Here is a 227992-nt window from a genome sequence, read left to right as displayed (position 1 = left end):
CCTGTCCGGGGTGGTCGCCGGGGTGATGATCCTGCTGTTCGTCCTGTTTCTTTCACCGCTGATCGAACGCATTCCACTGGCGGCGCTGGTCGGGGTGATGTTCGTGGTGGCCCAGCAGACCTTCGCCTGGGCCTCGCTGCGGGTGCTGCGCAGGGTGCCGGCCAGCGATGTGTTGGCGATCATCGCGGTGACGGTGGTCACGGTGCTCACTGACCTGGCCACGGCGGTGCTGTTCGGCATTGTCATCGCTGCGGTCAATTTCGCTTGGCAGCATGCGCGTGAGTTGTATGCCGACAGCCATGAGGACGATGAGGGCGGCAAGGTCTACCAGGTGCACGGGACGCTGTTCTTCGCCTCCAGCACACCGTTCCTCAATCAGTTCGACCCGGCCAATGACCCGCCGCGGGTGACCCTGGATTGCCAGCACCTGAGCTTTGTCGACTATTCGGCGATTGCCGCGTTGAAGACGTTGCGTGAGCGCTATGCCAAGGCGGGCAAGCACCTGCGGGTGGTGCACTTGTCTGAAAGGTGCAAACAGTTGCTCAAGCGGGCAGGGGAACAGCAGGCCTGACAACGGCGAGACTACGCCCCTGCAGAAGCCGGCAAGCCAGGTCCTGCAGGGGCGTGGGCACTGTTATTCGCCTCTGTTCTTCTTGACGATGACGTCGGCGATACTCGCGGGCGCCTCGGCATACTTGGTGAACTCCATCGAATAGCTGGCCCGTCCCTGGGTCATCGAACGCATGTCGGTGGAGTAGCCGAACATCTCTCCCAATGGCACCTCGGCACGGATCACCTTGCCGGCCGGGGTTTCGTCCGAGCCCTGGATCATGCCGCGCCGGCGACTCAGGTCGCCCATGATGTCGCCCAGGTACTCCTCGGGTGTCACCACCTCGACCTTCATCACCGGCTCCAGTAGCACCGCGCCGCCTTTCTGAGCCAGTTGCTTGGTGGCCATGGACGCGGCGATCTTGAAGGCATTCTCGTTGGAGTCGACGTCGTGGTAAGAGCCATCGAACACGGCGGCCTTCAGGCCAATCAAGGGGTAGCCGGCGAGCACGCCGTTCTGCATCTGTTCCTCGATGCCTTTCTGGATCGCCGGGATGTACTCGCGCGGGATCACCCCGCCGACGATCTCGTTGATGAACTCCAGGCCCTCCTTGCCTTCCTCGCCGGGTGTGAAGCGGATCCAGCAATGGCCATACTGGCCGCGTCCACCGGACTGACGGACGAACTTGCCTTCGATCTCGCAGGTGTTGCGGATCTTTTCTCGGTAGGCGACCTGCGGTTTGCCGATATTGGCCTCGACGCTGAACTCACGCTTCATGCGGTCGACAATGATGTCCAGATGCAACTCGCCCATGCCTGAGATGATGGTCTGGCCGGTCTCCTCATCGGTCTTGACCCGGAACGACGGGTCCTCTTGGGCCAGCTTGCCCAGGGCGATGCCCATTTTTTCCTGGTCGGCCTTGGTCTTGGGCTCCACGGCCACGGAGATCACCGGGTCGGGGAAGTCCATGCGTTCGAGGATGATCGGTTTGTTCAGGTCGCAGAGGGTGTCGCCGGTAGTGACGTCCTTCATGCCGATTAGCGCGGCGATGTCGCCGGCGCAGACGTTCTTGATCTCTGCCCGTTGGTTGGCGTGCATCTGCACCATGCGCCCGACCCGTTCCTTCTTGCCCTTAACCGAGTTGAGCACCGCATCGCCGGAGCTGAGCACGCCGGAGTAGACCCGGGCGAAGGTCAGGGTGCCGACGAACGGATCAGTGGCGATCTTGAAGGCCAGGGCGGAGAACGGCTCGTTATCGTCGGCGTGGCGCTCCAGATGTTTTTCCTCGTCGTCCGGGTCGGTGCCATTGATCGCCGGAATCTCGCTGGGGGCGGGCAGGTAGTCGACCACCGCGTCGAGCATCAGTGGCACGCCCTTGTTCTTGAAAGACGAACCGAGAATGGTCGGCACGATCTCGTTGGCCAGGGTGCGCTGGCGCAGACCAGCCTTGATCTCGTCGATGGAAAGCTCCTCGCCCTCGAGGAACTTCATGGTCAGCTCGTCGTTGGCCTCGGCGGCGGCTTCGACCATGTGTGCGCGCCATTCCTGAGCCAGTGGCAGCAGGTCGGCGGGGATTTCTTCCTCACGGTAGCTGGTGCCTTGGTCTGCCTCGTTCCAGTAGATGGCTTTCATCTTTACCAGATCGATCTGGCCGGCGAAGTTTTCCTCGCTACCGATCGCCAGTTGGATCGGCACCGGGTGATGTCCCAGGCGCTGATCGATCTGTTTGACCACGCGCAGGAAGTCGGCGCCCTGGCGGTCCATCTTGTTGATGTAGGCCAGGCGCGGCACATGATATTTGTTGGCCTGGCGCCAGACGGTCTCGGACTGCGGCTCGACCCCGTCGGCACCACTGAATACCACCACCGCGCCATCGAGCACGCGCAGCGAGCGTTCCACCTCGATGGTGAAGTCGACGTGCCCGGGGGTATCGATGATGTTGAAGCGGTACTTGTCGGCAAACTGGTTGGCCGAGCCCTGCCAGAAGGCGGTGGTCGCCGCGGAGGTGATGGTGATGCCGCGCTCTTGCTCCTGGGCCATCCAGTCCATGGTCGCCGCGCCGTCATGCACCTCGCCCATCTTGTGATTGACGCCGGTGTAGAACAGGATGCGTTCGGTGGTGGTGGTCTTGCCGGCATCCACGTGAGCGACGATGCCGATGTTGCGGTACAGCTCAATAGGGGTTGTGCGGGCCATGGTCTGTCACCTGTGGGTGAGCGGGTATTCCCAAGGTAGCAGAACGGGATGATCCTGCTTTGGCGATGGTGTGAAAAATCTGCGGTTGTCAAAGCGCCGAGTGCTGCCGCCTAATCGTGGGCTTGCCCTGTTATCTGCATGGAGTATGCCTCATGGCCCTGGACGTACCGCTGGAGACCTGGTGCCGGCAGCACCCGCTGATCGCCGACCTGGTGCGGCATGCGCCGGTCACCTGGTTCAACCCGGCCCTGGCACCGGCCGGAACGGCGCTGGCGGATGTGCCGCTGGACGCCAGCGATATCGCCCAGGCCAGCGCCCGTCTGGCGCGTTTCGCGCCGTTCATCGCTTCGGCCTTTGCGCAAACGGCGGCGGACGGGGGCTTGATCGAGTCACCGCTGATGCCGGTGCCGAAGTTGCAGGCCGCTCTGTTTGAGGAACTCGGCATCGAGCCCAGTGGCGCCCTCTGGCTCAAGGCTGACAACCTGCTGCCCATCTCCGGCTCGATCAAGGCCCGTGGCGGTATCTACGAGGTACTCAAGCATGCCGAGGACCTGGCCCTGGCCGGCGGCCTGCTGCAGGTCGGCGACGACTATGGCGTGCTGGACAGCGACAAGGCGCGGGCCTTCTTTGGCCAATACAGCATTGCCGTCGGCTCGACCGGCAACCTTGGCCTGTCGATTGGCATCATGGGCGCTCGCCTGGGGTTCAGGACCACGGTGCACATGTCTGCCGATGCCCGGCAATGGAAGAAGGAGCGCCTGCGTGCTTGTGGTGTCGAGGTGCGCGAATACAGTGCCGACTACAGCGTCGCCGTGGCCCAGGGCAGGCACGAGGCTGACGCCGACCCACGTTGCCACTTCGTCGATGACGAGAATTCCACCGACCTGTTCCTTGGTTACGCCGTGGCGGCGCAGCGCCTGCGCGATCAGTTGGCGCAAGCGGGCGTCCAAGTGGATGCCGAGCATCCATTGTTCGTCTACCTGCCCTGTGGTGTCGGCGGCGGGCCGGGTGGCGTGGCCTTCGGCTTGAAGCAGGTATTCGGCGATGCGGTACATTGCCTGTTCGCCGAGCCGAGCCATTCGCCTTGCATGTTGCTGGGGGTTTATACCGGGCTGCATGAACAGGTCTCGGTCTACGACTTCGGCCTGGACAACCAGACCGCCGCCGACGGCCTGGCCGTAGGGCGTCCTTCCGGTTTCGTTGGCCGTGCCTTGCAGCGCTTGATCGATGGCTACTACACCGTCAGCGATGCTGAGCTGTTCCGCCTGCTGGCGCTGGCCCACAACCTCGAGGGACTGGAGTTGGAACCCTCGGCCCTGGCCGGCGTGCCGGGCATGGGCCGGGTACTGTTAGAGGCACAAGGCTATCGGCAGCGCCTGGGGTTGGACGGGCAGCGGATGGCCAGGGCCACCCACCTGGTTTGGGCGACCGGCGGCAGCATGGTGCCAAAGGACGAAATGGACGCCTACCTGGAGAAGGGCCGTGCAGTTTTGCACGGCCGCTAGATCTCAGTCGGCCAGCGCCTGCAACTGCCACTGCCCTTCGACTTCCCGGGCCAGGCCGCTGGCTGGGAGCAGGGCCAGCAAGCGTTCGTGCAGGGACGCGTCGGTGAAGGTCTTGATGGTGGTCAGGTCGAGTTCGCCGACCGTATTCAGTTCGGCTTTGGTGTACGACAGCCAGGCCTTCTTCAGCACCAGCAACACATCGCTGCCGGCGGTGTTGGCAAAGCGCCGGTGTACTTGGCGGCCTTCCAGGGCGAAGCTATGGCGGTGGGTGTAGCCGCTTTCGTCGCCGCCGCTTTCCAGGCAACGGTTGCAACGGCAGGGCCCGTCGCCGAAAGCGTTGCGCAGGTAGGTGTTGAAATCTACCACCGGCTTGAGGTTCAGGCGTTTGTCGACCTCGAACAGGTCTGCGATCAGGGGTTCTTCGGCGCTCACTCGGGATCCTCGTGTCGTGTCGCTTTTACTGGCGGGCACCATACCAGCCGGGGCGGGGGATAGCCATGCGTGTGACGGCTGGGAGGAGGGCCTGAAGGTGATGAGGTGCCTGCGTTGGCCCATTCGCGGCATGCCTGGAGTCCTGGGGCGCTCTTGAGATCCCGCGCCGCCCACGCGCGGCATCGCGAGCTGACGCTCGCTCCTACTTCGAGGCTGCAACACCAGAAAAGCCTGAGGCGATGGAATCTCTACTCGTCGAAGACGCTTTCGTGACATACCCTAGGCGCCCCTGGCGCTACCGGGCGCCGATCTACCCTGTCGTTGGAGTCAATGTATGTACCAGTACACAGCCACCGTAACCGTCAGCGCCGAGGAGCGAGGCGGCGAGGTCGAGGCGGTCGAGAACACTGCCGTGCGCATCGGCCTGGAAGCGGTGACCGAGTCGCTGAAGAAGGTGCACTTCGTCGGCAGCCTGGCCGCACCGGACGGCGCGACCCATATCTGCGTAACCCTGGAGAACGGCCTGACCTACTACGGCCCGATCGTCAATGGTCATGCCGAACTCGAAGGCGGCTGGATCGCCTTCGAATGCGACATGCTCACGCCTCAGGAACTGGGGCTCTAACTCAGCTCAAGCCGCCCAGGCAGCCTTCGAGGATGTCCAGGCCTTCTTCCAGCACCTCGGGCTCGATGGTCAGGGGAGCCAGCAGGCGGATGATGTGCCGCGCCTTGCCGCTGGGCATCAGCAGCAGGCCGGCGGCACGCGCCGTTTGCAGCAGTTGCGCCAGTTGTGCCGGCGCCGGGCTGCCATCGGCATTGATCAGCTCGATGCCGCGCATGGCGCCGGTGCCGGTCAAACGGCCGAGCCAGGGCGACAGGTTGTTGGCCTTCCAGCGTTCGTAGCGGCTGACGATGGCCTGTTCCTGGCGTTCGCCCCAGGTGGCCAGGTTCCCATCGCTCATCTGCGCCAGGCTGGCCAGGGCCGCGGCACAAGCGATCGGGTTGCCCGAGTAGGTGCCGCCCAGGCCGCCCTTGGGCAGGCTGGCGAGCAGGTCCCGGCGCCCGACCACTGCGCCCAGCGGCATGCCGCCGGCAATGCTCTTGCCCAGCAGCAACAGGTCCGGTTCGATCCCCAGTCGCGAGAACGCGAAGCGCTGACCGGTGCGGCCGAAACCCGACTGGATTTCGTCGATGATGACCAGGATCCCGTGCTCGTCGCAGAAGCGCCGCAGGACCTGGGCGAAGGCTGGCTCCAAGGCGAGAAAGCCGCCTTCGCCTTGCACGGGTTCGAAGATGAATGCCGCCACGTCCTCCACCGCGATCTCGACGCTGAACAGACGCTCCATGGCTTTGAGCGCCTGCTCGGTGGTAACGCCGGTGTCCGGGCTGGGGTAGGGCAGGTGGTACACCGGTCCAGGCAGCTCGCCCACCCGTTGCTTGTAGGGCGCGACCTTGCCGTTGAGGTTGAGCGTGGCCAGCGTGCGGCCATGGAAGCCGCCGTCGAAGGCGATGATGGCGCGCTTGCCGGTGGCGCCACGGGTGATCTTGAGGGCGTTCTCCGCTGCCTCCGCGCCGCTGTTGGTGAGCATGCCCGCCAAGGGGTAGCTGACCGGTACGAATTGTTCCAGACGCTGCATTAGGTTCAGGTAGGGCTCATGTGGCGCGGCATTGAAGGCGTAGTGGGTCAGGCGGGTGGACTGGGTCTGGATCGCCTCGACTACGGCCGGGTTGCAATGGCCTAGATTAAGTACGCCAATACCGCCGACAAAGTCGATATAACGTTTGCCATCGTTATCCCAGACTTCGGCATTACGGCCATGGGAAAGTGTAATTGGGTGAACGATGGCAATGGATTGGCTGATACTTTCCTGATTCATCTGCACGCGGCCCTTGTTTGCGTTTCTTATTATCCAAGCGCGCCGGGGCAACATTCCGCAAACGAATTATCGGATTGCAATCATTCCTGCAATTCTGGAAGTTGGGCCCTCAACGCTCAAAGCGCTCTCGGCCACCCGCTCGCGGATCCATTGGACGAAGGCGCGCACCTTGGGCACTTCGGCGGCGTGCTCGGCATGGGCGATGAAGTGCGAACCATCGCTGGGCACCGGGTAATCCCAGGCCACCGCCAGCTTGCCTTCAGCCAACTCCTCGGCCACCAGGTAACGCGGGATCAGGGCGATGCCACAGCCGGAAATGGCCGCGCGGATGCACAGGTAGAAGGTGTCGAAACGCGGCCCGTGGTAGCTGTTCTGGCTGTGCAGGCCTTGGCCGAGAAACCATTCATGCCAGGCTTCCGGGCGTGACGCGCACTGCAGCAAACGGTGTTCGGTGAGAGCCTCGGCGCTGTCGAAACGATACCTGGCCAACAGATCGGGGGCACACACCGGCACCACCTCTTCCTTGAACAGCTCGATGCAGGTCGCCCCGGGCCAGGTGCCCTGGCCGAAGAAAAAGGCGATATCGGCCTTGGCCCGCACCAGGTCAAAGGGTTCCAGCTCGTTGCGAATATCCAGGTGGATGCGCGGATGGCGCTCGCCGAAGCCCTTGAGGTTCGGCACCAGCCAGCGCGCGCCGAAGGTCGGCTGGGTGGCGATGCGCAGCACCTCGGTTTCGTCGCCATAGCTGAGGATGTAGCGGCTGGACATGTCGATCTGGGTGAGGATTTTGTTCACTTCGGTGAGGTACAGGGCCCCGGCCGGGGTCAGGTGCAGGCGTCGGCGGATGCGCTGGAACAGCGGGTGCGACAGCATGTCCTCGAGCTGGGCCACCTGTTTGCTGACAGCGCTCTGGGTCAGGTGCAGCTCTTGGGCGGCACGGGTGAAACTCAGGTGGCGGGCGGCCGCCTCGAAACACTGCAGGGCGGTGGTCGAGGGCATCAGGCGTTTGGACATAGGGGGCGTGCACCGGGCAAAAAAGGAAGAAGGTCATTCCGTTAAGGAATCATGTGCTTCGAAAAGGTCGTTTGTTAGCCTTGCCCCTATAGATTAATACTGACCTGCATCAGTGATTACAACCCGCTGTCGATGTAGGAGAAGAACAAGATGGCCGATGACCTGCTCAAACGCTTGGGTGTGTCCGAAAGTGGCGCTGGGAATTGTGTTCGACGGCTTGGGTAACTTGCCGAATGGCAGCTGTTGCTGCTGCGGTGCGGTCCATCGCGATACAAGGCCGCTCCCGCTAGAAACATGCCTATCTCAGAAGCGCTACCGCACCTCTCTGAAATAACAAGAACATAGTTGCACAGACTTACAAGAAACCTGCTCCAACTCAGCCGCGTGCACTGCGGCCGACCCACTTGAGGGTTCACCATGGCATCGCTACAACAAAAGAAACAGCGTTCGCTGCAACACGGCCTGACGTCCCGTCAGGTATCCATGATTTCCATTGCCGGCATCATTGGTGCTGGCCTGTTCATCGGTTCTTCCAACGCCATCGCCACCGCCGGCCCGGCCATCCTGATCTCCTATGCGATGACAGGACTGCTGGTGTTGCTGGTGATGCGCATGCTCGGGGAAATGGCCATCGCCAACCCCAACAGCGGCTCCTTCTCCACCTACGCCACCGAGGCCATCGGGCCTTGGGCGGGCTTTACCATCGGTTGGTTGTACTGGTGGTTCTGGGTGCTGATCATTCCGGTCGAGGCTATCGCCGGCGCGGATATCCTGCATGCCTATTTCCCTGGTGTGCCGTCCTGGCTGTTCGCCTTCTTGATCATGATCGTGCTGTCGTGCACTAACCTGATCAGCGTGAAGAACTTCGGTGAGTTCGAGTACTGGTTCGCCTTGATCAAGGTCATCGCCATCCTCGGCTTCATCGTGGTCTGTAGCCTGGCGGTGTTCGGCTTCTGGCCCCTGGCCGAGACCTCTGGCGTCAGCCAGCTATGGGCCAATGGCGGCTTCATGCCCAACGGTTTTGGCACCGTGCTCGGGGGCGTGCTGATCACCATCTTCTCGTTCTTCGGTGCCGAGATCGTCACCATTGCCGCCGACGAGACCTCCAACCCGAAAGACAAGATCCGCCGCGCCACCAACCTGGTGGTGTACCGCATCGCCATCTTCTACCTGGCCTCGATCTTCCTGGTGGTATCGCTGGTGGCCTGGAACGACCCTGGCCTGAAAGCCGTCGGCTCGTTCCAGCGGGTGCTGGAAGTGCTCAATGTGCCGGGGGCCAAGCTGATGGTCGACCTGGTGGTGCTGGTGGCGGTGACCAGTTGCATGAACTCCGGCCTGTACACCGCCTCGCGCATGCTCTATTCGCTGGGTGCGCGGGGCGAGGCGCCGGCCATGATCAAGCGCATATCCGGTAATGGTGTGCCGACGGTGGCCGTGGTTCTGTCGACCCTGGCGGGCTTTGCCGGCTGCTTCGTCAACTATGTGTTTCCCGGCAAGGTGTTCGGCTTCCTGCTCTCGACCACGGGCGCCATCGCCCTGCTGGTGTACCTGGTGATCGCCGTGTCGCAGCTGCGCATGCGGGCCCGGGCTGACCGTGAAGGCACCGAGCTTGCGCTGAAGATGTGGCTGTTCCCGTGGCTGACCTGGCTGGTCATTGGCCTGATCCTCATGGTCCTGGGCTACATGCTGTTCAGCGATGCCTATCGTTACGAAACCCTGATGACCGCCGGTGTGACCCTGGCTATCCTGCTGATCTCCCTGACCCGCCGACGGGGTGGGATTGCCCCGGCGAATGCCGCCGTGGCCAGCGGGGAAGGTGCCTGACAGCGCCTGGCTGCACCCGAGCCCATGGCCTTGCCATGGGCTTTTTCATTGGCGCGGTGTGGGCGCGGCGCTACCCTAGTGACCTTTTCCAATACTGACAATTACAGGAATTCCATGAACGACCAAGTACTTTCCCTCCAGGAGTTGGCCGCTCCGGACGGTATCTGCTACGGCTGCGGTTGCTCCCACCCCAGCGGCTTGCATGTCCAGAGCCACTGGGACACCGACGGCATTCACGTACTGTGCCGTCATTCTCCCGACGGCGATTTCACCGGCTGGCCTGGGCTGGTGTACGGAGGCTTGCTGGCGATGCTGGTCGATTGCCATTCCAACTGGACGGCCATGGCCTACCACTACCGCGCCGAGGGCCGCGAGCCAGGTAGCTTGCCGTGTATCGACTGCGTCACCGGGCAACTCAGCCTGAGCTACCTCAAGCCCACGCCCATGGGCGTCGAACTGCTGCTCAAGGCGCGGGTCGAAGGCGAGGTCGGGCGCAAGAGCCGGGTGATCTGCGAGGTCTGGGCCGGCGACGTGCTGACCGTGACGGCGGACTCGGTGTTCGTACGAGTGGACACCGAGAAACTCAAGCTCAAAGCCCATGGACAAGCCTGAAGAGGACAATGATGACTGATCTCAGCGCATTCCTGATTACCCGCAAATGGCCGGCGCGTCACCCTGAGCGCCTGCAACTGTATTCGCTGCCCACGCCTAACGGCGTCAAGGTTTCGATCATGCTCGAGGAGACCGGGCTGCCCTACGAGGCGCACAGGGTCAGCTTCGACAGCAACGACCAGATGAGTCCGGAGTTCATCTCCCTAAGCGCCAACAACAAGATCCCGGCGATCCTCGACCCGAGCGGCCCCAGTGGTGAGCCGCTGCCGTTGTTCGAGTCTGGGGCGATCCTCCAGTACCTGGCCGACAAGACCGGACAACTGCTGAGCCAGGACCCAGCCCAGCGTTACCAGACGATCCAGTGGCTGATGTTCCAGATGGGCGGCATCGGCCCGATGTTCGGCCAGCTCGGTTTCTTCAACAAGTTCGCTGGCAAGGACTATGAAGACAAGCGTCCGCGTGACCGCTACGTGGCCGAGTCGCGGCGCCTGCTGGGCGTGCTCGATCGGCACTTGGAAGGGCGTGAGTGGATCATGGACGCCTACAGCATCGCCGACATCGCCACCTTCCCCTGGGTGCGCAACCTGGTGGGCTTCTATGAGGCCGGGGAGCTGGTGGGTTTCGACGACTTCAAGAACGTTCAGCGGGTGCTGTCGAAATTCCTTGAGCGGCCGGCGGTGCAGCGGGGCTTGAAGATCCCGGAATGAGGTTGTCCCTGTAGGTGCGGCGAACCACCGCCCCTACAGGTGATGCGTACACTCAGAAGACCAGGTTCAGCAGCCAGTAGAGACTCCCCGCCAGCAACATCGCTGCCGGCAAGGTCAGCACCCAGGCCATCAGCAGGTTGAGCAGGGTGCGCTTCTGGATTCCCGAGCCATTGGCGACCATGCTCCCGGCCACCCCCGACGACAGCACATGGGTGGTCGACACCGGCAATCCGTACATGTCCGCGGCCGCGATGGTGCACATGGCTACCACTTCCGCCGAGGCGCCCTGGGCGTAGCTCAGGTGGGTCTTGCCGATCTTCTCGCCTACCGTGACCACGATGCGCCGCCAGCCGACCATGGTGCCCAGGCCCAGGGCGATGGCCACGGCGACCTTGACCCACAGCGGGATGTAGCGGGTGGCGTCGTCCAGTTGTTTCTTGAACAACTGCAGGTGATCGCGGGTATCGGTGTCAAAGTCCACCAGCGGCTGCTTGTCTAGCAGGCGGATGGCTTCGCTGGTCAGGTACATGTCGTTGCGCACGTTGGCCATGGCCTCGGCCGGCACCCGGTTGAGCGAGCCATAGCCTTTGACCTCGCTGCCGATCATGCCGGTCAGTGCTGCCAGGGCAGGGACCAGTTCAGGGTTGGCCTTGGGCTCGGCGATGAAGGCGGTGAGGGTCTGGCGCGGATCGGCCGTTGCCGGCTGCGGCGCGCTGCGCACCAGCGCCTCGCGGGTTGCTTCGGCGACGGCGGAGAATTGCAGCGCCTGCTCGCTGGGCATGGTCTTGTTCAGGGCATAGGCCATGGGCAAGGTGCCGACCAGGATCAGCATGATCAGGCCCATGCCTTTCTGCCCGTCGTTGGAGCCGTGGGCGAAGGACACGCCTGTACAGGTAAGGATCAGCAGGCTGCGGATCCACCAGGGCGGCGGCTGTTTGCCCACCGGCGCCTGGTACAACTCCGGGCGCTTGACCAACTGACGCAGGGCCAGCAGCAACAGCGCGGCGCAGGCGAAGCCGATCAGCGGCGAGAACAGCAAGGCATAGCCGACCTTGCTTGCCTGGGTCCAGTCCACGCCACTGGTGCCGTCGCGGCCGTGCATCAGTGCGTTGGCCACGCCGACGCCGATGATCGAGCCGATCAGCGTATGCGAGGAAGAGGCCGGTAGGCCCAGCCACCAGGTGCCCAGGTTCCAGATGATCGCCGCCAGCAGCAAGGCGAAGACCATGGCGAAGCCCGCCGAGGAGCCGACCTGGAGGATCAGCTCCACCGGCAGCAAGGCAATGATGCCGAAGGCCACCGCGCCGCTGGACAGCAGCACGCCGAGGAAATTGCAGCAACCGGACCAGACCACCGCCACGGGGGCCGGCAATGAGTGGGTGTAGATCACCGTGGCCACAGCATTGGCGGTGTCGTGGAAGCCGTTGACGAACTCGAAGCCCAGGGCGATCAGCAGGGCCAGCCCCAGCAACAGAAAGGGGGCCCAGGTGGTGACCACTGTACCGCTGGCATTGACATCTTGGGTCAGGCTCCAGGCGGTGTAGCCGAGTCCGGCCAGGAGCAGGCCGTAGAACAGGGTGAGCGTGGCACGGCCGGGTTTGTGGGAAAGCTGCGGGCGGGCGTCGAGGTGGGGCAGGTTAGCCAGTGACGGGGTTGCCATGAGGGCTCCGGTTGCTTCAGGTGGGGGTGCCTCAGGCCGCCAGCATAAAAACTCCCTGTGACGGAAACGTGACCTCGGTCAATGAAAGTCCTAGGCTGGAAGGGAAAGGATGCCGCAGGAGCCCGCCATGATCCGTTGCAAGCGCGTGTACGACCCCGTCGACCAAGCGGATGGCCAGCGGGTGCTGGTCGACCGGCTGTGGCCGCGCAACAAGCGCAAGGATGAGCTGCATGGCGAGTGGATGCGCGACGTGGCGCCGTCCAATGGGCTGCGCCAGGCTTTCCACAAGGGCGAGGTGGATTTTGCTGAATTTGCCAAACGCTACCGCCAGGAGCTGTCCGCCCATCCGGAGTACTGGTGGCCGCTGTTGGGCCTGGCAAGCAAGGGCACCTTGACGCTGCTCTATGCCGGCAAGGACACCGAGCACAACAATGCCCAGGTGCTGGCCGGGTGGCTGGAAGACGAGCTGGACCGGCAGGGGCCGAGGAGCTCGCCAGTGTGCTATGCCGGGGAACTGAAGCATGAGCCGTGATCGCTTTTCCCAGAGGGGCTTATCGCCTTGCAGCGCCAGCAGATAGAACGTCTTGAATCAGGAAACCATGGCAATGCCTCTCGCCCTGACCCCCGCCACCGACCAGTACCGTACCTTCGCCCGCGACCTGACCCGGCAGGCAATGTTGCCGTATTACCGTGAGTTCGACCTGTTGTGGATCGAGGAAGCTTTCGACGAGGCCTGGGGCTGGCGCGAGCAGTGGCTGGTGGTGGAAGAGGATGAGGTCCTGGGCTTTTGCAGCCTCAGCCAGGACCGCCAGGCCCTGTTCATCCGCGAGCTGCACCTGGTGCCCGGGCAGCGTGGGCGCGGTGTGGGCAGTTGGGTGCTGGAGGAACTGGCCAGTTGGGCTGCCCAGCGGGGTTTGCCGCTGCTGCGCCTGATGGTGTTCAAGAGCAACCCGGCGCGGGCCCTGTACCGGCGTCGGGGCTTTGTCGAGATAGGGGAGGACGAATGCTTCGTGCGCATGCAGCGCACTATCAGCTAGCGCTGCGCGGGCGACTGATCGAGCAGGCTGTGCAGGAGGTGATGACGCGCCTTGTGTGGTCATATCTGTACAAGTGGCCGGAGGGTGTCTTGTGCCTCCGTCAGGCCTGCTGCATAGTGCGGACTCGCGGGTCGTAGAGCGACTCGATCGGTGGCCGGAAGCCACCGTTTTGCATCTCAATGTGGAGGAGGATCGAGCTGATGAGCGGGCTTGGTGCGCGTATCAGAGAAGAGCGTGAACGGCTGGGCATGACCCAGCGGATGTTTGGTGACATCGGCGGCGTCGAGCCCAATGCCCAAGGCAAGTACGAAAGCGGAGAGCGCACTCCGCGGGTCGATTATCTCGCTGCCGTCGCAGCGCGCGGCGTGGACGCGCTCTATGTGCTCAGCGGTGCGCACACCCCCGCGCTGCTGGAGAGCCTGAGTCAGGAGGAAGGCCAGTTGCTGGACTACTTCCGCCGCCTGCCATCGACCGATCAGGCTGTGGTCTGGCACCTGTTGGCCCGCCTCGCGGGGGAGGTGGCGGAGTGCCGGCGGCCGGTGCCGCGCGTGCACGACAATGATGCTTTGCGCTAGGTCTGCGTAAGGAAATTTTGCTAAGGTGGCGGGATCCAATTGCCGCCGCATTGACGAGGTGTCTGCTTGATAAGGGTCCTTGTGGTCGATGATCACGATCTGGTGCGTACCGGCATCACGCGCATGTTGGCCGATATCGATGGCCTGCAGGTGGTGGGCGAGGCGGATTCGGGGGAAGCGGCGCTCAAGGTCGCCCGCGAACTGAAGCCGGATGTGGTCCTGATGGACGTGAAGATGCCTGGCATCGGTGGCCTGGAAGCGACCCGCAAACTGTTGCGCAGCCATCCGGACACCAAGGTGGTGGCCGTGACCGTGTGCGAGGAAGACCCATTCCCCACGCGCCTGTTGCAGGCCGGCGCCGCGGGTTACTTGACCAAGGGCGCCGGGCTGGATGAAATGGTCCAAGCCATCCGCCTGGCGTTTGCCGGCCAGCGCTACATCAGCCCGCAGATCGCCCAGCAGTTGGCGCTCAAATCGTTCCAGCCACAGGGTTCGCCCTTCGATGCATTGTCCGAGCGGGAAATCCAGATCGCCCTGATGATCGTCGGTTGCCAGAAGGTACAGATTATCTCCGACAAGCTGTGCCTGTCCCCTAAAACCGTCAATACTTACCGCTACCGGATCTTCGAAAAACTCTCGGTCACCAGCGATGTCGAACTGACCTTGCTGGCGGTCCGCCACGGTATGGTCGACGCCAATCTGTAAACCATATGTCCTCAATCTTTGATGCCAGCGCCTTCCTGGCGACCTGCAGCGGCCGCCCGGGTGTTTACCGGATGTTCGATGCCGAGGCCCGGCTGCTCTACGTGGGCAAGGCCAAGAACCTGAAGAAGCGCCTGGCCAGCTATTTCCGCAAGACGGGCCAGGCGCCGAAGACGGCTGCCCTGGTCGGGCGCATCGCCCAGATCGAGACCACCATTACCGGCAACGAGACCGAAGCGCTACTGTTGGAGCAGACGCTGATCAAGGAATGGCGGCCGCCGTACAACATCCTGCTGCGTGACGACAAATCCTACCCCTATGTCTTCCTCTCCGACGGTGCCTTCCCACGCTTGGGCATTCACCGTGGAGCGAAGAAGGCCAAGGGCCGCTATTTCGGACCCTACCCCAGTGCGGGGGCGATCCGCGAAAGCCTGAGCCTGCTGCAGAAGACCTTCTTCGTGCGCCAATGCGAAGACAGCTATTTCAGCAACCGCACCCGGCCGTGCCTGCAATACCAGATCAAGCGTTGCAAAGGGCCTTGCGTCGGCCTGGTGGAGCCAGAGGAATACGCCGAGGATGTGCGCCATTCGGTGATGTTCCTCGAAGGGCGCAGCCAGCAGTTGAGCAATGAGCTCAACAACGAGATGGAGCAGGCGGCGATGGCCTTGAACTTCGAGAAGGCCGCTGAACTGCGCGACCAGATCGCACTGCTGCGCCGGGTCCAGGACCAGCAGTACATGGAAGGTGGTAGCGGCGACATCGACGTGGTGGCGGCCTTCGTCAACCCGGGCGGTGCCTGCGTGCACCTGATCAGCGTGCGCGGCGGGCGGGTGCTGGGCAGCAAGAACTTCTTCCCCCAGGTAGGCATCGAGGAGGAGGTGGCCGAAGTCATGGCCGCCTTCCTGTCCCAGTACTACCTGGGCAATGCCGAACGCGAACTGCCGGGCGAGTTGATCGTCAACGTGGTCCATGAGGACTTCGCCGCCATCACCGAAGCGCTGCAGACATTGCGCGGCCGCGAGCTGGTGATCAGCCATCGGGTCCGAGGCACCCGCGCGCGCTGGCAGCAATTGGCGGTGACCAATGCCGAGCAGGCCTTGGGCGCGCGTCTGGCCAACCGCCAGCACATGGCGGCGCGCTTCGAGGCCCTCGCCCAGGTGCTGGGCCTGGACGAAGTACCGCAGCGCCTGGAGTGCTACGACATCAGCCACTCCAGCGGCGAGGCCACGGTGGCCTCTTGCGTGGTGTTCGGCCCTGAAGGTCCACTGAAGTCCGACTACCGCCGCTTCAATATCGAAGGCGTGACCGCTGGCGACGACTACGCTGCCATGCACCAGGCCCTGACCCGTCGTTTCGGTCGGATCAAGGACGGGGAGGGCAAACTGCCCGACGTGCTGCTGGTGGACGGCGGCAAGGGCCAACTGAACATGGCCCGCGATGTCCTTCAGGAGTTGGCCGTCTGCGACCTGACCCTACTGGGGGTGGCCAAGGGCGTGACCCGCAAGGCCGGCTTCGAGACCCTCTACCTCAACGAGGTGGCCAACGAATTCACCCTCAAGGGCGATTCACCAGCCTTGCACCTGATCCAGCAGATCCGCGACGAAGCACACCGTTTCGCCATCACCGGCCACCGTGCCCGCCGTGGCAAGGCCCGGCGCACCTCGAGCCTGGAAGATGTGGCCGGGGTCGGGCCGAAGCGGCGCCGCGACCTGCTGAAACACTTCGGTGGCCTGCAGGAGCTGACCCGCGCGAGCATCGACGAGATCGCCAAGGCGCCTGGGATCAGTAAAAAGCTTGCCGAGTCGATTTATGCCAACCTGCATAGCGAGTAGAATGCCCAGTTCAACTCGCAGCCAGTCGTACCGATGAATATTCCAAACCTGCTCACCGTTCTACGCGTCCTGCTCATTCCGATCTTCATATTGCTGTTCTATGTGCCGTATCACTGGAGCTACCTGGCCGCCAGCAGCGTCTTCGCCATTGCCGCAGCCACCGACTGGCTCGACGGCTACCTGGCCCGGCGCCTGCAGCAGAGCACGCCGTTCGGCGCCTTCCTCGACCCCGTCGCTGACAAGCTGATGGTGGCCGTGGCCCTGGTGTTGCTGGTGCAGGTGCACGCGAACTTCTGGCTGACCCTGCCGGCGGCGGTGATCATCGGGCGCGAGATCGTCGTCTCGGCCCTGCGCGAGTGGATGGCCGAGCTTGGGGCGAGGGCGCATGTGGCGGTGTCCAGCCTGGGCAAATGGAAGACCGCCGCGCAGATGCTGGCGCTGGTGATCCTGCTGGCCAACCCGCCGATCCTGGATTTTTGGGTGATGCTGGGCTACGCGCTGTTGATGATCTCCGCCGGCCTGACCCTGTGGTCGATGGTGCATTACCTGCTCGCCGCCTGGCCGCATCTGCGTGAAGGTTCGGAGCAGCAGAAATAAAAGTTTTTTTGAATCAAGGGGTTGACGCCATTCTTCAGATCGCTAGAATGGCCAGCACCAAGACGCGGGAATAGCTCAGTTGGTAGAGCACGACCTTGCCAAGGTCGGGGTCGCGAGTTCGAGTCTCGTTTCCCGCTCCAAATTATGATCTACAGACTTCCACTGGGGTCTGTAAGTCGTTGAAAAGAGGAGCTTCGGCTCCTTTTTTCATTCCAGCAAAAGCCACTGGAATCCACCGACAGCCAGCGTTTTTGAGGCCAAAAACAAGGCCAAAGAATGCGGGTGGTTCCGGTTCCGGGTTGTTGCTGGGGTTTGGATCGGGATGACCAGCAGCATCGGGCCTAAGTCCAAGACTTAGGAGCTTCGATGATGGCACTCTCTGATCTGACTGTGCGGCAAGCCAAGGCCGCTGACAAAACCTACAGCCTCCCCGATACCGATGGCCTCGGCCTGGTGGTTGCCCCTACCGGCGGCAAATCGTGGCACCTGCGCTACTACTGGCTCGGCAAGCAAAAGCGCATCTCCCTGGGCAACTACCCCGAGATCGGCCTGCGCGAAGCGCGTACCTTGCGCGACGAAGCCCGAGCACTCCTGGCCAAGGGCATCAACCCTCACACCGACCGCAAGCAGAAGCGCCATGCCGTGAAGCTGGCGGCCGACTACACGTTCAAGGCAGTCTTCGATGCCTGGGTCGAGCATCGGCGCAAGGAACTCAAGGAGGGTCGTCAAAGCACCCTCTCGCAGATCCTGCGGATTTTCGGCAAGGATGTGCTGCCCACCCTCGGGAAGATGTCGATCTACGACATTCGCCGGCCCCAGCTTCTGGGCGTCCTGGCAAGGATCGAGGAACGCAAGGCCTTCACCACGGCAGAAAAGGTCTGCACCTGGTTGAGCCAGCTATTCCGCTATGCCCTCGTGATCGTCGAGGGGCTGGAGGCCAATCCGGCTTCTGACCTGGATGTGGTGGCGGAGCCCAAGCCTCCGGTGACCCACAACCCATACTTGCATTTGCCCGAGCTGCCCGAATTCCTCCAGAAGCTCCGGCTCTACAACCCGCGTGGTTGGCAGACCCAGCTCGGCATCCGGCTGCTGTTCCTCACCGGGGTGCGAACCGGCGAGCTGCGGCTGGCGACCCCGGATCAGTTCGACCTGGACCGCGGCCTCTGGATCATCCCGCCCCAGATCGTCAAACAGCTTCAGGACGAGATGCGCAAGGCCGGCAAGCGTCCCCAGGATGTGCCGCCCTACATCGTGCCGCTGTCCCTTCAAGCCATCGAGATCGTGAGCTACCTTCTGGGGGTGATGCGGCCGGCCCAGCGCCACCTGCTGGCGCATCGCAGCGAACTCAAGAAGCGCATCAGCGAGAACACCCTCAATGCCGCCTTGAAGCGGATGGGCTACGAGGACCAACTTACCGGCCACGGCATCCGCGGAACGATTTCGACGGCGCTCAACGAGATTGGCTACCCCAAGATTTGGGTGGATGCGCAGCTTTCGCACTCGGACCCGAACAAGGTAAGTTCGGCCTACAACCACGCCAAGTATGTGGAACCGCGCCGCCGGATGATGCAGGACTGGGCCGACCGCCTCGACCTGCTTGAACAGGGCCAGGTGGAAGCGGCCAGCGCTCACCTCACCATTCGTATCGAGGGGGTGCCGGCGATGGCAGAAGAGGAAGAGCCTGCTGCCACCGTCGCTGTGCCCCCTGAAGCCTCTGTGCCGCCTGTGGTGGCAGCTCCCATCGTCATGACGCCGAACGATGCAGGCATTAGGTTTCAGCGGCTGTCCCAGGTGCCTCCACCGCCCACGCGGCCCCCGGAACCGGAAGTGTCCGCAATCCAGCGCGAGCGCGAAGAGATGCTGGCCATCTACGAGTCGCCGAGCTGCCTGCCGGTGCCGCTGTTCGGCAAGCTGGCAGGGAAGTCCAAAGACCAGATCAACCGCGAGTTGAAGGCCGGCAAACTGCTGTCCATCAGCTTGGGCAACCGGGGGCAACGAGTTCCCGATTGGCAACTGGTGCCGCTCAAGCACAAGCTGGCCCAGGTGCTCATGCGCCAGTGTCCGCAAGCGGATTCGTGGGAGCTTTACCGCATGTTGACCCGGCCACACCCGGACCTGGGCGATCGCGCGGCCATCGATTTGGTGACGCCAAGCAATCTGGGCACGGTGGTCCAGGTTATCGCAGGCGGTAAGCAGCATGTGGACGTCCCGGAGACCGTCTCGTCTCGCCCCATTCCCGAGGAGGTGCGGCAGAGCGTTCGCCGGTTGGTTGACGGCGTGGTGGTGCTCGACGGTGCGTAAGGGCCAAAGCTAGCGTGGGGGCCTTGTGCCCCCACGCTAAATCTGCGCCGCCTGCATCTTCCACCGATTGTGAATGTGGGGAGTCGCGTCTCCGAGGATTTAATCGGCGTAGGCAGCCCATCGGGCGCAACTAAGCTGCAGCATCCTTGGCGACCTGCAGGGCTCTACGCTCGAACCGCTCTGAAATGGCGTTAGCAGGTTCGTTGGGCTGCTGCAGGTGCGTCACGATCTTGTAAGGGCCGTCGCCGAGCGGACGCATGGCGATTCCCCACCTATGAGCATGCTCAATGCGTGATCCCGCAGATACCCCGATTCCATAACCGGCCGCGACCCATAGCGCCATCATCTCGAAGGACGTCACGTGCTGAATGTTTCGCTCGTCCGCAGGTATAAGAGCAGACAGCCGTTGATCCAACAAGGGGCAGGCCTCTGCCTGCCAGCGAAACAGTGGGCAGTTCAGCAGATCGGCGACCGTGAGCTTCCCCTTGTCCAGCAACGGGAAGCGCAATGGAAGCGCAACGGCCATGTCATCGCTCCACAGAGGTTGGCTTTTCAGGGACGGGTCGCTTACTTCCCGAAGCGAGAGGCCTGCGTCGTAGCGACCTTCGTGGAGGCCCGTATGCAGGTTCTCAACTGTGACCTCAAAAAACGCGATGGCGATGTCCGGCTCTTCCGCGCGTTGCAGCGCGAGCAGTGCCGATAGATGCGATGAGGGTACGCCAGGCGCTATAGCGAGCCTGAATCGGGATAACTGGCTGGTGGCGTCGTGCATAAGAGCCCCCAAAAAGCAATCGGGTTAAAAAGGCGAGCCAACATGATAGCCAAAAGAGTTAAGTTTAACGTGGTTAAGTTCCATTGATTGCTTGACGCTTCTGGTAATGCAGAAGCGTAGCGTTCAACGGGGCCGCCCCCCTGGTACAACCACCTATGAAGCCGAGCCGGCACAGGCTTTCGGTCAAGCGGTGCGTGCCGCTCGTATGGACCAAGGGATCGCTCAAGAAGAGCTTGCCTCTTTGGCCGGCATTGAGCGCTCGCACATGGGAAAAATCGAGCGTGGAGAGCATATGCCCACGCTGGCCCTGATACTGAAAGTAGCCGCTGCACTCAGGATAAGTTCTGCTGAACTGATGACTGCAACAGAGCGCAATATCGGTCTCGGCCCAGATTCTTGAGCGGATTACCGGTGGGCAGCTTTGTTAGCCACCGAAATGGGTGCGTAGGCGAATGATAAATCGCTCCAGCGGAGCCGGCAGGCTGTCATTGTCGGGCCGAAGCAGGTAGGTCGTGATCACTGCGGAATCCACCGCCAATGGGCGGATGACCACATCCGGTCGTTGGCACGCTGCGATTCTGGTTTCCGTTGTGAAACCGACGCCGAAGCCTGCGCCGACAAGAGTAAGCATCATGTCCAGTGACGACACATGCTCAACAACATTAGGCTCGTGTTCCAGTGGCCGAAGCAGGCGCGCAAGTTCGCGGCAATAGCCCTCGCACACATGCGGATCACATAAGACGAGTGGGTGGCCCCCCAGCTCATGAAGAGGGACTTCCTTGTGGGCGAGCAATTCGTGCCGCGCAGGAACCGCGATGACCAGCGGATCTTGCCAAATGGGTTCGGCAACAATGCCATCACCAACATCGGCAGTGTGCGCGAACCCTATCGTAAAGTCGCCAGACCGCAGGCCACGCAGTTGCTCAGCCAAGGGTAGTTCGGAGAGGCGGATCTCGATCTCCGGTTCCTCCGCGCGACAACGGGCCAGAAACGCCGACAACCGAGGATCGATCGCCCCGTCAGAGACTGCGATGCGGATGCTCCCTCGCAAGCCAGAGCCGACGGCCTTGGCATTTTCTCGCGCCTGCTCAAGGATGGTGAACAGCCTACGAACGTCCTGCAAGAACGTCGCGCCTGCTGCCGTCAGCACGGTTCCTCGGCGGTTCCGATCGAAAAGCAGCACACCCAGTTCTTCCTCAAGCTCTTTGATGGCTCGCGACAGAGGCGGCTGTTCAATATGCAAGCGCTCGGCAGCGCGTGTGAAATGCAACTCCTCGGCCAGAACGACAAAAAAGCGAAGATGTCGCAATTCCACAGGTGAGCCTCCTTGAGTAAGAACGTCCTTTTATGCGCTTATTTCGCAGGCTTGCACCCTAACTACCACCGGCCCTCCAGGAAATCTCATGTCTCGACCAGCGTGCAATAACCAGTCTTAGCCATCGCCCGCTCTATGCCCGTTGCAAGCCAAACGGGGCGCCCCCTGAATGGCTGGCACGGTGTGCACAGAGCCCCCCGTTGAGGCTCTTCTAGCTATCTCACGAAGCAGCAACGCCTGAAACGTGTCCGCTTCGTGCTCGTTGGAGCATCAAGGAATCAATAGGGTCTTGATCGCGCGACGTTCGTCCATCGCCCGATAACCTTCCGCCACTTGATCCAACGGTAGCGTCAGATCAAACACCTTGCCGGGGTTGATCTTTCCTTGCCAAACTAGGTCAATTAGCTCTGGGAGGAATTGGCGCACCGGTGCAGGACCGCCGTGGAGATGAACGTGTTCAAAGAACAGTTCTTCGCCATTGAGTTCGACGCCGTGCGGAACTCCGACGTAACCCACATACCCCCCTTGGCGAGCGCAGTGGATCGCTTGCATCATGGATTCCTGGGTGCCAACACACTCCAGAACAGAGTCGGCACCGAGGCCGTTGGTCATTTCCATGATGCGCGCCACGCCGTCTTCTCCGCGCTCGGTCACGATGTCTGTCGCACCGAACTCCAGAGCGAGCTTTTGCCGGGAGGGATGACGACTCATTGCGATGATCCGTTCGGCACCCATCTGCTTGGCAGAGAGCACACCGAGCAGCCCGACCGCGCCGTCACCAACAACAACGGCCGTCACGCCTGGCTGGACGTTGGCTGCCACGGCGGCATACCAGCCTGTCCCCAGCACATCGGACGTGGCCAGCAGACTCGGAATCAATTCTTTCGAGGGAATGTCCGGCGTGGCGACCAATGTGCCGTCGGCGAGGGGCACGCGCAGTAGCGGAGCCTGAGCGCCGCCGACAAACTCAGCTTGCTGGCAGGAGGACTGGTAGCCATGCTGGCATACCGGGCACACGTTGTCCGAGGCGAAGAACGAGCCGATCACGAACTGACCCGGCTTGATGTGGCGTACTTCGCTGCCGACTTCTTCCACCACGCCACAGTACTCGTGCCCCATCGGCATGGGCTCGGCAATGGGCTGGATACCCCGGTACGGCCACAGATCCGAGCCGCAAACGCAGGCTGCGGCGATGCGCACGATGGCATCGGTGGGTTTGACAATCTGGGGAGCCGGACGATCCTCGAAGCGGATATCGCGCGGGCCGTACAGTATGGTGGCTTGCATCGTTATTTTGCTCCCGACTTGGTGGCTAGTTGCCGCTCCAGCGCCTCGCGTGCACGGCGAGCATGCTCGGCATCCACGCGGTCGGCGAGGACCTGAGCGAGCTGGCGCAACTGACTGGCAGTCAAGCCGACGTTCATGCTGATGCCCATGTGCGACTGCAATTGCGACTCGGCGCCAGGCAGCGCCGCCAGCATCCCCACCGTGGCCAGCTCGCGGCTTTGCCAGTCGAGGTTGTCGCGCTCGAAGATGTCGCCGAACAGATGCGCCTTGAGGTATTCATCGATGGCGGGGGCGAAGTCGAACAGCGGCCCCTTGACCGGCGCGCCTGCCAGTTTGGTCTGGTTGGCCGTGCCTGCAGCGAGCAGCTCGTCACCCTTCGGGATGGGGCGGCTGGGCAAATGACCGGGTGCGTCCTGGATACCGCGCTGTTTGCGTGCCTCCAGCACCTTCATCAATTCGCCCAGCGCATTGAGGCTGCGCGGAAAGCCCGCATAGGCGTATAGCTGCACCAAGATTTCCTTGGTATCGCTTACGGTCAGGCCGGCATCCAGTCCTTGATTCAGAGCCGCGTTCAGTTTGGCGATGTCACCCGCTGCAGCGAAGGCCCCGATGGGCACGATGGCCTGCTGGCGGATCGAGAGGGTTTCAGATACGGCGGCGTTCATATCTCGGGGCTCCTGCGTGTTCGAGGCAGCTTGGCTCAGCGTCGTCGTCAGGCCGAGGACGATGGCAGCCAGCGCACTGGCCATGGGGCGCTTCTTATCGTGCATGTTTGCCCTCGTATTGGTCATCCGTGACTTTCTCCATCCAATCAACATTCTTGCCATCCACGGTGCCTGTGACGGTCAGGTAAGTCACGGCGGTCTTGGGCGCAGCGCCGTGCCAGTGTTTAACGCCCGGCGGGCACCAGATCGCATCGCCAGGGCGCACGACCTCGACCGGCTTGCCCCATTCCTGAACGAGTCCGACACCCGAACTCACTACAAGACGCTGTCCGTAGGGATGGGTATGCCACGCCGAACGGGCACCTGGCTCGAAAGTGACCATAGCGCCAGCGGCGTTGATGTCTTTGTTGGGCGACCACAGCGGGTCAATCCGCGCCCGGCCAGTGAAGGTCTCCGCAGGACCGGCGATCGAGGCCTGACTTCCTGCAAGCACGATCTCCTGCTGGGCGGGCGCCGATGCGGCGCTATCGGCCTGGGGGGCGGCTACAGCAGCCGTGGCGGCTTGTAGTGCGGCTGCGGTCAGGAGAATTTTGAAGAATGAGATTCGCATAGAGGGACTTTCCTTGTAGTAAAAGGCCTATCGGCGGCCATTCAGCCGTTCTCGCCGCCACCCGGCGGCGGGCCTGCGAGGTACTGCTCGTCGGTCACGTGCTCCAGCCAGTCCACGTTCTTGCCGTCAAGTGCTTCCTGGATTGCGATGTGCGTCATGGCGGTGGTGGGCGTAGCGCCGTGCCAGTGCTTATGCCCGGGCGGACACCAGATGACATCGCCCGCTCGGATCTCGACGATGGGCTCACCCTCGCACTGCGTCCAGCCGCAGCCTGCGGTGACGATCAGCGTCTGGCCGAGAGGATGGGTATGCCAGGCCGAGCGCGCGCCCGGCTCGAAGGTCACAGCCGCGCACGAGGTACGAGCCGGAGCGGGAGGGTTGTTGAGCGGGTCGATACGGACAGTGCCGGTAAACCACTCGGCAGGGCCTTTGGCCGAAGGTTGAGTTCCAGCGCGTTTGAGTTCCATGGACGGCTCCTTTCAATGAGTCGGCTTCGCTCACTGCATCTCTTGCAGAGCAAGCAAATAGTTCCTCTCGGCATCGACATCGCATTCGTGAACGGGGAACCACGTTCCCCTTTGTGAGGAACCCGCGCTACGCGGCCAGGATTTCCGGAGGAGCGTTGAGAATGCTCAACGACTTCGATAAGCATTCTCTCCAATGTAGTAGGAGCAGCTTCGCGCGACTAGACGTCAGAAACTATATGCAGCCATAAATGGTGCTCATGAATCGAGTTGCCCGGTAGCCTGGGATCGCGTTAGCGCCGGTAACGCAATTTCTCGACAATCAGTGACAGTGCGGGTGACGACTGACGCCGGCTGGCAAAGTAGATGTGAAGACCGGGGAAAGTGGGACACCAGTCTTTGAGTACAGCCCGGAGTTGGCCGCTCTTCATATGAGGGCGCGCAAGTTCTTCGGGCATGTAAGCCAAGCCGAATCCCGCCAGTGCGGCCTCGACAGCCGGATAGATGCAGTTGAATGTCCACGAACCATCAACCCGCACCTGCAGGTTTCGTTCGCCCTTCTTGAGTTCCCAGGCGTACACGCCGCCGCGCACGGAGAAGCGCATATTGATGCACTCGTGGTCGGTCAAGTCTGATGGCGTCTTGGGTGCCGGATGCCCTTCCAGGTAGGAGGGTGCCCCGACGATTACCATGCGGATGTCCGGTGAAATCCGAACCGCTGTCATGTCCTTGGAAATCTGGTCGCCGAAGCGAACGCCGGCATCGAAGCGCTCCGCCACAATGTCGGTCAGACCCGGCTCGATCGCCACCTCGATCTTGACGTCAGGATACTTCTGCTGGAGCTTGGAGAGCTTGGGCCAGAGGATCGTGTTCGCTGCAAAATCAGAGGCTGTGATACGCACGGTCCCAGCAGGCTTGTCGCGTAGCTCCTCGAACGCGACCAGTTCGTCGGTGATCGCCTCGAATCGAGGGGCCACTCTCTGGATAAGGCGTTCCCCTGCCTCCGTTGGCGACACACTGCGGGTCGTGCGCGTCAGCAAACGCAGCCCCAGCCGCGCCTCCAATGCGCGAATGGTGTGGCTTAGCGCCGACTGAGACACGCCCAACTGAGCCGCCGCGCGGGTAAAGCTCCGCTCTCGCGCAACAGCGAGAAAAGCCAGGATGTCGCGAAAATTTTCACCAGACATACGAGGAACTCCGCTGCTATTGCCGGTAACGCAAGGCTTCGACCAGCAAGGTCATCGCACGCGAAGGCTGGCGCCGGTTTGGGTAGTAGAGATGGAAGCCGGGCCACACCGGGCACCAGTCCTCCAGCACGGAGACGAGTTGCCCCTTCGCGACATAAGGGCGAACCATGTCCTCAGGCAGGTAGGCCAGCCCGAAGCCAGCCTTGGCCGCCTCGAAAACGTCGTAGGCGTTGTTGAAGGTAACTGTTCCGTCCACACGGGCATTCACTGCGCGCTTGCCCTTGGCGAACTCCCATTCGTAGAGGCCACCATAGGTGGACGTTCGCAGATTGATGCATGCGTGCTCGGTGAGGTCGCGCGGAGTCTTGGGCACTGGCCGGTCCGCGAAGTAGGACTTCGATCCCACCACCATGTTGCGAACGTCAGGGCCGATCCGCACTGAAATCATGTCCTGGGCCAGTTCCTGGCCGAACCGCACGCCAGCGTCGTAGCCGCGCGCGGCGATATCGACGCTTTCGTACTCGTTAACCAGCTCGACCTTGATCTTGGGATATTTCGGGAGGAACTTCGCCAGCTTGGGCCAGAGGATGCTTCGGATGGCGTAGTCGATGGCGGTGATCCGGATCGTTCCCATGGGCTCGTCCCGCAGCTCACCAAGCGACTGGATTTCGGCCTCGATCTCGTCGAATTCAGGGGCGAGACGATCCAGCAGCCGCTGGCCCGCCTCGGTGGGCGACACGCCGCGCGTGCTGCGCATGAGAAGACGGACGCCCAATCTTTCCTCCAACGCCCGGATGGTGTAGCTCAAGGCCGGTTGTGTGACCCGAAGCTGGGCTGCCGCGCGCGTAAAGCTGCGTGCGCGCGCCACGGCGATGAAGGCCAGCAGGTCGCTGAAGTTGTCACGCGACATTGATGAACCCCCTTTATAGGACTGTATGTATTTTACAGGCTTCGTCTGAACTTCGCTCGAAAAACAACCATATTGGATGCCTCGATTCATGAACAGGTCTTATGGGACTATGCGAATTCTGCCGTCTATTCAATGTTGGGCGCGCGATCTAAAGTTCAGTATCAGCCAAGGAAGGCAGGCCTTCTGCCCGGAACGCCAAGCCCTGCAAGCGAGCATTGAGGCAGCGCAGAAGCACCCGCTCCAGCCGTCATAGGCCTCTGGCATGGGTTGCCCGATTGCATGATTCGGATGAGCGTCAGCATGGCGCTGAACGTCACGATCGGTCGAATTGGGAACGCTTGGTGCAGGCTGGATCGTTGCGTCGCCATACGGCGCTTTTTGTCCACTGAATAGTGAAGGAGCAGACCCGATGAACGAGCAAATTTCCTCCAGCCGACGTGACCTGTTGAAGGCAAGCGCAACGGTCGGCGCAGCCGTATGTGCCACGCCTCTCATGATGGGAACCGCCGTCGCACAGCTAGCCACAACGACCTCATCGGGGAGCAATGCCATGGACCTACCCAACATTATCAAGCAGCGAACCCTGGGTTCAGGCGACTTCCGCATGGAGGTGTCCGCCCTGGGCTTTGGCGTCATGGGCATGAACTACAACCGCGGCGTCCATCCCGACCGCAAAGCCATGATCGAGTTGCTGCATCAGGCAGCCGAGCGCGGCGTCACGCTGTTCGACACCGCGCAAATCTACGGTCCTCTGATCAACGAAGAACTGGCCGGTGAAGGGCTGTACCCGTTCCGGGGCAAGGTGAACATCACCACAAAGTTCGGACACCGCATCGTTGACGGCAAGTACTTCGAAGGCGAGCTGGACAGTACGCCCCAGAACATTCGGCGTGTCGCGGAAGAATCGCTCAAGCGTCTGCGCGTCGAAACCATCGAACTGTTCTATCAGCACCGTCTCGATCCCGCTGTGCCGATCGAGGACGTCGCGGGCACCGTCAAGGATTTGATACAGGAAGGCAAGGTCAGGCGCTTTGGGCTTTGCGAGGTCAATGCGCAGACCATCCGCCGCGCCCATGCCGTGCAGCCGGTGACCGCCGTGCAGAGCGAATACCACCTGATGTGGCGCGGCCAGGAAAAAGAAGTGTTTCCGGTGCTCCAGGAATTGGGGATCGGCTTCGTGCCCTACAGCCCGCTCAACCGAGGATTCCTTGGCGGCGGCATCACCGAGTACACGCGCTTTGATTCCGGCAACGACAACCGCAACACGCTGCCGCGTTTCACGCCGGAAGCCATCCGGGCGAACCTGGCGGTGGTGGAAGTGCTCAACACGTTCGGCAGAACCCGGGGGCTCACCTCCGCGCAGGTGGCACTGGCCTGGATGATGGCGAAGGCCCCCTGGATCGTGCCGATTCCCGGCACCACCAAGCTGGCCCACCTGGACGAGAACCTGCGCACCGCCGAAGTGGCGCTGACCCCGGCGGAAGTGCAGGAACTGGAGACCGCCGTCTCGAAGATCCAGATCGTGGGTGATCGCTATCCGGCCTCGCAGCAGAAACAGGTCGAAAGCTGATAGTGAAAGGTAGCCGCGCATTTCCGCCCCTTCGCCAACCCGGAGTCACGAACATGCTGACGAGCAGAAGGAGTCTTGTGGGATTCGGCGCCGCCGCGGTGCTGGTCGGCAGCGCGCTGCTGGCTGCTCCCCCGTCGAGCAAGGCTGCCACCGCACAGGCTTCAGGAGAATCACGAATGAACTGGTCAAGTGAAGAACTCAGCAAGATCGTCAAAGCCGACGATCTTCACATCGCGCCGTTCCGCGAGGATGGCGTGACCTATGGCACGCCCACGTGGATCTGGTGCGTGGCCGTCGATGGCGATCTCTACGTGCGCGCCTACAACGGGGTCAACTCCCGGTGGCATCAGGCCGCGATACGCGAGAAGGCGGGCCGAATCGTCGCAGCCGGCATGACAAGGGAGGTTTCCTTCGAGCCGGTCGCAGGGCCGATCAACGACCGCATCGACGATGCCTACCGGGCGAAGTATTCGGGCAGCCAGTACCTGCAACCCATGATCAGCGAGCGCTCGCGCGCCGCGACGGTGCGGATCATTCCCCGCGACGCCAAGCAGTGAAGGAATCGAAATGTCTATCTTGAAAAACTCATTGATGTCCGCCGCGATCCTGTTCGCGATACCCACGTTTGCGCACGCCGCCGAACCGACCACCGTGGCACAAGGCGTGAACGTGGTCGGCTCCCAGAAGGTCACATTCAACAATAGCGGTGTCCAGATGGCTGGCAACCTGTACCTGCCCGCCAACTACGACAGCAGCAAGACGTACCCGGCGATCGTCGTGGCGCACCCCTGGGGCGGCGTGAAGGAGCAGACCTCCGGCCTGTACGCGCAGCAACTGGCCCGCAAGGGCTTTATCACGCTGGCCTACGATGCCTCGCACTACGGCGAAAGCGGCGGCGAGCAGCGTGACCTAGAAGACCCGGCCGACCGTGTGCAGGACATCCGCAGCGCGGTGGGCTACCTGGCCAGCCTGCCGCAGGTCGATGCAAACCGCATCGGTGCTGTGGGCGTCTGCGCCGGCGGCGGCTACACGCTGCACGAGGCCCAGACCGATCTGCGCGTGAAGGCGGTGGCCAGCGTGGTTGCCTACGACATCGGGGATGCGACCCGCACCGGCATCCAGGGTGCTCCAGTCACGGCCGAGGATCGCCAGAAGCTGCTGCAAGGTGTCGCCGAACAACTGAACAAGGAAGCAGCCGGCGCACCCGTACTGGTGCAGCAACTGCTGCCGTCGCGCGATCAGGTGAATGCCAGCACCGACAACTTCACCCGCGAGGCGACCGAGTACTACCTGACGCCGCGCGGCGCGCACCCGAATGCCCGCAACCGCTTCGTCGTGACCAGCCCAGGCCTGCACATGGCGTACTACCCGCTGGAACACATGGAACTGATCTCGCCCAGGCCGGTACTGCTGATCGCGGGCGAGCGCGCCGAGACGCGCAAGTTCAGCGAAGCGGCGTATGCCAAGGCCCAGCAACCCAAGGAACTGATGATCGTCCCCGGCGCCTCGCACTTCGACCTGTACGACAAGCCGCAGTACGTGACGCCTGCCGTGGACAAGATGGCCGAGTTCTTCGGCAAGCACCTGTGAACAACGGATGACACGGGAGTCACTGACATGAGGCCATTGCTCATCGCCCTATGCGTTCAGGCGCTGTCGGTGTGTGCCGCCCCGGCGGCCCTGGCACAGGACGCGGCCGGCACCGTGCGCATCCAGGCCACCGCGCCCGGCGACTGGGCCATGCAGGTGGTGAGCGACGGCCTCGACTATCCCTGGGACATCGCGCGTTCCGGCGACCGGTTCGTGCTGACCGAGAAGGCCGGCAACATCGTCGTGATCGAGAACGGCCGGCAGCAGCGCTATCCGCTCCAGACCTCCGACCCCATCGTTCATGAAGGCGGCGCGGGCCTGCTCGGCATGGCACTGTCGCGCGATTTCGCGCAAAGCGGCATCGCCTACTTCTACCATTCGTACCGGGCCAGTGCGGGCCTGACCAACAAGGTCATCCAGGCGCGGTTCGACGGCACCGCCTGGCGCGAAACCCGCGTGCTGCTGGCGGGCATCCCCGGCCATCGGCTCTACAACGGCGGGGCCATCGCCATCGGGCCGGACGGACACCTGTACGTGACCACGGGCTGGACGGCCAACCGCGAGCGGCCGCAGGACCGGGGCAACCTGGCCGGCAAGGTGCTGCGCATGACGCTGGACGGCCGGGCGCCGCAGGACAACCCCTTCCCGGGTTCACTGGTCTATTCCTACGGCCACCGCAATCCGCAGGGCATGGCCTGGAATCCGGCCGGCGAGCTGTTCGTGGTCGAGCACGGCGAGTTCGGCCACGACGAGATCAATCGGATCAGGCCGGGCGCGAACTACGGCTGGCCGCTCGCCGAAGGCGCCGAGCGGCGCAGCGGCATGGAACCGGCCTGGATCGAATCCGCCCGCGGCACCTGGGCACCCGCAGGCGCCGCGTTCGCCGGCAACGAGCTGTTGGTCGCAGCGCTCGGCGCACGGGGGCTGTTCGTCGTGGACGAAGAGGCCAAGGCGCTCAAGCCCGTGTTCAGCTCCGGCGACCGCATCCGGGGCGTGCTGCCCATGGGACGCGACCTCTACGTGATCACGACGAATCGGTCCCCAAGAGGGGAAGGCCCCTCGAAGGACCGATTGTTGCGACTGTCGCCGAGGCGATGACATGAATCGCCGAAATCTGCTCGCACTCGCGCTCGCCAGTCCTGTGGCCTTCTCCGTGGCACGCGCTCAAACGCTGTCGTCCGGCGACTACCGCCAGATGCAGGCGGGGCGTGACGAACCCATCCTGGAGCCGGATCTCCCCATCATCGACGCGCACCACCACCTGGTCGATCGGCCCGGGCTGCGCTACATGATCGACGACTATCTGGCGGACACGCGCGCCGGCCATCGGATTGTCGCTTCGGTGTACGTGGAGACCTTGGCTTTTGCGAGAACGGACGGCCCCGAAGTGCTGCGCCCGCTCGGCGAGATCGAATTCGCCAACGGCATCGGCGCGATGTGCGACAGCGGCCGCTACGGCTGCCGCGTCTGCGCCGCCATCGTGGGCCACGCCGACCTGCGGCTGGGCGACCAGGTGGCCGAACTGCTGGACCGGGCGATGGAGCGCGCACCGGACCGTTTCCGGGGTGTGCGCCAGGTCACCATCGAAGACCCGTCCGAGGCGCCATACCGCTTCATTCCGACCCGGCCGCCGAGCGGCGTGATGAAGAGCGCGGGCTTTCGCCCGGCCTTCGCCCACCTCGCCAGACGCGGTCTGAGCTTCGACGCGGCGGTCTTCCATCACCAGTTGCCGGAGGTGATCGAGCTGGCGGATGCGTTCCCCGACACCACCATTGTGCTGAACCACTGCGGCCATGCGATGGCGATGGACCTGGACGCGCTGGCACGGGAACAAGTGTTTCGGGCGTACCGCCGGCTGATGACCGAGGCGGCCCGGCGCCCGAACATCCACTGCAAGGTGGGTGGCCTGGGCATGCCTTTCTGGGGCTTCCGGTTCGAGGAGCGCAAGGACCCCGTCGGATACCGCGAGCTGGCGGCGGCCTGGCGCCCCTATGTGGAAACCACCATCGAGGCGTTCGGCGCCGACCGTTGCCTGATGGAAAGCAACTACCCTCCGGACGGTCGATCCGCAGGCTTCGTGCCTCTGTGGAGCGCACTGAAGTACATCGTCCGGTCGGCTTCGGCCGATGAGAAGGCGGCGCTGTTCCACGGCACGGCCGCGAAGGTCTATCGCATGCGCGTGCCGGTTGCGCAGGCCGGGAAGGCTCCAAGCACGTAGGCCCAGGGGCGAGGCCCCAGGGAGCAACCGCAAACGCAGCGCACCCAGGTGCCGGGGCCATTTCGTCGCCCCATCTTTATCCAGAACACATCTCCAACAGAGGATCTGAAATCATGAAAATCTCCTTCGAAAACCAAGTGGCACTTGTCACCGGCGCGGCGTCGGGTATCGGTCTGGCGACCGCCAAGGCCTTCGCGCAGGCCGGTGCGTCCGTTGCGCTGGCGGATGTGAATGGCGACGGCGCACGCGCCGCTGCCGACGAGCTGGTCGCGGCTGGATTCAAGGCCATCGGCATCCGCTGCAACGTGGCCGATCTGGGCGAGGTCGAGGCGATGGTCAAGGAAACCGTCTCCACCTTCGGCCGCCTGGACGTGGCCTTCAACAATGCCGGCATCCAGAACGCTCTCGCGGAGACCGCCGACGCGACGGTCGAGGACTTCGACCGTGTGAATTCGGTCAATCTGCGCGGCATCTGGGCGTGCATGAAGTACGAACTGCAGCACATGCGCCAGCAGGGAAGTGGCGCCATCGTCAACTGCTCGTCGCTGGGTGGACTGGTCGGCGGTGCCGAGCGTGGCACCTACCATGCCGCAAAGCACGGTGTTCTCGGGCTGACCAAGAGCGCGGCATTGGAATACGCCACGCGCAACATCCGCGTCAATGCCGTGTGCCCGGGCCTGATCTGGACGCCGATGGCCGAACAGATGGCCGCCTCGGGCCAGAAGGAGGCGCTGGACGCCATGGTCGAGGGCATCCCCATGCGCCGGCACGGCCGCGCCGACGAGATCGCCGACGCCGTGCTGTGGCTGTGCAGCTCGGCTTCCAGCTACGTGACCGGCCAATCCATCTCAGTGGACGGCGGGCTCATCATGCGCTGATCGCGCCCCGCGTGGACGAGCGTTCCTGCCACACCGGCGAACGCTCGTCCGTTGCCTTTTTCAACCCGATGGCGGCGCTCATGCGAGCCGTGCCAAGACAAATCAGGAGACACGCCGCATGCTCGAAGATTCCACTTCCCCCAGCCGCGCCAGGGCGAAAGCCCTTGGACTCAGAGGCATTGCGCTGATCGCGCTCGGCCTGGTGATCGTGGCCTTCGGGCTGTTCATGCTCGTGGGCGGGGTTCGCCTCATCACCCTCGGCGGCTCCTGGTACTTCGCGCTGGCCGGCATCGGGTTCGTTGCCGCAGGCATCCTCGCCATGCTGCGGCGGCCGCTGGGCACGGTGGTCTATCTGGCGGTCCTTGCCGCCACGGCCGTCTGGGCGGTATGGGATTCGGGATGGGCGTTCTGGCCGCTGTTCTCGCGCCTCTTTGCGCTGGCCGCGATTGCAGTCCTATTGCTCTTGCTCATGCCTGCCTTGCGGGGCGGTGAACCTTCGGCATTCCGACGGCCGGGCTACGTCTTGGCAGGGCTGATCGCCGTGGCCTTGGGCGCAACGCTCTACACCGCCTTGCAGCCGCAGCCGGTCCAGACGGCGGACGGCGCACCTGCGCCCGTGCCGGGCAACGCGGTCGGTGCTGCGGCGGGCGGCGACTGGCGCCACTGGGGCCGCACGCCCTCCGGCACGCGGCATGCCCCACTGGACCAGATCACCCCCGAGAACGTGGCCGGCCTGCAGGTCGCCTGGACCTACCGGACGGGCGAGATTCCCAAGAGCGGCAGCCAGACGCACGTGGTGACGCCCCTGCATGTGAACGGCATGCTGTACGGGTGCACGCAGTCGAGCCGCCTGTTCGCGCTCGATGCGGAAACCGGCCAGGAGCGCTGGACCTTCGACCCGAAGACCGGCGAGAGCATCTTCCCCCGTTGCCGAGGCGTGGGCTACCACGACGCCACGACAACCGGCGCCGCCTCGACCGTGCCTGTCGGCGAGCAGCCGAAGGCAGCCTGCACGCGCCGAATCATCGCGACGACCGTCGATGCCCGTATCGTCGCGGTGGACGCGCTCACCGGCCAGCCCTGCACGGACTTCGGCGACAACGGCATCGTGAGCCTGCGCGTCGGCATGGACAAGGGCAACCCGGAGTTCTACTTTCCGACCGCGGCGCCCACGGTGACGCGCAACCTCGTGATCGTCGGCGGCCTCGTCTGGGACAACCAGGAACTGGGCGAGCCGTCCGGGGTTGTGCGTGCCTTCGACGTGCGCACCGGCGCGCTGGTGTGGGCCTGGGACCTGGGCAATCCGGCCATCACCGGCCTGCCGCCCGAAGGCCAGAGCTACACGCCCGGCACGCCGAACGTCTGGTCCACGCCGGCCTTCGACGAAGCCCTCGGCCTCGTCTATCTGCCCACCGGCAACGCCACGCCGGACTTCTGGGGCGGCCACCGCACGGAAGCGGACGACCGCTATTCATCGTCCATCGTGGCGCTGGACATCGCCACGGGGCGCGAGCGCTGGCGCTTCCAGACCGTGCGCCACGACCTCTGGGACTACGACGTGCCCTCGCAGCCCGCGCTCTACGATGTGCCGGACGGCAAAGGCGGCACCATGCCTGCACTGATCCAGACCACCAAGCGCGGGCAGATTTTCATGCTCGACCGGCGCGACGGCACGCCCATCGCCGAAGTGGTGGACCGGCCCGTACCCCAAGGCGGCGTCCCGGATGAACGCCTGGCCGCCACGCAGCCGTACTCGGTCGGTATGCCGGCCATCGGCACCGAGCCGCTGAGCGAGCAGCGCATGTGGGGCCTAACGCCGCTGGACCAGTTGATGTGCCGCATCGACTTCCGCAAGGCGCGTTATGAAGGCGAGTTCACCCCGCCGAGCGAGCAGTGGACGATCCAGTATCCTGGCTGGATGGGCGGCACCACCTGGGGATCGGCATCGGTGGCCGAGAACCTGGGGTATCTGATCGTCAACGACACCCGCGTGGCGGTTCTGAACCGGCTGGTTCCCCGCGCCGCTTACGACGCCAAGGCCAGCGCGGACGGTGGACATACCGGCGGCGCGCCACAGCGCGGCACTCCCTGGGGCATCGAGCAGCAGCGCTTTCTGTCGCCGCTGGGCGTTCCTTGCCAGGAGCCGCCCTACGGCACGATCAACGCCATTGACCTGAGCACCCGCCAAGTCGCCTGGTCGATGCCGCTGGGTACCACCGAGGAAACCGGCCCCCTGGGCATCGCCACGAGGCTGCCCATGCCGATCGGGATGCCGACGCGGGGCGGGCCGATCACAACCTCTTCCGGCCTGATCTTCATGGCGGCTGCACAGGACTACTACTTCCGCGCCCTGGACGTGCGCACTGGCCGCGAACTCTGGAAGGAGCGGCTGCCAGTCGGCGCCGAGACCGTACCGATGACCTACGTGTCGCCGGCCAGCGGCCGCCAGTTCGTGGTCATCAGCGCGGGCGGCAATTCCTCGACGACGCAGAAGGGAGATTACGTCGTGGCGTTTGCTTTGCCACGGTAGAACCCGTCCCGACGCATTGAATGAGAGCAGAGTTGGACACACGCACGACAACCTCAGGCGCAGGCGATCGATCCACGTTAGGTCTCGCCTTGCTCTCGTTCGGCGCGGGAAGCATGGATGCCATCGCCTTCCTTGCCTTGGGCGGGGTGTTCACCTCGGCGATGAGCGGCAACACCATCGTGCTCGGCCTTGCTATCGGGCAGGGGCATGTCACCGCAGCTCTACATGCGGTCACGGCTCTCCTTGGCTATCTGGCGGGCGTGGCGGCGGCCTCCCTGACGCTCGCAAAATTCGGTCGTGGTAGCGGCTGGACGCTTGGCCTCGAAGGCGTCTTTCTCGCCATCTTTGCTGGGCTGTGGCTTTCCCTTGGCGGCTCCGTCGATTCGGCCGCCGTCTATGGCCTGATCATCCTGTCGGCTGTCGCGATGGGAATGCAAGGAGGCATTGGCCGTGCGATCGGTGCGCCGGGGATCATGACGGTGATTTTCACAAGTACCTACACGGCGATTGTCGGCAACCTCGTGGAGCGAGTGGTCGCAGGCCGCCGCCCGTTCATCACCATGCTGGCGGCGAAGCAATTGGTGGCGCTTGCCGCCTATCTCGGCGGAGCTGTAGTTGCTGCCATTATCACCACGCAGTGGCGAGCGCTCGCACCCTGTGTTCCTCTTGCTGCGATCCTGATCCTGCTCGCCGGATTGAGGCTCCGCCTGATCAGTTTTGGCCAGAACGCGACATGACACATAAACTGGCCGCTTGGGGCGCGGCGGGTCGAGGGAGCGCCGTTTTGAAGGGGAGTTATTTTTGCGTTGGTTCATGCGACTGAGCTTGGCTTGGCGCCAGGTCAAAACCACATTTCTGTCACGAGCCCGGTTGGCTGCGCGCGATGCGGTAGCCACTGCACTGGCTTGTGCGCTTGCCTGGGTATTGGCCGTTTGGCTATGGGGGCACCAACGCCCCACGTTTGCCATCGTCACTGCCGTGGTATGCCTAGCACCAGGTTTGCCCAGTCACCTCAAACAAGCCCGCAATCTGGTGATCGGTTGCGCGCTCGGTATCGTGATGGGCGAGCTGATGTGGCAATTGCCCGATACGCACCCGCTAGTGCGCATGAGCATCGGTATGTTCTTTGCCATCTTGACGGGCGCCGTCATTGGACCAGCGCCGGTGGTGCCAATCCAGGCCGGTGTTTCGGTGGCGCTGGTATTGGCCATGGGACCAAGCACGGCCGGGAGCACCCGTTTACTTGAGGTCGTGCTGGGTGCCTCGGTGGGACTGCTGTTCAGCCAGGTGCTCTTCACGTCCAGCCCGTTCAAGGACATGGGCCGTGCAGCCTCTGACTTCCTGCGTCAGCTCGGCAATGGCTTGGATCGAGTGCTCAAGGCCTGCGAGGCACAAAGCGGTGACGCTGCCGAGGCTGCATTGGGCCATCTGTCGCAGGCACAGGAATCATTGGCTGCATTGCGCGCCGCCGTGGCAGAGGCGCAAGTGAGCAAACGCTGGTCGTTGCGGGGACGACTCAATGCCGACCGACTGGCGCTCGTCACCCGTCGCTATGATCGCCACGCCGTTCGGGCCTATGCCATGGCCCTCCTGCTGGCCGAAAGCCTGGGCCGAGCCACCTCGCACACGCATACATCGCCACCGCCGGCACTGGCGGCGTACTGCCAATGGCTGTCCGACACCTGCATGGCGCTTGCCAAACAAGCTGCAGTGGTGGCGCTCGATGACGGTGATCCGCAAGCCAATATGGGAATCCGGCCGCAGCCCGCCGCCGCTGATGCGGCGACTCTTCAGTCCGAATGGGTTGCGGTCCAGGACAACGCCCAGCAGTTGGAACAGGCACTGCGGGCGCTGCTGGAATCGCGCGATGCGTGATCACGCCGTGCTGTTGGCGCTGTCGCCCCCCGTCACGTCGTAGGTAGCGCCCGAGACCATGTAGGCGTCGTCGCTCGCAAGAAAGACGACCGCCGGCGCAATGGACTCCGGCGGAAGCCAGGGAACACCCAAGGGCGACTTGGCCGTGAGCTTTTGTTTCGCCTCGGCTTCCAGTTTTTCCAGCGGCTCGGCATTGTTCAAATCATCCACCGCTTGCGCGTACCGCTGCCGGTGTCGCGTGAGCGGTGTGTCGATCAGGCCGGGGATGACGGCGTTGACGGTGATGCCGTATTGCCCGAGTTCCAGGGCAGCCGATTTCATCAGCCCGATGATGCCCCACTTGGAGGCCGAGTAGGCCGCACCGAACTTGGTGCCATGCTGTCCCTGCGTCGAAGACGTGACGATGATGCGGCCGCCGCCGTTCTTGACCAGATGGGGTGCAATCGCGCGGATGGCATTGCAGGTGCCATTGAGATTGACGTCGATCTGATCGTGCCAATCCGCATCCTCCATGTCGAGAAGCGACTTGAACGCCTGGATGCCGGCGTTGGCAAAGAGGATGTCGATCTTCCCGAAGGTTTTTTCCGTCCATGCGGCGGCCTCGCGCAAGGCGGCGATATCGCGCTGATCGAGCTGGCGGGAGCCCCATTTCCCGCCTGCCGCGGTCACGAGTCTTCCGGTTTCGTCGAGTTCTTCGATCGTGGCGGGAACCACCTCCAGGGTCTTGCTGACTGCTCCCGCGATATCGATCCCGACGACGCTTGCCCCCTCGCGTGCAAAAGCGATTGCGGTGGCGCGCCCGATGCCGCGCGCGGCACCCGTGACGATGGCAACCTTTCCTTCAAGGCGTTTCGATGACATGGGTTTTCTCCTTTTCGAAAAGTAGGCCATTGCCAGCCAGCAAGACCCTATGGGTTTCGTCAACGCCGAGGTGGAGGACTGCAAACCTCGTCGTGTCTTGAAGGAGTGCTACGGGAGATAGGCGAACAGTCCCGTTGGCGCACCGCCAAACAATGAAATTGAGCCTGCACCGACAGCCGCCAACAGGAAGAAGCCGCCGGCCATCGCCACATGCGTCAGCAGCAGGCTGATGTCTTTTCTATGGGCGGCATAACCGGCGACCAGGCACCACAGGCCGAGCAGGACGCCCATCGTTCGCACCGGATAGCCGATGGTGACCCCCACACCGCCAATCAATTCGCAAAGACCAACCAGATACGCCAGGAGCTTGGCGTCTGGCATGCCCAGCCCCGTCAGCATGGGTTCGAGTTTGGCCTCGCCACCACGCAGCTTCATCACACCCCATAGGATGAATGGAATACCAAGAAAGAGGCGGGCGATCAGTACGGCTTCATCGTTCATCGGGAATCTCCTAAATGCACAACAAGATTCAGCGGCGGCAAGGGCCTGATCATGCCGGTGGAGCTGGTGTGGAAACCCACCGTCAACCAGCTGCCGGGCGAGTACCGGGTCGGCGCCTACTACAGCACTGCAGACGCCGATGACGTGCACAGCCGGGAAGTCCCGGGCGACATGAACAGCCCCCTGCGCAGCCGAGACAGCAAGTATGGTTACTGGCTGGTCGCGCAGCAGCAGGTTACCGCCCATGCCGGAGATCCGAACCGGGGCTTGTCGCTGTTCGCCAACCTGACCGTGCAGGACCGGGAAACCAGTCAGGTCGGACACTTCATCCAGGCCGGGTTGACCTATAAGGGCTTGTTCGATGCACGGCCGCAGGACGATATCGGCTTTGGTATCGCGCGGGTCCACACCAACTCGCGCTACCGCGACAACCAGCGTGCGCTGAACGCCGCCAATCTGCAGAGCGACTATGACAACCCGGCGTACCAGCCCCTGCAGGGCAATGAATACGACGCCGAGCTGTACTACGGCATCCACGCCACGCGCTGGCTGGTGATCCGCCCGAATGTGCAATACGTGCGCAACCCGGGCGGGGTCAGTGAGGTCGATGATGCCTGGGTGCTTGGTTTGAAAGTGCAGAGCAGCTTCTGATGGGCGCGTCTGGACCAACCCTAAGCCACACTAGCCAACACGCCTGAGCCGGCAGGAAAGAGCGCTAGGCGCCATTCGTTCATTGGATGGCGTCCTGTCGCTACGCGAACAACAGGTCCAGGGCGCGAGCGACAGGTTTTTCTGAATCGATCAGTTATCGCTGCAACACCAGAATCCTCGACAGCAACTCATCCCGATCCACATAACACCCCTGGAAATGCCGCGTCCCGCTGGCCGGGTCGAACGCATCCCGTGCATGCAGCACCCGGCGGTTATCGAAGCACCATAGCTGGCCCGCCTCCAGCCGCCGTGTGAAGCGGAAACGCGGCTCGCGGGTCATTTGTATGAAGCGCCGATACGCGAGGTAATAACCAGGCATCACGTCAGCCGGCATACGGAACGGTGCGCGCAGGAAGTTCGCCAGGCGGATCTCCTGGACTTCGCCGTTGCAATCCAGGGCGATCACTGGCGCGGTGCATCGATAGTCGCTATGGCGATCCTTGTTGCGAAATTCCACAGGGATTTCGCACAGCAGTCGGTAGGCTGGCGGTGCTTCGACGCGCAGAGCCTCGGCGATGGCGAAGCCGTCGACGAAGGTGCTGTCGCCTCCGGTCGCGTCATTGACCAGGCAATGCAGGAATTGCAGCCCCGGCTGCAGCTCACGGGTCGGCAGGTCGGTGTGCAGCGGCAAGTTGAATGCGGTATAGGCGTTGCTATCGGCATCGGCCTTGGAGCGCACATCGAACAGCACGCCGAAGTTGCTCTCGCGGATGAACGAAATGCGCCTGGCCAAGGAGGTGAGGGTGCCAGGCTCGCAGGGCACGCCCTGCAACTGGGTCAGCCCGAGATCACGGACGGCAAGCAGCCACTGTAGCAGCGCCTGATCGTCATGCATCACGGACGCGTAATTGAACACCGGCAGCGACAGCCCAGCCTCCCAACGCTGCTTGCGCGGCCTGCCGGCCTCGTACTCGGCCAGGCTCTGCGCGTCATAGGCATGGGCGCGCAGCCAGCCCGGGTCGAAGGCGCTCACATGGCCGTCGTCCCAACGCACGGTCAGGCGCCCGTCATCGCTGATGGACGCCGCTTGCGCCTGCATATCCTCCGGTACATCCGCCACCTGGAAAACCTGCTCCCGCGTGACCGTGTAGACGCATTCGGTACAAGGGCAATTGTCCCGCAGCCAAAGGCTGTGGAAGGGGCTGACTCGGCCATCCGCCCACGTCACTGTTATGCCGCCCGGAACCCGCTCGACGCTGTCTAGGGGGCTGATGACCGGGAAGTTGCGGTAGTCTGCGATCGCGTTCATTTCGTTGACACTCCTCTGCGGTGGGTGAGCGCCGTGCCGGATAGGGCAGGGGCCAGGATGAGGCGGATGGCACGGACGGTACCGGCGACCACCAGTACCAGGCCCATGACTTCGAACAGGCTGGGTGCCCGGCCGACGAAGGCCAGGCCCATCAATGTCGCGAAGACTGACTCCAGTGCGATCAACTGCCCGGACAGCACCATGGGCAGGTGGCGGGTCGCGATGTTCCAGGCGCCGGCACCGATCAGCGATGAGGCCACGCCGATCAGCAGCGCCCAGCCGTACAGGTGCAGCGCGCCGGTGTCGAACCAGGCCTCTTGAGGCCAGCGGAGCAGGTCCATGGCTGCGACGAGGGGGGCGATGAGCAGGGCGCCGAAACCTGCGCCGGCCATCATCAGGCACGTCCATGCCGTTGTGGCCCGTACGTCCAGGTGCTCGATCGCCTTCTGGTTAATGAGGCTGAACGACAGCCACGACAGGATCGCCGTGAATGCGAAGGCCACCCCTAAGCCGCCGTTGCGTGGCGTCGCGTGGCTGTAGAACACGTCCAGGTTGATCAGGCTCAGGCCGACGGCGAGCAGTCCGATCGGTAGCCCCAACTGCCTCCAGCGCACCCGTGGGTTACGCGCATTGCCAAGCAGTGCTTGCAGGACGGGGACACTGCCGATGAAGGCCGCGATCAGTGTCGGCCCGCCGAAGATCACGCTGCCGGCGATGCTCCCGCTGTAGGCCAGATAGCCAATCACGCCCAGGGCCAGCCCGGTCAGGCACTGACTTGGCGTCAATCCGCGCAGTTGCTTGCGGCACGCCAGCAAGCCCAGCACGCCCAACGACCCGGTGAACAGATACCTGACCAGTAACAGATCGAGGATGCCGTACTCACCGGTGACGTACGGGGCAATGAAATTGCTCGCCCAGAAGAAGGTGGCGAGGACGGCGAAGGTAACGCCCCGGCGGCTTTGTGACGGTGCTGCAGCCATGGCTCCTCCTGGATCAGGTCGCGGCGTTGCGATGCTCTCAATGCTGCTTTTGCGCCGGCTGTGCTACAAATGATCTTTCAGCCAAAATGGTTTACCAGAAGTTATGAATAGGCTCGGCAAGTCACTCCCGCCACTGGCATCCCTGCTGCCCTTCGAGGCGACCGCCAGGCTCGGTAGCGTTTCGCGCGCCGCGCAGGAGCTTCATATCACCCAGGCCGCGGTAAGCAGGCAGATCAGAGCCTTGGAGCTGGACCTGGGCGTCACCTTGTTCGAAAGGCGCAACCGAGGAGTTCACCTGACCGAGTCGGGGCGCAGCCTGGCCTTTACCCTCAGTAATGCGTTGACCGAGCTCGCCAGCGAGGCCGACAGGCTGCGCGGCGTTGCCGGCGTCAACCAGGTGGTCCTGTTGTGCCAGATGTGCGAGGCCTTCCATTGGCTGATGCCGCGCTTGTCGAACTTTCACCAGCGGCATCCGCAAATCGAACTCAAGGTCACCACGCTTACGCGGCCGTTAGCGGAGTTTGACGGGTATTTCGATATCGCCATGCAAAGCGGCAATCGCGACCGAGGCGCTCATCAGTTGTTGTTTAGTGCGTCTGACGAAGTGTTCCCGGTATGCGCCCCGAGCTACAGGGCGAAGCAGGCGGGGGGCATGCTGGCGCTCGATCGATTGGCGCAATACACCCTGCTGCACCATCAGACGGTCCCGCACTACGAACTGGAGTGGGACACATGGCTGGCGGCTCACGGCCTGCAACTGCCGCAAGGGGGAAAGACCCTGACCTTCGACAGCTACTCGTTGATGTTGCAGGCGGCCGTGGCCGGGCATGGTCTGGCCATGGGCTGGCGGCGCACGGCGGAGCCATTGCTGTCGCGTGGGGAGTTGGTGGCGCCGTTCGCCCAATCCATCGTTCTGGACGATGCAATTTCGGTCTGCATGCGCCACGGTCAGGTCAAGCGCAGGGAAAGCCAACTGCTCGCGGCTTGGCTCAGGGATGAGCTCGCCTGATCGGGAGGTCATGATCCTGAGCGTTAGACCCTGATGTTTTTCAGTGATCTGCCCCAGTCCACCTGCAGACCAATGCCGCTCTACGTAGTACTACGTAGTCATCCCGCGTATTAATGCGAATTTTCTCCCAGGCCCAGGAGGCCGAGAGTGTGCAACGCCCTACCCGGGCACACACAACAACAAAAACCGCCGCAGCTCACCCGCCCGCGGCAGGAGAAAACCCGATGTCCAATCTGGCTACCCGAATTGCCTGGTTCGCCGTTGCTCTGCTTGGCGCATTCGCGCTGGGCACCCTGGCCTTGCGCAGGGGCGAAGCCATCAATGCCCTTTGGATCGTAACCGCTGCGGTCGCGATCTACCTCGTTGCCTACCGTTACTACAGCCTGTTCATCGCCACCAAGGTGATGCAACTCGACCCCCGTCGAGCCACGCCGGCGGTGCTCAACAACGATGGTCTGGACTACGTGCCGACCAACAAGCACATCCTCTTCGGTCACCACTTCGCCGCCATCGCCGGCGCTGGCCCGCTGGTCGGTCCCGTGCTCGCCGCGCAGATGGGCTACCTGCCGGGCACGCTCTGGCTGATCGCCGGCGTGGTGCTGGCTGGTGCGGTGCAGGACTTCATGGTCCTGTTCCTGTCCACCCGGCGCAACGGCCGCTCCCTGGGCGACATGGTGCGCGAGGAAATGGGCCGGATTCCGGGCACTATCGCCTTGTTCGGCTGCTTCCTGATCATGATCATCATCCTGGCGGTGCTGGCGCTGATCGTGGTCAAGGCCCTGGCCGAGAGTCCGTGGGGCATGTTCACCGTGATCGCGACCATTCCGATCGCGATGTTCATGGGCATCTACATGCGCTACATCCGCCCCGGGCGCATCGGCGAGATCTCGCTGATCGGCGTGGTCCTGCTGCTGCTGTCGATCTGGCTGGGGGGCCAGGTGGCAGCCGATCCGGTCTGGGGCCAGGCGTTCACCTTCACCGGCGTGCAGATCACCTGGATGCTGGTGGGCTACGGTTTCGTCGCCGCCGTGCTGCCGGTATGGCTGGTGCTGGCGCCGCGTGACTACCTCTCGACCTTCCTGAAGATCGGCACCATCGTCGGCCTGGCCATCGGTATCCTGATCATCGCGCCCGAGCTGAAAATGCCGGCGCTGACCCAGTTCACCGACGGCACCGGCCCCGTTTGGAAGGGCACCCTGTTCCCGTTCCTGTTCATCACCATCGCCTGCGGCGCAGTGTCCGGCTTCCATGCGCTGATCTCTTCGGGGACCACGCCCAAGCTGCTGGACAACGAAGTCAACGCCCGCTACATCGGCTATGGCGGCATGCTGATGGAGTCGTTCGTCGCCATCATGGCCATGGTTGCCGCGTCGGTGATCGAGCCAGGCGTGTACTTCGCCATGAACAGCCCGGCCGCGGTCGTCGGCTCCGACGTGGTGTCGGTGGCGCAGACCGTCAGTAGCTGGGGCTTCCTGATCACCCCAGAGCAACTGGAGGCGGTCGCCCGCGACATCGGCGAGCATACCGTGCTGGCCCGCGCCGGCGGGGCGCCGACCCTGGCGGTCGGTATCGCGCAGATCCTTCACCAGGTGTTGCCGGGTGAAAACACCATGGCCTTCTGGTACCACTTCGCGATCCTGTTCGAGGCGCTGTTCATCCTCACCGCCGTGGATGCCGGCACCCGTGCCGGGCGTTTCATGCTGCAGGACCTGCTGGGCAGCTTCGTGCCAGCCCTTAAGCGTACCGAGTCGTGGGGTGCCAACCTGCTCGCCACCGCCGGCTGCGTGGCCCTCTGGGGTTACCTGCTGTACCAGGGCGTGATCGATCCGTTGGGCGGTATCAACACCCTCTGGCCGCTGTTCGGTATCTCCAACCAGATGCTGGCGGGTATTGCCCTGATGCTCGGCACCGTGGTGCTGATCAAGATGAAGCGTCAGCGCTATGTCTGGGTCACCCTGTTGCCGGCGGTATGGCTGCTGATCTGCACCACTGCCGCAGGCCTGATCAAGCTGTTCGATCCGAACCCGGCGGTGGGCTTCCTGGCTCTGGCCAACAAGTACAGCGAGGCCCTGGACGCTGGCCAGGTCCTGGCCCCGGCCAAGGACATCGCCCAGATGCAGCATGTGATCTTCAACGCCTATACCAACGCGACGCTGACAGTGCTCTTCCTGTTCGTGGTGCTGAGCATCCTGTACTTCGCCCTCCAGGTCGGACGCCGTGCTTGGGTCAAGCCTGAACGCACCGACAAGGAGTCGCCGTTTCAGCCCGTTCCTGAGGCCTGAGGGTTCGCATCGATGTTCAACGACTTGAGCAAGATGGGTAAATACCTGGGCCAGGCCGCTCGGATGCTGGTCGGTATGCCTGACTACGACTACTACGTCGAGCACATGCAGACCAAGCACCCGGACAAGCCGGTAATGAGCTACGAGGCGTTCTTCCGTGAGCGCCAGGATGCGCGCTACGGCGGAGGCAGCGGCCGCCCTGTGCGTTGCTGCTGACGCTTGAAAAGATGATAAAGAGCGCCACGCCTGTCGTGGCGCTCTTGCTTTTGGGGTAGGGCATCAGGCAAAACCGATTGCCACACTGCAACGGGACCGACCATGCAACTCAAACACAAAATCGTCACCCTCAGCGTCCTACCGCTGTTGGTGTCGGTGCTGTTCATCTGCGTCTTGGTGTTCGCCCAGAGCCGCAAGCTCGAGGAAGACCAGGCGCGGCTGGTGCAGAGCAGCATCATGGCCGCCAAGAAGGCAGAACTGAAAAACTACCTCGAACTGGCGATGAGCCTGATCGCACCGCTGTACGAAAGCGGAACGGACGACAAGACTCGCCAGCGTGCATTGCAGATCCTCTCCCACGCCAGCTTCGGCGTGGATGGGTATTTCTTCGTCTATGACCGTCACGGCAAGAACCTGATGCACCCTCGGCAAGCTGAACTGGTCGGTAAGGACCTCATCGGCATGACCGACAAGAACGGCCTGCCGGTGATCCAGGCGCTGCTCAACAGCGCCGCGCAGGGCGACGGCTACCAACTGTACGACTGGCAAAAGCCCTCTACCGGCCAGGTCACCGGCAAACTCGCCTATGTGGTGATGCTCGAACGCTGGGGTTGGATGTTAGGCACTGGTATCTACATCGACGACGTGGAGGTCGCCACGCTCAAGTCGCGTCAGGAGGTCGCCTCAGGCGTGCTGACCACGGTGCTGGCGATTGCCTCGTTCTCCTTGTTGGCCGTACTGGTGATCTTCGCTGGCGGCCTGATGCTCAACGTCAGCGAGCATCGCTTGGCCGACCGCAAGCTCTCGGCGCTCAACCAACGTATCGTCAACCTTCAGGAGGAGGAGCGCTCGCGCGTGTCCCGTGAATTGCACGACGGTATCAGTCAGTTGCTGGTGTCGATCAAGTTCCAGTTCGAGCTGGCGGCCATGGAGGTGGCCAACGGTCGGGCAGAAGGCCTGGACAATCTGCGCAAGGGCACGACTCGGCTGGGCGCCGCGATCGGTGAAATCCGACGTATTTCCCACGATCTGCGCCCGTCGCTGCTCGATACACTGGGTCTGTCGCCCGCCATCGACCAGCATGTGCGCGAGTTCGAACAGCGCACCGCGATCCGCACCCAATACGAATGCGGGTTGGACGACACGGCGGTGAGCGCCGACCTTTCGCTCACGCTGTTTCGCATCATCCAGGAGGCCCTGGCCAACATCGAGCGCCATGCCAAGGCGGGCGCCGCTATAATTTCGCTTTCCGCCCACAAGGGCGTTATCGTGCTGCGGGTGCAGGACAACGGCGTCGGCTTCGACCCCGGTGCCGCGGATGAGAGCCATGGCATCGGCTTGCGCAACATCCGCGAGCGGGTCGACCATCACCTGGGTACCTTCAGCATCGCGTCATCAGCCGGCCGCACGGAATTGCAGGTCCAAATACCGATCCGCAGTGTGTGATCGGGCTTATCTCCTGGAGTGTCCGAGACTGCTATGAACCTTATCACTCCAATCAGAATCGCCCTGGTCGACGACCATGTCCTGGTGCGTGACGGCGTCAAATCCCTGCTCAGCGCGGTGCCGCATTTCCAGGTGGTCGGCCAGGCCGAGTCTGGCGCCCAGGCCCTTGAGCTGGTGGCGTCCACCGAGCTGGACATCCTCCTCGTCGATGTAGGCCTGCAGGGCATGAACGGGCTGGAACTGACTCGCAAGTTGTGCAGCCTGTACCCTGGCATCAAGATCCTGATGCTGAGCATGTACGACAATCAGGAGTACGTGCGCACCTCCATCAACGCCGGTGCCTTGGGCTACGTGCTGAAAAACGCCCCCTCCACCGAGCTGATCGCCGCCATCGAAGCTATCGCGGCCGGTGGCAGCTTCTACAGCCCTGAGATCACCAGGAAGCTGGTCAGCAACAACCGTGACGAGAATGACCTGACACCGCGGGAAGTGCAGGTGTTGTCGATGATCGCCAAAGGGGCGAACAACAAGGAGATGGCGCGCGAGCTTGGGATCAGTGTGCGGACGGTGGAGACGTACCGGTTGAGCATACGGCGCAAGCTGAATATCGATACGGCGGCGGCGTTGGTGAAGTATGCGATCGAGCAGGGGCTGGTTTCGATCTGACGGGAAGACTGCGGCACTTGCTCAGCGTTTACTGGACGCCAACTGAAGGGCAAATGGCTCGGATATCATCCCCGTCGTGTGATCAATCCACGCTTGTCTGTTCTTCCTTGTACACCCGCATCCCCCGCGCCTGGTAGTTCGACAGCGCCGCTGGGTGGTCCTGCGTGCAGGTATGCACCCACACCCGCTGAGTCCCAGGCCATTCCCAGGCGCTGCGAATGGCCTGGCTGAGCAGCACCCCACCAAACCCCATGTCCAGGAACTGTGGCGCAAGGCCGAAGTAGTGAATCTGCGCATCCACGCCGTTGGGCCGGTACAGCTCGAAGTACCCGGCAATCGCGCCGCGATGATAGGCGACCCAGGTGCGGTGGCTTTCTTGTTCGACCAGCGCCTGCCACTGGGCATCGCTCCAGGCGTTCAGGTCGTTCCAACCCCAGGCGGCGCCCACCAGTTGATAGAGAAACCGGTTCAGTTGCGGCTGCGCAACCTCGCACTCGACGATCCGCAAGTCCTCGCGCGCAGGTTTGGCCTTGAGCTCACTCGCGCAAGTCATCTCTAGGTAGTAAGTGGTCAATGGGGTTGTCACCGTTACGCCTCCAAGTCGTTCTTTGATCCCTGAGCACAGGCGCTGCACTCTATCCTGAATGGCGAGCTCGCAGAAGCCTGTGGCAGACGGACTTGACTACGCAGCAGTGACTGTTCGCCGCTGAACAGTCGGTTACCAGTCGCCTGGTCGACGTCAGCCTGAAACTCCAGCCCAGTCACACCCCTGTCATCCCTGGCTATTAGTGTGCTGACGTATTTGCGTCCAGCTCCGACCTGACGAGGTGAAGGTGTACTCCAGCACGACCCGCAAGCAGATCATCCTCCGCTCTGACGATATGCGCAGCGACGACTTCGGCGCGCTGTTCGCCCGCTTGTTCGGCAACCTCTATGCGGATACGCCGCCGCTACCGACGGGGATCGTCATCGGTGGCGTCTATGGCCGGCACGAGGGCGTCAGTTTTCGCCGCATGCGCTACCGTGGCGATTTCTCCATCCGCTTTCCTGAGCTCCAGGACGAGATCACCTTCGTCCTGCCTACCGCTGGCAAGATCATCTTCGATCATCGCACCGAGTCGGTCGGTTTCGCCCGGGTCGGTTTGGCGGTGGACAAGGCCGAGATCCGTTCGGTGCGCTTCGTCGAAGACCACGCCCAATGCGGCATGTCGATTCGGCGAGCCCTGTTTGCCGAGCGCTTGTCGACGCTGTTGGGCAGGCCGGTGTTGGCGCCGATCCGTTTCGCACCGGTGGTGGACTTGGACCTTCCGGCTTTCCAGGGCATTCGCGCGTTGCTGGAGCTGGCCACGGGCAACGAGTTCGATCACTTGATCAATGCCGGTGCGTTGATGCCGGCGCGCTTGCAGGAGATGCTGGTCGACGCGGTGCTGGAAGCCTGGCCGCACAACCACAGCGAGGCGCTGCGGCGGCCAACGCCGTTGATCGCGCCGCGCCATGTGAAGCTGGCCGCCGAGTATATCCGTGAGCATCCGCAGCATCTGGTCAGCGGTAGCGAGTTGGCGTGCCTGGTCAATGTCAGCCTGCGTGCTTTGCAGGAGGGTTTTCGCCGGTTCCTGGGGACGTCGATCGTTGGTTACCAGCGCCAGGTGCGTCTGGAACGGGCTCATGAGGCCTTGGTCCGTGGTGACATGGCCTCGGTGAGCGAGGTGGCGCTGCGTTATGGGTTCAGCAACGCCGGCCGATTCTCGCAGTATTTCCAGCAGGCTTATGGGGTGAGCCCGGCCGAGGTGAAGAGGGGGCTGCGGGTGTCGTCGTTCTAATCGCACCCTTGTGCACGTCGTCGCGAGGCTTGTTGCTCCGGGGCCGCGTAGCGACCCTGGAGCACTGCCTAGCTGTCAGAACGCATAGCTGGCCTTCAGGCTGCCGCTGACGCCATGGCTGCTGCTGCCACCAATGGCCGCAACGTCGGCGCCCAGGCTCAAAGCGCCGAGACTGGCCATCAGGTTGACGGCGCCGCTGAACTGGTCGCGGTTGTCGAACGCTGCGCGCTGCTCGATATCCAGGCCCAGTAAGTGCCCCTGGCTGTCGACCCGGTGATCACCGAACGCACGTTCATAGCCCACCTCCACACCCGGCACCAGTTGCCAGCCACCCGCCAAGGCGACGGGGGCGAAGGAGGCCTTGAGGTTGGCCACGGCGCTACGGCGGGTGGCCTGGATGCTATCCACATCGAGGGCCAACTCGCTGCCTTTCTCGGTGAAACCCGACAGGTCCAGATGGCTGATCCGTACACCGAGGCTCGGCTCCAGGATCATGCCTGCGCTGGGCAGGCGATAACCCAGTGCCAGGCTGGCCCCAGTCAGGGTGCCGTGGCTGTCGCCCTTGGCCGTGCCCAGGCCGCCGCCGAGGTCTCGCTTGCTGTCGTAGTCGAGCCAGCCGGCGCTGGCGTCGGCGCTGACGAATAGGCCATGCTCCAACCCCTGTGGGGCGAAGCGCATGCCGGCACTGACGAAGGTCAGGTCAGTGTCCGCTTCGCCACCGGCTCCGCCGACGTTGCCGCGGCTGTAGCCGAAGCCGGCGTGAGCGCTGAGTTGTTCGGAGAACCGTTGGCTCAGGCCGACCATCAGTCCCTGGCTATGCTCATTACTGCTGGCGGCGTGGGACGATCCGTCGGTGCCCAGGTAGCCGGCCAGGGCGGTGCTCCACAGGCGGGCTTGGCCGACCTTCAGATCGGTACCAGCGGCGAAAGGCGCGGCAGCCCGGTCGATCAGCGCGCCTTGGCGCAGCAGGTGGCTGGCAGCATCGGCGTGCACCTGGCCGCCGACGGTGGAGTCGACGCCGCCCAAGCTGCCGGCGTCGATGGCGGCCTGCAGGTAGTAGTTGTAGGCGCTGTAGCTGCCCGACAGCGGGCTGTCCTGCAACTGCTGCAATAGCGCCGCCCCGGCGGCAGCATTGCCTACGAGATCGCTTTGGCCGGGCAGGCTGTTGTAGCGGACCATCTTGCCGCGCAGCACATAGATCGTTTCCTGAGACAGGCCCAGGCCCTGCTTGAGGTAGTTGTCCATGCTGCCGTACTGCGCGGTGACCTGGTCCAGGCCGGCCTGCAAGTAGCTGGCATCGACGCCCAGCAGCGGTTGGTAGATCTCTGCCATGTCCGCTGGCATCGCGGCCAAGGTCGCTGCCATCCGGGCGGCGGTGTAGTCGTTGGTGGCCAGGTAGTTGCTCATGATGCTGGCCTCGTCCACCCCGGCGATGCTCTGCAGCACTGCGGCGGTCCAGCCGGTGCGGTCCTTGCCGGCGGTGCAGTGGAACAACGCCGCGCCATCGGCGCTGGCCAGTTCGTTGAACAGCACGGCAAACTGGCCGCGCATCCCGGCGTCGCTGACGAAGGCACGATTGGTCTCTTGCATCATGGCCACGGCCTGGGCGGCGCTGCTGAAGGAGATGTTGGTGATGTCCGAGCCGGAGCTGGTGCTGCCGATGATGTCGATGTTGCTGTAGCTGGCGCCGGTGGGCAGGGTGTCGGGCGTGGCGGCGATCTCGCTGGGGGTGCGCAGGTCGTACACGGCGCGGATGTCCAGGCCATTCAAGGTGGCCAGGTCCGTCGTGGTCGGGGTTAGGGCGTTGGCGCGGTAGAACACCCCGGCGCGCATCGTGCCATCGTGGGCGGTTGTATAAGCATTGGTGATGCCGGCGATATCGCGGAAGTTGTCCATGCCGGCCAGGCGCGGGGTATCGAGCACGGAAGGTTCGGCAGCGTGGGCGGCGGTGATGGACAAGGTAAGGACGGACAGGGACGACAGGACGCGATGGAGCACGGTGTAGCCTCATGTGGGATGCGGTGAAGGGCTACTATCGGCAAGTGAGTGAAACGCAATGTTACAGCTTGCGGCAGAAAGGAAATGCCTGCGTGAATCGGCCGCAAGTTGCGTTTTCTGTCCGTTCCATCAGCCGCGCATAGGCACCCAGCCACGCCTTGGTCACACCCGGATGTTTGGCCACAACGCCGCTTCCAGGCGCCGAGCCGACGCCAGCGCGTCTTCAGCCGTCGCAAAGTTGGCGAAGCCCATCAGCAAACCACCGTGCGTTGAAGCGCCCAAGCGCCAGTCGCTCAGCGCGTGAACGGCTAGCCCCCTGGCCCGGGCTGCCTCGGCCAGGACCTTGTCGCTCTGAGAGGTGTTCAAGTGAGCCAATACATGGATGCCGCCCGCCTGCGGCTGGACGTGCAGGCGCTCTCCCAGGGTCTGCGTCAGCGCATCGACCAGATAGCCGCGCCGGGTCGCATACAGGGTGCGCATTTTGCGCAGGTGCCGGGCAAAGTGCCCCTGTTCGATGAAGTCGGCGACCATGGCTTGAGGCAAGAGGGAGCCAGGGCCGGGAAGGTGGTTCAGCACATCCCTGAACTTGCCGACTTCAGGCGCGGGCACAACCAGGTAAGCGAGGCGCAAGCCGGGGAACAGCACCTTGCTGAAGGTGCCGGTGTAGAGCACCCGTCCATTACGGTCCAGGCTTTTCAACGCGGGCAAGGGCCGGCCGTGGTAGCGGAACTCGCTGTCGTAGTCGTCCTCGATAATCCATGCGCGGCGCTGCGCCCAGTCCAATAGTTCCAGCCGCCGTGGCAGCGACAGGGCCACGCCCGTCGGACTTTGGTGCGTCGGTGTCACCACGACGAAACGTGCATTGGCGGCACGTCGCTGGCCGAAACGCACGTCCAGGCCTTCCTCATCGACAGGCACCGGCTCCAGGCGCATGCCTGCGCGTTCCAGAAATTGCCGGGCAAGGATGTAACCAGGGTCTTCGTGCCAGCCCAAGTCTCCAGCTTGCAGCAGCGTTCGGCACGCTAGGTCCAGAGCCCCTCGATAACCCGTCGTCACGAATACCTGTTCGTGCGAACAGGCGATGCCACGCGAAATGCCCAGGTAGGTGGCAATGGCGCGCCGCAGAGGCTCGTATCCCGCCGGGTCGGGATAGGTCATCGCCACCGTCTCCAACGTGCGCAGGTTACGCCCGGCCAAGCGCGCCCAGGCCTTGCGCGGGAAGGCATCCAATGCCGGCAGGCCGAGTTGGAACGGCAGGGCCTCCCCAGGTTCGGCCAGCGGATGCGGCGATGGCTGGGCCGGGGGCTCGGACACCTTGGCGCTGCGAGCTCCAGTCAGGCTCCCCAGCCGTGGTGACACCACTGTGCCCGCCGCGCCACGTGCCACGAAATAGCCTTCGCTGACCAGCATCTGGTAGGCCATTTCAACTGTGCCGCGTGCCAGGCCCAGCTCGCTGGCGAGGCTGCGCACCGACGGCACCCGGTCGCCCGGACGCAGCTTGCCGGCAGCGATCGCCTCCCGGTAGCGTCGGTACAGCTGCAGGTAGATCGGTGCATCTAGCGCTCGGCTCGGCCTGAGATGTTGCAGGTTCATCAATAATGTCCCATTGATTTTCTCAATTCTTGCCCCTGTGCTCTGGGACATGATGCGCCTAACTTACCCGCTCTACTACAAGGAAATGCCCATGAGCACCTTTCGATTGAGCCTTATCGACAGCGATCAGGACTACCAGGCCTGCTTCAGCGTCATGCGTGAACTACGTCCCCATCTGACCGAGCCCGCCAGCTTCGCCGTACAAGCGCGTCGTCAGTCTGAGCAGGGCTATCGTCTGTTGGCCGCCTGGCAGGACGGGCAGGTCAAGGGTTTGGCGGGCTACCGCGTTCAGGAGAACCTGCTGTACGGGCGCTTCCTCTATGTCGACGACCTGGTGGCTGCCTCCGACGCCCGTCGCCATGGCTTGGGCGGTCAGTTGATCGATGCATTGCGCGAAGAGGCACGACGGCAAGGCTGCGCGCACTTCGTTCTCGACACCGCCTTGGGCAATGCCCTGGGCCAACGCTTCTACTTTCGCCAAGGCCTGTTGGCCAAGGGAATGCATTTCTGCCAGCCGCTGTAGCCCCGTGGGCCATGAACGTGGCCGCGTTTTCATTCTTCCTTCCATGCAGGAGAACTGCCATGAGTACCCTTCGTTTACCCTACTGGACCCTCTCTCCCGAAGCCTACCAAGGGTTGGCGGCCACCAAGAAAGCCCTGGAAAAGAGCAGCCTTGGCAAGCCATTGATCGAGCTGGTCTGGCTGCGCATGTCACAGATCAACGGCTGCGCTTTTTGCCTGGAAATGCACGCCAAAGCGCTGCGTGCCGGTGGCATGTCGGATGCCAAACTGGACAGCCTGGCCGGTTGGCGGGTGGGTGAGCATTTCAATGAGCGTGAATGCGCGGCACTGGCCTGGACGGAAGCGCTCACGCATGTGGATCAAACCCACGCGCCTGACGAGGATTTCGAGCCCCTCAAGGCACATTTCAGCGATGTTGAAATCGCCGACCTGTGTTTTGCCATCGCCTTGATGAGTGCGTTCAACCGCTTGGCGGTTGGAATGCGGCAATGAGGAACGGCGCGTAGCGACGCAAGCCAGCAGCGTTGCTGGCGTATGAACGAGTCATGGAGCACGTTGTATGAATATTCTGCATATCGATTGCAGCCCAAGGGCGGAGTCGCAGAGCCGCCAGCTTTCAGCTGCGATTGTCGCGCGGCTGCTTGAGAGTGGCCCCGGTGCGAGCGTCACACGCCGTGACCTGGGCCGGGAACCCATACCGCACACCGAGTCCGCCTACGCGACCGCGCTGTCGTCCCCTAGTGCTCTGGCGGCCGGGCTGGCGAATGGGGCGGTACAGTTATCGGAACAACTGATCCAGGAAGTTGAGGCGGCTGACGTTCTGGTCATTGGCACGCCGATGAACAACTTCACCGTCCCTTCGGTGCTCAAGGCGTGGATCGACCAGATCCTGCGGATCGGGCGTACCTTTGCGCCCACGCCGACGGGAAAAACAGGCCTGCTGCGAGACCGACCGGTATTCATCGGCATCGCCTCAGGGGGCGTCTTCATGGGCGAGCGCGCCAACCAGCCGGACTTTCTCACCTCCTACATGACGGCCGCGCTTGGCTGCGTGGGGTTGAACTCGCTGCACTTCCTGCCACTGCAAGCAACGGCGTTTCTTGATCACGAGCGGCTCTCGGCAGCACGGGATGCGTTGTTGGGGTCCATTGACCTGGCCGCCGTGCCGCAGTGATTGACAGGGGCAGAGAGGAACGAGCGTCCTTCTGCCCCGGTATCGCTTGGGTGGGGGCAAGCTAATGGGCTCCCCCATCACTCGGGAAAGTCAGCACTCTCCGTCACCTGCGCCCAGCCCTCGAAATCCTTGCTCAAGGCCTGGACCTTGTTGCGCGCACCCGCGAGGGCGGCCTTGCCCAGCAGTAGGCGCAGCGGGGGCTGTTCGGCTTCTACCGTGTTGACGATGGCAATGGCTGCACGTGCCGGGTCCCCTGGCTGGCTGCCGCTGTAGCCGCGCATGGTCGAGATCCGGCTGCCGGCGGTTCCATGGTAGTCGGCAATACTGTGCGGCGCTTCGTTGGCAGAACGACCGGCCCAGTCGGTGCGGAACGGCCCCGGTTCGACCACCAAGACCTTGATGCCCAGCGGGGCGACTTCCTGGGACAAGGACTCGGAAATCGCCTCGACCGCGAACTTGGACGCGTTGTAGAAGCTCAAGGCAGGGAAGGCGGCGATGCCCCCGACCGAGGAAATATTGACGATCTGGCCGCTGCGCCGCGCGCGCATACCCGGCAATACCGCCCGGGTCATGGCGCTCAGACCCCAGACGTTGATTTCGAACATCTTGCGTGCTTCAGCCAGGTCGCTTTCTTCAAACGAGCCGAAGTAGCCGATACCGGCGTTGTTCACCAGCACATCGATGCGTCCGAAGCGCGCTTCAGCGGCGCTCACGGCCGCCTCGACCTGAGCCGGGTCGGTCACATCGAGCGGCAGCACCAGCGCATGGTCGGCGTACTGACTCGCGATATCCTCAACCTGTTGCCGGTTGCGTGCCGTCACCACGGTAGGGTAGCCAAGGCTCAGCGTGTGCAAGGCCAATTGGCGGCCGAAGCCGGTCGAACAACCTGTGATGAACCAGACGGGTTTTGCTGTCGTTGCGTTCACGATAATTACCTTCAGCGAGTGGTAGAGATGTTGCCAGGCAAAGCATGCGCTCCCATGTTGATCCTAAAAAGATGGATAATCCGAAAGCCCTTTTTGGTAAAACCGCATAATGAACGATCCCGATATCCAGCAATTGCGCCTGTTCATGCAGGTGGCCCAGGCGCGCAGCTTCACCCAGGTCGCGGACGCCACGGGCTTGTCCGTTTCCACGGTCAGCCACACAGTGCGGGCGCTTGAAAAGAAAATGGGGCTGCGCCTGCTGGACCGGACGACGCGCAGTGTCAGTGTGACGGAGGCGGGGAAGCGCCTGATCGAGAAAGTCGCGCCGCTGTTGGAAGAGCTCCAGGGCGCACTGAGCAGTGTTTCGGCCGACGCTGACGAGGTCGCCGGTACGTTGCGCTTGAACGTTCCCTCGACGGCCGCGAGGCTGGTCATCCAGCCGATGCTCCGGCGCTTTCTGTTGAAGCACCCGCGGTTGAAGCTGGAAGTGGCCGTGGACAACAGCCTGATCGATATCGTCAGCCAGGGTTTTGACGCCGGTATCCGTTACGACGACGTGCTGTCCGAAGACATGGTGGTGGTGCCGCTCATCACCGATATGAAGTTCGTCGTCGTTGCCTCTCGCGAATACCTGACCACCCGTACCGTACCGCTTGCCCCCCATGACCTGGTCGACCATGAATGCATCAACTACCGCAGCGCAGAGTCAGGCGCATCGCCCAAATGGGACTTCGAAAAAGGGGATAAACGGCTCAGGATTGCCGTGCAGGGCAGGCTGGCAACCAACGATACCGACCTGATGATCGGGGCCGTACTGGATGGCCTTGGCTTCGCCTATCTGGCCCGCGGCCCCATCGAGTCCTATCTGCAGGACGGCTCCCTGGTGGCCGTCCTGGAAGACTGGTCACCTCCCGGCACCCTGTACCTGTACTACTTCAACCGCACCAACATGCCAAAAAAGCTTCGCGCCTTCATCGACTTCCTCAAACACGAAGACGCCCCGAACGCTTCAACTGAAGGGAGTGCCTGAGGGCCTGTCCTTGGCCACCAGGCAATGCCAGACGGGATGCCGGAGGGCTTATAGCGACACCAGCACATCGCACTTGGACTCGTTCAGCACATGCTTGGTGACGCTGCCTACCAGAAGCTCCTCCAGCGCGCTCTCGCCATGCCTGCCCATCACGATCAGGTCGCAGTCCAGCTCCTGCTCCTGCTCGACAATGCGCCAGGAGGCATCGCCATGCACCACCACCAACCGCGTCTCGGGCGGCAGCCCGGCTTCCTTGCGCAGGGTGGTGAGTTGTTCCACTGCGTCTTTCTTGATGATGTTCCGGTAGTGGTTGAGGGTGTCAGTATCGACATTGGCAAAGCGCATGCTGCCTTCGAATGGCGCCTCATACACATGCAGGAGCACGATCTCGGCTTGCGGGGCGATGGCCAGGGCCGTCCAGATCGAACGCAGCGACGACGCGGAGAAGTCGACCGGGACCAGCAAGGTACGGTACTCCCGGCGCGGCGCCTCCTTGACCACCAGCACCGGGCAGACCATGCGACTGAGCAGCCGCTGCGCCGTCGAGCCCAAGAGCAGGTGACGCATCACGCTTTCACCTTTGGCCCCGCAGACCAGGAGCGTCGTGGCCTTGTCCAGGATCTCCTTGCTCAGCTCCGTGAGCACCGAACCGGTCACTGCACGGGTGTTGGCAACCACGCCCTGGTGTTGCAGGAGGGTATCGGCCAGTTCCTGAAGCTTTGCCTGGGCGGTGGCGAGCACCTGCTGGCGCAGGTCTTGCTCGGGCGCCACCATTTGCTTGAGGCGCTCCAGAGGGGCGAGGTTTGCCACGTAGATCAGGTCCAGGGAAGCCGACAGTTGCCTGGTTAACAGTGCGGCCCGCTCCGCGGCGTGGCGGGCAGGGACGGAAAGGTCGGTGGCGGCCAGGATGCGGGTAAGTTGGCTCATGGTGGGCTCCGATTGTAGGGCTAGGCCAGGTTAACTATGGCTCATCGTCGGGAGATCCGGGGGAGGGGAGTTGATTTGCATCAAGGGTGGGTGGAAATGGTGCGGGGGAGCGACGGGCGGTTGCCAAGGGCTATTAAGCGCAAGCCCAGTGAGAAACCGGAAATTCAGGAGGAATTTTCATATTGGGGAGGCGCATCTTGTCCTCCATCTATTCAAGGCAGGGGTAGGTGTCGCAGGTAAGCTATCGAGAAATGCGGCAATCTGCCGGGGACCGCGCAAGCGCACCGTAGGCATCGCGGACCAATGGTCAGGCGTCAGTTAAATCAATGGGGCCGCCGTGCGGCCCAATCGCAGGCTTCGCCAACTCCCACAGGTTCTACGTCAACCACAAGAACAGAGGTGTTCAGGGGCCCAGTGGGAGCACTGTCTTCAAGCTTTTTTTCAGAGAGATTTTCTCGCACATGACTTCGCCAGCGATACAGCCAAAACAGTGTCGCGGCGAGACCCGCTTTTAGCGATCTGCTCCCAATGGCGCTCAGGTTCAGGCCTCTGCAATCTTGCCTGCCACCACCTCACTGTCTGCCACCATCCCCTCGCGCATCCTCTGCGCATCCCGGCTGAAACAGCGCGACGCCAACAGCAGGAACACCAGCGTCAGCATCAGCGCCATGGGTATCAGATACATCGCGTCGTGCAAGCCTTCAGCCTTGAATGCTTCGCTCATCTGCGCCTCTCCCGCAGCCTGCATGGCCGCTACGGCGAAATGGTCCGATAACATGCCCACCACGACCGGCCCCAACCCACCCCCGAGTAGATACAGCCCGGCAAAGAACAATGCCATGGCCGTAGCCCGCAAGCGCGGCTGCACGACATCCTGAATCGCGGTGTAGACGCAGGTATAGAAGTTGTAGGAAAACAGCCAGCCAATACCGAACACGGCGACGAATACACCGATTTCTATCCGCCCTGCATGCAGAGCCCAGGCGGTGGCCAGGGTCGCAAGCAACATGCTCAGGGCTGCGAACAGCAGGCGGCCATTGGCAAAGCGCTGGTGCACTTTGTCTGCAACCCAGCCGCCGAGGGTCAGGCCCACCAGCCCTGTCAGGCCGACGATCACCCCGGTGGCCACCGCTGCCTGCTGCAGCGAGAGCAGAAAATACCGCTGCAGCATCGGCACCATGAACGAGTTGCAGGCGTAAGTGGCGAAGTTGAAGGTCAGGCCGGCCAGCACCAGCCAGTAAAAGGTCGGCACGCTCAGCACTCTGCGCAGTGGTCGGTCCACCGGGGCCTGGGAGATGGCCACTGACTCTGCCGCACCGCGCGCAGGTTCGCGGATCATGAAGATAAACAGTGCCAGCAGCAGCCCCGGCACTGCGGCGATGAAGAATGGGGCTCGCCAGCTATCGAATGCCTGAACCATGGCACCAATGCTGAAGAAGGCGAGCAATAGGCCCAACGGCAAGCCAAGCATGAAAATACCCATGGCCCGCGCCCGCCGCTCGGCCGGAAATAAATCGCCGATCAGAGAGTTGGCGGCAGGTGCATAACTGGCCTCACCGATGCCCACCCCCATGCGCACCAGCAGAAAGCTCCAGAAACTGCCGACCATGCCGTTGACCGCGGTCAGCCCGCTCCAGGCCATCAGGCCCCAGCCCATTAGTTTTCTGCGTGAACCGTTGTCGGCCAGGCGCGCCAGCGGTAGCCCGGCAATCGCATAGACCAGCGTGAACGCTGTACCGATCAGGCCGATCTGAAAGTCACTCAGGTGCCATTCCAGGCGGATCGGTTCGATGATGATGGCGGGAATGGTGCGGTCAAAGAAGTTGAACAGGTTGGCCAGAAACAGCAGAAACAGGATTCGCCAAGCATTCGCCGCTTGAGTGGAGCTCTGCATCGTTCAGTCCCTCTTTATTATTGTTCGGGGCTTTCCAGCACACTGAACGAATCTAGAGGGCTATCAGGAGTCTGTCTGCCACCATTGACCGCACTGATACTGAATAATAGTAACTATTTTCAGATTCATCGGAAGGGGCATGCCTTCGCCACGAGGTAGAGCGCGTTGAGGCGTGTTCTGCCTGGTGCCATCTGTCTATTGCTCGTGCAGATTCGGCTTGTCCGCTTTGGCCTGTATTGCCCCCAGCAGAACATTGGCGCCTGCTTCGCACCAGTGCGGCAACGGTGTACGTCGTAATCGTAGCGGGTGGCCTCGCTGCCGATGATTTCAACCTTCAGGGCGTCGTCCTTCTCCCACAGTTCCTGCAGGGCAGCGAAGCTTTGCAGGCTCGGTCCATTCGGTTCGCGGGCGGCAAATTGGCGTTCGGCGGCGACGGATGCACTGGCAACGGCCTCGCCGATCATGTTTTGGGCCTGCTGCTTGCCGTAATCGCGTACCAGGATTTCGTGTTTGATGATCTTGGCGTCGATGCGCCTGTCGGTAGCGGATCAGTGCTGCGCTGCAGATAACACGCCCCGCGCTTCTGGCGGCTGCTCAAGCCTGGCAAAGCGACCTGAGCATGTGCCTCCCGGCAGGTGTGCTTGCGTATCTGTTGTATTATGTTTATAACAACATGACTTTTGCGTTTCGCAGTCACGATAAAAGGGAAGCAACATGATCACATCCACCCTCAGGGAGCAGCTTGCCGCCCCCGGCATGATCATCGCGCCAGGGGCCTATGACGGCATCGGGGCACGACTTATCGAGCAGGCCGGTTTCGGCGCGGTGTACATGACTGGCGCCGGTACCTCCGCAGCACTTGGCTATCCCGATTTCGGTCTGCTCACGATGAGCGAGATGGTCGACAACGCAGCGACAATGGCCCGCGCTATCGGCGTGCCGCTGATCGCCGATGCCGATACTGGCTACGGTAACGAACTGAATGTGACGCGCACCGTGCGCGAGTTCGAGGCGCGGGGCGTGGCGGCCATCCACATCGAAGATCAGGTATCGCCCAAGCGCTGTGGGCATCTCGACGGCAAACAGGTGATCTCCCGCGAAGAATTCGTGTCGAAGATCCGCAGCGCTGTGCAAGCACGCCGCAGCACGGACTTCATCATCATCGCCCGCACCGATGCACGCGCTATGCACGACCTGGACGAAGCGATCTGGCGCGCCAATGCCGCCCTTGAAGCCGGCGCCGACATGGTCTTCGTCGAGGCCATGCAGTCTGTCGACGAAGTGGCGGCCGTGCCCAAGCGTGTTCACGGTCCCTGCTTGTTGAACATCGTGCCAGGCGGACGCACGCCTGTGTTCGATCTGCGGCAGGCGGAGGAAATGGGCTACAAGATGGTCATCCTGCCTGGGTTGATCTTGAAGGCGGCGGTCGAAGCCGGAGACGCCGTGCTCGCCGAACTCAAGGCCACCCTCGTTGCGCCTAGTTCCACTGAATCCGTTGCCCAAGTGTTTCGCCGATTCGGTGCCGATGAATGGGACGAGTTGCGCACGCGTTTCAATGCCGGCGCGACGATGGGGAACTGACCATGGCACGTACCCTATTCGACAAGTTGTGGGACGCCCACGTTATTCGCGACCTCGGGGATGGCTGGGCGCTGTTGCACATTGACCGTCATTTACTGCACGACCTCTCTGGACCGCCTGCGCTGGCAGATGTCGCCGCACGCGGCCTGCCGTTGCACAATCCTGAACTGGTGTTCTCCACCCCTGATCATGCGGTCTCCAGTCGGCCTGGGCGTAACGCCACCACGTATCCGGTCGGCGGCAAATTGCATGCCGCACTCAAGGGCAGCAGTGATCGCATGGGCGTGCGCATGTTCGACCTCGGTCAGCCTGGGCAGGGCATCGTGCATGTGATGGGCCCGGAACTGGGAATCGTGTTGCCGGGGTTGACTGTCATCTGCGGCGACAGCCACACCTGCACCAACGGTGGCCTTGGTGCGATGGCGTTTGGTGTCGGATCATCGGAGAGCACCCATGCGCTCGCCACCCAGACCCTGCGCCAGCAAAAGCCGAAACAGATGCGTATCCGCTGCGAAGGTGCGCTGCGCACCGGGGTCACGCCCAAAGACTTGGCGTTGCACATCATCGGCAGGCTGGGGGCGGCTGCCGGCGTTGGGTCGATCATCGAGTTTGCCGGCCCGGCGATCGAGGCGATGGAAGTGGAAGGGCGGCTTACGCTGTGCAACCTATCGGTGGAGTTGGGAGCGCGCTTCGGCATGGTCGCTCCGGACCAACGCACCTTCGACTTTCTGCGTGGCAAGCCATTTGCGCCGCAGGGCGCGGCGTTCGATGCAGCCATCGGCGATTGGTGCCAGCTGTACAGCGACGCAGATGCCCACTTCGACCGCGAAGCAATCATCGACGCATCTTCGGTGCGCCCGACCATCACCTGGGGCACTAGTCCGGAACATGCGGTCCCGATTAATGGACGCGTGCCCGATCCAGCTGATACGACGGATGCGGCCCGCCGCGAGACACTGCTCGCAGCGCTGGATTACATGGGCCTGAGGCCAGGCCAGGCCATCGCGGGAACGCCGATCGACTGGGTGTTTATCGGTTCATGCGCCAACTCGCGGTTGTCCGATTTGCGCGCGGCCGCTGACGTGGTACGTGGCAAGCGAGTGGCAGACCGGGTCACGGCCTGGGTCGTGCCGGGGTCGGAAATCGTCAAGCGCGCAGCCGAAGCCGAAGGTCTGCATGAGGTGTTCAAGGCCGCGGGCTTCGTCTGGCGCGAGCCCGGTTGCAGCATGTGCGTGGCGGCGAACGGTGAACAGGTGCCGCCGCAACAGCGATCAGTGTCGACCTCGAACCGCAACTTCGTCGGGCGGCAAGGGCCGGGGGCACGCACGCATCTGGCGAGCCCGGCGATGGCCGCCGCTGCGGCCATCGCTGGAGCAATTACGGATGTCGATGAGGTGACCCTATGAGCCTGCAACCCTTCACTATCGTCAGCGGTGCCGCCGCGTATCTGTCGCGCGCCAATATCGATACCGATGTGATTATCCGTATCGAACGTCTGACCACCCTCACCAAAGACCAACTCGGGCCCTACGCATTCGAAGCCCTGCGTTATCGCGAAGACGGCAGCGAAGATCCAAGTTGCGTGTTTAACCAGCCGGCGTTTCGCAATGCGCCTTTCCTGCTGGCGGGCGATAACTTCGGCTGTGGTTCGTCACGCGAACCTGCGGTCGCGGCACTGCAGGGCATGGGTGTGCGCTGCGTCATCGCGCCGAGTTTCGGTGATATTTTTTTCGGCAACTGTTTTCAAAACGGCGTGTTGCCAATCCGGCTGCCTGCGCCTCAGGTCGATGCACTGGCCAAGGCCTGCTCCAACGGCGAACCGCTCACGGTCGATCTGAAAGCGCTCACCATCCAGACCCCCGACGGGATTGCTGCCACCTTCACGGTCGATGCGTTGCGCCGCGAAGCATTGCTTCAGGGGTTGGACGATATCGGCCTGACGTTCCAAGACGAGGCGTTGATCGTCGAGTGGCAGCAGGCCGACCGCACGCGCAGACCCTGGGCCTGGCCGTCACCGGCTGAGCCGGATGCACAGGCCCTTTGAACGCTATTCGCAGGAGTTCCTCGAATGCCCCATCAGCACACCGCATCACCGGAGTAGTCGTGAATCTGGAGCAGGCTGAGCTACTCGGCACGTTCCTGATGCGCCGCTTGTTGGCGCTTCTTGCTTCAGCGAGACCTACGGTCCAGCCAAACAATGACAACAATAAAGCAGGAGTATTTTTATGCGAGAACACGCCTTTGATGCGTCAGTTGCCGCTGTCGAGAGGTCTTTGCCTCATGCGACGTCGGCCGGTGACATAGCCGCACGGCTTGACCGCCTACCGGCGACGCGTTCGATCTGGTCGATGGTGCTGCTACTAGCGGTAGGCTCGTTCTTTGAGTTCTACGAACTGGTGTCTACGGCTTATGTCATGCCAGGGTTGATTCAGAGTGGAATCTTCAGCACCACGACGGAAAGTATGTTTGGCTTGACTGGCGCGGCGAGTTATATCGCGGCGACGCTCGTCGGAATCTTCCTGGGTGTGCTGTTCTTGGGCCCAGTCACCGATCGACTGGGGCGCCGCGCTGTTTTCACGTTCGCGCTACTCGGGTACTCGGCCGCCTCAGCCATCATGGCTTTCCAGACTGACGCCTATGCGCTCAGCTTCTGGCGACTGGTGGCGGGAGTGTTCATTGGCGTGGAACTCATCACCATCGACACTTACTTGAGCGAGATTGTCCCTGCCAGGATCAGGGGGCGCGCCTTCGCCATTTTGAGAACGTGCAGTTGGGTTGCCGCGCCCGTTGTTGCATTGATCTCTTATCTGTTGGTGCCCACTACGTTGCTAGGCTTTGATGGGTGGCGCTGGGTGTTCTGGATAGGGGCGTGTGGCGCATTGTTCGTTTGGTTTTTGCGCCGCAATTTGTCGGAGAGCCCTCGCTGGTTGGCCAGCCGCGGCCGCTTTGATGAGGCGGATGCGGTGCTGTGTGAGTTAGAGGCAAAAGTACGAAAGGATCATGGAGGGGAGTTGCCCAAGCCCGAGCCAGTGGCTGTACCCGATGCCAGGGAATCGGTCCATTTTGCCGGGATCTGGAGCCGGCCTTACCGCGCTCGCACCTTGATGTTGCTGGTGTGTCAGGTCGGGATGGGTATCGCGATATATGGGTTCACATACTGGATGCCTACATTCCTTGTTGAACACGGCATCGGGATCACCAAGAGCCTGGAATACAGCCTGATCATTTCCTGCGTGTACCCGCTGGGCCCATTTGTGGCGATCTTTTTCGCCGACCGGTTTGAACGTAAATGGCAGTTGCTCGTTGTCGGCTGTCTACTGATTGTTGGCGGCCTGGTTTTTATCGACTTGCGCAGCACGTTGCCACTGATCCTGGCTGGTTCGGCTGTCACGTTGGCCGTCGCTGTCGTGCCCATGGTGGTGCACACCTATCAAAATGAACTGTACCCCACTCGTAATCGCGCGTTTGCCACTGGTTTCGTGGTAGCGGTCGGGCGTCTCGGCGGGGCGGTGAGCGGGTATCTAATCGCCGCCGCGCTCAGATATGCGGGAGTGACTGGAGCGCTGACGGTCATTTGTGGCGCGATGGCCATCTCGATGCTGGCTGTCGTTCTGTTTGGACCGAGAACGCGCGGCCGTTCTTTGGAAGCGTTAAACCCACACTCCCAAAACTAATTGATCCTCCACTTGCTGGTGAATGTGATCCAGTGCAACCCCAACCTAACAGGAGTCATACAACAATGAAAATCAATGACATAAAAGGCGATGCTCGACGCGTCATCGACATCGTTAAGGACGGAGGTATCGGGCTTGTACCCAATGACACCGGCTATGCCTTTGTCGGGTCGACGCTTGAGCCGATGCAAAAAATTTTCGATACGAAGATGCGTGGAAGTCATAAGCGCAACGCGATGGCTGCCACTCTTGACACGCAGCGAGAGTTGCACACGCTCGACAAGCGTGCTCAACAAATGGTCGACGCATTGGTCCTTGATCACAACTTGCCGATCGCCGTTGTTGGTTCTTTTCGCCAAGATCATCCTATGATCCAGAAGCTCGGTCCGGAGCTTCTCAAGGCCAGTTCAGCCGCTGGAAGGATTGGAGTGCTATTGAACGGAGGTACTTTCCATGCCGAACTCTGTCGGATAAGCCAGGAGGAAGTAGTACCCTTGCTCGGGTCATCCGCGAACTATACGGGCGCCGGATCTCCATTTCTTATTGAAGATATCCCCGACGAACTCCGAAAAATTGCAGACATTGAGGTCAATCATGGTCTACGTCGAGGGCATGTCTATAAGCGGGCGGGAACTGTAATTAACTTCGATACTATGGAGGTCATCCGTATCGGCGCTTGCTATGAACTGATCTCAGATGTCCTGCGCAGGTTCTTTGATGTAGAGCTTCCAGCCGATCCGGGCATGGACACCTTGCCATCGGGTCATCTCAATGAGTTCGCGCTCAGGGGCGTGGAGTAACTATCTCTTAAGAAGCCGCACTATTCGTTACACTGTTTTTTACTGAGGAATGTGCGCGGCGTCAGCGTGGCATCAATCCTCTGCTTATGCCTGAGGTCTTGGGCGAAAGTGGTTTACGCAACTTGAACAAATCGATCCCGTGCTGCTTTGCGATATCCTGCACACGGCAGTACGCGATCGACTTCCCCGATTCGGCACAGTGCCCCAAGACAACAGTCGGATGTATGGACAACTGTTCTGTCTGGATCGGCCGCCGCTGTCTGACGTCAGGAAGGAGCATCCGGGGGGGGAGCATCGAGTATTACCTGGCCGGCGGCCAACGTATTCACATCGGCACCTGCGATCTCCATCAAGATGCTGGCACGCTCGGCGGCCATGTGGATTGTGAGGTGCAGCACCGGACGTTCGTCCATGTCGTGCATCAAACGCACCATCTTCAGCAACGGGCTGCCCACTTCCGTATGCAGCAGGCGAGCGCGATGCGGGTCGCCCACGGTAGCACTGATCTCCTGCACCACGCGGCCGAACTCGATGCCTTGTGCCATCAGGATTTCGTAAAGCGCCTTCTGCATGAGTGCTTGCTGGGTGACTCGTTGCCCTACCGAAGTCAGCACCCAGGCGTCGGTGAGCATGGCCGGCTCACCCTTGTGGTTAACGCGCAGCCGCAACGCGTGTACCGCTTTCGTGGCGGGCGCTAGCTGCAGCAGCCGGGCCACGTCGGGCGGCGGCACAGCTTGCTCCACTTCTAGCACCTGCACCACCGTCTCGATTGCTGTTTTACGCAGGCTATCGATCAGGTTGAGGCTGGGTGGCAAGCGTGTATGGGACAGTCCACCCGAAACAAACGTGCCGCGTCCGTGGCGCCGCTCCACCACACCCTGGGCAGCCAGGTCGGCCAGCGCACGACGCACTGTGATGCGCGACACGCCAAAACGCTCGCATAGCGCCTCTTCGTTTGGCAGCGCGCCTGTGGGGTACAAATCACGCGCAATTTCTTCGCGCAATACCAGAAATATCTGGCGGTGCAGGGCGGTTCCCCGGGTGCCAGTAAGCGGCGGAGTGGTAGTCGGTGTGTTCATGCGCCCAGCATAGCAGGTTGGCCCCATATCGATAATCCCGATCATTCGGCGGCTGGTTAAGCCTGCCACGACGACCTGAGGCGCCTTGTGGCAGGTCAGCTTGTGTTTGTGTTGTATTATGTTTATAACAACATGACTTTGGCGTTGCGCCGTCATGCTAGACATGAAATCAACTGCCCTGAAGTGCATGGACGCAGAGGGAGCTCGCGCCCTGCATGACGAGAGATACGCCGGAGCACTTACAACAATAAGATCTAAAGCGAGAAGGGTTATTCCAATGATAAGAACGCCTTGTCTTCCTGTTAAAACGTCCGTGCTCCTGACGGCCGTACTGATAACGCCAATGGCCTGCGCTGATTTTCTGGGTGATGCCAAAGGTGAGTTAGATCTGAAAAACTTTTACTTCAGCCGGGATTTTCGCGATGGCGACCCGCCGCAGTCCAGGCGCGCGGAGTGGGCGCAGGGTTTTCAGCTGAACTTGAAGTCAGGCTACACCCAAGGTCCCGTGGGTTTTGGTGTGGATGCCGTGGGCATGCTCGGTGTCAAGCTTGACTCAAGCCCGGCGGTCGCGGGTTCCGGTATCTTGACGCGTGGAGAGCATGGGGCCGGTGATAGCTATTCCAAGTTGCTGGTCACGGCAAAAGCCAAGTTTAGCGAGACCGAGCTTCTCGTGGGTGGATTAAGCCCGCTGTTACCGCTGCTCGTTTCCAATAATACGCGCCTGTTTGACCAGTATTTCAATGGTGCGCAGATTACGTCCAAGGACCTGGATAATTTCACCTTTCACTTTGGCAAAGTGGACCGGACCAAACTGCGAGACTCCGCCAGTTCCGATGCGCTTACCACTACCCCACCAGCAGGGGGCTCCTCCAGTGCGGCTACCAGCGATGGTTACACTTACGGCGGGGTTGACTATAAGCCATTGCCCAACTTGGTACTGAGTGCACACGCCAGTGAGCTGCAGGACTTCTACACTCGGCAATACTTGGGGCTGATCTACAGCATGCCGGTGGGGTCGGGCAAAGCCTTCACCGAGCTTCGCTACTTTCGAGCCAAGCAGACCGGGCAGGAAAAAGTCGGCAAGGTCGACAACCGTGTCGTCAGTACTAATTTCGGCTACAAGTGGGGCGGGCATACCGTCAGTGGTGGCTACCAGAAAGTCTCTGGCGACACGGCGTATGTCTACGTGGGTGGGACCGGTACGTATTTGTTCGGCGAACAAATGACCAGTACCTTTTCTGCGCAGAATGAGCGCGTGTGGCACGCCCGGTATGACTATGACTTTGCCGCGCTGGGTGTTCCTGGCCTGAAATTCAATGTTCGCTATGTGAAGGGCGATGAGGTGGACCCGGAGCATTTGTCCAACGGCAAGGGCGGATTGCTCCGTGCCAGCGGGAAAGAAGGGCGTGAGTGGGAGCGCAGCACGGATATCAGCTACGTCATTCAGAGTGGTCCGTTGAAAGATTTCGGCATTCGCTGGCGCAACAGTATCAACCGCTCCACATACGCCGAAGGCGCCAATGAGAATCGTGTGATTCTCATGTACAGGATTACCTTTTAGGCCATTTGCAGATGGCGCATAGGCGTCTGCGGCGTTGCCGTCATCGGGGGCTTGCGCCGCCGATGGCGAAGGCGACTGCGACCACCGCGTTGGGGTGATGCCTATCAGGTTTGCGAGTCGATATTGCCAGCAGTAACTTCCCCCGCTTCGATGTCAATCCAAATAGCGGCGAGCCAGAGGGCCAGGCCAGCATGAAGCGGATTGCGCGCAATACGGTCCACATGATGCAAGTAAGACCGTCAAGAATCAGGCTGACAGTGCTTCACCGCCTATCCAGTAACCTCGCGAACACGAAAGTTGCCACGACAGCCAGTACGACGGCCGTCGTGATAGACAGCAAAGCGCCCCATTGCAAAATCGACACTTTGACGGTCAGGTAGAAGCCCACGACGCCAACAGCACCAATAGCGTTGCCTCGGACTATTGAGCCGAGCTCGTGGTGCCCGCCCTGGACGTGGGCGAATACTGCAAGCGGCCAGGCGATCACCGGTATCGGCGCCAGCAAGCCACTGGCCAGAGGCCCGAGCCACTCTGCGCTTGCGGTAATTGCCAAGAGCAGCAGTGTGGCCGTCAACATTCGCATCGGGATGATCCAACGGGGTACCGGAACATAGTGCGCTGCGCTTGTCGGTGCTTGTTTCGACGTGACGGCAATGATCACGGCGACCAAGAGCAGCGTCGCAATGATGGACAGTGCCAGCCACCCCAGACGGCTCATCACGAACGCCGTTGAAGCGTAAAACACCAAGGCTGCAAGGCATCCAATAAACGCGGAAACCCGTCGGGTTATCAGGAAATAAAATAAGTAGGTCGCCTGGATCGCAGCCAACCCGGCCAATGCTCCAGGTACTGCCATTGACGCGAATACCTCTCCCTGCTCCAGGCTGAGAAATAGCATTACCAGCGCCGAAGTGAGGGGCAGCCCAGATAGAAGCCCTCCGATTTGAGTGCCCCAACGCTTTGCGGCCAACGAGATGAACAGCATCAGCGCAGGTGTGATGAACAACTTGAGGTAGAAGGCAGTCATGAGGGGGACGTCAGGCTCATAAAGTATGCAGGCGCGTGCTCTCAGGCTCTCTTTGCCTGGCGAAACCTCATGCTAGTTGAATTGTGCATCTGGCTGCCAGTGGCGTTGACCGCGGTAGTTGCTGACGCCATAGAGCGGTATGCCGATGAGGGAGGCCTTGTGATCGGCAGCTCCTGGCCGAGCCCCGGTCGCGGGAATTTGAAATGCGTGGCATTGCCCGATAGAGTCGCGTCCCAATCCGGTCATGGGTGCCGGATGTTCGTGGTGAAAAGGGGCTGCGGTTGAACGAACAGACATTGTCCATGCGCCTGGAGCGGGTGGCGGCGCATGTGCCGGCAGGGGCGCGCTTGGCCGATATCGGATCGGATCACGGCTACCTGCCGGTAGCATTGATGCGCCGTGGCATCATCGAGGCGGCGGTGGCTGGCGAGGTGGCATTGACCCCGTTCTGCTCGGTCGAACGTACCGTGCGCGAGAATGGCCTGGAACAGCGGATTGCCGTGCGCCTGGCCAACGGTCTGGCGGCTATCGAGCTGGAGGACGGGATCACGGCGATCAGCATTTGCGGCATGGGCGGCGAGACGATCCGCGACATCCTCGACAGTGGCAAGGCACGCCTGAGCGGCCAGGAGCGCCTGGTTCTGCAGCCCAACGGCGGCGGGCAACCACTTCGCCAATGGCTGATGGAAAATGGCTACCGCATCCTCTGCGAGGAGGTGCTGCGGGAAAACCGCTTCGACTACGAAATCATCGTCGCCGAGCGCAGCGGGCCGGTGATGTACAGCGCCGAGGAGCTGTACTTCGGCCCGTTGCAGATGCAGGCACGCAGCCCGGCGTTCCTGCTCAAGTGGCAGCGCATGCTGCGCCAGAAGCAGAAAACCCTGGCCAACTTCGCCAAGGCGCGTCAGGCGGTGCCCGAAGAGAAGGTGCAGGAGGTTATCCGGCAGGTGCGGTGGATCACTGAGTTGTTGGTTGAGTCGCCCTCAAATGCGTAGAAACGGCTGAATGACCGTTATCCAAGCGTGCCGGGGAGGTGCCCCCACAGGTGGCTGCAAGGCCTCAATCCCTATGACCGATTGCTGTAACTGTGAGAGCGGGCTTGTCAGCGAGTAGGCTGCACTCCGTGCCGGTGGGGGATGTTCGTGGTCAGAGCTTCTCCAGCTTTTTCACGACCTCGTCGGTCGTGAATATACCGTTGGCGATATAGCGGAAGTCGACCAGTGCGCTGCCGTATCCATCTCCATCAGGAAGTTTCGGGCCGGCGATAGCGTCGCGCACGACGACCACCTCGAAACCGCGTTCCAAGAACTCACGAAGATGCGATTGCACGCACAGATTGGAGGCCATTCCCGCAAGGATGATCTTGTTAATCCGTTGCTTGTTCAATTGCAGCATCACATCGTTGCTCTGGGGGCCATACAACTTGTGCGGCGAGGCGATGATGGTCTTGCCATCCTCGATGAAGGGCTTGAACTCCGGCATGAAGTCGGCGCCCGAGTTGCGGAATCCATCCAGGGTCAGGGCACCTTTGCGATCGAAGAGGCCGAGCTTGTGCTGGACGGTCTCCGCCGGCCCCTCGTATGTCCAGTTGTGGTCGTGGGGGTAGTAGTAGTGTGGCGAGATGGCTACGGTCATCCCGGCCTTTTTGACGGCTGCGAAAAGCCGGCTCAGGTTCGGGACCAGGTGCTGCTCGGTAACGCTCTCACCAAAGATCGGCCAGCCTGCTCCTTCCGGGCTCATGAAGTCGATTTGCGGATCGATCACGACCAAGGCGGTCCGGCTCAGGTCCCACTCAAAGGTCGACACCGGGAGCGCCGGCTTGACTGGGTCGGCATAGGGGGGGGCGGCGGCGAAGCCGGTACTGGGTGCCAGCAGGATGGCGCCCAGCAAGGCTGCGCAGGTGACCATGCGCCTGGAATGAAGTGCATAAAAGGTCATCATCTGCAGTTTCCTGTAGTGGAGTGGGGTATCCACAGTACGGTGGGTAGAGGGCACGAAAAGGACGTTTATCCTTGGAATCCGGCCGAAATCCGGGTGAGGCGGGCGTGCTTCGTTGACTGCCTGGACGGCGGGTGCTTCTAATGGGCGCCCAGCTAGGCGATGGGGGCGAGCCATGCCACGTCACGTGTGTTTCCTGGTCTACTCGGACTTCGTTCTGCTGGACTTGAGCGGTCCGCTCGAAGCTTTCAGCAATGCCAATCGAGCGCATCCCTTGGGATATCGTTTCACGGTTGCATCCCTTGGCGGCGGCCGGGTCCACGCCTCGGGTGGGCTGGAGGTCACGACCGAGGCATTGCACAACGTCGACCGCGTCGACACGCTCATCATAGTCGGCGCGCCCGCTGTTCCCAGCGGTGACTGGATGATGCCGATGGCGGCTGCCATCCGGCACATGTCCTTGCGCGCTCGTCGAACCGCCAGTGTTTGCACTGGCGCTTTCGTACTGGCCGAGAGTGGACTGCTCGACGGTCGGGTGGCTACCACGCACTGGAACTATGCCCCGCAGTTGCAAGCACGTTACCCCTTGTTGCATGTGGATGGGGATCGGATCTGGACCGAGGATGGAAATGTCTGGACGTCCGCTGGCATGTCGGCCGGCATCGACATGGCCCTGGCCATGATCGAGCAGGACCTGGGCAGAGAGGCGGCGGGCTTCGCGGCACGCATGCTGGTGGTCTACTATCGGCGCCCGGGTGGGCAGTATCAATTCTCTTCGCTTCTAGATCTCGACCCCGGCTCTGACCGCATCCGCACGGTGTTGAGCTATGCACGCCGCCACTTGCGTGACGATCTGTCCATCCAACGCCTGGCGGACATTGCACACATGAGCGTGCGCCAGTTCAGTCGAGTGTTTGCGGCATCCGTGGGGGTGACGCCGGCTAAAGCCATCGAGCGCCTTCGCATCGAAGCCGCTCGGCCGCTGGTCGAAGATGGCAACCAGACCTTCGAGGAAATCGCCAGGGGCTTCGGCTTCGGCGACGCCGATCACATGCTGCGCAGCTTCATGCGCGTCATTGGGCGGACGCCACAGGAGCTGCGCCGGAGCGCCCGTCAGGCCAGGGGATCATGCCTTGCTCGTACTGGCGCAAATCGTCCTGCTTGAGCTGCGATCGGCTGCGTGCCGTTCTGGGCGATCATCTCTGCGGGGAAGTGCCGTGGGGAATGGGATCTTCAGATTTTCCTTATTTCCTGTAGTCCATTTCCCAATCATACTTTTACCGCCTTTGAGCCATTGCAGTGGTCCAGTTGGGGTTCTAGCCTCGGAGCACCTGGTCTGTGCGCTGACCGTCGCTGAGTAGGCGGTGTTGCTCTATCCCAAACCTGGCGGACAGGTGCTGGCCTTGGCGGTGATACACGAGATAGAAGCGGCGCATTACCTGAGTGCGATGGCCAAGGCGCTGATCGATGATGTGGAGATGTGGTTGCGTCAAGACGGGGGCAGCCACGACGGGGGGGGCAGGCCTGCTCAAGATAGCCTTGAGGCTTGAAAGCACCGTTGTTTCAACGGGAATGAAAAGCCAGACCCAGGACCACTGCCAGTCAGTCAAGGCCATGGGCTGCGAAGCAGCCCCAATTTCCGCGCCGATTCAACGTCATTCGAGTTGAGGCCAGTGATCCTGCAGCTCATACCACGTAGCCTTGGATTCAACCTGAACATGTTTTTGCTTCTGTGATGTGAAGGGGGTGTCCAACGTGCCTAGCGCTATTGAGATCCAGTCGGAGTACTTACCCTGGCTTCTCGACCAAAATAGCGATGAACCGCAGTGGGCACAGAATTGGCGAAGCACCCATTCGGATGATGGGTAGGACTTGATATGTTCTGCACCGGTCAGGAGGCGAAGATCGCGACGCAGAACACTACCGTAGCTGGCGAATGCCGCCCCATGGCTTTTTCGGCATTGACTGCAGTGGCAATGACTCAGTGCCTTTGGCGGGGCAAGCAGTTCATAGCTGACCGCTGCGCAAAGGCAGCTTCCCTTAAAGTGCTCAGTCATCCTGCTCGACCGCCCTGAAAAAGAGAACAGCTTAAACACCGCTGACTCAGCCGTCGAACATCGGGTTTGGTCGATCGCGTTCCACCATGAATGACCACTTTCGGCCCAGTCTGTGTCGAAAGTCGATAATCATCTCTTGATTCGGATTTGGGCTTGCGTCCGACTTCGACATCCCACGCAGGTTGGACGCAACCCAAACCCAGCAAGCGGTCAATAATCCCAGAAGGCCGCTATCCAGCGGAAGGCATCACCGTCGACAGCCACCCGGCCAACGGAGGGGAAGGGCAGGTGAGTGGCCACCAGCAGTTCACCGCTCGCCGCCGCCTCTTGCAGAAGGCGGACCCGAACACGAACCGACTCCTCCGGGTCATGTTCAAAACCGTTGTGCCAGTCGGGGTGGTCGAAGGCGACCGGGAACAGGGCGTCGCCTGCGAATGTCAGGCGTTCACCGCCGGAGGTTACGTAAACCACACAGTGCCCTGGGGTGTGGCCGCCGGTGAGTTTGGCGACCACTCCCGGTGCCACTTCATACTCGTCCTCGAACGTGCGCAGCTTGCTGCGGTACTCGTTCATGAACTGCTCGGCGGTTGACCGCAGGACGTCCGGCACTGGCGACGGCATGGAGGTGAGGGTGAAGTCGGGCGAGGCCCAAAACTCGACTTCGGTTTTCGCAACGTGGATCCGCACGTCCGGGCGCAGTCGGTTCTTCACCTCGTCGACGAGCAGTCCGCCAATATGGTCCATGTGCATGTGGGTAATCACCACATCGGTTACGGAGGCCAGATCGATACCGGCAGCCTCCAGCCGCTTGGGGAACTGCCCGGCCCGCGGGAAGCCGGGGAACTGCCCCCCCAGCCCGGCGTCGACGAGTACGGTCTGCTCGCCGCTACGCACCACAAGGACGTTCAGCGCCCAATCGAACGCGTCCGGCCCCAGGAACATGTCCTTGAACCAGGCCGCGCGGGCCGCGGGGTCGGCATTGGTGGACATCGTCGCAGTGGGCAGCGGCAGCACCCCATCGCTGACCACCAGCACATCGATCTCGCCAACCCGCAGCGCATAGCGCGAGGGAACCAACTCCTCGAACTCCCGCTGAGCGGTCTGTTGCTGATCGGGTCCATCCTTTTGAGTGGGGGTGTTCAGTTGCGTTGTCATGGTCGTACTCCTGTTGCTTAGGGCAAGTCTCAGGCGAAAGCCGGTAGCAGTGGCCAATAACCGGGGAGCGGGCTACTTCAAGTTCGGCGGGACGATGTATGAACTCCGAAATGCCGGGGGCTATATTCGTTACAGCGAATCTTTCGCTGTGAGTCCATGGTATGAATGGCCTCTTCCTGGCGCACTTCTACATGGGGTCTGTAGCGCTATACGTCGGTGGCAGGAGGGGATACGAAGGTGTCTGTTTGGCACCCCTGACAGGGCCTGACTTGAAAACCGCTCTTTAACGGCGCGTGTTGCAATGGGTGCACTGAGTTGGTGCGCAATGTATGCATTACAGCCCTACAGGCTGAGGCCACTAGAAAGGCGGCTCTTCGAAACTGCCCGTATTGACGTGATCGTTAGCATGCGTATGAGTTGGCGTGTTACTTGCTGTCAATTTGCCATCTGAAGGTCGCAGGTGGGGATATTGATGTCGCTTTCAAGTCATGCCATGCAGTTGTCTTCTAGCGAGAAGCGCTGGTTACCCTGGTTCGGGAAAACGGGGAAAATCGCGATGGGCTGGTCGTGCCGGCTCAACCAGTCGATTTACCCGGTAATCGAACAAACATTCGAAGCCATTGCTCAGACCCGCGTGCATTTATTGCAAAGCTGGACCCGCGAGTACTGGGAGCACTTGGCCGAGCTGGCGGAAAGCCTCGCCGGTGATTTCGCTCATCTCGACAGCACTGTGTTAATGGACAAGCTCATCCAGGCAGAAGACTTTTCAGAGTTGTTTGTCGTTGATACTGCCGGCACTGTGATCGTCTCGACTTGGCCTCAACGCGGTAATAAACGGCTCGAGTACACGGCTGCATTGATGGAGGGATTGAAGGCGCCGTTTCTCCATGGCCCCTATAGCGACCCACTGACCCTGCAAATTGGCCCCTCGTCGTCTCGCTTTCACGATGAAGTGACGTTGATGTTCTACCAGCCCCTGAAGGAAGATGGAAAAGTCCTGGGCTGCCTCTGCGGTCGTGTACCGAACGATGTATTGGGCGATCTCATCCAGCGCGAGGCCGGGCACATTTTTGCCGAGTCGGGCGATAACTATCTGTTCATGGTGCAATCGCGCTTTGATCCGTCGATCCAACCGGGAACTGCCTTGTCACGTTCGCGTTTCGAGGACGGCACGTTCACCCATGGGGAAAATCTCAAAAGTGGGGTGCATACGCCGTGGGCAACTGTGCGCATACAACGGCACACCGAACTGGAGCTGCGCTTTACTGATCCTGCGACTCAGCAACTCCACCCGGGAGTTCGAGAAACTATTCGCTGTGGCGCCAACTTGTTCGTGACCTATCCCGGTTACTCGGACTATCGGCATATTCCGGTGGTCGGCAAGGGCATCACCTTTCAATTGCCGGGCTCTCCTGACCGTTGGGGCATGATGTGCGAAGCTGACCTGGAAGAGGTCTACCGCCGGCGTTCTCTCAGTTATGGGCTGATGAAACCTTACATCGTGACCATGGCGGGATTGTTTGGCTGCAACTTCCTGGTTCAACATTACGGTGGCCTGACCCAGGGTATGAGCGATGCCGTCGAGGTCCTGAGCATGATCTGCGCCACGGTCCTGTTCAGCGTGCTGGGGCCCAAGCGTCTTGCCACCAGGTTGAACGGGATGACCAATGTGATCCGGACCATCGCCGAGGGTGAAGGCAATCTTCGTCAGCGTCTGGACACCAGGACCATGGCCAACGATGAGACCGGTGATATGGGGCGCTGGATAAACAGCTTCATCGATCGTCTGGATTCGGTTGTCGGGCAAGTGGTGAAGGCCACCCGTAACGTCGGCACGACCAATCAAATGATGCTGGGGCGCAGTCAGGAAGCCAGTCTCAATTCCACTGAGGTTGCCGAAGCGGTGCATCACATGATGATTATCGTCGAAGACCAATTGGGCGAGATCCAGCAAGCATCTGCCAGTGCCGAGCAAATGAAGCAGGCGATGGATGAAGTCGTCACCCGTGCCCATGAGCAGTTCCTCGCCGTGCAAGAAGGGACGCAGTCTATTCGGGATGTGGTGGAACGCTCATCTTCGAGCGTGCAGTTGCTCGACAGCAGGATGACCCAGATCGGCAACATCACCGGGCTGATCAGCGACATCACCAATCAGACGAACCTGCTGGCGCTCAATGCGGCCATCGAGGCCGCGCGTGCTGGCGAGCATGGGCGAGGATTCGCGGTGGTGGCCGATGAGGTACGCAGCCTCGCCGCGCGAACATCGCGCGCTGCCGACGACATTCGGCAGATGGTCGAAGGCTTGCAGAGCGAAACCCAAAAAGCGGTCAGTTTCATGGAGGAGGGTGTCAAGGACGTCGATAACAGCCTGCGCCTGGCCGAAGATGCGTCCTCGGAAAACGTGCAGTTGCATCAAGCAGTGGAAAGTATGTTTGCGATCATTCAGCAGCTCAACAAGAGCAGCCTGGACTACGGCAAGACGATCAAGAAGGTCGATCAATCCTCCACAGAGATGCGCCAGACGGTTGTGGTGCTGCAAAACAGCGCAGAAACCGTGAAGGTCAATGCCAACAAGCTGCAAAAATTAGTGGGCCAGTTTGAGGTAAGCAGCAACATCGAGCGTGTGGCGACGGCTTGAAGGTGTAGGGCTGTCGTAGCCAGCTGCGGACTTTCGAGTCGACAGCCCTTTTCGATATCAATCCTGGCGACTCAGATTCACGACCGTGACCTTTCGGGCGCCCAGCTGCGTCAGTCGCTCATCGAGCGATTTGAGCAGATTGATCGTCCCCTTATCGTAATTGGCCAGCATCTCGTAGGCGTCGTTCCTGCTTTGTCTAATCGCGTTGAATGTATCCATCACACCGCCAGAACCTTTGTCCTCCATCGCCTCGTCAGCTATGCCCTGAAGCACGGTAATACTTCGCGATTGATATTCCACATCAGCGGCGAGCTTTTGAATGTTATAGGGGCTGACGGCCTTTCCCTCATCAGCATTAACCGTGCTGGTCGGGCCGATGGGGATGTAGTCGAGATCGATGAGCGTATCGGCCATGTCCTTGCCGAAATATCGTGCGAGCTTGAAGTGTTGCGCGATCATCCGCTGGTGCCAGCGGCGTTGGAAGGCCATGTAGTCTAGCCAGGCGCCTTTGGAGAACGCTTTCCAACCGGTGTCCTGTGTTGCCGAGATCAGCTTGTCCAGAGCGTTGTAGCCGTCATCGAGAATGACGATGGACTCCTGCACCGTGGCGTGCGCCGCATCAAGAAAACGGCTCGCATCGTCCCGCGCCTCTTGGCGCGATTGCTGGTAGTTCGTGCCCAGCAGGGTAAGCATCGAGGTCAGAACAGCGGTGACTACAGCCGTCAGGAATGAATTATCGGCCATCGGGAACCTCCATTTTCGGTCGGGCGTTTTACGCTTCGAAGGGGAAAACAGCCGGGTAACGTAGATGTGGTGCAACTGATGCGGCGCTGCAAAGGCTCCGGTCAAGTGGTCGTCGATGCGGTACTCAACCAGGCTGTTCCACATTGTGTAGCCGGCTTGGTGGAAGGCATAGGGGCTTCCTCTTCCGGCATTCGAACTCGCCGAGCGTCAGCTCGCCGGAAACTTCGCGGTCGATGCCCTTGCTGGTCACCTCGCCGGAGGTGTTGTAATCGGCATGCTGAAGTACCTTTGTTTGATGTTATTTGACAGCTGTCGGGAGAGTAAACATGGATGTACAGATCATGCCTGCAAGTCCGGAGGACCTTCCTGATATAGCGACGGTGACGGTGCGGGCCTGGCAGGCAACATTCTCTGGCCTATTACCGGATGCATTTCTGGCCGACCTGAATGTCGAAGAGCAACTGCAACGCCACCAGAAGCTCTACTCAAGCCCAAGCGTGATCTATTACGTGGCCAAGGCAGCGGGGGAGGTAGTGGGCTTCGCGTCTGGCGGACCGAATCGCAGCACAGCGTTTGATGCGGCCAATGAGTTGTACGCCTTGTATCTGTTGCCGCATTGGCAGCAACGGGGCGTGGGATGGCAGTTGTTCAGGGCAGTGGCGATGCAGCTTCAGGCTCCGGGGCGGCAAGGGTTGCTGGCTCTGGTACTGTCGAATAATCCGCACCGTTACTTCTATAGTCGGTGTGGGGGCCTGAAACAGCTAGCCGAGCCAATCGAGTTGGGTGGCCTGTCATGGCCGCTTGAGGGCTACCGTTGGTCTCAGGCGCCAGCGGTAGATACGCGAGTGTTCAACCCAGACCACTACTTGGAGACGGTCGGCGGGCGGGTCTTTACCCAGCAGCGCAATGGCGATGCCTGGAGGCTGGCGATGCAGGCCTTGCAGCACGCGCTGTCCCGGTCGGGGCCAGATAGGCGTTTGATGCTGGTGATCGGTGTACAGGGTTCAGGTAAGAGCACGTGGATCGACCAGCATCGGGCAAGTGCAGACGCCACATACCTCTATTTCGATGCGGCGCTGCCCCGTCGTGAACATCGTGCGCCCATTCTGCAATTAGCCGCTCGATACGGGGTTTCGGTCACGTCTGTATGGGTGAGGGTCTCGGTGGAGGAGGCGCTGGCGCGTAATGCGTTGCGTCGGGAGGATCATCGGGTACCACAAGCAAGTATCGAGGCCGTCAATGCTGCATTCGAGCCGCCGACGGTGGCAGAAGGGTTCGATGAGGTGCTTGAAGCATGACTCAGCGATCAATCTATTTGGCCCGAACCTTACTCCCCGCCGCCGGGATAATCGAAAGCCCGATCGTGTGCCCCGAGGCTTGGCATGACAACACGTGCAAGTGCGGATGAGGCCCCGATACCGCGTCCACCGCCATTCTGAGTATTACTGGTGCACTCCGGGCTAACACTGACAACGTTGCATCCTGTGGGGCTATTGATCGTCGTTGGACGGCGGTGTACGCCAACACTGGTGCTATCAACACTTCGGATGCGCGTGAGAAGACTCAAGTCATCGCCTTGACCGAAAATGAGATCAAAGCTGCCAAGCTGTTGTCCCGGGAGATCGGCACCTACAAGTGGCTCGCTATGGTTGCTCAGAAGGGCGATGGCGCGCGTTTGCACATCGGTATGACGGTCCAGCGGGCTATAGCGATCATGGAGTCTTGTGATCTGAACCCATTTGATTATGGCTTCATCTGCTACGACCAATGGGCAGATGAATATGAGGACCGAGAAGCCACCTACGAAACTGTGTACGACGACGATGGCAACGCGGAGAAAATTGAATTGATGTCCTACGAAAGGGTTAAGGTAAGTGACGCTGGTGATCGCTACTCTTTTCGTCACGATGAACTGCTGTTGTTCATTGCCGCGGGTGTAGAAGCACGTCTTGCCGCATTGGAAGAAGCTGCCCTGTAACGGGCAGTACGGTGCCGCTGGCAGAACACGGCTCGCGCAGGTGTCAGTTGTTCTGCACGTTGTATCCAGCTTTCCAATGACACTGGAGCGGGCGAGGATTGAGTACTCTTCTGGCCGACAGCTATCAGCGCCGAACGGCCGCAATGGTGCCGAGGGCGCAGACAATAACAGCCCAGTGCAATCCAGGCCTCACACGTCCAACACTAAACGCGCACTGCGGCACCCCGATACACACGGAGCAATCCATTCGCCGCTGCGACGCTGAGCGTCGCTGAGGTACTCGTCGCGGTGTTCAGGTTCGCCTTCGATGACCCGGCTGACGCATGCGCCGCAAATGCCCATGCCGCACGAGACCGGCAGTTCCACACCGACCCGCGACGCGGCTTGCACAAGGCTTTCCCCGGTGCGCACATCGACTTCGAGACCGCTGCGTTGCAAGACCAGCGAATAGGCGTGCTCGGATGCCGGAGCGCAGGTCGGGGCCTGAAAGTGCTCGCGGTGCAGCGCCGTGGCGGGCCAGCCGCTTGCCAGGGCCAGTTGTTCCACGCACTCCATGAAGCCGGCGGGGCCACAGCAATACAAGCTCGCCTGGCCGTCCCAGGTGGGCAACTGTTCGGTCAGGCGCGCGGCGATCTGGTGGGCACGCAGGCCGCCGTACAGGTCGATGCCATTGTCCAGGCGTTGGATAAAAGGTGCCTGGCGGGCGTCGCGGGTGAAATACAGCAAGCGCACTGGGCGCCCCTGGGCTTGGCATTGCCGGTACATGGGCAGCAGTGGCGTGATGCCGATGCCAGCCGCCACCAGGATCACCGGCCCTGCGCCAGGTTGCAGGGCAAAGAGGTTGCGTGGTGCGCCCACTTCCACCCGGGCGCCCAGCCGCAGATGCTCGTGCAGCCATTGCGAGCCGCCGCGGGAGGCTTTTTCACGCTTGATACCCAGGTACACATGACCTTCCTCGGGCAGGCTGATTACCGAGTATTGGCGCACCGCGCCGTTGCCCAGGCGCAGGTCCACATGGGCTCCGGGAGCCCAGTCGAAGGGCAGGGGCGCTGTGTTCAGCGGGGCCAGCTCTATGCCCAGCACGTCTTCGGCTTCAAGGCGCAAGGCCCGTACTTGCAGAGGTGTCCAGTTCATGCGCGCACTCCTGCGGCCTGTTGCAGGCGCAGCACGGCCTCTCGCGCCTGGCTGCCCAGTTCGGCGAGATCCACGCCGGGCAGCGTATCGTTTTCCACGCTTAGGCGACCGCCTACCACCAATGCCCGCAGCGTTGGGCGACCACCCCCTACCACCGGCGCGATGCCCAGGTCATGCAGGCCGAAGTAGCGGGGTTGGTCGAGGCGGTAGATCGCCAGGTCCGCCGCCATGCCTACCTGGAGCGTGCCGATGGCGTCCAGGCCTAGCACTTGCGCGCCACCGGCGGAGCCCCAGCGCACCACGTCTTCCACGCTGGCGGCATGGGCGCCACCTTCCAGGTCGCCGCCGGCATGGCGGGGCAAGGCCCGCTCGCCGGCCTTGGCTCGCTGCAGCAACCAGGCTGCGTGGGCTTCGCTGATCATGTCGCAAGCTTCGTTGGAGGCGGCCCCATCCACGCCGATCGAGATTGGCATGCCTGCCGCTTCCATGGCGACGATGTCCGCGATGCCGCTGCCAAGCCGGCCATTGCTTTGCGGGCAGTGGGCGATGCCGGTGCCGGTAGCCCCCAACAGTTGGATTTCCTCGGCGCTGAGCTTCACCAGGTGCGCGAACCACACGTCCGGGCCGAGCCATTCCTGCTCCGCACAGAACGCCACGGGCGAGAGGCCATAGCGGGTGTGGACTTCGTTCTGGTACTCCACGGTTTCGCTCAAATGACTGTGCAGGCGGATGCCCAGGCGGCGCGCAGCTCGGGCTGCTTCTCGCAGGTGCTCGGGTGGCATGGAATAGGGCGGGCTGGTGGGCGCCATCACCACTCGGCGCCAGGCATCGGCGGCGGGGTCATGGTAGCCCTGTACCAGGCGCTGCACGTCGTCCAGATACTGCTCGAGGGTTTCCGGCCCGGCTGCCGCGGGACCTTCCGCCTGGCGTACCTGGGTTGCGCCGCCCCGGCACAGGACGAAGCGCAGCCCCAGGCGCTCGGCCTCTTCGAAGAGGATCTGCGCGCTGTCGAAGGCCATGCCTGGCAAATACAGATAATGGTGGTCGGCCACGGTACTGCAGCCAGAGCGGGCCAGTTCCACCAGGCCGATCCGTGCGGCCAGGCGAAAGCTGTGTTCGTCGAACAACCCGCGATAGCGATAGGGCACAGCGCTCAACCACGCGCCGAGGCTCTGGTCGATGCCGGTGGGGATGCCCTTGAGCAAGGACTGGAACAGGTGATGGTGGGTATTCACCCACCCCGGATACACCACGCAATCGGTGGCATCCAGCACTTGTTCGCCCGGCAGCGCCCTCAAGGCGCCGAGTGCGGCGATGCGCCCCTGGGTAATGCGGATATCGGGCCCGGCATGACGGGCAGCAGCGCCGCGCAGGCCGGTGAGGATGGCGCTGGCGTTGCGGATCAGCCAGCTGTCGGAGTGGTTCATGTTCGTCTCCATACGCCGTGCGGCGGTTTGTATGGGATCAGCCCAGTTCGCTTTCGTGCCAGTGGCGCAGGCTCAAGCGAGCCAGCACTGCCATCAGGCTGAATAGCGCTACGCCAGTCAGGGCGATCAGCACCAGGGCGGCGAACAGGCGGGGAATATTGAGCTGAAAGCCCGCCTGCAGGATCTGGTACGCCAGGCCCGCGCCCGTACCGCCGGTACCCGCGACGAACTCGGCCACCACCGCGCCGATCAATGCCAACCCGCTGGCGATGCGCAGCCCGGCGAAAAAGCACGGCAAGGCGCTGGGGATGCGCAGGCGCAGCAGCACTTGCCAGCGGCTGGCGCGGTTCAGGCGAAACAGGTTGAGCAGGCCAGGGTTGACGCTGCGCAGGCCCAGGACGGTATTGGCGATGATCGGGAAGATCGCCACCAACGTCGCGCAGATCACCAGTGCCAAGGTGGTGTCGCTGCACCAGATGATGATCAGCGGCGCGATGGCCACCACCGGGGTGACCTGCAGCAGGATCGCGTAGGGAAACAGGCTAGCTTCCACTACACGGCTCTGCACGAACACGAACGCAGCCAAGGTACCGATGACCACCGCGAGGGTGAACGACAGGAAGGTGATCTTCAGGGTCATCCATAGCGCACCCAACAGCATCGGACCATCAGCGACCAGGGTGCGGCCGATATCGGCCGGTGACGGTACCAGGTACACCGGGACTTTCCAGGCGATGCATGCCAGTTGCCATACGCCGAGCAGCACGGCGCCAACCAGCAGCGGTGAAGCGATGCGCAGCACGGATGGATGACGTAGCCAGGGAGTAGAGGGTCGGCTCATGATGATGTTCTCAAGAAGGGTCGCTATTGGCCTGGGCCAGCAGTCGGGACAGTTGTGCGCATTGTTCGATGAAGGCTGGCGAGGTTCGGTACGCCTCGTCGCGCTCTAGCGGACCGTCGATGGCCACGTCGGCGATCACCCGTCCGGGGCGCGCGCCCATCACCACCACTCGCGAAGACAGGTACACCGCCTCGAAGATGCTGTGGGTCACGAACACCACTGTCAGGTCGCGCTGGGCCCAGAGCTGGCGCAGGTCGCTGTCGAGCTTGTTGCGGGTGAACTCATCCAGGGCGCCGAAGGGTTCGTCCATCAGCAACAGGTTGGGTTCGGTGGCCAATGCCCGGGCGATGGAGGCACGCATCTGCATGCCGCCGGACAGCTCCCGCGGGTAAACGTCGCCGAACTTGCCCAGCCCGACCAGCTCCAGGGCGGCCTGCACTTTGGGTTGGCTCTGGGCCTTGGCCACGCCGGCCAGGTCCAGGGGCAAGCGCACGTTGTCATGCACATTGGCCCACGGCATCAAGGTGGCTTCCTGGAACACCATGGCCAGGCTGCGGCCCGGTGTGCCAGGGCGCAGGTCAGTGCCAGGAGCGTCCTTGCCCCACCAACGCACATGGCCGGCGGAGGGTTGTTCGAGCCCGGCGAACATTTTCAGCAAGGTGCTCTTGCCGCAGCCCGAAGGGCCAAGCAGCGAGACGAACTCGCCGCGCTGGATCGCCAATTTCACGCGGTTCAAGGCATGGGTGCCATTGCTGTAGGTTTTTTCCACCTGATTGGCGAACAGAGGAGTGTCCACGCCGACAGCGTTGACGTTCGGCAGGGCCTGCGGTTGGGCACCGGCCTTGGATAGGGTCTGCATCAACATATCGCTCTCCCCGTGGGTCATGAGCGGTTGTGAATGCCCCGGCGTACCGGGGCGCTGAACAGGGGGTCAGTGGCTGAGGAACACTTCGCTTTCGCCATGGGCTTCGAGCAGGCCCAGCAGTTGCCGGCGGATGACCAGCCCTGGCTTGTCCGATGGCATGTGCAGCTCGACCCGTCGGCGGGTGTCGACACAGGCGTCAGGGTCGGTAGCCTCCAGGATGTCGCGGTCCTCTGCGGTGATCGCCGCGTCCCAGTCGATCAACTCCTGGGTCGAGCATTGTGCTTCGCTGTCGTTGCGGTACAGCCACTGCACCAGCATCAGCCGACTGTCGTCGATGGGCGTGGCGCAGTTGTAGATGATGTGATGGATGCCGCTGTCCGGGTACATGCAGCCAAAGCGTCGGGAGAACGGCAGGTAGTAGCGGTTGACCAGGTGACGCTGGGTGATCGGCTCGGTGGTGCCGGTGATGCGGAAGCTCTCTTCGGGGTTGCGGATCGGCACGCGGGTTTCGGCTTCGAAGCCGTAGTCGGTTTCACGGAACTCGTAGCTGGCCGGTTGCGGCTGGTCGAACAGGCCGAAATTGGCCTTGTGCACGAAGGAGAAGTGCGAGTTGTCGAAGGAGTTCTCCATGACCCGCAGCGGGCTGGTTTTCCACTCTTCGTAGAACTGGAAGATGCGCCGGTAACCGGGGGCGCCGTCCTCCGGGAATTCAGGGATCGGTTGCAGCGGATCGTCCAGGGCGACCCAGGCATAGCCGTACTTTTCCTGGCAGTGGTAGGCCTTCACCGCTGCGCCAGGTGGAATGGCGCCCGTGGGATTCTGCGGGATCTTCACGCAGGCACCGGTGCAGTCGTATTCCCAGCCGTGGTAGCCGCAGGCGATGTTGCCGTCTTCGCTGACAAAGCCTTTGGACAGTTTCGCGGTGCGGTGACAGCAGCGATCACGCATCGCTACCGGGGTGCCATCGGGGCGTTTCCACAGCACCAGGGCTTCACCCAGTAGGGTGAACGGCTTGGGGCCATCGTCCAGGGCGGTCATGGGCAGCAGGGCGTACCAGAAGCGGCGCAGTACAGGTTGTTTGGTGACCAACATAATCAGGGTTCCTCACAGCTCTTGGCTTTTTTATGGGGTTCAGCGGCTGGCGGCTTGCTCGGCGGTGGGCAGCACGTTCAGGCCTTGTACGAAGCGGGTGGTGAAGGCCTTCTGCCAGGGCGCGGAGGCGCCGAGCAGCCCGGCCTCGACCATGAAATCGCGGGTGGCTTGCCAGCGGCTGTCGTTCATCGTGCCGATACCGTGGGTCGCAGCCTCACCGCCAGTCACCAGGCGATACTGCTTGAGGGTCGAAACGCCCCAGGCCAGCAGCTCATCGCTCATGTTGGGGTTGTCGCGCTTGATCAGCGCGTTGCCGGCGGCAGGGTTGTCCAGATAGCGCTTCCAGCCCTCCATGGAGGCGCGCACGAAACCTTCGACCCGCTCTGGGTGCTGCTCGATGATGTCCTGGCGAGTGACCACGGTGGACCCGTAGGGTGGATAGCCGGCATCGGCGAACAGGAAGAAGTTGGGGGCCTCACCGGCCTTCATGGCCTGGAACAGTTCCGAGCTGGCGTAGGCCTGCTGGGCGGTGTCCGGGTCGGCGAGAAACGGCTGCAGGTTGAAGGTGTAAGGCCGCGCCTGGTTGTCCGCCAACTGGTATTTGCCCTTGAGCCATGGCCACCAGGTTTGTTGGCCCGAGGTGGACACCAACACATGCTTGCCGCTCAGGCCATCCAGGCCGCTGACGTCCGCGTGGGTCATCAACCCCTGCGGGTCCCCCTGAAAGGCGGCGGCCACCGCGACCACCGGCAGGCCTTGCTCCACGCTTTTGAGGATCTGCAAGTCGTAGTTGACGATGAAGTCGGCTTGCTTGCTGACCAGCAACTGCATGCCATTGACCTGCGGGCCGCCCATGCGGATGGTCACGTCCAGGCCCTCCTGTTCGTACAAGCCATCGGCCAGGGCCTGGTAGAAGCCGCCTTGTTCGGCCTGGGCATACCAGGAGGTGAGCAGCACCACCTTGTCCTTGGCCACAGCCAGCGGAGCCATCGTCAGGACGGTGGGGAGCAATGCGGCCACCAGCAGCGAGCGACCCAATGCAAAGCGAGTTTTCATGATGTGTTCTCCACCTCGATTCGAAAACCGCCGCGCGCCACATGGGCGCACCAGCGAGGGAGCCGGTCGGAGAGAACGTGGGAAGAGAAAGAGCGCACGGGGCGCAAGGGCGTGAATTCACGGTTGGCTCTTCTCTCTTGCCCGTGGCTGTCAAAGCCGCGTTCAAACATCCGCTCGGATGTACGCCCCCCAGAGGGCGCAAGAGCAATGCCCCATGCCATTTCTGGCACTGACCGCTTCTACTCGCCGGGATACAAAGCCAGAAGCATGCCAATTCCAGAAAGCGGCTGAATGCGGGCTGCTGCGGTGCGCAAGCGTCTGACCGAAGCGGTGAAGTGAATCGAGAAGGTGCAAGGCGTGGGTACGGAGCGCTAATAGAGTGCGCAATGCTCGCCTAACGGGTGTTCATTAACAGATTGAATTGCTCACAATCCAATGGGTGCTTGTATCCGATCAGTTGGCACGAGCCCTGCTAGTGCTGACTCGAGTAGAAGCGGTCAGTGCCAGAAATGGCATGGGACATTGCTCTGGCGGCATAGCGCCGCACACCCGGCAAGGGTGGCGCCTCGGCACGAGCTGGGGCCAGGGGAGAGGTCGTCCGCTGCTGCGCATCCCTTGCCGGTGAATCTCAATGATCATGACCCAAGGGATGCAGATGAAACCGAACCCTCTTTCCTGGCTGTGCCGCAGTGTCCTGCCACTTTGCGCCATGGCCAGCGCAAGCGCTCAGGCGGGCCCGCTGTTGTGGAGCGATAACAGCCTCAGCTACCTCTATGGGCACAACTATAAAGTCGAAGGCACCGGCAACGACATTCAGCAAACCGTGACCTTCGAGCACGTCAGTGGCTGGACCTGGGGCGATGTCTTCCTGTTCGTCGACAACAAGTGGTCCAACGGCCTGTCCGGTAACGACGGCCATACCTATTACGGTGAGTTTTCCCCGCGGTTATCGCTGGGCAAGATCAGCGGTCGGGACCTGAGCTACGGCATCGTCAAGGATGTGTTGATCGCCGCCACCTATGAGCGTGGCGAGGGGCGCAACCGCAAGTACCTGCTTGGGCCCGCCGTAGACCTGGAGCTGCCCGGTTTCGACCGTTTCTCGTTGAATACCTACTACCGCAAGCCCGATGGCATCACCGGCAAGGCGTCAGGGCAGTGGCAGATCAACCCGACCTGGGCGGTGACGATTCCGGTCGGGCGCTCGGACATTTTGTTCGATGGCTACCTGGAGTGGTACGTCAACGATGTGGGCACCAAGGGCACCTCGAACTACGTGGCCAAGAGCTTTCACTTCAACCCGCAGATCAAGTACGACGTGGGCAAGGCCATTGGGCAAGCGCCAGCGCGTTTCTACGCCGGGATCGAGTGGGACTATTGGTCCGACAAATACGGGATCGAAGACAGCCATGGGTTTCCTACCGACCAGAACGCCGTGAGCGCATTGCTCAAGGTGCATTTCTAGGCGGCTCCGTATACTGCATGGCGTGATCGTACCGAGGCAGGTTGCCCTGCGTGCTGTATCCGACCGTCCTATGACACCGGATACAGCACACTGCGGATGATTACCTCAGAAGCGCATATCCACCGCCACCTCAAAACTCCGTGGTGCCCCCATGTAGTACTGCTCCCCATACGCTTGCTTGGCATACACCTCATCGGTCAGGTTACGCACCCGCGCGGTGATCGCGGTGTGTTCGTCCAGGCGGTAGCGGGCGAAGGCGCCATACAGAGTGTAGGCGGGGGCCTTGAGGGTGTTGGCGTTGTCGGCGTACACCGAGTCGACGTAGCGGGCATCCACGCCGGCGGCCCAGGCTGGGGTGAAGTCGTAGGCCAGCCAGAGGTTGGCGACGCTGTCGGGCACGTTGATCGGGGTGTTGCCTTTGCGCGAGACCGAGATGCCGCCCACCGATTCGTTGAATTCATCGTACTGGGCGTCGACATAGGCGTAGTTGGCTTCGGCCAGCAGCTTGGGTGTGATCTGCAGCTTGCCGGCCAGTTCGACGCCGCGTGAGGTCTGTTTGCCGGCCTGGACGGTGAGGTTGGGGTTGCTGGAGTCGCGCACTGCAAAATCACGCCGCACGATCTGGTACACGGCCACGGTGGCCGAGCCGCGCCCGTCGAGGAAGTCGAACTTGCTGCCGGCTTCCCATTGTTCACCCTTGGACAGGTCGAACAAGCCGACGTTGGAGTAGGTGGCCGAGGCCAGCGAGCCGGCCGGCAGGTCGGCGGCGGTGCTGTATTGCAGGTAGAGGTTGGCCGACGGGGTCAGTTCGTAGACCACGCCGATGCGGCCGCTGAGTGGCTCCCAGCGGCGCTCGAAGAAGGCCGGGCTGGTGGGTGTCACGGCGCCGTAGTTGGTCACTTCCATGTCCAGGTGGTCGTAGCGCAGGCCGGTGAGCAGGGACAGGCGCTCGGTCAAGGCGAGGCGGTTTTCCAGGAATACCGCCTGGGTGGTGATCTCGTGCCGGCGCTGCTTGGTCAGGCCGGCATTGACGCCAGGGATGTCGTCGAAGCTGCCGGGGTCGAAGTGGTCTGGGTCGACCACGTCGCTCCAACTGGCGGAGGTTGGGTGCAAGGTCTGGCGCATGCGCGAGTAATCCAGGCCCAGCGACCATTGGCTGGCCAGGCCGAACAGCTGGTTGTCGTGGCGCAGTTCCAGGCGGTCGCCCAGCACGTTCTGGTCATGGCGCTGCAGGTAGGGGCCCGAGCGCACGACGTTGCCGGCGCTGTTGTAGCTGTAGGATTCCAGGTTGCGGTAGTCGCGTTGGGCGTTGTAGTGGTAGATCGTGTTCTGCAGGCTGGTGCTGTCGCTGAGTCGGTAGTCGAGGATCGAGCGCAGCCAGCGTACCCTCTGCTCATAGCGGCCGTCGCCGACGTTGTAGTTCTCGAAGCGGCGGCTCTTGTCGATCTTCATCGTGCCGCCGCCGCTCCTGCGCACCGGGGAGCCCCAGTAGGGGCTGTCTTCGCGGTCTTCCAGATACTCGACGGCCAGGGTATGGCTCAGGTCCGGGGTCAGGTCGCTGAGCAGGGAGAAGGCGAAGCTGTTGGTCTCGCGCTTGTTGCGATCGATGTAGCCGTTGCTGTTGCCACGGCTGAAGTCCAGGCGCATGAAGTGATGTGCGTCGGCCGGGTCGCCTAGGGCCTGGTTGATGCCGAAGGCCACTTCCGACTCGTTGAAGCTGCCGTAGCGCACACGGCCGTCGATGACCTGGCTGTCACGGCTGGCCAGCTTGGTGATGTAGTTGATCGAGCCGCCGACGGCACCGGCGCCATGCAGGAAGGAGGAGGGGCCGCCGATCAGTTCGACGCGGTCGATGACCCAGGCGTCCACCGGCCGAGTGGCGCTGCTGTAGCCCAGGTTGATGCCGTTGTAGAGCTGGGTGACCTGGTTCTGGGTGAAGCCCCGGTAGGCCACGAAGCCGCCGTAGCCGGGGTTGGCCGAGGCGTTGACGCCGGTCATGGCGTTGATCACGTCTTGGGTGTCCTTGGCGCCACGCTGCTCGATGATACTGCGGTCCGAGACGCTGACCGAGGCGGGTGTTTCCCGCGCGGTCAGCCCCAGGCGCGAGCCGGTCTTTATCGGCTCGTCGAGTTGCAGGCCGGAGGGCTTGTCTCGTTCGCCGTCGATGGTCAGGGCGTTCAGTTCCAGGGGCGCGTGATCGGCCCAGGCAAGGTTGCAGGTGCCCAGCAGGAGCACCAGTGAGGTGTTGCGAATCATTGTTTATTTCCACGCAAAAAGGTCATGGCTGGCCCAGGCGGCACGCAAGGCGTGGCCGGCCTGGGTCAGGCTGTCGGGTTTGCTGCGGGGAAGTCGTGCGGGGAGGCTCGGGGATTGAGCGACGGCCATAGCTGTCGTGGTGGCGGTTGCGCCCAACTGCGCACGACGATAGGAGCGACGCTGGTGCCAGGCAACTGGCCTAGGGTCCAGCCGTGGCCGTCGACGATGACTGCCAGGCCAAAGGAGGAGCACAGCGGGCAACTGAACTGCGCCATGGCGTCCGGGCCTGACCCTTGCGGGTCGACACTCGGTCCATGGTCCGCGGTCAGCGAGCAGAAGGCGCCATCCAGGCCGCTCAGGCTCAGCCCGGCCATCTGCCCATGGTGCAGGCCGCAAACCAATAGGCTGAACAGGACGCTGGCGTACAGCGCCCAGGCAATCAGCGAGCGATCCTGGCGGGCAAGTTTCATGGCGGCGATTCTAGCACCGGGATGTGAGGCCGCCCACAGGTCTGCGGCCCCCCAAGGGTCAGCGCAGCATGCCAACCATCTTCGCCAGGGTTTCCAGCACCGCTCCGGCCAACGCCTTGGAGCGCTCGCCCGACCAACCGGTGATTGCGTTCGGGGCGTCGTTGTGGTCCTTGAACGGCATCTCCAGGGTCAGTGACAGGCAATCATAGGCTTGGCCCACGGCATTGCAGGCCAGGGTCATGTTGGCCTTGCCGGGCGCGTCCAACGAGTAGCCATGCACGGTCTGGAAGTCGGGCGTCACGCTGCACAAGGTCTTGCGGAAGGTCGACTCCAGTTCAGCCAGCCGCGGCGTATACCCTGGATTGCCTTCGCAGCCGGCGGTGAACACATGGGGGATTTCCTCATCGCCATGTACATCCAGGAACAGGTCGACGCCATGTAGTTTCATCTGGGTCTGGGCGAAAAACACCTCAGGCGTGTGTTCGACGCTGGCGTCCTGCCAGGCGCGGTTGAGGTCCTTGCCCTTGAAGTTGGTCCGCAGGTGGCCATTGAAAGCACCGTCGGGGTTCATGTTGGGGATCAGGTAGAGGTCGGCGGCGGCGAGCAATTGCTGCACGGTCGCATCGTTGCCTTGCAAGCGGTCGATCACGCCCTCCATGAACCATTCGGCCATATGCTCGCCCGGGTGCTGCTGGGCGATGATCCACAGCTTGCGCTTGCCGGGTGCGCCATCGCCAGCGCGCAGTAGCGGGATGTCGCGGCCCTGGACGCTGCGCCCGGTGGCCAGCAACTCGACGCCTGGCAGTTGGCGGGCGCGCTCGATCAACTGGTTGTGGCGGGCACGGGGGTAGGGCTCGAAGTAGGCGAACCAGGCTTGCTCTTCCCGGGTTTGGAGTTCGAAGACCAATGTCTGGCCGTCGAACTGGCTGGGGATGCGGAACCAGTGTTGCTGGTCAAAGGACGCCACGGCCTGATAGCCGCTCCAAGCCTTGTTGTAGGAAGACTGGCCGGCGTTTTCCAGGCTGAAGCGATGAGTATGGCCCGGGGTCAGGCCGCTGGCCTTGAAGTAGAACCACTGGTAGTGATCGCTGTGGGTGTCGGGGCGGATGGCCAGGCTCACCCGGCTTGGGTCGCCGACGTCCAGCACCTGGATGTTGCCAGCGTCGAAATCGCAATCGATGTGCAGCGGGGACAGCGTCACGGTCATTGCCAGGCTCCTGTGGCTTTGTTGTGACGCTACTCTACACCCCCTAGGGGGCGTTGATGTTTCATTCCCGGGAATGAAATGGGCTCAGGCCCAGAACCCTATCGCCAGCAGTGCCGCCAGGCCCAGGCCAATGGCAATCGAGCAGCCACCCAGAGACAGTGCAGCGCGCGGCTGCCGGTACCAGCCGTCATGGCCCAACTGCCGGGCCGGGGCGAGCAGGCTGCGCCAGCGCAGTTCGGTCTGGTGGAAGGCGTGCAGGTGCTCGGGAGCGGCATCCAGCCAGCGACGGAAGTCGATACGCTCGCTGGCGGTCACCTGCGGGCTTTGCAGGCGCACATACCATTGGCCAGCGATATTGGCCAGGGCATCGCCTGACGCCCGGGTGGTTTGCAGGGCCTGGTTCATGTGGCGCTCGAGGGTCAGCAGTGGGATGTCCAGGCGCTTGGAGATGGCGGCGAAGTCGAGTTGGTCGAGGCGGTTGAGCAAGAACACCTGCTGGACGCGGCGGGGCAGTTTTCGCAGCCCTTGCAGCAAGGCATCTTCGGAAAGGTCCAGAGTGTGTTGCGGACGGTGCTCAAGAGGCAGCAGCAGACGGGACATGGACAAGCTCCTTGCTCGGGGTGGAGGGAGGACCTGGGGGCGTCTTCCCTGACGCTGCAGCAAGCTTATTCTTAACGAGATTGATTCTCAAGTGCTGATTGCGCAAAGTGTTGTTACAACCATTCACGGACTGACACACCTTTGCTATCATCGCCGCCATTCAAGCGGTTACCGATCTTCATTAGCCTGAAGAGCCAAAAAAAAGACCCGGCAAAAAGCCGGGTCAAAAACCGTGATTAGCCTGATGAGGAGATAATCTGAGAGTCCGACCTAAGGGCTTCCAGTTTATCCAGCCGGTCTCGCGACCAGCTGAGTGCAATAATAATCGTTATCATTTGCCAGTCAAATGAATTTTCAGTTATCCGGTAAAAAAGTTTTTCCGGTGCCCTCACCGTCCCGGCAATCGGGGCTTTGCCGGATGCCGGCCATCACGCTCTCCCTTCGCTTAATCCAATTGCCCTTGCCCGTGAAACGCATCCTGCGTGGCTTGCCTCTGGTCGAGCAGGGCCCTGGCCATGTTGATCATGTGCATCAATGCGAACATCAATTCTCTTGTCGAGCCCTGTAGATGGGTGCCGGTCTCGTGCGCGGTGGCGGCTGCGCAGCGCAGTAGGTCCAGGGCATGGGTACCGGCCTGTTCGGCTGTCACGTCGTCGCGCAGGGTCCAGAGCATCTGGTCCGGGTTGGGGCTGACCGGGGTGGGGTTGAGGTAGTAGTCGAGTGCGCGGCGTGCCGCTTCGCTGTCCAGTTCTGTTTCTGATTTTTTCGTGAGTTTCATCCTGATACCTGTTTGCCTTCACTTTCTGGGTAGTGAATGCCGAGCATAGATCAATCTGTACTATGTATGTTCTATAAAATAATACCGAGTGTGTATTGAGCGCTTCAGTACAGCCCGTATTGTTCCAGCGATGGAAAACTGGATCGGATTTCTCACGCGATACAAACGTGAGCACAAGCTCTCGCAAGACAAGCTCGCCGAGCGCCTGGGCATGACCCAGGGCGGGGTGGGGCATTGGCTGCGGGGTACGCGCAAACCCACTCTCGAGACGATCAACGAAGCGCTGGTCAAACTGGGTATGTTTCATCTGGAGGCCCAGGTGATGGTGGTCGGCCGCGGTGTGATCGGCGAGTCGAGCGGGTCATACGCCGATGACCGTTCATTGCCAACTGAGCTGCTGCGTTACGTGAGCTTCCGTTTTCCCGTACTGGCCTGGGCGGACCTGCAGAAGCCGCTGCCGAGCGAAACCGAACGGTACGAGCAGACGGATTACGCGGCCGAGGGCAAGGCGTACTGGCTGCCCGTTGAAAACGACGCGATGACCGCGCTGAGTGGCAAGAGCGTATCGGAGGGCATGCTGATCCTGGTAGACACGGGGTTGGAGGCCGTCCATGGCAAGCTGGTCATCGCTCGCCAGCCCGGCAAGCCAGCGGTGTTTCGTCAGTTGATCGAGGACGGTGGTGAGCGTTTGCTCAGGCCGCTCAATACCCGTTACCCAACCGTGCTGTGCGAAGAGGGCTGTGAGTTTCTTGGCGTAGTGGTGCGGGCGCACGCCAGGCTCTGAGAGGCATGGCACTTGCAGGCGCCAGCGTCGGCTGATGCTGGCGCCTGCCTTGAACGTGCTCCCCGCGACTAGTCCGCCAAGGCTTCGACCTCTACCAGCGCCGCCCCTTCACTGACCATATCCCCCTCCTGGCAGAACAGCGCCTTGACCGTCCCGCCGTGGGGGGCGCGGATACTGTGCTCCATCTTCATGGCCTCGAGCACCACCAGCGGCGTGCCGGCCTCGACCGCTTGCCCCACCTCCACCAGCACCCGCACGATGCTGCCGTTCATGGGCGCGCCGAGGCCGCCTTGGTGGCTGTGACTGGCTTCGGCCTCGGCAATCGGGTCGAAGGCGGTGATCGCGTGCAGTTCGCCGTCCCATTGCAGGTACAGGATCTGGCCACGGCGGACCGCCAGGTGGCGGCGGCGCACGCCGTCCTGGTCGTGACACAACTGCTCGCCGCTCAACTGGTAGGACGAAGGCGCGGTCTGCTCCAGGCCCAGGGCCTGATCCTCGCCGTCACAGCTCAGGTGCAGGCTGGTGCGCGCTGGCAGGCCCAGGCGCAAGCCGTTGACCTGGGCCCAGGGCGAGTTGGAGTCATCGCCGCGCTGCAGGGCGGGCTGGCTCTGCAGCCAGGCTTGCGCCGCGGCCTCCCAGAACGCGACGGGCAGTGCGCTGGCGGCGGGCAGCAACTGGGCCTCGTGACGCGGAATGAAGCCGGTGTCCAGTTCCGCGGCGGCAAAGGCCGGGTGGGCGAGAATGCGCCGCAGGAAGCCGATATTGGTCTTCAGCCCGCCAATGGCGAACTCATCGAGCATGGCCAGCAGCCGCAGGCGTGCTTGTTCGCGGTCTTCGCCCCAGGCGATCAGTTTGCCCAGCATCGGGTCGTAGAAGGGCGAGATGCTGTCGCCTTCGTTGACCCCGCTGTCGACCCGTCTTCCTGCGCCTGGCGTGGACTCGCGGTACAGCGCCAGGGTGCCGGTGGCCGGCAGGAACTCGTTGGCCGGGTCCTCGGCATACAAGCGCACTTCGATGGCGTGGCCATTGAGCGGCACTTGCGCCTGGCTGATGGGCAGGGCCTCGCCGCAGGCTACGCGGATCTGCCAGGCCACCAGGTCAAGGCCGGTGATGGCCTCGGTGACCGGGTGCTCGACCTGCAGGCGGGTGTTCATCTCCATGAAGAAGAATTCGCCACGGGCGTCGAGCAGAAACTCCACGGTGCCGGCGCCGACATAGCCGATGGCCTGGGCCGCCCGCACTGCGGCCTCGCCCATGGCCTGACGCAGTTCGGCAGAGAGCCCGGGGGCGGGCGCTTCCTCGACCACCTTCTGGTGCCGGCGCTGGATCGAGCAGTCGCGTTCGTTGAGGTACAGACAGTTGCCATGCTGGTCGGCGAATACCTGGATCTCCACATGGCGCGGCTTGAGCACGTACTTCTCCACCAGCATGCGCGCATCGCCGAACGACGATTGCGCCTCACGCTGGGCCGAGGCCAGAGCGTCGGCGAGCTGGCTTTCGTCCTCGACCACCTTCATGCCCTTGCCGCCACCGCCAGCGCTTGCCTTGAGCAGTACCGGGTAGCCGATGCGTTCGGCGGCGGCGCGGAAGGTTTCAAGGTCCTGGGCCTCGCCGTGGTAGCCCGGCACCAGCGGCACCCCGGCATTCTCCATCAATGCCTTGGCCGCCGACTTGCTGCCCATGGCATCGATGGCGCTGGCCGGTGGTCCAAGGAAGATCAGCCCGGCCTGTTCCACGGCGCGGGCGAAGTCGGCGTTCTCCGAGAGAAAACCGTAGCCGGGGTGGATGGCCTGGGCGCCGCTGGCCTTGGCCGCGGCCAACAGCTTGGCGACGTCGAGGTAGCTTTCGGCTGCCTTGGCCCCGCCCAGGTCGACGCGGATGTCGGCCTCGCGGCTGTGCCGGGCGTCACGGTCGATGGCGCTGTGCACCGCGACCGTGGTCAGGCCCAGGGCCTTGGCGGTGCGCATGACCCGGCAGGCGATCTCGCCACGGTTGGCGACCAGCAGGGTGGTCAGCGTGGGTTGGCTCATGGACGAGGCTCCTTGTGGGTGGCGGTGGCCTGCCAGGCAGGTTGGCGTTTTTCCAGGAAGGCGCGCAGGCCTTCCTGGCCTTCGGCGCTGACCCGGATGCGGGCGATGGCATTCTCGCAGTAGCGGCGCAGGGCAGGGGTCAGTTCGCCTGGGCCGACCTCGCGCAGCAGCTCCTTGCTGGCGCGCATGGCCTGAGGGCTGTTCTGCAGGAGGTTGTCGACCCAGGCCTGGACCTGCTGTTCCAGCTCGGTGGCCGGGTAGGCCTCGGCCAGCAGGCCCAGCTCGCGGGCACGCAGGCCGCTGAAGCGCTCGGCGGTCAGGGCATAGCGGCGTGCGGCACGCTCGCCCATGGCCTGGACCACGAAGGGGCTGATCACCGCCGGGGCCAAGCCGATGCGCACCTCCGACAGGCACAGTTGCGCGTCTTCGGCGCCGATGGCCATGTCGCAGCAACTGATCAGGCCCAGGGCGCCACCGAAGGCTGCGCCCTGGACCACCGCCAGGGTAGGCACCTTGAGGCGGGCCAGGTTGTACATCAGTTCGGCCAGTTCGCGGGCGTCGTCCAGGTTGGTGTTGTAGTCCAGCTCGGCCGACTGCTGCATCCAGGCCAGGTCGGCTCCGGCGCTGAAATGCCGGCCGCGGCCACGCAACAGGAGAAAGCGCAGACTGGCGTCGCCGCCGACCTGGTCGATGGCCAGGATCAGCTCGCGGATCATCTGCGCGTTGAAGGCGTTGTTCTTGTCTTCCCGGCTCAGCCAGAGAGTGGCGTAGCCACGAGGGTCCTTGACCAGTTCAAGGGTGCTGAAGTCGCTCATGGGTCACATCCGGAAAATGCCGAAACGGCTCTGTTCGATCGGGGCGTTCAGCGCGGCGGACAACGCCAGGCCGAGCACGTCGCGGGTTTGCGCGGGGTCGATGACGCCGTCGTCCCACAGGCGGGCGCTGGAGTAGTAGGGGTGGCCCTGGCGCTCGTACTGGTCGAGGATCGGCTGCTTGAGCCGCGCCTCGTCCTCGGCGCTGAAGGCCTGGCCGCTGCGTTCGCTCTGTTCGCGCTTGACCTGCGCCAGCACCCCGGCAGCCTGTTCGGCGCCCATCACGCCGATCCGTGCGTTGGGCCACATCCACAGGAAGCGCGGGTCGTAGGCGCGGCCGCACATGCCGTAGTTACCGGCGCCGAAGCTGCCGCCGATGATCACCGTGAACTTCGGCACCTGGGCACAGGCCACGGCCGTGACCAGCTTGGCGCCGTGCTTGGCGATGCCGCCTTCCTCGTACTTCTTGCCGACCATGAAGCCGGTGATGTTCTGCAGGAACAGCAGCGGAATACCGCGCTGACAGGCCAGCTCGATGAAGTGCGCACCTTTCTGCGCCGCCTCGGCGAACAGGATGCCGTTGTTGGCCAGGATGGCCACCGGATAGCCGTGCAGGTGGGCGAAGCCGCACACCAGGGTGGTGCCGAACAGAGCCTTGAACTCGTCGAACACCGAGCCGTCGACCAGGCGGGCGATCACCTCGCGCACATCGAAGGGTTGCTTGGCATCGGCCGGCACCACGCCGTACAGCTCCTCGGCGTCATACAGCGGGGCGATCGGTGTCTGCTGCTGGAGCTTGCCGAGCTTGTGCCAGTTGAGGTTGGCGACGCTGCGTCGGGCCAGGGCCAGGGCATGTTCGTCGTTGTCGGCATAATGGTCGGCCACGCCGCTGGTGCGGCAGTGCACGTCGGCGCCGCCCAGGTCCTCGGCGCTGACCACTTCGCCAGTGGCGGCCTTCACCAGGGGCGGGCCGGCGAGGAAGATGGTCGCCTGCTGGCGGACCATGATCGCTTCGTCGGCCATCGCCGGCACATAGGCGCCGCCGGCGGTGCACGAGCCCATCACCACGGCGATTTGGGCGATGCCCAGGGCGCTCATGTTGGCTTGGTTGAAGAAGATCCGCCCAAAGTGCTCGCGGTCCGGGAACACCTCATCCTGGCGCGGCAGGTTGGCGCCACCGGAGTCCACCAGGTAGACGCAGGGCAGGCGGTTCTGCAGGGCGATGGTCTGGGCACGCAGGTGCTTCTTCACGGTCAGTGGGTAGTAGGAGCCGCCTTTGACCGTGGCGTCGTTGGCCACGATCATACATTCGACTCCTTCGATGCGGCCGATGCCCGCGATCAGGCCGGCGGCGGGCACATCTTCGCCATACACCTCATGGGCGGCCAACTGGCCGATCTCGAGAAAGGGCGAGCCGGCATCGAGCAGGCGGTCGATGCGCTCGCGCGGCAACAGTTTGCCACGCGAGGTGTGCCGCTCCTGGGCCTTGGGCCCACCGCCCAGACTGACCTGGGCGAGCAGCGAGCGCAGCTCTTCGACCTGGGCCGCCATGCTGGCCGCGTTCTGGGCGAACTCTGGCGATCTTGGATTTAGCTGTGATTTCAGAATCATCTTTGCTCCCGGCGCAGCCGCTTCGAGCTTCAAGCGTCAAGCTGCCAATTGATCAGTGTTAACGCATATCTGCAGCACGCCGCGATGCTTTTTTTGTCGCGTGCAGCGTGCAGCTTGGGCGCGTTTAGCGCGTCTCATTGAACAGTTCGCGGCCGATCAGCATCCGCCGGATTTCGCTGGTGCCAGCGCCGATCTCGTAGAGCTTGGCGTCGCGTAGCAGGCGGCCAGCCGGGAATTCGTTGATGTAGCCGTTGCCGCCGAGGATCTGGATCGCCTCCAGGGCCATCTGGGTGGCGCGTTCGGCGGTGTAAAGGATGACCCCGGCGGCGTCCTTGCGGGTGGTCTCGGCACGGTCGCAGGCCTGGGCCACGGCGTACAGGTAGGCGCGGCTGGCGTTGAGCTGGGTGTACATGTCGGCGATCTTGCCCTGGATCAGCTGGAACTCGCCGATGCTTTGGCCGAACTGCTTGCGGTCATGGATGTAAGGCACCACCAGGTCCATGCAGGCCTGCATGATCCCGGTCGGGCCGCCAGCGAGCACCACGCGCTCGTAGTCCAGGCCGCTCATCAGCACCTTCACGCCGCCATTGAGCTGACCGAGGATGTTTTCTTCCGGCACCTCGACGTTGTCGAAGAACAGCTCGCAGGTGTTGGAGCCGCGCATGCCCAGCTTGTCGAACTTGTTGCTGCGGCTGAAGCCTTTCCAATCACGTTCGACGATGAACGCGGTGATGCCGTGGGGGCCCTTGTCCAGGTCGGTCTTGGCGTAGATCACGTAGGTGTTGGCGTCTGGGCCATTGGTGATCCAGGTCTTGCTGCCGTTGAGCACGTAGCGGTCGCCGCGCTTTTCGGCGCGCAGCTTCATCGACACCACGTCGGAACCGGCGTTCGGCTCGCTCATGGCCAGGGCGCCGATGTGTTCGCCGCTGATCAGCTTGGGCAGGTACTTGAGCTTCTGCTCATGGCTGCCGTTGCGGTTGATCTGGTTGACGCACAGGTTGGAGTGGGCGCCGTAGGAGAGGGCGACCGAGGCCGAGCCGCGGCTGATCTCTTCCATGCTCACCACATGGGCCAGGTAGCCCAGGCCTGCGCCGCCATATTGCTCCGGCACGGTGATGCCCAGCAGGCCCATGTCGCCGAACTTGCGCCACATGTCGGCTGGGAACAGGTTGTCTTGGTCGATCTGCGCGGCGCGGGGAGCCAGCTCGCTGGCCACGAATGCCTGGACCTGGTCGCGGAGCATGTCGATGGTTTCGCCCAGGGCGAAGTTCAGGGTCGGGTAATGCATGCGGGCACCTTTTGTTCTTGGATTTGGATCACACCGTCGCTCATGGCCGTTGCACCGGCCCTTGTAAGAGTGGGCTGGCCCGCGATTGCGTCAGGTCAGACAGCGATGTTGAACCTGCTGATGCCATCGCGGGCAAGCCCGCTCCTACAAGGAGGTGCGTGCCTGGAAGTCCGGCACTGTTTTCACCTTTACGTTAACGTAAACCTGCGTCCGTATACTGTCAATCACCCTGTGACCTTTACGTTAACGTAAATCTAGGCCAGAGTAGTGTCCGCTTGCTTCAGTCATGCCCAGAACAATCACAAGAAGGGATAACCATGAGTCAACCGAGCTATACCCGTGGTCCCCAGGACCAACCCCTGCTGACCCTGACCATTGGCCAGGCATTCGACCGTACGGTGGCGCGCTATGCCGAGCGCGAGGCACTGGTGGTGCGGCATCAGCAGCAGCGCTACAGCTGGCGGGAACTGGCCGAACAGGTCGACCGCCATGCCCGCGCGCTGATGGCGCTGGGCCTTGCCAGCGGCGACCGGCTGGGCATCTGGGCGCCCAACTGCGCCGAGTGGTGCATTCTGCAACTGGCCAGTGCCAAGGTCGGCGCCATCCTGGTCAACATCAATCCAGCCTACCGGAGCGGCGAGCTGGACTACGTGCTGCGCCAGTCGGGTTGCCGCTGGCTGGTTTGCGCCGGCGCCTTCAAGACGTCCGACTACCACGCCATGCTCCTTGAGTTGCTGCCCGAGCTGGCCAGCCAGGCGCCGGGCCAGTTGCGCAATGAGCGCTTCCCGCAGTTGCGCGGGTTGATCAGCCTGGCGCAGCAGCCACCAGCAGGCTTTCTGCCCTGGCGGCAGTTGGGCGAGTGGGCCGAAAGCACCGACCTGGCCACCTATGAGGTGCGCCAGCAGAGCCTGCAGTTCGACCAGCCCGTGAATATCCAGTACACCTCCGGCACCACCGGTGCGCCCAAGGGCGCCACTCTCAGCCACTACAACATCCTCAACAACGGTTTCATGGTCGGTGAAAGCCTGGGCTTGAGCGAGCAGGACCGCATGGTTATCCCGGTGCCGCTGTACCACTGCTTCGGCATGGTCATGGGCAACCTGGGGTGCATCACCCACGGCACCACCATGATCTACCCCAACGACGCCTTCGACCCTGAGTTGACCCTGCAGGCCGTGGCCAGTGAGCGTGGCACCATCCTTTATGGTGTGCCGACCATGTTCATCGCCATGCTCGATCACCCATCACGCACCCACCTCGATCTCTCGACCCTGCGCAGCGGCATCATGGCCGGTGCCACCTGTCCGATCGAAGTGATGCGCCGGGTGATCGACCAGTTGCATATGAGCGAAGTGCAGATTGCCTACGGCATGACCGAGACCAGCCCGGTGTCCCTGCAGACCGGCCCCGATGACGACCTGGAACTGCGCGTGACCACCGTCGGGCGCACCCAGCCGCAGTTGGAGAGCAAGTTGATCGACGAGCACGGCTGCATCGTTCCGCGTGGGCAGATCGGCGAGCTTTGCACCCGGGGCTACAGCGTCATGCTCGGCTATTGGGACAACCCTCAGGCGACCGCCGATGCCATCGACCCGGCCCGCTGGATGCACACTGGCGACCTGGCGGTGATGGACGAGGCGGGCTATGTGCGCATCGTCGGGCGCAACAAGGACATGATCATCCGCGGTGGCGAGAACATCTATCCGCGTGAGCTGGAGGAGTTCTTCTACACCCACCCAGCGGTGGCCGATGCGCAGGTGATCGGGATTCCGTGCAGCAAATATGGCGAAGAGATCGTGGCCTGGATCAAATTGCACCCAGGGCATAGTGCATCAGCGCAAGAGCTGCAGGCCTGGTGCAAGGCGCGGATCGCCCATTTCAAGGTGCCGAGGCACTACCGCTTCGTCGAGGAATTTCCGATGACGGTGACGGGCAAGGTGCAGAAGTTTCGGATGCGTGAGATCAGTATCGAAGAGTTGAACGGCTTGCCGCATCAGGCCTGACCCTCCGTTGGTTGCGTCGGCCTCTTCCCGGGCAAGCCGGCGAAGAGGCCGGTGAGGGCGGTCAAAGATGTCTGCCTCACCCCGGCCATCTCTCTATCCTTGTCTATCCTTAGGCTTTCACCGGTGGCTCCTGGCTCGGTGGATCCCCCACGGGCGGCGGCTCGCTCGGTTTGACCGGCTCGTCGTCAGGCGTCTCGTCCGGCCCGGGCGGCGGCAGGTCGGGGTCGTCGATGTTGGGATCTGGCGTTTCCGGTGGAATGGGAATGTTCATGGCCTGACCTCGCGTGGTGAGTAGAGGGGTACTGCAGGCTTCGACCCTGGCAGGCGCCATTCGCTCATTTTTATTGAACCCCCCGCAGGCTCTCCGGCTCTGAACTCTTACCGCCACAGCTAAACGGAGCAAGGTTCGATGTCCCGTAATGAGCCCTTTGAAAGCGTGCCCATGGCGAATGACCACCCGGACCAGGCTGTGAGCCTGTCCCAGGCCTTGCTGGCGCCACGCATCGTGATCGAGGACACCCAACCGGTGCTCGATGGCGGCACCTTCGCCGCTAAGGCGGTCAGCGGGCAGCCTGTCGTGGTCAGCAGCAAAGTCTATGTGGATGGCCATGACCGCCTGGCGGTCATGCTCAATTGGCGCCAGGCCCACAGCCAGCGCTGGCATTGCGTGCCGATGCAGGCGCTGGGCAATGACCTCTGGCAGGCCGAGTTCACCCCGCTGGGGCTGGGTCTGCACCTGTTCAGCATCGAGGCCTGGATCGACCCCTACGCCACCTATTGCCACGACCTGGAGAAGAAGTACCACGCCGGCGTGGCCGTGAACCTGGAGCTGGAAGAGGGCCGGCTGTTGCTGGGCCAGGGCATCGAGCGCAGCGAAGGGCTGCTGCGCGAGCGCTTGCAAACGCTGCAGCAACGCTTGCCCGGCCTGCCGCTGGCCGAGCAGGTGACTGTGCTGCTGCACCCCGATACCGCCTTGCTGATGGCCGAGGCCGAGCACCGCACCTACCTGACCCGCAGCGCCGAACTGCCCCTGGACGTGGACCGCGAGCGGGCGCTGTTCGCCAGCTGGTACGAGCTGTTCCCCCGTTCGATCACCGACTCCCCCCAGCGTCACGGCACGTTCAACGATGTGCACCAGCGCCTGCCGATGATCCGCGACATGGGCTTCGACGTGCTCTACTTTCCGCCGATCCATCCCATCGGCATGCGCCATCGCAAGGGCCGCAACAACGCCTTGCTGGCCGAGCCGGGAGATCCGGGCAGCCCATACGCGATTGGCAGCGAGGAAGGTGGGCATGACGCGATCCATCCGCAACTGGGCAGCCGCGAGGACTTCCGCCGCCTGGTGGCCGCTGCCGCCGAGCACAGGCTGGAGATCGCCTTGGATTTCGCTATCCAGTGCTCCCAGGACCACCCTTGGCTCAAAGAGCACCCTGGTTGGTTCAGTTGGCGCCCGGACGGCAGCATCCGCTATGCCGAGAACCCGCCGAAAAAGTATCAGGACATCGTCAATGTCGACTTCTACGCCGCCGAGGCCGTGCCCTCGCTGTGGCTGGCCCTGCGCGACGTGGTGGTCGGCTGGGTGGAGGAGGGGGTCAGGACCTTCCGTGTCGACAATCCGCACACCAAGCCGCTGCCGTTCTGGCAATGGTTGATCGCCAACGTGCGTAGCCGCTACCCGGACGTGATCTTCCTCGCCGAGGCCTTCACCAAGCCTGCGATGATGGCGCGCCTGGGCAAGGTCGGCTACGCCCAGAGCTACACCTATTTCACTTGGCGCAATACCAAGGAGGAACTGCGCAGCTACTTCGAAGAGCTCAACCAGCCGCCCTGGCGCGACTGCTACCGGCCGAACTTCTTCGTCAACACGCCGGATATCAACCCGTTCTTCCTGCATGATTCCGGCCGCGCCGGCTTTCTCATCCGTGCCGCCCTGGCCACCATGGGCTCAGGCCTTTGGGGCATGTATTCGGGCTTCGAGCTGTGCGAGTCCACACCGCTGCCGGGCAAGGAGGAATACATGGACTCGGAGAAGTACGAGATCCGTCCGCGGGACTTCACCCAGCCCGGCAACATCATTGCCGAGATCGCCCAGCTCAACCGCATCCGTCGGCAGAACCGCGCGCTGCAGACGCACCTGGGCACCGCCTTCTACAACTGCTGGAACGACAACATCCTCTACTTCGGCAAACGCACCGCCGAGAAGGACAATTTCGTCCTGATCGCCGTCAGCCTCGACCCGCACAACGCCCAGGAAGCGCACTTCGAGCTGCCCCTGTGGGAACTGGGCCTGGACGACAACGCCGACACCTACGGTGAAGACCTGATGAGTGGCCACCGCTGGACCTGGCACGGTAAGACCCAATGGATGCGCATCGAACCCTGGCACTTGCCGTTCGGCATCTGGCGGATCAGTCGCAGCTGAAAGCTTCACGTTTCAAGCCGCAAGTTAAAAGCCAATGCAATAGCGCCTAAAGCAGCGCACGAGAAAGGAGTCGAACATGGCCAAGCGTACCCGCCCGGCAGCCTTCATCGACGACCCGCTCTGGTACAAGGACGCGGTGATTTATCAGGTACACGTCAAGTCCTTCTTCGATTCGAACAACGACGGCATCGGCGACTTCCCGGGGTTGATCGCCAAGCTCGACTACATCGCCGACCTGGGCGTCAACACCCTCTGGCTGTTGCCGTTCTATCCCTCACCCCGGCGCGACGACGGCTACGATATTGCCGAATACAAGGCGGTGCACAGCGACTACGGCACCCTGGCCGACGCCAGGCGCTTCATCGCCGAGGCGCACAAACGTGGCCTGCGGGTGATCACCGAACTGGTCATCAACCATACCTCCGACCAGCATCCCTGGTTCCAGAGGGCCCGCTACGCCAAGCCGGGGAGCAAGGCCCGGGACTTCTACGTGTGGTCCGACAGCGACCAGAAGTACGACGGCACGCGGATCATCTTCCTCGATACCGAGAAGTCCAACTGGACCTGGGACCCGGTCGCCGGCCAGTACTTCTGGCACCGTTTCTATTCGCACCAGCCGGACCTGAACTTCGACAACCCTCAGGTGATGAAGGCAGTGATCGGGGTGATGCGCTACTGGCTCGACCTGGGCGTCGATGGCCTGCGCCTGGATGCCATCCCCTATTTGATCGAGCGCGACGGCACCAACAACGAGAACCTGCCTGAGACCCACGAAGTGCTCAAGGCCATTCGCGCCGAGATCGATGCCAACTACCCCGACCGCATGCTCCTGGCCGAGGCCAACCAATGGCCCGAGGACACCCGGCCCTATTTCGGCGAAGGTGAGGGCGACGAATGCCACATGGCCTTCCACTTCCCGCTGATGCCGCGCATGTACATGGCCCTGGCCATGGAGGACCGCTTCCCGATCACCGACATCCTGCGCCAGACCCCGGAGATCCCGGCCAATTGCCAATGGGCGATCTTCCTGCGCAACCATGATGAACTGACCCTGGAGATGGTCACCGACCGCGAACGCGACTACCTGTGGAACTACTACGCCGAAGATCGCCGCGCACGCATCAACCTGGGCATCCGCCGGCGCCTGGCGCCCTTGCTGCAGCGCGACCGGCGCAGGATCGAGCTGCTGACCAGTTTGTTGCTGTCGATGCCGGGCACGCCGACGTTGTACTACGGTGATGAAATCGGCATGGGCGACAACATCTACCTGGGGGACCGCGACGGCGTGCGCACCCCGATGCAGTGGTCGCTGGACCGCAATGGCGGTTTCTCCCGGGCCGAGCCCCAGCGCCTGGTGCTGCCACCGATCATGGACCCGCTGTATGGCTATCAGTCGGTGAACGTCGAAGCCCAGTCCCACGACCCGCACTCGCTGCTCAACTGGAATCGCCGCTTGCTGGCGGTGCGCAAGCAGCAGAAGGCCTTTGGTCGCGGCAGCTTGAAGATGCTGACCCCCAGCAACCGCCGCATCCTGGCCTACCTGCGCGAATACACCGACGACAACGGCCAGACCGATATCATCCTCTGCGTCGCCAACGTTTCGCGGGCAGCCCAGGCGGCGGAACTGGAGCTGTCGCAATATGCCGACAGCGTGCCTGTGGAGATGCTCGGTGGCAGTGCCTTCCCGCCCATCGGCCAGTTGCCGTTTCTGCTGACCTTGCCGCCCTACGGTTTCTATTGGTTCCTCCTGGCACCGCGCGACCGCATGCCCAGTTGGCACGTGGAGCAGACCCAGAGCCTGCCGGAGTTCACCACCCTGGTGCTGAAGAAGCGCATGGAAGAGCTGCTCGACGCACCCTCCCGTGACACCCTGCAAGACACCATCCTGCCCCAGTACCTGCCCAAGCGGCGTTGGTTCGCCGGCAAGGAGGCGCGTATCGACCAGGTGCGCATCCGCTATGGGGTTCGCTTCGGCTCGGCGGCCAACCCGGTGCTGCTCAGCGAAGTCGAGGTACAGGGCGGTGGCCAGACTAGCCACTACCAACTGCCTTTCGGGCTGATCAGCGAAGAGCAGATCAACAGCGCCTTGCCTCAGCAGTTGGCTCTGGCCCGGGTGCGCCGCGGCCGCCAAGTCGGCTTCATCACCGACGCCTTCGTCCTCGAACCGTTCATCCGTGCCGTGCTGCGTGCCTGCCAGGACCGCACTTACCTACCGAGCGATGCTGGCGAATTGCGCTTCGAAAGCACTGGGCAACTGGCCGAACTGAATCTGGGCGAAGACAGTGAAGTGCGCTACCTGAGCGCCGAGCAGTCCAATAGCTCGGTGGTGGTCGGCGACAGCCTGGTACTCAAGTTGATCCGCCGGGTCAACTCGGGCGTGCACCCGGAACTGGAAATGAGCGCCTACCTGACTGCTGCAGGCTTCGCCAATATTTCGCCCCTGCTGGGTTGGGTCAGCCGTGTCGATGAGCAGGGCGAGCCGCACCTGCTGATGATCGCCCAGGGTTACCTGAGCAACCAGGGCGATGCCTGGAGCTGGACCCAGAACACCCTGGAGCGGGCCATCCGTGACGAGATGGAACCCCCCAGTGCCGAACCCGACGCGCACACCGACGCGCTTGAAGAATTGACCGGCTTCGCCGCCTTGCTCGGCCAGCGCCTGGGCGAGATGCATCTGTTGCTGGCGGCGCCGAGCAATGATCCGGCGTTCCAGCCGCGAGCCAGTAGCGCGGCCGACAGTGAGCGCTGGGGCCGGCAGATCAGCGCCGAACTCAGCCTGGCCCTCGACCTGCTGGCCCAGCACCGCGACAGCCTGGACCGCGACAGCCAGGCGCTGGTCGACGACTTGCAGCAACAGCGCGACGGGCTGGCCCAGCATGCCGAGCACCTCGCCAAGCAAGCCCAGGGTGGCCTGCTGATGCGCGTACATGGCGACCTGCACCTGGGCCAGGTGTTGGTAGTGCAGGGCGATGCCTACCTGATCGACTTCGAGGGTGAACCGGCCCGGCCGCTCGACGAGCGCCGCGCCAGGCACAGCCCGTACAAGGATGTCAGCGGTGTGCTGCGCTCCTTCGACTATGCTGCTGCAATGATCCTGCGCAGCGCCTCGGCGGTGGACCTGTCCGAGGCGGCGCGCCAGGCGCGTCAGCGGGTGGCCCGCCTGTATCTGCACCAGTCCCGGCAGGCCTTCGTCGAGGCCTACGGACTGGCCACCGCCGCCATGCCCCATGCCTGGGAACAGGCTGAAGGCGAGCGTGCCGCGCTGGAATTGTTCTGCCTGGAAAAGGCAGCCTACGAGATCCTGTATGAAGCCGAGAACCGGCCGAGTTGGCTGGCCGTGCCTTTGCATGGCTTGCATGGACTGATCAGTACTTGGGGAGAGTCATAAATGAGTGCAACCTCGCGTGAGAACGGCGGCCTTCGGCAACGGGACATCGATGCCCTGGCCCGCGCCGAGCACGCCGACCCGTTCGCTGTCCTGGGCCCGCACCCGGATGGTGCAGGGGGCCTGTTCGTCCGTACCTACCTGCCCAATGCCCTGAGCGTGCGCCTGCTGGCCCAGCATGACGGTCACCTGCTCGCCGAGCTGGAGCAAGGCTCGTTGCCGGGCCTGTTCACCGGCCATCTGGGCGAGGCGCACCCCTACCTGCTGCAGATCGCCTGGGCCGGCGGCGAGCAGATCACCGAAGACCCCTACAGCTTTGGCCCGCAGCTTGGCGAGATGGACCTGTACCTGTTCGCCGAAGGCAATCACCGCGACCTGTCCGGGCGTTTCGGCGCCCAGCCGGCGCAGGCCGATGGCATCGATGGTGTGTGCTTCTCGGTGTGGGCGCCGAATGCCCGGCGGGTGTCGGTGGTCGGCGACTTCAACAATTGGGACGGTCGCCGGCATCTCATGCGTTTGCGCCATGACGCTGGGGTCTGGGAGCTGTTCGTGCCGCGCCTGGGTATTGGCGAGGCCTACAAGTTCGAGGTCCTGGGCCAGGACGGCGTGTTGCCGCTCAAGGCCGACCCGCTGGCTCGCGCCACCGAACTGCCGCCCAGCACCGCCTCGCGGGTGGCCGGCCCCCTGGGTCATGAGTGGCAGGACCAGGCCTGGATGCAGGCGCGTGGCGAGCGCCACGCCTACAACGCGCCGCTGTCCATCTACGAGTTGCACGCTGGCTCCTGGCGCTGCGAATTGGACGATGTCGGCGAGGTGGCGCGTTTCTACAACTGGCATGAACTGGCCGAGCGCCTGGTGCCCTATGTGCAGCAGATGGGCTTCACCCATATCGAGCTGATGCCGATCATGGAGCACCCTTTTGGCGGGTCCTGGGGCTACCAGCCGCTGTCGCTGTTCGCGCCCACGGCGCGCTATGGTACGGCAGAGGACTTTGCCGCCTTTGTCGATGCCTGCCACCAGGCCGACATCGGCGTGATCCTCGACTGGGTGCCGGCGCATTTTCCCACTGACGAACATGGTCTGGCCCGTTTCGACGGCACGGCATTGTACGAGTACGCCAATCCGCTGGAGGGCTTCCACCAGGACTGGGACACCCTGATCTACAACCTGGGCCGCAATGAAGTGCGCGGCTTCATGCTGGCCTCGGCGCTGCATTGGCTCAAGCACTTCCACATCGACGGCCTACGCGTCGATGCGGTGGCCTCGATGTTGTACCGCGACTACTCGCGCAAGGCCGGCGAATGGGTGCCCAACCGCCACGGCGGCCGGGAGAACCTGGAGGCGATCGACTTCCTGCGCCAGCTCAACGACGTGGTCGCCCTGGAGGCTCCGGGCAGCCTGATCATCGCCGAGGAATCCACGGCCTGGCCGGGTGTCAGCCAGCCCACCCAGCAGGGCGGCCTGGGGTTTGCCTACAAGTGGAACATGGGCTGGATGCACGACACTCTGCACTACATGCAGAACGACCCGATCCACCGCACCTACCACCACAACGAGATGAGCTTCGGGCTGATCTATGCCTACTCCGAGCATTTCATCCTGCCGATCTCCCATGACGAGGTGGTGCATGGCAAGCACTCGCTGATCGACAAGATGCCTGGCGACCGCTGGCAGAAGTTCGCCAACCTGCGCGCCTACCTGACCTTCATGTGGACCCATCCGGGCAAGAAGTTGCTGTTCATGGGCTGCGAGTTCGGCCAGTGGCGCGAGTGGAACCATGACAGCGAACTGGACTGGTACCTGTTGCAGTATTCCGAGCACCAGGGCGTGCAACGCCTGGTCAGCGACCTCAACCGCCTATACCGCGAGCTACCGGCCCTGCATGAGCAGGACTGCCAGGCCGAGGGTTTCCAGTGGCTGATCGGCGATGATGCGCACAACAGCGTCTACGCTTGGCTGCGCTGGAGCTGCGAGGGCGAGCCGTTGCTGGTGGTGGCCAACTTCACCCCCGTGCCGCGTGGGGGCTACCGCATCGGCGTGCCGTTCGGCGAACAGTGGCAGGAGTTGCTCAACAGCGATGCCGAGAGCTATGCCGGTTCCAACGTCGGCAACCTCGGCGCCGTGGCCAGCGAGGCGCTGCCCAGCCATGGGCAACCGCTGTCACTGGCACTGAACCTGCCACCGTTGGGCGTGTTGGTGATGAAGCCGCAGTGACGGATCAAGCGACAAGCCAGCTCCAAGGCTCTGCATGAGGTATGCAGGGACCCAGCTGGCTTGTCGGGGCGCCGAACCGCTGTGATTGGGCCTGCACTGGCAATACACCTCCTTTCCCTTACCAACGCATCCTCACGCCAAGGCTGCCGATCAATCCATTGAGGTCATTGTCATCCACGTCACTGCTGTAGTCGGCGCTGACGAACAGCGCCACCGTGGGTGTGATCCTCGCCACCAGGCCCAATCCCAACTCCACGGTCGTGGAGTTACGTCCGCTGCTGATCTTGTCGACCTTGTCCAGCTTCACTGTCTCGGCATTGTTGAAGTCGTACCAGACGTTGGTGCGCACAAAGGGTTCGATAGGCATGCCGCGCACTTCATAGCGTGCCGACAGCTTGGCGCCGACCCGGCCGCTCCAGTTCGGCTGGTTGTCGAAGGCCTGCAGGGTTTCGGCATGGGCTTGGCTGCCGGGGAAGAATTGTTGATTGATCACCTGTGCCTGGGGCTCTATCACCCAGTTGGCTCCCAGGCCGATGGGGTAGCCGCCTTCCACCGAGAGGGTCACCGCATGGCCGCTGTCGTCCAGGCGCTGGCCGCTCTCGTTCCGGCCGTTGATGTCGAAGCGCGTGCCCATGGCGACCGCGTCCAGGTGCCAACCCTGGTCATGGGTCATGCTCCAGTACACCCCCAGGCTTTCGCCACTGAGGTTGACGGCGTTTTTCTGCTTGTCCCCCAACTGCGGTTTCATACCGTTGAAGCCACTCTGCAGGCTGCTGTGGCCAACGAAGATCCCGGCGCGGTGGATATTGCCGCCGCTGGTTTCACGTACGAACAGCTCCGGGCCGATCTGCAACTGCTGGTTGGGTGCCTCCAGGCGTGCCGGGGCCGGTGCACCTGGTTTGGGCGTGCCGGGGAAGAACTGCGCCCACTGGCTGGCGATCTGGTCCGGCACCGGCTGTGCGTGGCGTTCGGCCAATTGCTCGGAAAAGGCGCTCAGGGTACTCAGGCCCAGGCCCCCGACGCTCACGGGTTCGAGCGACAGCTGCGGCATCGCCTGCTGTTGCAGCAGGTTGGCGAAAGGGTCGTTGTCTTTCTGGTCTAGGGCATGGGTTTCCACTGGGGTTGCCAGAAGCAGCGACGTGGAAACCGCATAGAAAACGTACTCAAAGCCCGAAGGGTTCGACGTTTTTTTCATGGCGGTTCTCCTCTGTGTGTTACAGCCAAGGACCTGGCCTGATGTCACGAGCTGTGCGGCGCAGCAGAGGGCGACCCAAACCAGCACGCCGGAGCCGTGCCCGCGTGCAAAGCCGCGAGATAGAGGCGCCGGAGCGATTTTTTCAGCGATAGCATTATGTGAAGCTAAGGAGAGGACACAGCGGGCGTCAAGAAAGTGTGAAATAACCGTTGTAAAGCTGTTTGGCGGTTTAATTCACTGAATATAAAGCTTTTTTAATTGGCTATAGCCGAGGTGGTTCTTTAGGCGTCCGTGGCTATGCCGAATCATTGCTAAAGCCGTACCTCTACCGCCAGCGGCAGGTGATCGGAAAGGTGGGTCCAAGGTTTGTGCCCGAGGATTTGCGGTGCATGGCTATCGGCGTTGCGCAGGTAGATGCGGTCCAGGCGCAGTAGCGGCAGGCGCGCTGGGTAGGTGCGGGCGAGCAGGCCATGATGACGTTCGAAGGCTTCGTGCAGGCCGCGCTGGCGGCCCAGGGTGCGGTTGCCGCGCAGTTGCCAGTCGTTGAAGTCGCCGGCGATGATCACCGGCGCGCCGGCGGGCAGGGAGTCGAGCAGTTTGCCGAGCAGGTGCAGCTGTTTCTGCCGATGGCTTTCCAGCAACGACAGGTGCACGCAGATGGCATGTACTTCTTGTTGGCCGGGCACATCGAGGATGCAATGCAGCAGGCCGCGACGCTCGGGGCCGGTGATCGACACGTCGAGGTTGCGATGCTCGATGATCGGGTACTTGGACAGCAGGGCGTTGCCGTGGTGGCCGTCTGGGTAGACGGCGTTGCGCCCGTAGGCGAAGTCGCTCCACATGCTGTCGGCGAGGAACTCGTACTGCGAGGTCTTCGGCCAGCCGGGATAGCGGGCGGCATGGCGGTCGTGGCTGCCGAGCACTTCCTGGAGGAAGACGATGTCGGCCTGGGTACTGCGTACCGCCTCGCGCAGCTCCGGCAAGATGAAGCGGCGGTTGAAGGCTGTGAAGCCCTTATGGGTGTTGACCGTCAGCACGCGCACCCGGTGCACGGCCGGGGCCTGGCTGACGGCTGCGAAACCTGGACTGCCGGCTTCGAGGTTCACGGTGGCTCCTGGGTAGTGGCGGTCTAGCCTGTCGCGGCGCGGGCAGCATGCCTTGAGCTCCTACAATGCCTGTGCCAGGCGCGGCGACGCGGCGCATGTAAAGTCTAGGACCGGGCACAGGCGTTCAGGTTCACTCCTCGTCGCGCTCCAGCACCAATAACAACAATGAGCGCCCCTTGACCTCGAACACGGTGTCGAAGGCCAGGTGTTGAGGCTTGCGTAACTGCGGACGGTCGGTATCGATCAGGCAGCTCCAGTATTCGCCCTCCGGCACGGTCGGCAACTGGAACGGCACCTCGTCGTGATGGGCGTTGGCGATCAGCAGCAGGGTCGCTTCAGAGCCCGGGCGGGCGATGCCACTGACCTGGGCGCGGCCGTCCATCAGCATGCCCAGGCAGCGGTTTTGCGGGTCTTGCCATTGTTCGACGGTCATCTCGCTGGCGTCCGGGGCCAGCCAGGTGACGTCCTTGACGCCGATCGTCTCGTTGTAGTCGCCGACCAGAAAGCGCGAGCGGCGCAGCACCGGATAGGCCAGGCGCAGGCGGGTCAGGCGCTTGACGAAGGTCAGCAGGGCGGCGCCGTCATCGTCCAGGTCCCAGTTGACCCAACCGATCTCGCTGTCCTGGCAGTAGGCGTTGTTGTTGCCGTTCTGGGTACGGCTGAATTCGTCGCCCGCGACGATCATCGGCGTGCCCTGGGACAGCAACAGAGTGGCGAAGAAGTTGCGCATCTGGCGCATGCGCAGGGCGTTGATCTCGGGGTCATCGGTGGGGCCTTCGACGCCGCAGTTCCAGGACAGGTTGTTGTTGGTGCCGTCCTGGTTGTCCTCGTCATTCTCTTCGTTGTGCTTGTCGTTGTACGAGACCAGGTCGCGCAAGGTGAAGCCGTCGTGGGCGGTGATGAAGTTGATCGACGCGTAGGGCCGCCGGCCACGGTTGTTGAACAGGTCGCCCGAGGCGGTCATGCGCGAGCCGAAGTCGGCCAACTGGCCTTCGTCGCCTTTCCAGAAGGCGCGCACGGTGTCGCGGAAGCGGTCATTCCATTCCGCCCAGCCCGGCGCGAAGTTGCCCACTTGGTAGCCGCCGGGGCCGCAGTCCCAGGGTTCGGCGATCAGTTTGACCTGGCTGAGCAGCGGATCCTGGCGGCAGGCCACGAGGAAGCTGTGGCGTTCGTCGAAGCCATGGTGATAGCGACCGAGGATGGTCGCCAGGTCGAAGCGGAAGCCATCCACGTGCATTTCGCCCGCCCAGTAGCGCAGCGAGTCGGTGACCAGTTGCAGGACGCAGGGGTGGCTCAGGTCGAGAGTGTTGCCGGTGCCGGAGTCGTTGATGTAGTAGCGCTTGTCTTCCGGCATCAGCCGGTAGTAGGACGCGTTGTCGATGCCGCGCATGGACAGGGTCGGGCCCAGCTCGTTGCCCTCGGCGGTGTGGTTGTAGACGACGTCGAGGATCACTTCCAGGCCGGCATCGTGCAGGTGCGCGACCATCTCCTTGAATTCGGCGATCTTGCCGTTGGCCAGGTAGCGTGGGTGCGGGGCGAAGAAGGCGATGCTGTTGTAGCCCCAGTAGTTGTTCAGGCCTTTTTGCAGCAGGTGTTGGTCGTTGACGAAGGCGTGGATCGGCAACAGCTCGATGGACGAGACGCCAAGGTCCTTGATGTGCTTGAGCAACTCGTCGTTCATCAGCCCGGCGAAGGTGCCACGATGGGCCTCGGGCACCGCCGGGTGGCGCATGCTGATGCCGCGCACATGGGCTTCGTAGAGGATGGTGCGCTCCCAGGGTATCTGCACGCGCTGGTCGCGGCCCCAGGTGTAGGCCGGGTCGATGACCTTGCACTTGGGCACGAAGGGCGCACTGTCGCGCTCGTCGAAGGAGAGGTCGCCGTCCGGGTGGCCGATGGTGTAGCCGAACAAGGCTTCGGACCATTTCAGGCCGCCGACCAGTTGCTTGGCGTAGGGGTCGATCAGCAGCTTGTTGGGGTTGAAGCGATGGCCGTTTTCCGGCTCGTAGGGGCCATGGACCCGATAGCCGTAGATCAGTCCCGGGTGCGCGTCGGGCAGGTAGCCGTGGTAGATCTCGTCGGTGTACTCGGGCAACTCGATGCGCTCGATCTCGTTCTCGCCGCTGGCATCGAACAGGCACAGCTCGACCTTGGTGGCATTGGCCGAAAACAACGCGAAGTTGACCCCCAGACCGTCCCAGGTTGCGCCGAGGGGGAAGGGCAGGCCTTCACGGATACGGGAGGGGGCGACGGAGCGATTGGGTTTCTTGGGCATGCGTGGGGTCATAGCGTCCTCTTTCGTCCTTCATAGGCGGATTGCCGCAGTTCCTGTAGGAGCGTCGAACCGCCGCGTCTACAGGAACTGCGGTGGTTACCCAGCCGTCGGCTTTTTTACTGCGCGTGGTTTCTTCGTGGCCGCAGGTTTGGCCTCTTTAGTCTCGGTGGTCGCCTTTGGCTTGGCCGGGGCTTTCTTGCGTGGGCTGGCCTTGGGCGCCAGCGCTTCGGCTTCGGCCAGCTTGCGGGCCATTTCCCAGTGCCGTTCTTCCTGGCCTATGGGTTTGCCCTCCGATTCCCAGATCTGGTAGGCGAATTCGCGGATACGCTTTTCATCGACACTCATCTCGACGCTCCTGGTTCTAGGCATGTTCAATCAACAGGTTGACCGGGAAGTCCGCCAGCGCGGCGCTGAGCCACACCTCCTTGGAAGGGGTGAGCGCACCGCCGGCAAAAAGTCCCGTGCAGTGGGCAGGCGACAAGGCAAACGGCAGTATCAGCCGGGTATCGTCCCAATTCTGTGCTGGGATCAGGGGAACCCGGGTGTTACCAAGCAAGGCACAGGCCAGGCGTGGCACGATGACGATGGCCCGCTCGCCATCACCGAGGCGGGCGAAGGCCACTACCTTGTCGGCGTGGCGGCCCTGCACGGTCAACGGCAGGTAGGTGCCGCGCCGGAACAGCTCGGGATGGGCGCGCCGGCAGTCCAGCACGCGGGCGATCAGGGTCTGCTTCACCCGTCCATCGCGCCAGTGCTGCAGCTGTTGCGCCAGGGGCATGCCGTCGTCCAAGGCCTGGCGCCGGATGTTGTAGTCCACGGCGCGGCGGTTGTCCGGGTCGACCAGGCTGAAGTCCCAGAATTCGTTGCCCTGGTAAAGATCCGGCACGCCCGGGCTAGTCATGCGCAGCAGGCACTGGGCCAGGCTGTTGAGCGCGCCGGGGCAGGCGATGAAGTTGGCGGCATCGGCCAGGGACTGGCGCAGTTGCTGGTTTTGCGAGTCCAGCAGCAGGCCGTCGGCATAGGCCGCGCAGGCTTGCTCGTAAGGTTCGTTGGGGGCATTCCAGCTGCTGCGCAGCTTGGCCTCGCGCAGGGCTTTGCGCTGCCATTGGCGGATGCGTTCGGCGTACTGGCGCAGCCCTTGGTCATCGTGGCTGTCCAGGTCCAGCGGCCAACTGCCGAGCAGGGTCTGGTACAACAGCAGCTCATCACCGGGGCTCGGCGCTGGGCCTTCATCCTGGGCCTGGCGCAGTGGCGCGGCCAGTTCGCGCCAGAGCTCGATGCGGTTGGCCAGCCAGGGGCCGTGTTCGCTCAGGACCGCGAGGCGCGCGCGGCAGTCTTCACCGCGCTTATGGTCGTGGGTGGCGGTGGCCAGGAGGTTGTCCGGGAAGTCGTGTAGGCGGCGCTGTGCTTCATCGTGGAACACCTCGGGCCCTGCGCTGAAGCATTCGGCCTCGAAGCCCACATCGTTGCGTGAGAACAACCGCGCCGAGCGGTAGAAGGCGGTGTCTTCCACGGCCTTGGCGGCGCTGGGCGCGGTCAGTTGCTGAAAGCGCACGCAGGCGTGGCGTAGGTGCTTGCGCGGCCGACCCGGTGGCAATTGGCGCCAGGGCTGGCCACCGAGCCAGTGTTGCAGGTAATCGAGCAGCGGCCAGTCGGCTTCGCCTAGGCTTTGTCGGGCACCGGCCAGGGCGCGCTGGAAGAAGGCTTCGTCTTCGGCTGGACGCCCCAAGGGGTTGATGTAGGTGCGGTAGACCGGATAGTGCTCGACCAGCGCCTGCAGGGCGCGGCGGATGGCGCCGAGGGTCAGGTCGCGGGTCATCAGGTCGTCGCGGGCCACTTGCAGCAGGGCCAGGGCCACCGACTCGAAGTCCCCGGCCAGGCTGCCATTGAGTACTTGCTGACGGGCCAGGCGCACCTCTTCGGCAAAATCGGGGCGCTCGCTGACGCTGCTCCACAATTCAGTCAACGGCGCCTCGCCAGCCGGGTCGTGCTGCAACAGCGACACCTGGTTCATGAACTCGTAACCGGTGGTGCCGTCCACCAGCCAGTCCTGGTGCAACTGTTCGCCAGGGCCGAGGATCTTTTCCACGTAGATCGGCAGGTGTTCCAAGGCTGCGTGCAGCGGCCGCCGAGGCAGCAGGCGGTTGACCCGCCGGCGCAGCTTGCGGCAGTAGCCGCGCGGGTCGGCCAAGCCATCGATATGGTCGATGCGCAGGCCATCGACCAGGCCGCGCTCGATCAGCTCGAACAGCTTGGCGTGGGTGGCCTCGAATACCGCCGCGCGCTCGACGCGCAGGCCGCCCAGTTCATTGATGTCGAAGAAGCGCCGCCAGTTGATGTCATCGGCGGCGGTGCGCCAGCTGGCCAGGCGGTAGGTCTGGTGTTCGAGCAGTAGGTGCAGGCGTTTGAAGCCCGCCTCGCTGCGGCTGTCGAAGGCGCGAAGGGCGCCGCCTAGGTCGGTGTCGCCGGCCGCCAGGCGCGCCAGTTCGGCGTGAAGGGGCAGGGCATCGAGCACCGGGTCGGCGGACTCGGGCAGGGCGCTGAAATGCTGGGCCAGGGATTGCAGGCGTGGGTCTTCGCTGTGGGCCAGGACCCGACCATAGTCCAGCGGGCAGATCGGGAAACGGTGGTCGTAGTGGGCGATCTGCAGCAGGCCTTGCCCGGCGTCGAAGGTCAAAGGGATCTCACCGGCCTGCAGGGCAGCGCCATAGTCACTGCCGAGGAACGGCAGCAGCAACTGCCCGGCCAGCAGCGGGTCGCTGGAGTTCCACTGAATGTCGAAGAATTCCGCATAGGGGCTGCGCCGTCCCCAGGCCAGCAGGCTCTGCCACCAGGGGTTGTCGGCACCGCCCACGGCCATGTGGTTGGATACGGTATCGAGGATCAGCCCCATGCCGTGCTGGCGCAGCGCGGCCACCAGGCGTTCGAGCGCCGCTTCGCCGCCCAGCTCGGGGTTGACCCGGGTCGGGTCGACCACATCGTAGCCGTGCCGTGAGCCAGCCCGGGCGCAGAGGATCGGCGAGGCATACAGGTGGCTGGTCCCCAGGCGGGCGAAGTAGGGCACCAGCGGCACCGCGTCATCGAGGCTGAAGTCGGCGTGGAACTGCAGGCGCACTGTCGCGCTAAGAGGATTCATCGGTCACGCTCGTAGGCTTGTTCACGGGCCTGGGCCAGCAGCTCCAGACGGCGGGCGGCATCGCTGTCGTCGAGCAATTGGCTCGCCGCCAGGGCGAAGCGCCGACGCCAGTTGGGGTGCCCGTCGGTGGTGCCCGGCAAGTTGGGTTGCTCGTCGCAGCCTAGCAAGTCTTCCAGCGGCACCAGCACCAGGGGCGCGCGAGTATGGCCCAGGTAGCGGATGCTGGCGTCGATCAGCGCGTCGTTACTCTCCAATGCTCCACTGTAGTTCTGCTCCAGCGTGCGGCGCAGGCCTTGGCGTTCGAGCTGGCGGGCATGGCGCCAGTGCAGTTCGGTCGCGGTGTCGAGCAATTGCAGGCGGTGGCTCCAGTCGATGTCCCGGGCGCCCAGCCAGCCGGCCAGGGGCGGCAGGTCGTGGGTACCGGTGGTGGCCAGGGCGTTGTCCGGCCAGTCGAGGATTGGTGTGAAGTGCCCGGGTGGGTCCTGTTCGAACTGCAGCACGCGCATCCCCAGCACCGCTTTGGCCGCCAGGGTCTCGCGCAGGCCCTCGGGCACGGTGCCGAGGTCTTCGCCAAGGACGATGGCCTGGTGGCGCACCGACTCCAGGGCCAGCAGGCGCAGCAGGTCCTGCACCGGGTAGTGCAGGTAGGCGCCTTCGCTGGGCCTGGACCCGCGGGGGATCAGCCACAGGCGCTGTAGCCCCATGACATGGTCGATGCGTAGGCCGCCGGCGTGGGCGAAGTTGGCTCGCAACATCTCGATGAAGGCGCGATAGCCGTTGCGCCGCAGCCCTTCCGGCGAGAAGGCGCAGATGCCCCAGTCTTGCCCGGCGCGGTTGAGGATATCGGGCGGGGCGCCGACCCGCAGGTCGGCCAGTAGTTCGTCCTGGCGGCTCCAGGCCTGACTGCCGGCGCCGTCGGCACCCACCGCCAGGTCGGCGATCAGGCCGATGGTCATGCCATTGCCATGGGCGGCCTGCTGTGCGCGTTGCAGGCAGCGCTCGGTCAGCCACTGGCAGAAGGCGTGGTACTCGATCTCGCCCGGGCAGGCGCTGGCAAAGGCCTCGACCTCCGGGTGGTAGGGGTCGTGCCAGGCGGCGGGCCAGTTACGCCAGTCCGCGCCCAGGCCACGGGCCATGGCTTCGGCCTGCAACACTTCGAACCTGCAGTGATGCTCCAGGGCTTGGCCGCCGGCTTGGCGGAAACTCTCGAAGTCTTCTCGCTGTGGGTGTTCGCTGTTGTTGAAGTCGTTGTACAGGGCGCGCAACAGCGTCTCATGGGCCTCGGCTGCCCGTGGCCAGTCGACCAGGGGCTGGCTCTCCAGTACCTCCAGGGTACCTTGCAGCTCGCAGGCCTCGATGGCCAGGCGCACCGTCCGTTCACCAAGTACGGCGGCTGGGCTGGCGTACAGGCTGTTGAGCAGCAGCCGGCTGGAAGGCGAGTAGGGGCTGTAGTGCTGCTGGTCGGCAAGGGACAAGGCATGCAGTGGGCTGATGGCCAGGGCATCGGCGCCGCGCTCGGCGGCGCTGCGCGCCAGTTGCTCCAGGGCCATGCAGTCGCCATAGCCGCCGTCCCCTGGCCGGCGCAGGCTGTACAGTTGCACGCTCAGACCCCAGCAGCGCGGGGTGGGGTGGGCGGCGGCATCGGCAATGCTGTGGCAACGTGGCGGCGCTACGGCGAGGGTAAAGGCCTGTTCGGCGAAACTGAGCTGGTGATAACCGATGGGCAAGTCGCCGGGCAGACGGGCCTGATCGTCCAGTCGGATGTCGCGTCGGTTGCCGTCTTCCAGGAGGCAGTGGCCATGGCTACCGGCGGCGAAATAGCGTTCCAGGGGCAGGGCCTGGCCGATCTCGGCGGTCAGCAGCGGTGGCAGGTGCCGGGCGTCATGGGCTTGCTCCAGAGACTGCAGGCTGCTGGCGATCTCGCTGTCGTCCTCGGCAGGGTGGCCAAGCCCAGCCAGGACCTGTCGCAACACGGTGTCGCTGACCTGCTGCGGGCGGCCATTGGCGTCCACCCAATCGCGGGCGATACCGGCCCGTGCGGCCAGGCGGTGCAAGGGCTGTCTGTTCATGGGGCCTCCTGGCCGGCGGGTATCAGGCTGACCACGCAACTGTGTGGGGCCAGCGCGGTATCGGGGTGGAGCGCGGCGGCGCTGTCGAACAGGCGTTGCTGCGCGGGTGGGAGGTGGACTGGTTGCGGTTGCGCTGCGAGGTTGAGATCGATGCGCAGTTGTTGGCCATTGCCCAGGCGCCAGCGTGCAGTGAGCGCCTGCTCGCCCAGCACTTGGGCGCCCAGGGCCCGACTGCCGGGCAGGTGCGGGATGACGTGGCGTTGGCGCAGGTCCAGCAAGCGACGGTACAGCGCCTCCCAGCCATCTCGCTCGGCACTGGGTTCTTCGGGCCGCGAGGCTTCGAAGGTGCCTGGCGCGTTGGGATCGGGGATCCGCTCGCGTTGTTCGGGCTCGCTGAAGGCGGCGAAGCTGGCGAACTCGGCACGGCGGCCTTCGCGCACGGCATCGGCGAGCTCGTCGTGATGGTCGGTGAAGAACAGGAATGGCTGGCGGCTGCCGCTGTCATCCCCCATGAACAGCAGCGGGATCATTGGCGCCAACAACAGCAGGCCGGTGGCGGCGCGCAGGGATTGCGGCGGGCACAGGTGGGTCAGGCGCTCGCCCAGGGCGCGGTTGCCGATCTGGTCATGGTTCTGCAGGAACAGCACGAAGGCGCTGGGTTCAAGGTGATCACTGGGCTCGCCCCGTGGCGTGCCATGACGGTTGGGCTGGCCCTGGAAGACGAAGCCCTGACTCAGGCAGCGGGCCAGCTTTTCGATCGGCGCGTCACGGTAGTCGGCGTAATAGCCTTCTTCTTCGCCGGTCAGCAGCACGTGCAGGGCGTTGTGGCCGTCGTCGTTCCATTGGGCGTCGAAGCCTTGTTCGAGCAGCGAGGCCTGGTTGTGCTCGTTCTCCAGCACCAGCCAGACCTGGCGGCCGGGCTCCACGGCCTGGCGTATGCGCTGGGCCAGTTCGACGAGAAAGTCAGGTTGATCGATGGCATGCACCGCATCCAGGCGCAGGCCGTCGAAGCGGTAGTCGCACAGCCACATCAGTGCATTTTGAATGAAGTACTCGCGAACCTCGGGGCGGCGAAAGTCGATGGCCGCGCCCCAGGGCGTCTGGCGGTCTTCACGGAAAAAGCCGCTGGCGTACTGGTGCAGGTAGTTGCCGTCCGGGCCGAAGTGGTTGTAGACCACATCCAGCAGCACCATCAGGCCGTTGCCGTGGGCCTGGTCGATCAGCGCGCATAGCTGGCGCGGGCTGCCGTAGGTGTGCTGCGGGGCGAAGGGCAGCACGCCGTCGTAGCCCCAGTTACGCTCGCCGGGGAACTGCCCCAGTGGCATCAGCTCGATGGCGCTGATGCCGAGGCCGGCCAGTCGGGGCAACTGTGCTGCAACCCCGGCGTAGCCGCCGTACAGGCCGACGTGCAGTTCCTGGATCACGGCTTCGTGCCAGGGCCGTCCTTGCCAAGGGTGCTGCCAAGTGTATTGGCTGATATCCACCACTTGGCTCGGGCCGTGCACCCCTTCGGGCTGGTAGCGTGACGCCGGGTCGGCGACCGCCAGCGCAGCGTCGATGCGGTAGCGATAACGGCTGCCCGCCTGGCAGGGGGCGACGCCGCTGAACCAGCCATTGTCCTCGGGCAGCAATTCGATCGCAGGTTGTTGTTCAAGCTCCAAGGCCACGCTGCGCGCATCCGGCGCCCAGAGGGCGAAACGCGCCGACGTGGCGTCCAGCATATGTACGCCATGCAGTGGCATCGTCGGCACCTCGCTCAGTAACGGGCGAACTGGGCCTGTTGCACCAATTGTTCATAGAGGCGGGCGTAGGGCTCCACCGCCTGGCACCAGTTGAATGGCTGAGTCATCGCCAGGCAGCGCATGGCGTAAAGCAGGTCTTTCTTGCCATAGACATAGAAGGCACGGGCGAGGGCTTCGCGGTAGCTGTCGACGCCGGATTCGTCGAACAGAAAGCCGGTGACGCCGTTCTCGATGGTGTCCGCCAGGCCACCGGTATTGCGCGCCACCGGCAAGGAGCCGAAACGTTGCGCGTACATCTGGCTCAGGCCGCAGGGCTCATAGCGCGAAGGCATGAGCAGGAAATCGCTGCCGGCGAACATGCGCCGTGCGTCGGTCTCGTTGAAGCCGATGCGCACACCGATCTGCCCAGGGTGGCGCAGGGCGAGTTCGCGCATGGCCTGTTCCTCTTCCGGCTCGCCGCGGCCGATGATCGCAATCTGTCCGCCTTGGCTGACGATGTAGTCGGCGACGCCCAGGGTCAGGTCCAGGCCTTTCTGGTACACCAATCGCGACACCACGGCGAACAGCGGACCGGTGGAGGGTTGCAGCTCGAACAGTTCACGCACCTGCTGGGTATTGCGTGCCTTGCCCTCCCAGTCATTGATGCTGAAGGGGTGGCTCAGGTGCTGGTCGGTGGCGGAGTTCCAGCTTTCATCAATGCCGTTGGGAATGCCGCTGAGCAGGCCTTGCTGGGCCTTGCTGCCGAGGAAGCCATCGAGCCCGCAGCCGAACGCTGGGGTGGTGATTTCGCGGGCGTAGGTGGCGCTCACCGTGGTGATGTGGCTGGAGTAGGCCAGGCCCGCCTTGAGGAACGACAGCTTGCCGTAGAACTCCATGCCTTCCTGCTGCAGGGCATGGTCGGGAATGGCCAGCTCCGGGCAGCAGCCGCGGCTGTACACGCCTTGGTAGGCGAGGTTGTGGATGGTGAATAGTGTCGGTGTGCGCAGGCCACGCCAGTGCATGTAGGCCGGGGCCAGGCCGGCAGGCCAGTCATGGGCGTGGACCAGCTCCGGCTGCCAGTGGGCCATGCCTTCGCCAGCGGCGATTTCCGCTGCGGCCAGGCCCAGGCGGGCAAAGCGGATATGGTTGTCAGGCCAGTCGCGACCGTTATTGGCACCATAGGGTGTGCCTTCGCGCTGGTACAGCTCAGGGCAGATCAGTACATAGATGACCAGGCCGTCGGGCAGGTCCATGCGTCCGATCTTGCAGGGCGGCAGTGCCGCGTGCCCGCCCAATTCGCCCACTAGGTGGATCGGATTGTCGCTGTCGAGCACTTGGGGGTAGCCGGGGATCAGCACCCGCACATCATGCAAGTGCTTCAATGCCCGGGGCAGCGCTGCTGATACATCGCCCAACCCTCCGGTCTTGACCAGGTCGGCGATCTCGGAGGTGACGAACAAGACTTTACGCTTGTCAGGGGATTGGCGGCGCTGGGCGCCGGGTGCCTTGGCTGTCGTGGCGAAGTCCGTGACGAGCGGTTCGCGGTTATCCGGGGTGAAAGACTCTACATGAGGTTCGACAGCGGCACTGATCATACTTCTCTCCGTCCCTATGTTTGTTGCGGGTGCTGATACCCGTTTGCGTTACTTCGTGCTGGTTCTCTCTTAAGTGGTTTACGTGTTGCCCCCCAAGCCACGAAGCCACACGCGCAAACGCTGCGCAATCCGGCGCTCCTGCCGATGGCGTTGTGGCGTGATGGGGTGGGTGGGCCGAGCCAGGGTGTCCTGTTGCATGGGCCTACTTAGTTCCTGACCCGCCAGGGCGTTGGAAAGTTTCGACTTTTTTCTGTCGTGTATTCCGAGCGGTTGGCGGGCCGAACCTTGAGTGTAGGAGAGATGGCGATAAAAATGTGACCCGCTGGTCACTTTCGCGGGGTTAATAGCCAGGGGGAGGTGCTGGGGAAGCGTCCCGTTCCAGCTGGCTAATGCTCTTCTTCACCTAGACCAGATTGCCTGCATTGGGCAGCCCCATTGGCCTTAACTGAAAGGCATTAACAGCATGGGGACCTTTTTATTTATTCTGGTCGCGCCCTTGGTCGCTGAACCAAGGGCGGATACGCTGGACTAATCTGAAAAACTGAACTGTAGCTATTTATTTCGAGGGGAGCATCGGCACATGCAATTGGGAATCGTCGGGCTGGGCCGCATGGGCGGCAATATCGCAAGACGGCTGATGCGCGCAGGCCACCGCACCGTGGTGCACGATCGTAACAAGGACGCCATCACCCACTTGGTCGGCGAGGGGGCCACAGGCGCCCACGACCTTGGCGCCTTGGTACAGAAGTTGGAAGCGCCGCGTGCGGTATGGGTGATGCTGCCGGCTGGTGAGGCCACCGAGCAGACCATCGCCCAGTTGGCTGACCTGCTCGAGGCCGGCGATGTGATCATCGACGGCGGCAACACCTTCTATAAGGATGATGTGCGCCGTGCCGCGCAACTGGGCCAGCGCGGCTTGCACTACATGGACGTGGGCACCTCCGGAGGCGTCTGGGGCCTGGAGCGTGGCTACTGCATGATGATCGGTGGCGAGGCAGCGGTGTTCCATCGCCTGGAGCCGTTGTTCTCAGCCCTGGCGCCCGGCGTCGGCGATATCCCGCGCACCCGTGGCCGCAATGGCGAGCCGGGGCGGGCCGAACAGGGCTACATCCACGCCGGCCCTGCCGGTGCCGGGCACTATGTGAAGATGGTCCACAACGGCATCGAGTACGGCCTGATGCAGGCCTACGCCGAGGGTTTCGACCTGTTGCGCAGCAAGGGCGGCGAAGAGCTGCCGGAGGACCAGCGCTTCGACCTGAACCTGGCCGAAATCGCCGAGGTCTGGCGGCGCGGCAGCGTGGTGACGTCCTGGTTGCTCGACCTGACGGCCGATGCCCTGGTGGCCGATCCGCAACTGGCCGACTACAGCGGCTCGGTGTCTGACAGCGGCGAAGGGCGCTGGACTATCGACGCCGCCGTGGAGCAAGCGGTACCTGTGCCCGTGCTGTCCAGCGCGCTGTTCGCCCGCTTCCGTTCGCGCCAGCAGGAAGGCACCTATGGTGACAAGCTGCTGTCGGCCATGCGTTTCGGCTTTGGCGGCCATGTCGAGAAGCGCGAATGACGAAGCGCTCAGCCATCGCCGCACCTCCGTGCACCCTCTTTCTGTTCGGCGCCAACGGCGACCTGGTCAAGCGCCTGCTGATGCCGGCGCTGTACAACCTCAGCCGTGACGGGCTGCTGGACAAGAACCTGCGCATCGTCGGAGTCGACCACAACGCGGCCAGCGCCAGTGAATTCGCCGAGCGCTTGCACGCTTTCATGGCTGAACGCGACAAGGGCGGCGATGGTTCCGGCAAGTGCCTTGACGAGAAGCTCTGGGCCCGCCTGGCCAAGCGCATTGGCTACCTGACTGGCGACTTTCTCGACCCGGCCACCTATGAGGCCATCAGCCAGCGCATCGGCAAGGCGGCCACGGGCAATGCAGTGTTCTACCTGGCCACTTCGCCGCGCTTCTTTCCCGAGGTGGTGCAGCGCCTGGGCGCCGCCGGGCTGCTCGACGAGTCCCCGGAGGGCTTTCGCCGCGTGGTGATCGAGAAGCCCTTCGGTACCGACCTGGCCAGCGCCGAGGCGCTCAATGCGTGCCTGCTCAGGGTGATGAGCGAGCAGCAGATCTACCGCATCGACCATTACCTGGGCAAGGAGACGGTGCAGAACATCCTGGTCAGCCGCTTTTCCAATGGCCTGTTCGAATCGTTCTGGAACAACCACTACATCGATCACGTGCAGATCACTGCTGCGGAAACCGTGGGAGTCGAAGGGCGTGGTGCTTTCTATGACAACACCGGTGCTCTGCGCGACATGGTGCCCAACCACCTGTTCCAGTTGCTCGCCATGGTCGCCATGGAACCTCCGGCCGCTTTCGCCGCCGATGCGGTGCGCAGCGAGAAGGCTAAGGTGATCGGTGCCATCCGCCCTTGGTCTCGCAACATGGCGTTGAAGTATTCCGTGCGCGGCCAGTACGTGGCCGGCAAGCAGGGCCGCAAACGCGTGCCTGGTTACCGGGAAGAGCCTAGGGTCGACCCCGCCAGCCAGACCGAGACCTATGTGGCGCTGAAGGTGATGATCGACAACTGGCGCTGGGTCGGCGTGCCGTTTTACCTGCGCACGGGCAAGCGCATGAGCGTGCGTGACACCGAGATTGCCATCTGCTTCAAGCCGGCACCCTATGCGCAGTTCCGCAAGTCCGACGCGGAGCGTCCCAAGCCCAACTACCTGAAGATCCAGATCCAGCCCAACGAGGGCATGTGGTTCGACCTGCAGGCCAAGCGTCCGGGGCCGGAGTTGGTGATGGAGAATGTCGAGCTGGGGTTCGCCTACAAGGACTTCTTCAAGATGATGCCGTCCACCGGTTACGAGACCTTGATCTACGATTGCCTTACCGGTGACCAGACCCTGTTCCAGCGGGCCGACAATATCGAGAACGGCTGGCGCGCGGTGCAGCCCTTCCTCGATGCCTGGGCCAGTGGCGGTGAAGTGCAGCCTTACGAGGCCGGAGAGGACGGGCCGGAGGCGGCCGACCAGTTGCTGGCCCGGGACAAACGCGAGTGGCACCCGCTTGGCTGATGGATAAGGAGGTGAGATGCCTGCGCTGATCGAAGACTACGCCCTGTTGGGCAACTGTCGCAGCGCGGCCCTGGTCAGCCGCGACGGTTCACTGGACTGGTTGTGCCTGCCACGTTTCGATGCCCCGGCTGTGTTCGCCGCCTTGCTCGGCAACGAAGAGAACGGCCGCTGGCGCCTGGCGCCCAGCGACCCAGTGGAGCAGGTCACGCGCGAATACCTGGAAGACACCCTGGTACTGCAGACAACTTACGTCACTGCTCACGGCCGGGCGCGGGTCACCGACTGCATGCTCTTGGGCGAGCAGAACACTGTGCTGCGCCTGGTCGAGGGCCTGGGTGGCGAGACCAGCTTCGAAATGGACCTGGTGATTCGCTTCGACTATGGCCGCAGCGTACCCTGGGTAGAAAAGCTCGACCCGCTGACCCTCAGCGCCGTGGCTGGCCCCGAGCGCCTGGTCTTGCGGGGTACTGTCGAGACCCATGGCCGTGACCATCACAGTGTTTGCCGCTTTCGTGTGTGTGCCGGCGAGTCCCAGGTGTTCTGCCTCAGCCACCAGCCGTCGCACTTGCCGGTCCAGCCGGATTTCGACGTACAGCAGGCCCTTCAGCGTACCGTGGAGCAATGGCAGGTATTCACCGCGCGCTGCCCGGATGTCGGCCCGTGGACGGCCTTGGTCAAGCGTTCGCTGATCACCCTCAAGGCCCTGACCTACGCGCCGACCGGGGGCATCGTCGCGGCGGCGACCACGTCGCTGCCGGAGCGCCTGGGTGGTGAGCGCAACTGGGATTACCGCTATTGCTGGTTGCGCGATGCGACCATGACCTTGCTGGCCTTCATGAACCTTGGCTACTTCGAAGAGGCCCAGGCTTGGCGTGAGTGGTTGCTGCGCTCGGTGGCCGGCAATCCGGAGCAGATGCAGATCATGTATGGCCTGGCGGGGGAGCGGCACCTGCCGGAATACCCGGTGCCCTGGCTGGCAGGCTACGAAAACTCCCAGCCGGTGCGCATCGGCAATGCGGCGGCGCAGCAGCACCAACTGGACATCTATGGCGAACTGGCCGACGCCATGTCCCAGGCCATTCGCGGCGGCCTGCCGCGTCATCCGCGCAGCGCCGCTATCGCCCGCCTGATCATGCCTTACCTGGAGCGGATCTGGCGCGAGCCGGACGAAGGCATCTGGGAGGTACGCGGCGGGCGCCAGCATTTCGTCCACTCCAAGGTCATGGCCTGGGTCGCCTTCGACCGCGCCGCGAGCCTGGCCGACACCACCGAGGAAGACCGCGAGCATGGCCGGCACTACCGCAAGGTGGCCGACCAGATCCATCGCGAAGTCTGCGACCAGGGCATGGACCCCGAGCGGCATTGTTTCGTCCAGGCCTATGGCTCGACCGAAATGGACGCCAGCTTGCTGCAGATCGCCCTGACCGGCTTTCTGCCGGCCGAGGACCCACGTTTTCTGCGTACGCTGGAGCAGATCGAAAAACGCCTGCTGCACAACGGTCTGCTGCTGCGTTACGACACCGACAGTTGCCGTGACGGGCTGACGCCGGGAGAAGGAACGTTTCTGGTCTGTTCGTTCTGGCTGGCGGATGTCTATGTGCTGCTGGGGCGCCAGGACGAGGCGCGGGACTTGTACGAACGCCTGACCGGGCTATGCAACGATGTCGGCTTGCTGGCCGAGCAGTACGACCCGCTGAGCGGGCGTATGCTCGGCAACTTCCCTCAGGCGTTCAGCCATATCGGCATCATCAATACCGCGCTGAACCTGCATAAGGCGCAGTGCCCGGTCAGGGACCGCGCCAGTTTCGGCTAGGGCCGCAAGCGCAGCGAAGGCGACCGGCAACTTGCCGCTCCGAGGGCTCGTCGCGGACTGGCCTTGGCAAACCCATGCCCTCAGGCCAGTGCCTCGCGGCTGCTGCTGGCTACCCGGGTATGCCGCAGCGTCGGCAGCAGGAAGGCGATGGCTAACAGGCAGGCCGTCACTAGCATGACGAAGCCGCCGTCCCAGCCGAAGTGGTCGACGGTGTAGCCCATGGCTGCGCTGGCTGCGACCGAGCCGCCGAGATAGCCGAACAGGCCGGTGAACCCGGCGGCGGTGCCGGCGGCTTTCTTCGGCGCCAGTTCCAGCGCCTGCAGGCCGACCAACATGACCGGGCCGTAGATCAGGAAGCCAATGGAGAACAGCGCGATCATGTCGATGGTCGGGTTGCCTGGCGGGTTGAGCCAGTACACCAGGGTGGCGACGGTGACCAGGGCCATGAACACGATGCCGGTCAGGCCACGGTTGCCACGGAAGATCTTGTCCGACATCCAACCGCACAGCAGGGTGCCTGGAATGCCGGCCCATTCATAGAAGAAGTAGGCCCAGGACGTGGTGTCGACGGTGAAGTGCTTGGCTTCCTTCAGGTAGGTCGGCGCCCAGTCCAGTACGCCGTAGCGCAGCAGGTAGACGAAGACATTGGCCAGGGCGATGTACCACAGCATCTTGTTGCGCAGCACGTACTGCACGAAGATCTGCTTGGCGCTGAACTCTTCCTCATGGCTGGCATCGTAGCCTTCCGGGTAATCGTTCTTGTACTGCTCCACTGGCGGCAAGCCCACCGACTGGGGCGTGTCACGCATGGTGGCGAAGGCGAACACCGCCACCAGCACCGCTACGGCCGCTGGCACGTAGAACGCGGCGTGCCAGTCGTTGGTCCAGCCCAGGCCGAGGAGGAACAGCGGGCCGATCAGGCCGCCGCCGACGTTGTGCGCGACGTTCCACACCGAGACCACACCGCCGCGTTCCTTTTGCGACCACCAGTGCACCATGGTCCGCCCGCTCGGTGGCCAGCCCATGCCTTGAGCCCAGCCATTGATGAACAGCAGCACGAACATGATTGCCACACTGGATGTGGCCCAATGCGCGAAACCGAACACGAACATCACCGCCGCCGACAGCAACAGGCCGAACGGCAGGAAGTAGCGCGGGTTGGAACGGTCGGAGACCAGCCCCATCAGGAACTTGGACAGGCCGTAGGCAATGGCGATGGCGGAAATGGCCAGGCCGAGTTGTCCTCGCGTGTAGCCTTCCTCGTCGATCAGGTAGGGCATGGCCAGGGAGAAGTTCTTGCGCAGCAGGTAGTAACCGGCATAGCCGAAGAAGATACCTGCGAAAATTTGCCAGCGCATGCGCCGATAGGTGCTGTCGATCCGGTCAGCGGGCAATGGCGCTTTGTGCACAGCAGGGCGGAAGAAGGCGAACATTTTGAAGCTCCAGCATTGTTGTAGGTATGCGAAAGCGAATATTACATTTTCACTAAGGAAAAAATATCGCTTTTGCTTGCTGGATCTGTTGGTTTGTGAACTTGGTTGGAGTGGGGCGGCCCTATCGCAGGAAAAGTTGCGGAAGGGCCGCAAGCGACAACGAGTATCCGCAGTCGCGCGTCACTGGTTGCGTGTCACCCTCCACACGGTATTGGCCAGGTCATCGGCAATGATCAACGCACCGCGTGGGTCGACCGTGACCCCGACGGGGCGCCCACGGGTCTTGCCATCGTCGCCGCGAAATCCTGTGGCGAAATCGATAGGCTCTCCCGCCGGCCGGCCGTTGCTGAACGGTACGAAGATCACCTTGTAGCCCACCGGATCGGGCCTGTTCCAACTACCGTGTTCACCGACGAATACGCCATCGGCGAATTGCTCGCCCATGGCCGGCAGGGAAAAGTCGACGCCAAGCGCTGCCACGTGCGACCCCAGGCTGTAATCGGGTTTGATCGCTGCTGCCACCTTGTCCGGGTTCTGCGGTTGCGCACGCGAGTCGACGTTCTGGCCCCAATAGCTCCAGGGCCAGCCATAGAACGCGCCTTCGCGCACCGAGGTCAGGTAATCCGGCACCAGGTCAGGCCCCAGTTCATCCCGCTCGTTGACCACTGCCCACAACTGTCCGGAGCCTGGTTGGACCGCCAGCGCTGTCGGGTTGCGCAGGCCCGTCGCATAGGGCTTGTGGGCACCGCTCAGGGCATCGACCTGCCAGACCATGGCCCGGTCGATCTCGACCTCCATGCCGCGCTCGGTGATGTTACTGTTGGAACCGATCCCGACATACAGGAAGCGGCCATCGGGGCTGATGGCCAGTGCCTTGGTCCAGTGGTGGTTGATCTCTGCAGGCAGGTCGGTGACCTTGGTCGGCGGACCGCCGGCCTTGGTCTGGCCTTCTTGGTAGTCGAAGCGCACCAGCGCATCCTGATTGGCCACGTACAGCTTGCCGTCGAAGAAGGCCAGGCCATACGGCGCGTTGAGGTTTTCGGCGAACACCGTCTTGAGCTCATAGGTGCCGTCGCCGTCGGCATCGCGCAGCAAGGTCAGGCGGTTGCCGCTTTTCACCCGGGTGTTGCCTTTTGCCTTGATCTGGCTGGCGATCACATCCTTGGGCTTGAGTTTCGCGGCGTTGCCGCCACGGCCTTCGGCCACGAGGATGTCGCCATTGGGCAGGATGAGGGTCTGGCGCGGGATCTGCAGGTCGGTGGCGATTGCCGTGACCGTGTAGCCCTCGGGTACCTTGGGCTTTTGCTCGCCCCATTCGGCGGGTTGGGCGATCTTCATGCTGGGCAGAAGGCTGCGTTGGGGGTCAGGCAGTTTCGGGTCCGGGCCGCGGGCCTGGATGGCGTCTCCTTCGCCGCCGCATGCACTTAGCAGCAGGCTCATGCCCAGGGCAGTCAGTGTGCTCGCAGGTCTCATGCCGCACCTCCCGAACGCAGGTTGGTCAGGCCTATCCAGGTGGCAGCGCAGGTGAGCAGGGTGACGATCACCGACAGTATCAGGCCCGAGGGCATGACGGCCCAGGCATCCTTGGCATGTTCGAAGGCGTTGATCAGCCCCAGTACCCAGGTGGCCAGCAGGACCAGAAAATACAACACAGGACGCCCAGCCCTGTGCTCCGCCCGGATCAGGTTGGCCAGCGCGAACAGCAGCGCCAGGCCGCAGAACAGCAGCCCCCCGGCGAGCAGCCAGGAGGCGAAGTTGCTCCACTGGATCTGGTAGGTCTGGTAGTAGGCGATGTCACTGAGCAGGGCTCCGAGGAAAAGCGGAACGGTGCCGGCAAGCAGGGTCGCGTGCAACGGTCCCGGCGTGCATCGGTAGGTGGCTTGGACGGTCGTGGTCATGGCGGCTTTCCTTTTCTGCGATGAGGGGCAGCGTGTGGCTGGCTGCACTTAGGAGAGGATCGCGAGGGGGCGCTTTAGTTCAGCTTAAGCAGTCGTACCTGTGAGCAGGTTCGTCCCGGGCCCCACACCCAGTCCCGCTTTTGGCACATGTGCTGCCTGGTGGGTGCGCTATAGTCCGGCGCTGTGACCCATTTCCCTTGCAGGAGTGCCGCCGTGACCGAGTACAGCGCTTTCAAGGTTGAACTGACCGACAACATCGCCCACGTCCAGATCAACCGCCCCGAAAAGATCAATGCGATGAACGCCGCCTTCTGGGAGGAGATCATCGATATCTTCCAGTGGATCGACGACACCGACGCGGTGCGTGTAGTGGTCCTCAGTGGCGCCGGCAAGCACTTCTCCTCGGGTATCGACCTGATGCTGCTGGCCTCGGTGGCCAACCAGATGGGCAAGGACGTCGGCCGCAATGCCCGGTTGCTGCGCCGCACCATCCTGCGCATGCAGGCCTCGTTCAATGCTGTCGACAACTGCCGCAAGCCGGTCCTGGCGGCGATCCAGGGTTATTGCATCGGTGGTGCGATAGACCTGATCTCGGCCTGCGACATGCGCTATTGCAGCGGTGATGCACAGTTCTCCATCAAGGAGATCGACATGGGTATGGCCGCCGACGTCGGCACCCTGCAACGCCTGCCGCGGATCATCGGCGATGGCATGCTGCGCGAGCTGGCCTATACCGGGCGCACGGTGGAGGCGGGGGAGGCGCAGCGGATCGGCCTGGTCAACCGCGTCTACGACGACCAGGCGGCGCTGCTCGACGGGGTCTTTGCCATCGCGGCCGAAATTGCGGGAAAATCCCCCATTGCCGTGGCCGGCACCAAGGAGATGCTCAGTTACATGCGCGACCATCGCATCGACGATGGCCTGGAGTACATCGCCACCTGGAACGCCGCCATGCTGCAGTCCAATGATTTGCGGGTCGCCATGGCGGCCCACATGAGCAAACAGAAACCCGAGTTCGCCGACTGACCGACAGCGGCGGGCACGCCTGAAGGAACCCGAGCATGTCAGCACGCTGGAGCACCGCAGTACTGGATCCCCAAACCTCAGGTGGCTGGGCGGTCGCCCGTTCTGCCGAAGGGTTCCTGGTCGATGACAATGGCGCGCTGTTCCCGCGTGACTGGCTCAAGCGTCAGGAGCTGGATGTGTTGTGTGAACATGGCATCGGTCACCTCGATGGCCAGCCGGTGTTCCTCCTCGAACTGCGTGCCCCCCAGGCCGTGTCGGGTTGCAGCTGGCGCGGCCTGCGTCAGTTCATGCTCGAAGGTGACTTCGAGACCTATACGATCCTCGGCTACGCCGCGCAGATCGGCACCTGGGCCCGCGAGCACCGCTTCTGCGGCAGTTGCGGTCAGCCTATGACGCAGATCCACTGGGAGCGGGCGATGTACTGCGAGCCCTGCGACTTGCGCAGCTACCCGCGCATCTCGCCGAGCATGATCGTGCTGGTGACCCGTGGCGACGAGATCCTCCTGGCCCGTTCGCCACGCTTCGTCACTGGGGTCTACAGCACACTGGCCGGGTTCGCCGAGCCGGGCGAGTCGGCCGAGGCTTGCCTGGTGCGCGAAGTGCGCGAGGAAGTGGCGGTCGAGGTGAAGAACATCCAGTACGTCGGCAGCCAGTGCTGGCCGTTCCCGCATTCGATGATGCTGGGCTTTCATGCCGAGTACGCCGGTGGCGAGATCGTCATGCAGCCTGACGAGATCGAGGATGCCAAGTGGTTCAGCGTCCACGACCTGCCGCCCCTGCCGGCCGGGCGCTCCATCGCCCGTTACCTGATCGACCTTTATGTGGCGCGGCGTTTAGGCTTGGCCGACCCAGTGCTGCCAAACTAGGCGCACGGTCAGGGCCAGCACCACGGCGATGAACACGGGGCGGATGAACTTGCTGCCGCCTCTGATCGCCGTGCGGGCGCCGAAGAAGGCCCCGACCATCAATGCCGAGCCCATGCTCAGGCCGACCAGCCAGTCCACCTGGCCGGAGAAGATGAATACCGACAGTGCCGCGGCGTTGCTGACGAAGTTCATGCTGCGTGCCACGCCGCTGGCGCGCACCAGGTCGATGGGGTAGAGCAGCAGGGTGCTGACCGTCCAGAAGGCACCGGTGCCGCGGCCGGCGACGCCGTCGTAGAAGCCCAGGCCGAAGCCTTGGGGGAACTGCCAGGTCTTCTTGATCGGCACATCCGCATCCAGCGGCGCCTTGGGCGTGCCGCCGAACAGCAGGTACAGGCCACAGGCGAAGACCACCACCGGCAGCATCTTGTTCAGCCATTCGGCCGGCAGGTAATGCGCGACCACCGCTCCGATCAACGCGCCGGCCAGGGTGCCGAACAGAGCAGGGCGCCACTGGGCCGGGTGGAACAGCTTGCGCCGGTAATAGGTAAAGCTGGCAGTGGCCGAGCCGAAGGTCGAGCTGAGCTTGTTGGTGCCCAGCACCAAGTGCGGCGGCATGCCGGCGGTCAGTAACGCGGGCGTGGTCAGCAGGCCGCCACCACCTGCGATGGCATCGATGAAACCGGCGATGAAGGCCACGGCGGCGAGGATGAGCAGGGTGAGAGGTTCAACGGTGAGTTCGAAAGGCATGGAATCGATTTGACCGGCAGGGCGCAAAGGGGTTGCGCAGAAGGTTCGACATGTTAAACCCAGGGGGCGTGGGTTGCCAGGGATCACCTAGTTGATACAGCAATCTTGGCGGTCTGACGCGGGCGCTGTAGGAGCGACGGCGTCAGGATGGTTTCGTCGCTGTTTTCCGAGCCTGGCGCGGTTTGCCGGTCGCTTTGCCCTTGCCGGTGCCGCTCCTGCGCTTCTTCTTCCAGGGTGCCCCGCCACGCCCGGCCGGGGTGGCCGGTCCGCTGATGGTCAGTTGCAACCCGGCGCAGCGCTGCACCTGCTTGCTCATCCATGCCGACTGCTTGGCGACGAACTCGTCCAGACTCATCTCGCCGCTTTGCACCATGTCCAGGGCCTGTTCCCAGATCGCGGTGGTGCCCGGGTCGGCGATGGCGCGGGGCACGGCATCGATCAGGCTGAAGGCCGCCGGGGTGGCGCACAGGGCTTTGCCTTGCTTGACCAGGTAACCACGGTCGAGCAGGCCCTGAATGATCCCGGCGCGGGTTGCCTCGGTGCCGATGCCGGTGGTGTCCTTGAGCTTCTGCTTCAGGCGAGGATCATCCACCAGCTTGGCGACGTTCTTCATCGCCTTGATCAGGTCGCCTTCGGTGAAGGGCTTGGGCGGCTGGGTCCACAAGTCTTTGAGGTGTAGGCCGAGCACCGCACAGTCCTGGCCCTGGCGTAACGCCGGCAGGACCTGGGCCGGTGGCGCCTCGCGGCCTTTGCCCGGGGTCAACGCCTCGGGCAGGGCGCGGCGCCAGCCCGGCTCGACGATCTGTTTGCCGACCGCGCGCAGGGCATGGCCGGCGCAGTCGAACTCGGCCTGGGTGCGGTCGTATTCATGGTTGGGTAGGAACTGCGCCAGGTAACGGGCGCGGATCAAGGTGTAGACGGCCTTGTACTTGGCGGGCAGGCGCGATGGATCGCTGGTGGCCGCGGTCGGGATGATGCCGTGGTGGGCACTGACCTTGGCATCGTTCCAGGCCCGTGAGCGCCGTTGAGGCTCCAGGTGCGGCTGCAGTGGTGCCAGGCTACTGTCGGCACGCTGCAAGGCGGTGAGGATGGCCGGAGCCTCTGCATGCTGGCTCAGCGGCAGGTAGCCGCAATCGCTGCGCGGGTAGGTGATCAGTTTGTGGGTCTCGTACAGGGCCTGGGCAATGTCGAGGGTTTCCTGGGCGCCGAGGCCGAGTTTCTTCGAACACAATTCCTGCAGGGTGCCCAGGTCGAAGGGCAGCGGTGCGGCTTCACGCACGCGCTCCGTGGCCACCTTGAGCACCCGGGCGCTGCCGGCTGCGCCGATGTCGGCGGCGGCCTGTTGCGCCAGGACCTGCTTGAGGCAACGACCCTGGTCGTCGCAGGTATCCTCGGGAGCGCGCCACTGGGCGTTGAACGCGGTGCCGGCATGGTCCAGTTGCACCTCGATGGCCCAGTAGGGTACCGGCACGAAATCGGCGATGCTGCGGTCGCGGTCGACCACCAGACGCAGGGTTGGGGTCTGTACCCGGCCGACAGGCAGCACGCCCTGGTAGCCGGACTGGCGGCCGAGCAGGGTGAACAGCCGGCTCATGTTCATGCCGATCAGCCAGTCGGCGCGCGAGCGGCCCAGGGCCGAGTGGTACAGGCTGAAGGTCTCGTGGCCCGGGCGCAGCCGCGCCAGGGCCTTGCGGATCGAGGCATCGTCCAGGGCCGACAGCCACAGGCGCTGAATCGGCCCACGGTAGCGGCAGTGTTCGACCAGTTCGCGGGCGATCATCTCGCCTTCGCGGTCGGCGTCGGTGGCGATCACCAGTTCGCGGGCCTCGCCGAGCAGACGTTTGACCGCCTTGAACTGGCTGGCGGTCTTGGGCTTCACCAGCATCTTCCACTGGGTCGGGATGATCGGTAGGTCGGCCAGCACCCAGCGCTTGTAGCGATCGTCGTAGCGGTCTGGCGGGGCGGTTTCCAGGAGGTGGCCGATGCACCAGGTCACGCAGAGGTCGTTACCACGCCAGCAGCCGTCGCCTTTGCGGGTGGCGCCCAGGACCTTGGCGATGTCTTTGGCTTGTGAGGGTTTTTCGCAGAGAAAGAGGCGCATGGCCGGCAACGCTTCATAGGCAGAGATGAGCGTTAGGATGCGCAATGCGGGGCAGGCAGGCAAGCTTTATCTGTATGTATATACAGTTTTTTGCCTGGGGATGTGTCACTGGAGGCGGGCCGGCAGAGCCGGCCCGATTCGATCAGGCGAGGTCGCGTGAGTCGCGGACCATGTCCACATGTGGAATGCCGGCCTCGAGGAACTCCTCGCTGACCACCTTGAAGCCAAGGCGTTCATAGAAGGGCGTGGCATGCACCTGGGCGGTGAGCATCTGCTGCTTGAGGTCGCGGTTCTGCGCTTCGACGATCACAGCGTTCATCAGCGCGTCACCCACCTTCAGCCCGCGCCAGTCCTTGAGCACGGAGACGCGGCCGATCTGGCCGTCGGCCAGCAGGCGAGCGGTGCCGATCGGGTAGTCGCCTTCCAGGGCGAGGAAGTGCAGGGCGGTGTGGTCGTCCGAATCCCACTCCAGCTCTGGCGGTACGTTCTGTTCGGCGATGAACACCGCTTCGCGAATGCGACGGATATCGGCGTTGTCTTTCTGCCAGTCGGCGAGGCGAACCCGAATCTTATTCATTGGCAAATCCCAAGCTTCCTTGTTTGACCAGTTGGCAAATCAGTGTCAGGCCTTCTTCGTTTTCCAGCCACTGTACAAGGTTTTCGATGTGCAGGGCGTCGGCAGCGCAGATCAGCTTCAACAGTTCGCGCAGCTCGCCCGGGAGCAGGCGGCTCTGGCCGCTGGCGAACAGCAGGAGGTTGTCGTCGACCTCCGACCAGGCCAGGCGCGCGCTTGGATTGCGGATGAGGATGGCGCCCTGCTCAAGGCTATCGATCAGCTCTTCCTCGCTGAGTTCCTCTCCGCTGACCAGCTCTGGATAGCGCGGCTCGGTCATGAACTGGCCGAACCAGGTCAGCAGCAGCCGTTCATCGCCCATGTGCTCGCTAAGCAGGGCTTTCAGGCGGTCCAGGGCGTCATGCTGGATCTGGTGCGGGTCGCTGGCCGGCTGGGCGTCGGCGTCGCTGTAGCGCTCTTCATCAGGCAGGAACTGGCTGAGGAAGTCGGTGAAGTGGGTCAGCACTTCGGCCGCACTCGGGGCGCGGAAGCCCACCGAGTAGGTCAGGCAGTCGTCCTCGGCCACGCCGTAGTGGGCCAGGCGCGGTGGCAGGTAGAGCATGTCGCCCGGTTCCAGCGTCCATTCGTCGCTCTGCTCGAAGTCAGCCAGGATGCGCAGGTCGGCGTGCTCCAGCAGCGGGCTGTCGCTGTCGCACATCTGGCCGATCTTCCAGTTGCGCTTGCCATGGCCCTGCAGCAGGAACACGTCGTAGTTGTCGAAGTGCGGGCCGACGCTGCCGCCCGGTGCGGCAAAGCTGACCATCACGTCGTCGATACGCCAGCTGGGTAGGAAGCGGAAATGCTCCAGCAGTTCGCCCACTTCCGGAACGAACTGGTCCACCGCTTGCACCAGCAGGGTCCAGTCACGTTCGGGCAGGCTGGCGAAAGCGTCCTCGGCGAAGGGGCCGCGGCGCAGTTCCCATGGGCGCTCGCCATGCTCGATGATCAGGCGCGACTCGACTTCCTCTTCCAGGGACAGGCCGGCCAGTTCGTCGGCATCGATCGGGCTTTCGAAGTCCGGGAAGGCCTGGCGTACCAGCAATGGCTTCTTCTGCCAGTAGTCGCGCAGGAATTCACGGGCTGTGAGGCCGCCCAGCAGCTGCAGTGGAGTATCAGGATTCATGTTCAACCTATTGAAAAAACGTAATTTTCATCCGGGAATAAAAACGCCCGGCTGAGCCGGGCGTTGTACGCAGGGCGCAGATCAGATGCGTTTGGCCTGGGCCGCTGCGTTGCCGATGTAGGACGCCGGGGTCAGCTGCTTGAGCTCGGCCTTGGCGTCGGCCGGCATGTCCAGGCCATCGATGAAGGTCAGCAGCGCCTCTGGGCTGATGCCTTTGCCACGGGTCAGCTCCTTGAGCTTCTCGTAGGGGTTCTCGATGTTGTAGCGACGCATGACGGTCTGGATCGGCTCGGCCAGGACTTCCCAGCAGGCGTCCAGGTCGGCGGCGATGCGCTGGGTGTTGATCTCCAGCTTGCCAATGCCCTTGAGGCTGGCTTCATAGGCGATGACGCTGTGGGCAAAGCCCACGCCAAGGTTGCGCAGCACGGTGGAGTCGGTCAGGTCGCGCTGCCAGCGCGAGATCGGCAGCTTGCTGGCCAGGTGCTGGAACAGCGCGTTGGCGATGCCCAGGTTGCCTTCGGAGTTCTCGAAGTCGATCGGGTTGACCTTGTGCGGCATGGTCGAGGAGCCGATCTCGCCAGCGACGGTCTTCTGCTTGAAGTAGCCCAGGGAGATGTAGCCCCAGACGTCGCGGTCGAAGTCGATGAGGATGGTGTTGAAGCGGGCGATGGCGTCGAACAGCTCGGCGATGTAGTCGTGCGGTTCGATCTGGGTGGTGTAGGGGTTGAACACCAGGCCCAGCTCGTCCTCGATGAAGGCGCGGGCGTTGGCTTCCCAGTCGATCTGCGAGTACGCCGACAGGTGGGCGTTGTAGTTGCCTACGGCACCATTGATCTTGCCCAGCAGCGGCACCGCAGCGACCTGGGCGATCTGGCGCTCCAGGCGGTACACCACGTTGGCCAGTTCCTTGCCCAGGGTGGTCGGCGAGGCCGGCTGGCCGTGGGTGCGCGACAGCATCGGCACGTCGGCGTGCTGGTGGGCCAGGGCGCGAATGGCGTCGGCGATCTGGCGCATCAGCGGCAGCAGCACGTCGTCACGACCGGCGCGCAGCATCAGGGCGTGGGACAGGTTGTTGATGTCCTCGCTGGTGCAGGCGAAATGGATGAACTCGCTGACCTTGGCCAGTTCCGGCAGCTTGGCGGCCTGCTCCTTGAGCAGGTACTCGATGGCCTTGACGTCGTGGTTGGTGGTGCGCTCGATTTCCTTGACGCGCTCGGCATGCTCCAGCTTGAAGTCGCTGGCCAGGTCGTCGAGCAGGGCATTGGCTTCGGCGGAGAAGGCCGGGACTTCGGCGATCTGCGGGTGGGCGGCCAGGCGCTGGAGCCAGCGGACCTCGACCTGGGCGCGGAAACGGATCAGGCCGTATTCGCTGAAAATGGGGCGCAGGGCCTGGGTTTTGCCGGCGTAGCGGCCGTCTACAGGGGAAACCGCAGTGAGCGAGGAAAGCTGCATGGGGTGTTCTCGGACAGTCAGGCTTTGAAAAGGGCGCATATCATACATGAAAAACGCGCCCGGGTCGGGTGGCTGACCAAAGGTCTGCCGGGATGTGTACCGCCTGTAGGAGCGGGCTGCCCACGATAGGGTGGTGGGCCGCACCGCCGCAATCGCGGGCAAGCCCGCTCCTACAGGCGTCGCGCCGCTGCGATTAGCCGCGCAGCAGCGGGTAAAGCTCCTTCAACAGCTTGCGCCGGCTGAACACCAGTTGCCAGCGGTGTCCGCCGAGCTGACGCCACAGGTGCGCGGCGCGGATGCCGGCCAGCAGCAGGGCACGGATCTTCGAGGCATTGCTGGGCTGCTGCAGGTGGCGCATGTCGCCGTGCACCTGGATGCGCTGGCGCAGGGTACTCAAAGTATCTTGGTACAAGGCGCCGCTGGAGGCGATGACGTTTTCGTGAACCAGGCCGAAATGCTCGGCCTGGGACTGGATCTGTGGCAGGCGCTTGCCAATGGTGTCGAGCATGTCGCCGCGCTTGGCCAGCTGGCGCTCGAGACCGAGCATCGACAGGGCGTAGCGCAGTGGCTCGCGTTGCAGGCTGCCTGGGTCGCGCTCCAGGGCACTGGCCAGGGAGCGGTAGCCGTCGCGCAGGTTGAGGTCGTCGCCGCCGAAGACTTCCATCGTGTCCTTCGGGTCACGCACCAGCAGGCTGCCGAGCATGCAGGCAAGGTTGGCCTCGCTGGCCTGGCCGGTGCGGGCTATGCGGTCGACCAGCACGGCGGCCTGGAACACACCGGCGAGGGCGATCAACTGCTCCTGGGTGTTGTTCATCCGCGGGCGCTCCATGGCTCAGCGGTCTCGATCACGCCGCCGCCAAGGCAGATCTCGCCGTCGTAGAACACCACCGACTGGCCTGGGGTGACGGCACGCTGCGGTTCATCGAAGACCGCGCGGTAGCCCTCTGCGGTGCGCTCCAGGGTGCAGGCCTGGTCCGCCTGACGGTAGCGCACCTTGGCGTTCAGGCGGCGCGGCTCGGTCAGGTCGAGCGGGTTGACCCAGAAGATTTCCGAGGCGAGCAGGGCGCGGGAGAACAGCCATGGGTGTTCATTGCCCTGGCCGACCACCAGCACGTTGCGCGCCAGGTCCTTCTCCAGCACGTACCAGGGTTCGTCGCCGGCGTCCTTGAGGCCGCCGATGCCCAGGCCCTGGCGCTGGCCGATGGTGTGGTACATCAGGCCGTGGTGGCGGCCGATCACTTCGCCTTCGGTGGTCTGGATCTCGCCGGGTTGGGCGGGCAGGTACTGCTTGAGGAAGTCGCTGAAGCGGCGTTCGCCGATGAAACAGATGCCGGTGGAGTCCTTCTTCTTCGCCGTGGCCAGGCCGTGCTTTTCGGCGATGGCGCGTACTTCGGGCTTCTCCAGTTCGCCAACCGGGAACAGGGTGCGGGCAATCTCCTTGCCGCCGACGGCGTGCAGGAAGTAGCTCTGGTCCTTGTTCGGGTCCAGGCCCTTGAGCAGCTCGGTGCGGCCATCGCTGTCGCGGCGGCGCACGTAGTGGCCGGTGGCGATCAGGTCGGCGCCCAGGGACAGGGCATAGTCGAGGAAGGCCTTGAACTTGATCTCGCGGTTGCAGAGGATGTCCGGGTTGGGGGTGCGCCCGGCCTTGTACTCTTCGAGAAAGTGCTCGAATACGTTATCCCAGTATTCGGCGGCGAAGTTGGCGGTGTGCAGCTTGATGCCGATGCGGTCGCACACGGCCTGGGCATCGGCCAGGTCTTCACGGGCGGTGCAGTATTCGGTGCCGTCGTCCTCTTCCCAGTTCTTCATGAACAGACCTTCCACCTGATAGCCCTGCTCCATGAGCAGGAGGGCGGAGACGGAAGAGTCCACGCCGCCGGACATGCCGACGATGACGCGGGTCTTTGCGGGGTCGTAGAGTGCTGAGCTGGACATGGCTACCGGTGTGTATCTGGAAAAAGATGGCGATTCTATCAGGCCAGGCCGATCAAGGCTAAGTGCCTGTCAGTCACGCAGCAGGGCGAGGCTGTGCAAGGGGCCGGCAAGGTAGTCGTCGATACAGCGTGGCACCAGTTCGCTGCGCCAGCGAGATGGGTCGGCCAGCAGTTCGTCACGGGTCAGCCAGACGGCACGGACGATGTCGCTGTCCAGCGCCAGGTCGGCATGGTGGCGCACGGGGCGCGCGGCGAAGCAGATGCGCTGGTAGGTCACGCCGTTGCTCGGTGCGGTGTACAGGTAGATGCCGACCACGCCGGTCAGCTCGACTTCCCAGGCGGTTTCTTCGAGGGTTTCGCGCAGGGCGGCCTGGGGCAGGGTTTCATTGGGTTCCAGGTGCCCGGCCGGCTGGTTGAACACGTGCTGGCCGGCCTTGAACTCCTCGACCATGAGGAAGCGGCCTTGGTCTTCGATGACGGTGGCGACGGTGATATGGGGTTGCCAGGACACGGTCGGTTCCCTCTCGGTTGCAAGTTCCAAGCTACAAGCCACAAGAAGAAGCCGATCGTGCTCCGCTTCTTCTTGTGGCTTGCAGCTTGAAGCTTGTCGCTAAAAAGAAGCCCCGGTGCGTGGCCGGGGCTTGTGGTGTTACGTCAAGCGAACCTTACAGTGCGGCAATGGCGCTGTTGAAGGTTTGGCTTGGGCGCATCACCTTGGCGGTCAGCTCGGCATCCGGGGCGTAGTAGCCACCGATGTCGGCCGGCTTGCCCTGGACAGCGTTGAGCTCGGCGACGATGGTCGCTTCGTTCTCGGCCAGTACCTTGGCCAGCGGCGCGAAGCGCGCTTGCAGGGCGGCGTCGTCGCTCTGAGCGGCCAGTGCTTCGGCCCAGTACAGGGTCAGGTAGAAGTGGCTGCCACGGTTGTCGATGTTGCCGACTTTGCGCGCTGGCGACTTGTTGTCGTCGAGGAACTTGCCGGTAGCCTGGTCCAGGGTAGCGGCCAGGACCTTGGCGCGTGGGTTGGCGTAGGCTTCGCCCAGGTGCTCCAGGGAGGCGGCCAGGGCCAGGAACTCACCCAGCGAATCCCAGCGCAGGAAGTTCTCTTCGACCAGCTGCTGCACATGTTTCGGTGCCGAACCGCCGGCGCCGGTTTCGAACAGACCACCACCGTTCATCAGCGGCACGATCGACAGCATCTTGGCGCTGGTGCCCAGCTCCATGATCGGGAACAGGTCGGTCAGGTAGTCACGCAGCACGTTGCCGGTCACCGAGATGGTGTCCTTGCCTTCGCGGATGCGCGCCAGGGAGAACTTGATGGCGTCGACCGGCGCCAGGATGCGGATGTCCAGGCCGCTGGTGTCGTGATCCTTCAGGTACTTCTGCACCTTCTCGATCATTACGCCGTCGTGGGCGCGGACCGGGTCCAGCCAGAACACCGCAGGGGTGTTGCTCAGGCGGGCACGGTTGACGGCCAGCTTGACCCAGTCCTGGATCGGCGCGTCTTTGGTCTGGCACATGCGGAAGATGTCGCCGGCTTCGACGTTCTGCTCCAGCAGCAGGTTGCCCTTGCTGTCGACCACGCGGACAACGCCGTCGGCCTTGATCTGGAAGGTCTTGTCGTGGGAGCCGTACTCTTCGGCCTTTTGCGCCATCAGGCCGACGTTCGGCACGCTGCCCATGGTGGTCGGGTCGAAGGCGCCATTGGCCTTGCAGTCCTCGATCACGGCCTGATAGATGCCGGCGTAGCAGCGGTCAGGGATGACGGCCTTGGCATCTTGCAGTTCACCGGCGGTGTTCCACATCTTGCCCGAGTCGCGGATCATCGCTGGCATCGAAGCGTCGACGATGACGTCGCTCGGTACGTGCAGGTTGGTGATGCCCTTGTCGGAGTTGACCATGGCCAGGGCCGGGCGAACGGCGTACAGGGCCTGGATGTCCGCTTCGATCTCGGCCTGCTTGTCGGCCGGCAGGGACTTGATGCGGGCGTACAGGTCGCCGATGCCGTTGTTGGCGTTGAAGCCGACTTCAGCCAGGGCGGCGGCGTGCTTGGCCAGTACGTCGTTGTAGAACTCTTCGACGATGACGCCGAACATGATCGGGTCGGAGACCTTCATCATGGTGGCCTTCAGGTGGACCGACAGCAGCACGCCCGAAGCTTTGGCGTCGGCGATCTGCTCTGCGATGAAGCTGCGCAGAGCCTTGCGGCTCAGCACGGCGCAGTCAATCACTTCAGCGGCTTTGACCGCGGTCTTTTCCTTCAGGACGGTGGTGGTGCCGTCTTTCTCGACCAGCTCGATGCGCAGGCTGTCATCGGCTTCGATCAGCGCGGCCTTCTCGCTGCCGTAGAAGTCGCCCTGGGTCATGTGCGCCACGTGGGACTTGGAGTCGGTGGCCCAGGCACCCATCTTGTGTGGGTGCTTGCGGGCGTAGTTCTTGACCGACAGCGGGGCGCGGCGGTCGGAGTTGCCTTCGCGCAGGACCGGGTTCACGGCGCTGCCCTTGATGCGGTCGTAGCGGGCGCGGGCTTCTTTCTCGGCGTCGGTGGCAGGGGTGTCTGCGTAGTCAGGGATGTTGTAGCCCTTGGTTTGCAGTTCCTTGATCGCGGCCTTCAGCTGCGGCACCGAAGCGCTGATGTTCGGCAGCTTGATGATGTTGGCTTCAGGAGTGGTGGCCAGTTGGCCCAGTTCCGCCAGGTGATCGCCTACCTGCTTCTCGGCACCCAGTTGCTCCGGGAATGCGGCGAGGATACGGCCGGCGAGGGAGATGTCGCGGGTTTCAACGGCGATGTCGGCCGAAGCGGTGAAGGCTTCGATGATCGGGAGCAGTGAATAGGTGGCGAGGGCAGGAGCTTCGTCAGTGAAGGTATAGATGATCTTGGAACGGGTGGGCATATTCGGGTTAACTCTCTGTTTTGCTGAGCGTGCTCGAAGTCTCGAGGTGCGCAGGGTAGGCGCTTCGCCCGGGCGATGCCATGGGCAATTGGTCGAGAGGCTACGAGCGGTGATGGTGGATGCATCAGTCGAGCGTCAAACGGCTGGGATGCGGTAACAGCCCAGGCTTTCTGGCCATTCATGGCCGAGGGCGAGCCGCGATTTTCCAAGGGTTCGCCCCAAATGACCCTGCGGTCAGCTGCGGAGTATACCAAACCCTTTGGCCTAATCAGCAAGGCGAAGTGATATCGATCCCTTTATAAGACGAAAGATGTAGGGGCAATGTGGTGTGATGCCGCAGGGCGTGCGGGCTTCACGTCGCACGCTTCAAGCGGCCCGGCACGCCGTCCGGGCAGGCTTTCATCTTGATGCCCGGTCGCGGGGCCGGGCGGCGCATCCACTGCTGAAATTCTTGCCGCTTGCCGCTCGAAGCTTGCAGCTCGGAAAAGCTGGTTTAGGCTCAATGGATCGCAGGATGTCTTTCACATCAAAAGAAAGCGGAGTAGTGCAGCATGGGATACCAGAAAATCAAGGTTCCGGCAGACGGCGCCAAGATCACCGTCAATGCAGACCATTCGCTGAATGTTCCAGACAATCCGATCATCCCGTACATCGAAGGCGATGGCATCGGCGTCGATGTCAGCCCGGTCATGATCAAGGTGGTCGACGCTGCGGTCGAGAAGGCTTACGGGGGCAAGCGCAAGATCGCCTGGATGGAGGTCTACGCTGGCGAGAAGGCCACCCAGGTGTATGACCAGGACACCTGGCTGCCTCAGGAAACCCTGGATGCGGTGCGTGACTACGTGGTTTCGATCAAGGGCCCGCTGACCACTCCAGTAGGCGGCGGTATCCGTTCGCTCAATGTCGCTTTGCGCCAGCAGCTCGATCTCTACGTGTGCCTGCGTCCGGTCCTGTGGTTCCAGGGCGTGCCGAGCCCGGTGAAGAAGCCTGGCGACGTTGACATGGTGATCTTTCGCGAGAACTCCGAGGACATCTATGCCGGTATCGAGTGGAAGGCCGGCTCGCCCGAGGCGGACAAGGTGATCAAGTTCCTCAAGGAGGAAATGGGCGTCACCAAGATCCGTTTCGACCAGGATTGCGGCATTGGCATCAAGCCGGTCTCGAAGGAGGGCACCAAGCGCTTGGTGCGCAAGGCCCTGCAGTATGTGGTGGACAACGACCGTGAGTCGCTGACCCTGGTGCACAAGGGCAACATCATGAAGTTCACCGAAGGCGCCTTCAAAGACTGGGGGTACGAGGTGGCGCAGGAGGAATTCGGCGCCGAGCTGCTCGATGGCGGCCCTTGGATGAAGTTCAAGAACCCCAGGACGGGCCGCGAGGTCATCGTCAAGGACGCCATCGCCGACGCCATGCTCCAGCAGATCCTGCTGCGTCCGGCCGAATATGACGTGATCGCCACCCTCAACCTCAATGGTGACTACCTGTCCGACGCCCTGGCGGCGGAAGTCGGCGGCATCGGCATCGCGCCGGGGGCAAACCTGTCCGATACCGTGGCCATGTTCGAGGCGACGCACGGTACCGCGCCCAAGTACGCGGGGCAGGACAAGGTCAACCCGGGTTCGGTGATCCTTTCGGCGGAGATGATGCTGCGCCACATGGGCTGGATCGAGGCGGCCGACCTGATCATCAAGGGCACCAACGGCGCTATCGCGGCCAAGACCGTCACCTACGACTTCGAACGCCTGATGGACGGTGCGACCTTGGTCGGCAGTTCAGGCTTTGGGGATGCCTTGATCAAACATATGTAAGGCAAATGAAAACCGGCCAATCTTGAGGATTGGCCGGTTTTTTGTCTGTGGAAGAGGCGGAGAGATCAAGCCTCGGCAGTGGTGGCCTGTGTCGCGCTGTCGATCTGCGCGGTGGCCTCGCTGAAGTTCCTGATATTGGTAGCGTGAAGCCCCTTGGGTCCTTGAATGATCTCGAAGGTCACGGCCTGCCCGGCTTTGAGTGTCTTGTAGCCGTCCATCTGGATGGCCGAATAGTGAGCGAACAGGTCTTCGCTCTTGCCCTCCTCGTTGATGAAGCCGTAGCCCTTGGCATTGTTGAACCACTTGACTTTACCGCTTGCCATCCTCATATCCCTCTGCAAAGGACTCCATCACTGGAGTATCATCCACTCCATCCGCATATGAACCTGCGAAAATTTCTGGTTGACTGCGCGGATCTTTATCGACCACGGTGGGTTCTTATTGGTTGTAACACCGTTTTGCCGATAGTCAAGGTCAGGCGACGGTCGCTCCGGCGTAGGCTTTCGCGGTCAACCCATAACCTTAACCTGTCGATATGATGAAATTCTTTCCATGCATGCACACAGCCAGATTCGACTAACATTCAATCAGGATCGCCCGCAATCGCATGAGGACGATGGTTCCGGCCTGGCGGTGCAAGAAGCCAAGCCGGCCCTGCAGGCGCCACCGATGTACAAGGTGGTTTTGTTCAACGATGACTACACGCCGATGGATTTCGTCGTCGAAGTGCTCGAGATGTTCTTTAACCTGAACCGCGAGCTGGCGACCAAGATCATGCTGGCCGTCCATACCGAGGGGCGGGCAGTGTGCGGATTGTTTACCCGCGACATCGCCGAGACAAAGGCCATGCAGGTCAACCAATACGCCAGGGAAAGCCAGCATCCGCTACTCTGTGAAATCGAGAAGGACGGTTAATCGCCGACCACTTGGGTATGAGGTGAAGCTATGTTAAACCGCGAGCTCGAAGTCACCCTCAATCTGGCCTTCAAGGAGGCTCGTTCGAAGCGTCATGAATTCATGACGGTCGAGCACTTGCTGCTGGCGCTCCTTGACAACGAAGCGGCCGCCACCGTTCTACGCGCCTGCGGCGCCAACCTCGACAAGCTCAAACATGACCTGCAGGAGTTCATCGACTCCACCACACCGCTGATCCCGGTGCACGACGAGGACCGCGAGACCCAGCCTACCCTGGGCTTCCAGCGCGTGCTGCAGCGTGCCGTGTTCCATGTGCAGAGTTCGGGCAAGCGTGAAGTCACCGGCGCCAACGTGCTGGTGGCGATCTTCAGCGAACAGGAAAGCCAGGCCGTGTTCCTGCTTAAACAGCAGAGCGTGGCCCGTATCGACGTGGTCAACTACATCGCCCATGGCATCTCCAAGGTGCCGGGCCACGGCGAGCACTCGGAAAACGACCAGGACATGCAGGACGAGGAGGGTGGCGAAGCCTCTTCCTCGGGCAATCCGCTGGACGCCTATGCCAGCAACCTCAACGAACTGGCTCGCCAGGGCCGTATCGACCCGTTGGTGGGCCGCGAGCAGGAAGTCGAGCGCGTTGCCCAGATCCTCGCCCGTCGGCGCAAGAACAATCCGCTGCTGGTCGGTGAGGCCGGCGTCGGCAAGACCGCCATCGCCGAAGGCCTGGCCAAGCGCATCGTCGATGGCCAGGTGCCGGACCTGCTGGCCCAGAGCGTGGTCTACTCGCTCGATCTTGGCGCGCTGCTGGCCGGCACCAAGTACCGTGGCGACTTCGAGAAGCGCTTCAAGGCGCTGCTCGGCGAGCTGCGCAAGCGCCCGCAGGCGATCCTGTTCATCGACGAGATTCACACCATCATCGGGGCCGGTGCGGCATCGGGTGGGGTGATGGACGCTTCCAACCTGCTCAAACCGCTGCTGTCGTCGGGTGATATCCGTTGCATAGGTTCGACCACCTTCCAGGAATTCCGTGGCATCTTCGAGAAGGACCGGGCACTGGCACGGCGTTTTCAGAAGGTCGATGTCACCGAGCCTTCGGTGGAAGACACCGTCGGTATCCTGCGCGGCCTGAAGGGGCGTTTCGAAACCCACCACAGCATCGAGTACAGCGACGAGGCTCTGCGTGCCGCCGCCGAGCTGGCAGCGCGCTACATCAATGACCGGCACATGCCGGACAAGGCCATCGATGTGATTGACGAGGCTGGCGCCTACCAGCGCCTGCAGCCGGAGGAAAACCGGGTCAAGCGTATCGATGTGGCCCAGGTGGAAGACATCGTCGCCAAAATCGCGCGGATTCCGCCAAAGCACGTCACCAGTTCCGACAAGGAGCTGCTGCGCAACCTGGAGCGTGACCTGAAGCTGACCGTGTTCGGCCAGGATGCGGCGATCGACTCGCTGGCAACGGCGATCAAGCTGTCGCGGGCCGGGCTCAAAGCGCCGGACAAGCCGGTCGGCTCCTTCCTCTTCGCCGGCCCGACCGGTGTCGGCAAGACCGAGGTGGCGCGCCAGTTGGCCAAGGCGCTGGGTGTCGAGCTGGTGCGGTTCGACATGTCCGAGTACATGGAGCGGCACACCGTGTCGCGCCTGATCGGTGCGCCTCCTGGCTATGTTGGGTTCGACCAGGGTGGCCTGTTGACGGAGGCGATCACCAAGCAGCCGCACTGTGTGCTGCTGCTCGATGAGATCGAAAAGGCTCACCCGGAAGTCTTCAACCTGCTGCTGCAGGTGATGGACCACGGTACCCTGACCGACAACAACGGCCGTAAGGCGGACTTCCGCAACGTGATCCTGATCATGACCACCAACGCGGGGGCTGAAACCGCTGCGCGGGCCTCGATCGGCTTCACCCAGCAGGATCATTCGTCCGACGCCATGGAGGTCATCCGCAAGAGCTTCACGCCGGAGTTCCGCAACCGCCTGGATACCATCATCCAGTTTGGCCGCCTGAGCCACGACGTGATCAAGAGCGTGGTGGACAAGTTCCTCATCGAGCTGCAGGCCCAGTTGGAAGACAAGCGGGTGCTGCTGGAAGTGAGCGATGCGGCGCGCAACTGGCTGGCTACCGGCGGTTACGATCCGCAGATGGGCGCGCGGCCGATGGCGCGGCTGATCCAGGACAAGATCAAGCGGCCGTTGGCCGAGGAGATCCTGTTCGGCGAGCTGGCCGAGCATGGAGGCGTGGTGCACGTCGACATGCGCGATGGCGAACTGGTGTTCGACTTCGAGACCACGGCAGAGATGGCCTGAGGGTAGGCAATATGCAGGTGGCGCAGCTTAGCTAGCGCTTGCCTGCATAGCATCGATTACAGGGGCTGAGGCAGGCCTGTCCCCACGGTACCATCAACAAAAAAGCCCGGCACATTGGCCGGGCTTTTTCATGGCTGGAGCTTAGCGGGCGCGATAGGTGATGCGGCCTTTGCTCAGGTCATATGGCGTCAGTTCGACGCGGACCTTGTCGCCAGTGAGAATACGGATGTAGTTCTTGCGCATCTTGCCGGAGATGTGCGCGGTAACGACGTGCCCGTTTTCCAACTCCACGCGGAACATGGTGTTGGGCAGGGTGTCGACGACAGTGCCTTCCATTTCGAAGCTGTCTTCTTTCGACATGCAGTAAAGCCCTCGGTATCCAGTGGTGGCCCGACACACGACTGCACCGGGCAAAAAAAGTGGCGTGGATTATGCCCGAAAACTGCTGTTCAAGCCAATGCTTTCAGTTGAGGGTGACCCACCGCTGGTTGATCAGCAGCTCGATGGGGCGGTACTGGGTCTTGTAGTTCATTTTCTTGCAGTTCTTGATCCAGTAGCCAAGATAGACGGCCTCCAGATCTTGGCGCAGGGCCTCGGTGATTTGCCAGAGGATGGCATAGCGGCCCAGGCTGCGGCGCTCTTCGTCGGGCTCGTAGAAGGTGTACACCGCCGACAGGCCGTTGGGCAGCAGGTCGCTGACCGCTACGGCCAGCAAGCGCTCCCCCTGACGGAACTCGTAGAACCAGCAGAACGACAGGTCGCGGACCAGGAAGGTGGAAAACTGGTCGCGGCTCGGGGGGTACATGTCGCCGTCCGCATGGCGCTGTTCGATGTAGCGCCGGTACAGGTCGAAGTACTCCTCCTTGAAGGCCGGGCGGGCGGCGGTGACGGTCAGGTCGGCGTTGCGTTTGAGGATGCGCCGTTGCTGGCGGTTGGGTATGAAGCGCGAGGCCGGTATGCGTGCAGGCACGCACGCATTGCAGTGCTGGCAATGGGGGCGGTACAGGTGGTCGCCGCTGCGGCGGAATCCCATCTCCGACAGGTCGGCGTACACGTGCACGTCCATCGGCTGGCTCGGGTCGAGGAACAGCGTGGTGGCCTGTTCATCCGGCAGATAGCTGCAGGAGTGGGGCTGAGTGGCATAGAACTTCAACCGCGCCAGCTCTGTCATGATCAACCCCCTAGGCAAGACTTTGCCTTAAGTGTAAGCCAGCTGGGAGAACTCGACTAGCGAACCCAGGCCAGGTTGCTGGGCTTTAGGGTTTGTTGGCGTGCGGCGTGGCCGGGAATGAAACGTCAACAGCCCCTACGTAGCGGGCCAGGTAGTCGGCGAAGCTGGCGCGGCTGATGGCGCGGGCCCCGAAGCTGTGCAGGTGCTCGGTCGGCATCTGGCAGTCGACCAGCACGAAACCGCTCTGCTTCAGCTGTTCGACCAGGGTCACGAAGCCTACTTTGGAGGCATTGTCGGCGCGGCTGAACATCGACTCGCCGAAGAACAGCCGGCCCATGGCCAAGCCATAGAGCCCGCCGATCAGCTCGCCCTCCTGGCGTACTTCCACCGAATGGGCGATGCCGCGCTGGTGCAGTTGGCAATATGCTGCCTGCATGCTCTCGGTGATCCAGGTGCCGTCGCTATAGCTCCTTGGTGCGGCACAGGCGGCGATCACGCCGGCGAAGTCGGTGTCGAAGCTCACCTGGTAGCGGCCTTGGCGCAGCAGCTTGGCCAGCGAGCGCGAGACGTGCAGTTCATCGGGGAACAGCACGGTGCGTGGGTCAGGCGACCACCAGAGGATCGGCTGGCCATCCTGGTACCAGGGGAAGCAGCCATGGCGGTAGGCCTGTTCCAGGCGCTCGGCGCTCAGATCGCCGCCAGCGGCGAGCAGGCCGTTGGGGTCGTGCAGGGCCTTTTCCAGAGGGGGGAAGGTCAGGGAGTCGCGGTTGAGCCAGGTCAGCATGGTCTTTTGCGGTGGGGGAGGGGAGGAGGGGTCAGCATGGCGCGCAGACCGGATGAGGTCAATGTGCAGGACCTGAGCGTCCAGGCGTATGCCGTTCACGCGGCAGGCGACCGTTCGGCTTGGGATGCAATCTGGTCTATGCCAGGCATACCGTCGCCCAGCCCTCGCCCTGGCTGGCGCAACTTGCCAGCATACTTGTTGTCACACCTGTGTAAAAACACAGCATAAGCCTTTGTCACGAAAGCGAATGCGTGCTCAAATTGCATCTTATATGGAACCGGCCCCGTTCACGCCTTCATCCGGCGTGCCGCCATGGCGGCGGGAGGGCAGTAATGTTAAAAGTAGTGATTCATTGACTGTTCATCTGGGTCGATCACTGTTGGACGCGCACCACGCGCAGGAATAGACGCGTTTTGAAGAAATCCACCGCAACCCCGACTCCCTTGCCTGTGCCGCTCTGGCGTCAGCAACTGCACTACCGCCTCAAGGAAGGTGCGCTGATCGCCATCGGCGCCTTGTGCCTGTACCTGTGGATGGCGCTGCTGACCTACGACACGGCGGACCCAGGCTTCAGCCACACCAGCAATGTCGAGCAGGTGCAGAACGCTGCTGGCCGCGCCGGAGCGTACTTCGCCGATATCCTGTTCATGGTTCTGGGGTTCTTCGCCTATATCTTCCCGTTGCTGCTGGCGATCAAGACCTGGCAGATCTTCCGTGAGCGCCATCAACCCTGGCAGTGGAGCGGCTGGCTGTTCTCCTGGCGCCTGATCGGCCTGGTGTTCCTCGTGCTTTCTGGCGCGGCGCTGGCGCATATCCATTTCCATCCGCCGCAGACCATGCCGTTCTCCGCTGGCGGCGCCCTGGGTGAGAGCCTCGGTGACCTGGCCAAGAGCCTGCTGAACGTCCAGGGCAGCACCCTGATGTTCATCGCCCTGTTCCTGTTCGGCCTGACCGTCTTCACCGACCTGTCGTGGTTCAAGGTCATGGACATCACCGGCAAGATCACCCTCGACCTGTTCGAGCTGGTGCAGAACGCCGCCAACCGCTGGTGGGCCGCGCGCAATGAGCGCAAGCGCCTGGTGGCGCAGCTGCGCGAGGTCGACGAGCAGGTCGATGAAGTGGTCGCCCCGGTGGTGGCGGACAAGCGCGAGCAGGTCAAGGCCCGCGAGCGCATCATCGAGCGCGACAAGGCTCTGACCAAGCATGTCGTCGAACGCGAGCAGCAGCCTGCCCCGGTGATCATGCCGGCCCCGGCCAAGGCGCCGGAGCCGAGCAAGCGGGTGATGAAGGAAAAACAGGCGCCGCTGTTCGTCGACAGTGCCGTCGAAGGCACCTTGCCGTCGATCTCGATCCTCGATCCGGCCGAGAAGAAGAAGGTCAACTATTCGCCCGAGTCCCTGGCCGGTGTTGGCCACCTGCTGGAGATCAAGCTCAAGGAATTCGGTGTCGAGGTCTCGGTGGACTCGATCCACCCGGGCCCGGTGATCACCCGCTACGAGATCCAGCCTGCGGCTGGGGTCAAGGTCAGCCGTATCGCCAACCTGGCCAAGGACCTGGCGCGTTCCCTGGCGGTGACCAGCGTGCGTGTGGTCGAGGTGATCCCCGGCAAGACCACCGTGGGGATCGAGATTCCCAACGAAGACCGTCAGATCGTGCGCTTCTCCGAGGTGCTGTCGTCGCCCCAGTACGATGAGGCCAAGTCGCCGGTGACCATGGCCCTGGGCCATGATATCGGCGGCAAGCCGGTGATCACCGACCTGGCGAAGATGCCACACCTGCTGGTAGCCGGTACCACTGGTTCGGGTAAGTCGGTGGGGGTCAACGCCATGATCCTGTCGATCCTGTTCAAGGCGGGGCCGGAAGACGCCAAGCTGATCATGATCGACCCGAAGATGCTCGAACTGTCGATCTACGAAGGTATTCCGCATTTGCTCTGCCCGGTGGTCACCGACATGAAGGACGCCGCCAACGCGTTGCGCTGGAGCGTGGCCGAGATGGAGCGGCGCTACAAGCTCATGGCAGCCATGGGCGTGCGCAACCTGGCTGGTTTCAACCGCAAGATCAAGGACGCCGAAGAAGCCGGCGAGCCGATCTACGACCCGATGTTCAAGCGCGAAAGCATGGATGACGTGCCGCCGCTGCTGAAAACCCTGCCGACCATCGTGGTGATCGTCGACGAATTCGCCGATATGATGATGATCGTCGGCAAGAAGGTCGAAGAGCTGATCGCCCGTATCGCCCAGAAGGCCCGGGCCGCCGGTATCCACCTGATCCTCGCTACCCAGCGTCCATCGGTGGACGTGATCACTGGCTTGATCAAGGCCAACATCCCGACCCGCATGGCGTTCCAGGTGTCGAGTAAGATCGACTCGCGGACCATCATCGACCAGGGCGGTGCCGAACAACTGCTTGGCCACGGTGACATGCTCTACATGCCGCCAGGCACCAGCCTGCCGATCCGCGTTCATGGCGCTTTCGTCTCCGACGACGAGGTGCACCGCGTCGTCGAGGCCTGGAAGCTGCGCGGCGCGCCGGACTACAACGACGACATCCTCAATGGCGTCGAAGAGGCCGGCAGCGGCTTCGAAGGTGGCGGCGGTGGCGGCGACGGCGATGACCCCGAGGCTGACGCGCTCTACGACGAGGCCGTGCAGTTCGTGCTGGAAAGCCGCCGTGCTTCCATCTCCGCGGTGCAGCGCAAGCTGAAGATTGGCTATAACCGCGCTGCGCGGATGATCGAAGCGATGGAGATGGCGGGCGTGGTCACCCCCATGAACAGCAACGGCTCGCGAGAAGTGATTGCTCCGGGCGGCCCGCGCGATTGATGATCACCCTGCCGGGCGCCAAAGGCGGCGCCCGGCCTACTCACTGCTCAATGAGGATTCCCATGCGCGCGATTCGCATGCTGTTGGTTTCTGCCCTGGTCATGGCGCCCTTTGCCGCCCATGCCGATGAAAAAGACGTGGCGCGCCTCACCCAGTTGCTGGAGAAGTCGCAGACCCTCACCGCCCGTTTTTCCCAGCTGACCCTGGATGCCGGTGGCACCAGCCTGCAGGAAACCAGCGGCGAGATGGCGGTCAAGCGCCCAGGCCTGTTCTACTGGCACACCGATGCCCCCCAAGAGCAGGTGGTGGTCTCCGATGGCCAGAACGTCACCCTGTGGGACCCGGACCTGGAACAGGCCACGGTCAAGAAGCTCGATGTACGCCTGAACCAGACCCCGGCGCTGCTGCTGTCCGGTGATGTGTCGAAGATCAGCGAAAGCTTCGACATCACCTCCAAGGAGCAGGGCGATGTCATGGACTTCACTCTCAAGCCCAAGACCCGGGACACCCTGTTCGACTCCCTGCGCGTGTCGTTCCGCCGTGGCCTGATCAATGACATGCAGTTGATCGACAGCGTCGGCCAGCGCACCAATATCCTGTTCAACGGGGTCAAGGCCAATGAGTCGATCCCGGCGAGCAAGTTCCAGTTCAAGATCCCGGAAGGCGCGGACGTCATCCAGGAATAAGAGGTCATAGAGCCCGTCATGGACCTGTTTCAAAGCGAACCCGTCGCCCAGCCCCTGGCCGCGCGCCTGCGCCCGGCCAACCTGGACGAGTACGTCGGCCAGGAGCATTTGCTGGCGCGTGGCAAGCCGCTGCGTGAGGCGCTGGAGCAGGGGGCGCTGCACTCGATGATCTTCTGGGGCCCGCCCGGGGTCGGCAAGACCACCCTGGCGCGGCTCCTGGCGCAGTTCTGTGACGCCCATTTCGAGACGGTCTCGGCGGTGCTGGCCGGGGTCAAGGAGATCCGCCAGGCGGTGGAGGTGGCCAAGCAGCAGGCCGGGCAGTACGGCCGACGCACCATTCTGTTCGTCGATGAAGTGCACCGCTTCAACAAGTCGCAGCAGGATGCCTTTCTGCCGTATGTGGAGGACGGTACGCTGATCTTCATCGGCGCCACCACCGAGAACCCGTCCTTCGAGTTGAACAACGCCTTGCTTTCGCGGGCGCGGGTCTATGTGCTCAAGAGCCTCGACGAAGCAGCCCTGCGCAAGCTGGTCAACCGCGCCCTGAGCGAAGACCGTGGCCTGGGCAAGCGCCAGCTGCGGGTCGGCGATGAAGCCTTCCAGATGCTCATGGCCGCTGCCGACGGCGATGGCCGGCGCATGCTCAACTTCTTGGAAAACGCCTCGGACCTGGCCGAAGACGGTGGCGAGATCGGCGTCGAGCTGCTGCAAAGCCTGCTCGGCGACAGCCGCCGCCGCTTCGACAAAGGGGGCGAGGCTTTTTATGACCAGATATCGGCACTGCACAAGTCGGTGCGCGGCTCCAACCCGGACGGTGCGTTGTACTGGTACGCGCGCATGCTCGACGGTGGTTGCGACCCGCTGTACATCGCCCGTCGCGTGGTGCGCATGGCCAGCGAGGACATCGGCAACGCCGACCCGCGCGCCCTGAGCCTGTGCCTGGCGGCGTGGGACGTGCAGGAGCGCCTGGGCAGCCCCGAGGGCGAGCTGGCGGTGGCCCAGGCCATCACCTACCTGGCCTGCGCGCCGAAGAGCAACGCGGTGTACATGGGCTTCAAGACCGCCATGCGCGAAGCCGCCGAACACGGCTCGCTGGAAGTTCCGCTGCACTTGCGCAATGCCCCGACCAAGCTGATGAAGCAACTGGGCTATGGCGAGGAGTACCGCTATGCCCACGACGAGCCGGATGCCTATGCCGCGGGCGAAGACTATTTTCCTGAACAGTTGGAGCCGCGTCAGTACTACCAGCCGGTACCCCGTGGCCTGGAGCTGAAGATCGGCGAGAAGCTGCGCCATCTGGCCGAACTGGACCGCAACAGCCCCCGCCAAAGGAGAAAACCGTGATAGCACTTGTCGCTGCGGTCAGCGCGGGCGGCGTCGCCGGCACCTTGCTGCGCTTCGCTGCTGGCAATTTGGTCAATGCCTACTGGCCACGGCACTTCTATCTCGGTACGCTGGCGGTCAACCTGATTGGCTGCCTGCTGATCGGCCTGCTCTATGGCCTGTTTCTGCACCGGCCGCTGGTGCCGGTCGAACTGCGCGCCGGGCTGATCGTCGGCTTTCTCGGCGGCCTGACCACTTTTTCATCCTTTTCACTGGACACCGTGCGCCTGCTCGAAAGCGGGCAGGCGCCGTTGGCCTTCGGTTATGCTGCAGCCAGCGTATTGGGCGGGCTGCTCGCGACCTGGGCCGGCCTTTATTTGACCAAATTCTGAACCAAACGAGAGAACGATATGCTCGATTCCAAACTGTTACGCGGCCAACTTCAGGAAGTGGCGGACCGCCTGGCCTCCCGTGGCTTCAGCCTGGATGTCGCGCGCATCGAATCCCTGGAAGAGCGCCGCAAGGCGGTGCAGACCCGCACCGAGCAACTGCAGGCCGAGCGTAACGCCCGTTCCAAGTCCATCGGCCAGGCCAAGGCCAGGGGCGAGGACATCGCCCCGCTGATGGCCGACGTCGAGCGCATGGCTACCGAACTGGCCAGTGGCAAGAGCGAACTGGACGCCATCCAGGCCGAACTGGACGGTATCCTGCTGGGTATCCCCAACCTGCCAGACGCCAGCGTGCCGGTCGGTGCGGACGAAGACAGCAACGTCGAAGTGCGCCGCTGGGGCACGCCGCGCCAGTTCGACTTCGAGGTCAAGGACCACGTGGCCCTGGGCGAACTCAGCGGCGGCCTGGATTTCGAGACCGCAGCCAAGCTGTCCGGTGCTCGTTTCGCCTTGCTGCGCGGCCCGATCGCACGCCTGCACCGCGCTCTGGCGCAGTTCATGATCAACCTGCACACCAGCGAGCACGGCTACGAAGAGGCCTACACCCCGTACCTGGTGCAGGCACCGGCCCTGCAGGGCACCGGCCAACTGCCCAAGTTCGAGGAAGACCTGTTCAAGATCAGCCGTGAAGGCGAAGCCGACTTCTACCTGATCCCGACCGCCGAGGTCTCGCTGACCAACATCGTCGCCGGCGAAATCCTCGACGCCAAGCAACTGCCGATCAAGTTCGTCGCCCACACCCCGTGCTTCCGCAGCGAAGCCGGTGCTTCGGGCCGTGATACCCGTGGCATGATCCGCCAGCACCAGTTCGACAAGGTCGAGATGGTGCAGATCGTCGAGCCGGGCAAGTCCATGGAAGCCCTGGAAGGCCTGACCGCCAACGCCGAGCGGGTGCTGCAGGCCCTTGAGCTGCCTTATCGCGTGCTGGCTCTGTGCACCGGTGACATGGGCTTCAGCGCGGTCAAGACCTACGACCTGGAAGTCTGGGTGCCGAGCCAGGACAAATACCGCGAGATCTCCTCGTGCTCCAACTGCGGCGACTTCCAGGCCCGCCGCATGCAGGCGCGCTGGCGCAACCCGGAAACCGGCAAGCCGGAATTGGTGCACACCCTCAACGGTTCTGGCCTGGCGGTCGGCCGTACCCTGGTGGCGGTGCTGGAGAACTACCAGCAGGCCGATGGCTCGATCCTTGTGCCAGAGGTGCTCAAGCCGTACATGGGTGGCCTGGAGGTCATCCGCTAAATGGATTTCCTGCCGCTGTTCCACAAGCTGCAGGGCAGCCGCGTACTGGTCGTCGGTGGTGGCGAGATCGCTCTGCGCAAGGCGCGCCTGCTGGCCGACGCCGGTGCCGCGCTGCGGGTGGTCGCGCCAGAGGTCGAAGGTCAGTTAGCCGCGGTTGCTGGGCAGAGTGGAGGTGAGGTTCGGGTGCGCGGCTACCAGCCGGGCGACCTGGACGGTTGCCGGCTGGTGATCGCCGCCACCGACGACCCGGTGCTCAATGCCCAGGTCTCGGCCGACGCCCAGCAGCGCAGCCTGCCGGTCAATGTGGTGGACGCTCCGGCGCTGTGCACGGTGATCTTTCCGGCCATCGTCGACCGTTCGCCCCTGGTGGTGGCAGTGTCCAGCGGCGGCGATGCGCCGGTGTTGGCCCGGCTGATCCGGGCCAGGCTGGAAGCCTGGATTCCGGCCGCCTATGGCGAGCTGGCCGGCCTGGCTGCGCGCTTTCGCGACAAGGTCAAGTCGCTGTACCCGGACGTCAACCAGCGCCGTGGCTTCTGGGAGGACGTGTTCCAGGGCCCCATCGCCGAACGCCAGCTGGCCGGGCAGGGCGCTGAAGCCGAGCGCCTGTTGCAGGCCAAGGTGGATGGCGCGCCGGTGCAGCAGGGAGGGGAGGTCTATCTGGTCGGGGCAGGGCCGGGTGACCCGGACCTGCTGACCTTTCGCGCCCTGCGCCTGATGCAGCAGGCCGACGTGGTGCTCTACGATCGTTTGGTCGCTCCGGCGATCATCGAGATGTGCCGGCGCGACGCCGAACGCATTTACGTCGGCAAGCGCCGCGCCGACCATGCCGTACCCCAGGATCAAATCAACCGCCTGTTGGTCGACCTGGCGAGGCAAGGCAAGCGCGTGCTGCGCTTGAAGGGCGGTGACCCGTTCATCTTTGGTCGTGGTGGCGAAGAGATCGAGCAACTGGCCGAGGAGGGGATTCCTTTCCAGGTGGTGCCTGGGATTACTGCGGCCAGCGGTTGCTCCGCTTATGCAGGCATTCCGCTGACCCATCGCGACTATGCCCAGTCGGTGCGCTTCGTCACCGGTCACCTCAAGGACGGCACCAGCAATCTGCCATGGGATGACCTGGTGGCGCCGGCCCAGACCTTGGTGTTCTACATGGGGCTGGTCGGCTTGCCGACCATCTGCAGCGAGTTGATCCGCCACGGCCGCGCGGCCAGCACGCCTGCGGCGCTGGTGCAGCAAGGCACTACCCGCAACCAGCGGGTGTTCACCGGCACCCTGGCGGACCTGCCGGAGCTGGTGGCCCGGCACGAAGTCCACGCACCGACGTTGGTGATCGTGGGCGAAGTGGTGCAGCTGCGCGACAAGCTGGCCTGGTTCGAAGGGGCACAGGAGTAGTTCCGGCGTCCATATGGCCCTGTGGGTCATATGATCGACGCTATGCCGGTAGGAGCCAGCGTCAGCTGGCTCCTACCTTGTCTTGCATCGAGCGCAGGCGCCTCAGAACAACGGCACCGAATAGCTCACCGCCACGCGGTTCTGGTCCTGGTTCCACTCGCTTGGTACGCCGCTTCGCAACATGCCGTTTCTCCAACTGAACGCCAGCCCTTTGAACGTTCCGCCCTGCACCACATAATCCAGGGCGATATCCCGTTCCCATTCCTTCTCATCGCCGCCCGTGGCCATGCGGATGTTCGTGCCCTTGAGGTATGCCACCGACGCCACCAGCCCCGGTACCCCTAATGCAGCGAAGTTGTAGGCGTATTGGCCAAAGGTGGTGCGCTCGCCGGCTCGGGTGAAGCTGGTTACCAGTCGGTCGGTGAATAGGTAGATGCTGGCTCCCGCCGCGCCTTCGCCGGTATTGCCCTGGTTGAGCTGGACGAAGTTGCCGCTGTCGGACACCCGCTGGTGGCCGACCAGGATCGAGTGCCCGCCCAGCGCATAGGTGAACATCGCGCTCCAGGTGTCGTTGTCGATCTTGCCCGCGGTATCGGCCAGCCCGCTGGCCTGGTAACCCTCGGCGCGCCCGGCGGCCGAGTCGTTGCGGCCATCGGCGTCGGTCTTGAAGTAGCGCAGGTCGGTGGTCAGCGATTGGCTCTCGCCCAAGGTCCAGACATGCACCAGACCACCGAAATGCTGGACGTAGTAATCCTCGAGCTGGGCCACGTAGTACTGCAGCTTGAGGGCTTTGGTCGCCTGATAATCGGCACCGGCGAAGAGAAACTCGTTGCTCTGCTGCGTGCCGCCAGCCACTGCCAGCCCGGAGCGGTTGCTGGAGCCGCGGCCAGTGGTGTGCTCCAGGCGCCCGCCGACCAGAGTCAAGTGGTCGATATCCTGGGAGGTAATCATCCCGCCCTCGAAGGTTTGTGGCAGCACGCGTCCGTCGTTGGCCACCAGGATCGGCAGCTTCGGCTGCAAGGTGCCGTAGCGCGCCTCGGTCTTCGAAAAGCGCAGTTTGCCGGTCAACCCCAGGCGGCTCCAATCATCTACGGCGCTGCCGTCACGTTCATCAGGGATCATCGAACTGCCGCGGTGGTTGCCTGCACCACCGTCCAGGCGCACACCCAGCAGGCCCAGCGCATCGACACCAACGCCGACCGTGCCGTCGGTGAAGCCGGACTGGTAGTCGAGCACGAAACCCTGGGCCCACTCGGCCGTCTTGCTCTGCCCGTCCGCGCCGGGACGGTCGCGCAAGTCGTTGTTGAAGTAATAGTTGCGCAGGTTGAGGGTGGCCTTGCCGTCCTTGACGAAGTCCGCCTGGGCGACGGGAGCGAGGAGGGCGCTGCTGGCGGTCAGCAGGGACAGGTGCACGAACGGCTTTTTTATCATTGTTGTTTTCCTGGTTGCAGAGGAGCGCCCGAAAGGCGGGCGCAAGGGGGCCGGGCGCCGCGCCCGGGTTGAATAGCGAAAGAGAGTGCGCTCAGTCAGGCAGCCACTCCTGCAAGGTCAGCTCGACTGTGATGAACGATAGGTTGCGGCCGCGTTGTAGCCGGCCTGCGAAGATATTGCCGTCGGCATCGGCGACCACGGCCTGCAGGCGGCTCTCGCCGGCGGCGACTTCGCCGCTGATGCTGAGGATTTCAACGCCAGGCCCCGGCACGCGGATATCTTGCATGCCGCCACGGCCAAGGTAGTGCAACTGGGCGTCGATCAGGCTGCCGAGGCCGCCACGCACTACGGCCAAGCGGATGCCATGGCTGACGCACAAAGCCTCGGCGCTGTCGATGATGTCTTCGTTGGGCTTGAGCCGGGCCACCACCAGTCTGCCCAGCCGGCCACTCTGGACCTGGGATTCGGCCTGCGCCGCTGCAAGGTTCATGACGCCTCCTGGAGCACGGGGTGAAGTAGGTTGAAGTGGGTTTCCGCATCCGGCTGTACCTGGTAGGCCACTTGGTCGAACAGGCACAGCCGGATCACCAGCGCCTCGCTGCCGACGACCAGACGGTCGAGCACCAGGTGGCCGCCGTGCTGGTGTCCATCGCGGTCGATGAAGCCGGCATGGCAGTGCAGCAAGGGCGCGCCCGCTGCGTCCCGACCCACGGTGAGGGCTCCGCTGATGAAGGTGATGTAGCCGTCCAGCACCACAGGCTGCCCATAGTCGTAGGGACGTTGGATGTTGCTGGTGGTGACCATGCGGTGATAGCTCAGGTGTGCGGCGCCGCCACAGAGGATGCGTCCCACCGCGCTGCGGTAACGGCGTCCCTCCAGTGCTTCGAGCAAGCCTTCGGCGACATTGCAGGCCAGCGGCAGGACGATGCGCAGCTCTTCGCCGTGCGACACCTCGCACTCCAGCAACCGCGGCTGTCGGGGTTGGCCGCCATGGATGAACAGCCGTACGCCATCGCGCTCTTCGAAGTGGGGGTTCATAGGGCAGGCTCCTCGCATGCGTCCAGCAGCGCGCGGATCTGTTTCTTGACGATCTTGCCGTACCCCGACTTGGGCATCTCGCTCCAGCGTACGAAGCGTTTGGGCCATTTGTAGCGGGCCAGGCGTGGCTCCAGGTGTGCGAGCAACTGCTCGTCGCTGACCTCTTGTGTGGTGACGATCACTGCGCAGCCGCATTCGCCCCATTTCTCGTCCGGTAGGCCGAGCACGGCCACCTCGTTCACCGCCGGGTGGGTGAGCAGGGCTTCTTCGATTTCCCGGGGATAGACGTTGGAGCCGCCAGAGATGTACATGTCTGATGCGCGGCCAGTGATGAACAGATAGCCCTGTTCGTCGAGATGGCCTAGGTCACCGGTGTGGAACCAGCCGAAGCGGAAACACGCCGCGTTGGCCTCGGGGTTGTTGTAGTAACCGGCGAACACCGCCGGGCCGCGCACGCAGATCTCGCCGTCGACCCCGCTGGGCAGCTCGTTGCCCTGGTCATCGAGGATCGCCACTTGCATGCCGGTGCGCGGGTAGCCGCAGGAGCCGACCTTGGCCTCGGGGCGGTTCTCGGCGTCATGACAGTTGGCCGGCAGCACGGTGATGTTGCCGGTCACTTCACCCAATCCGTAGTACTGCACCAGCACCTTGCCCAGGGTGTTCAGCGCATGGCATTGGTCGGCACGGTACATCGGCGCGCCGGCGTAGATCACGTAGCGCAGGCTGCTGTGGTCGTAGCGGTCGACGGCTTCGTCTTCGGTGAGCATCTTGACGATGGTCGGCACGGTGAACAGGTTGTCGATCCGGTGTTCCTGCACCAGCCGCCAGGCTTCGTCGCAATCCAACCGATCACCGGCCGGCAATACGCAGGCGGCACCGCGGGCGACGTTGACCAGGGCGTGGATGCCCGCACCATGGGACAGTGGCGCCAGGACCAGCGAGCGCGAGTGCCGGTCCAGGCCCGGCATCAGATCGGCCAGGTGGTTGTTGATCACGAAGGCCATCTGCCCATGGGTCAGCACGCCGGCCTTGGGGTGCCCGGTGGTGCCCGAGGTATAGAAGAACCACAGCGGGTCGTGGTAGCGCACCTCGGCGGGACGGAATGCCGGTTGCAGGGCAGTGCCTTCGTCGAGCAGGGCGTCGTAGCCCAGTTCGCCTGGCCGGGGTGTGCCGATAGCGATCACTTGGCGCAGGGCGGGCGATGCGGCGCGCACGGCGTCGACGTAATGCTCCAGGCCGTCGTCGTAGAGCATCGCCACTGCGCCGCTGGAGCTGCCCAGGTAGGCGGCCTCCGGAGGAGTGATGCGCACATTGGTCGGTACCCAGACCATGCCCAGGCGGAAGGCGATCCAGGCGCTTTCGAACAACTGTAGGTTGTTGCGCGAATGCACTAGCAGGCGGTCACCTTTGCCCAAGCCGCGAGCGCGAAGGGCGGCGGCGACGCTGTCGATGCGTGTGATCAACTGGCGCCAGGAGCAGGCCTGGCCGGCACGGATGAAGCCGGGTTCATCCGGATAGCGGCGGGCGACCTGGGCCAGCAGTTCACCCAGGTTCATGACGTTGTCGATACCGGTCATCGCACGGCCTCCAGGATGCTCACGTAGTTGGTGACGGCGGCACCGCCCATGTTGAACACGCCGGCGCGGTCGGCCCGGGCCAGTTGCATGTCGCCGGCCTGGCCGGTGAGCTGCATCGCCGCCATCACGTGCATCGACACCCCGGTCGCGCCGATCGGGTGGCCCTTGGACTTGAGCCCGCCGGAAGGGTTGACCGGTAAGCGGCCATCCTTGCGGCTGATGCCCTCGCTGATGACCCGTGCGCCCTGGCCACGTCCGGCCAGGCCCATGGCTTCGTACTCGAGCAGTTCTGCGATGGTGAAGCAGTCATGGGTCTCCACCAGCGACAGGTCATCCAGCGTCAGCCGCGCCTCGGCCAAGGCCTGCTGCCAGGCGCGGGCGGCGCCTTCGAAGACCGTGGGGTCGCGGCGTGACAGCGGCAGGTAGTCGTTGACCTGCACCGCCGCCCGGAAACGCACGGCATGGCGTTGCCCGCCGACCTGGTCGGCGCGGCTGATCACCAGTGCCGCCGCGCCGTCGGTGATCAGCGAGCAGTCGGTACGTTTCAGCGGGCCGGCGACGAAGGGGTTCTTCTCCGACGGCATGCGGCAGAAGTCGTAGCCAACATCCCGGCGCATGTGTGCAAAGGGGTTGAGCGTACCGTTGGCGTGGTTCTTCGCGGCGATCATCGCCAGGGCGTCGGACTGGTCGCCGTAACGGTCGAAATAGGCGCTGGCGATATTACCGAACACTCCGGCGAAGCCATTTTCGATTTGCGCTTCCTCACGGGTGTAGCAGCACTTGAGGAGGACCTTGCCGACCTCGGCGGTGGGCAGGCTGTTCATCTTCTCGAAGCCCACCACCAAGGCATGTTTCGACTGGCCGCTGAGCACCGCCTGTAGGGCTGAGTGGATTGCCGCCGAGCCGGTGGAGCAGGCGTTTTCCACGCGCACCGATGGGGTGAAGCGCAGCACCGGCAAATGGTTGGCCAGCAGTGCGGAAGGAAAGTCCTGGTAGAGGAAGCCGGCATTGAAATGGCCGACATGGACCGAGTCGATCTGCTCGGCATCCAGCTGCGCATGGTTGAGCGCGCCAACGGCCGCTTCGGCCATCATCTGCTCGGGGTCGATATCGGGAAACTTGCCAAAAAGGGAGTGGTGCCAGCCGCTGATTACGGGCGATTGCATGAGGTGCGTCCTCGCTTGATGTTGTTTGCGAGGTCGATAGCAAGAGCGGTGCCAAGGCCTTTCAGGGACGCCGGGAGGGCTCTGCGCCGGGGTTTTCCTGGTCATGAAGGGGGGCTAACGGTAGCAAGGCGACGCCTACAGGTGTCGCCTTGCTGGCCAGAGCGACAGTTCAGGGAGACACCTGTTACACCGTGCGGCGTAAGCTGCGGATGGCTTTACGGACCGACGCCTCGACGCCCTGAGAAAAATTCATCGGTAAAACATGAAGTTGAATACCGCATGGCGGCGTGGGCCGGATAGGACGTCGGCGTTTTCCCAGGGTGGCACCCGTATTGCTACATCTCGGGCAACCATCGCCGTATACCCGTAACTCGATCAATAAGAACAATAAGTCAGGAGAGCTTCATGAGCGATTTTACCCGCCGTTCCTTCATCAAGACGGCTTCCCTTGCTTCTGCTGCAGTCGCCGCTGCCGGGTTGGGACTTTACAGCGGCGGCAGCCGGGCCGCCGATTTCAAACTCAAGTTTGCCAACAACCTGCCCATCAGCCATCCGATGAATGTGCGGGCGCGGGAAATGGCCAAGGCCATCAGGGAGGAAACCAACGGCGCGCTGAGCGTGCAGGTGTTCCCCAGCAGCCAACTGGGCAGCGACACCGACACCCTGGCCCAGGTGCGCTCGGGTGCGGTCGACCTGTTCGCATTGTCGCCGGTGATCCTCGGCACCCTGGTGCCGTCGGTACAGATTAGTGCCATAGGCTTCGCTTTCAAGGACTACCAGCAGGTCTGGAGCGCCATGGACGGCGCGCTGGGCGCCCATGTGCGCGAGGAGATCGCCAAGACCGGCACTTTGTTCGCCTTCGACAGGATGTGGGATAACGGCTTCCGCGTCACCACCACCAGCACCCGGCCGGTCGCCACGCCTGATGACCTCAAGGGCATGAAGCTACGGGTGCCGCCCAGTCCGATCATCATGTCGATCTTCCGCGCGCTGGAAGCCGCGCCTACCAGCATCAATTTCGCCGAGGTGTATTCGGCGCTGCAGACGCGCATCGTCGAGGGGCAGGAAAACCCGCTGACCCTGGTGTCCACGGCCAAGCTCTACGAGGTGCAGAAGTACTGCTCGCTGACCAACCACGTGTGGGACGGCTTCTGGATGCTTGGCAACAGCGCTTCGTTCGCACGCCTGCCACAAGACATGCAGGCCATCGTGCGCAAGCATGTCGATGCGGCTGTGATGGCTCAACGCGACGATCTTGCCAAGCTCGAAAGCACCACCCGCGACACCCTCAAAGGCCAGGGGCTGGAGCTGGTCGAGTCGCCGGCCGAGGCCTTCCGCGAGAAGCTGCGCAGCGCCAATTACTACGCTGACTGGCATGGCAAGTTCGGTGACGAGGCCTGGGCCATCCTCGAGCAGTACGCCGGGACGTTGGCATGATGAGCGCTCCAGCGGTCACGGCCTCCACTGCTTCGATGCGCCTGCCGGCCCGGGTGCTGATCTGCCTGAATACCTGGACCATGCGCGTGGTCGGGGTGATCACCGTCGTCTTGATGGTGGTCGAGACCCTGGTGCTGCTGGCCGGTGTGTTCGCCCGCTATGTCCTGCACAGCCCGTTGATCTGGTCCGACGAGCTGGCGTCTTCGCTGTTCATCTGGCTGGCCATGTTCGGCGCGGTGCTGGCACTGGACCGGGGCGAGCACATGCGCATGTCGGCGCTGGTGAACAAGCTGCCTGCCGTCTGGCGTGGTTTCAGCGAGACGCTCTCGGCGCTGATCGTCTGCCTGTTCGTGGCGATGATCATTTCCCCAGCCATGCAGCATTCCCATGAGCAGATGTGGATCACCACGCCGGCTCTGGGTATCCCTGACGGCGTGCGCGCGGCGGCTTTGCCGGTCGGTGCGGTGCTGATGCTGTTGGCGGCGGTGGCACGCATGGCGCGTTACTCGACGGTGCGCCAGTTCATGGCCGGCCTTGCCGTGGTGACGGCGGTCGCGGCGGTGCTGTGGCTGGCGCAGCCGTTGTTGGCGAGCATTGGTAACTACAACTTGGTGGTGTTCTTCCTGGTGCTGCTGGGAGCCTGCGTGTTCGGCGGCATCCCGATCGCCTTCGCTTTCGGCACCGCGACCATGGCGTACCTGGCCCTGGCCACCCATGCGCCGCTGTCCATCGTGGTCGGCCGCATGGACGAGGGTATGTCGCATATGGTGCTGCTGGCCGTGCCGTTGTTCGTCCTGCTCGGTGTGGTGCTGCAGTTGTCAGGCATGGCCCGGACCCTGATCGATTTCATGGCCTCGTTGCTCGGGCATGTGCGGGGTGGGTTGCAGTACGTGTTGCTGGGGGCGATGTTTCTGGTCTCGGGGATTTCCGGTTCCAAGGTCGCCGACATGGCCGCCGTGGCTCCGGCGCTGTTCCCGGAGATGAAACGCAGGGGGTCCAAGCCCGAAGAGCTCGCCGCTCTGTTGGCCGCCACCGGGGCCATGACTGAAACCATTCCACCGAGCCTGGTGTTGATCACCATTGGCGCTGTGTGCAGTGTGTCCATCACGGCGCTGTTCATCGGTGGCCTGATGCCGGCAGTGGTCGCCACCGTGGTGATTGCCCTGGTCTGCTGGTGGCGTTCGCGCAAGGACCCGAGCCCGGCTATCCCACGTGCGCCGATGTCGATGGTGTTGCGTACCTTCCTCATTGCGCTGCCGGCCCTGGCGTTGCCCTTGCTGATCCGCATCGCGGTACTGGAAGGGGCGGCCACCGCCACCGAGGTGTCGACCATCGGTGTGGCTTATGTGGTGCTGGTGGGGCTGGTGATGCACCTGTTCATGCGCCATATCGAGTTCAAGAAGCTGTACCCGATGATGCTCGAGGCGGCGGCTTTGTCCGGGGCGATCCTGCTGATCATCGGCATGGCTTCAGCCATGGCCTGGGCGCTCACCCAGTCCGGTTTTTCCGCCTCGCTGGTGGAACTGATCGAGGACATTCCCGGTGGCACCCTCGGTTTCATGATCGTCACCATCGTCATCTTCCTGGTACTGGGCAGTGTGTTGGAAGGCATTCCAGCCATTGTGCTGTTCGGCCCGCTGATGTTCCCGCTGGCCGAGATGCTCGGCATCCATCCGGTGCACTACGCCATGGTGGTGATCCTGGCCATGGGCATCGGCCTGTTCGCACCACCGCTGGGCGTTGGCTTTTACGCCGCCTGCGCGATCAGCAAGGTGTCGTCCGACCATGTCATACGGCGCGTCTGGGGTTACCTGGCGGCGCTGTTGGTGGCCTTGGTGATCGTCGCCTGCTTCCCGTGGATTTCCATCGGTTTCCTCTAAGAGAGTCCTGTCATGAGTCAAGCTGCGAAAACAACGATGAACCTTCCGGGCCATGGCCGCGTGGCACTGGTGACCGGTGCCGCCATGGGCATCGGTGCCGCGATCGCCGAACGCCTGGGCCACGATGGCCATACGGTGGTGGTCGCGGACATCAACCTGGCGGCGGCCGAGGAGATGGTCGCGGGCTTGCGGGTGCAGGGCATCGACGCCCTGGCCATGGCCATCGATATCGGTGACCCGCAGTCCGTCGCCGACCTTTTTGGGGCGCTGCGCGAGTGTTACGGGCGCTGCGATGTGCTGGTCAATAACGCAGGCATTGCTCGCACCCAGGCTTTTCTCGATTGCGATCTGGAAAGCTGGCAGCGGCTGATGAACGTCAATCTGACCGGCACCTTGCTCTGCAGCCAGCAGGCTGCCCAACTGATGCGCGAGCAGGGTTGGGGGCGGATCATCAACGTCGCTTCGATCAGTGGCTTGCGTGCAAGCATGGGGCGTACTGCCTATGGCACATCGAAGGCGGCAGTCATCGGCCTGACCCGGCAGATGGCGGTGGAACTGGCCGAGCATGGCATCACCGTCAACGGCATCGCTCCGGGTCCGGTGGACACGCCGCTGACCCGGACCTTGCACTCGGCGGCGACGCGTGAGTCCTACGCCCGGGCCGTACCGCTGCGCCGCTATGGCACGCCGGCGGAGATGGCTGGGGCGGTGGCCTTTCTCGCTTCGCAGGATGCGTCATACATCAGCGGCCACGTGATCCCGGTGGATGGAGGGTTCATGGCCTCTGGGATCCTGGAGATCTGAGGCGTCCTTCACGCCGGGCGCTGGCGCTCCTGCTCATCTTCGAGCGTCGCCTGCTCCCCGGCCTGCCTGGCCGTTTCGACGAAGGTGGCGATGCAGGGGTTGTGGTTGTCGCCTTTCCAGACGGCCACCACCTCGATCACCGGTGCTGACCTGAGCGGTTTGAAGCTGGTGGTGGCCAGGCGCATGTTGCGCATCGAGCGCGGTACGATAGCGATGCCCAGGCCTTCGCCCACCAGGTTGACGATGGTCTGCTGCATGTTGATCTCCAGCCCGATGTTGGGCGTGACGCCGTGCTGCAGGCAATAGTTGAAGATCATGTCGTGCAGCGCCGGGGCGATGCGCCGGGGCACGATGATGAAGGTTTCCCCGGCCAGTGCTTGTGGGTCGATCACCTCCTGATCCATCAGGTGATGGCCTGGTGGCAGCACCACAGTCATTTCCTCCCGGTACAGGGTCATGGTTTCCAGGCCGCTGCAGTCTTGTGGCCGATACATGATCGCCACATCCTTGTTGCCGCTGGTGATGTCCTGGGCCAGGTCCAGCGGCAGGGTTTCGGTGAGCTTGAGGTTCACCTGCGGATAGAGGGCGGCATAGCGTCGGGTGATGGCCGGAGTGATGCTGTAGGCGGTCGACATCATGAATCCTACCGACAGCTCGCCAGCAGCACCGCGCGCGGCTGCCAGGGCATTGCGCTTGGCCTGCTCGAAGGCGGCGAACACTGTTCCGGTGTCGAGGTAGAAGCGCTGGCCCGCCTCGGTCAGCTCTACCCGGCGGCGTGAGCGGTCGAACAGCTTGACTCCCAGTTCCTCCTCCAGCAACGCGATCTGCCGTGACAACGGTGGCTGCGAAATATGCAGGCGCTCGGCGGCACGTCCGAAGTGCAGGGTTTCGGCCAGGGTGCGGAAATATTGCAGGTGGCGAAGTTCGATCATGATGCTCTGAAAGGTATCAGTGGATGCTTTATTATGTATTGGAAAATATAAGTGCGCCTACCTATTGTGAACGGGCAACACCCTCTCGGCCCAGGCAGCGCCACAAGCGTCGCCCGTCGACATAGTCACAAGCTATAGAACAATAAAAGGTGACGCTGATGCCCTCTGTACTCGATCACGTTCGTCCTCACGCCACTGTTGTTCCCGAATGCGATATTGCCCACGACAGCGACCCACAGGTGCGCCAGGCTTTTCGCCGTGCGCTGCGCCTGATGGAGCGCGGCATCGCTGTGTTGATCCGCGGTGAGACCGGCACTGGCAAGGAAGTGCTGGCCCGTGCCCTGCATGCGCACAGTCAGCGTCGTGCCGCGCAACTGGTGGCGCTCAACTGTGCCTCGATTCCCGAAACCCTGATCGAGAGCGAGCTGTTCGGCTATTCGCGTGGGGCCTTCTCCGGTGCCTTGCCCTGTGGCAAGAAGGGTAAGGTGCTGCAGGCCGATGGCGGCACCTTGTTCCTCGATGAAATCGGTGACATGCCCTATGAACAGCAGAGCCGCCTGCTACGGGTGATCGCCGAGCGTGAGATCACTCCGCTGGGCGCCGAGCGCAGCATACCGGTGAACTTCGCCCTGATCTGCGCCACGCACCAAGACCTGGCCGCACGGGTGGAGCAGGGCAGTTTCCGCGAAGACCTGTTCTACCGCATCGCCACTGGCGTGGTGCAACTGCCACCGTTGCGTGAGCGCAGCGACCGTGGCGAGCTGGTATGCGCCATGATCGCCCACGAGCTGCCAGGCTGCGATCCGCGCCAGGTGTTGGCGGCGGATGTCTGGCCGTTGCTGCTCGAACATGCTTGGCCGGGCAACTTACGGCAGATGCGGGCGGTGATCCGTTACGCCTGCGCGGTGATGGAGGGCCCGCGTATCCAGCGCAGCGACCTGCCGGCCGACTTCCTTGCCCAGGCTGGTGCAGTGTCGGCACCGGCGCGCGCTGCCCTGCAGAATGTCACGCCGATCCGCCCGGTAGCGGCGGCGGCCCAACCGGCGGATGAGCGCTCGGATGTGCTGGGTGTGCTGCAGGCCTGCCGCTGGAACATGACCGCAGCTGCCCGTGAGCTGGGTATCTGTCGCCCCTCGTTGTACCGCGTGCTGCGCCGCCTGGACATTCCGCCGCTCAAGGAACAACTGGCGCTGGCTGGTTGTTCCACCGCCTGATTCATCTCTCTTTCCAACGTTTCTGTGCACGTCCCCTTCCTGAAAGGGGGCGGGCTTTGCTTCGACCATTTCAAGGGATAACAACAATGAACGCCCCTGTCGGTTCTGCTCCACTGAGTTTTGCGTTGGATGGCCGTAACGCCCTGGTGACGGGGGCGGCCCGCGGTATCGGTTACGCCATTGCCCTGGCACTGGGGCAATGTGGCGCACGGGTGGCTATTGGCGACTTGGACCCCGAGGCTGCCGAGTGCGCCGCAGGGCAACTGCGCGAGCTGGGTATCGAGGCCATTGGCCTGGGCGTGGATGTGTCGGATGAGCAGCAGGTGCAGGCCATGGTCAGCCGTGTGGGGGAGGTATTGGGCAGGGTGGATATCCTGGTCAACAATGCTGGGATCGTCTCGACCGCACCGTTGCTGGAGCTGAGCACGGCGGAGTGGAACCGGGTCATGGCCATCGACCTGAACAGCGTCTTCTATTGCGTCAAGGCGGTGCTGCCGGGAATGATGGAGCGGCGGACAGGGCGCATCATCAACATTGCCTCCGTGGCGGGCAAGCGCGGAGGTGGTTTGCTGGGCAACAGTTGTTATGCGGCGGCCAAGGGCGCGGTGATTGCCTTGACCAAAGGCTTGGCGCGGGAGGCGGGGCCCTTCAACATCACGGCCAATGCTGTCTCGCCGGCATTGACCGATACCGAGATGACCAGCGTGCTGGCGCCTCAGGCACGGGCCCAGGTGCTGGCGCAGATGCCCATGGGGCGGGCCGGCACGCCCCGGGACATCGCGGCAGCGGTGTGCTTCCTGGCTTCGGCAGAAGCGGGCTTCGTCACGGGGGAGATCATGGACGTGGACGGCGGCTTCATGCGTGACTGAGCTGCATCAGGCGCCGCTCTTGCGCCAGATGCCACGTCCTGCCAGGCGTTCCCGGTCGTGCTCTGTGTTGAAGTCCTGTGATGGGCCTTTGGGCACGATCCCGTTCGGGTTGATGGTCTTGTGGCTCATGTAATAGTGCTTCTGGATATGCTCCATGTTCACCGTCTGCGCGATCCCCGGCCACTGGTACAGTTCGCGCAGCCAGTTGGTGAGGTTGGGGTAGTCCGCGATGCGCCGCAGGTTGCATTTGAAATGCCCGAAGTACACGGCGTCGAACCGCACGAGGGTGGTGAACAGCCGAACATCCGCTTCGGTCAGGTACTCGCCGGCCAGGTAGCGCTGGCGGCCTAGCAACTGCTCCAGGTAGTCGAGCTCGCTGAACAATTGGTCGAAGGCTGCTTCGTAGGCTTGCTGGGTGGTGGCGAAACCGGCTCGGTACACGCCATTGTTCACCGCCGGGTAGATGCGTTCGTTGAGCCCATCGATCAGTGGGCGCAGGGGCTCGGGGTAGAGGTCCAGGCGGTTGCCGGTGAGGCCATCGAAGGCGCTGTTGAAGATGCGGATGATCTCCGCCGACTCGTTGTTGACGATGCGTTGTTCCTGTTTGTCCCACAGCACCGGTACCGTGACCCGGCCGCTGTAGTGCGGGTCATCCAGCGTGTAGCGCTGGTGCAGGTAGGCCAGGTCATCCAACTGGTCGCCAGTCGAGCCCTGGCTCTTGTCGAAGGTCCAGCCGTGCTCGCCCATCAACCAACTGACCACCGATATATCGATCAGCGGTTCCAAGCCTTTCAGCGAGCGGAAGATCAGGGTGCGGTGGGCCCAAGGGCAGGCCAGCGACACGTAGAGGTGATAACGCCCGGCTTCAGCCGCAGGCAGGCCGTTGCGCCGTTGCGCGTTTTCCCGCTGGAAGGCGCCGTCCTTGCTGTTTTCGTACCACTGGTCATGCCAGCGGCCGTCGATCAAAAGGCCCATGCTGAACTCCTTGGAGTGATCATTCTCGTTGGAGCCCAGTGTACGGAGTATCGTTCGAACGAATGGTGCAAAGACTGCACCAGTTTTATCGAATTCTTCGATTGGCCGCTCAGGCTATTCGGTTGTCCCAATAGCGCTGGGCTGTGTTGAACGCTTGCTCCCGGCCCTGGCCCAAGCCGCGCAAGGCCAGGGCCATGGTGGCCAGCACCGCCAGTTCGCCATAGCTGTCCTGGGCCTCGCCGCGCCACACCGCCAACAAGTGTTCGGGTTGCAGGCTGGCGGGTTTGACATGGCGCTGGGCGCTCAGGGCTGGCCATTCCTCGTCCCAGGCTTCGCCGCCGGCGGTGCCGTAGAGGTGGCTGGCGACATCCGGGTTGACCTCGATCTCGCCACCGTCGCCCTTGATCACGATAGCTGGGTCGCCGAGCAGGCGGCTGGCTTCGCGGTGTACCGCCTGGTAGCCGGGATGGAAGATGCTCTGCAGGCCGCAGCGGGCGGACAATGGGTTGAGCACCCGGGCCAGGGAGTGGATCGGCGAGCGTAGGCCGAGGGTGTTGCGCAGGTCGATCATCCGTTGCAGCCGGGGTGCCCAGTCCTGCAGAGGGAAGAAGGCCAGTTGCTGGTCATCCAGGGTCTGGGCCACGGCGCTCCAGTCGCGGCACAGGGGAATCTGCAGCAGCTCCAGCAGTTGCTCGCTGTACAACCGCCCGGCGGTGTGCGCGCCACCGCCATGCATGAGGATGCGCACGCCGTTGGCGGCTAGGCACTTGGCGGCCAGCAGGTACCAAGGTAGGTGGCGTTTCTTGCCGGCGTAGGTGGGCCAGTCCAGATCCACGGCGATGGCCGGGGCGTTCAGGTTGGCGCGCAGGGCTTCGGTGAAGCCGGCCAGTTCCTCGGCGCTTTCCTCTTTGTGCCGCAGCAGCATGAGAAAGGCCCCGAGCTGGGTATCCTCGACCTTGCCTTCGAGCAGCAGGGTCATAGCGGCGCGGGCCTCTTCGCGGCTCAGGCCGCGGGCGCCGCGCTTGCCTTTGCCAAGGATGCGCACGAACTCGGCGAAGGGGTGCTCGGCCGGGGTTTCCAGGGTCAAGGGACGGGGATCGGTCATATGCAGTTGGTCGGCTTGGGCAGGCCCGCCAGCTTGGCGGCGAGTTTGGCGGGAGTGCCATTGAACAGGCGGTTCAGGTGCGGGCTGTTGCCTTTTTCCGGGCCCAGCTTGAGCGCGGTGTACTTGATCAGCGGGCGGGTGGCCGGCGACAGCTGGTACTCCTGGTAGAACTGCCGCAGCAGTTCCAGGATGTCCCAGTGGTCGGGGGTCAGGGTTATCTGTTCGCGAGTGGCGAGTGCCTCGGCCACGTCACGGGACCAGTCTTCCAGGTCGACCAGGAAGCCGTCCTTGTCCAGGGCGATCTGCCGATCGCCGACAGTCAGGGTGCTCATAGCCAGCTGTTGACCTTGTCGTACTGCAGCGACAGCTCGACGAAAACCGGGTAATCCACGGCCTTGGCCAGCTCGCTGCGGATGGCGCGGGCCTGCAGGTCCTCGTCGAGGGCGAACAGACGGTGCTCCAGGCCGGCAGCCTGCAAGAGACGTTGCGGCTCGCTGCCGGGCTGCAGGGCATAGACGGCATCGCCGCACAGCAGCAGCGCGTCGTCCGGGCCGAGCAGGCGCAGGCAACTGCTCAGGCGGTTATCGCCGAAGGGCGAAGGGGCAATGACGTGCAGGGTACTCATCAGAGGGTCACCACCTGGTCGAATCGGGCAATCAGGGCGGCCAGGGCCGCGTCATCCAGTACCTGCACCGGTAGGGCCAGGCCGGCGCCATCCAGTCCGCGTTCGGCCAGGCTGTGGCCGCAGGCGAACAGTTCTTCGATGCCGAACATGGGCAGGGCCTGCAGGTTGGCGGCCAGGTTCTTCTGCTGCAGCAGGGCAGGTTGCTGCTGACCACTGAGCTGGAACACGCCATCGTCGAGAAACAGCATGCCCAGGGGCAGGTCGAAGGCGCCGCCGGCCAGGGCGATGTCCAGTGCTTCGCGGGCGGACGGGCCGCTCCAGGGCGCCTGGCGGCTGATGATCAACAGGGATTTGGCCATCTCAATCGCCTCCAAAGCAGATCAGGCGATCGGCTGTCTGCGCCGCCTCGTGCAGCTGTCCGAGGCCGGACAACTCCCAGGGGGGCGGAAGGTTCACCGCTGGGCGCTGGTAGCGCTTGGCCTCTTCTTCATTAAGTACACCACGACGCAGGGCCGCGGCGATGCACACCACGGCATCGAGCTGCTGCTCGCTGATGAATGTGCGCCATTGGGCCGCTACGTCCAGTTCATCCTGGGGGGCGACCACGTTGGCCGAAGCGCTGTGCACGCCGTCCTGGTAGAAAAACAGCCGGACAATCTCATGCCCACCCGCCCGCGCCGCCTGGGCAAAGCGCAGGGCGCGGCGCGAGGAGGGTGCGTGGGCCGGGGAAAAAACCGCGATAGCGAACTTCATGGAAGACTCTGTCAGCAAATCTGCCGCCATGATAAAGCAAAAAGCCCGCACCTGTAGGCGCGGGCTTGGTGTTCAGCTCATCATCAAGGGAGAGAAGGCTACATGCCGTCCCGGACCTGTTTACTGTTCCTTGCTCTCCGGCAGGAACCAGTTCAGCACCAGGGCGCAGATGCCGCCAGTGGCCACCCCGGACTCCAGCACATTGCGTAGCGCCGCCGGCATATGGGCGAGGAACTCCGGCACCTGCGCCACACCCAGGCCCAGAGCCAGAGACACGGCGATGATCAGCAGGGCACGGCGGTCCAGGCGGGTGCTCGCCAGGATATTGATACCCGACGCCGCGACCGCGCCGAACATCACCATGGCTGCGCCGCCCAGGACTGGCTCCGGCACCGCCTGGATCACCCCGGCGACACTTGGGAACAGGCCCAGCAGCACCAGCATGGCGGCGATCCAGATGCCGATATGGCGGCTGGCGATGCCGGTCAGCTGAATGACGCCGTTGTTCTGGGCGAAGATCGAACTCGGGAAGGTGTTGAACACCCCGGCCAGCAGCGAGTTGGCGCCATTGACCAGCACGCCGCCCTTGATCCGCTGCATCCACAGCGGGCCCTCGACCGGCTGGCGCGAGACCTTGCTGGTGGCTGTGACGTCACCGATGGCTTCCAGGGAGGTCACCAGGTAGATCACCAGCATCGGGATGAACAGCGACCAGGAGAAGCTCAGGCCGAAGTGCAGCGGCATCGGTACCTGGAACAGCGCCGCTTCGTGCATGCCGGTGAAGTCCAGGCGGCCCAGGTAGCCAGCCAGGGCATAGCCGACCGCCAGGGCGATGACGATGGCGCAACTGCGCATCCACACCACGGGGATGCGGTTGAGGATGACGATGATCGCTAGCACCACGCCGGACAGCAGCAGGTTCTCGCCATTGGCGAAGGTGCCGTTGCCCATGGCGGCAAAGCCGCCGCCCATGCTGATCAGGCCGACCTTGATCAGGGTCAGGCCGATCATCAGCACCACGATGCCGGTCACCAACGGTGTGATCAAACGCTTGATGAACGGCAGGATGCGCGACACGCCCATCTCCACGAAGGAGCCGGCGATCACCACGCCGAAGATCGCCGCCATCACGCCTTCCACCGGCGTACCTTGCTTGACCATCAGCGCACCACCGGCGATCAGCGGGCCGACGAAGTTGAAGCTAGTGCCTTGGACGATCAGCAGCCCGGCCCCGAACGGCCCGAAACGGCGGCACTGTACGAAGGTGGCGATGCCCGAGATTACCAGCGACATGGAGACGATCAGGTTGGTATCACGCGGAGAAACCCCCAGCGCCTGGCAGATCAGCAGGCCAGGGGTGACGATCGGCACGATGATCGCCAGCAGGTGTTGCAGCGCTGCCAGCAGGCCGATGAACGGCCGTGGCTTGTCCTCGAGGCCGAGGACCAGTTCGTTGGTGGGCGTGGCCGCGTCCGGCCCGTGCTCGATGGAACTCATGGGAAAGCTGCCCCGGAAGAAAAAAGGAGCGCATTCTACGGGCCAAGGCTGGTTTGGGGTAGTGTCTGGCCAGCAAGCAGCCACGAAAAAGCCCGCCGAAGCGGGCTTTCTCAAACATTCACAACCGATCAGTCATCACGACCCATCAGGCCGAACAGTTGCAGCAGGCTGACGAACAGGTTGTAGATCGATACATACAGGCTGATGGTCGCCATGATGTAGTTGCGTTCGCCGCCATGGATGATCGCGCTGGTCTGGAACAGGATGCAGACCGACGAGAACAGCACGAAGCCGGCGCTGATCGCCAGTTGCAGGCCACTGATCTGGAAGAAGAAGCTGGCCAGCACGGCACCCAGCAGGACGAAGAAACCGGCGGTGATGAAGCCGCTGAGGAAGCTCATGTCCTTGCGGGTGATCAGCACATAGGCCGACAGGCCACCGAACACCAGGGCGGTCATGGCGAAAGCCGAGCTCACCACTTCAGCGCCACCGGCCATGCCCAAGTAGCGGTTGAGGATAGGGCCGAGGATGAAACCCATGAAACCGGTCAGGGCGAAGGTCGACACCAGCCCCCAGACCGAGTCACGCAGCTTGGCAGTGAGGAAGAACAGCCCGTAGAAACCGATCAGCACCACGAAAATATTCGGATAGCCGACCCGCATCTGCTGAGCGATGAAAGCCATGACACCGCTGAAGGCGAGGGTAAGCGCCAGCAGACTGTACGTATTGCGCAGGACGCGGCTGACCTCCAGCTGCTCTACCTGCTGGCCGTGGTTGACGGCATAATCCTGTTCGCGCATGGCGACACTCCTGTGGTTTTGAAACGTTCAGATGCAAAGATCATATCAGAGCCCTTGCAACCGGCGACATAGAGAGTTTGACAGCTTGTTTCATTACGGTATGATTGCCGCCGCAAAACGAAGGAAGCGTGGCCGAGTGGTTTAAGGCAACGGTCTTGAAAACCGTCGATGGGCAACTATCCTAGAGTTCGAATCTCTACGCTTCCGCCACATTTCTCATGAGAGCCCCTGAAAATGGGGCTTTTTTGTGGGTGGCTGTTTTACTACCCACGTTTGTACCCATTCCAGAAAAGCTGTCACTGGTAGTGGTTTTAGGCTTGAAATTGAGCTGAGTGTCCTGACGAGGGTGGGCTGGGGGTGTATAATTTGGCAAATTTTGTCAAATGCGGACAAAACCATGAGCACCATGAACATCTCTCTGCCGGATGCCCTCAAGTCCTTTGTCGATGATCAGGTTAGCCAGCGAGGCTACAGCACCAGTAGCGAATATGTGCGGGAGCTGATTCGCAAGGACCAGGATCGGCAGCATCTGCGTAGCTTGCTACTGGCTGGGGCTGAATCGGCCCAGGCTACTCCTGCGGATGGTGATTATTTCGAATCTCTGCGCGCGAAGGTTCGTAAGGCTCGAGGATAAAGGTCAAGCCCGTCATTCCACGAGCGCTTGCCAACCAAGACGTAGAAGACGCTATCAGCTATTACCTTGGCGAGCAGGCCGAGCAGGCTGCACTCAGTTTTATCGATGCCTTGGAAAGGACTTATACCCACATCAGTCGGCATCCGGCCCTGGGTTCAGCTCGGTACGCTCATGAGTTGGATCTGCCGGGATTGCTCTATTGGCCGCTGAAGCGCTATCCCTACTTGGTGTTCTATGTTGAACGCGATGACCATATCGATGTATGGCGCATTTTACACGGTATGCGGGATATTCCTGAATGGTTGGTTGAAAGCGCTTCCCATTAGTGGCAGTAAAGATTGTGCTTGGATGGTGGATGTCTTCTGCTTGCGCTCAATTGGTTTCGATAAGCAGTCTGTCGCTTAGGGAAGAGGCATCACATGCACCACAAGACAATTGCTCCCTGAGGGTTTTACTAAGTCAATGAGCTAGCGCTTGTCCAATAGGTGTGGTCGGTTCGCTGCCGCAACTTGCCCGCGATGCGCCGCGCGGTCTCGAGGCACTGCAAAAGCAAACATTCACCCTGGTGGCGGCTTGAGGAAAAGATCTAACGTACCGGCGACGATCCTGCCGTGGCTTTTCATATACGAAACGCCGCCAATGATTTGGTAGACCTTGCCATCCACGCCACAGGACACCCGATCCCACTCCCGTGCATGCGCAATGCCAAACATCATGATGCGGGTGTCGGCTTCTAGAGCCGTTCCCCCGCATGTCGTTTTGTCGCCTAGTCGAATGAAATGACCAACTGCCATGCCCGCTCCTTGGTTGCAAGAATTGAGGGGCGAGCATATTCATACATCGCTACCTGTTGTATGTAGAATGAATTCGAAATTGATTAAGAGCGTGCGTTGGAAATCATTGCAATTGGAGTATTTAAACCAGTTAGGGAGCAGCACTGAAAAGGCAGGTCGGACTCTTGTGACACCGGCGCCTTGCCCACAAAACAATAGGAAAGGTGGTGGACGGTGTCTCCCAGTTTGATCATAGTCGGACACCCAATATCCCTATCCATAGCAAGCATCAGCGGATGCCAGCTGGACAGTATGCAACCCCCGTAAGTAAGGAGAACGATATGATCCGGCTAGCCGAAGCGAGTGATGAGCCCCATATCAGAGATTGCGCTGAACAGGCTTACGCTCGCTATGTGCCGATGATCGGGCGCAAGCCAGCTCCGATGATCGCTGATTTCATCGCGCAAATAGCGGCAGGGCTGGTCTACGTTGCGACGGATGATCAGGCCGGCTTCCAGGGTTTTATTGTGTTCTATGCCAAAGAGGGATATTTCCTGCTGGAAAACGTGGCAGTCCTGCCCAATGCGGCCGGACTTGGTGTCGGGAAGGCGCTGATCAGCTTCTGTGAAAACACCGCCCGGCAGCATGGTGTGAGCGCCGTCCATCTCTATACCAATGAAAAGATGACGGATAACCTCTCGATCTACCCCAGGCTCGGCTATGTGAAAATAGCGGAACGCACGGAGGATGGTTTCAAACGCGTTTACTTCGAAAAAAACCTTACCTAACCGGGTGAGGCTCGCCACGGACTGGTCCAGGCGGCAAGCCTTCGTGAGGTGGATTAGCCAAACGCTCACCGACCCTCTACCCGTTCATGATCTTTTCCGTCTGGACGTTGCTCAACGTCCAGAGCTGCGAACTATCGAACTGCTCCACGTTTCTCAGGCTGCTCGCCGACCGATGTTGCTGTCATGCCAGGAGTGGGGGACGATGGGCCCTCGGTGGACCAGCGTTTATCGTCCGTTCTGGAAAAAATCAGGATGGCGACAACGGTGATGCCTATAGGCAGCGCTGAAAGCATCAGCAAGTTAGCGGTGCTCCATTGCAGTGTAAGCAGGCCGCCACCGATGATTGGCCCCATGATGCCACCCAGGCGGCCGAACCCCAGGGCCCAACCTAGACCGGTGGAACGCAGGGCTGTCGGGTAATAGGTCGATGCCATGGTGTTGAGCAGGGCTTGACCGCCCAACGTGCCAAAACCTGCCACGGCGATGAACAGATAGGCCCAGTGAATGCCAGCATAACAGAGGCTGAAGAATACGATCGCCAAGCCCGCAAGGATGAACGTTGGCAACAGCACCACGACGTAGCCTTTGCGGTCCACGCACCATCCAAGCAACCATGTGCCGCCAAGGCCGCCAAGCCACAATGCGGCGCCGGCGAGAACCGACTCGGAGGCGGCATGCCCGGCGTCACTCATCAGCACAGGGATCCACGACGCGAGGAAGTACACGCATAGCATATTCATCAGGTTCATGAGCCACAGCAATAGCGTCCCGCGGCCATGTTCAGCATCGAGCAGGCCTCTTACCGAAAGGCCGGATTTTTTGGCCGAGTTCATGACTATCGTATGGGCATCGTCGATGATCAGGTTGGGGTCGATCTGATTCAGTGTCTTGGCCACGCGTTTGGCGGATTTACCCTTAGCCGTCAGCCACTGCATGGACTCTGGCATCAGTGCCAGCATGAGCAGGGCCAAGACCAACGGCGCGATCGCACCGGTATAGAACACGCTATGCCAGCCAAAGAGCGGGATCAGCCAGGCGGCGATTACCCCTCCGACGATACCGCCGAATACCATGCCCGAGGACACCAGCATCAGCAGCGTGACTTTGTTGCGGTTGGGCGCGAACTCGGTCGCCATCGCGATGGCGTTAGGTACGATCGCCCCCATGGCCAGACCGCTTAACAAGCGCATGACCATCAGGCCGGTTATCGACTCGGCATAGGTCGTCGCGAACATGGTCAGCGCAAGCAGGAGATGAGCGGCGATCAGCACGGGGCGTCGGCCGATCGCGTCGGCGATGGAACCGAAAATCAGCGAACCTAGAAGCATGCCCACTAAGCTGACGCCGAAAACCGGCCCCAGGCTGGCTTTGGCGATCCCCCATTGGCTGATGATTTCGGGCGCGACGTACGCCATCGACTGGATATCGAAGCCGTCGATGGTCATGCAGGTAAAGCACATGAACAACACCAGCATCTGGTAAGGGCCGAGGCGGCTGTTGGCTACCACCTGTGTGACATCGATCTGAGAGGTCATGGGTATCGTCTCTTTATTAGGTTTATTATCGAGCAACGAAAAATTCGGTTTAGCCGAGCGCGGGATGAGCCACGCCCGGTATTGACCGCGTGGCAGCGGCGCTGAGAGCTGTTGCGCACCGATGCCACGCATTACTTACAGGCGAACCAGCCCACCGTCCGCCATGATGGTTTGCCCGGTCACCCAGGCGCTTTCTTCACTGGACAGAAACATCACGGTGCCGACGATGTCCTGGGCCGTTCCCGGACGCTTGATCGCCTGCATTTTCGCCACCTCTTCAATCAGCTCGATAGCGATGTGGGATTTGCCGCCGGCCGTCAGCGAAGCCGTCGGGCCGACGGCATTCACGGTGATGCCGAACTCGGCAAGATCAGTCGCCAGGCCGCGAGTAAAACCGATAACGCCTGCCTTGCTGGACATGTAGTGGGCAAGACCGGTCGCGGTCAGCCCCAGTGAATTCGACGTCAGGTTGACGATCCGTCCATAACCGCTTTTGGTCATGAACGGCAGTACGCCTTTGACCATCAGAAACTGCGAATCGAGGTTGACCCGGTGCACCTTTTGCCACAGGGCGTAATCGGCCTCCAGGATCGACTTGGTGGGAAAGATCCCGGCATTGTTGACCAGGATGTCACAGCGTCCGAACTCGTCTTCAAGTACCTTTTCGATACGTTCACTGACACTTGCATCCGAGACATCGGCGACCACTCCCACACCGCGTACACCCAATGCCTGAACCTGGGCCAGCGTTTCAGCGCTCTCGGAAAGGTCGACCGCCAGCACGTCGATCCCGCGCTTGGCGAACCCGATGCTGATGGCCTGGCCGAAGCCCTGGGCTGCGCCGGTGACCACTGCTACTTTGCGAACTTGAGTCATAGTTGATCTCTTTCAGGTAGTCGTAGATTACGCAGGCCGTTGTCAGTGGGCAGCGTGACTGCTGGTAGTGCTGAACGTGATGTGTTTTATTTCAAGGAAATCGTCGATACCCGAGCTGCCATTGAGGCGACCCATGCCTGATTTCTTGTAGCCGCCCTCTTCGAACTCATCGTGAACCTGTGCCCAATCGTTCAGCCATACAGTGCCTGCTTCCATGCGTCCAGCGACCCTGAAAGCCCGCGCTGTATCGCGCGTCCAGACGGCGGCGGCCAGACCGAATTCGCTGTCATTGGCCAACGCGATGCCTTCTTCTTCTGTTGCGAAGGTCTGTACCGTCATCACCGGACCGAAAGTTTCCTGCTGAACGATGCTCAGGTTCGGATCAGTGACCTTCAGCAGGGTAGGGCGGTAGAACGCGCCGCTTGCCAAAGGTCCTTCAACGACCGGGCCCCCGCGGAACATCACCTCTGCGCCGTCCTCAATGGCCTGCTCGACCGCCCGATCGACACGAGCCACGTTGCCCTTGTCGATCATGGGGCCCATCTGACTCTGCGGATCGGCGGCGGCCCCTAGACGCAACTCGGCGAAGCGTCGCTTGATCCCGTCGATGACGTTTTCAGCGATGTCCTCGTGCACGATGACGCGAGAACCGGCCATGCAGAACTGACCGGCGAATACCGTGACCGAGGCAGCCAGGGTTGGAATCATGAGCTCCAGATCGGCATCGGCGAAAATCAGGTGCGGGGTCTTGCCGCCCAGCTCCAGACTGCAACGCTTGAGGTGCCTTGCGGCTTGGGCAGCGATCATGGCACCGACGTGAGTCGAGCCGGTGTAGCTGATCACCGGTACGTCAGGGGACGACACCAGCGACTTCGATCCCTCGTCGCCGGATTCGGTGAAGAAGTTCACGATCCCTTTCGGCAGCTCTGGCACCTGCGCAAAAATGCTGGCTACCAAGGCGTTGAGAAGGGCGGTCTGGGCCGGCATTTTCACCACCACCGCATTGCCAGCCGCCAGAGCGGGTGCAACGGAGCGAATCATCAAGACGACGGGCGAGTTCCACGGCACGATGACACCGACCACGCCCACCGGCTCATGGACGATCATCGACATGGAGCCCGGCCGTGCGCTGCCGCTTTCTCCTTTGTACGAACGGGCCAGCGCGCCGTTGTAGCGCAGCTTGGGTGCAAGCATCGTGATTTCGAACAGCGCTTCGCGGCGAATCTTGCCGTTTTCCAGGCAGAGGGCCGCCACCAGTTCTTCGGTGTGATGCTCGAAGCAGGCCGCCAGCTTTTCAATCACATCGGCGCGAAAGTTCTTGTCCTCGCGCCAGCGGCTGTTGGTGAACGCTTTCTTGGCGGCGTGAATGGACGATTCGGCTTCGACCGCGCCGCCGTCCGCGAAACGACCTATGACATTGCCAGTCGCCGGATCGATCGATTCTCCGACGCTTTGTGATTCGACCCACTCACCGTTGATCCAGTGTTTTGCCAGTTGCGCGATCATTATTGTTCTCCTGCAGGTGGCGATAATGTGTAGGGCTCAGGTCGGACGTGATTGCTGACCGGGATGCAAAGACTTCCCGGTCCTGAGCGGTCTTGCCGAACTACCTGTCCAGCTTGAACAGACGGGCAGCGTTGGTGCGGCCGATCTTCATGCGGTCGTTGTCGCTGATCGAGGCGTTGTCGAGCCAATCGCAAGCGTGGTCGATATTTTCGAAAGGCCAATCGGCGGAGAACAGCAGGCGGTCGGAACCGATTTCCAGCATTGCATCGATCAACGTCTGATCGTTGAAGTTGCCGGAAGTCGTCAGGTAAAAGTTCTCGTGGAAATACTCGGCGATCTTGCGCTTGGCCGGATAGTTGCCCGGGATGTTCATCCATCCGTTTCGGTTGTCGACGCGCCACATGCTGTACGGGAGGCCTTCGCCCAGGTGCCCCAGGATGATTTTCAGTTTCGGATGATCGTCGAACAGCCCTGACCCCATCAGGCGCAATGCATGGACAGCCGTTTCCTGGCCGAACGCCCAGGTCGGGCCCAACAACCAAGGATGACCGTCATAGATCGGAGCGTGAGAAGGCAGCGGGTTGCGTGGGTGCAGGTAAAAAGGCACATCCAGCGCCTGCACCTTTTCCCAGAATGGACGGTACTGCGGCAGGTCGTAATAGCGCACGGTGTCGATGTCGCCGACCTGAGAGAAGCCATTGACCAGGGCGCCGACAAAGCCCAGCTCATCGACGCAGCGTTGTAGTTCAAGGGCTGCCAGCTCAGGGTCTTGCATCGGCAGCGCAGCGAAACCTTTGAAGCGGGTTGGGTTCTGTGCGATCTGTTCGGCCAGATAATCATTGGAGCGGCGCGCCAGGTCGTTGGCTTCTTGGATATTGGGGACGGCCTGTACCGCTGGAGCGTTCAGCGAGAGGATCATCAGCGCGATGCCATGACGATCCATCTCCTCGATGCGCCGCTTTTGAATGTCCAGCAGTCGGGCCTTGAGTTCCGGGCCCACGGACGCTGGCATCTGTCCCAAGGAGTCCTGCAACGTTTCCTCGGTCGCGAAGTGTTCTTCGAGGGCGATCTTTCCGGTGACTTTAAACATGGTGAGCTCTCTTGGTTGTTGTTCGAGGCGTGAGCGCAAATGTGCAGACGATCAATATTGACCCTTGGGCTCCAGGCCCAGCGCCAGCTGCCCATACATGGTGCCGACGGCGTCCCAGTTCATGCTGATGTGCCGTGACACGGCATTGACATCGCGCCATGCGCGTTGAACCGGGTGTGAGGTGTCCAGCCCCTGACCGCCGGTGGAGGCGTTCAAGGCTTCGATGGCGCGGACGGCCAGTACGACGGAGAACGCCTGGCCCAATCGGCTTTCGATTCGCTCATTGACTGAGATGGTTTCGCCGCGTTTGATCGTCGACTCGCGTTCCTTGAGGTCTGCAATCAAGGTGCGGTGCGCGGCCGTGCAACTTGCCTGGGCATCGGCGACCCGCAACTGAACGGTGGCGAACTCGGCCATACGGTTCTGGCCACCCGCGACAGCACCACGAGTAACCCGAGTGGCTGTGCGTTCCAGGTAATCCTCCAGCGCGCCTTTGGCCGCACCGATCGCAACGGAGGCAAGGCAAGAAGGGATGTTGCAGAGCATCGGCATCTTGAAAACGGGGTTTTCGCCATGGACGTCGGCGCCAGGGCCTGTGCCATTGCTGGTCTCGGCGAAGGTCAGAACCCGGTGCGCGGGCACGAAGACATTTTCCATCACCAATGTCTTGCTGCCGGTGCCGGCGAGCCCCATGACATTCCAGGTGTCTTCGATGGCGTAGTCCCGGGCGGGGACGAGCAGGAAAGCAGGGCCGGCCGCGCGCGTTTCATCGGCAGGCAGGATGGCTGCGCACATCGCCCACTGGGCACAGTCGCTACCACTGGCAAAGCCCCAGCGCCCGCTGATGCTATAGCCGTTGGCGACAATCTCCGCCTTGCAGGCTGGGGCGTAGGATCCGCATACCAAGGCGTCTGGATCGTTATCCCAGACGTCCTTCTGCGCTTGTTCTGGGAACGTGGCCAGCAGCCACTGATGGGCGGCGAGTAGCCCTGCAACCCACGCTGTCGATGCGCAGCTTTTGGCCAGACCGATGTTCAGTTCTACCAGATCCGAAAAGTCGAACTCGTAACCGCCAAATGCCTTGGGCTTCATGACATCGAAGTAACCGATCTTGCGCAAAGCCTCGATGTTCTCCAGGGATACTCTTCGGTCCGCTTCGATCTGGCCGGCTCGTGCGGCGAGGACGGGGGACAGTTGGGCGACGTGGGCCTGCAATTCGGCGAGTCGGGGGCGATGGGGCTGGCGCCGGGATGTGGGCTGACTTGGAAATTCGATCGTGTTCATGATTGCTACCGAGATGGGCTGGAGAGATGACGCGAAGCCGGTTTCGAACCGTCTTGCCCGTCAGCTTTCGAAGGGGGCTCAACCGAATGTCGCGTTCCGGTAAAGCAGAGGCTTGACGTCGTCTTCGAGAAGAACCTCTACAACCGTGCCCACGAAGATGGTGTGGGTGGCATAGGGAATGGCCGCTGCTTTCTTGCAGACGATGACGGACTGGGCATCACGCAAGTACGGAAGTCCGTCGTGACAATTGCGCCAGAACCTATCGGTGAAGCGCTCTTCGGCAGGCACGCCGCCGCTGAAGGCCTTGCACAGCTCGGCCTGGTCGTGACGCAACACGTTGACGCAGAACTCGCGGCCGGAATGCAGGATGTCATTGAGCAACGTTGACTGGTTGACGCAGATGATCATCGAAGGTGGGGACATGGACAGCGAACTGACAGCCGTCATCGTCATACCGTGGCGGCGGGAGTGATCGGAGGCGGTCACGATGGTTACGCTGGCTGCGTAGCGACGCATCGCGCTACGGAACGATTGTTCAACGGTTTGTGGGGCAACGGCGGCTTCCATGGTGTCTCCTTGTTCTTATCGGTAGCCAAGTTGCAATCACAATATTTGCAAATGCAAGTGTTGTCAAAGAAATATTTCCATCCTTTTGATATAGTGCACAGGTCATTCAAGAGGCCTGCGTAGTGTTCAAACTGATCGATTCCTATCCCTTTCTGCTCAACCGGGTCGGCGTGCGATTCGGTGATCTCTTCTCCCGACGTATCGCGGGCTATGGCGTTACCGTGCCGATGTACCGCGTGATGAGCGCTCTGAGGGAGTCGGGGTATCAACGTCTCAACGACCTTGCCGGTATGACCAGCATTGAGATCTCGACTCTGTCGCGGCTGATCGGAGCCATGGAAAAGCTGGAGCTGTTGTCACGCAGTCGCGTCGAGAACAACGCACGCAGCGTTGAAATCAACCTGACGACGAAGGGAGAGGCGCTGATCGATGAGCTCATGCCGATAGCCAAGCATTTCGAAGATGTGGCCATCGCCCATCTCTCCCAGGAAAAACGCGAGCTGCTCAAGGAAATACTGATCGACATCTATGATCGGTTGGAGGTGATAGAGCCCTGACGCACTGTTCCAAGGGGCGCACGGTGTGTTTCAGATCTTCGCTCTGAGCGCGATATCCAGATAGGCTTTCACCGCTCCGGTGGTTTCCGCGCTGCGGCTGAGCAGAAACAGGTGAGCATTCAACTGCCCGGACTTCACCGGCTTGTAGACGAGGTTTGGAATGTGTACTTGCATCAATGGCTCGGGTACGAGCGCCACGCCGAGCCCCGACGCGGCCAACGCTAGGACCGTGAGTGTGCTGGCTACCCGATAAGCGATGAAGGGGCTGCATCCCATCGATTTTTCCAAGGCAGGTTCCAGGGTTTTGTATCGCTCATCTGCCGTGTAGAGAATGATCGGCTGATCGATCAGCGAAGCGGGAATCAGATGGGGCTGGCCTGCAAGGATGTGATCGTTGCGCATCGCCGCGATCACTGGCCACTCGCCGATCCGCGTGCGTCGCAACATCGAGTCGCTGTTCACGCTATGCCCCGAGGTATAACCCACATCCAGGCGGCCGGATAGAATCGCGGCGCCTTGCAACTGCGGTGACATCTCCTGTACCTGCAACTCTACGTCGGCATGTTCGCGGTGGAATGTGTTGACGTCATCCATCAGGCGGCCACTGAACACTGCGTTGCCGGCAAAACCGACTCGTACGATGCCAGAGCCGCCACTGAGCGAACGCTTGACGGCTCGCCGCGCATGATCGGCTTGATCGACCGTATGCTGGGCCTCGCGCCTGAGCACTTCGCCGGCCTGGGTAAGGGTGACTTTGCGCGTAGTCCTGATGAACAACAGGCCGCCCAGTTCATCTTCCAGCGCCTTGATTTGCACGCTCAGCGCGGACTGGACGATGTTCAGGCGTGCAGCGGCGCGACCGAAGTGGCCTTCCTGCGCGACGGCAAGAAAGTAACGAAGGTGGCGCAGTTCCATCGAAGACCTCGTTGATCGATCTGTGACGGGGGGCGCGGCCACCCCGTGGCTCAGTCATCTAGAAGTAGACCAATGCCTCGATGGCACCGGTCAACTGATTGCGGGCATCGCCATTGCCGAACGGACGATCATGTTCCCGTGCGTCGAATGTGTCGTAACGCAGCTCGGGACGCAACACAAGATATTTGTTGACGTCGTAACGCAAGCCAGTAGTGATCGCACGGTATGTGCCGCGGGCGGTGGACGCGGGGAACTGAATGAAACCATCTCTATCGTCGAAGTGTTCCAGTCGCGTGGAAAACGACAAGTCCTTGCGAATTCGATAGGTCAATACTGCGTTGGCCCCCCACCACCTCGCGCCGTTGAAACCTGGTCCGGTAATCACGTCTACTGTGCTCGGCTTGCCGTCGCCATCCTGATGCCCGTAAAGCACTTCCGCGCCCATGGACCAGTTCTGATCGAACTTGTGCCAACCGTTCAGGGAATGCATCTGCTTGAACTGGCCATCGGGAGAAGTGATCCTGCCTTTGGGCGTCTGCACATCGCTGAAGCTGTCATTCTGCGAGTCCCCGAGCAGGAACTCGTAGTCGATCCAAGTATTCATGTCCGCCGTACGCCAACGGACAGCACCCATGACCGACTTTTCATCGTTGTTGTCGCGCACGTTCGCCTGGCCCTGAACGACACCCAGTTCCAGCCCCAGCAACATGTCCTTGTCATTGACCACGCGAGTGCCAACTAGCACGCCGGCGAGGGGGCCGGCCTCGGCAATCAGGGCGTAAGAGTGGGTGGCGAAAGGGTTCCGGGCAAACCTCAGGTTGGAAGGGATTTCATAGCCGATCCCTGAGCCGAAGATACCCGCCATCACAGTCACCCCACCCGCAAAAGGAAGGTAGGCGGTTGCAGCCAGGTTCGGGGTGGACAGGAAATTCTGCCTATCGCGTGTCGCCTTCGCAGAATCCTTGTCACCCGGCGAGTTGATGCCCCAGTGAGCGTCCCAGCCGTAGAGGCGGGAGTTTTGCGCGTTGCGCCCGTAAAGCGTTTCCATGGTAAAGCCGAAAGACGCTTCTGTCGGAGCTGGGCCTGGCAGTGGAGTGACCCTTAGAACCTCCGTGGTTTTGATCGACTTGTCGACGAACAGATGCAAACCGGCCAGCTCGAATCCTTCATCGGAAAGTCCGGTGAGTGGCGAGTTGGTCAGCCCTGATTTCCGGTCTTTGCTGGAAGAGTTGTTATTCAGTGAAACACCAGCATTCAGCAGGCCAGAGACAGTGATTCCATACTCGTTTTCGAGAGTGTCACCGAAAACACTGCGAAACACGGTGCCTTCGGCCGCAGGTTCAGTAGTGCCCGCAGCCAGGCAACCGGTTGAAAGCAGTACAGCAATCAGCGTACCAGACGCTTTGATGTCGAGAGGGGTCATGACTCGTTCACTTTATTATTGTGGGACAGCCGGATATGAGCTGTCATGTGTTCACAGCAGTCAGTCAGCGCAAATGATCATCGAGATCGGGTTGAGTTTTTCAGGAAACTTCGCGGGGTGATGAACCTCGATGCGCAACGATGTAGGGAAGTTGAGCGTGGTATTAGCCTGGGGTTTAAGTTATCAAGCCAACCACGCACTGGCATCAGCCCGCATCTTCTGTTCCATTGCGTCGCCTCGGGTGGCGAACTTTCCTTGCAGTGGAAAACCACTATGTTCCAGTAGGTAGGCTAATGCGGCATATTCGCGCGGGTAGTTTCGAAGCGACTCTTGGTCGATTTCTACCGGCCCTTGGGGGAAAGTGAATGCACCCATGTCATAGATGGTCTGACGCTTGAAAATCTTCCATTGACCGCGACGTTTTTCAACCAGGTCGTAGAACCGGTTGTGGACGGTGCATCCCAGCTTCAGTTTTGCGTTTTCACCGATGATGACGGCGTTGGTTTCGACGACAGGCTTGTCGCCGTTGAATGTCACGACCGGATTGGCGATCACGTGTTTCGTCCGAAAATCGGAGGCTCCCATGCGCTGCGAACCTTTGACGAAGTCGCTGAACAAGCCCTTGAACCAGGTGATTTCGATGGTCCCGTCGGGATGGGCGAGGTTGAGCAACTGCTCCCATTGACCGAGATCACGGTGGATCCAGCCGGTCATGAGATCGGAGATTTGGAGTCGATCTTCAACATAGTTCTGCATGGTGCTTCCTGAGGCAGTTCTTGAGGGTGTGGAATTAGCCTCCGATATAAGTGAAGCAATATCCAATGAATTAATAACAACAATTGATCGCTTTTAGAGATCAATAGGGCGGATGAGGGACAGGCTTCTCTATGGCACAGCATGCCGGCGCGAAGACAAGCGGGTAGGGCGTCGAGCATTAGTCGAGCGAACCGGCTCCTCTGGCGCATGGGCGGTGTAGTGGTCAACTAAGCCCGGACACTGCGTTAAGTTTTTCCTCGGCCACAGCGGGCCAGCAAGATCGGCCAACTGCTTCCGTATCAATGGACACCTGCCTGAATCAAATAGGTCTCCAGTGCGGTCATCGCTCTTCACAGGTTCCGACAGCAGCTAAAAGCCGCTCCAAGACCTCTGCTTCAATCCCCCCATCATCGCTGCCCTCCCTGAACACAGAGCAAGTCGCCGCATTATTGCCACTTGAATAATGAAATACTGCGATTACGCCGCCTGGCCCGACTCCTGTGTGCCCAGAGCCTGATCCAGTCGGCACGTATGGATGGACATGATCCGTACGCCCACCTCAAGGAGGTACTGATGCGGTTGCCGACGCAGAAGGCCAACGAAATTGCTAAGTTATTACCCCACACTTGGCGTATGAATGCGACCATAAGCTAGCTGGGTACTCCCAGGACTATTGATGAGGTAAACATGGAAGTTAGGCAAATCACCCTCAATGACCTCAACGGGTTTTACTCGCTTTTTTGTGAAGTGAATGCCGAAGGTCGTTACTCAGCTCGCTCAACCCCGCCCCCTCTAGAAGCAATAGAGCGAGCGTTAATCCAGGTTGTAAAAAAATCTTGGCCTGTATACGTAATTGAGCATGACGGGCAAATATTAGGCTCGGCGGAAGCCTACCCAGAAAGCTTCTGCCGACCTGGCGGTAGCGACAGCATCGGGATTCTAGGGATGCAAGTGAAGCGAGAGTATCGCCGCAATGGCCATGGCTCTGCTCTCCTTTCAATCGTGATTGAGCATTGCCGAAGTGCCGGCTTCACCTCGCTGGATCTCAGTGTGTTTGAATCGAACAAGCCTGCCAGATCACTTTACGAAAAGCTTGGTTTTATCCGCCTCGAATACCTCCCGCCTTGCGCGCTTTCGTGTGGCAAGGTTGAACAGCCCATCAAAATGCGACTAGCGCTCTAATCGTCCTTTGGATGCTGGACTCAGGGCCAACATTGTCAATGTGTGATGACTAGACGCTTACCTATCTCCAGCAGCGCAAAGAGACTCTGGTCGCGAAGGTTTCCTTAGCTTTCGACAATTTGCTTGATTGCATCAATGTGAGTGAGGACGTCATGGCGCAAATTGTGCCGGAGCAGACGGTCAACTGCGACAAACAGATTGGCCTGCGACCTACCAGGTGGCCTGCCTTTCAATGAAACCTGACCAGTACCACTGTGGCATTGTCCCGCCCACCATACTCGGCGGCGAGTTCGATCAGCCGTTCACTGGTGGCCTGCAGGTTGTGCTGGCACACGTGGCGTAGCAGTCGGGTGATTTCGTGGTGGGGTATGCTGCCATGAATGCCATCGCTGCATAGCATCAGCACATCTTTAGGCTGTACCGGATGGATGCCGATCTCCGGCTCTACCCGTGGCGAGGGGCCGATCGCCTGCAGCAGCATGTTGCGCGCTGGCAGGCGGTCGAAATGTCCGGCGTCGAGTGCCTGCTGGTACCAGGTCTGGTCGCGGCTCAGTTGTTCCAGTGCTCCAGCGCGGTAGCGGTACAGGCGACTATCGCCGACATGGAACGTCAGCAGCGGACCACCCGCCTGGGGACGCCAGATGCCGGTCAGGGTGGTGCCCATGCCACGGCCTTCGCTCACGTGCCGTGCGACGTTCTGCGCATACAGGCGAGCATTGACTGCTTCCACCGCATCCTGCAAGACCCCCACGGCTTGCATTGCCGGGACCTGGCAGGTCGCGTCCGGGTCGCTGGAGCCGAGTCCGACATGGACGATCTCCCGGGCCAGGTGATCGCGTAGGGTTTCCAGCGCCAGGGCACTGGCCAGCGCTCCGGCGTCATGGCCTCCCATGCCGTCGGCCACGGCCAGCAATTCGAGATGGGCATCGAGTAGGTAGTGATCTTCGTTGTGCTGACGGGCAGGGCCGGTATCGCTGTAGCCGAACGCCATGGCCCCACGCAGTGGACAGGGGGCGCTGGCGCCGTGGTTCTGCGCCTTGCTCATGGCAGGTCCCCGTTGTTGTCCGATTGGCGCAGGAATTCATGGCGCACAAGCGGATCGTCGATATGCCCGGCGACGCCGTCCAAGAAGGCCTGGCGACTGCTCGCACGCTCTAGGGCACGGCTCACTACGATGCGTGCGATGGGGCCGATCAGGTAAGTCAGGTGTGTTTCCACTGCCTGCGTGAACGCTTCGTCAATATCTTGCGGGGCACTGTCGAGGCTCTCGTCCATCGGCCTTGCTGGTGCCATGTCATCGGTGGCGGGGCTGTCCTGGGTGGCGCTGAAGGACTGGTAGAGTGCATCGGTCGCGTTGATGAATTCTTCCCGGCCACGTTCGGAGGGGATGTGTGGCAGCAGGGTGCTACGCATGCTCGGGAAGTCGCTGGCGCTGGCCAAGCTGCGCTTGACCAGCAGGCGCGCTAGGGGGCCGATCTGCTGCGAGAGCAGCGACTCGAGCTGCGGCCTGACCTGGTGCTTCCAGGGCGTCAGGGTATCGAGCGCTTCGGCGCTGGCATTGCTGCCCAGGCCGGTGCTCGGTGTCGTGGTCAGGCTGCCTGGACCGACGCGGGTGGGCATCATCAGGCGGGTACGGTCGTCATCGAGTTCCGCGGAATCCAGCGCCTGCTCGCCGGTAAATGCCTCCAACGCCCGGAGAAACGCCTCGGCCGATTCGAAGCGCGCGTCGGGTCGCTTGGCCAGGGCCTGGTCAATGATGTTGTCCAGGCGCGGGTCCAGGGTCGGATTGAGGTTCGATGGCGGTACCGGCGTCTGATTGAGGATCTGCTGCATGACCATGGTCGCCGAGCCCGAGAAGGGGCGCTCGCCGGTCAGCAACTGGTAGAGCACGATGCCAGCGGAAAACACGTCGGATCGGCCGTCCACCTGTTCGCCGCAGAATTGCTCCGGTGACATGTAGCTGGGTGTACCGATCATCGAGCCGGTCTGGGTCAGCACCGAGGTGTCGATACGGGCGATGCCGAAATCGGTGACCTTGACCTGGCCGTCGGCGGTGATCAGCAGGTTGGCCGGCTTCACATCACGGTGCACCACGCCTTTGGCGTGAGCATAATGCAGTGCCGACAGCAACTGGCGCATCCAGGCGAGCACCTGGGACAGCTGGCGCGGTTCCTGGTTCTGTAGTCGAGTGTTGAGGGCGATACCATCGACGAACTCCATGGCGATGTAGGCGGCGCCATCGTCCTCGCCGTAGTCATACACCGCCACGATGTTGGGGTGGCTCAGGCGTCCGGCGGCCTGGGCTTCATTCTGGAAGCGGCTGACCACCTGTTGCTGCTGGCCTTCACCGAGCAGCTCGCGGCGAATCGTCTTGAGCGCGACAACTCGCGCGATATGGGGGTCGAAGGCCTTGTACACGGTGCCCATGGCGCCTTTGCCGAGCACGCTGTCGATGCGGTACTTGCCCAGTTGTTCGAGCATGGTGGCTCCCGGTTATTCTTCGAGCATCTTCATGGCGCTCACCAAGCTGGTGCGCATGCGCACGAACGACTGGCCCATGCGTGCCAGTTCGTCGTGGCCGCTGACGTCCATTTCCGGCACATCGTCCTCACCGAGGCTGACCCGGTCGGCCAGCGCCGACATGGCTTGCAGGCGACGGGTGACGAACAGATGGACCATTACGTTCAGTGCGCAGAACAGGAACACGAAGATGCCCAGCATCGATAGCATGAAGGTGTGCAGCATCTCGCCTGCCCGTTGCAGCGGCACTGCCAGTGGCACCGAGACCAAGCGTGCGCCGATGATCTCGTTGAGCTTCCAGCCAAAGCCGTTGTGCGTACCATAGAGGTCGACCACGGTCTTGGGTGCCGTTTCAGGTGAGGTGTGGCAGGCCAGGCATGCAGGGTCGGTGATCTGGATAGGCTGGGCGACGAATAGCGAAGGTCCCTTGTCGTCGGTGCGTTCGCCGATCAGTTCCTTGGTGTCGGGTTTGCCGCGCAGTTGGTTGACCACCTCGGTTTCCCAGCCGGTGGCGCGGTTACGCGGGTTAGTGGGGTTCAGTGTGGCTTCCTTGTAGAGGAAGTCCGGATAGGCCTTGAGCATTTGCTGCAACTGCTCGGTGGCGGCGAAGGAAGGGATTGACTGTGGCAGGAACTCGAACTTCAGGCGGTTCTCCAGCAGTGGCACGATCTGATCGGAGGTGTAGGTGCTACTGGCGGTCGCCGCGCCCATGAGCATGCGCGCCTTGTCCAGCGACTCGTCCCGTGCGCTGCGTTGCAGCAGGTAGTTGGCAAACAGGCTGCTGGCGATGAAGCCGACGACGAAGACGATCAGGAACACGACGTTGAATTTGATGGCCAGTGACAGTTTCATGGGGCATTTTCCGAGGACTCGGTGAGGGGCGGGTGGCGTTCGGTCAGTGTGTACCGGCCCTGCGTTCGAAACGGTACAGTTCGGCTTCCCATGGCAGCGTGCCGCCGAAATGCTGCAGGATCGCCTGGCGGAATGCCGGGTCTGACAGCCGCGGCGAGAAGCGTGTGGCCAGCGAGCGGGCGTTGCTTTTCAGTGGGCCGAGCAGCAGTGGGGAGACATCGGCGAAGGTGACGTCGCGCAGCTTCTTCAACGTATCGCCTGCGCCTTTGCGCGGCGATACGGCGGGCAGCGGATCGAAGAACGCCGCTGGCATCGTACTGATGAACGCGCTGGGCGGGCGTCCTGCGGCGCTCAACGGCGAATCGTCCAGGCGCCGGGCGTACTCTTCGCGCTTGAGGCTAGCCTTGCGGCTTTCGCGGCCCTTGGATTCGACCATACCGAGCGTGCCGTCCTCAACGAAGACTTCGGTACGCATCCCCTGGACGTGAATGACGCTGGCGCTGTGGCTGGCGTCCAGCATCAGATTGGCTGTATCGACGCGTAGGCTTGAGGGTTTCCCGGACAGTGGCTGCAGCTTGAGCCAGCCCTCGAGCAGGCCGATGTGGGTGGTATTACCGTTCTGTTCCAGGTAGATACGCGTTTTCGGGCCCAGGGCCAGGCGTACGCCAGCCACCTGGTCGAGCAGCAGGCCAGCGCTGCCGGATTCGAGATAGTCGCTGGCCTTCAGGCGAGTACCGGCCGCGGCTTCGTACAAGGACGTGGCTCGGATCAGTTGCGCAGGCTTTTCCGCCACGCTGAGCACACCAAGGTCGGTTGGCGCGGCGAGCGCTGACGACAGGCTCAGCAGGCCGGTCAGGAGAAGAAGTATCGGGGTTCTGTCCATGGTTCTGCCATCGAAAGGAACGGCGGCCACGGGGCTGTCCGTCAGGGCTGGAAATGTGCGCAGAGTAGCTGCTGAGGCGCGTTGGGGAACGTCAATTTTCTCTATGTATTTCAATGGGATGTATTGACCGATTTCATGGAATAAAAGCTTGTGCCCGAGTGTTATCGACCTGTGCGCGACGGTGTAATGCGGACGGTGGCGAGTCGCATATCCCGGGGAATAAGTTGTGAGGCTGGCCTGTTGTGTCTGCTCCAATCCATCACCGGAGACAGACGATCATGTATGACATCTCACTGCTCGGCGTGCGGCGTGCGTTAGCGTCATTCGCAGGCTGCAGCCCGCTTGGCTACTGTGCCCTGACCCTGTTGATGTTGGCGGGCTCGGTGCGTGTCGCGGTGGCCAACGAAGCGTTCCCCCCAGTGCCTGGCGCTACTGAACTGCTCAGCGTGCAGGCGCACGGCGTACAGATCTACGAGTGCCGTGTCGACGACGCGGGCAAGCTGGCCTGGGCTTTCCGCGAGCCGCTGGCGACCCTCATCCTCGATGGCCGAACCGTTGGGCGCCATTTCGCTGGTCCTTCATGGCAGATGACCGACGGCACGTTGGTGACTGGCAAGGTCGTCGCCCAGGCGCCGGGGGCGAATGAGCAGGATATTGCCCAACTGCGCCTGGAGATTGTGACGTATCAGGGGGCGTTGCCAGCGGTTCGCGAGGTGCAGCGTCTCGATACCCATGGTGGCCAGTTCGCGGGGAGTTGCCAGGAGGAGGGGGCGTTGCACCTCGAGCCGTACAGCGCGAGGTATGTATTCCTGGGCCAATAAGCCCTGTCGAGCGAGCGCGGGCCTGCTTCTCAGCTACCGTTCTCATGTATGTGAAAGCCATGGATACTGGTCGGAAGTGCCGTCAGCCTGGGGACAGAGTGCGCGGAAGGCTCCGTACCAGGTGACGCTTCATCCGCGACCGCCTCGGTAAAGTTTGTAGGGAATAGTCGGGAAAGTTGTCCGGTCGATCGAACCGGGCAGTCGTGAGCTGGCGGCGAGAATAGGAGTGAATAGAACGAAATGGCAATCGAAAGAGATAATAAATGCTATGGAATAAACGCGCATGACCAAGTGTTATAGCGAACTTTTCAACGGTGGAAGTTGCGCGACGTATGGCGGTGACTTTATTTATTAAAATTGGTTCCCGATACTTGTAAAAATACTGGTGGCAGCGCACTGTGTCAGTAATGCGGGCAAAGCGGCGCAGGTGTGTGAAAACAAGGAGGAGGGCGCATGCAAGCGCCTGAAGATGAACGTTGTTCGCCAGGAGGTGGCTCAGGTCTGCAGCAGGCTGTGGCCATTTGCAGGCCGTTCCAGGGTGTCGCTGAACAGTGTGCCAATCGTTTGCCTGGCCCGCGACAAGCGACTCATGACTGTGCCGATAGGCACCTCCAGAATTTCAGCGGCTTCCTTGTAGCTGAAGCGCTCGATGGCCACCAGCAGCATGACTTCGCGCTGGCCGTCGGGCAAATTGTTCACCGCCGTGAGGATCTGCTGGTGCATCAGGTCGCTTTCCGGCGTTTGCGCAGCCGGATCGGTGACGCCCTCGATAATGCTGTCGTTCCATTCCTGGCGCGAGCGGCTACGCACCTTGCGCGAGCGGACTTCGTTGATCCAGATTGTGTGGACGATGGCGAACATCCAGCTCAAGGGGGAGGTGTCGGGTTGCAACTGATGAGCGCGCTCCAAGGCGCGGACGCAGGCCAGCTGGACCAGGTCCTCGGCGTCGTGGCGGTCGCCGGAAATACGCAGAGCAAAGGTCCACAGGCGCGGCAGCATGCCGGGGAGCAGTGTGGGAAGGTCTGCACCAGTGATCGCCATAGTTCCTCGTTTCGTGTAATAAAGTCGACATGAAGTCAGGATGCGCCATGCCCCAGCCCACACACAGGCTGGCGGGTCCCTTCGCATGTCTTGGACTTCAATGTCACAGAGCCGATACACTGTGTGGATTGTGCCATCCCGGAGAATAAAAACCTATCCGGATGCGCCGCGCAAACGATTTATAATGCACTTTTGCGATGCTTTCGATCTCTTTTCAATGATCATGCATGCAGCTTGCGATAGTTTGGGCGATATTAATATGATGGCGTGCCGGCTATCCGCCAGCCCGTCGAGCGGCTCACAAGGCCAGAGCGACGTAGTCAAGACGTGAAGTACCATGAACAATGGAGTTCGGGAAGTGACCACCACTATAGCGGACGATGCTCTGCTAATGGCTTATGTTGACGGCGAGCTGTCGCCGCAACAGTGCGAGGAAGTCGAGCAGCTCATGAACGCTTCGCCGGAAGTGGCCGAGCGTGTCGCGCTGCTGATGTCGTCGGTCCTGCCATACTCCGAAGCCTTCGCTCGCCAGGCGGTGCCGCCGGTGCCCGAGAGCCTGACGCGCAATATCGATGCACTGGTCGCCGAACATACTGCCAGGGCGCAAGCCGTTACGCCCGAACCGACTCCTGTTTCCCGCCCCCGTGCTCCGGTCGGCGAGTCCGAGAGCCTGTTGTCCCGCGTGTTCGGCAAGCCGAAGTTCGGCTGGCTGGCCGTGGCCTTCGCCACGGGCGCAACTTGCTATGGCCTGGTGTTGCAGTCCGGTATCTTCGACGGTGCGCTGAATACCGACAGTGCTCTGCAGGCCCCGGCCGTGGCCCAGGTCCAGCCGTCGCCCTGGGTGCAACAGGCGGCAGCCTATCAGCGCCTGTACAGTCGCGACACGGTGAGTTACGTCAAGGCCGATGGCGAAGATGTGAGCCGCACCATCTCCGATATCCGTGAGCTGGATGGCCTGGAGCTGCGCGTGCCCGACCTTAGTGCCGCCGGGCTTACCCTCAAGCGCGTGCAGCGCCTGCGTTTCAACGGCAAGGCGCTGGTCCAACTGGTATACCTGCCGGTGCAGGGTGATCCGGTGGCGCTGTGCGTGATGAAGGAGCCCAAGCCCGACCAAGCGCTTACCCAGATAAACGTCGCGGGTATGGATGTTGTGATGTGGCGGCAGTCTCAGCTAGGCTACGCGCTGATCGGCACCCCGCAGGGCGTCGATCTTGATGCTGTTGCACGTTTGGTGGCCGACCGCAGTACCGGTCAGCTGTTCGGTGCCGAGGTAGCGCCGCCATCTTCGCTGTGGGTTGCCGATATTCGCCAGTAGAACCCCAGGGAGTCGGGTGCGGCGCAGGCGCCTTGATCCTGGACCGTTCCAATGCACCGCACCGTTTCCCGGCGTTTCCTCTCCATCGCAGCCCTCATTCTTCTAGCAGGCATGGGCTGCGCCCTGTCCATCATGCTGTCCGGGGCGTTTTCCACGCGCGCCGACGCCGCGCGCATGGTCGATGCCTTCGAAGCTGCGACTGGCGAACATCCGGGCTTTCGTCGCAATCACGCCAAAGGCATATGCATCAGTGGCCGCTTCGACAGTAACGGTCGTGGTGCCGAGTGGTCCCACACAGCGTTCCTGCGCCAAGGTAGCTTCCCCGTGATCGGACGGTTTTCCGTGGCCGGTGGTGACCCTTCAGTCAGCGATACTCGCAGCCACCTGCGCAGCTTGGCCCTGGACATGCGCGAGGGTAACGAGTCGTGGCGCATGGCGCTCAACTCCGTGCCGGTGTTCTTCGTCAGTACGCCCCAGGCATTGTTCGAACAACTGCGGGCTGCGGTGCCGGATCCGGGCACTACCGTGGCCAACCCCCATCGCTTGAGCGAGTTTCGTCGCACCCACCCCGAAATACGCCCCTTCGAAGAATGGCTGCAGGCGCACCCGCCGTCCTCGGGGTTCGACAACGGGACTTATTACAGCGTCAACGCCTTCTATTTCACCGACGCCGCAGGTGGCAAGCACCTGGTGCGCTGGCGCATGGAGCCGGAAACCCCGTATACCGCGCTCAATGAGCGACAGATCGAACAGAATGATCCTGATCTGCTGACCTACGACCTAGTCACACGCCTGGCCCAGAACGCGGCGCGCTGGCACCTGATCCTGACCTTGGCGCTGCCTGGCGATGTGAGCAACGATGCGACCCAGCGCTGGAGCCGTCCTGGCCATCGCGAAATCGATGCCGGTGTGCTGGTGATCGACCAGCAGCAGTCCCAGATCGATGGCCCGTGCCGGGATATCGACTTCAATCCATTGGTGCTGCCCAGGGGCATCCAGCCCTCGGACGATCCGTTGTTGCACGCCCGAGCGGCAGCTTATGCCGAGTCCCATCGACGCCGTCTCGCCGAGATGGGTGGGCACTGAGTCCAGGTTCACAGATCACCCTCTAACGGAACAAGCGCGTTTGGGGAGTGATGTAAAACTGGCTCGCCTGGCACGATAAATTTTTCATTTTCTATCGGAATAAAACCCGGACTCCGTTTGTTATTCCTTCACGAATGCAGATTCTTCGTGACTGACGGGGTATTTCGATGGGCCTTTCCGATCCGTGTGCAAGCGACACCTGGACAAGTGAACTCGCAAGCCTGGCTAGGCCGTTCGATGGCGAGCACCCCTGTGGTGAGAGCCTGGAATACGATGCCGACTACCTGGATCTTGAAGCCCTGGCCCAGGGCACGCCGGAGGTCGAGTACGGCAGCATCCTGACCCAGGCCACCGCCCCCGACTGGAAGGAGGTCGCCCGCCTGGCGCTGGCGCTATCTGCACGCAGTCGCGATTTGCGCCTGGCGGTGTACCTGACCAGCGCAGGACTGAATCTGCATGGCCTTCGCGGCTTGGCGGCCGGCCTGGCGCTAGTCGAGGCACTGCTGGACGAGCACTGGGAGCAGGTACACCCACAACTGGATCCGGGCGACGACAACGATCCGCAACTGCGCGTCAGCGTGCTGGCCAGCCTGTGCGAGGCCGCAGGCCTGTTGCAAGCCCTGCGCGAGACGCCGCTGGTCGAGGTGGTGGCGCTTGGCAAGGTCAGCCTGCGCGATATCGAGTTGGCCACCGGCGAGTTGGGTGCTTCCCCCGACCAGGCCGCGCTGTCGCTGGCGATGATCGAAGCGACGTTTCAGGAGGCCGGCCAGGAGACTCTGCAAGCCACCCTGACGCTGCTGGAGCAGGCCCACCAGAGCAGCGTGCATATAGAAAACTTGCTCACCGAGCGTGTCGGTTTCGCCAGCGCCATCGACTTGAGTGCCCTGTCGAATCTGTTGCGCCGCGCTGTCGACAACGTGCGCCAGCGTCTGCCGCAACAGACCGTCACGGCGCCAATGCAGGCAAGTGCCGATGCGCCGCAACCACTTGCAGCGTCATGCGGCGAGATCGGTAACCGCGATGACGTGCGCCAGACTCTGGATCGGCTCTGCGCCTACTTTGCCGTGCACGAGCCGACCAGCCCGGTGCCGCTGTTGCTGCAGCGCGCCCGCAAGCTGCTCGACCTGAGTTTCATGGAGCTGCTGCAGGACTTGGCCCCCGATGGCCTGGCGCAGATGGCCCTGGTCAGCGGCGTTCGCCATGACAGCGGCAGCGACGATTGAATCCACTCAACCCAGCCTATCGTCCCCTAAGCACAGGAGAAGCCCCGTGGCAGAAAACAGTCAGAAGTTCATTGCCCGCAACCGCGCCCCACGCGTGCAGATCGAATACGACGTGGAGATCTACGGCGCCGAAAAGACCGTGCAATTGCCCTTCGTCATGGGCGTGTTCTCGGACCTCTCCGGCAAGCCGGCCGAGCCGCTGCCGCCAGTGGCCGAGCGCAAGTTCCTGGAGATCGACGTGGACAACTTCGACGAGCGCCTCAAGTCGATGAAGCCGCGTGCGGCTTTCCAGGTGCCCAACACTCTCACCGGCGAGGGCAACCTGCCGGTGGATATCACCTTCGAGAGCATGGACGACTTCACCCCCGGTGCCGTGGCGCGCAAGGTGCCGTCGCTTGAAGCGCTGCTGAGCGCACGCAACCAACTCTCCAACCTGCTGACTTACATGGATGGCAAGACCGGCGCTGAGGAGCTGCTCGCCCGGGTGCTCAAGGACCCTGCGTTGCTCCAAGCCCTGAGCGCTACGCCCAAACCTCAGGCCGACGCGTTGCAAGACCTGCACGCCGACTGACAACAACGACCCGTTGAACGACCTGTAACCCGGCTGGGCCCTCGCGGCACCGGCAGATAGATCCTTTTGCCCAAAAATCGAGGGATGCTGCAAATGTCCACCTTGCAAAGCCAAGACGCAAACGCGTTGTCAGCACCAGGCGAAATCGACCTCGGTGACTTCGCAAGCCTGCTGCAGAAAGAGTTCAAGCCCAAGACCGACAAGGCCCGCGACGCGGTGGAAAACGCCGTGCGCACCTTGGCAGGGCAAGCGCTCCAAGACACCCAGCTGATCAGTGGCGATGTGCTTGGCACCATCGAGGGGCTGATCGCCGAGCTCGATCGCAAGCTGTCCGAGCAGATCAATCACATCCTCCACCACGAGGAATTCCAGTCGTTGGAAAGTGCCTGGCGTGGCCTGGATTACCTGGTCAGCAACACCGAGTCGGATGAGTCGCTGAAGATCCGAGTGATGAACATTTCCAAAAGCGAAGTGCACAAGACCTTGCGCAAGTTCAAGGGGGTAGCCTGGGACCAGAGCCCGTTGTTCAAGAAGCTCTACGAGGAAGAGTACGGCCAGTTCGGCGGCGAGCCCTATGGTACCTTCGTTGCCGACTACTACTTCAACAACAGCGCACCGGACGTGGAGTTGCTGTCACAGATGGCCAAGATCAGCGCCGCGACCCATTGCCCGCTGATCACCGCCGCCGACCCCAGCGTGATGCTGATGGAGTCGTGGCAGGAGCTGGCCAACCCGCGTGACCTGACCAAGATATTCCAGACTCCCGAGCATGCCGCCTGGCGCAACTTCCGCGCCTCGGAAGATTCGCGCTACGTAGGCCTGGCCATGCCACGCTTCCTGGCACGTGCGCCGTACGGTGCCAAATCCAACCCGGTAGAAGACTTCGACTTCGAGGAAACCACCGACAGCGTGGGCAGCAAGGACTTCACCTGGGCCAACGCCGCCTACGCCATGGCGGTGAACATCAACCGCTCGTTCAAGCACTACGGCTGGTGCTCGCAGATCCGTGGCATCGAATCGGGAGGGGCGGTCGAAGGGCTGCCGGTGCACACCTTCCCGACTGACGATGGCGGTGTCGACATGACCTGCCCGACCGAGATCGCCATCAGCGACCGCCGCGAAGCGGAGCTGGCCAAGAACGGCTTCATGCCGTTGGTGCACAAGAAGAACAGTGGCCTGGCCGCGTTCATCGGTGCCCAGTCGATGCACAAGCCGGCCGAGTACGACGACCCGGATGCCACCGCCAACGCCAACCTGGCTGCGCGCCTGCCATACCTGTTCGCCACTTGCCGTTTTGCCCATTACCTCAAATGCATCGTGCGCGACAAGATCGGCTCGTTCAAGGAGCGCGCCGACATGCAGGTCTGGCTCAACAACTGGATCGGCCGCTACGTCGAGCACAACCCGGCCACTGCTACCGAATCGGACAAGGCGCGCAAGCCCCTGGCCGGTGCCGAGGTAGTGGTCGAGGAGGTCGAGGGCAACCCCGGCTACTACCACTCCAAATTCTACCTGCGCCCCCACTACCAACTCGAAGGGCTGACGGTATCGCTGCGCCTGGTCTCCAAGCTGCCTTCGGCCAAGACCTGATGGTCGCTGGCTTAGCAACCTCGCTGCACCCCTCACTGATCGACTGAAAAGGTATTGACCATGATCCTGCTCAACTTCAACGGCAAGAAAATCAAAGGCACGTCGACCGTCTCCGGCCACACCGACTGGATCACCATCGATGCCTTGCAGATGGGCGTCGGTCGCGCCATCTCCACCAGCGGTGGCGGGGCCGACCGTGACACCAGCAACCCTTCGTTCTCGGAAATCTCCCTGACCAAGGCCACCGACCTGGCCTCGGCCGACCTGTTCATGGAAGCGGTGTGTGGCAAGAGCCTGGGCAAGGCCGAGATCCACTTCATCCAGACCGGGGGCGCCGAGAAGAAAGAGCAGGTGTTCCTCAAGCTGGAACTGGAGGAGGCGATCATCAGCTCCTATTCGGCCAACAGCAACGGCGAGCGCCCCAGTGAAACCTTCTCCATCAACTTCACCAAGATCAGCTACCAGTACGACTCCTTCAGCGGTGAGAAGATCACCACCGGCACACCGAAGAAGTGGGACCTGGAAGCCAACGCCAAGATCTGACCCAGGCCTGGGGCGGGCCGGTATCCCGGTACTGGTCCACCCCATGAGTCGACTGGAGCTGCGTCGATGATTGTCTCCCTATCCTATCTCCCGAAGGCCTGCCCATGGCCGAACTGACCAGCAGGGAACGCTTGCAGCCCTCGTTGCTCGATCGCCTGAGCGACGATGCCCGCGAGCAGACCCAAGAGTTGCGCGAGCAGCGCGTGTTGTCGATGCGCAATTTGCGCCGGGCAGTGCTGCGCGACCTGGGCTGGCTGCTCAACAGCACGAACCTGGGCAGCGTCCAGGAGCTTGGCGGCTACCCACTGGCCAGGCGCTCGGTGCTCAACTTCGGCTTGCCGGACCTGTCCGGCAAGACCATCACGGGGCTTGATCCGCAGGCCCTGGCCCGGCGCATCCATCAGGTCATCGAGGATTTCGAGCCGCGGATCCTGCGCGACAGTATCCGCGTCACGTTGTTGCCGGTGGTCAGCGAACAAGGCAGCCCCAACCAGGTGGCGTTCGAGATCCATGGCGAGCTGTGGGGGCAGCCGTTGCCCGAGCGCCTGTACCTGAAGACCGAACTGGACCTTGAGGCCGGTGAAGTGAAGCTCTACGACATCGATTTCGGAGGCGCCCGGTGAACGAACGACTGCTGCGCTACTACGAGCGTGAGCTCCAGCACCTGCGGGAAATGGGTGGCGAGTTCGCCCGTGATTATCCCAAGGTCGCCGGGCGCCTGGGGCTTGAGACCCACGCCTGTGCTGACCCTTATGTCGAGCGTCTGCTCGAAGGCTTCAGCTTTCTGGCGGCACGCGTGCAATTGAAGATCGATGCCGAGTTCCCGCGGTTCACTAACCATCTGTTGGAGCTGGTCTACCCCCATTACCTGACGCCGATGCCCGCCACTGCGGTGGTGCAACTACAACCGGACATGAGCGAAGGTAGCCTGGCCCAGGGGTTCACCGTGCCACGCGGCACGGCGCTGCATAGCCTGCTGGGCAAAGGCGACCAGACCGCCTGCGAGTTTCGCACTGCCCACGATGTCACCCTATGGCCGATAGCGCTTACCGAGGCGCGCTATTTCGCCTGCGCCGGACAGGTCGGCGGCGTCGAGCTGTCGCGCCTGGGGCCGGTCAAAGCCGCGTTGCGCCTGCGTCTTGAGGTCGGCGCAGGGCTTGTCTTCAACGAACTGGACCTGACCAGCCTCAGCTTGTACCTGCGTGGTGCCGACGGCCATGCCGGGCGCATGCTCGAGCAGTTGCTGGCACAGTCGGTCGGCCTGCTGGTTCAGCCGGTGCAGGACGACAGCCGCTGGCATGAGGTGCTCGAGCGCCCGGTGATCCGCGTCCATGGCTTCGATGACGAGCAAGCGCTGCTGCCGGCAGGGCCACGCTCGTTCCAGGGGTATCGCTTGCTGCAGGAGTACTTCACCTTGCCTCAGCGCTTCCAGTTCGTCGAACTGGGTGGCCTGGGGGCGGCAGTCAAGCGCTGCGAGGTCAGCCAGTTGGATGTGATCGTGCTATTGCGCAGCTTCAACCCGGTGCTGGAAAACAGCACCAGCGCCGCCCAGTTCGCTTTGCATTGCACCCCGGCGATCAACCTGTTCCCCAAGCGCGCCGACCGTGTGCACCTGTCCGATCAGCAGTCCGACTACCACGTGGTGCCGGATCGCACCCGTCCCATGGACTACGAGATCTACCAGGTCACCGGCGTCACTGGCTATGACAGTGGCGCCGAGGCCGAGCAGCATTTCGCTTCGTTCTACCATGCCAATGATCTGCAGGGCGTGGGGGCCGGCGCCTGGTACCAGGTACGCCGCGACAGACGGGCGCTGTCCGAGCAGCAGCGTCGGCAGGGCCCGCGCTCAAGCTATATCGGTAGCGAAATCTTCCTGTCGCTGGTCGATGTACACGAAGCGCCATACCGCAGCGATCTGCGCCAATTGGGGGTCGATACCCTGTGCACCAATCGCGATCTGGTACTGAGCATGCCAGTGGGCGGTGGCCGGACCGATTTCACGGTCGAGTCTGGCGCGCCGGTACGGGCAGTGCGTTGTGTAGCCGGGCCCACCGCGCCGCGTGTCTCGTTCGCCGAGGGCGAGACGGCCTGGCGGCTGGTCAGTCACCTTTCACTCAATTACCTGTCGCTGCTCGACCAGGACCCGGAGCAGGGCGCCACGGCGCTGCGCGAGCTGCTGCGTCTGTATTGCGGCCCTGATGACAGCTCGGCGCACAAGCAGATCGACGGCCTGCGCTCGGTGGCCGCCCGCTCGATCGTGCGGCGCCTGCCGTTGCCGGGGCCGATCACCTACGGGCGCGGCCTGCAGGTCAGCGTGACCCTCGACGAAAGCGCCTTCGAAGGTGCCGGGGTGTTCATCTTTGGGGCTGTGCTAGAGCAGTTCTTCGCCAAGTACGTAGCGCTCAATGCCTTTACCGAGACGCAGGTCATTAGCACCACGCGTGGGGTGATCATGCAGTGGCCGACGAGGGTAGGGCGATGCGAGATCCTGTAGCCCTGCTGCAACGCCTGCAGCAGCACCCCGCAGCTTTCGACTTCCACGCTGCGTTGCGCCAGTTGGAGTGCGCTTTCGCCGACCGGCCGCGGATCGGCCAGGCCAGTCACCCCGCCGACGAAGCGCTGCGCTTTGGCCAGCAACCGTCGCTGGCCTTCGAGCCGGCGATGCTCGCCAACTTGCACCCGGCTGACGAGCAACGCCCACCGCTGCTGCTGTTGAATTTCTTCGGCCTGCTCGGCGCCAACGGCCCGATGCCGTTGCACCTGAGCGAATACATCCGTGATCGTCAACGCAACCTCAACGATCCGACGTTGGCGCGCTTCTGCGATGTATTTCATCACCGCCTCATCAGCCTGTTCTACCGCGCCTGGGCCTGTGCGCAGCCCGCAGTGAGCCTGGACCGTCCGGGGGCGGATCGCTTTTCGATGTACGTCGCCTCGCTGATCGGACTGGGCATGCCCTCGCTGCAGGGGCGTGACGCCGTGCCTGACCTGGCCAAGCAGCACTACGCCGGGCGTCTGGCGCCGCAGGTCCGCAATGCTGGCGGACTGGCGGCGCTGTTGGGTGATTTCTTCCGGGCGCCGGTCAAGGTCGAGCAGTTCGTCGGCCACTGGATGACTCTGCCTGCCGATGGCCTGTGCACCCTGCGCAGTGGGCCCGACGCCGTGCGCCTGGGGGAAGGGAGCGTGCTCGGTCGCAAGGTATGGAATGCCCAAGGCAAATTCCGCGTGGTCATCGGCCCGCTGGACATGGACCAGGTTCGCCGGCTGCTGCCGGGCGGGGAAAGCCTGCAGCGCCTGAGCGCCTGGGTCCGCCAGTACGCGGGGCTGGCACTGGACTGGGACGTCAACCTGGTCGTCGCCCGTCAGCACCTGCCCGGTACCCGCCTGGGCAAGGAGGCGCGCCTGGGCTGGAGCAGTTGGCTGAGCGGCGCTCCACCGGACGAGGACGACCGTCAGTTGCTGATCAATCCCCGTGTTGCGTTATCCACTTCATCGCAAGGAGCCAGTCATGGCTGAAATCAGTCGGGTTGCCCTGTTCGGCAAGCTCAATGGCCTGTGTTACCGGGCCATCGAAAGCAGCACAGTGTTCTGCAAATTGCGCGGCAACCCCTACGTGGAGCTGGTGCACTGGCTGCACCAGTTGCTGCAACTGGACGATTGCGACCTGTCACGCGTCGTTCGCCACTATGAGCTAGACCCGGCACGGCTGGCGCGTGACCTGACTACGGCGCTGGATCGCCTGCCGCGTGGCTCGACCTCGATCACCGACCTGTCGTCGCAACTGGAGGAGAGCGTCGAGCGCGCCTGGGTGCAGGCGACGCTGATGTTCGGTGAGTCGCAGGTGCGCTCCGGGCACCTGCTGGTCGGCCTGCTCAAAGACCGTGGCCTGCGCAATGGCCTGCTGGCGGTGTCCAGCGAGTTCGCCAGGGTCAAGGTCGATGACCTGATTGAGCGCTTTGCCGAACTGCTGGATGGCTCGCCCGAGGCTCGTCAGATCGCCACCGATGGCTTCCAGCTGGCGCCGGGCGACGTCTCTGGCGCCCTCGCTCCATCTGCGCAGGGTGGCCAGCAGGCGCTTGCGCAGTTCACCATTGATCTCACCAGGCAGGCCCGTAGTGGGGAGTTGGACCCGATCGTCGGACGTGACGACGAGATCCGCCAGGTCATCGACATCCTCATGCGTCGTCGGCAGAACAATCCGATCCTGGTGGGCGAGGCGGGGGTCGGCAAGACCGCCGTGGTCGAAGGTTTCGCCCAGCGCATCGTTCGTGGTGACGTGCCTCCGGCGCTGCGCGAGGTGCGGCTGCTGGTGCTGGATGTCGGCCTGCTGCAGGCCGGGGCGAGCATGAAAGGCGAGTTCGAGCAGCGCTTGCGCACGGTGATCGACGAAGTGCAGGCCAGTAGCAAGCCGGTGATCCTGTTCATCGACGAGACCCACACCCTGGTCGGTGCCGGTGGCGCCGCGGGCACCAGTGATGCGGCCAACCTGCTCAAGCCCGCGTTGGCCCGTGGCACATTGCGTACGATCGGTGCCACCACCTTCGCGGAGTACAAGAAGCATATCGAGAAGGACCCGGCACTGACCCGGCGCTTCCAGACCGTGCAGGTCGATGAGCCCGACGAAGCCCGCGCATTGCTGATGCTGCGCGGTATCGCCAATGCCATGGCCCATCACCACCAGGTGCAGATCCTCGACGTGGCGCTGCAGGCAGCGGTGCGTCTGTCCCACCGCTACATCCCCGCGCGGCAGTTGCCGGACAAGGCTATCAGCCTGCTGGACACTGCCTGTGCCCGGGTCGCCATCAGTTTGCATGCTACCCCGGCGCAGGTGGACGACAGCCGGCGGCGGATCGAGGCGTTCGAGACCGAACTGGCGATCATCGACCGCGAGCGGGCACTGGGCGTCGATATCCAGGCGCGCCAGGCCACTGTCGATGAGCAACTGCTGCAGGAGCGCGGTCGTCTCGACGAGCTGGAGGCGCGCTGGGCCAGCGAGCAGGAACAGGTGGCGGCGATTCTCGGACTGCGCGCGCAATTGGCAGGCGACGGCGGTGCGAGTGGGGACCTGGACGAGCTTCGCGTCCGCCAGCACGCCCTGACCCAGGCCCAGGGCGAAACGCCGCTGATCCTGTCGACCGTCGATGAACAAGCGGTCGCCTCGGTGGTGCAGGACTGGACCGGCATCCCGGTAGGGCGCATGGTGCGCAACGAGATCGACAACGTGCTCAACCTGGCCGACACCCTGGCGCGTCGTATCATTGGTCAGCCCCATGCGCTGGAGGCCATCGCCCGACGCATCCAGACCGCCCGAGCGGGTCTGGACAACCCTGGCAAGCCGGTGGGCGTATTCCTGCTCGCGGGTACCTCCGGGGTCGGCAAGACCGAGACGGCCCTGGCGCTGGCCGAGTCGCTATATGGCGGTGAGCACAACCTGATCACCGTCAACATGAGCGAGTACCAGGAAGCGCATACCGCCTCCAGCCTCAAGGGCGCGCCACCGGGGTATGTCGGTTATGGCGAGGGAGGGGTGCTGACCGAGGCGGTGCGGCGCAAGCCCTACAGCGTGGTGCTGCTGGACGAGATCGAGAAGGCGCACCCCGACGTGCACGAGTTGTTCTTCCAGGTGTTTGACAAGGGCTGGATGGAAGACGGCGAGGGCAGGGTGATCGACTTCAAGAATACCGTGATCCTGCTCACCACCAATGTTGGCACCGAAACCATCAGCCGGCTGTGCCATCGCTCGGACCTGCCGCCCGACCCGGAGATCCTCGGCAAGGCCCTGCGCGAGCCGCTGCTGAATGTGTTTCCGCCGGCGCTGCTTGGGCGTGTGGTGGTGGTCCCCTATTACCCGCTGAGCGACGCCATGCTCGCCAGCATCATCCGCCTGCAGTTGGGCCGCATCGGACAACGCCTGCGCGAGCGTCACGGCCTGCCGTTCAGTTTCGACGAGGACGTGGTGGCGCTGATTGCCAGTCGCTGCACCGAGCTTGAGAGTGGCGGGCGGATGATCGACGCGATCCTGACCCATTCGGTACTGCCCGCCATTAGCCGTGAATTCCTCGAACGGATGATGCGTGCTCAGCCGGCCACCCAGGTGCATGTCAGTGTGCGCGATGGGGCGTTTCATTACGTGTTCGATGACACCGTAGGAGTGGACCCATGATCATCACCATGCATTTGCATACCGGCTTTTTCCTCTACGCCGAGGCCATCGCACAGATGCGTACGCTGCTTAAACTGGCTAACGGGCGTAGGGGTTATTTTCGCCTCGACCTGATACTGGAGCCCGGCCAGGAGGTGGCCGCAAGCCTGCTGATGGCGCGCAAGTCGCTGTACATCGTTGCCTTCCTCGGCGCTTCCAACACCTGGTACCGCTTCGCTGACTGCGATTGGTCGTTGGACGCTCAACTGGCCGTCGGTGGCAACAGCGTCAAGGTCAAGAATACGGAAATGAAAAGCTCCCATACCGAGTTGCGGACCAATACCCAAACGACTACCTATTCGGCCTTCACCCGCATGAAGCTGGCGGCGCTACGCGACTACAGCGGTGGCAATTACGACCACCTCAGGTTGCCGTTGTCGTTCGCCGTGGTGGCTTGCGCCGAGGCGGTGCGCTTCAAGGAAACCGAGCGGCGTATCGAACGGCTGCTGGCCAGCGAGCACGAATCCTATAAACCGCTTGCCGACTGGCAGACGCTGTTTCGGGACTGGGAAAAACTGACCGACAGCAACGATGCCAAAGTCTGGGTGCGCCACCTGCGCTGAAGCGCGCGACCGTATCCTGGCCGACCATTGAGGTAACGAGCATGTCTGAACGCGACGGCAAGAAAAACAGCTACGAATTCATCAAGGCTCTGGAGGAGGCGGCGGACCCCGACTTCGTCAAAGCCGACAAGAACGGGCCGATCCTCAACCTGTACAAGATCGACTTCCGCTACCTGCCGGTGGATGCGCGAGTCAAGCAGCTGATGCGTACCCTCATGCAGTCGGCGGCCCCCTATGATTGCAGCGCCAATGCCACCTCTATCGGCGACGACACCCTGGGCGCGATGCGTCAGATCCATGCCAACACCCCCTGTTACCTGCCGCAACTGACGGCCCAGCAACCGTCGTCCGGGCGTGGCCAGCTTTACGATGCCTATGCACGGGCCAACAAGCATCACTCCTCCGATCGCGGCGGCGGCAACAGCTCCACGGGCTATGTCGAGTACACCGCGGGCGACCTGGACAGCTACGGGTGGGGCGGCAATCGCTTTCGTATCGTCTTCGACTACGTCAACTCGCGGTTGTACTTCGCGCCGCTGCACTACGCCTCGTGGCGCTACAGCGGCAGCCAGTTGGAGATCGTCGACAAGCCCGCGGCGTTCTCCGGACATCCCAACCCGTTCTTCTGGATTACCGACATCAAGTGACCCCGGGCCTGCGTGCCTTCGAGAGCTTTCCATGAAAAAGAAACAAGACTTCGCTTTCTCCTGTGGTGCGGCCTCCCTGCTTTGTGCGGCGATGGAGCTTGGTGTCGACCGTCTGCCGGAGACCGGTTCGCGCTGCACGGGACAGGCCCTGCAAGCCAACTACTTCTGCGAGGCGGCGCTGTACCAGATCACCTCGGGCTCGGTCACGGGTGGTCGGGTGACACAGACCGACCTGACCAAGCTGGGCTATTCCTTCCCGCATAACGTCGCCATCGCTGCCCGCGAGCTGGGGCTGGACGTGAAGATCTACATGAGCGGCATGATCGCCAGCGCGCTGTCGACCTTCTACCCCGATGCCGAGGCCAAGTGCGTTAGGGCCGGTTTTGCCATCCTCCATTGCGAGCCACCTGCGCTGGCGGCCAATCGCCGCGCACTGAAGATCGTGATGACTTTCGGCATTGGCCTGCACTACGTGATGCAGCGGCCAGACGGCACCTTCATGGACCCGGGGGACGGCAATGACTTTTCCGATTTCAAGAAGATGAACACCTGGTCCAAGCTCTACAACGACACCGGCATCACCCTGGTGCTGGAGCGGCCCGTACCCGCCGCTGCGGCCTGATAGCGCGCCCGCGCCTACACCGCCCTGCAGAGCGCTGCCGTACCTGCAGGCGCGGGCTTGCTTCGCGATGAGGCCGGCACTGACGCCCATACAGCTGGCCCGCATGTTTTCCAATCCGCATGGAATAAACCTCCACCTCCGCCTGTTGTATCCGCATGCCAGCTCTCCTGGCCGAGCCCGCGTGAAGGAGTCGTCGATGCCCGTTATCCAAGCCAACCGCGAAATTGCCGTGACCAGCGTACTGGGTGCCGATGTGCTGTTGTTCCGGCGCATGAGCGCCAGCGAAGGCCTGTCGGTCCTGAGCGAATACCGCATCGACCTTTACAGCGAGCGCACCGACCTGGAATTCGACGACCTGTTGGCCACGCCCATGACCGTCTCGGTCGCGCTACCCAAGGGCGGGCAACGTCATTTCAGCGGTATGATCACACGCTTCGCCTATACCGGGCGCCAGGGGCGCTTCGCCACCTATCATGCCGTGTTGCGACCGTGGTTGTGGTTCCTCACGCGCAGCAGCGATTGCCGGATTTTCCAGCAGCAGAGCGTGCCGGACATCGTCAAGGCGGTATTCGCGGCGTACACCATCGCCGATATTGACACGGCCGGACTCAGCGGCAGCTACCCGGTGCTGGAGTACTGCGTGCAGTACCGCGAGAGCGATTTCGACTTCGTCAGCCGCCTGTTGGAACAGGAGGGTATCTACTACTTCTTTCGCTGCTCGGCCGGGCGTCATACCCTGGTACTGGCCGACGGTTATGGCGCCCACGCACCGGCGCCGGGCTACGCGCAGGTCCGCTACATGCCCGCGCAGGATCAGGCCATGCGCGACAGCGAGGTGATCTACGACTGGCGGATGAGTGGGGAGGTCGAGCCGGGCGCTTGGGCGTTGCAGGACTACGATTTTGAAAAGCCCTCGGCCAACCTGCTGGTCAAGTCGACCCAGGCGCGCGACTACGCTCAGTCGCGCCACGAGTGCTACGACTATCCCGGTAAGTACCGCGAGCGCCACCAGGGCGAGACCTACGCGCGTCATCGGGTCGAGGCACGGCATACTAGCCACCGCCGTATCGAGGGTGAAACCCGTGCGCGTGGCCTGTTTCCCGGCGCCTTGTTCACCCTCGCCGAGCACCCGCGCGACGATCAAAACCAGCAGGTGCTGGTGCTCGCCGCCCGCTACGAGCTGTCGTCCGATACCTACGAGCCGACCCGCCCCGAAGACCCGGCGCCGGTGCTCACCTGCAGCTTCACCGCGCTGTCGTGCCAGCACGAATTCCGCCCGCCCTGTGTGACGTCCCGGCCACTGGTGCATGGTCCGCAGACCGCCAAGGTCGTAGGCAAGCAGGGCGAGGAGATCTGGACCGACCAGTACGGCCGGGTCAAGGTGCAGTTCCACTGGGACCGCGAAGGTAAGGAGGATGAGAACAGCTCCTGCTGGATCCGTGTGGCTCAGGGCTGGGCGGGCAAGCGCTGGGGTAGCCTGTTCCTGCCCCGCATTGGCCAGGAGGTGATCGTCAGTTTTCTCGAAGGCGATCCCGACCGACCGCTGGTCACCGGCAGTGTCTACAACGCTGAGGTCATGCCGCCCTACACGTTGCCGGAACAGGCCACCCGCTCCACCCTCAAGAGCCACTCGTCCAAGGGCGGCAGTGGCTACAACGAGCTGCGCTTCGAGGACAAGAAAGGCGCCGAGCAGGTGTTCATCCACGCTGAAAGGAACATGGACCAGCGCATCGAGCAGGACGCCCTGGACTGGGTGGGCGGCGAGCGTCATTCACAGGTCAGCAAAGACGTGCGCGAGCGTATCGGCGGTGATCGCCACCAGCATGTGCTGGGTGACCGCAACGACAAGACCGGTGGCAGCCTGGCCCAGGTCGCCGGCTGCGACCTAATTCTCGACGGTGCCATGAAAGCCAGCCTCAGTGGTGGCACGGACGTGTACATCAAGGGTGGCATGAACGTGGTGATCGAGGCTGGGGCGAGCATCACCCTCAAGGCCGGCAGTTCGTTCCTCAGCATCGGCCCGACCATCATTGCCTCGATGATCCCGCTGCCTCTGCCGCAGGCCGCCGCAGCCGCCAACGCCTTGGTGCTGGCCAGCCGGCCGGGGGCAGTCGGCGCACCACTCGAACCTAAGGAGGCCGACAATGGCAAGCAATGATTCGTGCGCCTACTCCTCTGACAGGAGATCGCCATGCCACTGAAACTGCAGGTCAAGACCTACCGTGAGCAGCCGCTCGTGTCCGAGCTGTCGTGCCTGGTGGAGGCGGCCGCCAGCCTGGGCCGCGCGCCGGGCAACGATCTGGTGCTGGACGACCCGGGCAAGTACATCTCCCGTGTCCATGCTCGGGTCGAGCGGCGCGAGGCGAACTGGTACCTGGTGGACATTGGTAGCAACCCCAGCGTGGTCAATGAGCGCCTGCTCGGCAGCAGCCGCGAGACCTTGTTGCGGGTAGGCGACCAAGTGGTGATCGGCGATTACCGGATCGAAGTATCGCTGCAAGATGACGGGGGGGACCCGGACCAGACTGGCTTGGGTGGCACCCAGACTTTGGCGGTATTCGTGCCGCCCCCAGCATCCGAGCCCAAGGTGCTGCCGCCGCTGCAGGAAGCCCCGGTGGTGCGTAGCGAACCGGGCTTCAGCAAGCCCGAGGTGGAGGTCGATCCGCTGGCTGCAGCCAGCATCCTGCAGCATGAGGCATTGTTCGCGCCTGTGGCGCAGCATGACGATCCATTGGGCCTGAAGCTATTCGGCCAGGACGCGCCGGCAGTGCTGCCCCCCTTGTTCGAGCGCAACGAGCCCGAGCCGCTGCTGCCGGTGCTTGAAGGGGCGCAGAGCGATCACCTGTCACCGGAGCTGCAGGCTTTGCCTCCTGCCGCGCCTGTACCGGCCAGCGCGTTGATTCCCGATGGCTACGATGCCCTGGCCGATCTCATCGCGGCGCCGGCACTGCATGAACCCATCACGCCGGTGTCGACTGTGGCGCAGGTCGAAGCGCCCGAGCTGGCAACACCGGTGTCGGGCGAGTCGGTCGTCACCGAACCCGGTACCGACACTGCTGTGCTCCACGCCCTGCTCGCAGGTCTTGGGCTGCCCGGTTTGCGCACGGCGCGTAGCCCCGAGGCGTTGGCCCGGTTGGCTGGCGAGATGCTCCGCGAAGCCACTGGCGGCACCATGGGCGTGTTGATGGCCCGTGCTCTGACCAAGCGTGAGAGCCATATCGAGATGACCATGATCGGCGCCCGCTCGAACAACCCGCTGAAGTTTTTTCCCGATCCCGTCAGCGCCCTGAGCCAGATGCTCAGCACCGATGCGCCAGCCTACCTGCCCGCCGTGCAGGCCCTGCGCGCGGCCTTCGATGACCTCAAGGCCCATGAGCTGGCGCTGATCGCCGGCATGCGTGAGGCGCTGAGCGAAGTGGTACAGCGCTTCGAACCCGGACAGATCGAACGGCGGATGGCTGCGCCTAATGCCCTGCAGCGTTGGTTGCCCGGTGGGCGCAAGGCGCGCCTGTGGGATCGCCTCACCGAGCTGTACGAAGAGCTGGTCCGCGATGGCGATGACGATCTGCAGCGGATCTTCGGCGAGAAGTTCTCACTGGCCTACCAGCAGCAGGTCGCGCGACTGCGCGAACAGCCCTAGCTGTATGTCTGCTTGTTTTCATTTGCTCACGCGAGACCCCGTCATGTCCTGGAACAGCAAAGTCATATGGTCGGAGGGCATGCTCCTGCAGCCCCAGCATCTGCAGCAGCACGACCGTTTTCTCAATACCCACCTGGAGGCCCGGGTCGTTGGCCTGCGCCCTTATGCCTGGGGCTTCTCGCGCCTGGAAATCGACGAGCAGCACCTGGCGCTGGGCAAGCTGGCGCTCAAGTCCTATAGCGGTGTACTGCCTGACGGCACGCCGGTCGGCCTGCCGTTCGACGAGATGCCCGCTCCCCTGGAGGTTTCCGCCGATGCCCGTGACCTGACAGTGGTCCTGGCGCTGCCTACCGCCCGCCACGGCGTAGCCGAGGTGGATGGGCGCGAGGGCGCAGAAAACTTCGCCCGTCATCGCAGCGTCGAGTATGAGGTCTGGGACAGCAACGGCCTGGATAACAGCGCTCTGATGAACATCGGCAAGCTGCGCTTGCGCCTGGCCTTGGCCAGCGATGTCGCAGACGCCCACGCTACCCTTGGGGTGGCCCGGATACTCGAGCGCCGTGCCGATCAGCGGGTCGTGCTGGATCCGGTGTTCTGCGCGCCGAGCCTCGATGTGCGTGCCGCGCCGCGCCTGGCCGAGTTTGTCGAGGAACTGCTGGGACTGCTGCAGCAGCGCGGCACGGCCATGGCAGAGCGTCTGGCGCAACCTGCGGCCAGCGGCGTGGCGGAAATCGCCGACTTCCTGCTGCTGCAGGTGCTCAACCGCAGCGAGCCGCTGGTACGTCACCTGGTCGACATGAGCGGCTTGCACCCGGAGATGCTGTATCGCGAGTTGAGCCAACTAGCGGGTGAACTGGCAACCTTCACCCAGGCCGACAAGCGCGCCCGGCGTTATCCGGTGTACCGCCACGACGCCCTGGCCGAAACCTTTGCCCCGGTGATGCTCGACCTGCGCCGTGCACTGGCCACGGTGATCGATGCACGGGCCATCCAGATTCCTCTCGAAGAGCGTCAGTTCGGCATTCGCGTGGCGGTGCTGCCGGACCGCGCGCTGCTGCGTTCGGCCACCTTCGTGTTGGCGGTGCATGCGCAGATGCCGGCTGAGGCGCTGCGCAGCGGCTTCCCGCCTCAGGTCAAGCTGGGGTCGGTGGAGAAGATCCGTGACATGGTCAACCTGCAACTGCCCGGTATCGGCTTACGGCCATTGCCGGTGGCGCCTCGGCAACTGCCATTCCATGCCGGCTTCACCTATTTCGAGCTCGACCGCAACAGCGAGTACTGGCAGCAACTGACCCAGTCGGCGGGCTTCGCCATGCACGTGGCCGGTAGCTTCCCCGGGCTGGACATGCAGTTCTGGGCCATCCGCAACGCCTGATCGATGCCCCTGAGGGCAGGTAAACCAGCATGAACGACAACGATTTCCCAGTGTCCGGGCAAGACCCGGACCACACCGTACTGTTGCCAACACCTGGCGGTCGACGCCCGAGTGGCGCTGCGACCGGCGAGCCCCGCGCCGTTTTCGCGGAGCCGGTGCCGGCGTTGTGCGGCGACGGCTTGAACCCCTTGGTGCGTGCTGCCAATCCGCTGCTCGACCTGGTAGTGCCGCTGCGATCGATGACCCGCCTGCCGGACATGGAGTCACTGCGTGAGCGCTTGGTGCAGGCCATCCAGCAGTTCGAGGAACAGGCCCGCAACGCTCGCGTCGAACCCCAGAGCATCGTCGCGGCGCGCTACGCGCTTTGCACCTTGGTTGACGAAACCATTTCCAGCACGCCTTGGGGTGCAGGGGTGTGGGGCAGTCGCAGCCTGCTGGTGACCTTCCACAACGAAGCCTGGGGCGGTGAGAAGTTCTTCCTCATCCTGCAGCGCCTGAGCCAGGACCCGCGAACTCACCTCGACGTGCTGGAGCTGATGTATCTGTGCCTGGCCTTGGGCTTGGAGGGGCGCTACCGCGTGCTCGATCGTGGTTTTGACCAGTTGGCGACCCTGCGTGAGCGCCTGCTGCAACTGATCCGCCAGCAACGCGGGCCCATCGAGCAGGATCTGTCGCCACGCTGGCGTGGCGCGCCGACTGCACCGCGCTCGATGCTGCGGGTGGTGCCGTTGTGGGTGCTGGCGGCGGTGACGGCGGTGCTGTTGGCGATCTTGCAATTGACCTTCAATTGGTTGCTCAACAGCGATTCCGATCCGGTGTTCGCGCAGATGGCCGAGATTCGATTGGCTTCGCCGTTGAAGGTGGCGACACCGGCGGGGCCGGCGCCAGTACGGGTGTCGGGCTTGCTCGCGGCGGAGATCGCCCAAGGCCTGGTGAGCGTGCGCGAAACCGACGATCGCTCGATCATCACCCTGCGCGGTGATGGTGTGTTCGCCTCCGGCAGCGCCGAAGTCGCGACTGCCTTCGAGGCGTTGCTGGGACGTATTGGCGACGCTCTGAAGAGCGTGCCGGGCGAGGTGTTGGTGGTCGGGCACACTGACAATGTGCGGCCATCGGCGTCGTCACGCCTGTCATCGAACTTCGACCTTTCCAACGCTCGCGCCAAGGCGGTGGTGCGCCTGCTGGCCGAGCGTGCCGGCCCGGCCTCGCGCTACCGCAGCGAAGGCCGTGGCGAGAGCGAACCGCTGGTGGCCAACGACTCGGCCGCCAACCGCGCCCGTAACCGGCGAGTGGATATCACTGTATTTGTTCCTGCGCAGCCGCAGTGAGGATCAGGCCATGTCGTATCTGTTGAACCTGTTCGGACTGGTCAAGCGTTTTCTGGAGTGGTTCGCGCGCTCCTGGCTGCTATCGCTGCTGGGGGTACTGCTGCTCTCGCTGCTGATCTGGTACGAAGGTCCGCTGCTGTCGTTCGACGGCCGCGAGCCATTGGCCTCGGAGAGCTGGCGCTGGCGATTGATCGTCATGCTGGTGGCCCTGTGGGGAGGGTACCTCGCCTGGCGCGGCTATGTGGCTTGGCGTGCCAACCGGCAATTGATGGCCGGCGTTGCCAATGTCGACGCCGATACCCGTACACCGGGGGCCAAGGCGTCGGAGGCCGAGGTGGCGCTGCTCGGCGAGCGTATGCGAGCGGCCATGGCGGTCCTTCGCAAGGCCAGCCCAGGCCGGACTTTCGGTGGCCAGTACCTGTACCAATTGCCGTGGTACATGTTCGTCGGCGCGCCGGGCAGTGGCAAGACCACAGCCCTGACCCATTCGGGATTGCAGTTCCCCCTGAGCGAGTCGCTGGGTGCGGCCGCCATCGGCGGTATCGGTGGCACGCGTAACTGCGACTGGTGGTTCACCGACGAGGCGGTGCTGCTTGACACCGCAGGACGTTACACCACCCAGGACAGCGACACGGAAGTCGACAAGGCGGCTTGGCGCGGTTTTCTCGACCTGCTGAAGAAACATCGTCGCCGCAGCCCGCTCAATGGTGTGATCGTCGCCTTGAGTGTCAGCGACCTGTTGCAACAGGGCGACGCTGAGCGGCAGGTCCAGGCGCGGGCCATCCGTGCCCGTCTACAGGAACTGTACGAGCGGCTGGGCGTGCGTTTCCCTGTGTACGTGGTGGTCACCAAGTGCGACCTGATTGCCGGTTTCGTCGAGTTCTTCGAGCACTTCGGCCGTGAAGAGCGCGCGCAGGTCTGGGGCATGACCTTCGACTTGCCCGCTCCGGACCAGCCGGAGCAACCCGGCGCAGTGCTGGCCAGGTTCCCCGGTGAGTTCGATGCGTTGGAGCGCCAGTTGCAGGCCAGAGTGCTGGAGCGTATGCAGCAGGAGCGTGACCTGTCGCGGCGCGCCTTGCTCTACAGCTTCCCACAGCAGTTCGCCAGTATCGGTGATGTGCTCGGCGGCTTCCTTGGCAACGTATTCGAGCCCAACCGTTTCGAAGTACCGGCGCTGCTACGAGGCGTGTACTTCACCAGTGGTACCCAGGAGGGCAGCCCCATCGACCGGGTGCTGGTTTCGCTCGCTGCCTCCTTCGGGTTGGGGCGCAAAGTGTTGCCGGCAGGCTATGCTAGCGGGCGCAGCTACTTCATCACCCGGCTGCTGCGCGAGGTCATCTTCAAGGAGGCGGGCCTGGCTGCTGTCGACGCCCGCGTGGAGTGGCGACGGCGGCAATGGCTGCGGGCCGGCATGGTGCTGATCGGCGCGGTGTCTCTGCTGTTGGTGGTGGGTATGGGCATCAGTTACCAGCGCAACGAGACGCTGATCGAGCAGGCCAGGCTGCGCACCGCGGAGGTTGGGCAACTGGCCAGGGCCCTCCCGCGAGGGGGCTCGGTGCTACAGGCCTTGCCGTTGCTCGACGCAGCCCGCGAACTGCCTGGCGGCTATGCTCGACGCGACGATGGCGTGCCTCTGCTGATGCGCTTCGGTCTTTACCAAGGCTACAAGCTTGGCAGTGGTGCGCAGAGTTTGTATCGGCGTCTGCTGCGTAGCACCCTGCTGCCACACATCGTCGCCGACATGGAGAGCGCCCTGCGCCGTGGCGATGCCAGCAATCAGGAGTTCCTCTACGAGACCTTGCGCGTTTACCTGATGCTCGGCCAACGCCAGTTCTTCGATGCCGCCTCCGTGCAGGCCTGGGTCGATGTCGACTGGCGCCGCACGCTGCCCCAGGCCAGCGAGGCGCAGCGCCAGCAGTTGTGGGCGCATGTCGGCGCCTTGCTTAAGGACGAGGATGCCGAGCCTGCGCAACTGGATGCCGAGCTGATCGCCAAGACGCGCCTGACCCTGGCCGGGATGCCCTTGTCGCAGCGTATCTACAACCGTCTCAAGCGTCAGGTGGCCCAGGCCGGCCTGGCCGAGTTGAGCGTCAATGCCGCTGCCGGGCGCGATGCCTCGTCACTGCTGGCACGCAGCAGTGGAGCGCCGTTGTCGCGGGGTGTCAGCGGTGTCTACAGTGTCGCCGGCTACCGCGAACTGCTGGGCAAGCGTGAGCGCGCGGTGCAGGACATGGCGCGCGAGAGTTGGGTACTGGACCGCCAGGAGGCAGTGCTTGGCGCTGATAACAGAGCGTCGATGGCCGACGCTGTGCTGCAGCTGTACTACGCCGATTACATCCGTCAGTGGGATGCCTATCTGGCAGATATACGTCTGGTGCCGCTGACGGGGCTGAACCAGGCCTCGCTGGTGACCAACGCCCTGGCCGCCGCCGACTCGCCGCTGCGCCGCTTCCTGCAGGTGGCGGCGCAGGAAACCACGCTGGCCGGGGAGTTGGTCGAAAAGCCCGGCAATCCGGTCGAGCGTCTGGTGCGGGATAAGCTCGACACGGCGCGCAAGCGCCTGGAAAGCGCGTTGGACGATAACGCCACGGTGCCAGCCGCCGTGCCTACCGGTAATCCCGTGGACCAGCATTTCGCTGCGCTGCATGCCCTGGTCGGCAGCGCCACTCCGGCGTCGCTGGACGCATCCCTGGCCTTGCTCAAGGATGCCGCGCAGTTCTTCGACGGCGCCGAGGCCTCCCGTGGTGGTGGTGCGCCGGCGCCCTCTGGCGAAGTGCTCGGACGGGTAAAGCGTGCGGCGGGCGAGCAGCCGGCGCCGTTGTCGGCGATCCTGCGGGATGTCGACAGTGGTGGCGGTGCGCTGACTCTGGGTAACGAGCGTGAGCGTCTCAACGCGTTGTGGATGGCCACTGGCGCGCCGTTCTGCCGCGATGCCATCGCGGGACGCTATCCGCTGGTGCGTGATGCCAGTCGTGATGTGACGGCCGACGACTTCGGCCGTTTCTTCGCCCCTGGTGGCATCCTCGACGATTTCTTCAACAAGAATCTGGTCCCCTATGTCGACATGAGTCGAAGCCAATGGCGCTGGCGCAGCACCGGCAGCGCGCCGCTGAACATCCCCCAAGCCGTGCTCGACCAGTTCCAGCGCGGCGCGCGCTTGCGCGACATGTTCTTCGTCGCTGGCGCCCGGCAGCCGTCGCTGCGCTTCGACCTCAAACCGTTGAGCGCGGATCCTGGCCTGTCCCGGGTCGATCTGGACATCGCAGGTCAATCGGTGCCGTTCGAGGCGGGTGGCAATCCAGCCTTCACCCCGATCGTGCTACCCAGCGGCAAGGGCAGCGATTTGGTACGCCTGCAGGCGATACCGTCCCTGGGCCCAGGCCTGCGCAGCGACGGGCCATGGGCCTGGCTGCGCCTGCTCGACCAGGGGCAGGTGCGCGTGGACCAGGGCGAGCGCTACCTGCTGGCCTTCAGTGTGGAGGGGCGCGAGGTAACCTATGATCTGCGCGCCAGCAGTGTAATCAATCCGTTCCGCCGCGAGGCGCTCGAGCAGTTCCGCTGCCCTGCACGGTTCTAAGGGTAGGCGCATGGAACAGATGCATTCGCGTACCGGTTTCTACGGCAAGCTGGCCAGTCATGGCGATTTTCTCAGTCGGCGGCTGTCGCCGGCGTTCGTCAGGTGCTGGGACGAGTGGCTGCAGGCGGGCTTGCGCTACAGCCGTGAGCGGCTCGGGGTAGGATGGCAGGAGATCTATCGATGCAGTCCGCTTTGGCATTTCGCCTTGGCGGGCGGAGTCTGCGGCGAGCCGGCCTGGGCCGGGGTGCTGATGCCCAGTGTCGACCGGGTCGGGCGGTATTTTCCGCTGACCTTGGCCTATGGCGGGCCGCAGGTGTCGGTTATGGAGCGTTTGCGCCGTGATGGTGAGTGGTATGCCGAACTTGAACGCTTGGCCTTGTCATCGCTGGAGGGCGGGTTTTCCCTGGAGCGCTTCGACAGTGCGCTCAGCCGCGTGCCCAAGCCCTTGCAGCCCGAGGCCTGGGCTCGGCCGACGCTTGGCTCGTCGGCGGCAGGTATGTTGTGGCTGGAGCGACCGGAGGAAGAGGGCATGGCGCAGGCAATCGAGCAGTGGTCAGTGCACTTGGCCGGTATCGAGCGGGAGCGTTCGCAGGCCGGGCACGCGCTATTCTGGACCGAGGGTTCACCGCTGCTACCGCCGACCTTGGTGATGAGTCAGGGGTTGCCCTCGTTGAAGGTGTTTTTGGCGATGTTGGCCGGGAGGGGGGAGTATCCTGAATAGCGGGCGGCCAGTCTGCCCCAGTACCTTTCCCGTACTGTCATCCGTCACGATCCAGAGCATGTCAGGCCGTGGACCCTGACACAGCATTGACGCCCTCTAAAGTCGCAAAGGAAATGTCTTTTGCTGTGAGCAGGAAATCACTCATGTAAGGCACTTCGAGCATATCGCTGCGAACAGCCGCGAATAGCGTGGCCTGCAACCCTTTCTTGCCCAGGCGCTTGGCAATGACATAGCCGCGAGAGGTGTATTCATGCACCGCCCAGTTCGGCAGGCAGCAAACACCACGGCCGCTGGCCACCAACTGCATCATCATAACTGTCATCTCTGCGGTGCGTACCTGGGCTGGCTCGATGTCTGCCGGGTCGAAGAAGCGGGTGAAGATGTCCAGGCGGTTTCGCTCGATCGGGTAAGTGATCAGGGTCTGGCTGGCGATGTCGGCAGGTTCCAGATACGGCTTTTCGCGCAGGGGATGATGCTTGTCGATGGCCAGCATTGCCTCGTATCCGAACAGCGGTACGTACGTGATACCTGGCAACGTCACCGGGTCGGAGGTCACCACGAGGTCGAGGTCCCCCCGTTCCAAGGCCGGCAGTGGCGCGAACGACAACCCTGAGGCCAGGTCCAGTTCAACCTCCGGCCAGGCGCCGCGGAAATCGTCCACCGAGGGCATCAGCCATTGGTAGCAGCTGTGGCACTCGATGGCGATGTGCAGCCGGTCGGCCGTGCTGCCTGCCAGTTTGCTCAGGTTGCGCTCTGTCGTGCGAATCAGGGGCAGCACCTGGTCGGCCAGTTGCAGCAGCTTGAGTCCGGCAGTGGTGAAGCGCACCGGCTTGGACTTACGCACGAACACTGGCATGCCGATGCGATTTTCCAGCTCCCGGAACTGGTGCGACAGCGCCGACTGTGTCAGGTGCAGGAATTCGGCGGCTTCGGGCAGGCTGTCCGTTTCGCGCAAGGCATGAAGGGTGCGTAGGTGTCTCAAGTCGATCATGAGAAGAAGGCAAACACTCAAACCGCGCCATGCGCGGTGAGGTTGCAATATTGTCCTTTGAAATACAGCAATGGTTGCGTTGCAGCAGCTTCCTGCAAGTTCAGCGCTTTCACTTCGCCAATCACAATGAGGTGATCACCAGCAGCGTGTTCGGCGTGAATTTCGCAATCAAGCCAGTACAGGCTGCCGGCAATGACCGGATTACCCAGCGGCGACGCCTGCCATTCGACCCCATGCCACTTGTCCGTACCTTTGCGGGCGAACTGGTTGGAAATCCCGACCTGTTCACCCGAAAGGATATTGACCGTGAATCGGCCCGCTTGGCGAATTCCGGGGTAGCTGGCCGAATTGGCCATCACGCTGAATGACACCAGCGGCGGGCTCATCGACACGCTATAGAACGACTGGCAAGTGAAGCCAATCGGCTCGCCATCGATGAGTGATGTGATCACCGTGATACCGGACGCGTAGTGCCCGAGCGCTTCGCGAAAGCTCAATGGCTCGATGGCAGTACTGGGAAGTGACATGGTAGGTCCTGACGTTTGGCTGCCTTTAATTGACCGAGAGTTCTCTGCGGACGATTTCTGCTCCTGCACTCAAAGCACTTAGCTTGCCTCTGGCCACCTGACGAGGTAGGGGGGCCATACCACAATTGGTGCAAGGATAGAGTTTGTCGGCATCTACAAATTGAAGTGCTTTTCGTAGGGTATTGGCGACTTCCTCAGGTGTTTCAATGGTGTTGGTCGCCACGTCAATAGCGCCTACCATCACTTTTTTACCTCGGATGAGTTCAATCAGATCCATGGGGACGTGAGAGTTGTGGCATTCCAGCGAGATGATATCGATACTAGATTTTTGCAGCTTGGGGAATGCTTCTTCATATTGTCGCCACTCTGATCCCAGTGTCTTTTTCCAGTCTGTGTTGGCTTTGATGCCATAGCCATAGCAAATATGTACGGCAGTTTCACATTTAAGGCCTTCAATGGCCCTTTCCAGGGTGGCAACCCCCCAGTCATTCACCTCGTCGAAGAAGACATTGAACGCGGGCTCATCAAACTGGATGATGTCAACACCGGCAGCCTCTAACTCCTTGGCTTCCTGGTTGAGAATCTTGGCGAATTCCCAAGCTAGTTTTTCGCGGCTTTTATAATGGTTGTCATAAAGCGTATCGATCATGGTCATGGGGCCTGGCAGAGCCCATTTTATGGGCTGCCTGGTTTGCTGACGCAAGAACTTGGCGTCGTCAACAAAAACCGGCTTTTGACGAGCGACAGCACCCACCACCGTCGGTACGCTTGCATCATAGCGATCACGGATTCTGACAGTCTCACGTTTCTCGAAATCAACGCCGCTCAGGTGCTCGATGAATGTAGTTACAAAGTGTTGGCGCGTTTGCTCGCCATCACTGACGATATCAATACCTGCGTGTTGCTGCTCCTGCAATGACAAGCGCAGCGCGTCCTGTTTGCCTTCGATCAACGCCTGATCTTGCAACTTCCAAGGAGACCAGAGTGTCTCGGGTTGTGCGAGCCAAGAGGGTTTAGGCAAACTGCCGGCAGTAGACGTTGGTAACAGTTTTTTCATGAGGGATGACCTTGTGTCTCTAGTTAGTCAGGAAGCGTAGTTGGCGGACCACTGCTCAAGAATAGCGTGGTAAGGTTTGATAAAGTGCTCCTCGACAAATCTTCCCTGCTCAATAGCCAGCCGGCTACGTTCTTCTCGATCATAAACAATCCGAGTCAGCGAATAATCCTCATGCTTTAAGCTGGGTTGGTAGAACTTTCCTGCAACAGAATTCGCATTGTAAATCTCGGGTCGGTAGATTTTCTGGAAGGTATCCATCGTACTGATAGTGCTGATCAGCTCAAGGTTGGTGTAGTCACTGAGCAAATCACCGGAAAAGTAGAAGGCTAAAGGCGCAACACTGTTCGGAGGCATGAAGTAACGAACCTTTAATCCCATTTTTTTGAAATATTCATCGGTCAAGGAATATTCATCTTGCTGATATTCAAAGCCCAATACAGGGTGCTGGTTTTCAGTTCGATGATAGGTCTTGCTGCTCGAAACGCTCAGGCAGATGACAGGTGGTTTGGCAAAGTGCTCTTTATAAGCGTCTGAGTTCACGAAACGCTTGAACAGCTTTCCATGCAGCTCCCCAAAATGGTCTGGTGTGCTGAACGTTGGCTGGTTTTTATTGTGTCCCAGTAGCAGTACGCTAAAATCGTAATCCCGTACGTAGGACGAAAAATTGTTCCCCACCATGCCCGCGATGCGCTCGCCGGTTTTTCGATCGACAATATTTGTTTTCAATATTTCAATCAAGGGCAGGGCGTTATCGCCGCTTTCAGCATCGATAGTCATCTCGACGGAAATTATTTCAAGCTCGACGGTGTAACGATCCCCTTTGGGATTGTCCCAATGCGCCAAGGCGTTGAAGCGGTTGTCGATCATTCCCAAAGTGTTGCGCAAGTTCTCCTGACGACGCTCGCCTCGCGCCAGGTTGGCAAAGTTGGTAGTGATGCGCGTATTTTCGGAGGGGTGATAATTTTCGTCGAAGCAAATGCTCTTGATGGAAAATTCAAAATCTGTGTTTGTCATGACTGGGTGTTTCACTCAAATATTTATAGGCTCTATAATTAAGACGTATTTTATGTTGAGGTACTGATCGAGTGGAACTGAATTGATTTCACAAAAGCTTTAGTCATGTTCATGATGAGCATTTCGGTACCTGCCTGGCCGATGGTTACGGCGCGCGCTGGAGCTTGCGTAAAGGTCTGCGGCACACCACAGTTGTCGATCGTCACGGGTAGTGGGTGGCCGCAGCCTGGGCGAGTCCGGGCAGATTCAATGTGGCCAACAGGGCAGCGAAGCGGGGCAGCATGGGGCGATCTCCTATCGAACGGTGCGTGGGAGAGACACACGGGCAGGCACGGGGCAAGAACCTGGGCAGGGCAAAAGATGGCCATCCCGGACACCCCGCCGGTTGGTGAATGTTTGCCGGCAGGTCTCCTGACTGAAGATGCCCTATGCCATCGACGTCTTTGCATCAGGCCGCCACGGCCTGTTCGTGCCCCTCACGCGCGTGAAAGTGCGCAGTGCTTTGAGTGGTGGATTACACACCTGGGAAATGTTGTGAAAGTTCATCGGCCCTGCCTGTCAGCACATAAAGGGCGGTGCTAGATTCGCACTGCGTTGCCGAAATGGGCTTTACAGGGTGACGTATCAACAGACTCATCTCTCAAGGAAAAAACACCATGAAGAACGTCGCAAAGTTGTCTTTCGCTGCATTTGCCCTGGTCGCCGCCGTTGGCCTGAGCTCCTCGGCCATGGCAGGCGGCTCGGACTCTTCGCCCAACCCGCCCAACAACGGCAACGGCGATATGGGCAAGTGCCAGCAATGCGTGCGTATCGGCGGTGCCTACCTGTGCTTCCCGGTCTGCTGATCCGCTGCACGGCGCAACCTTCGCCCTATGCTTTCCCAAGCGTTTTCCCAAGGGCTTGGCGCGTGTAGTCATGAGCACCTGAAGGCTGGGGCACTAATGCCCCGGCCTGCCCCGCGATGAGGCCATCCGTACCAGCGCCACCGATGCCATTGTTCCACCGCTACTGCCTCCGCGTCCGGGCGGTGCCATGGGGGCAGTTCGCAGACGTCCCAGCAATCCTACGCGACTTGGATGCTCGGAAAGCCTACGACCTCGGTGAAATCAATGAGGAAGGTAAAACTGCTGGAAGTCCGTCAAAGATCACGTGTTGGGAAAAACAACGTGAAGCAGATCGTTCGGGGCCGAGGCTGTTCGACACTCACTTTGCCCCCATGCAACTGCATGATCGCCGCAACGATGGCCAGGCCCAAGCCATTCGAATCGGAGCTTTGATGGCGCGAGGCATCGCCTCGGTAAAACCGGTCGAACAGCCTGCGCAGCGTCTCGTCAGGCAGGACTGGTCCCTGGTTCTGCACGTCAATCCGCCAGCCGTCGCTGGCAGGTTCGATTCGCATAAGAATCTCGCTACCCTCATCGGCGTAGCGTATTGCATTGGCCACCAAATTGCTCAGTGCCCGTCGGAGTAGCAAGGGGTCGGCTACGACTATGCCCTGGCCGCTGGTATGCACCGATAGCTGCCGCTCTTCGGCCAAACCTTCGAAATAACCTGCGATGCGCTGCAATTCGTCCTGCAGTTGCAGACGTTGAAGTTGAACCGCCGATTGCGCTTCATCAGCGCGAGCGAGAAACAGGATGCTTTCTACCATGCGAGAAATACGCTCCAGCTCCTCCAGGTTCGACGCCAGAAGTGCCTGGTAGTCCTCTTCGCTGCGGGGCTGACGCAGAGCCACCTGACAATGGCCCATCAACGAGCCCACAGGCGTGCGTATTTCGTGGGCGAGATCCGCGGAAAACTGCATCAGCCGCTGGTAGCCGTGGGCAAGCCGATCCAGCATCGCGTTGTAGGCTTCGCTCAATTGTTGAAGTTCGATAGGTGTTTCTTCGCTATCCATCCTGCTATCGAGTCGCTCGGGTGTGATCCGCGCCGCGTGCTCTGCCATCTTGCGTATCGGCCGCAGGCCACGCTGCAAGAGGATGTAGCCCAGCAACGCGGTTAATAGGAATGCCAGCAGTACCGCGAGGTATATGCGCTGGCGGAACGCTTCGAGCATAGCCATCTCTTTGACCATGATGTGCGCTGCGCTCAGGCGCACTTCGCGACCGCCAGAAGTCGTCAGCACACTCGCAGCGCGCAATGGTACGCCCGCGTCGGTTCTGCCGCTGCGCAAATCGTTAACACTCAATGGCGTCGTGGGTTGCACCAATGGCAGTTCGGGTAACACTGTGTTGAGTGGGTTGACCAGGATGACCGGTAGCTGACCTGGCTCAGCGATAATAAAAACGTCGTCTTCGCTGTTGAGCATGTTTTCGAAGATTTGCGGGCTGTCGCGCAACTTGTCCAAGGTCAGGTCGTAGTGCAGTAATTTGCGAAAATGATCCAGACGTGCCAGCACCGCGTGATCGCTGTTCAGCAATACCGAGGCCTTCATCGACGAATACAGGTAGAGTCCGGCGCCAGCTACCGTGAGCATGGCAACTAATGAAAACGCCAGCGTCGAGCGTAAGGTCAGGGACGGTTGGCGTCGGGGCTGCATGGCCGTGCCTCGCAGAGGTAACCGATACCCCGCACAGTGTGGATCAGTTTGACAGGGTACGGCGCATCGATCTTGCTGCGTAGCCGTTTGACGGCGACATCCACCACGTTGGTGTCGCTGTCGAAGTTCATGTCCCAGACTTCCGAGGCGATCTCGATGCGGGACAATGCTTCGCCCTCGCGGCGGACAAATAGATGCAGCAGCGCGAACTCCTTGTTGGTCAGTGCAATTGCCTGTTGTTGGCGCGTTACCCGGCGACGTACCAAGTCCAGCTCGAGGTCGGCGACGTGGAAATGATCGGCTTCCCGGAACACCCCGCGGCGCAAGATTGTGCGGATACGCAAGAGAAGCTCGGTGAAGGAAAATGGCTTGACCAAGTAGTCGTCCGCACCCAGCTCAAGGCCGCGGATGCGGTCATGTAACTGATCCCGAGCCGTGAGAAACAGCACCGGCACATCTTGCCTGGCGCGTAACAGCTCAATGATCTGGAAACCATCGATACCCGGTAGCATCACATCCAACACGATCAGGTCATAGGACGTTTCCAAGGCCAGATGCAAGCCATCGGCGCCGTGTTGAGTCCAGTCGACGTTATAGCCAGACTCGCCAAGGCCCTTCTTTAGGTATTGGCCGGTTTTTGTGTCGTCTTCGATCAGCAATATATGCATTGGCGAGGGGCTCGGGTCTCACGGCCTTCGGTTCCAGGCCGAGGGTTTTTCGGGCTCGAATAATGAGC

202 protein-coding genes, 2 tRNA genes and 3 pseudogenes (1 of these 207 running past the window's edge) are annotated in these 227992 nt (G+C 62.6%); 101 read left to right on the top strand and 106 right to left on the bottom strand.

Annotated features, from left to right (window positions below; genetic code table 11):
- On the top strand, positions 1 to 571 hold the 3' end of the coding sequence (locus ACYU03_RS16690) for a SulP family inorganic anion transporter (RefSeq protein WP_461885747.1). Its footprint begins 875 nt before the window's first position; the window shows 571 of its 1446 coding nt (coding positions 876-1446); its start codon lies beyond the left edge, outside the window; it ends in the stop codon at positions 569 to 571.
- Between the two features lie 63 nt (positions 572 to 634).
- On the opposite strand, the gene fusA is transcribed toward ACYU03_RS16690, so the two are convergent.
- A complete protein-coding gene (gene fusA / locus ACYU03_RS16685) occupies positions 635 to 2746 on the bottom strand; it encodes an elongation factor G (protein ID WP_461885746.1) in 2112 nt (703 codons plus the stop codon).
- A 152-nt stretch (positions 2747 to 2898) separates the two neighbouring features.
- Between fusA and ACYU03_RS16680 the strand changes: the two genes are divergently transcribed.
- Positions 2899 to 4251: a D-serine ammonia-lyase gene (locus ACYU03_RS16680; protein ID WP_461885745.1), complete on the top strand. Its 1353-nt coding sequence runs from the start codon at positions 2899 to 2901 to the stop codon at positions 4249 to 4251.
- Positions 4252 to 4254: 3 nt separating this feature from the next.
- Here ACYU03_RS16680 and ACYU03_RS16675 read toward each other — a convergent pair whose 3' ends face one another.
- Entirely contained in the window at positions 4255 to 4683 is a 429-nt protein-coding gene (locus ACYU03_RS16675) for a hypothetical protein (protein WP_461885744.1), read from the bottom strand.
- Between the two features lie 334 nt (positions 4684 to 5017).
- On the opposite strand from ACYU03_RS16675, the gene ACYU03_RS16670 reads away from it, so the two are divergent.
- The gene (locus ACYU03_RS16670; protein WP_461885743.1) at positions 5018 to 5308 is read left to right on the top strand and encodes a hypothetical protein; all 291 of its coding nucleotides are present in this window, start codon (positions 5018 to 5020) and stop codon (positions 5306 to 5308) included.
- Position 5309: 1 nt separating this feature from the next.
- Here ACYU03_RS16670 and ACYU03_RS16665 read toward each other — a convergent pair whose 3' ends face one another.
- Together ACYU03_RS16665 and gcvA are read right to left on the bottom strand one after the other, a co-directional pair.
- Complete coding sequence (locus tag ACYU03_RS16665; RefSeq protein WP_461885742.1) at positions 5310 to 6560, bottom strand: 2-aminoadipate transaminase; 1251 nt, start codon at positions 6558 to 6560, stop codon at positions 5310 to 5312.
- 66 nt (positions 6561 to 6626) lie between these two features.
- On the bottom strand, positions 6627 to 7574 hold the full coding sequence (gene gcvA / locus ACYU03_RS16660) for a transcriptional regulator GcvA (RefSeq protein ID WP_461885741.1): 948 nt from the start codon (positions 7572 to 7574) through the stop codon (positions 6627 to 6629).
- A 417-nt stretch (positions 7575 to 7991) separates the two neighbouring features.
- Here gcvA and ACYU03_RS16655 point away from each other — a divergent pair, with 417 nt between their 5' ends.
- The 3 genes from ACYU03_RS16655 to ACYU03_RS16645 all read left to right on the top strand — a co-directional run bounded on the left by ACYU03_RS16655 (position 7992) and on the right by ACYU03_RS16645 (position 10717).
- Positions 7992 to 9398, top strand: coding sequence for an amino acid permease (locus ACYU03_RS16655; RefSeq protein WP_461885740.1), 1407 nt, complete (start codon positions 7992 to 7994; stop codon positions 9396 to 9398).
- A 114-nt stretch (positions 9399 to 9512) separates the two neighbouring features.
- On the top strand, positions 9513 to 10010 hold the full coding sequence (locus tag ACYU03_RS16650) for a PaaI family thioesterase (protein ID WP_461885739.1): 498 nt from the start codon (positions 9513 to 9515) through the stop codon (positions 10008 to 10010).
- 11 nt (positions 10011 to 10021) lie between these two features.
- Positions 10022 to 10717: a glutathione S-transferase N-terminal domain-containing protein gene (locus ACYU03_RS16645; protein ID WP_461885738.1), complete on the top strand. Its 696-nt coding sequence runs from the start codon at positions 10022 to 10024 to the stop codon at positions 10715 to 10717.
- 52 nt (positions 10718 to 10769) lie between these two features.
- Here ACYU03_RS16645 and ACYU03_RS16640 read toward each other — a convergent pair whose 3' ends face one another.
- On the bottom strand, positions 10770 to 12377 hold the full coding sequence (locus ACYU03_RS16640) for an inorganic phosphate transporter (protein WP_461885737.1): 1608 nt from the start codon (positions 12375 to 12377) through the stop codon (positions 10770 to 10772).
- A 127-nt stretch (positions 12378 to 12504) separates the two neighbouring features.
- On the opposite strand from ACYU03_RS16640, the gene ACYU03_RS16635 reads away from it, so the two are divergent.
- From ACYU03_RS16635 to ACYU03_RS16600, 8 genes are all read left to right on the top strand, one after another.
- The gene (locus ACYU03_RS16635) at positions 12505 to 12909 is read left to right on the top strand and encodes a DUF488 domain-containing protein (protein ID WP_461885736.1); all 405 of its coding nucleotides are present in this window, start codon (positions 12505 to 12507) and stop codon (positions 12907 to 12909) included.
- A 73-nt stretch (positions 12910 to 12982) separates the two neighbouring features.
- A complete protein-coding gene (locus tag ACYU03_RS16630; protein ID WP_461885735.1) occupies positions 12983 to 13414 on the top strand; it encodes a GNAT family N-acetyltransferase in 432 nt (143 codons plus the stop codon).
- A gap of 200 nt (positions 13415 to 13614) precedes the next feature.
- Positions 13615 to 13989 (top strand): helix-turn-helix domain-containing protein, encoded by a 375-nt coding sequence (locus tag ACYU03_RS16625; protein ID WP_461885734.1) that lies wholly within the window; start codon positions 13615 to 13617, stop codon positions 13987 to 13989.
- Positions 13990 to 14055: 66 nt separating this feature from the next.
- The gene (gene gacA, locus ACYU03_RS16620; protein WP_461885733.1) at positions 14056 to 14694 is read left to right on the top strand and encodes a response regulator transcription factor GacA; all 639 of its coding nucleotides are present in this window, start codon (positions 14056 to 14058) and stop codon (positions 14692 to 14694) included.
- 5 nt (positions 14695 to 14699) lie between these two features.
- Positions 14700 to 16523: an excinuclease ABC subunit UvrC gene (gene uvrC / locus ACYU03_RS16615; RefSeq protein ID WP_461885732.1), complete on the top strand. Its 1824-nt coding sequence runs from the start codon at positions 14700 to 14702 to the stop codon at positions 16521 to 16523.
- Positions 16524 to 16556: 33 nt separating this feature from the next.
- Complete coding sequence (pgsA, locus tag ACYU03_RS16610; RefSeq protein WP_461885731.1) at positions 16557 to 17120, top strand: CDP-diacylglycerol--glycerol-3-phosphate 3-phosphatidyltransferase; 564 nt, start codon at positions 16557 to 16559, stop codon at positions 17118 to 17120.
- Positions 17121 to 17184: 64 nt separating this feature from the next.
- Positions 17185 to 17260: transfer RNA gene (locus ACYU03_RS16605), tRNA-Gly, on the top strand.
- A 229-nt stretch (positions 17261 to 17489) separates the two neighbouring features.
- A complete protein-coding gene (locus ACYU03_RS16600; RefSeq protein WP_461891489.1) occupies positions 17490 to 19421 on the top strand; it encodes a tyrosine-type recombinase/integrase in 1932 nt (643 codons plus the stop codon).
- 130 nt (positions 19422 to 19551) lie between these two features.
- Here the strand turns inward: ACYU03_RS16600 and ACYU03_RS16595 are convergent, their stop codons facing one another.
- Entirely contained in the window at positions 19552 to 20193 is a 642-nt protein-coding gene (locus tag ACYU03_RS16595; RefSeq protein ID WP_461885730.1) for a substrate-binding domain-containing protein, read from the bottom strand.
- 106 nt (positions 20194 to 20299) lie between these two features.
- Between ACYU03_RS16595 and ACYU03_RS16590 the strand changes: the two genes are divergently transcribed.
- On the top strand, positions 20300 to 20593 hold the full coding sequence (locus tag ACYU03_RS16590; RefSeq protein WP_040328361.1) for a helix-turn-helix domain-containing protein: 294 nt from the start codon (positions 20300 to 20302) through the stop codon (positions 20591 to 20593).
- A gap of 24 nt (positions 20594 to 20617) precedes the next feature.
- Here the strand turns inward: ACYU03_RS16590 and ACYU03_RS16585 are convergent, their stop codons facing one another.
- From ACYU03_RS16585 to ACYU03_RS16555, 7 genes are all read right to left on the bottom strand, one after another.
- Complete coding sequence (locus ACYU03_RS16585) at positions 20618 to 21508, bottom strand: LysR family transcriptional regulator (RefSeq protein WP_005794980.1); 891 nt, start codon at positions 21506 to 21508, stop codon at positions 20618 to 20620.
- Positions 21509 to 21778: 270 nt separating this feature from the next.
- A complete protein-coding gene (locus ACYU03_RS16580) occupies positions 21779 to 22795 on the bottom strand; it encodes a zinc-dependent alcohol dehydrogenase family protein (protein ID WP_461885729.1) in 1017 nt (338 codons plus the stop codon).
- 2 nt (positions 22796 to 22797) lie between these two features.
- The gene (locus ACYU03_RS16575) at positions 22798 to 23565 is read right to left on the bottom strand and encodes a carboxymuconolactone decarboxylase family protein (RefSeq protein WP_461885728.1); all 768 of its coding nucleotides are present in this window, start codon (positions 23563 to 23565) and stop codon (positions 22798 to 22800) included.
- A complete protein-coding gene (locus ACYU03_RS16570) occupies positions 23555 to 24070 on the bottom strand; it encodes a (R)-mandelonitrile lyase (RefSeq protein ID WP_461885727.1) in 516 nt (171 codons plus the stop codon). Before ACYU03_RS16570 ends, ACYU03_RS16575 begins: the two co-directional genes overlap by 11 nt.
- Positions 24071 to 24111: 41 nt before the next feature.
- The gene (locus ACYU03_RS16565) at positions 24112 to 24537 is read right to left on the bottom strand and encodes a (R)-mandelonitrile lyase (protein WP_005794973.1); all 426 of its coding nucleotides are present in this window, start codon (positions 24535 to 24537) and stop codon (positions 24112 to 24114) included.
- A gap of 290 nt (positions 24538 to 24827) precedes the next feature.
- Positions 24828 to 25721: a LysR family transcriptional regulator gene (locus tag ACYU03_RS16560; protein WP_005794972.1), complete on the bottom strand. Its 894-nt coding sequence runs from the start codon at positions 25719 to 25721 to the stop codon at positions 24828 to 24830.
- 16 nt (positions 25722 to 25737) lie between these two features.
- A complete protein-coding gene (locus ACYU03_RS16555) occupies positions 25738 to 26631 on the bottom strand; it encodes a LysR family transcriptional regulator (RefSeq protein ID WP_461885726.1) in 894 nt (297 codons plus the stop codon).
- A 568-nt stretch (positions 26632 to 27199) separates the two neighbouring features.
- On the opposite strand from ACYU03_RS16555, the gene ACYU03_RS16550 reads away from it, so the two are divergent.
- The 9 genes from ACYU03_RS16550 (at position 27200) to ACYU03_RS16510 (ending at position 37292) form a co-directional block, all read left to right on the top strand.
- Complete coding sequence (locus ACYU03_RS16550; protein ID WP_461891488.1) at positions 27200 to 28201, top strand: aldo/keto reductase; 1002 nt, start codon at positions 27200 to 27202, stop codon at positions 28199 to 28201.
- Positions 28202 to 28254: 53 nt separating this feature from the next.
- Positions 28255 to 28758: a DUF2255 family protein gene (locus ACYU03_RS16545; protein ID WP_320539004.1), complete on the top strand. Its 504-nt coding sequence runs from the start codon at positions 28255 to 28257 to the stop codon at positions 28756 to 28758.
- Positions 28759 to 28768: 10 nt separating this feature from the next.
- Positions 28769 to 29791, top strand: coding sequence for an alpha/beta hydrolase (locus ACYU03_RS16540; RefSeq protein ID WP_461885725.1), 1023 nt, complete (start codon positions 28769 to 28771; stop codon positions 29789 to 29791).
- 27 nt (positions 29792 to 29818) lie between these two features.
- The gene (locus ACYU03_RS16535; protein WP_461885724.1) at positions 29819 to 30889 is read left to right on the top strand and encodes a PQQ-dependent sugar dehydrogenase; all 1071 of its coding nucleotides are present in this window, start codon (positions 29819 to 29821) and stop codon (positions 30887 to 30889) included.
- Position 30890: 1 nt separating this feature from the next.
- Complete coding sequence (locus ACYU03_RS16530; protein WP_461885723.1) at positions 30891 to 32009, top strand: amidohydrolase family protein; 1119 nt, start codon at positions 30891 to 30893, stop codon at positions 32007 to 32009.
- Between the two features lie 113 nt (positions 32010 to 32122).
- Positions 32123 to 32887 carry an SDR family NAD(P)-dependent oxidoreductase gene (locus ACYU03_RS16525; protein ID WP_461885722.1) on the top strand — a complete coding sequence of 255 codons (765 nt, stop codon included), beginning with the start codon at positions 32123 to 32125 and terminating at the stop codon, positions 32885 to 32887.
- Positions 32888 to 33113: 226 nt separating this feature from the next.
- A complete protein-coding gene (locus ACYU03_RS16520) occupies positions 33114 to 35417 on the top strand; it encodes a membrane-bound PQQ-dependent dehydrogenase, glucose/quinate/shikimate family (RefSeq protein WP_461891487.1) in 2304 nt (767 codons plus the stop codon).
- Between the two features lie 20 nt (positions 35418 to 35437).
- Positions 35438 to 36154, top strand: coding sequence for a YoaK family protein (locus tag ACYU03_RS16515; RefSeq protein WP_320539010.1), 717 nt, complete (start codon positions 35438 to 35440; stop codon positions 36152 to 36154).
- Positions 36155 to 36218: 64 nt separating this feature from the next.
- Positions 36219 to 37292 carry an FUSC family protein gene (locus ACYU03_RS16510; protein WP_461885721.1) on the top strand — a complete coding sequence of 358 codons (1074 nt, stop codon included), beginning with the start codon at positions 36219 to 36221 and terminating at the stop codon, positions 37290 to 37292.
- On the opposite strand, the gene ACYU03_RS16505 is transcribed toward ACYU03_RS16510, so the two are convergent.
- The gene (locus ACYU03_RS16505) at positions 37293 to 38153 is read right to left on the bottom strand and encodes an SDR family NAD(P)-dependent oxidoreductase (protein ID WP_461885720.1); all 861 of its coding nucleotides are present in this window, start codon (positions 38151 to 38153) and stop codon (positions 37293 to 37295) included.
- 108 nt (positions 38154 to 38261) lie between these two features.
- Positions 38262 to 38654, bottom strand: coding sequence for a DoxX family protein (locus ACYU03_RS16500; RefSeq protein ID WP_320539014.1), 393 nt, complete (start codon positions 38652 to 38654; stop codon positions 38262 to 38264).
- On the opposite strand from ACYU03_RS16500, the gene ACYU03_RS16495 reads away from it, so the two are divergent.
- Positions 38646 to 39305: a carbohydrate porin gene (locus ACYU03_RS16495; RefSeq protein WP_461891486.1), complete on the top strand. Its 660-nt coding sequence runs from the start codon at positions 38646 to 38648 to the stop codon at positions 39303 to 39305. The two genes, ACYU03_RS16500 and ACYU03_RS16495, sit on opposite strands and share 9 nt — an antisense overlap.
- A 154-nt stretch (positions 39306 to 39459) precedes the next feature.
- Here ACYU03_RS16495 and ACYU03_RS16490 read toward each other — a convergent pair whose 3' ends face one another.
- Positions 39460 to 40614 (bottom strand): gamma-butyrobetaine dioxygenase, encoded by a 1155-nt coding sequence (locus tag ACYU03_RS16490; RefSeq protein ID WP_461885719.1) that lies wholly within the window; start codon positions 40612 to 40614, stop codon positions 39460 to 39462.
- On the bottom strand, positions 40611 to 41594 hold the full coding sequence (locus tag ACYU03_RS16485) for a DMT family transporter (RefSeq protein ID WP_461885718.1): 984 nt from the start codon (positions 41592 to 41594) through the stop codon (positions 40611 to 40613). Before ACYU03_RS16485 ends, ACYU03_RS16490 begins: the two co-directional genes overlap by 4 nt.
- A 103-nt stretch (positions 41595 to 41697) precedes the next feature.
- Here ACYU03_RS16485 and ACYU03_RS16480 point away from each other — a divergent pair, with 103 nt between their 5' ends.
- From ACYU03_RS16480 to ACYU03_RS16460, 5 genes are all read left to right on the top strand, one after another.
- Positions 41698 to 42603 carry a LysR substrate-binding domain-containing protein gene (locus ACYU03_RS16480; RefSeq protein WP_461885717.1) on the top strand — a complete coding sequence of 302 codons (906 nt, stop codon included), beginning with the start codon at positions 41698 to 41700 and terminating at the stop codon, positions 42601 to 42603.
- 224 nt (positions 42604 to 42827) lie between these two features.
- Positions 42828 to 44885, top strand: a complete 2058-nt coding sequence (locus ACYU03_RS16475) for a carbon starvation CstA family protein (protein WP_461885716.1) — start codon at positions 42828 to 42830, stop codon at positions 44883 to 44885.
- Between the two features lie 12 nt (positions 44886 to 44897).
- Positions 44898 to 45101: a YbdD/YjiX family protein gene (locus ACYU03_RS16470; RefSeq protein WP_461885715.1), complete on the top strand. Its 204-nt coding sequence runs from the start codon at positions 44898 to 44900 to the stop codon at positions 45099 to 45101.
- 102 nt (positions 45102 to 45203) lie between these two features.
- The gene (locus ACYU03_RS16465) at positions 45204 to 46547 is read left to right on the top strand and encodes a cache domain-containing protein (RefSeq protein WP_461885714.1); all 1344 of its coding nucleotides are present in this window, start codon (positions 45204 to 45206) and stop codon (positions 46545 to 46547) included.
- Positions 46548 to 46580: 33 nt separating this feature from the next.
- The gene (locus ACYU03_RS16460; protein WP_461885713.1) at positions 46581 to 47213 is read left to right on the top strand and encodes a response regulator; all 633 of its coding nucleotides are present in this window, start codon (positions 46581 to 46583) and stop codon (positions 47211 to 47213) included.
- 82 nt (positions 47214 to 47295) lie between these two features.
- On the opposite strand, the gene ACYU03_RS16455 is transcribed toward ACYU03_RS16460, so the two are convergent.
- The gene (locus ACYU03_RS16455; protein ID WP_461891485.1) at positions 47296 to 47766 is read right to left on the bottom strand and encodes a GNAT family N-acetyltransferase; all 471 of its coding nucleotides are present in this window, start codon (positions 47764 to 47766) and stop codon (positions 47296 to 47298) included.
- Positions 47767 to 48046: 280 nt separating this feature from the next.
- Between ACYU03_RS16455 and ACYU03_RS16450 the strand changes: the two genes are divergently transcribed.
- Complete coding sequence (locus ACYU03_RS16450) at positions 48047 to 49033, top strand: helix-turn-helix transcriptional regulator (RefSeq protein ID WP_461885712.1); 987 nt, start codon at positions 48047 to 48049, stop codon at positions 49031 to 49033.
- Between the two features lie 75 nt (positions 49034 to 49108).
- Here the strand turns inward: ACYU03_RS16450 and ACYU03_RS16445 are convergent, their stop codons facing one another.
- A complete protein-coding gene (locus ACYU03_RS16445; RefSeq protein ID WP_461885711.1) occupies positions 49109 to 51031 on the bottom strand; it encodes a tyrosine-protein phosphatase in 1923 nt (640 codons plus the stop codon).
- A gap of 162 nt (positions 51032 to 51193) precedes the next feature.
- Complete coding sequence (pdxR, locus tag ACYU03_RS16440; RefSeq protein ID WP_461885710.1) at positions 51194 to 52624, bottom strand: MocR-like pyridoxine biosynthesis transcription factor PdxR; 1431 nt, start codon at positions 52622 to 52624, stop codon at positions 51194 to 51196.
- Positions 52625 to 52715: 91 nt separating this feature from the next.
- Between pdxR and ACYU03_RS16435 the strand changes: the two genes are divergently transcribed.
- From ACYU03_RS16435 to ACYU03_RS16425, 3 genes are all read left to right on the top strand, one after another.
- Positions 52716 to 53147 carry a GNAT family N-acetyltransferase gene (locus ACYU03_RS16435; RefSeq protein WP_461885709.1) on the top strand — a complete coding sequence of 144 codons (432 nt, stop codon included), beginning with the start codon at positions 52716 to 52718 and terminating at the stop codon, positions 53145 to 53147.
- A 59-nt stretch (positions 53148 to 53206) separates the two neighbouring features.
- Complete coding sequence (locus ACYU03_RS16430; protein WP_461885708.1) at positions 53207 to 53638, top strand: carboxymuconolactone decarboxylase family protein; 432 nt, start codon at positions 53207 to 53209, stop codon at positions 53636 to 53638.
- Between the two features lie 67 nt (positions 53639 to 53705).
- On the top strand, positions 53706 to 54320 hold the full coding sequence (locus ACYU03_RS16425; protein WP_461885707.1) for an FMN-dependent NADH-azoreductase: 615 nt from the start codon (positions 53706 to 53708) through the stop codon (positions 54318 to 54320).
- A 77-nt stretch (positions 54321 to 54397) separates the two neighbouring features.
- Here ACYU03_RS16425 and ACYU03_RS16420 read toward each other — a convergent pair whose 3' ends face one another.
- Positions 54398 to 55246, bottom strand: coding sequence for an oxidoreductase (locus ACYU03_RS16420; RefSeq protein WP_461885706.1), 849 nt, complete (start codon positions 55244 to 55246; stop codon positions 54398 to 54400).
- Positions 55247 to 55355: 109 nt separating this feature from the next.
- Here ACYU03_RS16420 and ACYU03_RS16415 point away from each other — a divergent pair, with 109 nt between their 5' ends.
- Positions 55356 to 56276 (top strand): LysR family transcriptional regulator, encoded by a 921-nt coding sequence (locus ACYU03_RS16415; protein ID WP_461885705.1) that lies wholly within the window; start codon positions 55356 to 55358, stop codon positions 56274 to 56276.
- A gap of 48 nt (positions 56277 to 56324) precedes the next feature.
- Here ACYU03_RS16415 and ACYU03_RS16410 read toward each other — a convergent pair whose 3' ends face one another.
- From ACYU03_RS16410 to ACYU03_RS16400, 3 genes are all read right to left on the bottom strand, one after another.
- A complete protein-coding gene (locus ACYU03_RS16410; protein ID WP_461885704.1) occupies positions 56325 to 57203 on the bottom strand; it encodes a universal stress protein in 879 nt (292 codons plus the stop codon).
- A 541-nt stretch (positions 57204 to 57744) separates the two neighbouring features.
- On the bottom strand, positions 57745 to 59097 hold the full coding sequence (locus ACYU03_RS16405) for a spinster family MFS transporter (RefSeq protein ID WP_461885703.1): 1353 nt from the start codon (positions 59095 to 59097) through the stop codon (positions 57745 to 57747).
- A 125-nt stretch (positions 59098 to 59222) separates the two neighbouring features.
- Positions 59223 to 59597, bottom strand: a complete 375-nt coding sequence (locus ACYU03_RS16400) for an L-2-amino-thiazoline-4-carboxylic acid hydrolase (protein ID WP_461891484.1) — start codon at positions 59595 to 59597, stop codon at positions 59223 to 59225.
- Positions 59598 to 59811: 214 nt separating this feature from the next.
- On the opposite strand from ACYU03_RS16400, the gene ACYU03_RS16395 reads away from it, so the two are divergent.
- From ACYU03_RS16395 to ACYU03_RS16375, 5 genes are all read left to right on the top strand, one after another.
- Entirely contained in the window at positions 59812 to 60678 is an 867-nt protein-coding gene (locus ACYU03_RS16395; protein WP_461885702.1) for an isocitrate lyase/PEP mutase family protein, read from the top strand.
- A gap of 2 nt (positions 60679 to 60680) precedes the next feature.
- Entirely contained in the window at positions 60681 to 62084 is a 1404-nt protein-coding gene (gene leuC / locus ACYU03_RS16390) for a 3-isopropylmalate dehydratase large subunit (RefSeq protein ID WP_461885701.1), read from the top strand.
- Positions 62081 to 62722 (top strand): 3-isopropylmalate dehydratase small subunit, encoded by a 642-nt coding sequence (leuD, locus tag ACYU03_RS16385; RefSeq protein ID WP_461885700.1) that lies wholly within the window; start codon positions 62081 to 62083, stop codon positions 62720 to 62722. Before leuC ends, leuD begins: the two co-directional genes overlap by 4 nt.
- 181 nt (positions 62723 to 62903) lie before the next feature.
- Positions 62904 to 64352, top strand: a complete 1449-nt coding sequence (locus ACYU03_RS16380; protein ID WP_461885699.1) for an MFS transporter — start codon at positions 62904 to 62906, stop codon at positions 64350 to 64352.
- Between the two features lie 65 nt (positions 64353 to 64417).
- Positions 64418 to 65152 (top strand): Sua5/YciO/YrdC/YwlC family protein, encoded by a 735-nt coding sequence (locus ACYU03_RS16375; protein WP_461885698.1) that lies wholly within the window; start codon positions 64418 to 64420, stop codon positions 65150 to 65152.
- A gap of 266 nt (positions 65153 to 65418) precedes the next feature.
- On the opposite strand, the gene ACYU03_RS16370 is transcribed toward ACYU03_RS16375, so the two are convergent.
- Positions 65419 to 66396, bottom strand: coding sequence for a GntR family transcriptional regulator (locus tag ACYU03_RS16370; protein WP_461885697.1), 978 nt, complete (start codon positions 66394 to 66396; stop codon positions 65419 to 65421).
- Positions 66397 to 66574: 178 nt separating this feature from the next.
- Between ACYU03_RS16370 and ACYU03_RS16365 the strand changes: the two genes are divergently transcribed.
- A complete protein-coding gene (locus ACYU03_RS16365) occupies positions 66575 to 67792 on the top strand; it encodes an OprD family porin (protein WP_461885696.1) in 1218 nt (405 codons plus the stop codon).
- A gap of 110 nt (positions 67793 to 67902) precedes the next feature.
- Positions 67903 to 68055 (top strand): annotated as a pseudogene (locus tag ACYU03_RS16360) (CocE/NonD family hydrolase C-terminal non-catalytic domain-containing protein); the annotation flags it as partial.
- On the opposite strand, the gene ACYU03_RS16355 reads toward ACYU03_RS16360, so the two are convergent.
- Positions 68055 to 68819 (bottom strand): hypothetical protein, encoded by a 765-nt coding sequence (locus ACYU03_RS16355; protein ID WP_461885695.1) that lies wholly within the window; start codon positions 68817 to 68819, stop codon positions 68055 to 68057. The pseudogene ACYU03_RS16360 and the gene ACYU03_RS16355 overlap by 1 nt on opposite strands.
- A 281-nt stretch (positions 68820 to 69100) precedes the next feature.
- On the opposite strand from ACYU03_RS16355, the gene ACYU03_RS16350 reads away from it, so the two are divergent.
- Positions 69101 to 69814, top strand: coding sequence for a tRNA (adenine(22)-N(1))-methyltransferase (locus tag ACYU03_RS16350; RefSeq protein ID WP_461885694.1), 714 nt, complete (start codon positions 69101 to 69103; stop codon positions 69812 to 69814).
- Between the two features lie 151 nt (positions 69815 to 69965).
- Here ACYU03_RS16350 and ACYU03_RS16345 read toward each other — a convergent pair whose 3' ends face one another.
- On the bottom strand, positions 69966 to 70757 hold the full coding sequence (locus tag ACYU03_RS16345) for a cysteine hydrolase family protein (protein WP_461891483.1): 792 nt from the start codon (positions 70755 to 70757) through the stop codon (positions 69966 to 69968).
- A gap of 175 nt (positions 70758 to 70932) precedes the next feature.
- Between ACYU03_RS16345 and ACYU03_RS16340 the strand changes: the two genes are divergently transcribed.
- Positions 70933 to 71922 (top strand): GlxA family transcriptional regulator, encoded by a 990-nt coding sequence (locus ACYU03_RS16340; RefSeq protein ID WP_461885693.1) that lies wholly within the window; start codon positions 70933 to 70935, stop codon positions 71920 to 71922.
- 199 nt (positions 71923 to 72121) lie between these two features.
- A complete protein-coding gene (locus ACYU03_RS16335; protein ID WP_461885692.1) occupies positions 72122 to 72307 on the top strand; it encodes a DUF3077 domain-containing protein in 186 nt (61 codons plus the stop codon).
- A 105-nt stretch (positions 72308 to 72412) separates the two neighbouring features.
- On the opposite strand, the gene ACYU03_RS16330 is transcribed toward ACYU03_RS16335, so the two are convergent.
- Positions 72413 to 72814 (bottom strand): GFA family protein, encoded by a 402-nt coding sequence (locus tag ACYU03_RS16330; protein WP_461885691.1) that lies wholly within the window; start codon positions 72812 to 72814, stop codon positions 72413 to 72415.
- A 210-nt stretch (positions 72815 to 73024) separates the two neighbouring features.
- Positions 73025 to 73969: an MBL fold metallo-hydrolase gene (locus tag ACYU03_RS16325; protein ID WP_461885690.1), complete on the bottom strand. Its 945-nt coding sequence runs from the start codon at positions 73967 to 73969 to the stop codon at positions 73025 to 73027.
- Positions 73970 to 74441: 472 nt separating this feature from the next.
- Here ACYU03_RS16325 and ACYU03_RS16320 point away from each other — a divergent pair, with 472 nt between their 5' ends.
- On the top strand, positions 74442 to 76607 hold the full coding sequence (locus ACYU03_RS16320) for a methyl-accepting chemotaxis protein (protein ID WP_461885689.1): 2166 nt from the start codon (positions 74442 to 74444) through the stop codon (positions 76605 to 76607).
- 57 nt (positions 76608 to 76664) lie between these two features.
- Here ACYU03_RS16320 and ACYU03_RS16315 read toward each other — a convergent pair whose 3' ends face one another.
- Positions 76665 to 77495 carry a hypothetical protein gene (locus ACYU03_RS16315; RefSeq protein ID WP_461885688.1) on the bottom strand — a complete coding sequence of 277 codons (831 nt, stop codon included), beginning with the start codon at positions 77493 to 77495 and terminating at the stop codon, positions 76665 to 76667.
- Between the two features lie 182 nt (positions 77496 to 77677).
- On the opposite strand from ACYU03_RS16315, the gene ACYU03_RS16310 reads away from it, so the two are divergent.
- Together ACYU03_RS16310 and ACYU03_RS16305 are read left to right on the top strand one after the other, a co-directional pair.
- Positions 77678 to 78649, top strand: coding sequence for a GNAT family N-acetyltransferase (locus ACYU03_RS16310; protein WP_461885687.1), 972 nt, complete (start codon positions 77678 to 77680; stop codon positions 78647 to 78649).
- A 215-nt stretch (positions 78650 to 78864) separates the two neighbouring features.
- Positions 78865 to 79329 (top strand): tail fiber domain-containing protein, encoded by a 465-nt coding sequence (locus ACYU03_RS16305; protein ID WP_461885686.1) that lies wholly within the window; start codon positions 78865 to 78867, stop codon positions 79327 to 79329.
- 189 nt (positions 79330 to 79518) lie between these two features.
- On the opposite strand, the gene ACYU03_RS16300 is transcribed toward ACYU03_RS16305, so the two are convergent.
- The 6 genes from ACYU03_RS16300 to ACYU03_RS16275 all read right to left on the bottom strand — a co-directional run bounded on the left by ACYU03_RS16300 (position 79519) and on the right by ACYU03_RS16275 (position 85744).
- Entirely contained in the window at positions 79519 to 80463 is a 945-nt protein-coding gene (locus tag ACYU03_RS16300; protein WP_461885685.1) for a PDR/VanB family oxidoreductase, read from the bottom strand.
- Complete coding sequence (locus ACYU03_RS16295) at positions 80460 to 81890, bottom strand: amidohydrolase family protein (protein ID WP_461885684.1); 1431 nt, start codon at positions 81888 to 81890, stop codon at positions 80460 to 80462. The genes ACYU03_RS16300 and ACYU03_RS16295 overlap by 4 nt, the downstream gene beginning before the upstream one ends.
- A 37-nt stretch (positions 81891 to 81927) precedes the next feature.
- The gene (locus tag ACYU03_RS16290) at positions 81928 to 82656 is read right to left on the bottom strand and encodes an ABC transporter permease (RefSeq protein ID WP_461891482.1); all 729 of its coding nucleotides are present in this window, start codon (positions 82654 to 82656) and stop codon (positions 81928 to 81930) included.
- Positions 82657 to 82741: 85 nt separating this feature from the next.
- Positions 82742 to 83596 (bottom strand): ABC transporter ATP-binding protein, encoded by an 855-nt coding sequence (locus ACYU03_RS16285; RefSeq protein ID WP_461885683.1) that lies wholly within the window; start codon positions 83594 to 83596, stop codon positions 82742 to 82744.
- Between the two features lie 66 nt (positions 83597 to 83662).
- Positions 83663 to 84688, bottom strand: coding sequence for an aromatic ring-hydroxylating dioxygenase subunit alpha (locus ACYU03_RS16280; RefSeq protein WP_461885682.1), 1026 nt, complete (start codon positions 84686 to 84688; stop codon positions 83663 to 83665).
- A 39-nt stretch (positions 84689 to 84727) separates the two neighbouring features.
- Positions 84728 to 85744, bottom strand: a complete 1017-nt coding sequence (locus ACYU03_RS16275) for an ABC transporter substrate-binding protein (protein WP_461885681.1) — start codon at positions 85742 to 85744, stop codon at positions 84728 to 84730.
- A 655-nt stretch (positions 85745 to 86399) separates the two neighbouring features.
- On the opposite strand from ACYU03_RS16275, the gene ACYU03_RS16270 reads away from it, so the two are divergent.
- Positions 86400 to 87206 (top strand): outer membrane protein OmpK, encoded by an 807-nt coding sequence (locus tag ACYU03_RS16270; RefSeq protein WP_461891481.1) that lies wholly within the window; start codon positions 86400 to 86402, stop codon positions 87204 to 87206.
- 105 nt (positions 87207 to 87311) lie between these two features.
- Here the strand turns inward: ACYU03_RS16270 and ACYU03_RS16265 are convergent, their stop codons facing one another.
- The 5 genes from ACYU03_RS16265 to ACYU03_RS16245 form a co-directional block, all read right to left on the bottom strand.
- The gene (locus tag ACYU03_RS16265; protein ID WP_461885680.1) at positions 87312 to 89462 is read right to left on the bottom strand and encodes a TonB-dependent receptor; all 2151 of its coding nucleotides are present in this window, start codon (positions 89460 to 89462) and stop codon (positions 87312 to 87314) included.
- A 65-nt stretch (positions 89463 to 89527) separates the two neighbouring features.
- Positions 89528 to 89932 (bottom strand): DUF2946 family protein, encoded by a 405-nt coding sequence (locus ACYU03_RS16260; RefSeq protein ID WP_461885679.1) that lies wholly within the window; start codon positions 89930 to 89932, stop codon positions 89528 to 89530.
- A 58-nt stretch (positions 89933 to 89990) separates the two neighbouring features.
- Entirely contained in the window at positions 89991 to 91139 is a 1149-nt protein-coding gene (locus tag ACYU03_RS16255; protein ID WP_461885678.1) for a M14 family metallopeptidase, read from the bottom strand.
- 84 nt (positions 91140 to 91223) lie between these two features.
- On the bottom strand, positions 91224 to 91739 hold the full coding sequence (locus ACYU03_RS16250) for a DUF4880 domain-containing protein (RefSeq protein WP_461885677.1): 516 nt from the start codon (positions 91737 to 91739) through the stop codon (positions 91224 to 91226).
- Positions 91740 to 92184: 445 nt separating this feature from the next.
- On the bottom strand, positions 92185 to 92517 hold the full coding sequence (locus ACYU03_RS16245) for a DUF6124 family protein (protein WP_461885676.1): 333 nt from the start codon (positions 92515 to 92517) through the stop codon (positions 92185 to 92187).
- Positions 92518 to 92647: 130 nt separating this feature from the next.
- Here ACYU03_RS16245 and ACYU03_RS16240 point away from each other — a divergent pair, with 130 nt between their 5' ends.
- Complete coding sequence (locus tag ACYU03_RS16240; protein ID WP_461885675.1) at positions 92648 to 93301, top strand: LexA family protein; 654 nt, start codon at positions 92648 to 92650, stop codon at positions 93299 to 93301.
- Positions 93302 to 93369: 68 nt separating this feature from the next.
- Here ACYU03_RS16240 and ACYU03_RS16235 read toward each other — a convergent pair whose 3' ends face one another.
- The 4 genes from ACYU03_RS16235 to ACYU03_RS16220 form a co-directional block, all read right to left on the bottom strand.
- On the bottom strand, positions 93370 to 95331 hold the full coding sequence (locus ACYU03_RS16235) for an acetyl/propionyl/methylcrotonyl-CoA carboxylase subunit alpha (protein ID WP_461885674.1): 1962 nt from the start codon (positions 95329 to 95331) through the stop codon (positions 93370 to 93372).
- Entirely contained in the window at positions 95328 to 96146 is an 819-nt protein-coding gene (locus tag ACYU03_RS16230) for a gamma-carboxygeranoyl-CoA hydratase (protein WP_461885673.1), read from the bottom strand. The genes ACYU03_RS16235 and ACYU03_RS16230 overlap by 4 nt, the downstream gene beginning before the upstream one ends.
- Positions 96147 to 96149: 3 nt before the next feature.
- On the bottom strand, positions 96150 to 97754 hold the full coding sequence (locus tag ACYU03_RS16225) for a carboxyl transferase domain-containing protein (RefSeq protein WP_461885672.1): 1605 nt from the start codon (positions 97752 to 97754) through the stop codon (positions 96150 to 96152).
- 124 nt (positions 97755 to 97878) lie between these two features.
- Positions 97879 to 99042 (bottom strand): isovaleryl-CoA dehydrogenase, encoded by a 1164-nt coding sequence (locus tag ACYU03_RS16220; protein WP_461885671.1) that lies wholly within the window; start codon positions 99040 to 99042, stop codon positions 97879 to 97881.
- Between the two features lie 317 nt (positions 99043 to 99359).
- Between ACYU03_RS16220 and ACYU03_RS16215 the strand changes: the two genes are divergently transcribed.
- The gene (locus tag ACYU03_RS16215) at positions 99360 to 101045 is read left to right on the top strand and encodes an AMP-binding protein (RefSeq protein WP_461885670.1); all 1686 of its coding nucleotides are present in this window, start codon (positions 99360 to 99362) and stop codon (positions 101043 to 101045) included.
- A 109-nt stretch (positions 101046 to 101154) separates the two neighbouring features.
- On the opposite strand, the gene ACYU03_RS16210 is transcribed toward ACYU03_RS16215, so the two are convergent.
- Entirely contained in the window at positions 101155 to 101316 is a 162-nt protein-coding gene (locus ACYU03_RS16210; protein WP_461885669.1) for a hypothetical protein, read from the bottom strand.
- A 138-nt stretch (positions 101317 to 101454) separates the two neighbouring features.
- On the opposite strand from ACYU03_RS16210, the gene ACYU03_RS16205 reads away from it, so the two are divergent.
- From ACYU03_RS16205 to glgB, 3 genes are all read left to right on the top strand, one after another.
- Positions 101455 to 103470 (top strand): alpha-1,4-glucan--maltose-1-phosphate maltosyltransferase, encoded by a 2016-nt coding sequence (locus tag ACYU03_RS16205; protein WP_461885668.1) that lies wholly within the window; start codon positions 101455 to 101457, stop codon positions 103468 to 103470.
- A 76-nt stretch (positions 103471 to 103546) separates the two neighbouring features.
- Entirely contained in the window at positions 103547 to 106858 is a 3312-nt protein-coding gene (treS, locus tag ACYU03_RS16200) for a maltose alpha-D-glucosyltransferase (RefSeq protein WP_461885667.1), read from the top strand.
- Complete coding sequence (gene glgB, locus ACYU03_RS16195; RefSeq protein ID WP_461885666.1) at positions 106859 to 109069, top strand: 1,4-alpha-glucan branching protein GlgB; 2211 nt, start codon at positions 106859 to 106861, stop codon at positions 109067 to 109069.
- 118 nt (positions 109070 to 109187) lie between these two features.
- On the opposite strand, the gene ACYU03_RS16190 is transcribed toward glgB, so the two are convergent.
- From ACYU03_RS16190 to glgA, 8 genes are all read right to left on the bottom strand, one after another.
- Positions 109188 to 110264 (bottom strand): autotransporter domain-containing protein, encoded by a 1077-nt coding sequence (locus tag ACYU03_RS16190; protein WP_461885665.1) that lies wholly within the window; start codon positions 110262 to 110264, stop codon positions 109188 to 109190.
- Between the two features lie 311 nt (positions 110265 to 110575).
- Entirely contained in the window at positions 110576 to 111370 is a 795-nt protein-coding gene (locus tag ACYU03_RS16185; protein WP_461885664.1) for an endonuclease/exonuclease/phosphatase family protein, read from the bottom strand.
- Positions 111371 to 111500: 130 nt separating this feature from the next.
- Entirely contained in the window at positions 111501 to 113657 is a 2157-nt protein-coding gene (gene glgX, locus ACYU03_RS16180; protein WP_461885663.1) for a glycogen debranching protein GlgX, read from the bottom strand.
- An 84-nt stretch (positions 113658 to 113741) separates the two neighbouring features.
- Positions 113742 to 113990 carry a DUF2934 domain-containing protein gene (locus ACYU03_RS16175; protein WP_461885662.1) on the bottom strand — a complete coding sequence of 83 codons (249 nt, stop codon included), beginning with the start codon at positions 113988 to 113990 and terminating at the stop codon, positions 113742 to 113744.
- Positions 113991 to 114006: 16 nt separating this feature from the next.
- Positions 114007 to 116781, bottom strand: coding sequence for a malto-oligosyltrehalose synthase (locus tag ACYU03_RS16170; RefSeq protein WP_461885661.1), 2775 nt, complete (start codon positions 116779 to 116781; stop codon positions 114007 to 114009).
- The gene (gene malQ, locus ACYU03_RS16165) at positions 116778 to 118850 is read right to left on the bottom strand and encodes a 4-alpha-glucanotransferase (protein WP_461885660.1); all 2073 of its coding nucleotides are present in this window, start codon (positions 118848 to 118850) and stop codon (positions 116778 to 116780) included. The genes ACYU03_RS16170 and malQ overlap by 4 nt, the downstream gene beginning before the upstream one ends.
- Complete coding sequence (gene treZ / locus ACYU03_RS16160) at positions 118847 to 120592, bottom strand: malto-oligosyltrehalose trehalohydrolase (RefSeq protein ID WP_461885659.1); 1746 nt, start codon at positions 120590 to 120592, stop codon at positions 118847 to 118849. Before treZ ends, malQ begins: the two co-directional genes overlap by 4 nt.
- 14 nt (positions 120593 to 120606) lie before the next feature.
- Positions 120607 to 122166 carry a glycogen synthase GlgA gene (gene glgA / locus ACYU03_RS16155; protein ID WP_461885658.1) on the bottom strand — a complete coding sequence of 520 codons (1560 nt, stop codon included), beginning with the start codon at positions 122164 to 122166 and terminating at the stop codon, positions 120607 to 120609.
- 580 nt (positions 122167 to 122746) lie between these two features.
- Between glgA and gnd the strand changes: the two genes are divergently transcribed.
- Genes gnd through ACYU03_RS16140 form a run of 3 tightly spaced genes read left to right on the top strand, consistent with a single transcriptional unit; the run spans position 122747 to position 127042 of the window.
- Positions 122747 to 123727, top strand: a complete 981-nt coding sequence (gene gnd / locus ACYU03_RS16150) for a phosphogluconate dehydrogenase (NAD(+)-dependent, decarboxylating) (RefSeq protein WP_461885657.1) — start codon at positions 122747 to 122749, stop codon at positions 123725 to 123727.
- Entirely contained in the window at positions 123724 to 125229 is a 1506-nt protein-coding gene (gene zwf, locus ACYU03_RS16145) for a glucose-6-phosphate dehydrogenase (protein ID WP_461885656.1), read from the top strand. The genes gnd and zwf overlap by 4 nt, the downstream gene beginning before the upstream one ends.
- A 16-nt stretch (positions 125230 to 125245) precedes the next feature.
- Positions 125246 to 127042 (top strand): glycoside hydrolase family 15 protein, encoded by a 1797-nt coding sequence (locus ACYU03_RS16140; RefSeq protein WP_461885655.1) that lies wholly within the window; start codon positions 125246 to 125248, stop codon positions 127040 to 127042.
- Between the two features lie 80 nt (positions 127043 to 127122).
- Here the strand turns inward: ACYU03_RS16140 and glpT are convergent, their stop codons facing one another.
- From glpT to ACYU03_RS16125, 3 genes are all read right to left on the bottom strand, one after another.
- Positions 127123 to 128475 carry a glycerol-3-phosphate transporter gene (glpT, locus tag ACYU03_RS16135; protein WP_461885654.1) on the bottom strand — a complete coding sequence of 451 codons (1353 nt, stop codon included), beginning with the start codon at positions 128473 to 128475 and terminating at the stop codon, positions 127123 to 127125.
- Between the two features lie 180 nt (positions 128476 to 128655).
- On the bottom strand, positions 128656 to 129948 hold the full coding sequence (locus ACYU03_RS16130; protein WP_461885653.1) for a PQQ-dependent sugar dehydrogenase: 1293 nt from the start codon (positions 129946 to 129948) through the stop codon (positions 128656 to 128658).
- Entirely contained in the window at positions 129945 to 130373 is a 429-nt protein-coding gene (locus tag ACYU03_RS16125) for a DUF2231 domain-containing protein (protein ID WP_461885652.1), read from the bottom strand. Before ACYU03_RS16125 ends, ACYU03_RS16130 begins: the two co-directional genes overlap by 4 nt.
- A gap of 213 nt (positions 130374 to 130586) precedes the next feature.
- Between ACYU03_RS16125 and ACYU03_RS16120 the strand changes: the two genes are divergently transcribed.
- Positions 130587 to 131399 (top strand): crotonase/enoyl-CoA hydratase family protein, encoded by an 813-nt coding sequence (locus ACYU03_RS16120; RefSeq protein ID WP_461885651.1) that lies wholly within the window; start codon positions 130587 to 130589, stop codon positions 131397 to 131399.
- A 35-nt stretch (positions 131400 to 131434) separates the two neighbouring features.
- Positions 131435 to 132265 carry an NAD(+) diphosphatase gene (nudC, locus tag ACYU03_RS16115; RefSeq protein WP_461885650.1) on the top strand — a complete coding sequence of 277 codons (831 nt, stop codon included), beginning with the start codon at positions 131435 to 131437 and terminating at the stop codon, positions 132263 to 132265.
- Here nudC and ACYU03_RS16110 read toward each other — a convergent pair.
- From ACYU03_RS16110 to ACYU03_RS16070, 9 genes are all read right to left on the bottom strand, one after another.
- Positions 132233 to 133012, bottom strand: coding sequence for a TSUP family transporter (locus ACYU03_RS16110; RefSeq protein WP_461885649.1), 780 nt, complete (start codon positions 133010 to 133012; stop codon positions 132233 to 132235). The two genes, nudC and ACYU03_RS16110, sit on opposite strands and share 33 nt — an antisense overlap.
- 142 nt (positions 133013 to 133154) lie before the next feature.
- Positions 133155 to 135113 carry a DNA topoisomerase III gene (locus ACYU03_RS16105; RefSeq protein WP_461885648.1) on the bottom strand — a complete coding sequence of 653 codons (1959 nt, stop codon included), beginning with the start codon at positions 135111 to 135113 and terminating at the stop codon, positions 133155 to 133157.
- A gap of 142 nt (positions 135114 to 135255) precedes the next feature.
- A complete protein-coding gene (locus ACYU03_RS16100; RefSeq protein WP_461885647.1) occupies positions 135256 to 135690 on the bottom strand; it encodes a GNAT family N-acetyltransferase in 435 nt (144 codons plus the stop codon).
- A complete protein-coding gene (locus tag ACYU03_RS16095) occupies positions 135683 to 136849 on the bottom strand; it encodes a ribosomal protein uL16 3-hydroxylase (protein ID WP_461885646.1) in 1167 nt (388 codons plus the stop codon). The genes ACYU03_RS16100 and ACYU03_RS16095 overlap by 8 nt, the downstream gene beginning before the upstream one ends.
- A gap of 81 nt (positions 136850 to 136930) precedes the next feature.
- Positions 136931 to 138301: an adenylosuccinate lyase gene (gene purB, locus ACYU03_RS16090; protein ID WP_461885645.1), complete on the bottom strand. Its 1371-nt coding sequence runs from the start codon at positions 138299 to 138301 to the stop codon at positions 136931 to 136933.
- Between the two features lie 193 nt (positions 138302 to 138494).
- Positions 138495 to 139115 (bottom strand): high frequency lysogenization protein HflD, encoded by a 621-nt coding sequence (hflD, locus tag ACYU03_RS16085; protein ID WP_461885644.1) that lies wholly within the window; start codon positions 139113 to 139115, stop codon positions 138495 to 138497.
- Positions 139112 to 140236, bottom strand: coding sequence for a tRNA 2-thiouridine(34) synthase MnmA (gene mnmA, locus ACYU03_RS16080; protein WP_461885643.1), 1125 nt, complete (start codon positions 140234 to 140236; stop codon positions 139112 to 139114). Before mnmA ends, hflD begins: the two co-directional genes overlap by 4 nt.
- Positions 140237 to 140305: 69 nt before the next feature.
- On the bottom strand, positions 140306 to 140746 hold the full coding sequence (locus ACYU03_RS16075; protein ID WP_461885642.1) for an NUDIX hydrolase: 441 nt from the start codon (positions 140744 to 140746) through the stop codon (positions 140306 to 140308).
- A gap of 154 nt (positions 140747 to 140900) precedes the next feature.
- Positions 140901 to 143126 carry an NADP-dependent isocitrate dehydrogenase gene (locus tag ACYU03_RS16070; RefSeq protein WP_461885641.1) on the bottom strand — a complete coding sequence of 742 codons (2226 nt, stop codon included), beginning with the start codon at positions 143124 to 143126 and terminating at the stop codon, positions 140901 to 140903.
- A 551-nt stretch (positions 143127 to 143677) separates the two neighbouring features.
- Between ACYU03_RS16070 and icd the strand changes: the two genes are divergently transcribed.
- On the top strand, positions 143678 to 144934 hold the full coding sequence (gene icd, locus ACYU03_RS16065; protein WP_461885640.1) for an NADP-dependent isocitrate dehydrogenase: 1257 nt from the start codon (positions 143678 to 143680) through the stop codon (positions 144932 to 144934).
- Between the two features lie 65 nt (positions 144935 to 144999).
- Here icd and cspD read toward each other — a convergent pair whose 3' ends face one another.
- Positions 145000 to 145257: a cold shock domain-containing protein CspD gene (gene cspD, locus ACYU03_RS16060; RefSeq protein ID WP_461885639.1), complete on the bottom strand. Its 258-nt coding sequence runs from the start codon at positions 145255 to 145257 to the stop codon at positions 145000 to 145002.
- A gap of 229 nt (positions 145258 to 145486) precedes the next feature.
- On the opposite strand from cspD, the gene clpS reads away from it, so the two are divergent.
- Together clpS and clpA are read left to right on the top strand one after the other, a co-directional pair.
- Positions 145487 to 145849, top strand: a complete 363-nt coding sequence (clpS, locus tag ACYU03_RS16055) for an ATP-dependent Clp protease adapter ClpS (protein WP_461885638.1) — start codon at positions 145487 to 145489, stop codon at positions 145847 to 145849.
- 30 nt (positions 145850 to 145879) lie between these two features.
- Positions 145880 to 148150, top strand: a complete 2271-nt coding sequence (gene clpA, locus ACYU03_RS16050) for an ATP-dependent Clp protease ATP-binding subunit ClpA (protein ID WP_461885637.1) — start codon at positions 145880 to 145882, stop codon at positions 148148 to 148150.
- Positions 148151 to 148291: 141 nt separating this feature from the next.
- On the opposite strand, the gene infA is transcribed toward clpA, so the two are convergent.
- The 3 genes from infA to aat all read right to left on the bottom strand — a co-directional run bounded on the left by infA (position 148292) and on the right by aat (position 150105).
- Positions 148292 to 148510, bottom strand: a complete 219-nt coding sequence (gene infA, locus ACYU03_RS16045; protein ID WP_002553999.1) for a translation initiation factor IF-1 — start codon at positions 148508 to 148510, stop codon at positions 148292 to 148294.
- Positions 148511 to 148613: 103 nt separating this feature from the next.
- A complete protein-coding gene (locus ACYU03_RS16040; protein ID WP_461885636.1) occupies positions 148614 to 149321 on the bottom strand; it encodes an arginyltransferase in 708 nt (235 codons plus the stop codon).
- Between the two features lie 85 nt (positions 149322 to 149406).
- Complete coding sequence (gene aat / locus ACYU03_RS16035; protein WP_461885635.1) at positions 149407 to 150105, bottom strand: leucyl/phenylalanyl-tRNA--protein transferase; 699 nt, start codon at positions 150103 to 150105, stop codon at positions 149407 to 149409.
- A 413-nt stretch (positions 150106 to 150518) separates the two neighbouring features.
- Between aat and ftsK the strand changes: the two genes are divergently transcribed.
- The 6 genes from ftsK (at position 150519) to cysG (ending at position 158019) form a co-directional block, all read left to right on the top strand.
- Entirely contained in the window at positions 150519 to 152930 is a 2412-nt protein-coding gene (gene ftsK / locus ACYU03_RS16030) for a DNA translocase FtsK (RefSeq protein ID WP_461885634.1), read from the top strand.
- Positions 152931 to 152992: 62 nt separating this feature from the next.
- Positions 152993 to 153616 carry an outer membrane lipoprotein chaperone LolA gene (lolA, locus tag ACYU03_RS16025; RefSeq protein ID WP_461885633.1) on the top strand — a complete coding sequence of 208 codons (624 nt, stop codon included), beginning with the start codon at positions 152993 to 152995 and terminating at the stop codon, positions 153614 to 153616.
- A gap of 18 nt (positions 153617 to 153634) precedes the next feature.
- Positions 153635 to 154960: a replication-associated recombination protein A gene (locus ACYU03_RS16020; protein ID WP_461885632.1), complete on the top strand. Its 1326-nt coding sequence runs from the start codon at positions 153635 to 153637 to the stop codon at positions 154958 to 154960.
- Positions 154957 to 155331, top strand: coding sequence for a fluoride efflux transporter CrcB (gene crcB / locus ACYU03_RS16015; protein WP_461885631.1), 375 nt, complete (start codon positions 154957 to 154959; stop codon positions 155329 to 155331). Before ACYU03_RS16020 ends, crcB begins: the two co-directional genes overlap by 4 nt.
- 18 nt (positions 155332 to 155349) lie before the next feature.
- Complete coding sequence (serS, locus tag ACYU03_RS16010) at positions 155350 to 156630, top strand: serine--tRNA ligase (protein ID WP_461885630.1); 1281 nt, start codon at positions 155350 to 155352, stop codon at positions 156628 to 156630.
- Complete coding sequence (gene cysG / locus ACYU03_RS16005) at positions 156631 to 158019, top strand: siroheme synthase CysG (protein ID WP_461885629.1); 1389 nt, start codon at positions 156631 to 156633, stop codon at positions 158017 to 158019.
- Between the two features lie 102 nt (positions 158020 to 158121).
- Here the strand turns inward: cysG and ACYU03_RS16000 are convergent, their stop codons facing one another.
- The 5 genes from ACYU03_RS16000 to ACYU03_RS15980 form a co-directional block, all read right to left on the bottom strand.
- Positions 158122 to 159450, bottom strand: a complete 1329-nt coding sequence (locus tag ACYU03_RS16000; protein WP_461885628.1) for an OprD family porin — start codon at positions 159448 to 159450, stop codon at positions 158122 to 158124.
- 91 nt (positions 159451 to 159541) lie between these two features.
- Positions 159542 to 159940 (bottom strand): PPC domain-containing DNA-binding protein, encoded by a 399-nt coding sequence (locus tag ACYU03_RS15995; RefSeq protein ID WP_461885627.1) that lies wholly within the window; start codon positions 159938 to 159940, stop codon positions 159542 to 159544.
- Positions 159937 to 160488, bottom strand: coding sequence for a PPC domain-containing DNA-binding protein (locus tag ACYU03_RS15990; RefSeq protein WP_461885626.1), 552 nt, complete (start codon positions 160486 to 160488; stop codon positions 159937 to 159939). Before ACYU03_RS15990 ends, ACYU03_RS15995 begins: the two co-directional genes overlap by 4 nt.
- Complete coding sequence (locus tag ACYU03_RS15985) at positions 160485 to 162065, bottom strand: acyl-CoA synthetase (RefSeq protein ID WP_461885625.1); 1581 nt, start codon at positions 162063 to 162065, stop codon at positions 160485 to 160487. The genes ACYU03_RS15990 and ACYU03_RS15985 overlap by 4 nt, the downstream gene beginning before the upstream one ends.
- On the bottom strand, positions 162062 to 163231 hold the full coding sequence (locus ACYU03_RS15980) for an acetyl-CoA acetyltransferase (RefSeq protein WP_461885624.1): 1170 nt from the start codon (positions 163229 to 163231) through the stop codon (positions 162062 to 162064). Before ACYU03_RS15980 ends, ACYU03_RS15985 begins: the two co-directional genes overlap by 4 nt.
- 405 nt (positions 163232 to 163636) lie before the next feature.
- Between ACYU03_RS15980 and ACYU03_RS15975 the strand changes: the two genes are divergently transcribed.
- The 3 genes from ACYU03_RS15975 to ACYU03_RS15965 are packed head-to-tail and all read left to right on the top strand — an operon-like array spanning position 163637 to position 167352.
- The gene (locus tag ACYU03_RS15975; RefSeq protein WP_461885623.1) at positions 163637 to 164668 is read left to right on the top strand and encodes a TRAP transporter substrate-binding protein; all 1032 of its coding nucleotides are present in this window, start codon (positions 163637 to 163639) and stop codon (positions 164666 to 164668) included.
- The gene (locus ACYU03_RS15970) at positions 164665 to 166548 is read left to right on the top strand and encodes a TRAP transporter large permease (protein WP_461885622.1); all 1884 of its coding nucleotides are present in this window, start codon (positions 164665 to 164667) and stop codon (positions 166546 to 166548) included. The genes ACYU03_RS15975 and ACYU03_RS15970 overlap by 4 nt, the downstream gene beginning before the upstream one ends.
- Before the next feature lie 12 nt (positions 166549 to 166560).
- Positions 166561 to 167352, top strand: a complete 792-nt coding sequence (locus tag ACYU03_RS15965) for an SDR family NAD(P)-dependent oxidoreductase (protein WP_461885621.1) — start codon at positions 166561 to 166563, stop codon at positions 167350 to 167352.
- Positions 167353 to 167360: 8 nt separating this feature from the next.
- Here ACYU03_RS15965 and ACYU03_RS15960 read toward each other — a convergent pair whose 3' ends face one another.
- The gene (locus tag ACYU03_RS15960; protein WP_461885620.1) at positions 167361 to 168284 is read right to left on the bottom strand and encodes a LysR family transcriptional regulator; all 924 of its coding nucleotides are present in this window, start codon (positions 168282 to 168284) and stop codon (positions 167361 to 167363) included.
- A gap of 158 nt (positions 168285 to 168442) precedes the next feature.
- Here ACYU03_RS15960 and ACYU03_RS15955 point away from each other — a divergent pair, with 158 nt between their 5' ends.
- Both ACYU03_RS15955 and ACYU03_RS15950 read left to right on the top strand, forming a co-directional pair.
- Positions 168443 to 169498: a sigma-54-dependent Fis family transcriptional regulator gene (locus tag ACYU03_RS15955; RefSeq protein WP_461885619.1), complete on the top strand. Its 1056-nt coding sequence runs from the start codon at positions 168443 to 168445 to the stop codon at positions 169496 to 169498.
- A gap of 86 nt (positions 169499 to 169584) precedes the next feature.
- Complete coding sequence (locus ACYU03_RS15950) at positions 169585 to 170367, top strand: SDR family NAD(P)-dependent oxidoreductase (protein WP_461885618.1); 783 nt, start codon at positions 169585 to 169587, stop codon at positions 170365 to 170367.
- Positions 170368 to 170373: 6 nt separating this feature from the next.
- On the opposite strand, the gene ACYU03_RS15945 is transcribed toward ACYU03_RS15950, so the two are convergent.
- From ACYU03_RS15945 to ACYU03_RS15910, 8 genes are all read right to left on the bottom strand, one after another.
- Positions 170374 to 171342 (bottom strand): glutathione S-transferase family protein, encoded by a 969-nt coding sequence (locus tag ACYU03_RS15945; RefSeq protein WP_461885617.1) that lies wholly within the window; start codon positions 171340 to 171342, stop codon positions 170374 to 170376.
- A 109-nt stretch (positions 171343 to 171451) separates the two neighbouring features.
- Positions 171452 to 172447 (bottom strand): glycosyl transferase family protein, encoded by a 996-nt coding sequence (locus ACYU03_RS15940; RefSeq protein WP_461885616.1) that lies wholly within the window; start codon positions 172445 to 172447, stop codon positions 171452 to 171454.
- Complete coding sequence (locus tag ACYU03_RS15935; protein ID WP_461885615.1) at positions 172444 to 172779, bottom strand: TusE/DsrC/DsvC family sulfur relay protein; 336 nt, start codon at positions 172777 to 172779, stop codon at positions 172444 to 172446. The genes ACYU03_RS15940 and ACYU03_RS15935 overlap by 4 nt, the downstream gene beginning before the upstream one ends.
- Positions 172776 to 173072 carry a sulfurtransferase complex subunit TusB gene (tusB, locus tag ACYU03_RS15930; RefSeq protein WP_461885614.1) on the bottom strand — a complete coding sequence of 99 codons (297 nt, stop codon included), beginning with the start codon at positions 173070 to 173072 and terminating at the stop codon, positions 172776 to 172778. The genes ACYU03_RS15935 and tusB overlap by 4 nt, the downstream gene beginning before the upstream one ends.
- Positions 173072 to 173431, bottom strand: coding sequence for a sulfurtransferase complex subunit TusC (gene tusC / locus ACYU03_RS15925; RefSeq protein WP_461885613.1), 360 nt, complete (start codon positions 173429 to 173431; stop codon positions 173072 to 173074). Before tusC ends, tusB begins: the two co-directional genes overlap by 1 nt.
- Position 173432: 1 nt before the next feature.
- On the bottom strand, positions 173433 to 173825 hold the full coding sequence (tusD, locus tag ACYU03_RS15920; protein WP_461885612.1) for a sulfurtransferase complex subunit TusD: 393 nt from the start codon (positions 173823 to 173825) through the stop codon (positions 173433 to 173435).
- 120 nt (positions 173826 to 173945) lie between these two features.
- On the bottom strand, positions 173946 to 175322 hold the full coding sequence (locus tag ACYU03_RS15915; protein WP_461885611.1) for a nucleobase:cation symporter-2 family protein: 1377 nt from the start codon (positions 175320 to 175322) through the stop codon (positions 173946 to 173948).
- Between the two features lie 128 nt (positions 175323 to 175450).
- On the bottom strand, positions 175451 to 176122 hold the full coding sequence (locus tag ACYU03_RS15910) for a Bax inhibitor-1/YccA family protein (RefSeq protein ID WP_461885610.1): 672 nt from the start codon (positions 176120 to 176122) through the stop codon (positions 175451 to 175453).
- Positions 176123 to 176244: 122 nt separating this feature from the next.
- On the opposite strand from ACYU03_RS15910, the gene ACYU03_RS15905 reads away from it, so the two are divergent.
- The 3 genes from ACYU03_RS15905 (at position 176245) to ACYU03_RS15895 (ending at position 177082) form a co-directional block, all read left to right on the top strand.
- Positions 176245 to 176332, top strand: a tRNA-Ser gene (locus ACYU03_RS15905).
- 187 nt (positions 176333 to 176519) lie between these two features.
- Positions 176520 to 176756, top strand: a complete 237-nt coding sequence (locus tag ACYU03_RS15900; protein ID WP_461885609.1) for a type II toxin-antitoxin system ParD family antitoxin — start codon at positions 176520 to 176522, stop codon at positions 176754 to 176756.
- The gene (locus ACYU03_RS15895) at positions 176753 to 177082 is read left to right on the top strand and encodes a type II toxin-antitoxin system RelE/ParE family toxin (protein WP_461891480.1); all 330 of its coding nucleotides are present in this window, start codon (positions 176753 to 176755) and stop codon (positions 177080 to 177082) included. Before ACYU03_RS15900 ends, ACYU03_RS15895 begins: the two co-directional genes overlap by 4 nt.
- Before the next feature lie 231 nt (positions 177083 to 177313).
- Here ACYU03_RS15895 and ACYU03_RS15890 read toward each other — a convergent pair whose 3' ends face one another.
- Complete coding sequence (locus ACYU03_RS15890) at positions 177314 to 177550, bottom strand: PAAR domain-containing protein (protein WP_461885608.1); 237 nt, start codon at positions 177548 to 177550, stop codon at positions 177314 to 177316.
- A gap of 320 nt (positions 177551 to 177870) precedes the next feature.
- On the opposite strand from ACYU03_RS15890, the gene ACYU03_RS15885 reads away from it, so the two are divergent.
- Positions 177871 to 178317, top strand: coding sequence for a GNAT family N-acetyltransferase (locus tag ACYU03_RS15885; protein ID WP_461885607.1), 447 nt, complete (start codon positions 177871 to 177873; stop codon positions 178315 to 178317).
- A 131-nt stretch (positions 178318 to 178448) separates the two neighbouring features.
- Here the strand turns inward: ACYU03_RS15885 and ACYU03_RS15880 are convergent, their stop codons facing one another.
- From ACYU03_RS15880 to ACYU03_RS15855, 6 genes are all read right to left on the bottom strand, one after another.
- Positions 178449 to 179852 carry an MFS transporter gene (locus ACYU03_RS15880; protein ID WP_461885606.1) on the bottom strand — a complete coding sequence of 468 codons (1404 nt, stop codon included), beginning with the start codon at positions 179850 to 179852 and terminating at the stop codon, positions 178449 to 178451.
- Positions 179853 to 179987: 135 nt separating this feature from the next.
- Entirely contained in the window at positions 179988 to 180728 is a 741-nt protein-coding gene (locus ACYU03_RS15875) for an SDR family NAD(P)-dependent oxidoreductase (protein ID WP_461885605.1), read from the bottom strand.
- A gap of 42 nt (positions 180729 to 180770) precedes the next feature.
- The gene (locus ACYU03_RS15870) at positions 180771 to 182234 is read right to left on the bottom strand and encodes an aldehyde dehydrogenase family protein (protein WP_461885604.1); all 1464 of its coding nucleotides are present in this window, start codon (positions 182232 to 182234) and stop codon (positions 180771 to 180773) included.
- A 100-nt stretch (positions 182235 to 182334) separates the two neighbouring features.
- Positions 182335 to 183324, bottom strand: coding sequence for an amidohydrolase family protein (locus ACYU03_RS15865; protein ID WP_461885603.1), 990 nt, complete (start codon positions 183322 to 183324; stop codon positions 182335 to 182337).
- A 51-nt stretch (positions 183325 to 183375) separates the two neighbouring features.
- Positions 183376 to 184608 (bottom strand): acyl-CoA dehydrogenase family protein, encoded by a 1233-nt coding sequence (locus ACYU03_RS15860; protein ID WP_461885602.1) that lies wholly within the window; start codon positions 184606 to 184608, stop codon positions 183376 to 183378.
- A gap of 78 nt (positions 184609 to 184686) precedes the next feature.
- A complete protein-coding gene (locus ACYU03_RS15855; protein ID WP_461885601.1) occupies positions 184687 to 185175 on the bottom strand; it encodes a flavin reductase family protein in 489 nt (162 codons plus the stop codon).
- A gap of 122 nt (positions 185176 to 185297) precedes the next feature.
- Between ACYU03_RS15855 and ACYU03_RS15850 the strand changes: the two genes are divergently transcribed.
- The gene (locus ACYU03_RS15850; protein ID WP_461885600.1) at positions 185298 to 185732 is read left to right on the top strand and encodes a MarR family winged helix-turn-helix transcriptional regulator; all 435 of its coding nucleotides are present in this window, start codon (positions 185298 to 185300) and stop codon (positions 185730 to 185732) included.
- 30 nt (positions 185733 to 185762) lie between these two features.
- Here the strand turns inward: ACYU03_RS15850 and ACYU03_RS15845 are convergent, their stop codons facing one another.
- From ACYU03_RS15845 to ACYU03_RS15835, 3 genes are all read right to left on the bottom strand, one after another.
- Positions 185763 to 186647, bottom strand: a complete 885-nt coding sequence (locus ACYU03_RS15845; RefSeq protein ID WP_461885599.1) for a LysR substrate-binding domain-containing protein — start codon at positions 186645 to 186647, stop codon at positions 185763 to 185765.
- 58 nt (positions 186648 to 186705) lie between these two features.
- Positions 186706 to 188070 carry an outer membrane beta-barrel protein gene (locus ACYU03_RS15840; RefSeq protein ID WP_461885598.1) on the bottom strand — a complete coding sequence of 455 codons (1365 nt, stop codon included), beginning with the start codon at positions 188068 to 188070 and terminating at the stop codon, positions 186706 to 186708.
- 183 nt (positions 188071 to 188253) lie between these two features.
- Complete coding sequence (locus tag ACYU03_RS15835; protein WP_461885597.1) at positions 188254 to 188826, bottom strand: nuclear transport factor 2 family protein; 573 nt, start codon at positions 188824 to 188826, stop codon at positions 188254 to 188256.
- Between the two features lie 507 nt (positions 188827 to 189333).
- On the opposite strand from ACYU03_RS15835, the pseudogene ACYU03_RS15830 reads away from it, so the two are divergent.
- Positions 189334 to 189480 (top strand): annotated as a pseudogene (locus tag ACYU03_RS15830) (transposase domain-containing protein); the annotation flags it as partial.
- Between the two features lie 33 nt (positions 189481 to 189513).
- Positions 189514 to 190008: a GNAT family N-acetyltransferase gene (locus tag ACYU03_RS15825; protein ID WP_461885596.1), complete on the top strand. Its 495-nt coding sequence runs from the start codon at positions 189514 to 189516 to the stop codon at positions 190006 to 190008.
- Between the two features lie 229 nt (positions 190009 to 190237).
- On the opposite strand, the gene ACYU03_RS15820 is transcribed toward ACYU03_RS15825, so the two are convergent.
- From ACYU03_RS15820 to ACYU03_RS15805, 4 genes are read right to left on the bottom strand one after another with little or no spacing between them, the layout of a single operon-like run.
- Positions 190238 to 191053 (bottom strand): PP2C family protein-serine/threonine phosphatase, encoded by an 816-nt coding sequence (locus ACYU03_RS15820; RefSeq protein WP_461885595.1) that lies wholly within the window; start codon positions 191051 to 191053, stop codon positions 190238 to 190240.
- A complete protein-coding gene (locus ACYU03_RS15815) occupies positions 191050 to 192489 on the bottom strand; it encodes a serine/threonine-protein kinase (protein WP_461885594.1) in 1440 nt (479 codons plus the stop codon). The genes ACYU03_RS15820 and ACYU03_RS15815 overlap by 4 nt, the downstream gene beginning before the upstream one ends.
- Positions 192490 to 192501: 12 nt before the next feature.
- On the bottom strand, positions 192502 to 193380 hold the full coding sequence (locus ACYU03_RS15810; RefSeq protein ID WP_461885593.1) for a c-type heme family protein: 879 nt from the start codon (positions 193378 to 193380) through the stop codon (positions 192502 to 192504).
- A gap of 43 nt (positions 193381 to 193423) precedes the next feature.
- Positions 193424 to 194263: a hypothetical protein gene (locus ACYU03_RS15805; RefSeq protein ID WP_461885592.1), complete on the bottom strand. Its 840-nt coding sequence runs from the start codon at positions 194261 to 194263 to the stop codon at positions 193424 to 193426.
- Positions 194264 to 194541: 278 nt separating this feature from the next.
- On the opposite strand from ACYU03_RS15805, the gene ACYU03_RS15800 reads away from it, so the two are divergent.
- The gene (locus ACYU03_RS15800; protein ID WP_461885591.1) at positions 194542 to 195084 is read left to right on the top strand and encodes a DUF3455 domain-containing protein; all 543 of its coding nucleotides are present in this window, start codon (positions 194542 to 194544) and stop codon (positions 195082 to 195084) included.
- 495 nt (positions 195085 to 195579) lie between these two features.
- On the opposite strand, the gene ACYU03_RS15795 is transcribed toward ACYU03_RS15800, so the two are convergent.
- On the bottom strand, positions 195580 to 196125 hold the full coding sequence (locus ACYU03_RS15795) for an RNA polymerase sigma factor (protein WP_461885590.1): 546 nt from the start codon (positions 196123 to 196125) through the stop codon (positions 195580 to 195582).
- Positions 196126 to 196483: 358 nt separating this feature from the next.
- Between ACYU03_RS15795 and ACYU03_RS15790 the strand changes: the two genes are divergently transcribed.
- The 19 genes from ACYU03_RS15790 (at position 196484) to tagF (ending at position 221128) form a co-directional block, all read left to right on the top strand.
- Positions 196484 to 197440 carry an anti-sigma factor family protein gene (locus ACYU03_RS15790; RefSeq protein ID WP_461885589.1) on the top strand — a complete coding sequence of 319 codons (957 nt, stop codon included), beginning with the start codon at positions 196484 to 196486 and terminating at the stop codon, positions 197438 to 197440.
- Between the two features lie 51 nt (positions 197441 to 197491).
- Positions 197492 to 198526, top strand: a complete 1035-nt coding sequence (locus ACYU03_RS15785; RefSeq protein ID WP_461885588.1) for a catalase family peroxidase — start codon at positions 197492 to 197494, stop codon at positions 198524 to 198526.
- Positions 198527 to 198693: 167 nt separating this feature from the next.
- Positions 198694 to 199749: a type VI secretion system protein TssA gene (gene tssA, locus ACYU03_RS15780; protein ID WP_461885587.1), complete on the top strand. Its 1056-nt coding sequence runs from the start codon at positions 198694 to 198696 to the stop codon at positions 199747 to 199749.
- Positions 199750 to 199795: 46 nt separating this feature from the next.
- Positions 199796 to 200320 carry a type VI secretion system contractile sheath small subunit gene (tssB, locus tag ACYU03_RS15775; protein ID WP_461885586.1) on the top strand — a complete coding sequence of 175 codons (525 nt, stop codon included), beginning with the start codon at positions 199796 to 199798 and terminating at the stop codon, positions 200318 to 200320.
- 93 nt (positions 200321 to 200413) lie between these two features.
- On the top strand, positions 200414 to 201910 hold the full coding sequence (gene tssC, locus ACYU03_RS15770; RefSeq protein WP_461885585.1) for a type VI secretion system contractile sheath large subunit: 1497 nt from the start codon (positions 200414 to 200416) through the stop codon (positions 201908 to 201910).
- 60 nt (positions 201911 to 201970) lie between these two features.
- A complete protein-coding gene (locus ACYU03_RS15765) occupies positions 201971 to 202453 on the top strand; it encodes an Hcp family type VI secretion system effector (protein ID WP_461885584.1) in 483 nt (160 codons plus the stop codon).
- A gap of 104 nt (positions 202454 to 202557) precedes the next feature.
- The gene (gene tssE, locus ACYU03_RS15760) at positions 202558 to 203076 is read left to right on the top strand and encodes a type VI secretion system baseplate subunit TssE (protein WP_461885583.1); all 519 of its coding nucleotides are present in this window, start codon (positions 202558 to 202560) and stop codon (positions 203074 to 203076) included.
- Positions 203073 to 204947 carry a type VI secretion system baseplate subunit TssF gene (gene tssF / locus ACYU03_RS15755; protein WP_461885582.1) on the top strand — a complete coding sequence of 625 codons (1875 nt, stop codon included), beginning with the start codon at positions 203073 to 203075 and terminating at the stop codon, positions 204945 to 204947. Before tssE ends, tssF begins: the two co-directional genes overlap by 4 nt.
- Positions 204932 to 205969, top strand: coding sequence for a type VI secretion system baseplate subunit TssG (gene tssG, locus ACYU03_RS15750; RefSeq protein WP_461885581.1), 1038 nt, complete (start codon positions 204932 to 204934; stop codon positions 205967 to 205969). The genes tssF and tssG overlap by 16 nt, the downstream gene beginning before the upstream one ends.
- Positions 205962 to 208616: a type VI secretion system ATPase TssH gene (gene tssH / locus ACYU03_RS15745; protein WP_461885580.1), complete on the top strand. Its 2655-nt coding sequence runs from the start codon at positions 205962 to 205964 to the stop codon at positions 208614 to 208616. Before tssG ends, tssH begins: the two co-directional genes overlap by 8 nt.
- Positions 208613 to 209218: a ribosome-inactivating family protein gene (locus ACYU03_RS15740; protein ID WP_461885579.1), complete on the top strand. Its 606-nt coding sequence runs from the start codon at positions 208613 to 208615 to the stop codon at positions 209216 to 209218. Before tssH ends, ACYU03_RS15740 begins: the two co-directional genes overlap by 4 nt.
- Positions 209219 to 209259: 41 nt before the next feature.
- Positions 209260 to 209865 (top strand): hypothetical protein, encoded by a 606-nt coding sequence (locus ACYU03_RS15735; RefSeq protein ID WP_461885578.1) that lies wholly within the window; start codon positions 209260 to 209262, stop codon positions 209863 to 209865.
- A 31-nt stretch (positions 209866 to 209896) separates the two neighbouring features.
- On the top strand, positions 209897 to 210487 hold the full coding sequence (locus ACYU03_RS15730) for a hypothetical protein (protein ID WP_461885577.1): 591 nt from the start codon (positions 209897 to 209899) through the stop codon (positions 210485 to 210487).
- Between the two features lie 196 nt (positions 210488 to 210683).
- Entirely contained in the window at positions 210684 to 212645 is a 1962-nt protein-coding gene (locus ACYU03_RS15725) for a type VI secretion system Vgr family protein (protein WP_461885576.1), read from the top strand.
- Positions 212646 to 212678: 33 nt separating this feature from the next.
- The gene (tagH, locus tag ACYU03_RS15720) at positions 212679 to 214127 is read left to right on the top strand and encodes a type VI secretion system-associated FHA domain protein TagH (protein ID WP_461885575.1); all 1449 of its coding nucleotides are present in this window, start codon (positions 212679 to 212681) and stop codon (positions 214125 to 214127) included.
- A gap of 43 nt (positions 214128 to 214170) precedes the next feature.
- Positions 214171 to 215502 carry a type VI secretion system baseplate subunit TssK gene (gene tssK, locus ACYU03_RS15715; RefSeq protein ID WP_461885574.1) on the top strand — a complete coding sequence of 444 codons (1332 nt, stop codon included), beginning with the start codon at positions 214171 to 214173 and terminating at the stop codon, positions 215500 to 215502.
- Between the two features lie 29 nt (positions 215503 to 215531).
- Positions 215532 to 216830 carry a type IVB secretion system protein IcmH/DotU gene (gene icmH, locus ACYU03_RS15710; RefSeq protein WP_461885573.1) on the top strand — a complete coding sequence of 433 codons (1299 nt, stop codon included), beginning with the start codon at positions 215532 to 215534 and terminating at the stop codon, positions 216828 to 216830.
- 10 nt (positions 216831 to 216840) lie between these two features.
- Positions 216841 to 220407 (top strand): type VI secretion system membrane subunit TssM, encoded by a 3567-nt coding sequence (gene tssM, locus ACYU03_RS15705; protein ID WP_461885572.1) that lies wholly within the window; start codon positions 216841 to 216843, stop codon positions 220405 to 220407.
- A 10-nt stretch (positions 220408 to 220417) separates the two neighbouring features.
- Positions 220418 to 221128: a type VI secretion system-associated protein TagF gene (tagF, locus tag ACYU03_RS15700; RefSeq protein WP_461885571.1), complete on the top strand. Its 711-nt coding sequence runs from the start codon at positions 220418 to 220420 to the stop codon at positions 221126 to 221128.
- Between the two features lie 61 nt (positions 221129 to 221189).
- On the opposite strand, the gene ACYU03_RS15695 is transcribed toward tagF, so the two are convergent.
- The 5 genes and pseudogenes from ACYU03_RS15695 to ACYU03_RS15675 all read right to left on the bottom strand — a co-directional run.
- Entirely contained in the window at positions 221190 to 222119 is a 930-nt protein-coding gene (locus ACYU03_RS15695) for a LysR family transcriptional regulator (protein WP_461885570.1), read from the bottom strand.
- Positions 222120 to 222136: 17 nt separating this feature from the next.
- Entirely contained in the window at positions 222137 to 222646 is a 510-nt protein-coding gene (locus tag ACYU03_RS15690) for a flavin reductase family protein (protein WP_461885569.1), read from the bottom strand.
- Between the two features lie 25 nt (positions 222647 to 222671).
- Positions 222672 to 223703, bottom strand: coding sequence for a methionine synthase (locus tag ACYU03_RS15685; RefSeq protein WP_461885568.1), 1032 nt, complete (start codon positions 223701 to 223703; stop codon positions 222672 to 222674).
- 27 nt (positions 223704 to 223730) lie between these two features.
- On the bottom strand, positions 223731 to 224717 hold the full coding sequence (locus ACYU03_RS15680) for a DUF1852 domain-containing protein (protein ID WP_461885567.1): 987 nt from the start codon (positions 224715 to 224717) through the stop codon (positions 223731 to 223733).
- 116 nt (positions 224718 to 224833) lie between these two features.
- Positions 224834 to 225000: pseudogene (locus ACYU03_RS15675) on the bottom strand (ABC transporter substrate-binding protein); the annotation flags it as partial.
- A gap of 373 nt (positions 225001 to 225373) precedes the next feature.
- Here ACYU03_RS15675 and ACYU03_RS15670 point away from each other — a divergent pair.
- Entirely contained in the window at positions 225374 to 225562 is a 189-nt protein-coding gene (locus ACYU03_RS15670; protein WP_461885566.1) for a hypothetical protein, read from the top strand.
- Between the two features lie 293 nt (positions 225563 to 225855).
- Here the strand turns inward: ACYU03_RS15670 and ACYU03_RS15665 are convergent, their stop codons facing one another.
- Entirely contained in the window at positions 225856 to 227256 is a 1401-nt protein-coding gene (locus ACYU03_RS15665) for a heavy metal sensor histidine kinase (RefSeq protein WP_461885565.1), read from the bottom strand.
- Positions 227229 to 227924, bottom strand: coding sequence for a heavy metal response regulator transcription factor (locus ACYU03_RS15660; RefSeq protein WP_461885564.1), 696 nt, complete (start codon positions 227922 to 227924; stop codon positions 227229 to 227231). The genes ACYU03_RS15665 and ACYU03_RS15660 overlap by 28 nt, the downstream gene beginning before the upstream one ends.
- Positions 227925 to 227992 lie beyond the last annotated feature (68 nt).

This window comes from Pseudomonas sp. X10, assembly GCF_054889225.1.
The sequence above is the reverse complement of the archived record's forward strand: the minus strand, read 5'-3'. Positions and strand labels throughout refer to the sequence as shown.

Coding starts and splice junctions, on each gene's coding strand:
- fusA (WP_461885746.1), bottom strand. CDS start 2,746: ATGGCCCGCACAACCCCTATTGAGCTGTACCGCAACATCGGCATCGTC.
- ACYU03_RS15985 (WP_461885625.1), bottom strand. CDS start 162,065: ATGACCGGTATCGACAACGTCATGAACCTGGGTGAACTGCTGGCCCAG.
- ACYU03_RS16255 (WP_461885678.1), bottom strand. CDS start 91,139: ATGACCGTGACGCTGTCCCCGCTGCACATCGATTGCGATTTCGACGCT.
- ACYU03_RS16260 (WP_461885679.1), bottom strand. CDS start 89,932: ATGAAACTTGCCCGCCAGGATCGCTCGCTGATTGCCTGGGCGCTGTAC.
- ACYU03_RS15795 (WP_461885590.1), bottom strand. CDS start 196,125: ATGGCGATCACTGGTGCAGACCTTCCCACACTGCTCCCCGGCATGCTG.
- hflD (WP_461885644.1), bottom strand. CDS start 139,115: ATGAACAACACCCAGGAGCAGTTGATCGCCCTCGCCGGTGTGTTCCAG.
- ACYU03_RS16665 (WP_461885742.1), bottom strand. CDS start 6,560: ATGAATCAGGAAAGTATCAGCCAATCCATTGCCATCGTTCACCCAATT.
- ACYU03_RS15900 (WP_461885609.1), top strand. CDS start 176,520: ATGAGCACCATGAACATCTCTCTGCCGGATGCCCTCAAGTCCTTTGTC.
- ACYU03_RS16275 (WP_461885681.1), bottom strand. CDS start 85,744: ATGAAAACTCGCTTTGCATTGGGTCGCTCGCTGCTGGTGGCCGCATTG.
- ACYU03_RS16410 (WP_461885704.1), bottom strand. CDS start 57,203: ATGAGCCAACTTACCCGCATCCTGGCCGCCACCGACCTTTCCGTCCCT.
- ACYU03_RS15975 (WP_461885623.1), top strand. CDS start 163,637: ATGAGCGATTTTACCCGCCGTTCCTTCATCAAGACGGCTTCCCTTGCT.
- serS (WP_461885630.1), top strand. CDS start 155,350: ATGCTCGATTCCAAACTGTTACGCGGCCAACTTCAGGAAGTGGCGGAC.
- ACYU03_RS16000 (WP_461885628.1), bottom strand. CDS start 159,450: ATGATAAAAAAGCCGTTCGTGCACCTGTCCCTGCTGACCGCCAGCAGC.
- ACYU03_RS16140 (WP_461885655.1), top strand. CDS start 125,246: ATGCCTGCGCTGATCGAAGACTACGCCCTGTTGGGCAACTGTCGCAGC.
- ACYU03_RS15855 (WP_461885601.1), bottom strand. CDS start 185,175: ATGGAAGCCGCCGTTGCCCCACAAACCGTTGAACAATCGTTCCGTAGC.
- ACYU03_RS15660 (WP_461885564.1), bottom strand. CDS start 227,924: ATGCATATATTGCTGATCGAAGACGACACAAAAACCGGCCAATACCTA.
- leuD (WP_461885700.1), top strand. CDS start 62,081: ATGAGCCTGCAACCCTTCACTATCGTCAGCGGTGCCGCCGCGTATCTG.
- ACYU03_RS15670 (WP_461885566.1), top strand. CDS start 225,374: ATGAAGAACGTCGCAAAGTTGTCTTTCGCTGCATTTGCCCTGGTCGCC.
- ACYU03_RS16465 (WP_461885714.1), top strand. CDS start 45,204: ATGCAACTCAAACACAAAATCGTCACCCTCAGCGTCCTACCGCTGTTG.
- icmH (WP_461885573.1), top strand. CDS start 215,532: ATGAACGACAACGATTTCCCAGTGTCCGGGCAAGACCCGGACCACACC.
- treZ (WP_461885659.1), bottom strand. CDS start 120,592: ATGCCACTGCATGGCGTACATATGCTGGACGCCACGTCGGCGCGTTTC.
- nudC (WP_461885650.1), top strand. CDS start 131,435: ATGTCAGCACGCTGGAGCACCGCAGTACTGGATCCCCAAACCTCAGGT.
- ACYU03_RS16570 (WP_461885727.1), bottom strand. CDS start 24,070: ATGCGAATCTCATTCTTCAAAATTCTCCTGACCGCAGCCGCACTACAA.
- mnmA (WP_461885643.1), bottom strand. CDS start 140,236: ATGTCCAGCTCAGCACTCTACGACCCCGCAAAGACCCGCGTCATCGTC.
- ACYU03_RS15860 (WP_461885602.1), bottom strand. CDS start 184,608: ATGAACACGATCGAATTTCCAAGTCAGCCCACATCCCGGCGCCAGCCC.
- ACYU03_RS16525 (WP_461885722.1), top strand. CDS start 32,123: ATGAAAATCTCCTTCGAAAACCAAGTGGCACTTGTCACCGGCGCGGCG.
- ACYU03_RS15955 (WP_461885619.1), top strand. CDS start 168,443: ATGCCCTCTGTACTCGATCACGTTCGTCCTCACGCCACTGTTGTTCCC.
- ACYU03_RS16110 (WP_461885649.1), bottom strand. CDS start 133,012: ATGCCTTTCGAACTCACCGTTGAACCTCTCACCCTGCTCATCCTCGCC.
- ACYU03_RS16575 (WP_461885728.1), bottom strand. CDS start 23,565: ATGCACGATAAGAAGCGCCCCATGGCCAGTGCGCTGGCTGCCATCGTC.
- ACYU03_RS16560 (WP_005794972.1), bottom strand. CDS start 25,721: ATGTCTGGTGAAAATTTTCGCGACATCCTGGCTTTTCTCGCTGTTGCG.
- tagF (WP_461885571.1), top strand. CDS start 220,418: ATGGAACAGATGCATTCGCGTACCGGTTTCTACGGCAAGCTGGCCAGT.
- tusC (WP_461885613.1), bottom strand. CDS start 173,431: ATGGCCAAATCCCTGTTGATCATCAGCCGCCAGGCGCCCTGGAGCGGC.
- ACYU03_RS16270 (WP_461891481.1), top strand. CDS start 86,400: ATGAAACCGAACCCTCTTTCCTGGCTGTGCCGCAGTGTCCTGCCACTT.
- ACYU03_RS15970 (WP_461885622.1), top strand. CDS start 164,665: ATGATGAGCGCTCCAGCGGTCACGGCCTCCACTGCTTCGATGCGCCTG.
- ACYU03_RS15885 (WP_461885607.1), top strand. CDS start 177,871: ATGATCCGGCTAGCCGAAGCGAGTGATGAGCCCCATATCAGAGATTGC.
- icd (WP_461885640.1), top strand. CDS start 143,678: ATGGGATACCAGAAAATCAAGGTTCCGGCAGACGGCGCCAAGATCACC.
- ACYU03_RS16480 (WP_461885717.1), top strand. CDS start 41,698: ATGAATAGGCTCGGCAAGTCACTCCCGCCACTGGCATCCCTGCTGCCC.
- ACYU03_RS15915 (WP_461885611.1), bottom strand. CDS start 175,322: ATGAGTTCCATCGAGCACGGGCCGGACGCGGCCACGCCCACCAACGAA.
- ACYU03_RS16020 (WP_461885632.1), top strand. CDS start 153,635: ATGGACCTGTTTCAAAGCGAACCCGTCGCCCAGCCCCTGGCCGCGCGC.
- tusB (WP_461885614.1), bottom strand. CDS start 173,072: ATGAGTACCCTGCACGTCATTGCCCCTTCGCCCTTCGGCGATAACCGC.
- ACYU03_RS16475 (WP_461885716.1), top strand. CDS start 42,828: ATGTCCAATCTGGCTACCCGAATTGCCTGGTTCGCCGTTGCTCTGCTT.
- ACYU03_RS16125 (WP_461885652.1), bottom strand. CDS start 130,373: ATGACCACGACCGTCCAAGCCACCTACCGATGCACGCCGGGACCGTTG.
- ACYU03_RS16175 (WP_461885662.1), bottom strand. CDS start 113,990: ATGAGTGTCGATGAAAAGCGTATCCGCGAATTCGCCTACCAGATCTGG.
- ACYU03_RS16205 (WP_461885668.1), top strand. CDS start 101,455: ATGTCCCGTAATGAGCCCTTTGAAAGCGTGCCCATGGCGAATGACCAC.
- ACYU03_RS15685 (WP_461885568.1), bottom strand. CDS start 223,703: ATGAAAAAACTGTTACCAACGTCTACTGCCGGCAGTTTGCCTAAACCC.
- tagH (WP_461885575.1), top strand. CDS start 212,679: ATGCCACTGAAACTGCAGGTCAAGACCTACCGTGAGCAGCCGCTCGTG.
- ACYU03_RS16540 (WP_461885725.1), top strand. CDS start 28,769: ATGTCTATCTTGAAAAACTCATTGATGTCCGCCGCGATCCTGTTCGCG.
- ACYU03_RS16235 (WP_461885674.1), bottom strand. CDS start 95,331: ATGAGCCAACCCACGCTGACCACCCTGCTGGTCGCCAACCGTGGCGAG.
- ACYU03_RS16095 (WP_461885646.1), bottom strand. CDS start 136,849: ATGAATCCTGATACTCCACTGCAGCTGCTGGGCGGCCTCACAGCCCGT.
- ACYU03_RS16170 (WP_461885661.1), bottom strand. CDS start 116,781: ATGAATCCTCTTAGCGCGACAGTGCGCCTGCAGTTCCACGCCGACTTC.
- ACYU03_RS16405 (WP_461885703.1), bottom strand. CDS start 59,097: ATGCAGAGCTCCACTCAAGCGGCGAATGCTTGGCGAATCCTGTTTCTG.
- ACYU03_RS15695 (WP_461885570.1), bottom strand. CDS start 222,119: ATGATCGACTTGAGACACCTACGCACCCTTCATGCCTTGCGCGAAACG.
- ACYU03_RS16625 (WP_461885734.1), top strand. CDS start 13,615: ATGAGCGGGCTTGGTGCGCGTATCAGAGAAGAGCGTGAACGGCTGGGC.
- tssE (WP_461885583.1), top strand. CDS start 202,558: ATGGCCGAACTGACCAGCAGGGAACGCTTGCAGCCCTCGTTGCTCGAT.
- ACYU03_RS16215 (WP_461885670.1), top strand. CDS start 99,360: ATGAGTCAACCGAGCTATACCCGTGGTCCCCAGGACCAACCCCTGCTG.
- ACYU03_RS16430 (WP_461885708.1), top strand. CDS start 53,207: ATGAGTACCCTTCGTTTACCCTACTGGACCCTCTCTCCCGAAGCCTAC.
- ACYU03_RS16460 (WP_461885713.1), top strand. CDS start 46,581: ATGAACCTTATCACTCCAATCAGAATCGCCCTGGTCGACGACCATGTC.
- ACYU03_RS16380 (WP_461885699.1), top strand. CDS start 62,904: ATGCGAGAACACGCCTTTGATGCGTCAGTTGCCGCTGTCGAGAGGTCT.
- ACYU03_RS15865 (WP_461885603.1), bottom strand. CDS start 183,324: ATGTTTAAAGTCACCGGAAAGATCGCCCTCGAAGAACACTTCGCGACC.
- ACYU03_RS16365 (WP_461885696.1), top strand. CDS start 66,575: ATGGCCTGCGCTGATTTTCTGGGTGATGCCAAAGGTGAGTTAGATCTG.
- ACYU03_RS16370 (WP_461885697.1), bottom strand. CDS start 66,396: ATGTCTAGCATGACGGCGCAACGCCAAAGTCATGTTGTTATAAACATA.
- ACYU03_RS16265 (WP_461885680.1), bottom strand. CDS start 89,462: ATGATTCGCAACACCTCACTGGTGCTCCTGCTGGGCACCTGCAACCTT.
- cspD (WP_461885639.1), bottom strand. CDS start 145,257: ATGGCAAGCGGTAAAGTCAAGTGGTTCAACAATGCCAAGGGCTACGGC.
- tssC (WP_461885585.1), top strand. CDS start 200,414: ATGTCCACCTTGCAAAGCCAAGACGCAAACGCGTTGTCAGCACCAGGC.
- ACYU03_RS16395 (WP_461885702.1), top strand. CDS start 59,812: ATGATCACATCCACCCTCAGGGAGCAGCTTGCCGCCCCCGGCATGATC.
- ACYU03_RS16435 (WP_461885709.1), top strand. CDS start 52,716: ATGAGCACCTTTCGATTGAGCCTTATCGACAGCGATCAGGACTACCAG.
- ACYU03_RS15810 (WP_461885593.1), bottom strand. CDS start 193,380: ATGAAACTGTCACTGGCCATCAAATTCAACGTCGTGTTCCTGATCGTC.
- ACYU03_RS16530 (WP_461885723.1), top strand. CDS start 30,891: ATGAATCGCCGAAATCTGCTCGCACTCGCGCTCGCCAGTCCTGTGGCC.
- glgX (WP_461885663.1), bottom strand. CDS start 113,657: ATGACCCCACGCATGCCCAAGAAACCCAATCGCTCCGTCGCCCCCTCC.
- ACYU03_RS16190 (WP_461885665.1), bottom strand. CDS start 110,264: ATGAAAAAAACGTCGAACCCTTCGGGCTTTGAGTACGTTTTCTATGCG.
- ACYU03_RS15785 (WP_461885588.1), top strand. CDS start 197,492: ATGCACCGCACCGTTTCCCGGCGTTTCCTCTCCATCGCAGCCCTCATT.
- ACYU03_RS16345 (WP_461891483.1), bottom strand. CDS start 70,757: ATGACCTTTTATGCACTTCATTCCAGGCGCATGGTCACCTGCGCAGCC.
- ACYU03_RS16375 (WP_461885698.1), top strand. CDS start 64,418: ATGAAAATCAATGACATAAAAGGCGATGCTCGACGCGTCATCGACATC.
- ACYU03_RS15800 (WP_461885591.1), top strand. CDS start 194,542: ATGTATGACATCTCACTGCTCGGCGTGCGGCGTGCGTTAGCGTCATTC.
- ACYU03_RS15805 (WP_461885592.1), bottom strand. CDS start 194,263: ATGGACAGAACCCCGATACTTCTTCTCCTGACCGGCCTGCTGAGCCTG.
- ACYU03_RS16470 (WP_461885715.1), top strand. CDS start 44,898: ATGTTCAACGACTTGAGCAAGATGGGTAAATACCTGGGCCAGGCCGCT.
- ACYU03_RS16520 (WP_461891487.1), top strand. CDS start 33,114: ATGCTCGTGGGCGGGGTTCGCCTCATCACCCTCGGCGGCTCCTGGTAC.
- ACYU03_RS16640 (WP_461885737.1), bottom strand. CDS start 12,377: ATGGCAACCCCGTCACTGGCTAACCTGCCCCACCTCGACGCCCGCCCG.
- ACYU03_RS16630 (WP_461885735.1), top strand. CDS start 12,983: ATGCCTCTCGCCCTGACCCCCGCCACCGACCAGTACCGTACCTTCGCC.
- ACYU03_RS16535 (WP_461885724.1), top strand. CDS start 29,819: ATGAGGCCATTGCTCATCGCCCTATGCGTTCAGGCGCTGTCGGTGTGT.
- glgB (WP_461885666.1), top strand. CDS start 106,859: ATGAGTGCAACCTCGCGTGAGAACGGCGGCCTTCGGCAACGGGACATC.
- pdxR (WP_461885710.1), bottom strand. CDS start 52,624: ATGAACCTGCAACATCTCAGGCCGAGCCGAGCGCTAGATGCACCGATC.
- gcvA (WP_461885741.1), bottom strand. CDS start 7,574: ATGTCCAAACGCCTGATGCCCTCGACCACCGCCCTGCAGTGTTTCGAG.
- ACYU03_RS16600 (WP_461891489.1), top strand. CDS start 17,490: ATGGCACTCTCTGATCTGACTGTGCGGCAAGCCAAGGCCGCTGACAAA.
- ACYU03_RS16210 (WP_461885669.1), bottom strand. CDS start 101,316: ATGAACATTCCCATTCCACCGGAAACGCCAGATCCCAACATCGACGAC.
- ACYU03_RS16565 (WP_005794973.1), bottom strand. CDS start 24,537: ATGGAACTCAAACGCGCTGGAACTCAACCTTCGGCCAAAGGCCCTGCC.
- purB (WP_461885645.1), bottom strand. CDS start 138,301: ATGCAGCTTTCCTCGCTCACTGCGGTTTCCCCTGTAGACGGCCGCTAC.
- ACYU03_RS16295 (WP_461885684.1), bottom strand. CDS start 81,890: ATGAACCACTCCGACAGCTGGCTGATCCGCAACGCCAGCGCCATCCTC.
- ACYU03_RS16595 (WP_461885730.1), bottom strand. CDS start 20,193: ATGCACGACGCCACCAGCCAGTTATCCCGATTCAGGCTCGCTATAGCG.
- ACYU03_RS16545 (WP_320539004.1), top strand. CDS start 28,255: ATGCTGACGAGCAGAAGGAGTCTTGTGGGATTCGGCGCCGCCGCGGTG.
- ACYU03_RS15815 (WP_461885594.1), bottom strand. CDS start 192,489: ATGCTCGAACAACTGGGCAAGTACCGCATCGACAGCGTGCTCGGCAAA.
- ACYU03_RS16245 (WP_461885676.1), bottom strand. CDS start 92,517: ATGAAACTCACGAAAAAATCAGAAACAGAACTGGACAGCGAAGCGGCA.
- malQ (WP_461885660.1), bottom strand. CDS start 118,850: ATGAACAGACAGCCCTTGCACCGCCTGGCCGCACGGGCCGGTATCGCC.
- tssK (WP_461885574.1), top strand. CDS start 214,171: ATGTCCTGGAACAGCAAAGTCATATGGTCGGAGGGCATGCTCCTGCAG.
- ACYU03_RS15680 (WP_461885567.1), bottom strand. CDS start 224,717: ATGACAAACACAGATTTTGAATTTTCCATCAAGAGCATTTGCTTCGAC.
- infA (WP_002553999.1), bottom strand. CDS start 148,510: ATGTCGAAAGAAGACAGCTTCGAAATGGAAGGCACTGTCGTCGACACC.
- ACYU03_RS15995 (WP_461885627.1), bottom strand. CDS start 159,940: ATGAACCTTGCAGCGGCGCAGGCCGAATCCCAGGTCCAGAGTGGCCGG.
- ACYU03_RS16230 (WP_461885673.1), bottom strand. CDS start 96,146: ATGAGCGACTTCAGCACCCTTGAACTGGTCAAGGACCCTCGTGGCTAC.
- ACYU03_RS16330 (WP_461885691.1), bottom strand. CDS start 72,814: ATGACTGAGCACTTTAAGGGAAGCTGCCTTTGCGCAGCGGTCAGCTAT.
- ACYU03_RS16225 (WP_461885672.1), bottom strand. CDS start 97,754: ATGATTCTGAAATCACAGCTAAATCCAAGATCGCCAGAGTTCGCCCAG.
- ACYU03_RS16280 (WP_461885682.1), bottom strand. CDS start 84,688: ATGTTGGTCACCAAACAACCTGTACTGCGCCGCTTCTGGTACGCCCTG.
- ACYU03_RS16040 (WP_461885636.1), bottom strand. CDS start 149,321: ATGACAGAGCTGGCGCGGTTGAAGTTCTATGCCACTCAGCCCCACTCC.
- ACYU03_RS16680 (WP_461885745.1), top strand. CDS start 2,899: ATGGCCCTGGACGTACCGCTGGAGACCTGGTGCCGGCAGCACCCGCTG.
- ACYU03_RS16310 (WP_461885687.1), top strand. CDS start 77,678: ATGGATGTACAGATCATGCCTGCAAGTCCGGAGGACCTTCCTGATATA.
- ACYU03_RS16285 (WP_461885683.1), bottom strand. CDS start 83,596: ATGTTGATGCAGACCCTATCCAAGGCCGGTGCCCAACCGCAGGCCCTG.
- tusD (WP_461885612.1), bottom strand. CDS start 173,825: ATGAAGTTCGCTATCGCGGTTTTTTCCCCGGCCCACGCACCCTCCTCG.
- ACYU03_RS15950 (WP_461885618.1), top strand. CDS start 169,585: ATGAACGCCCCTGTCGGTTCTGCTCCACTGAGTTTTGCGTTGGATGGC.
- ACYU03_RS15735 (WP_461885578.1), top strand. CDS start 209,260: ATGTCTGAACGCGACGGCAAGAAAAACAGCTACGAATTCATCAAGGCT.
- ACYU03_RS16505 (WP_461885720.1), bottom strand. CDS start 38,153: ATGTCATCGAAACGCCTTGAAGGAAAGGTTGCCATCGTCACGGGTGCC.
- tssM (WP_461885572.1), top strand. CDS start 216,841: ATGTCGTATCTGTTGAACCTGTTCGGACTGGTCAAGCGTTTTCTGGAG.
- ACYU03_RS16130 (WP_461885653.1), bottom strand. CDS start 129,948: ATGAGACCTGCGAGCACACTGACTGCCCTGGGCATGAGCCTGCTGCTA.
- ACYU03_RS16485 (WP_461885718.1), bottom strand. CDS start 41,594: ATGGCTGCAGCACCGTCACAAAGCCGCCGGGGCGTTACCTTCGCCGTC.
- ACYU03_RS16415 (WP_461885705.1), top strand. CDS start 55,356: ATGAACGATCCCGATATCCAGCAATTGCGCCTGTTCATGCAGGTGGCC.
- ACYU03_RS15890 (WP_461885608.1), bottom strand. CDS start 177,550: ATGGCAGTTGGTCATTTCATTCGACTAGGCGACAAAACGACATGCGGG.
- ACYU03_RS16555 (WP_461885726.1), bottom strand. CDS start 26,631: ATGTCGCGTGACAACTTCAGCGACCTGCTGGCCTTCATCGCCGTGGCG.
- ACYU03_RS15835 (WP_461885597.1), bottom strand. CDS start 188,826: ATGCAGAACTATGTTGAAGATCGACTCCAAATCTCCGATCTCATGACC.
- tssH (WP_461885580.1), top strand. CDS start 205,962: ATGGCTGAAATCAGTCGGGTTGCCCTGTTCGGCAAGCTCAATGGCCTG.
- tssA (WP_461885587.1), top strand. CDS start 198,694: ATGGGCCTTTCCGATCCGTGTGCAAGCGACACCTGGACAAGTGAACTC.
- ACYU03_RS15980 (WP_461885624.1), bottom strand. CDS start 163,231: ATGCAATCGCCCGTAATCAGCGGCTGGCACCACTCCCTTTTTGGCAAG.
- ACYU03_RS16240 (WP_461885675.1), top strand. CDS start 92,648: ATGGAAAACTGGATCGGATTTCTCACGCGATACAAACGTGAGCACAAG.
- cysG (WP_461885629.1), top strand. CDS start 156,631: ATGGATTTCCTGCCGCTGTTCCACAAGCTGCAGGGCAGCCGCGTACTG.
- ACYU03_RS16490 (WP_461885719.1), bottom strand. CDS start 40,614: ATGAACGCGATCGCAGACTACCGCAACTTCCCGGTCATCAGCCCCCTA.
- ACYU03_RS15840 (WP_461885598.1), bottom strand. CDS start 188,070: ATGACCCCTCTCGACATCAAAGCGTCTGGTACGCTGATTGCTGTACTG.
- ACYU03_RS15665 (WP_461885565.1), bottom strand. CDS start 227,256: ATGCAGCCCCGACGCCAACCGTCCCTGACCTTACGCTCGACGCTGGCG.
- tssG (WP_461885581.1), top strand. CDS start 204,932: ATGCGAGATCCTGTAGCCCTGCTGCAACGCCTGCAGCAGCACCCCGCA.
- ACYU03_RS15935 (WP_461885615.1), bottom strand. CDS start 172,779: ATGAGCACCCTGACTGTCGGCGATCGGCAGATCGCCCTGGACAAGGAC.
- gnd (WP_461885657.1), top strand. CDS start 122,747: ATGCAATTGGGAATCGTCGGGCTGGGCCGCATGGGCGGCAATATCGCA.
- ACYU03_RS16100 (WP_461885647.1), bottom strand. CDS start 135,690: ATGAATAAGATTCGGGTTCGCCTCGCCGACTGGCAGAAAGACAACGCC.
- ACYU03_RS16650 (WP_461885739.1), top strand. CDS start 9,513: ATGAACGACCAAGTACTTTCCCTCCAGGAGTTGGCCGCTCCGGACGGT.
- glgA (WP_461885658.1), bottom strand. CDS start 122,166: ATGATCAGTGCCGCTGTCGAACCTCATGTAGAGTCTTTCACCCCGGAT.
- ACYU03_RS15965 (WP_461885621.1), top strand. CDS start 166,561: ATGAGTCAAGCTGCGAAAACAACGATGAACCTTCCGGGCCATGGCCGC.
- ACYU03_RS15740 (WP_461885579.1), top strand. CDS start 208,613: ATGATCATCACCATGCATTTGCATACCGGCTTTTTCCTCTACGCCGAG.
- ACYU03_RS16325 (WP_461885690.1), bottom strand. CDS start 73,969: ATGACAACGCAACTGAACACCCCCACTCAAAAGGATGGACCCGATCAG.
- ACYU03_RS16515 (WP_320539010.1), top strand. CDS start 35,438: ATGAGAGCAGAGTTGGACACACGCACGACAACCTCAGGCGCAGGCGAT.
- ACYU03_RS15765 (WP_461885584.1), top strand. CDS start 201,971: ATGATCCTGCTCAACTTCAACGGCAAGAAAATCAAAGGCACGTCGACC.
- ACYU03_RS16455 (WP_461891485.1), bottom strand. CDS start 47,766: ATGACTTGCGCGAGTGAGCTCAAGGCCAAACCTGCGCGCGAGGACTTG.
- ACYU03_RS16655 (WP_461885740.1), top strand. CDS start 7,992: ATGGCATCGCTACAACAAAAGAAACAGCGTTCGCTGCAACACGGCCTG.
- uvrC (WP_461885732.1), top strand. CDS start 14,700: ATGTCCTCAATCTTTGATGCCAGCGCCTTCCTGGCGACCTGCAGCGGC.
- ACYU03_RS16070 (WP_461885641.1), bottom strand. CDS start 143,126: ATGCCCACCCGTTCCAAGATCATCTATACCTTCACTGACGAAGCTCCT.
- ACYU03_RS16635 (WP_461885736.1), top strand. CDS start 12,505: ATGATCCGTTGCAAGCGCGTGTACGACCCCGTCGACCAAGCGGATGGC.
- ACYU03_RS15820 (WP_461885595.1), bottom strand. CDS start 191,053: ATGAGCAAGGCGCAGAACCACGGCGCCAGCGCCCCCTGTCCACTGCGT.
- ACYU03_RS15940 (WP_461885616.1), bottom strand. CDS start 172,447: ATGACCGATCCCCGTCCCTTGACCCTGGAAACCCCGGCCGAGCACCCC.
- ACYU03_RS16590 (WP_040328361.1), top strand. CDS start 20,300: ATGCAGAAGCGTAGCGTTCAACGGGGCCGCCCCCCTGGTACAACCACC.
- glpT (WP_461885654.1), bottom strand. CDS start 128,475: ATGTTCGCCTTCTTCCGCCCTGCTGTGCACAAAGCGCCATTGCCCGCT.
- ACYU03_RS16220 (WP_461885671.1), bottom strand. CDS start 99,042: ATGCATTACCCGACCCTGAACTTCGCCCTGGGCGAAACCATCGACATG.
- ACYU03_RS16670 (WP_461885743.1), top strand. CDS start 5,018: ATGTACCAGTACACAGCCACCGTAACCGTCAGCGCCGAGGAGCGAGGC.
- ACYU03_RS16320 (WP_461885689.1), top strand. CDS start 74,442: ATGTCGCTTTCAAGTCATGCCATGCAGTTGTCTTCTAGCGAGAAGCGC.
- zwf (WP_461885656.1), top strand. CDS start 123,724: ATGACGAAGCGCTCAGCCATCGCCGCACCTCCGTGCACCCTCTTTCTG.
- lolA (WP_461885633.1), top strand. CDS start 152,993: ATGCGCGCGATTCGCATGCTGTTGGTTTCTGCCCTGGTCATGGCGCCC.
- clpS (WP_461885638.1), top strand. CDS start 145,487: ATGCATGCACACAGCCAGATTCGACTAACATTCAATCAGGATCGCCCG.
- ACYU03_RS16425 (WP_461885707.1), top strand. CDS start 53,706: ATGAATATTCTGCATATCGATTGCAGCCCAAGGGCGGAGTCGCAGAGC.
- ACYU03_RS15880 (WP_461885606.1), bottom strand. CDS start 179,852: ATGACCTCTCAGATCGATGTCACACAGGTGGTAGCCAACAGCCGCCTC.
- ACYU03_RS16645 (WP_461885738.1), top strand. CDS start 10,022: ATGACTGATCTCAGCGCATTCCTGATTACCCGCAAATGGCCGGCGCGT.
- ACYU03_RS16315 (WP_461885688.1), bottom strand. CDS start 77,495: ATGTGGAACAGCCTGGTTGAGTACCGCATCGACGACCACTTGACCGGA.
- ACYU03_RS15960 (WP_461885620.1), bottom strand. CDS start 168,284: ATGATCGAACTTCGCCACCTGCAATATTTCCGCACCCTGGCCGAAACC.
- ACYU03_RS15845 (WP_461885599.1), bottom strand. CDS start 186,647: ATGGAACTGCGCCACCTTCGTTACTTTCTTGCCGTCGCGCAGGAAGGC.
- ACYU03_RS15690 (WP_461885569.1), bottom strand. CDS start 222,646: ATGTCACTTCCCAGTACTGCCATCGAGCCATTGAGCTTTCGCGAAGCG.
- ACYU03_RS16580 (WP_461885729.1), bottom strand. CDS start 22,795: ATGCAAGCCACCATACTGTACGGCCCGCGCGATATCCGCTTCGAGGAT.
- ACYU03_RS16250 (WP_461885677.1), bottom strand. CDS start 91,739: ATGTCCCGTCTGCTGCTGCCTCTTGAGCACCGTCCGCAACACACTCTG.
- aat (WP_461885635.1), bottom strand. CDS start 150,105: ATGCTGACCTGGCTCAACCGCGACTCCCTGACCTTCCCCCCTCTGGAA.
- ACYU03_RS15875 (WP_461885605.1), bottom strand. CDS start 180,728: ATGACTCAAGTTCGCAAAGTAGCAGTGGTCACCGGCGCAGCCCAGGGC.
- ACYU03_RS16500 (WP_320539014.1), bottom strand. CDS start 38,654: ATGAACGATGAAGCCGTACTGATCGCCCGCCTCTTTCTTGGTATTCCA.
- ACYU03_RS16340 (WP_461885693.1), top strand. CDS start 70,933: ATGCCACGTCACGTGTGTTTCCTGGTCTACTCGGACTTCGTTCTGCTG.
- clpA (WP_461885637.1), top strand. CDS start 145,880: ATGTTAAACCGCGAGCTCGAAGTCACCCTCAATCTGGCCTTCAAGGAG.
- ACYU03_RS15730 (WP_461885577.1), top strand. CDS start 209,897: ATGAAAAAGAAACAAGACTTCGCTTTCTCCTGTGGTGCGGCCTCCCTG.
- ACYU03_RS16355 (WP_461885695.1), bottom strand. CDS start 68,819: ATGACTGCCTTCTACCTCAAGTTGTTCATCACACCTGCGCTGATGCTG.
- ACYU03_RS16300 (WP_461885685.1), bottom strand. CDS start 80,463: ATGAACTGGACACCTCTGCAAGTACGGGCCTTGCGCCTTGAAGCCGAA.
- ACYU03_RS15825 (WP_461885596.1), top strand. CDS start 189,514: ATGGAAGTTAGGCAAATCACCCTCAATGACCTCAACGGGTTTTACTCG.
- ACYU03_RS15945 (WP_461885617.1), bottom strand. CDS start 171,342: ATGGGCCTTTTGATCGACGGCCGCTGGCATGACCAGTGGTACGAAAAC.
- ACYU03_RS15910 (WP_461885610.1), bottom strand. CDS start 176,122: ATGCGCGAACAGGATTATGCCGTCAACCACGGCCAGCAGGTAGAGCAG.
- ACYU03_RS15990 (WP_461885626.1), bottom strand. CDS start 160,488: ATGAACCCCCACTTCGAAGAGCGCGATGGCGTACGGCTGTTCATCCAT.
- treS (WP_461885667.1), top strand. CDS start 103,547: ATGGCCAAGCGTACCCGCCCGGCAGCCTTCATCGACGACCCGCTCTGG.
- pgsA (WP_461885731.1), top strand. CDS start 16,557: ATGAATATTCCAAACCTGCTCACCGTTCTACGCGTCCTGCTCATTCCG.
- ACYU03_RS15725 (WP_461885576.1), top strand. CDS start 210,684: ATGCCCGTTATCCAAGCCAACCGCGAAATTGCCGTGACCAGCGTACTG.
- leuC (WP_461885701.1), top strand. CDS start 60,681: ATGGCACGTACCCTATTCGACAAGTTGTGGGACGCCCACGTTATTCGC.
- ACYU03_RS15870 (WP_461885604.1), bottom strand. CDS start 182,234: ATGATCGCGCAACTGGCAAAACACTGGATCAACGGTGAGTGGGTCGAA.
- ACYU03_RS16105 (WP_461885648.1), bottom strand. CDS start 135,113: ATGCGCCTCTTTCTCTGCGAAAAACCCTCACAAGCCAAAGACATCGCC.